At 67.6% G+C, this 230,686-nt stretch carries 203 protein-coding genes, 4 tRNA genes and 1 pseudogene (1 of these 208 cut by a window edge); 102 read left to right on the forward strand and 106 right to left on the reverse strand.

All coding sequences use genetic code 11. The annotated features are described in order from the left end of the window. Window positions 1-425 precede the first annotated feature (425 nt). The 3 genes from IPI67_17895 (at window position 426) to IPI67_17905 (ending at window position 2,562) form a co-directional block, all read left to right on the forward strand. The gene (locus IPI67_17895) at window positions 426-1,496 is read left to right on the forward strand and encodes a hypothetical protein (GenBank protein MBK7582065.1); all 1,071 of its coding nucleotides are present in this window, start codon (window positions 426-428) and stop codon (window positions 1,494-1,496) included. After that, on the forward strand, window positions 1,486-1,905 hold the full coding sequence (locus IPI67_17900; protein MBK7582066.1) for a DUF4279 domain-containing protein: 420 nt from the start codon (window positions 1,486-1,488) through the stop codon (window positions 1,903-1,905). The genes IPI67_17895 and IPI67_17900 overlap by 11 nt, the downstream gene beginning before the upstream one ends. A gap of 219 nt (window positions 1,906-2,124) precedes the next feature. Beyond that, on the forward strand, window positions 2,125-2,562 hold the full coding sequence (locus IPI67_17905) for a hypothetical protein (GenBank protein MBK7582067.1): 438 nt from the start codon (window positions 2,125-2,127) through the stop codon (window positions 2,560-2,562). A gap of 328 nt (window positions 2,563-2,890) precedes the next feature. Here IPI67_17905 and IPI67_17910 read toward each other — a convergent pair whose 3' ends face one another. Both IPI67_17910 and IPI67_17915 read right to left on the reverse strand, forming a co-directional pair. Then, a complete protein-coding gene (locus tag IPI67_17910) occupies window positions 2,891-3,667 on the reverse strand; it encodes a transposase (protein ID MBK7582068.1) in 777 nt (258 codons plus the stop codon). A 623-nt stretch (window positions 3,668-4,290) separates the two neighbouring features. Next, the gene (locus IPI67_17915) at window positions 4,291-4,860 is read right to left on the reverse strand and encodes a hypothetical protein (GenBank protein MBK7582069.1); all 570 of its coding nucleotides are present in this window, start codon (window positions 4,858-4,860) and stop codon (window positions 4,291-4,293) included. A 103-nt stretch (window positions 4,861-4,963) separates the two neighbouring features. Here IPI67_17915 and IPI67_17920 point away from each other — a divergent pair, with 103 nt between their 5' ends. The 8 genes from IPI67_17920 (at window position 4,964) to IPI67_17955 (ending at window position 11,524) form a co-directional block, all read left to right on the forward strand. Beyond that, window positions 4,964-5,314, forward strand: coding sequence for a hypothetical protein (locus tag IPI67_17920; protein ID MBK7582070.1), 351 nt, complete (start codon window positions 4,964-4,966; stop codon window positions 5,312-5,314). A 408-nt stretch (window positions 5,315-5,722) separates the two neighbouring features. Continuing rightward, on the forward strand, window positions 5,723-6,481 hold the full coding sequence (locus tag IPI67_17925; protein MBK7582071.1) for a hypothetical protein: 759 nt from the start codon (window positions 5,723-5,725) through the stop codon (window positions 6,479-6,481). Then, on the forward strand, window positions 6,478-6,927 hold the full coding sequence (locus IPI67_17930; protein MBK7582072.1) for a hypothetical protein: 450 nt from the start codon (window positions 6,478-6,480) through the stop codon (window positions 6,925-6,927). Before IPI67_17925 ends, IPI67_17930 begins: the two co-directional genes overlap by 4 nt. 599 nt (window positions 6,928-7,526) lie before the next feature. Further along, window positions 7,527-8,066, forward strand: a complete 540-nt coding sequence (locus IPI67_17935; protein ID MBK7582073.1) for a DUF4157 domain-containing protein — start codon at window positions 7,527-7,529, stop codon at window positions 8,064-8,066. Between the two features lies 1 nt (window position 8,067). After that, window positions 8,068-8,346 carry a hypothetical protein gene (locus tag IPI67_17940; protein MBK7582074.1) on the forward strand — a complete coding sequence of 93 codons (279 nt, stop codon included), beginning with the start codon at window positions 8,068-8,070 and terminating at the stop codon, window positions 8,344-8,346. A gap of 219 nt (window positions 8,347-8,565) precedes the next feature. Beyond that, window positions 8,566-9,639 carry a hypothetical protein gene (locus IPI67_17945; GenBank protein MBK7582075.1) on the forward strand — a complete coding sequence of 358 codons (1,074 nt, stop codon included), beginning with the start codon at window positions 8,566-8,568 and terminating at the stop codon, window positions 9,637-9,639. A gap of 201 nt (window positions 9,640-9,840) precedes the next feature. Continuing rightward, the gene (locus IPI67_17950) at window positions 9,841-10,149 is read left to right on the forward strand and encodes a hypothetical protein (protein ID MBK7582076.1); all 309 of its coding nucleotides are present in this window, start codon (window positions 9,841-9,843) and stop codon (window positions 10,147-10,149) included. A 571-nt stretch (window positions 10,150-10,720) separates the two neighbouring features. After that, window positions 10,721-11,524, forward strand: coding sequence for a hypothetical protein (locus tag IPI67_17955; protein ID MBK7582077.1), 804 nt, complete (start codon window positions 10,721-10,723; stop codon window positions 11,522-11,524). Between the two features lie 781 nt (window positions 11,525-12,305). Here the strand turns inward: IPI67_17955 and IPI67_17960 are convergent. Together IPI67_17960 and IPI67_17965 are read right to left on the reverse strand one after the other, a co-directional pair. Beyond that, a complete protein-coding gene (locus IPI67_17960; GenBank protein ID MBK7582078.1) occupies window positions 12,306-12,524 on the reverse strand; it encodes a DUF559 domain-containing protein in 219 nt (72 codons plus the stop codon). 29 nt (window positions 12,525-12,553) lie between these two features. Next, window positions 12,554-13,240 carry an MBL fold metallo-hydrolase gene (locus IPI67_17965; GenBank protein MBK7582079.1) on the reverse strand — a complete coding sequence of 229 codons (687 nt, stop codon included), beginning with the start codon at window positions 13,238-13,240 and terminating at the stop codon, window positions 12,554-12,556. 65 nt (window positions 13,241-13,305) lie between these two features. Here IPI67_17965 and IPI67_17970 point away from each other — a divergent pair, with 65 nt between their 5' ends. Next, window positions 13,306-14,802, forward strand: a complete 1,497-nt coding sequence (locus IPI67_17970; GenBank protein MBK7582080.1) for a protein kinase — start codon at window positions 13,306-13,308, stop codon at window positions 14,800-14,802. An 11-nt stretch (window positions 14,803-14,813) separates the two neighbouring features. Here the strand turns inward: IPI67_17970 and IPI67_17975 are convergent, their stop codons facing one another. Next, window positions 14,814-17,114 (reverse strand): CocE/NonD family hydrolase, encoded by a 2,301-nt coding sequence (locus IPI67_17975; GenBank protein ID MBK7582081.1) that lies wholly within the window; start codon window positions 17,112-17,114, stop codon window positions 14,814-14,816. Between the two features lie 107 nt (window positions 17,115-17,221). Here IPI67_17975 and IPI67_17980 point away from each other — a divergent pair, with 107 nt between their 5' ends. Together IPI67_17980 and IPI67_17985 are read left to right on the forward strand one after the other, a co-directional pair. Then, on the forward strand, window positions 17,222-17,644 hold the full coding sequence (locus tag IPI67_17980; protein ID MBK7582082.1) for a PEP-CTERM sorting domain-containing protein: 423 nt from the start codon (window positions 17,222-17,224) through the stop codon (window positions 17,642-17,644). Window positions 17,645-17,658: 14 nt separating this feature from the next. Next, complete coding sequence (locus IPI67_17985) at window positions 17,659-18,756, forward strand: hypothetical protein (protein ID MBK7582083.1); 1,098 nt, start codon at window positions 17,659-17,661, stop codon at window positions 18,754-18,756. Here the strand turns inward: IPI67_17985 and IPI67_17990 are convergent. Together IPI67_17990 and IPI67_17995 are read right to left on the reverse strand one after the other, a co-directional pair. Further along, window positions 18,725-20,626, reverse strand: coding sequence for a carboxypeptidase regulatory-like domain-containing protein (locus IPI67_17990; GenBank protein MBK7582084.1), 1,902 nt, complete (start codon window positions 20,624-20,626; stop codon window positions 18,725-18,727). The genes IPI67_17985 and IPI67_17990 overlap by 32 nt on opposite strands. A 104-nt stretch (window positions 20,627-20,730) precedes the next feature. Further along, window positions 20,731-21,444, reverse strand: a complete 714-nt coding sequence (locus IPI67_17995) for a hypothetical protein (GenBank protein ID MBK7582085.1) — start codon at window positions 21,442-21,444, stop codon at window positions 20,731-20,733. A 115-nt stretch (window positions 21,445-21,559) separates the two neighbouring features. Between IPI67_17995 and IPI67_18000 the strand changes: the two genes are divergently transcribed. The 3 genes from IPI67_18000 to IPI67_18010 all read left to right on the forward strand — a co-directional run bounded on the left by IPI67_18000 (window position 21,560) and on the right by IPI67_18010 (window position 23,122). Continuing rightward, window positions 21,560-22,084, forward strand: coding sequence for a GNAT family N-acetyltransferase (locus IPI67_18000; protein ID MBK7582086.1), 525 nt, complete (start codon window positions 21,560-21,562; stop codon window positions 22,082-22,084). A 3-nt stretch (window positions 22,085-22,087) separates the two neighbouring features. Further along, window positions 22,088-22,636 carry a hypothetical protein gene (locus IPI67_18005; protein MBK7582087.1) on the forward strand — a complete coding sequence of 183 codons (549 nt, stop codon included), beginning with the start codon at window positions 22,088-22,090 and terminating at the stop codon, window positions 22,634-22,636. 123 nt (window positions 22,637-22,759) lie between these two features. Next, entirely contained in the window at window positions 22,760-23,122 is a 363-nt protein-coding gene (locus IPI67_18010) for a hypothetical protein (protein ID MBK7582088.1), read from the forward strand. A gap of 18 nt (window positions 23,123-23,140) precedes the next feature. Here IPI67_18010 and IPI67_18015 read toward each other — a convergent pair whose 3' ends face one another. Further along, window positions 23,141-24,103 carry an SUMF1/EgtB/PvdO family nonheme iron enzyme gene (locus IPI67_18015; protein ID MBK7582089.1) on the reverse strand — a complete coding sequence of 321 codons (963 nt, stop codon included), beginning with the start codon at window positions 24,101-24,103 and terminating at the stop codon, window positions 23,141-23,143. A 131-nt stretch (window positions 24,104-24,234) separates the two neighbouring features. Between IPI67_18015 and IPI67_18020 the strand changes: the two genes are divergently transcribed. After that, window positions 24,235-25,596, forward strand: coding sequence for a hypothetical protein (locus IPI67_18020; GenBank protein ID MBK7582090.1), 1,362 nt, complete (start codon window positions 24,235-24,237; stop codon window positions 25,594-25,596). Window positions 25,597-25,661: 65 nt separating this feature from the next. After that, window positions 25,662-25,739 (forward strand) — tRNA-Glu (locus IPI67_18025). Here the strand turns inward: IPI67_18025 and IPI67_18030 are convergent. From IPI67_18030 to IPI67_18080, 11 genes are all read right to left on the reverse strand, one after another. Then, window positions 25,699-26,499, reverse strand: a complete 801-nt coding sequence (locus tag IPI67_18030) for a tyrosine-type recombinase/integrase (GenBank protein MBK7582091.1) — start codon at window positions 26,497-26,499, stop codon at window positions 25,699-25,701. The genes IPI67_18025 and IPI67_18030 overlap by 41 nt on opposite strands. A gap of 839 nt (window positions 26,500-27,338) precedes the next feature. Next, window positions 27,339-27,665, reverse strand: coding sequence for a hypothetical protein (locus IPI67_18035; protein ID MBK7582092.1), 327 nt, complete (start codon window positions 27,663-27,665; stop codon window positions 27,339-27,341). 141 nt (window positions 27,666-27,806) lie between these two features. Then, window positions 27,807-28,022, reverse strand: coding sequence for a hypothetical protein (locus tag IPI67_18040; protein ID MBK7582093.1), 216 nt, complete (start codon window positions 28,020-28,022; stop codon window positions 27,807-27,809). Further along, window positions 28,019-28,525: a hypothetical protein gene (locus IPI67_18045; GenBank protein MBK7582094.1), complete on the reverse strand. Its 507-nt coding sequence runs from the start codon at window positions 28,523-28,525 to the stop codon at window positions 28,019-28,021. Before IPI67_18045 ends, IPI67_18040 begins: the two co-directional genes overlap by 4 nt. A 154-nt stretch (window positions 28,526-28,679) precedes the next feature. After that, window positions 28,680-29,027: a helix-turn-helix domain-containing protein gene (locus IPI67_18050; protein ID MBK7582095.1), complete on the reverse strand. Its 348-nt coding sequence runs from the start codon at window positions 29,025-29,027 to the stop codon at window positions 28,680-28,682. Further along, window positions 29,024-30,568: a DUF3987 domain-containing protein gene (locus IPI67_18055; GenBank protein ID MBK7582096.1), complete on the reverse strand. Its 1,545-nt coding sequence runs from the start codon at window positions 30,566-30,568 to the stop codon at window positions 29,024-29,026. The genes IPI67_18050 and IPI67_18055 overlap by 4 nt, the downstream gene beginning before the upstream one ends. Window positions 30,569-30,597: 29 nt before the next feature. Continuing rightward, the gene (locus IPI67_18060) at window positions 30,598-31,086 is read right to left on the reverse strand and encodes a hypothetical protein (GenBank protein ID MBK7582097.1); all 489 of its coding nucleotides are present in this window, start codon (window positions 31,084-31,086) and stop codon (window positions 30,598-30,600) included. Window positions 31,087-31,273: 187 nt separating this feature from the next. Next, a complete protein-coding gene (locus tag IPI67_18065; protein MBK7582098.1) occupies window positions 31,274-31,510 on the reverse strand; it encodes a hypothetical protein in 237 nt (78 codons plus the stop codon). 53 nt (window positions 31,511-31,563) lie between these two features. Further along, window positions 31,564-32,289, reverse strand: coding sequence for a hypothetical protein (locus tag IPI67_18070; protein ID MBK7582099.1), 726 nt, complete (start codon window positions 32,287-32,289; stop codon window positions 31,564-31,566). A gap of 138 nt (window positions 32,290-32,427) precedes the next feature. Further along, window positions 32,428-33,009 carry a hypothetical protein gene (locus tag IPI67_18075; protein ID MBK7582100.1) on the reverse strand — a complete coding sequence of 194 codons (582 nt, stop codon included), beginning with the start codon at window positions 33,007-33,009 and terminating at the stop codon, window positions 32,428-32,430. A 468-nt stretch (window positions 33,010-33,477) separates the two neighbouring features. Continuing rightward, window positions 33,478-34,050: a Uma2 family endonuclease gene (locus IPI67_18080; GenBank protein MBK7582101.1), complete on the reverse strand. Its 573-nt coding sequence runs from the start codon at window positions 34,048-34,050 to the stop codon at window positions 33,478-33,480. Window positions 34,051-34,108: 58 nt separating this feature from the next. Between IPI67_18080 and IPI67_18085 the strand changes: the two genes are divergently transcribed. Then, window positions 34,109-34,594 carry a hypothetical protein gene (locus IPI67_18085; protein ID MBK7582102.1) on the forward strand — a complete coding sequence of 162 codons (486 nt, stop codon included), beginning with the start codon at window positions 34,109-34,111 and terminating at the stop codon, window positions 34,592-34,594. A gap of 51 nt (window positions 34,595-34,645) precedes the next feature. On the opposite strand, the gene IPI67_18090 is transcribed toward IPI67_18085, so the two are convergent. Further along, on the reverse strand, window positions 34,646-36,721 hold the full coding sequence (locus IPI67_18090; GenBank protein ID MBK7582103.1) for a PAS domain-containing protein: 2,076 nt from the start codon (window positions 36,719-36,721) through the stop codon (window positions 34,646-34,648). A gap of 147 nt (window positions 36,722-36,868) precedes the next feature. Between IPI67_18090 and IPI67_18095 the strand changes: the two genes are divergently transcribed. From IPI67_18095 to IPI67_18105, 3 genes are all read left to right on the forward strand, one after another. Next, window positions 36,869-37,618: a HAMP domain-containing protein gene (locus IPI67_18095; protein ID MBK7582104.1), complete on the forward strand. Its 750-nt coding sequence runs from the start codon at window positions 36,869-36,871 to the stop codon at window positions 37,616-37,618. 9 nt (window positions 37,619-37,627) lie between these two features. Further along, window positions 37,628-38,128, forward strand: a complete 501-nt coding sequence (locus IPI67_18100) for a TerB family tellurite resistance protein (GenBank protein MBK7582105.1) — start codon at window positions 37,628-37,630, stop codon at window positions 38,126-38,128. A gap of 230 nt (window positions 38,129-38,358) precedes the next feature. Continuing rightward, window positions 38,359-39,102, forward strand: a complete 744-nt coding sequence (locus IPI67_18105) for a 1-acyl-sn-glycerol-3-phosphate acyltransferase (protein ID MBK7582106.1) — start codon at window positions 38,359-38,361, stop codon at window positions 39,100-39,102. A 31-nt stretch (window positions 39,103-39,133) separates the two neighbouring features. Here the strand turns inward: IPI67_18105 and IPI67_18110 are convergent, their stop codons facing one another. Then, window positions 39,134-40,132: a hypothetical protein gene (locus IPI67_18110; GenBank protein ID MBK7582107.1), complete on the reverse strand. Its 999-nt coding sequence runs from the start codon at window positions 40,130-40,132 to the stop codon at window positions 39,134-39,136. Window positions 40,133-40,315: 183 nt separating this feature from the next. Here IPI67_18110 and IPI67_18115 point away from each other — a divergent pair, with 183 nt between their 5' ends. Beyond that, entirely contained in the window at window positions 40,316-42,718 is a 2,403-nt protein-coding gene (locus IPI67_18115) for a fused MFS/spermidine synthase (protein MBK7582108.1), read from the forward strand. A gap of 39 nt (window positions 42,719-42,757) precedes the next feature. Next, window positions 42,758-44,002: a VWA domain-containing protein gene (locus IPI67_18120; protein ID MBK7582109.1), complete on the forward strand. Its 1,245-nt coding sequence runs from the start codon at window positions 42,758-42,760 to the stop codon at window positions 44,000-44,002. Window positions 44,003-44,006: 4 nt separating this feature from the next. On the opposite strand, the gene IPI67_18125 is transcribed toward IPI67_18120, so the two are convergent. Together IPI67_18125 and IPI67_18130 are read right to left on the reverse strand one after the other, a co-directional pair. After that, a complete protein-coding gene (locus IPI67_18125) occupies window positions 44,007-44,858 on the reverse strand; it encodes a hypothetical protein (protein MBK7582110.1) in 852 nt (283 codons plus the stop codon). After that, window positions 44,858-46,681: a protein kinase gene (locus IPI67_18130; GenBank protein MBK7582111.1), complete on the reverse strand. Its 1,824-nt coding sequence runs from the start codon at window positions 46,679-46,681 to the stop codon at window positions 44,858-44,860. The genes IPI67_18125 and IPI67_18130 overlap by 1 nt, the downstream gene beginning before the upstream one ends. Before the next feature lie 83 nt (window positions 46,682-46,764). Here IPI67_18130 and IPI67_18135 point away from each other — a divergent pair, with 83 nt between their 5' ends. Then, window positions 46,765-47,445 carry a hypothetical protein gene (locus tag IPI67_18135; GenBank protein ID MBK7582112.1) on the forward strand — a complete coding sequence of 227 codons (681 nt, stop codon included), beginning with the start codon at window positions 46,765-46,767 and terminating at the stop codon, window positions 47,443-47,445. Here IPI67_18135 and IPI67_18140 read toward each other — a convergent pair whose 3' ends face one another. From IPI67_18140 to IPI67_18150, 3 genes are all read right to left on the reverse strand, one after another. Beyond that, window positions 47,446-48,453 carry a D-alanine--D-alanine ligase gene (locus IPI67_18140; protein MBK7582113.1) on the reverse strand — a complete coding sequence of 336 codons (1,008 nt, stop codon included), beginning with the start codon at window positions 48,451-48,453 and terminating at the stop codon, window positions 47,446-47,448. An 88-nt stretch (window positions 48,454-48,541) separates the two neighbouring features. Then, complete coding sequence (locus tag IPI67_18145; protein ID MBK7582114.1) at window positions 48,542-49,291, reverse strand: serine/threonine-protein phosphatase; 750 nt, start codon at window positions 49,289-49,291, stop codon at window positions 48,542-48,544. A gap of 17 nt (window positions 49,292-49,308) precedes the next feature. Then, window positions 49,309-49,473, reverse strand: coding sequence for a hypothetical protein (locus IPI67_18150; GenBank protein ID MBK7582115.1), 165 nt, complete (start codon window positions 49,471-49,473; stop codon window positions 49,309-49,311). On the opposite strand from IPI67_18150, the gene IPI67_18155 reads away from it, so the two are divergent. Together IPI67_18155 and IPI67_18160 are read left to right on the forward strand one after the other, a co-directional pair. Further along, window positions 49,472-50,575, forward strand: a complete 1,104-nt coding sequence (locus IPI67_18155; GenBank protein ID MBK7582116.1) for an FIST C-terminal domain-containing protein — start codon at window positions 49,472-49,474, stop codon at window positions 50,573-50,575. The genes IPI67_18150 and IPI67_18155 overlap by 2 nt on opposite strands. Window positions 50,576-50,660: 85 nt before the next feature. Continuing rightward, window positions 50,661-52,627, forward strand: a pseudogene (locus IPI67_18160) (FHIPEP family type III secretion protein). A 16-nt stretch (window positions 52,628-52,643) separates the two neighbouring features. Here the strand turns inward: IPI67_18160 and IPI67_18165 are convergent. The 9 genes from IPI67_18165 to IPI67_18205 form a co-directional block, all read right to left on the reverse strand. Further along, window positions 52,644-53,600: a hypothetical protein gene (locus tag IPI67_18165; protein MBK7582117.1), complete on the reverse strand. Its 957-nt coding sequence runs from the start codon at window positions 53,598-53,600 to the stop codon at window positions 52,644-52,646. 65 nt (window positions 53,601-53,665) lie between these two features. After that, a complete protein-coding gene (locus IPI67_18170; protein MBK7582118.1) occupies window positions 53,666-54,961 on the reverse strand; it encodes an AI-2E family transporter in 1,296 nt (431 codons plus the stop codon). Between the two features lie 382 nt (window positions 54,962-55,343). Next, window positions 55,344-57,074 carry a 30S ribosomal protein S1 gene (locus tag IPI67_18175; protein MBK7582119.1) on the reverse strand — a complete coding sequence of 577 codons (1,731 nt, stop codon included), beginning with the start codon at window positions 57,072-57,074 and terminating at the stop codon, window positions 55,344-55,346. A gap of 286 nt (window positions 57,075-57,360) precedes the next feature. Continuing rightward, window positions 57,361-58,293: a hypothetical protein gene (locus tag IPI67_18180; protein MBK7582120.1), complete on the reverse strand. Its 933-nt coding sequence runs from the start codon at window positions 58,291-58,293 to the stop codon at window positions 57,361-57,363. Window positions 58,294-58,301: 8 nt separating this feature from the next. Next, a complete protein-coding gene (locus IPI67_18185) occupies window positions 58,302-59,012 on the reverse strand; it encodes a (d)CMP kinase (protein MBK7582121.1) in 711 nt (236 codons plus the stop codon). Further along, a complete protein-coding gene (gene aroA / locus IPI67_18190; GenBank protein ID MBK7582122.1) occupies window positions 59,009-60,361 on the reverse strand; it encodes a 3-phosphoshikimate 1-carboxyvinyltransferase in 1,353 nt (450 codons plus the stop codon). The genes IPI67_18185 and aroA overlap by 4 nt, the downstream gene beginning before the upstream one ends. A gap of 11 nt (window positions 60,362-60,372) precedes the next feature. After that, window positions 60,373-61,446, reverse strand: coding sequence for a hypothetical protein (locus IPI67_18195; GenBank protein ID MBK7582123.1), 1,074 nt, complete (start codon window positions 61,444-61,446; stop codon window positions 60,373-60,375). A gap of 58 nt (window positions 61,447-61,504) precedes the next feature. Continuing rightward, window positions 61,505-62,578 carry an ACT domain-containing protein gene (locus IPI67_18200; GenBank protein ID MBK7582124.1) on the reverse strand — a complete coding sequence of 358 codons (1,074 nt, stop codon included), beginning with the start codon at window positions 62,576-62,578 and terminating at the stop codon, window positions 61,505-61,507. Window positions 62,579-62,628: 50 nt separating this feature from the next. Next, complete coding sequence (locus IPI67_18205; GenBank protein MBK7582125.1) at window positions 62,629-62,991, reverse strand: zinc ribbon domain-containing protein; 363 nt, start codon at window positions 62,989-62,991, stop codon at window positions 62,629-62,631. Window positions 62,992-63,241: 250 nt separating this feature from the next. Here IPI67_18205 and smc point away from each other — a divergent pair, with 250 nt between their 5' ends. After that, complete coding sequence (gene smc, locus IPI67_18210; protein MBK7582126.1) at window positions 63,242-66,889, forward strand: chromosome segregation protein SMC; 3,648 nt, start codon at window positions 63,242-63,244, stop codon at window positions 66,887-66,889. 16 nt (window positions 66,890-66,905) lie between these two features. Here smc and IPI67_18215 read toward each other — a convergent pair whose 3' ends face one another. After that, a complete protein-coding gene (locus tag IPI67_18215) occupies window positions 66,906-70,133 on the reverse strand; it encodes an error-prone DNA polymerase (GenBank protein MBK7582127.1) in 3,228 nt (1,075 codons plus the stop codon). 57 nt (window positions 70,134-70,190) lie between these two features. Next, window positions 70,191-70,883, reverse strand: coding sequence for a hypothetical protein (locus IPI67_18220; protein ID MBK7582128.1), 693 nt, complete (start codon window positions 70,881-70,883; stop codon window positions 70,191-70,193). Window positions 70,884-70,968: 85 nt separating this feature from the next. Here IPI67_18220 and IPI67_18225 point away from each other — a divergent pair, with 85 nt between their 5' ends. Genes IPI67_18225 through IPI67_18235 form a run of 3 tightly spaced genes read left to right on the forward strand, consistent with a single transcriptional unit; the run spans window position 70,969 to window position 74,655 of the window. Continuing rightward, complete coding sequence (locus IPI67_18225) at window positions 70,969-72,054, forward strand: hypothetical protein (GenBank protein ID MBK7582129.1); 1,086 nt, start codon at window positions 70,969-70,971, stop codon at window positions 72,052-72,054. 49 nt (window positions 72,055-72,103) lie between these two features. Continuing rightward, a complete protein-coding gene (locus IPI67_18230; protein ID MBK7582130.1) occupies window positions 72,104-73,495 on the forward strand; it encodes a sulfatase in 1,392 nt (463 codons plus the stop codon). Window positions 73,496-73,530: 35 nt separating this feature from the next. Then, entirely contained in the window at window positions 73,531-74,655 is a 1,125-nt protein-coding gene (locus tag IPI67_18235; protein ID MBK7582131.1) for a hypothetical protein, read from the forward strand. A gap of 24 nt (window positions 74,656-74,679) precedes the next feature. Here IPI67_18235 and IPI67_18240 read toward each other — a convergent pair whose 3' ends face one another. Together IPI67_18240 and IPI67_18245 are read right to left on the reverse strand one after the other, a co-directional pair. Next, window positions 74,680-76,359, reverse strand: coding sequence for a DNA polymerase Y family protein (locus IPI67_18240; GenBank protein MBK7582132.1), 1,680 nt, complete (start codon window positions 76,357-76,359; stop codon window positions 74,680-74,682). Then, entirely contained in the window at window positions 76,352-77,047 is a 696-nt protein-coding gene (locus IPI67_18245) for a recombinase A (GenBank protein ID MBK7582133.1), read from the reverse strand. Before IPI67_18245 ends, IPI67_18240 begins: the two co-directional genes overlap by 8 nt. A gap of 117 nt (window positions 77,048-77,164) precedes the next feature. Here IPI67_18245 and IPI67_18250 point away from each other — a divergent pair, with 117 nt between their 5' ends. The 3 genes from IPI67_18250 to IPI67_18260 all read left to right on the forward strand — a co-directional run bounded on the left by IPI67_18250 (window position 77,165) and on the right by IPI67_18260 (window position 79,664). Beyond that, a complete protein-coding gene (locus IPI67_18250; GenBank protein MBK7582134.1) occupies window positions 77,165-77,794 on the forward strand; it encodes a hypothetical protein in 630 nt (209 codons plus the stop codon). A gap of 41 nt (window positions 77,795-77,835) precedes the next feature. Further along, the gene (gene larE / locus IPI67_18255; GenBank protein MBK7582135.1) at window positions 77,836-78,672 is read left to right on the forward strand and encodes an ATP-dependent sacrificial sulfur transferase LarE; all 837 of its coding nucleotides are present in this window, start codon (window positions 77,836-77,838) and stop codon (window positions 78,670-78,672) included. A gap of 62 nt (window positions 78,673-78,734) precedes the next feature. Then, complete coding sequence (locus tag IPI67_18260) at window positions 78,735-79,664, forward strand: hypothetical protein (protein ID MBK7582136.1); 930 nt, start codon at window positions 78,735-78,737, stop codon at window positions 79,662-79,664. Between the two features lie 100 nt (window positions 79,665-79,764). On the opposite strand, the gene IPI67_18265 is transcribed toward IPI67_18260, so the two are convergent. From IPI67_18265 to IPI67_18350, 18 genes are all read right to left on the reverse strand, one after another. Next, window positions 79,765-80,457: a hypothetical protein gene (locus tag IPI67_18265; GenBank protein ID MBK7582137.1), complete on the reverse strand. Its 693-nt coding sequence runs from the start codon at window positions 80,455-80,457 to the stop codon at window positions 79,765-79,767. Between the two features lie 148 nt (window positions 80,458-80,605). Beyond that, the gene (gene pnp, locus IPI67_18270; GenBank protein MBK7582138.1) at window positions 80,606-82,849 is read right to left on the reverse strand and encodes a polyribonucleotide nucleotidyltransferase; all 2,244 of its coding nucleotides are present in this window, start codon (window positions 82,847-82,849) and stop codon (window positions 80,606-80,608) included. Window positions 82,850-83,044: 195 nt separating this feature from the next. After that, a complete protein-coding gene (gene rpsO, locus IPI67_18275; protein MBK7582139.1) occupies window positions 83,045-83,314 on the reverse strand; it encodes a 30S ribosomal protein S15 in 270 nt (89 codons plus the stop codon). Window positions 83,315-83,467: 153 nt separating this feature from the next. Then, the gene (locus IPI67_18280) at window positions 83,468-84,031 is read right to left on the reverse strand and encodes a hypothetical protein (GenBank protein ID MBK7582140.1); all 564 of its coding nucleotides are present in this window, start codon (window positions 84,029-84,031) and stop codon (window positions 83,468-83,470) included. Window positions 84,032-84,172: 141 nt separating this feature from the next. Beyond that, the gene (locus IPI67_18285) at window positions 84,173-84,991 is read right to left on the reverse strand and encodes an SDR family NAD(P)-dependent oxidoreductase (GenBank protein MBK7582141.1); all 819 of its coding nucleotides are present in this window, start codon (window positions 84,989-84,991) and stop codon (window positions 84,173-84,175) included. A 74-nt stretch (window positions 84,992-85,065) separates the two neighbouring features. Further along, window positions 85,066-86,880, reverse strand: a complete 1,815-nt coding sequence (locus IPI67_18290; protein ID MBK7582142.1) for a hypothetical protein — start codon at window positions 86,878-86,880, stop codon at window positions 85,066-85,068. Then, window positions 86,855-88,408, reverse strand: coding sequence for a hypothetical protein (locus tag IPI67_18295; GenBank protein MBK7582143.1), 1,554 nt, complete (start codon window positions 88,406-88,408; stop codon window positions 86,855-86,857). Before IPI67_18295 ends, IPI67_18290 begins: the two co-directional genes overlap by 26 nt. After that, window positions 88,405-90,642, reverse strand: a complete 2,238-nt coding sequence (locus tag IPI67_18300) for a 5'-nucleotidase C-terminal domain-containing protein (protein MBK7582144.1) — start codon at window positions 90,640-90,642, stop codon at window positions 88,405-88,407. The genes IPI67_18295 and IPI67_18300 overlap by 4 nt, the downstream gene beginning before the upstream one ends. A 123-nt stretch (window positions 90,643-90,765) precedes the next feature. Then, on the reverse strand, window positions 90,766-92,544 hold the full coding sequence (gene ptsP / locus IPI67_18305; protein ID MBK7582145.1) for a phosphoenolpyruvate--protein phosphotransferase: 1,779 nt from the start codon (window positions 92,542-92,544) through the stop codon (window positions 90,766-90,768). Window positions 92,545-92,549: 5 nt separating this feature from the next. Further along, the gene (locus IPI67_18310) at window positions 92,550-92,825 is read right to left on the reverse strand and encodes an HPr family phosphocarrier protein (protein ID MBK7582146.1); all 276 of its coding nucleotides are present in this window, start codon (window positions 92,823-92,825) and stop codon (window positions 92,550-92,552) included. After that, on the reverse strand, window positions 92,822-93,760 hold the full coding sequence (gene rapZ / locus IPI67_18315) for an RNase adapter RapZ (GenBank protein MBK7582147.1): 939 nt from the start codon (window positions 93,758-93,760) through the stop codon (window positions 92,822-92,824). The genes IPI67_18310 and rapZ overlap by 4 nt, the downstream gene beginning before the upstream one ends. Then, window positions 93,757-94,812: an HPr(Ser) kinase/phosphatase gene (gene hprK / locus IPI67_18320; protein MBK7582148.1), complete on the reverse strand. Its 1,056-nt coding sequence runs from the start codon at window positions 94,810-94,812 to the stop codon at window positions 93,757-93,759. The genes rapZ and hprK overlap by 4 nt, the downstream gene beginning before the upstream one ends. Window positions 94,813-94,815: 3 nt before the next feature. After that, window positions 94,816-95,283 carry a PTS sugar transporter subunit IIA gene (locus tag IPI67_18325; GenBank protein MBK7582149.1) on the reverse strand — a complete coding sequence of 156 codons (468 nt, stop codon included), beginning with the start codon at window positions 95,281-95,283 and terminating at the stop codon, window positions 94,816-94,818. Window positions 95,284-95,334: 51 nt separating this feature from the next. Further along, window positions 95,335-95,772 (reverse strand): ribosome-associated translation inhibitor RaiA, encoded by a 438-nt coding sequence (gene raiA / locus IPI67_18330; GenBank protein ID MBK7582150.1) that lies wholly within the window; start codon window positions 95,770-95,772, stop codon window positions 95,335-95,337. A gap of 172 nt (window positions 95,773-95,944) precedes the next feature. Continuing rightward, window positions 95,945-97,441, reverse strand: a complete 1,497-nt coding sequence (rpoN, locus tag IPI67_18335; protein ID MBK7582151.1) for an RNA polymerase factor sigma-54 — start codon at window positions 97,439-97,441, stop codon at window positions 95,945-95,947. 102 nt (window positions 97,442-97,543) lie between these two features. Continuing rightward, entirely contained in the window at window positions 97,544-98,254 is a 711-nt protein-coding gene (locus tag IPI67_18340; GenBank protein ID MBK7582152.1) for an ATP-binding cassette domain-containing protein, read from the reverse strand. A 96-nt stretch (window positions 98,255-98,350) separates the two neighbouring features. Further along, entirely contained in the window at window positions 98,351-98,854 is a 504-nt protein-coding gene (locus IPI67_18345) for a hypothetical protein (protein ID MBK7582153.1), read from the reverse strand. 43 nt (window positions 98,855-98,897) lie between these two features. Then, complete coding sequence (locus IPI67_18350) at window positions 98,898-101,423, reverse strand: dynamin family protein (GenBank protein ID MBK7582154.1); 2,526 nt, start codon at window positions 101,421-101,423, stop codon at window positions 98,898-98,900. 31 nt (window positions 101,424-101,454) lie between these two features. Here IPI67_18350 and IPI67_18355 point away from each other — a divergent pair, with 31 nt between their 5' ends. Beyond that, window positions 101,455-103,116 carry a serine/threonine protein kinase gene (locus tag IPI67_18355; GenBank protein MBK7582155.1) on the forward strand — a complete coding sequence of 554 codons (1,662 nt, stop codon included), beginning with the start codon at window positions 101,455-101,457 and terminating at the stop codon, window positions 103,114-103,116. Here the strand turns inward: IPI67_18355 and IPI67_18360 are convergent. Continuing rightward, entirely contained in the window at window positions 103,083-104,474 is a 1,392-nt protein-coding gene (locus tag IPI67_18360; GenBank protein ID MBK7582156.1) for a hypothetical protein, read from the reverse strand. The genes IPI67_18355 and IPI67_18360 overlap by 34 nt on opposite strands. Before the next feature lie 108 nt (window positions 104,475-104,582). Here IPI67_18360 and IPI67_18365 point away from each other — a divergent pair, with 108 nt between their 5' ends. After that, entirely contained in the window at window positions 104,583-106,853 is a 2,271-nt protein-coding gene (locus tag IPI67_18365) for a PQQ-binding-like beta-propeller repeat protein (protein ID MBK7582157.1), read from the forward strand. 19 nt (window positions 106,854-106,872) lie between these two features. On the opposite strand, the gene IPI67_18370 is transcribed toward IPI67_18365, so the two are convergent. Together IPI67_18370 and IPI67_18375 are read right to left on the reverse strand one after the other, a co-directional pair. Next, a complete protein-coding gene (locus IPI67_18370) occupies window positions 106,873-107,688 on the reverse strand; it encodes an SDR family oxidoreductase (GenBank protein MBK7582158.1) in 816 nt (271 codons plus the stop codon). A 15-nt stretch (window positions 107,689-107,703) separates the two neighbouring features. Further along, on the reverse strand, window positions 107,704-108,216 hold the full coding sequence (locus IPI67_18375; GenBank protein MBK7582159.1) for a hypothetical protein: 513 nt from the start codon (window positions 108,214-108,216) through the stop codon (window positions 107,704-107,706). Window positions 108,217-108,486: 270 nt separating this feature from the next. Between IPI67_18375 and IPI67_18380 the strand changes: the two genes are divergently transcribed. The 7 genes from IPI67_18380 to IPI67_18410 all read left to right on the forward strand — a co-directional run bounded on the left by IPI67_18380 (window position 108,487) and on the right by IPI67_18410 (window position 116,649). Next, window positions 108,487-109,095 carry a sigma-70 family RNA polymerase sigma factor gene (locus tag IPI67_18380; protein MBK7582160.1) on the forward strand — a complete coding sequence of 203 codons (609 nt, stop codon included), beginning with the start codon at window positions 108,487-108,489 and terminating at the stop codon, window positions 109,093-109,095. 33 nt (window positions 109,096-109,128) lie between these two features. Next, window positions 109,129-109,959: a hypothetical protein gene (locus IPI67_18385; GenBank protein MBK7582161.1), complete on the forward strand. Its 831-nt coding sequence runs from the start codon at window positions 109,129-109,131 to the stop codon at window positions 109,957-109,959. Continuing rightward, window positions 109,956-112,292, forward strand: coding sequence for a hypothetical protein (locus IPI67_18390; GenBank protein ID MBK7582162.1), 2,337 nt, complete (start codon window positions 109,956-109,958; stop codon window positions 112,290-112,292). Before IPI67_18385 ends, IPI67_18390 begins: the two co-directional genes overlap by 4 nt. Window positions 112,293-112,363: 71 nt before the next feature. Next, complete coding sequence (gene guaA / locus IPI67_18395) at window positions 112,364-113,914, forward strand: glutamine-hydrolyzing GMP synthase (GenBank protein ID MBK7582163.1); 1,551 nt, start codon at window positions 112,364-112,366, stop codon at window positions 113,912-113,914. Then, a complete protein-coding gene (locus tag IPI67_18400) occupies window positions 113,911-114,219 on the forward strand; it encodes a hypothetical protein (protein ID MBK7582164.1) in 309 nt (102 codons plus the stop codon). The genes guaA and IPI67_18400 overlap by 4 nt, the downstream gene beginning before the upstream one ends. Window positions 114,220-114,262: 43 nt before the next feature. Continuing rightward, a complete protein-coding gene (locus tag IPI67_18405) occupies window positions 114,263-115,501 on the forward strand; it encodes an amidohydrolase family protein (GenBank protein ID MBK7582165.1) in 1,239 nt (412 codons plus the stop codon). Between the two features lie 59 nt (window positions 115,502-115,560). Then, window positions 115,561-116,649: a hypothetical protein gene (locus tag IPI67_18410; GenBank protein ID MBK7582166.1), complete on the forward strand. Its 1,089-nt coding sequence runs from the start codon at window positions 115,561-115,563 to the stop codon at window positions 116,647-116,649. A 9-nt stretch (window positions 116,650-116,658) separates the two neighbouring features. On the opposite strand, the gene IPI67_18415 is transcribed toward IPI67_18410, so the two are convergent. After that, window positions 116,659-117,513, reverse strand: a complete 855-nt coding sequence (locus IPI67_18415) for a class I SAM-dependent methyltransferase (protein MBK7582167.1) — start codon at window positions 117,511-117,513, stop codon at window positions 116,659-116,661. Between the two features lie 83 nt (window positions 117,514-117,596). On the opposite strand from IPI67_18415, the gene IPI67_18420 reads away from it, so the two are divergent. Further along, window positions 117,597-117,673, forward strand: a tRNA-Pro gene (locus tag IPI67_18420). A gap of 11 nt (window positions 117,674-117,684) precedes the next feature. On the opposite strand, the gene IPI67_18425 is transcribed toward IPI67_18420, so the two are convergent. The 3 genes from IPI67_18425 to IPI67_18435 all read right to left on the reverse strand — a co-directional run bounded on the left by IPI67_18425 (window position 117,685) and on the right by IPI67_18435 (window position 121,799). After that, a complete protein-coding gene (locus tag IPI67_18425; protein MBK7582168.1) occupies window positions 117,685-118,452 on the reverse strand; it encodes a hypothetical protein in 768 nt (255 codons plus the stop codon). Window positions 118,453-118,528: 76 nt separating this feature from the next. Beyond that, window positions 118,529-120,442, reverse strand: a complete 1,914-nt coding sequence (locus IPI67_18430) for a chloride channel protein (protein ID MBK7582169.1) — start codon at window positions 120,440-120,442, stop codon at window positions 118,529-118,531. Window positions 120,443-120,548: 106 nt separating this feature from the next. Then, window positions 120,549-121,799: a NupC/NupG family nucleoside CNT transporter gene (locus tag IPI67_18435; protein MBK7582170.1), complete on the reverse strand. Its 1,251-nt coding sequence runs from the start codon at window positions 121,797-121,799 to the stop codon at window positions 120,549-120,551. 203 nt (window positions 121,800-122,002) lie between these two features. Between IPI67_18435 and glgC the strand changes: the two genes are divergently transcribed. The 3 genes from glgC to IPI67_18450 all read left to right on the forward strand — a co-directional run bounded on the left by glgC (window position 122,003) and on the right by IPI67_18450 (window position 125,449). Further along, on the forward strand, window positions 122,003-123,247 hold the full coding sequence (gene glgC, locus IPI67_18440; protein ID MBK7582171.1) for a glucose-1-phosphate adenylyltransferase: 1,245 nt from the start codon (window positions 122,003-122,005) through the stop codon (window positions 123,245-123,247). Between the two features lie 8 nt (window positions 123,248-123,255). After that, on the forward strand, window positions 123,256-124,461 hold the full coding sequence (gene glgA / locus IPI67_18445; protein MBK7582172.1) for a glycogen synthase: 1,206 nt from the start codon (window positions 123,256-123,258) through the stop codon (window positions 124,459-124,461). A 70-nt stretch (window positions 124,462-124,531) separates the two neighbouring features. Beyond that, the gene (locus IPI67_18450; GenBank protein MBK7582173.1) at window positions 124,532-125,449 is read left to right on the forward strand and encodes a diguanylate cyclase; all 918 of its coding nucleotides are present in this window, start codon (window positions 124,532-124,534) and stop codon (window positions 125,447-125,449) included. A gap of 9 nt (window positions 125,450-125,458) precedes the next feature. Here IPI67_18450 and IPI67_18455 read toward each other — a convergent pair whose 3' ends face one another. Beyond that, the gene (locus tag IPI67_18455; GenBank protein MBK7582174.1) at window positions 125,459-126,307 is read right to left on the reverse strand and encodes a serine/threonine protein kinase; all 849 of its coding nucleotides are present in this window, start codon (window positions 126,305-126,307) and stop codon (window positions 125,459-125,461) included. 105 nt (window positions 126,308-126,412) lie between these two features. Here IPI67_18455 and IPI67_18460 point away from each other — a divergent pair, with 105 nt between their 5' ends. After that, entirely contained in the window at window positions 126,413-126,583 is a 171-nt protein-coding gene (locus IPI67_18460) for a hypothetical protein (protein ID MBK7582175.1), read from the forward strand. A gap of 1 nt (window position 126,584) precedes the next feature. Here the strand turns inward: IPI67_18460 and IPI67_18465 are convergent, their stop codons facing one another. Next, on the reverse strand, window positions 126,585-127,499 hold the full coding sequence (locus IPI67_18465; protein ID MBK7582176.1) for an isoaspartyl peptidase/L-asparaginase: 915 nt from the start codon (window positions 127,497-127,499) through the stop codon (window positions 126,585-126,587). Further along, window positions 127,496-128,206, reverse strand: a complete 711-nt coding sequence (locus IPI67_18470; protein ID MBK7582177.1) for a hypothetical protein — start codon at window positions 128,204-128,206, stop codon at window positions 127,496-127,498. The genes IPI67_18465 and IPI67_18470 overlap by 4 nt, the downstream gene beginning before the upstream one ends. Before the next feature lie 66 nt (window positions 128,207-128,272). Here IPI67_18470 and IPI67_18475 point away from each other — a divergent pair, with 66 nt between their 5' ends. Both IPI67_18475 and IPI67_18480 read left to right on the forward strand, forming a co-directional pair. Beyond that, window positions 128,273-128,809 (forward strand): hypothetical protein, encoded by a 537-nt coding sequence (locus IPI67_18475; GenBank protein MBK7582178.1) that lies wholly within the window; start codon window positions 128,273-128,275, stop codon window positions 128,807-128,809. Between the two features lie 707 nt (window positions 128,810-129,516). Next, the gene (locus tag IPI67_18480) at window positions 129,517-131,268 is read left to right on the forward strand and encodes a hypothetical protein (GenBank protein MBK7582179.1); all 1,752 of its coding nucleotides are present in this window, start codon (window positions 129,517-129,519) and stop codon (window positions 131,266-131,268) included. Between the two features lie 10 nt (window positions 131,269-131,278). On the opposite strand, the gene IPI67_18485 is transcribed toward IPI67_18480, so the two are convergent. Beyond that, on the reverse strand, window positions 131,279-131,929 hold the full coding sequence (locus IPI67_18485; GenBank protein ID MBK7582180.1) for a hypothetical protein: 651 nt from the start codon (window positions 131,927-131,929) through the stop codon (window positions 131,279-131,281). Between the two features lie 51 nt (window positions 131,930-131,980). Between IPI67_18485 and IPI67_18490 the strand changes: the two genes are divergently transcribed. Further along, complete coding sequence (locus IPI67_18490) at window positions 131,981-133,315, forward strand: L-lysine 6-transaminase (protein ID MBK7582181.1); 1,335 nt, start codon at window positions 131,981-131,983, stop codon at window positions 133,313-133,315. A 12-nt stretch (window positions 133,316-133,327) separates the two neighbouring features. On the opposite strand, the gene IPI67_18495 is transcribed toward IPI67_18490, so the two are convergent. Genes IPI67_18495 through IPI67_18505 form a run of 3 tightly spaced genes read right to left on the reverse strand, consistent with a single transcriptional unit; the run spans window position 133,328 to window position 134,902 of the window. After that, on the reverse strand, window positions 133,328-133,807 hold the full coding sequence (locus IPI67_18495; protein ID MBK7582182.1) for a hypothetical protein: 480 nt from the start codon (window positions 133,805-133,807) through the stop codon (window positions 133,328-133,330). A 9-nt stretch (window positions 133,808-133,816) separates the two neighbouring features. Continuing rightward, on the reverse strand, window positions 133,817-134,482 hold the full coding sequence (locus IPI67_18500) for a hypothetical protein (protein ID MBK7582183.1): 666 nt from the start codon (window positions 134,480-134,482) through the stop codon (window positions 133,817-133,819). 18 nt (window positions 134,483-134,500) lie between these two features. Further along, window positions 134,501-134,902, reverse strand: coding sequence for a hypothetical protein (locus IPI67_18505; GenBank protein ID MBK7582184.1), 402 nt, complete (start codon window positions 134,900-134,902; stop codon window positions 134,501-134,503). Window positions 134,903-134,985: 83 nt separating this feature from the next. On the opposite strand from IPI67_18505, the gene IPI67_18510 reads away from it, so the two are divergent. Together IPI67_18510 and IPI67_18515 are read left to right on the forward strand one after the other, a co-directional pair. Then, complete coding sequence (locus IPI67_18510; GenBank protein MBK7582185.1) at window positions 134,986-135,510, forward strand: zf-TFIIB domain-containing protein; 525 nt, start codon at window positions 134,986-134,988, stop codon at window positions 135,508-135,510. Between the two features lie 84 nt (window positions 135,511-135,594). After that, a complete protein-coding gene (locus IPI67_18515) occupies window positions 135,595-136,842 on the forward strand; it encodes a hypothetical protein (GenBank protein ID MBK7582186.1) in 1,248 nt (415 codons plus the stop codon). A gap of 15 nt (window positions 136,843-136,857) precedes the next feature. Here the strand turns inward: IPI67_18515 and IPI67_18520 are convergent, their stop codons facing one another. From IPI67_18520 to IPI67_18530, 3 genes are all read right to left on the reverse strand, one after another. Next, the gene (locus IPI67_18520) at window positions 136,858-137,601 is read right to left on the reverse strand and encodes a Sir2 family NAD-dependent protein deacetylase (GenBank protein ID MBK7582187.1); all 744 of its coding nucleotides are present in this window, start codon (window positions 137,599-137,601) and stop codon (window positions 136,858-136,860) included. Continuing rightward, a complete protein-coding gene (locus IPI67_18525; GenBank protein MBK7582188.1) occupies window positions 137,601-138,956 on the reverse strand; it encodes a PQQ-dependent sugar dehydrogenase in 1,356 nt (451 codons plus the stop codon). Before IPI67_18525 ends, IPI67_18520 begins: the two co-directional genes overlap by 1 nt. Before the next feature lie 71 nt (window positions 138,957-139,027). Further along, on the reverse strand, window positions 139,028-140,014 hold the full coding sequence (locus IPI67_18530) for an SGNH/GDSL hydrolase family protein (protein ID MBK7582189.1): 987 nt from the start codon (window positions 140,012-140,014) through the stop codon (window positions 139,028-139,030). Window positions 140,015-140,102: 88 nt separating this feature from the next. Here IPI67_18530 and IPI67_18535 point away from each other — a divergent pair, with 88 nt between their 5' ends. The 3 genes from IPI67_18535 (at window position 140,103) to IPI67_18545 (ending at window position 144,496) form a co-directional block, all read left to right on the forward strand. Then, on the forward strand, window positions 140,103-140,834 hold the full coding sequence (locus tag IPI67_18535; protein ID MBK7582190.1) for an alpha/beta fold hydrolase: 732 nt from the start codon (window positions 140,103-140,105) through the stop codon (window positions 140,832-140,834). A 231-nt stretch (window positions 140,835-141,065) separates the two neighbouring features. After that, window positions 141,066-143,513: an ATP-binding domain-containing protein gene (locus IPI67_18540; protein MBK7582191.1), complete on the forward strand. Its 2,448-nt coding sequence runs from the start codon at window positions 141,066-141,068 to the stop codon at window positions 143,511-143,513. A 5-nt stretch (window positions 143,514-143,518) separates the two neighbouring features. Then, complete coding sequence (locus IPI67_18545) at window positions 143,519-144,496, forward strand: ChaN family lipoprotein (protein MBK7582192.1); 978 nt, start codon at window positions 143,519-143,521, stop codon at window positions 144,494-144,496. Window positions 144,497-144,514: 18 nt separating this feature from the next. Here the strand turns inward: IPI67_18545 and IPI67_18550 are convergent, their stop codons facing one another. From IPI67_18550 to IPI67_18560, 3 genes are read right to left on the reverse strand one after another with little or no spacing between them, the layout of a single operon-like run. After that, window positions 144,515-145,648, reverse strand: coding sequence for a hypothetical protein (locus IPI67_18550; protein ID MBK7582193.1), 1,134 nt, complete (start codon window positions 145,646-145,648; stop codon window positions 144,515-144,517). A 59-nt stretch (window positions 145,649-145,707) separates the two neighbouring features. Then, a complete protein-coding gene (locus IPI67_18555) occupies window positions 145,708-146,025 on the reverse strand; it encodes a transcriptional regulator (protein ID MBK7582194.1) in 318 nt (105 codons plus the stop codon). Further along, complete coding sequence (locus IPI67_18560) at window positions 146,022-146,879, reverse strand: class II glutamine amidotransferase (protein MBK7582195.1); 858 nt, start codon at window positions 146,877-146,879, stop codon at window positions 146,022-146,024. The genes IPI67_18555 and IPI67_18560 overlap by 4 nt, the downstream gene beginning before the upstream one ends. A 115-nt stretch (window positions 146,880-146,994) precedes the next feature. Here IPI67_18560 and IPI67_18565 point away from each other — a divergent pair, with 115 nt between their 5' ends. The 4 genes from IPI67_18565 to IPI67_18580 all read left to right on the forward strand — a co-directional run bounded on the left by IPI67_18565 (window position 146,995) and on the right by IPI67_18580 (window position 150,909). Then, a complete protein-coding gene (locus IPI67_18565) occupies window positions 146,995-147,726 on the forward strand; it encodes a molybdopterin-dependent oxidoreductase (protein MBK7582196.1) in 732 nt (243 codons plus the stop codon). 53 nt (window positions 147,727-147,779) lie between these two features. Beyond that, complete coding sequence (locus tag IPI67_18570) at window positions 147,780-148,349, forward strand: PepSY-associated TM helix domain-containing protein (GenBank protein ID MBK7582197.1); 570 nt, start codon at window positions 147,780-147,782, stop codon at window positions 148,347-148,349. Window positions 148,350-148,401: 52 nt separating this feature from the next. Next, on the forward strand, window positions 148,402-149,874 hold the full coding sequence (locus tag IPI67_18575) for a thioredoxin family protein (protein MBK7582198.1): 1,473 nt from the start codon (window positions 148,402-148,404) through the stop codon (window positions 149,872-149,874). A gap of 114 nt (window positions 149,875-149,988) precedes the next feature. After that, a complete protein-coding gene (locus tag IPI67_18580; protein ID MBK7582199.1) occupies window positions 149,989-150,909 on the forward strand; it encodes a hypothetical protein in 921 nt (306 codons plus the stop codon). A 115-nt stretch (window positions 150,910-151,024) separates the two neighbouring features. On the opposite strand, the gene IPI67_18585 is transcribed toward IPI67_18580, so the two are convergent. Then, a complete protein-coding gene (locus IPI67_18585) occupies window positions 151,025-152,251 on the reverse strand; it encodes an acyl-CoA dehydrogenase family protein (protein ID MBK7582200.1) in 1,227 nt (408 codons plus the stop codon). Between the two features lie 133 nt (window positions 152,252-152,384). Between IPI67_18585 and IPI67_18590 the strand changes: the two genes are divergently transcribed. From IPI67_18590 to IPI67_18600, 3 genes are read left to right on the forward strand one after another with little or no spacing between them, the layout of a single operon-like run. Then, window positions 152,385-153,590: an acyl-CoA dehydrogenase family protein gene (locus tag IPI67_18590; GenBank protein ID MBK7582201.1), complete on the forward strand. Its 1,206-nt coding sequence runs from the start codon at window positions 152,385-152,387 to the stop codon at window positions 153,588-153,590. A 7-nt stretch (window positions 153,591-153,597) separates the two neighbouring features. After that, window positions 153,598-154,791, forward strand: a complete 1,194-nt coding sequence (locus tag IPI67_18595) for an acyl-CoA dehydrogenase (GenBank protein MBK7582202.1) — start codon at window positions 153,598-153,600, stop codon at window positions 154,789-154,791. Continuing rightward, window positions 154,788-155,729 (forward strand): RluA family pseudouridine synthase, encoded by a 942-nt coding sequence (locus tag IPI67_18600; GenBank protein ID MBK7582203.1) that lies wholly within the window; start codon window positions 154,788-154,790, stop codon window positions 155,727-155,729. Before IPI67_18595 ends, IPI67_18600 begins: the two co-directional genes overlap by 4 nt. A 22-nt stretch (window positions 155,730-155,751) precedes the next feature. On the opposite strand, the gene IPI67_18605 is transcribed toward IPI67_18600, so the two are convergent. Beyond that, on the reverse strand, window positions 155,752-157,845 hold the full coding sequence (locus tag IPI67_18605) for a hypothetical protein (GenBank protein MBK7582204.1): 2,094 nt from the start codon (window positions 157,843-157,845) through the stop codon (window positions 155,752-155,754). Between the two features lie 91 nt (window positions 157,846-157,936). Here IPI67_18605 and IPI67_18610 point away from each other — a divergent pair, with 91 nt between their 5' ends. Both IPI67_18610 and IPI67_18615 read left to right on the forward strand, forming a co-directional pair. Next, window positions 157,937-159,049, forward strand: coding sequence for a hypothetical protein (locus IPI67_18610; protein MBK7582205.1), 1,113 nt, complete (start codon window positions 157,937-157,939; stop codon window positions 159,047-159,049). Continuing rightward, window positions 159,046-160,278, forward strand: a complete 1,233-nt coding sequence (locus IPI67_18615) for a hypothetical protein (protein MBK7582206.1) — start codon at window positions 159,046-159,048, stop codon at window positions 160,276-160,278. The genes IPI67_18610 and IPI67_18615 overlap by 4 nt, the downstream gene beginning before the upstream one ends. A gap of 99 nt (window positions 160,279-160,377) precedes the next feature. On the opposite strand, the gene IPI67_18620 is transcribed toward IPI67_18615, so the two are convergent. Next, a tRNA-Gly gene (locus IPI67_18620) sits at window positions 160,378-160,450 on the reverse strand. A 115-nt stretch (window positions 160,451-160,565) separates the two neighbouring features. Between IPI67_18620 and IPI67_18625 the strand changes: the two genes are divergently transcribed. Next, a complete protein-coding gene (locus IPI67_18625; GenBank protein ID MBK7582207.1) occupies window positions 160,566-160,823 on the forward strand; it encodes a hypothetical protein in 258 nt (85 codons plus the stop codon). A gap of 631 nt (window positions 160,824-161,454) precedes the next feature. Here the strand turns inward: IPI67_18625 and IPI67_18630 are convergent. The 6 genes from IPI67_18630 to IPI67_18655 all read right to left on the reverse strand — a co-directional run bounded on the left by IPI67_18630 (window position 161,455) and on the right by IPI67_18655 (window position 169,280). Next, complete coding sequence (locus IPI67_18630; protein MBK7582208.1) at window positions 161,455-161,685, reverse strand: hypothetical protein; 231 nt, start codon at window positions 161,683-161,685, stop codon at window positions 161,455-161,457. A 374-nt stretch (window positions 161,686-162,059) separates the two neighbouring features. Next, window positions 162,060-163,196: an iron-containing alcohol dehydrogenase gene (locus tag IPI67_18635; protein ID MBK7582209.1), complete on the reverse strand. Its 1,137-nt coding sequence runs from the start codon at window positions 163,194-163,196 to the stop codon at window positions 162,060-162,062. Continuing rightward, window positions 163,196-164,611 carry a glutamine synthetase gene (locus IPI67_18640; protein ID MBK7582210.1) on the reverse strand — a complete coding sequence of 472 codons (1,416 nt, stop codon included), beginning with the start codon at window positions 164,609-164,611 and terminating at the stop codon, window positions 163,196-163,198. The genes IPI67_18635 and IPI67_18640 overlap by 1 nt, the downstream gene beginning before the upstream one ends. Window positions 164,612-164,686: 75 nt before the next feature. Then, window positions 164,687-165,094, reverse strand: coding sequence for a response regulator (locus IPI67_18645; GenBank protein ID MBK7582211.1), 408 nt, complete (start codon window positions 165,092-165,094; stop codon window positions 164,687-164,689). Window positions 165,095-165,153: 59 nt separating this feature from the next. Next, a complete protein-coding gene (locus IPI67_18650) occupies window positions 165,154-167,097 on the reverse strand; it encodes a protein kinase (protein ID MBK7582212.1) in 1,944 nt (647 codons plus the stop codon). Between the two features lie 128 nt (window positions 167,098-167,225). After that, window positions 167,226-169,280, reverse strand: coding sequence for a serine/threonine protein kinase (locus tag IPI67_18655; protein MBK7582213.1), 2,055 nt, complete (start codon window positions 169,278-169,280; stop codon window positions 167,226-167,228). Window positions 169,281-169,374: 94 nt separating this feature from the next. Here IPI67_18655 and IPI67_18660 point away from each other — a divergent pair, with 94 nt between their 5' ends. Next, a complete protein-coding gene (locus tag IPI67_18660; GenBank protein MBK7582214.1) occupies window positions 169,375-170,196 on the forward strand; it encodes an EI24 domain-containing protein in 822 nt (273 codons plus the stop codon). A gap of 36 nt (window positions 170,197-170,232) precedes the next feature. Here the strand turns inward: IPI67_18660 and IPI67_18665 are convergent, their stop codons facing one another. Next, window positions 170,233-171,723, reverse strand: coding sequence for a hypothetical protein (locus IPI67_18665; GenBank protein MBK7582215.1), 1,491 nt, complete (start codon window positions 171,721-171,723; stop codon window positions 170,233-170,235). Window positions 171,724-171,903: 180 nt separating this feature from the next. On the opposite strand from IPI67_18665, the gene IPI67_18670 reads away from it, so the two are divergent. From IPI67_18670 to IPI67_18685, 4 genes are all read left to right on the forward strand, one after another. After that, on the forward strand, window positions 171,904-173,187 hold the full coding sequence (locus IPI67_18670; GenBank protein MBK7582216.1) for a VWA domain-containing protein: 1,284 nt from the start codon (window positions 171,904-171,906) through the stop codon (window positions 173,185-173,187). Continuing rightward, a complete protein-coding gene (locus IPI67_18675; GenBank protein ID MBK7582217.1) occupies window positions 173,166-174,371 on the forward strand; it encodes an AgmX/PglI C-terminal domain-containing protein in 1,206 nt (401 codons plus the stop codon). The genes IPI67_18670 and IPI67_18675 overlap by 22 nt, the downstream gene beginning before the upstream one ends. A 251-nt stretch (window positions 174,372-174,622) precedes the next feature. Beyond that, a complete protein-coding gene (locus tag IPI67_18680; protein ID MBK7582218.1) occupies window positions 174,623-175,495 on the forward strand; it encodes an OmpA family protein in 873 nt (290 codons plus the stop codon). 159 nt (window positions 175,496-175,654) lie between these two features. After that, window positions 175,655-176,182, forward strand: a complete 528-nt coding sequence (locus IPI67_18685; protein ID MBK7582219.1) for an FxsA family protein — start codon at window positions 175,655-175,657, stop codon at window positions 176,180-176,182. An 802-nt stretch (window positions 176,183-176,984) separates the two neighbouring features. On the opposite strand, the gene IPI67_18690 is transcribed toward IPI67_18685, so the two are convergent. After that, window positions 176,985-178,187 carry a hypothetical protein gene (locus IPI67_18690; GenBank protein MBK7582220.1) on the reverse strand — a complete coding sequence of 401 codons (1,203 nt, stop codon included), beginning with the start codon at window positions 178,185-178,187 and terminating at the stop codon, window positions 176,985-176,987. Between the two features lie 239 nt (window positions 178,188-178,426). Here IPI67_18690 and IPI67_18695 point away from each other — a divergent pair, with 239 nt between their 5' ends. Then, window positions 178,427-179,539 carry a glycerate kinase gene (locus IPI67_18695; protein MBK7582221.1) on the forward strand — a complete coding sequence of 371 codons (1,113 nt, stop codon included), beginning with the start codon at window positions 178,427-178,429 and terminating at the stop codon, window positions 179,537-179,539. 21 nt (window positions 179,540-179,560) lie between these two features. Here IPI67_18695 and IPI67_18700 read toward each other — a convergent pair whose 3' ends face one another. Continuing rightward, window positions 179,561-179,995 carry a hypothetical protein gene (locus tag IPI67_18700; protein MBK7582222.1) on the reverse strand — a complete coding sequence of 145 codons (435 nt, stop codon included), beginning with the start codon at window positions 179,993-179,995 and terminating at the stop codon, window positions 179,561-179,563. Window positions 179,996-180,018: 23 nt separating this feature from the next. Next, on the reverse strand, window positions 180,019-180,414 hold the full coding sequence (locus IPI67_18705; GenBank protein ID MBK7582223.1) for an Hsp20 family protein: 396 nt from the start codon (window positions 180,412-180,414) through the stop codon (window positions 180,019-180,021). 302 nt (window positions 180,415-180,716) lie between these two features. On the opposite strand from IPI67_18705, the gene IPI67_18710 reads away from it, so the two are divergent. Continuing rightward, window positions 180,717-181,133 carry a hypothetical protein gene (locus IPI67_18710; protein ID MBK7582224.1) on the forward strand — a complete coding sequence of 139 codons (417 nt, stop codon included), beginning with the start codon at window positions 180,717-180,719 and terminating at the stop codon, window positions 181,131-181,133. Here the strand turns inward: IPI67_18710 and IPI67_18715 are convergent. From IPI67_18715 to IPI67_18735, 5 genes are all read right to left on the reverse strand, one after another. After that, a complete protein-coding gene (locus IPI67_18715; GenBank protein ID MBK7582225.1) occupies window positions 181,130-181,714 on the reverse strand; it encodes an AAA family ATPase in 585 nt (194 codons plus the stop codon). The two genes, IPI67_18710 and IPI67_18715, sit on opposite strands and share 4 nt — an antisense overlap. 60 nt (window positions 181,715-181,774) lie before the next feature. After that, entirely contained in the window at window positions 181,775-182,263 is a 489-nt protein-coding gene (locus tag IPI67_18720) for a universal stress protein (protein MBK7582226.1), read from the reverse strand. Window positions 182,264-182,303: 40 nt separating this feature from the next. After that, a complete protein-coding gene (locus tag IPI67_18725) occupies window positions 182,304-184,217 on the reverse strand; it encodes a GNAT family N-acetyltransferase (protein ID MBK7582227.1) in 1,914 nt (637 codons plus the stop codon). Between the two features lie 71 nt (window positions 184,218-184,288). Next, window positions 184,289-184,954 (reverse strand): universal stress protein, encoded by a 666-nt coding sequence (locus IPI67_18730; protein MBK7582228.1) that lies wholly within the window; start codon window positions 184,952-184,954, stop codon window positions 184,289-184,291. A 114-nt stretch (window positions 184,955-185,068) separates the two neighbouring features. Then, window positions 185,069-187,927, reverse strand: coding sequence for a cation-transporting P-type ATPase (locus IPI67_18735; protein MBK7582229.1), 2,859 nt, complete (start codon window positions 187,925-187,927; stop codon window positions 185,069-185,071). Here IPI67_18735 and ccoN point away from each other — a divergent pair. The 10 genes from ccoN (at window position 187,871) to IPI67_18785 (ending at window position 198,473) form a co-directional block, all read left to right on the forward strand. Then, the gene (ccoN, locus tag IPI67_18740) at window positions 187,871-190,414 is read left to right on the forward strand and encodes a cytochrome-c oxidase, cbb3-type subunit I (GenBank protein MBK7582230.1); all 2,544 of its coding nucleotides are present in this window, start codon (window positions 187,871-187,873) and stop codon (window positions 190,412-190,414) included. The two genes, IPI67_18735 and ccoN, sit on opposite strands and share 57 nt — an antisense overlap. Before the next feature lie 19 nt (window positions 190,415-190,433). Continuing rightward, a complete protein-coding gene (locus IPI67_18745; protein ID MBK7582231.1) occupies window positions 190,434-190,616 on the forward strand; it encodes a CcoQ/FixQ family Cbb3-type cytochrome c oxidase assembly chaperone in 183 nt (60 codons plus the stop codon). A gap of 1 nt (window position 190,617) precedes the next feature. Then, the gene (locus IPI67_18750) at window positions 190,618-191,214 is read left to right on the forward strand and encodes a c-type cytochrome (GenBank protein MBK7582232.1); all 597 of its coding nucleotides are present in this window, start codon (window positions 190,618-190,620) and stop codon (window positions 191,212-191,214) included. After that, the gene (gene ccoG / locus IPI67_18755; protein ID MBK7582233.1) at window positions 191,214-192,614 is read left to right on the forward strand and encodes a cytochrome c oxidase accessory protein CcoG; all 1,401 of its coding nucleotides are present in this window, start codon (window positions 191,214-191,216) and stop codon (window positions 192,612-192,614) included. The genes IPI67_18750 and ccoG overlap by 1 nt, the downstream gene beginning before the upstream one ends. Next, window positions 192,611-193,120: a FixH family protein gene (locus IPI67_18760; protein ID MBK7582234.1), complete on the forward strand. Its 510-nt coding sequence runs from the start codon at window positions 192,611-192,613 to the stop codon at window positions 193,118-193,120. The genes ccoG and IPI67_18760 overlap by 4 nt, the downstream gene beginning before the upstream one ends. Beyond that, window positions 193,117-193,881 carry a sulfite exporter TauE/SafE family protein gene (locus tag IPI67_18765; GenBank protein MBK7582235.1) on the forward strand — a complete coding sequence of 255 codons (765 nt, stop codon included), beginning with the start codon at window positions 193,117-193,119 and terminating at the stop codon, window positions 193,879-193,881. Before IPI67_18760 ends, IPI67_18765 begins: the two co-directional genes overlap by 4 nt. Next, window positions 193,878-196,328 (forward strand): heavy metal translocating P-type ATPase, encoded by a 2,451-nt coding sequence (locus tag IPI67_18770; protein ID MBK7582236.1) that lies wholly within the window; start codon window positions 193,878-193,880, stop codon window positions 196,326-196,328. Before IPI67_18765 ends, IPI67_18770 begins: the two co-directional genes overlap by 4 nt. Continuing rightward, a complete protein-coding gene (gene ccoS, locus IPI67_18775; protein MBK7582237.1) occupies window positions 196,325-196,471 on the forward strand; it encodes a cbb3-type cytochrome oxidase assembly protein CcoS in 147 nt (48 codons plus the stop codon). The genes IPI67_18770 and ccoS overlap by 4 nt, the downstream gene beginning before the upstream one ends. Before the next feature lie 66 nt (window positions 196,472-196,537). Continuing rightward, window positions 196,538-196,900 carry a CBS domain-containing protein gene (locus IPI67_18780; protein ID MBK7582238.1) on the forward strand — a complete coding sequence of 121 codons (363 nt, stop codon included), beginning with the start codon at window positions 196,538-196,540 and terminating at the stop codon, window positions 196,898-196,900. 157 nt (window positions 196,901-197,057) lie between these two features. Beyond that, complete coding sequence (locus IPI67_18785) at window positions 197,058-198,473, forward strand: sigma-54-dependent Fis family transcriptional regulator (protein MBK7582239.1); 1,416 nt, start codon at window positions 197,058-197,060, stop codon at window positions 198,471-198,473. A gap of 157 nt (window positions 198,474-198,630) precedes the next feature. On the opposite strand, the gene IPI67_18790 is transcribed toward IPI67_18785, so the two are convergent. Genes IPI67_18790 through IPI67_18800 form a run of 3 tightly spaced genes read right to left on the reverse strand, consistent with a single transcriptional unit; the run spans window position 198,631 to window position 203,350 of the window. Beyond that, a complete protein-coding gene (locus IPI67_18790) occupies window positions 198,631-201,216 on the reverse strand; it encodes a sulfatase (protein ID MBK7582240.1) in 2,586 nt (861 codons plus the stop codon). Beyond that, window positions 201,213-201,989 carry a sulfatase-like hydrolase/transferase gene (locus IPI67_18795; protein ID MBK7582241.1) on the reverse strand — a complete coding sequence of 259 codons (777 nt, stop codon included), beginning with the start codon at window positions 201,987-201,989 and terminating at the stop codon, window positions 201,213-201,215. Before IPI67_18795 ends, IPI67_18790 begins: the two co-directional genes overlap by 4 nt. Beyond that, entirely contained in the window at window positions 201,986-203,350 is a 1,365-nt protein-coding gene (locus tag IPI67_18800; GenBank protein MBK7582242.1) for a sulfatase-like hydrolase/transferase, read from the reverse strand. The genes IPI67_18795 and IPI67_18800 overlap by 4 nt, the downstream gene beginning before the upstream one ends. A gap of 249 nt (window positions 203,351-203,599) precedes the next feature. On the opposite strand from IPI67_18800, the gene IPI67_18805 reads away from it, so the two are divergent. Together IPI67_18805 and IPI67_18810 are read left to right on the forward strand one after the other, a co-directional pair. After that, complete coding sequence (locus tag IPI67_18805) at window positions 203,600-206,026, forward strand: putative metal-binding motif-containing protein (protein MBK7582243.1); 2,427 nt, start codon at window positions 203,600-203,602, stop codon at window positions 206,024-206,026. 132 nt (window positions 206,027-206,158) lie between these two features. Continuing rightward, a tRNA-Lys gene (locus tag IPI67_18810) sits at window positions 206,159-206,233 on the forward strand. Between the two features lie 17 nt (window positions 206,234-206,250). Here the strand turns inward: IPI67_18810 and IPI67_18815 are convergent. The 4 genes from IPI67_18815 to dnaE form a co-directional block, all read right to left on the reverse strand. Further along, entirely contained in the window at window positions 206,251-206,475 is a 225-nt protein-coding gene (locus tag IPI67_18815) for a hypothetical protein (GenBank protein ID MBK7582244.1), read from the reverse strand. Between the two features lie 111 nt (window positions 206,476-206,586). Continuing rightward, window positions 206,587-207,279 (reverse strand): hypothetical protein, encoded by a 693-nt coding sequence (locus tag IPI67_18820; protein ID MBK7582245.1) that lies wholly within the window; start codon window positions 207,277-207,279, stop codon window positions 206,587-206,589. Window positions 207,280-207,360: 81 nt separating this feature from the next. Further along, entirely contained in the window at window positions 207,361-208,620 is a 1,260-nt protein-coding gene (locus tag IPI67_18825; protein ID MBK7582246.1) for a DUF4388 domain-containing protein, read from the reverse strand. 139 nt (window positions 208,621-208,759) lie between these two features. Then, window positions 208,760-212,335: a DNA polymerase III subunit alpha gene (gene dnaE, locus IPI67_18830; protein MBK7582247.1), complete on the reverse strand. Its 3,576-nt coding sequence runs from the start codon at window positions 212,333-212,335 to the stop codon at window positions 208,760-208,762. A 206-nt stretch (window positions 212,336-212,541) separates the two neighbouring features. On the opposite strand from dnaE, the gene IPI67_18835 reads away from it, so the two are divergent. The 5 genes from IPI67_18835 to IPI67_18855 all read left to right on the forward strand — a co-directional run bounded on the left by IPI67_18835 (window position 212,542) and on the right by IPI67_18855 (window position 217,022). After that, window positions 212,542-213,714, forward strand: coding sequence for a hypothetical protein (locus IPI67_18835; protein ID MBK7582248.1), 1,173 nt, complete (start codon window positions 212,542-212,544; stop codon window positions 213,712-213,714). Window positions 213,715-213,983: 269 nt separating this feature from the next. Further along, on the forward strand, window positions 213,984-214,601 hold the full coding sequence (locus IPI67_18840) for an OmpA family protein (GenBank protein MBK7582249.1): 618 nt from the start codon (window positions 213,984-213,986) through the stop codon (window positions 214,599-214,601). Between the two features lie 104 nt (window positions 214,602-214,705). After that, on the forward strand, window positions 214,706-215,266 hold the full coding sequence (locus IPI67_18845) for a c-type cytochrome (protein ID MBK7582250.1): 561 nt from the start codon (window positions 214,706-214,708) through the stop codon (window positions 215,264-215,266). Beyond that, window positions 215,263-215,664: a hypothetical protein gene (locus tag IPI67_18850; protein MBK7582251.1), complete on the forward strand. Its 402-nt coding sequence runs from the start codon at window positions 215,263-215,265 to the stop codon at window positions 215,662-215,664. The genes IPI67_18845 and IPI67_18850 overlap by 4 nt, the downstream gene beginning before the upstream one ends. Next, the gene (locus IPI67_18855) at window positions 215,661-217,022 is read left to right on the forward strand and encodes a sigma 54-dependent Fis family transcriptional regulator (protein MBK7582252.1); all 1,362 of its coding nucleotides are present in this window, start codon (window positions 215,661-215,663) and stop codon (window positions 217,020-217,022) included. Before IPI67_18850 ends, IPI67_18855 begins: the two co-directional genes overlap by 4 nt. A gap of 10 nt (window positions 217,023-217,032) precedes the next feature. On the opposite strand, the gene IPI67_18860 is transcribed toward IPI67_18855, so the two are convergent. The 4 genes from IPI67_18860 to IPI67_18875 are packed head-to-tail and all read right to left on the reverse strand — an operon-like array spanning window position 217,033 to window position 219,787. Beyond that, window positions 217,033-218,298, reverse strand: a complete 1,266-nt coding sequence (locus IPI67_18860; GenBank protein MBK7582253.1) for a DUF3570 domain-containing protein — start codon at window positions 218,296-218,298, stop codon at window positions 217,033-217,035. After that, entirely contained in the window at window positions 218,298-218,534 is a 237-nt protein-coding gene (locus tag IPI67_18865; GenBank protein MBK7582254.1) for a DUF4266 domain-containing protein, read from the reverse strand. Before IPI67_18865 ends, IPI67_18860 begins: the two co-directional genes overlap by 1 nt. Window positions 218,535-218,537: 3 nt before the next feature. After that, a complete protein-coding gene (locus IPI67_18870; protein ID MBK7582255.1) occupies window positions 218,538-219,302 on the reverse strand; it encodes an SH3 domain-containing protein in 765 nt (254 codons plus the stop codon). Further along, entirely contained in the window at window positions 219,299-219,787 is a 489-nt protein-coding gene (locus tag IPI67_18875) for a hypothetical protein (GenBank protein MBK7582256.1), read from the reverse strand. The genes IPI67_18870 and IPI67_18875 overlap by 4 nt, the downstream gene beginning before the upstream one ends. 311 nt (window positions 219,788-220,098) lie before the next feature. On the opposite strand from IPI67_18875, the gene IPI67_18880 reads away from it, so the two are divergent. The 11 genes from IPI67_18880 to IPI67_18930 all read left to right on the forward strand — a co-directional run. Continuing rightward, window positions 220,099-220,287, forward strand: a complete 189-nt coding sequence (locus IPI67_18880) for a hypothetical protein (protein ID MBK7582257.1) — start codon at window positions 220,099-220,101, stop codon at window positions 220,285-220,287. Continuing rightward, window positions 220,284-221,399: a TIGR04552 family protein gene (locus IPI67_18885; GenBank protein MBK7582258.1), complete on the forward strand. Its 1,116-nt coding sequence runs from the start codon at window positions 220,284-220,286 to the stop codon at window positions 221,397-221,399. Before IPI67_18880 ends, IPI67_18885 begins: the two co-directional genes overlap by 4 nt. A 216-nt stretch (window positions 221,400-221,615) precedes the next feature. Next, the gene (locus IPI67_18890; GenBank protein MBK7582259.1) at window positions 221,616-222,125 is read left to right on the forward strand and encodes a DUF507 family protein; all 510 of its coding nucleotides are present in this window, start codon (window positions 221,616-221,618) and stop codon (window positions 222,123-222,125) included. Between the two features lie 3 nt (window positions 222,126-222,128). Beyond that, the gene (locus IPI67_18895; GenBank protein MBK7582260.1) at window positions 222,129-223,091 is read left to right on the forward strand and encodes an SDR family oxidoreductase; all 963 of its coding nucleotides are present in this window, start codon (window positions 222,129-222,131) and stop codon (window positions 223,089-223,091) included. After that, window positions 223,088-223,960: a YicC family protein gene (locus tag IPI67_18900; GenBank protein ID MBK7582261.1), complete on the forward strand. Its 873-nt coding sequence runs from the start codon at window positions 223,088-223,090 to the stop codon at window positions 223,958-223,960. The genes IPI67_18895 and IPI67_18900 overlap by 4 nt, the downstream gene beginning before the upstream one ends. Next, window positions 223,950-224,588 (forward strand): guanylate kinase, encoded by a 639-nt coding sequence (gene gmk, locus IPI67_18905; GenBank protein MBK7582262.1) that lies wholly within the window; start codon window positions 223,950-223,952, stop codon window positions 224,586-224,588. The genes IPI67_18900 and gmk overlap by 11 nt, the downstream gene beginning before the upstream one ends. 49 nt (window positions 224,589-224,637) lie before the next feature. Continuing rightward, window positions 224,638-225,504, forward strand: coding sequence for an S-methyl-5'-thioadenosine phosphorylase (gene mtnP, locus IPI67_18910; GenBank protein MBK7582263.1), 867 nt, complete (start codon window positions 224,638-224,640; stop codon window positions 225,502-225,504). Further along, window positions 225,501-226,430, forward strand: coding sequence for a sugar kinase (locus tag IPI67_18915; GenBank protein MBK7582264.1), 930 nt, complete (start codon window positions 225,501-225,503; stop codon window positions 226,428-226,430). Before mtnP ends, IPI67_18915 begins: the two co-directional genes overlap by 4 nt. 114 nt (window positions 226,431-226,544) lie before the next feature. Further along, a complete protein-coding gene (locus tag IPI67_18920) occupies window positions 226,545-227,591 on the forward strand; it encodes a hypothetical protein (GenBank protein ID MBK7582265.1) in 1,047 nt (348 codons plus the stop codon). Between the two features lie 184 nt (window positions 227,592-227,775). Next, window positions 227,776-228,345 carry a hypothetical protein gene (locus IPI67_18925; protein ID MBK7582266.1) on the forward strand — a complete coding sequence of 190 codons (570 nt, stop codon included), beginning with the start codon at window positions 227,776-227,778 and terminating at the stop codon, window positions 228,343-228,345. A 183-nt stretch (window positions 228,346-228,528) separates the two neighbouring features. Then, window positions 228,529-230,686, forward strand: partial view of a hypothetical protein gene (locus tag IPI67_18930; protein MBK7582267.1) — the 5' portion only. Its footprint extends 1,343 nt past the window's final position; the window shows 2,158 of its 3,501 coding nt (coding positions 1-2,158); the start codon lies at window positions 228,529-228,531; its stop codon lies off the right edge, out of view.

Genomic DNA, 230,686 nt, shown 5'->3' on the forward strand with positions numbered 1-230,686 from the left:
AGCTACTCATTCATCGAGGCCAGCTACGACGAGGACCTGCCGACTTTGCATCGTTTTTTGGACGCCCATTTGAATGAGGCTGGACTCTTCGCAAGTCACCACGATGCTACAGTCTTCCTTGAGACCTACGCGGCCGCCCTGGCGGCAGGCAGTCCGATCGAGACGCTCGATGGATCCGTTCTGATTCCATTGTGGGAGGATCGCGGCGCGGAGTGCCTTCGCGCACTGCTGTAAAGCGGTGACCGAGGAAGCACCTCGCCCCGTCCCAATCCCGCGTTGGCACGCGGCGGGCGTTTCCGCGCCGCGCATCTCGTCTCCGCGCCGCCCTCCCGCCGTCGAGGCCCAACGCAGGATTGGGCGGGCGCTGTGACGAACAACGCTTCCGAGCATCGCCCAGCTCAGCGGATTCGTGCGATCATGCGGGCATGAGCGGGGCCGCCGTGAAGCGCATGCTCTTGGCGCTGTGCGCAGCGATAGCGCTGGTGGTCTTGCCCGGCTCGCAGCCCGCGCACGCGCATCCAATCTCGGAACGACGCGCCCCCTCCATCCGCGCGCAGCGCCGGCCCCAGGCCCTTCCAACTTCACGCGTCTCGCATCGACTCGAGCTGCGACTCCCGGCCTGGGAAGCCGGCGCGAGCACGGATTTGGAGGGGGCAGGCGGCGCGCAGCGGCGCGCAAGCGCCGCGAGCAACGACCGGGGGAGGCATCAAAGCGGCAAGCTCCTCCCCCCCGATGACGGCACGCCCTATCCCGGAATCAACCAACCCCTCCGCTGGCAGGGACGGTGGTTCTTCAACGGCCAGGGCATCGACCTGTACGATTTCAGGAACCGTGTGTGGAGTCCGGAGCTGGGGGCGTTTTTGTCGCCAGACGACTTCATCTACCACCGGGGGACCGGGACGTTGTGGTCGTGGCCCGGACAGAACCCGATTCGGCATCGGGATCCGAGCGGACACATCTCCATCTACGACTTCCTGTCGCCCGACGAGAACCAGGCCCTCACCAACTGGGACACGAACACCAGCGCGATGAACTTCCTCCGGGAGTCGAGCTATCGCGCGTTCCGGGTGGGGGACTACGGCACGGCAGCGCTCGATGCTGCCGCAGCGGTGGCCGTGTCGGCGTACGGATACCTCAACACCGAGGAGGGGCAAACCGCTGCGGCGATCGTGGGCGGGGTGAGCGGCATGGGAGGGGGCTCGAGAGGAGCCTGCCGGGTCCCGTCCATGCGCATCAACATGCTAGATCCAGTCCCGTCACCGAAGGGCCTGGGGCAGCGACCGACCGTCCTCCAGACCGGTGGCCACACGCTCTCGCCCCAGACTCTCGACGCGCTGGGGCTCGACCGGGGAACTGGCAAGCGTGCCATGGAGGGGCTGAAGAGAGACAATGCTCTCCCACCGAGCTTCCACGAGACCAAGATTCTGTCGAACGGTGACATCGTGAACAGCCACACGGGCAAGCGCATTGGGAACATCTTCGAATATGTCCCGTGAGAGAGAGGGCGCGCCTGCTGTTCCCGCGAGCGGAACGGTCCATCTGGCCCTGGTCGGGGATAGAGTGGATCCGTCCGTTGCAAGCAATGCTCTGGGACTTGAAGCGAGTCGCTGCTTCGCCAAGGGCGAACGCTACCAGACGCGCGACGGACGCCAGCTGACGCGCCCGCACGGGGTGTGGCGGATCGAATTCGAAGCGGCAGACGTGGAACTCGCGGCTGAGGCGTTGCTCGCGGTCGTGGAGCCGCGGGCCGCGCAGATCCGAAGCCTCGCACACGAGATGGACGCCCTCGTCGTTGGCGGAGTGTGGTGGGCTCCGGACGAGGGCGCGGGTGGCTTCAGCATCAAGGGCCCAACGCTTGCTCGGTTGTCCGCGCTGTGCGAGCGACTTGATTTCTACTTCGGCTGAGTTTGTGTTGCCGGCCAAACTGACGTCGCACGAAACTCCAAAACTGACGTCGTAAAGATTTCCGAAGAAGCTCGCGCTGCCATCGCAATTCGCGACTGAAACGGTCGTAGGCGCAGGATGCAAAACGACCAACGCCGTCGTAGCGCTGGTGGGCACCACGACAGCGCTGGCCGCGTGCAGCGAAGTCGCTACTGCGGCAGGTCGACCTCCCTTGCGCCAGTGTGGCTGGAGCAAGACGCGGTTGATTTGCTTCAGGTCGACGGTTTTGGTGCGGTCGCGCACGGCTTCGAACAGGGCGCTGAGGCAGAGGTTTCTGGCGCGGCGCAGGACGCCCTCGGACGAGCGGACGATGAGGCTGAGCGCGTCGTCAGTGAAGGTCGAGTGGGCGAGCGCCACCTTGTCGAGCTCGGCGCGGATGAAGTCGGCCACGCTGTCGGGTGCGAGCTTCTGCATCAGGACCGAGTAGGTGACGCGGTTCTTGATGTCTTCGTTGACGGTGAGGCCCAGGCGGCTGAGCAACTCGGGCTGGGCGACCAAGACCAGGCAGTGATTCTTGGGGAAGTCTTCGAAGAGCAGCCGGATCCGGCGCAACGCGGAGACGTCCATCAGGTGCGCGTCGTCGATGATGGGCGCGAGCATCTTGCCGCGATGCGTTGAGCCGGCGCGCCTCTTCGATGAGTCGCTTTTCGCAGCGGAAGTCGGCCCCGTCCGGCTCGATCTGAAACGCCTCGCACAGAATGCGCAGCGTGCCGTGGTAGGTGTGCAGTGTGCGGTTGACGACGGGCGTGATGAGGCGCTTGGGATCGTGCTGGACCAAGGCCTGCTTGACGACGCTCTTGCCGGTGCCGGGCTCGCCGACGATGACGCACAGGCCGCCCTGCTGGCAGTGCACGCGCACGGTGTCGAGCACTTCCCTCTGGTGCGGCAACAGGGTCAGGATTCTCCGCCGAGAATGGGTCTTTCGCCAGACCGAAGTGAGCGCGGATCACGACTGCACCGCCGGCTTGGTCGCGCGCCGGCGCGTTCGCGTGAGCTTTTTCGAGGGCTTTCGGTCATTGGCGACGAAGTCGACGGGGCGTGCCTCGCCTGGAACACGATCGCGCGGTCGAAGTGCAATCGATCGAAGCGGACCTTGGATCTTGCGACTTCGGAGATCGCGCGGCGCTTCGAAGCGGGTGTCCTTGAGGGAGAAGGTGTTGTCGGCAAGGACGGTGCGATTTTGCTCGACGAAGAAGAACTCGTCGTTGACGTCCCCGGGCGGCAGGAAGCGGATGCGGCGGAGATCGAGTCCGAAGCGATCGATGGGGCGCATGCCGAGGGAGCCGTGCTCGCTCTGGTTGTACTCGTCCTCGACCCAAGCGGTGAAAGCTCGGTTGAGGGCGTCGAGGCTCGACAGGTCGAGCTGCCGGCTGAGGAAGCTCATGCGGACAGTGCGGAAAAAGCGCTCGATCTTGCCCTTGGCGGCGCCGTCGCGCACGGGCGTGTGGCACAGGATGGCGCCGATGCGCTGGCAGACCTGACTGATCTCCAGCGAGGAGTAGTTGCTGCCGTTGTCGACGTACAGGGACTCGGCACAGGCCGCGCTTGTAGAGCGCGCTCTTGAAGGCCTCGAGCAGAAGTTCGGTGTTGTCGGCGGAAAGAATTGCCCGTGACAGCACACGCGGCTCGCGTCGTCCAGAAACGCGATCAGCTTGGCTTGCACCTTGCCCGCGCCGATGCCGCACGTAGGGGCCAAACATCGTGTCGGCCTGCCAGAGTTCATTGGCGTGCGCCTTGGCGAAAGCCAGCCGGCGCTTGTCTTTGACTTCGGCGTCGGGCTTGAGCAGCTCGTGGGCCTTGAACGACGCGGCGGAAGGTGTTCGGGGCGATGCTCGCGCTGCAGCAAGCCGCGCTCGATGCAGGCGCGGTAGACCGCCGTCACGTTGGGGCGGGCCGCGGAAGCTGCCGCGCACCTGGTCTATGGCCTCGAGCACCTCCTCGGGCGTCGTCTTGCGCGTCTTGCCCTTGTCTGAGCGGGTCTTCGGCTTCACCGTCGTGATGCCGTTTTTCTCGTAGCGCGAGTACCAAGTCTGGATCGTGCGCCAGGTGAATTGGAAGCGCTGGCCATCCTCGTCGAGGAACACTTGGCCGCTGACGTGGCGAATGCGCGCCACGATGCTGTTGCCTGGCGCCGATTCGATGGCGCTGAGCACCCGCATCTTCAAGTAGCTGCTGACTCGTTTCATGTTGGGTCCTTTCAGGGGCGCGCGGCCCCCGCCCGGACGTCTACGGCGAGCCGCGTTGGGATCCGGATTGCCGTCTGCTGTTGTTGTGTGCGCCCGGTTCGAAGGCGCCCGCAGGCTACGAGCGCAGTGTGGATGGCGCGCGGAGGTGACGATGGCGCGATCAACCGTCGAAGAGCCCACGCTGCAGGCGGCCCTGAAAGCCGGATAGGAGCTCAGTCTTGCCAGAGCCGATCACGACGCGCAGGTGCGCCCACAGCTGCGCCAGCGGCTCACGCGCCGTGCTCGGGGTGCCGTCGCCTCGCGGCACAGGCGGGCGCGGAGCGCGCTCTGCGCCCTCGCACAAGCGCTGCCAGAGTCGATACCCGCTCGACAGCGACAGCGCGCCGCCCGCCGCGCGCAGCCACGCTGTCCGCCTGCTGAGCCCGGACAAGACGAGCTGCAAGAAGACCCAGAGCGTGAGCGTGCGCACGAGGAAACCGGCGACCACGGTCGACAGCTTCACCGAAAAGGTCCGGCCACACCCGCGTTGCCTGCCGCGGTTCGAGCAAAAGAACCGCCGGCCGCGCACCACGATCTCGGACCCGCGCTCCGCGTAACCGCGCAGGAAGCCGTGGCCGATGAGGGCTCCGGTCCGGCGGCAATGCGGACACGCGATGAGCTTGATGCCCTCGAGCACCGCGCCGAGCGCGACGTCGGAGTCTGCGAAGCGCGGAGGGCCGAGCGGGCGCAAGGGCGGCTGCCCTATCGATGCCGACTTCTCACGTCAAAACACCAGCCGCCGCAAGCCCGAATTGTCGGCGTTTTCCATGCGCCACCATCCGACGTCAATTCGGGTGAATTCGAGCTGGGGCTACGACTGGAGTGCGGCTTTCAACATCTACGCGGCAGTGCCGACCGACGGGAGCGGTGCCGTCGAAACCGGATTCCTGAACCGACCGACGGTGGCCAAGAAGAGCGGTGCTGTCGTGGGTGCACGACTCTTCTGCGAGCCGCAGTCGAGCGGCGTTTCGGGAGTGCTGTTTTCCGACATCGGGATCTGGAACGCGCCCAGGGAGATCGGCACGGATCTGATCTTCGTCCACAACCCGATGGCGGCTGTGCCGCTGCCCGTCGGGGTCTTCGGATTCGCCACCGAGTACCACGTGGGGCCGGGGGGAAAACTCTGCACGAAGCAGCGCGGCTGAACCCCCTTGGGTGGTCCTGCGCCCCGCCCTGCCCAATCCCGCGTTGGCCCGCGGCGGGCGTCTCCGCGCCGCGCATCTCGTCTCCGCGCCGCCCTCCCGCCGTCGAGGCCCAACGCAGATTGGGCGGGCGCAGTGACGGGCAACGCTTCCGAGCATCGCCCAGCTCAGCGGATTCGTGCGATCATGCGGGCATGAGCGGGGCCGCCGTGAAGCGCATGCTCTTGGCGCTGTGCGCAGCGATAGCGCTGGTGGTCTTGCCCGGCTCGCAGCCCGCACACGCGCATCCAATCTCGGAACGACGCGCCCCTCCATCCCGCGCGCAGCGCCGGCCCCAGGCCCTTCCAACTTCACGCTTCGCATCGACTCGAGCTGCGACTCCCGGCCTGGGAAGCCGGCGCGAGCACGGATTTGGAGGGGGCAGGCGGCGCGCAGCGGCGCGATAGCGCCGCGAGCAACGACCGGGGGAGGCATCAAAGCGGCAAGCTCCTTCCACCGGATGCCGGCACGCCCTATCCCGGAATCAACCAACCCCTTCGCTGGCAGGGGCGGTGGTTCTTCAACGGCCAGGGCATCGACCTGTACGATTTCAGAAACCGAGTGTGGAGTCCGGAGTTGGGGGCGTTCCTGAGCCCGGATGAGTTTGGATACGCGACCACGACGGGGACACTGTGGTCGTGGCCGGGGCAGAATCCGATCGCGATTCGCGACCCGAGCGGAAATGTCGCTCTTTGGGCGGCAGGCGCGGTGGTCGGAGGCGTGGCCAATCTGATCGCGTATTCTGTGACGGCACCGACATCGATGAGTTGGGGTCAGTTCTTACAGGGCGCGGCCGGTGCCGCTGCGGGTGGAGCGCTCGCAGGGGCGCTCGCGACCGTCAACCCGGCGGCGGCGGCGCTGGGAGGAGCTGGTGGATCCGCGCTCGACGACCTGATCGCCGGTCGATCGGTAAGCGCGGAGGGAGTCGTGCTTGGAGCGCTACTCGGTCCGGTCGGCGGTTTGGCCGGAGAGCAGGCCGGGGTGGCGCTCGGCAAAGGCTTGCTCGCATCCAAGGGAGTCAAGGACCTCGCCAAGCAACAAGCCCTTGAAGCTACGCTCAAGGGCGGCGGCGAAGGAATAGCCCTCGCCATCGACAAGAACCAGCTCCAGCAGGTCTGCGAATCCAAGTGAGCCGAGCCAAACCGACCGTTTGGATCGCGAGCTTCGGCATGCCGACGGCGGGTTTCGGTGCGTATGTCTACGCGGCGGTGAGTGTGCTGCTCGCATACGTGGGACTTCGCTGGAGTCGAGTTCTATTTGGCACTCCCGCGGACGTAGTGGCGTTTCTTGGAATATTGCTCCTGGCTGCCGTGGTGGCCGACACACTCGGTGCCTCGCGCATCGAGCTTCACGCGGACACCATCGTCGTGCGTCACCTCGGCGTGTTCAGCCGTCGGCAGAGCGTCCGCCTTTCCAGTGTTGACGGGATTCAGGCCTGGGGCGAGCACTACACCCGAATTGAGCTGACCCTCGCGAACGATCAAGTCATTCGCATCGGGCCGTGGCGCAGGTCGCGCGCTAGGCTCGCGCAGGAGACGGTCGCCCGGGTTCGCGAGCGCATCGATGCGCGATTGTGACCGAAATGCGCCTGGCTGCGTTGGAGTGGCTGAGTGAGCCCCGCCCCGCTCCGCCCTCCCCAATCCCGCGTTGGCCCGCGGCGGGCAGACACGCGTCGCACATCGTCGCACCGCGTGGAAGTCATTCCGCTCCCCGCCGCCCTCCCGCCGTCGAGGCCCAACGCAGGATTGGGCGGGCGCTGTGACGAACAACGCTTCCGAGCATCGCCCAGCTCAGCGGATTCGTGCGATCATGCGGGCATGAGCGGGGCCGCGGTGAAGCGCATGCTCTTGGCGCTGTGCGCAGCGATAGCGCTGGTGGTCTTGCCCGGCTCGCAGCCCGCGCACGCGCATCCAATCTCGGAACGACGCGCCCCCTCCATCCGCGCGCAGCGCCGGCCCCAGGCCCTTCCAACTTCACGCTTCTCGCATCGACTCGAGCTGCGACTCCCGGCCTGGGAAGCCGGCGCGAGCACGGATTTGAGGGGCAGGCGGCGCAGCAGCGCGCGCAAGCGCCGCGAGCAACGACCGGGGGAGGCATCAAAGCGAGCTCGACTGCATCGGCAACGTGCGACGCTTGCGTGGTGGCGCACGCTACGGCGCGGGGGCGGCGCTGCCGAGTGATCTCGGCGGTGCGCAATCGGCAGTGGTCGCCGGAGTTGGGGGCGTTCGTCAGTCCGGATGAGTTTGGGTATGCGACCACGACGGGAACGCTCTGGTCATGGCCGGGGCAGAATCCGATGCGGTGGCGGGATCCCTTCGGGAACGAGCCGATTCCGGAGGGGCTGCGGAACCAGCTGCAATACTACTATCCCGCCATCGACCTCTCAGACGTCAACGTGAATCGGAATTCGTTGCGCATCTCGGAGAACGCGAATGCGGAGGCCAAAGGGTACGATATCGATTTCGCTCCGGGCCTCGACCCGTTCGCCGGTCGCGGCCTTCGGACGCTGGCGCACGAACTGACGCATGTGCAGCAATACGAGCAGTTCAATCGAGACCGAGGCTGGATCCTCACGTTGTTCGGCTACGACTTTTACAAGGAGTCGCGAGAAAAGTACCCCGAATCGCTGCCTCATGACGAGCGCTGGTGGGAGTACTTGGCGATACAGTGGGGCACACATGTCTACGCCGAGATCTCGCAGGTCTGCAAAGACTAGCGTGCGTTCCGCCTCCATTGTCGCAGGAAAGAGCCTCGCGCTGTTGTTCCCGTGCATGCTTTGGGGGTTTGGTCTCTACCTTCGTTCAGAGCTGCACCTGCGAGTCCTGTTCGCGACAACAATTCTCGCCAACCTCACGTTCCTGGTCAACGAGCTACGGGGCGAGTCGGCAGGCACGACGTGGCAAAAGCTGCGGCTTCCCATTGGGGCAGCGGTGCTCGCACTCAACATTGCGTGCTTCCACTGGGGCCGATATCCGCCTTCTCCGGTCATCGACTAGGATTGTGACGCCGCGCTCACTCGTGCTCGTGAGCCTGGACTGCGCGACCGCGCCCCTCCCCAATCCCGCGTTGGCCCGCGGCGGGCGTTTCCGCGCCGCGCATCTCGTCTCCGCGCCGCCCTCCCGCCGCCGAGGCCCAACGCAGGATTGGGCGGGCGCAGTGACGGGCAACGCTTCCGAGCATCGCCCAGCTCAGCGGATTCGTGCGATCATGCGGGCATGAGCGGGGCCGCCGTGAAGCGCATGCTCCAGGCGCTGTGCGCAGCGCTGGCGCTGGTGGTCTTGGCCGGCCTCGGGTCCGCGCACGCGCACCCAGTCTCGGAAGGACGCGCCCCCTCCATCCGCGCGCAGCGCCGGCCCCAGGCCCTTCCAACTTCACGCGTCTCGCATCGACTCGAGCTGCGACTCCCGGCCTGGGAAGCCGGCGCGAGCACGGATTTGGAGGGGGCAGGCGGCGCGCAGCGGCGCGATAGCGCCGCGAGCAACGACCGGGGGAGGCATCAAAGCGGCAAGCTCCTCCCCCCCGATGACGGCACGCCCTATCCCGGAATCAACCAACCCCTCCGCTGGCAGGGACGGTGGTTCTTCAACGGCCAGGGCATCGACCTGTACGATTTCAGAAACCGAGTGTGGAGTCCGGAGCTGGGGGCGTTTTTGAGCCCGGATGAGTTTGGGTACGCGACTACGACGGGGACGCTTTGGTCGTGGCCGGGGCAGAATCCGATCGCCTTCGCAGATCCAGCTGGACTGGGGCTTGCCCCCGGAGACGAGCGTGGGCCGCTGGTCTTCATTTTGGAGATGGTGGGCCTCGGGGACACCGCGACTGTCGTCGTCGAGCACCAGAATTCCCTCGACTCGATCATGGCGGGCAACGTGGCCGCCGCGGAGTGCAGCGCAAACAAGATCATGGCCGCGTCGGCAAGCCTGGCGGCAAGCGCGGCAGCAGCGGTGGTCGCGGGTGCGGTTGTGAAGGGCGCCGGGGCGCTGAAGTGGAGAAGCACGAGGGTTTTCGGTCACACGTTCGCGAGACACGGGCAAGGCGCCAAGAGCATGCGGGGATTGCTCGGTCGCGCGGGAGGCACTGGCGAGCCGCAGGGTCAGTGGCTAAACAACCAAGCGGCCGCGGAGTTGCTAGCCGGAGAAAGAGCGTCTATCCAGGGCCCGGCGAGCGTGCGAATTCCAGAAGGCCTCGGTCAGGTTGTACTGCCGAACGGAACCATAGTGCCTGCGACACGCGCCACGCTCATCCCCAATCCCGCTGGTGGCTTCTTCACGGCATACCCGATTCCATGAGTACCTTCACCATCAGGCTCGAGCGCTTCTCACACCATCCGCGCGAACGCGCGGGTGTTGGGCAAGCAGCGGAGGAAAGCAGTGTAGCCGAACGTCTGAGCCAGATCTGTGAGCTCATGAGCGAGGTTTCCGCCGTGCGATTCGTCGTGGAAGGCTTCCGGGCAGAGCCCCTGGCCGGTCGACGTCACCGGCGATCTGCCGATGGTGATGGAGCAGGTACCAGGGGTCATCTCGTCGCTTCGCGCTCGGCAGAGCGCACAGCTGGGCTTCTACGAACAGGGAGTGGAGCGAATTCTGGTGATGGAGCCGGAAGTCGATGACGTGGTTGTTGAATGCCAGAGCATGACCGCGTGGCAGCCGGTGCCGCGACAGGTGCGGCTTCAAGCTGGGGAACTGCTGGAGATGCTCACGCAGCTGTTGGAGACATTCGTCATCGCCGCCCAAGAACTCTGTCCCGAAGTGCTGGGTGAGCCGGAGGTCAGGTCCTGGTTGGGTGAGGATCGCCATTAGGAACAGCGGGCGCGGCTGGGCTTCGTTCGACGCGCGACGGTGGGCGGAGCGACCAAAACCGAGCGGCGCGACAGCGTGCCGCGTGGACATGGCCCCGCCCTGCCCAATCCCGCGTTGGCCCGCGGCGGGCGTCTCCGCGCCGCGCATCACGTTCTCCGCGCGGCCCTCCCGCCGTCGAGGCCCAACGCAGGATTGGGCGGGCGCAGTGACGGGCAACGCTTCCGAGCATCGCCCAGCTCAGCGGATTCGTGCGATCATGCGGGCATGAGCGGGGCCGCCGTGAAGCGCATGCTCTTGGCGCTGTGCGCAGCGATAGCGCTGGTGGTCTTGCCCGGCTCGCAGCCCGCGCACGCGCATCCAATCTCGGAACGACGCGCCCTCCATCCGCGCGCAGCGCCGGCCCCAGGCCCTTCCAACTTCACGCGTCTCGCATCGACTCGAGCTGCGACTCCCGGCCTGGGAAGCCGGCGCGAGCACGGATTTGGAGGGGGCAGGCGGCGCGCAGCGGCGCGCAAGCGCCGCGAGCAACGACCGGGGGAGGCATCAAAGCGAGCTCGACTGCATCGGCAACGTGCGACGCTTGCGTGGTGGCGCACGCTACGGCGCGGGGGCGGCGCTGGCGAGTGATCTCGGCGGGTACAAGTTCAGCGCGTTCGGGAGAGCGCTGGCGGCGGACGCAGGGACGCCGAGCCCGGTGGTCGATGGGGTGGCGTTCGGGCAGCCGCTTCGGTGGCAGGGCCGGTGGCTCGATGCGGCGAGCGGGATCTACGACGTGCGCAATCGGCAGTGGTCGCCGGAGCTGGGGGCGTTCGTCAGTCCGGATGAGTTTGGGTATGCGACCACGACGGGGACGCTGTGGAGCTGGCCAAATCAAAACCCGTTCCTGTTCAGCGACCCGTCAGGGTTGTTCGGCCTGGCCCTGGGTGGCGCAGCCTCGGGCGGACTGTGGGGACCGAGCACTGGGGGCGGAGCCGGCGTGTACGTTGACGTGAGTTCGTCCGGTGTGGAAGCTGGCAGCTACGGCTCGACGCAGGGAGGCTTCGGCTTCGGACTGTTTGGCGGCGCCGGGTGGTCACTGAGTGGCTTTACCGACCTCGCCAGTTTCGAGGGCGCCGGGATCGGGGCGCAGCTCGAAACTGGCAGCATTCTTGGGGTCGGGCTGGCACTCTCGACACCTGCGGCAGCTCCACTGTCGGGCGGAACACTGACGGTCAGTGGCGGTCTGGGTGCCGGGTTGTTCACCGGGGCGTTTGGTTCATTCACGAAGCTGGCCGGTCGGACCCGGCTATGGCCGCCCATTCCGCTTCACCCTGGGGCGGCTCCGGCCCCGGCTCCGGGCGCCTCGCCCGCGCCTCCGCCCCCGCCGTGCAAATGAGCGCTTCATCGCCCGCCACGATCGGAGAGCGCAGCCCCGCAGTGAGCGCATTCGGCCCTGAAGGGATTCATGAATCGATGGCCGCCGGAGAACTCGCGCCTACATGCCGGACACTTCGAAAGCGCAAACCGAAACAGGCAAACGAATGCCGCAATACCGAGCGCGAAAAACACGAGGACCGCGGCCGGTCTTGGGAAATGAGCATCAGCAATGAGGTACCCAGGCAAGACCATCAGCGCCGAAGCAGCAGCGATGCGCCGCCTTCGCCGAATCGCCGTCCAGTCAAGCGACTGGCTGTGCCGCGCGGGCCCGGAGATGGTGCGGTATGGCCCACTGTCGTCCGGACGCATCGGTTCATTCTACGCTCCCAAGCAGGCAACGCCAGCTTCCGGAGCGGCACATCGACACCCGCGGCGCTGAGCGCTCAAGCAACGGAAGCGAGCGTGCGTTGGCATTGGTAAACGCTGCGGGGGGACTTTGCCGTGACGGGAGCGGTGACCAACGACGCTGGCGTGCCCGCGCCAAGCGCCAGCAGCGCCGATCGGCTCGGTCCGGTTTGCCTGCGCCATGTGCGCGGTCACTGGTATCTCACGGTGGGCCGCAACGGAGGTGACCCCTGAAAGCGCGACGAGCAGTTCGAAGCGACGCTCTCCGCACCCTGCCCAATCCCGCGTTGGCCCGCGGCGGGCGTCTCCGCGCCGCGCATCACGTTCTCCGCGCGGCTCTCCCGCCGTCGAGGCCCAACGCAGATCGGGCGGGCGCGGTGACGGGCAGCGCGCGCTCATCCGAGCGCCTCCCGCACCAGCCCCAAAGCAACCTCGGGTTTTTTCACGACGAGCTCAGCGTCGAGCCGCAAGACGCGCCACCCGAGCCGCGCGAGCTTCCGGTCGCGGCGCGCATCAGCGGCGACCTTGCGCGCGTGGCTGGCGCAGAACCGGCCGGGACCGGCGGCGGCTGTTTCGCCAGTGTGGAAGCGTCGCGTGGCGTTCGCTGTCGTCAACGGAGTGAGAACCATAGAGGCTCTAGCAGCTAGTCTCCCGCGCCCGGCGGCGGGAACTGCGGGTTCGTCTTGCGCACCTCGCCGAGCGGCGCAAATTCCCCGCCGTAGGCGTGCCCGGGATACAGCACGACCTCGTCCGGCAGCCGCGCCAGGCGTTCGCGGAGCGTCCGGCGCATCTCGTCGGCGTCGCCGCCCGGGAGGTCGACCCGGCCGCAGCCCTGGAGAAACAGCGTGTCTCCTGCGATCAGCGCGTCCTTCACCCGGAAACACGACGAACCCGGCGTGTGCCCGGGGGTGTGCAGCCACTCGATCTCGATCTCACCGACGCGTATCTTGTCGCCCGAGTCGTGGAGCGTCATGTCCGTCTTGGAAATTCCGGTGACCTTGCGCAGCCCGTCCGCCTCCAGCCGATGCGAGTGCACACTCATGCCCTGCACCCCCAGCAACTCCGGCAGCCCTTCGATGCCAAAACCGAACAGCCCGCCGCCAACGTGGTCCGGGTGGTAGTGCGTCGCGAACGCACCCACCAGGCGCATTCCGTCTGCTTCGACCGCGTCCAGGAGGCCGCGGATATCCCAGGCCGGATCGACCGCGATGCACTCACCCGCGGTGCGATCACCCACCAGGTAGACGAAGTTCTGCATCTGACGCCCGACGCGGCTCTCCTTGCCCACGTCACGGCCGACCAGCAACTGTCGAAGGTAGAGCTCTGCCATCGCGGACCGCAGCAAAGCACGGGTCGGTGCGACGAACCACCGCGAGATCGTGATAAGTTGTCAGGATGGAGCACCTCGCCGGCGAGGCCGAGGGCGGCAACCCGCCCAGCGCATTGCCCGCCGTCGGCAGCGTGTTTGGCGAGAGCTATCGCATCGAAGGCACGCTCGGCCGCGGCGGGCATGGCGCCGTCCTCAGAGCGACGGATCTCCGAGATGGCAAGCCGGTCGCGCTGAAGTTGCTGCTGCCGGAGCACCTGGACGCCGTCGGCCGCGATCGCTTTCGCCGCGAGGCGTCGTTGGCCGAGCGGCTCCGGAGTCCCCACAGCGTGCGGCTGCATGCCCACGGCGAGGACGCACGCGGACAACCGTTCATCGCCTTCGAGCTCTTGAATGGGATCTCGCTCTCCCAGCACTTGAGAAAGCGTGGTGCGCTCGAGCCGGGCCGGGTCGCCGAGGTAGCCAGCGCCGTGCTCGAAGCCCTGGCGGAGGCTCACGCCCTCGGCATGGTCCATCGGGACATCAAACCCGCCAACATTCACCTGTGTCAGTACGCGGGCAGCTCGGACTACATCAAGGTGCTCGACTTCGGCATCGCCAAACGTTCCGCGAGCGACGCAACGCAGCTGACCAGCGCCGACGTGGTCGTGGGGACGGCGCGCTACATCGCGCCGGAACAGCTGCGAGGCACCGAGATCTCCCCCGCAACCGATCTCTACTCGCTCGGACTGGTGATGGCCGAAATGCTGAGCGCCGAGCCGGTGTTCCAGGGTTCGACGATGGAGATCTGCCTCGAGCAAGTGTCCGCCAACCGGGTGCCGCTCTCCGACGCGGTGCGAAGCTCAGCGCTCGGCGCCGTGATCGAGCAGGCGACCCGCAAGCGACCGAGTGAGCGCTATCAGGACGCGGTGCAGATGCTGGCGGCGCTGCGCCCCGTACGTTCGCCGCCCGAGGTTGCCGCACCCGAAAGCGAAGAGCCCACCCTCTTCACCACACCAGACTTGGCAGCGGCGGATCCGACTCAGCTCCTGTTTCCGGGGGCGCTCGCAGCGGCGGCGCCACTCGCGCCGGCGCCGCCCCCACCCCCAGCGCCGCCGGACGTCGAGCCAATCGCCGCGCTGCCGCAGCATCCCTCCGGCGGCTACCCTCCGGTGGCCACGCCCATGGCCTCGCTGCCGCAGCATCCCTCCGGCGGCTACCCTGCGGTGGCCACGCCCATGGCCTCGCTGCCGCAGCATCCCTCCGGCGGCTACCCTGCGGTGGAAGTGCCAATCTCCGCCGCGCCGTATCCCGTCGCAGTTCGCCCGAGCATCGAGGTTCCCTTCAACGGCGGAACCCCGGGCTTTCAAGCGCCGCTCGGCAGTGCCCCACCGTTCCCCGTCCCGAGCACTCGGGAGCTCAAGCGGACGCCGGGAGCGCCGCCGAGCCGCCCGCTCCTCTGGGCCATCGGCATCCTGACTCTGGCGCTGCTGCTCGGCGCCCTGATCGCGGCGAGTGCGTCGTTGCTCAGCAGTCCCAGCAATTCAGACGACGCGCCGCCACCGCTGCCCACCCAACGCAGGTGAAGCCGTCCTCTTCACGGTGAGGGCTGGTTGACGAGCTCGACGTAGCTTCGGCACTGCTGGCCGCGAAGCGAAGGACACGGCGCGAGCTCGGGCGGCGCGACCACACCCGGCACCACCGCCAGCGCAACGCTGCTCGGCTGCTCCGACGAGTGACCGACGTCGTACAGCGCGTCGCCGCTGAACTTCTTCAGATTGAAGCGCCACTCGGCGCGACTGTCACCCGGAGTGTCCACGGAGATCCGGAGGCGTGAACCCTTGCGGAAGACGTGCGTCATGCCGGCAATGCCCACTCGAACCTTGGCCCACTGCCCGGGCACCAACATTTCCAGGTCCTTCTCCCGGAAGGTGTGCTCCGGCCACACCTCGGTGGACTCCGCCGCGAGCCCGCGGTGGCTGGCGCGCAACCAGCCGCTCTGCACGTACATCTCCTGTCCGTCCGGCCGCACCTCGCTCACGTTCACTTCGAGATCGGCGTCGTCGACGTTGCTCTTCAGGAACAGATCGACACTCCCGGTGCCCAGCACGGGCATGTCCTCGGTCAGTGCATCACTCACGAAGGCCACGGCCTTGCCGGACTCGAGGGGTTTCCAATCGTAGTCTGGCAAGAGCGCCCACACGCCGCCCTTCGCCAAGATCCCCCGCTGCCCCGCGCCGGGATCCAGCGCAAACCGGCTTGCTCCACTGGCAGCGACCGGTGCGGCGCTGGCCAGAGTGCCATCTGGCTGAAAATAGAAACGCCGCGTCGTCGCGCCCTCGATGGGCCAGCCCGAAAACTTCTGCTCGTGCACACCCTGGGGCGCGCCCAGAGGAGCCTTGCCCCCCGCTTCGAACAACACCCGGAGCGGCGGCTCTTTTTCGTACGCCGCTCGCGCCTCCTCGTAGGTCTTGGCGTCGCTGAAGCGATCCGGGGGCAGCTCTAGCTTCACCTTGAAGATCTCGTTGAACAAGAGCGGGATCAGGGTGCGGATCCCGTCGTCGGCGCTCGGGATCTTCTTCGCCACGTAGATGTCCAGAAAGTACTTCCACTCGAGCAGCGTCTGCGGCCCGTAGGCGTCGGGGTGCACGCCGTTGTAGACGGTGAAACGTGTCATCGGCGAGCTGGTGAAGCGGTCGAGCAACGTGAAGAAGAACGGTCCGGTCTGTTCGTCTTGCCAGGCCCCCGCCAGGAACACGGGCACGTCGATCTGATCCACGAACGTGGTGGGGTTGAGCGGCGCCGCGACCTCGTCGGTGTAGAACGGGGTGTCCTTGGCCTTCTGGAGGATGTCGACCTTCTGACTGTGCAAGAGCTGGTGCTCCTTGCAGGCGTCGTCCCCGGCGTCGACCTTGGCCTGCTCCCAGCCCTGACCGTAGGGGTCGGCTTTGTCGAGCACGTTCTCGGCCCAGTTGAGCGCGAAGCCGTCGTTGAGAATTCCGCCCGGCACGAGCGTGCTCACCGTGTTGCCGATCACCGACAGCGGCGCGATGGACGCCAGGCTCGGCGGATGGGTCTTGGCCACGAACAGCTGGGTGATCCCCGGGTACGAGAGCCCCGTCATGCCCACCTTGTGGTTCAGCACCCAGTCCTGCGCGGCCACTGTCTCGATCACGTCGTAGCCGTCCAGGAGCTGAAGCGGCTCGAAGAAGTCGTAGGCCCCATCGGAGCAGCCGGTACCGCGCATGTTCACGCCGACCGTCGCGTAGCCCATCAGGGCGGCGATCAGCGCACTGGAGTCCGACGGGGCGTCGCACAGCACCGGAAGCTCACCGCACAGATCTTCGTACTGACCGATCGGCTCACCGGGTTTCGAGGGGTCGTAGCCCGAGTAGTTCACCACCGTGGGGTACGGCCCCTTGTCCGCTGGCCCGGGCAGGGTGACGTAGATCGATAGCTTGATGCCGTCGCGCACCGTGATGTACCCCGACCCGGCCTTCAGCTTCTGCGCAGCGTAAGAGTCCTGGCTCGGCAGGCTCCCCGCCACCGACATCACCTCGACCGCGTCGCTCTCTTCGCCGCCGCCGCGCACACGATAACCCTTGCCCGGCGTCAGCTCGCGCACGACCAAGCTGCCTAGCTCGTCCGCGGTCCCCGTCTGCACCACCGCACCCTTTGCGTCGACGACGTCGAGGCTCGTCCCAGGTTTCGCGTGGGTGACGTAGATCTGCTCCACCGTCCCGCGAGTCTTGAAGCTGGCCGTCGGAGCGGTCGTGCCACCGGTTCCACCGCTGCCGCCGGTGCCGCCGGTGCCCAGCGGGGAGATCACAAAACGCTCGTCCTCACCGCAGCCAACCAGGAAGGGTGCGAGGATCACCCACAGAACTGCGCTCCGCATAGGACCGGCATTCTGCCGCTTCGCCCGACGCTAAGCAACGAACGCCCTCGACAACGCGCGGCGCAGTCATCTTGCCCGGCAGCGCGATCCGGGCAATTCTTGGCCCCATGCTTCGCCACACCCTGTTCGCAATTTCGTTGTCCCTCGGCGCGCTGACGTTCCAGGCAAGCTCGGCCCACGCCGATGTCCCACCCCCGAACGGCTGCAACACACCGGGCGCGAGCTGCACGACGGCTCCCCCCGACTACAAGAGTCCCGGCACCTGCGTCACCTCCAAGTGCCAGAAGGCGCTGCCGGACGGCAGCATCGAATACGACTGTTCGCTGTGTGTTCCGAGCGACGCGGGCAGCGCGGGCGCCGGCGGTGGCGCCGGCGCTGGCGGCAGCCCGTCCACCGGCGGCAAGAAGGCCAGCGACTCGAGCAGTGATAGCAGCTGCAGTCTGCGCGCGACGAACACCGGCGAACCCACCGGGCTCTTGTCCCTGGGACTCGTGCTGGCGGGGCTCGCTCTTCGTCGCCGCCGCGGGTGAACCATGAGGCTCGCGTGAGCTCCCTGGTCGAGCGTGCCGTCTCGCCTCTCGACTGGGCGCGCAGCGCGCTGTATCGGGTCGCGCTCCGCGTCCGCCCACTCGCGCCGCTGATCGTGACCAAAGATCGGCGGGTCGCGCTGACCGCGAGCCTGCACGCAATCGTTGCCTTCGTGCTCACGGTCACCGTACCCACGCTGTTGCTCGCGCTCGGCCCGATCTTCCTCGGGGTCGCCCACGTGGCCGCTGATCTGCGTTACCTGGTCCTGCGCCGCGGCCTGGCCAAGGGCTGGCTCGTGATCATCGCCGTCGCCTGCGCGAGCATCGTCGTGCTCCGGAGCTCTCAGGAGCTTGGCGCCGATCCGGTCGCCGTGGCGCGCCTCGAGTTCGGCGTCGTGACCGCCTGGATCGGGGCCGCGCTCGCCGCCGGAGCGCTCGTCTCGGGCCGTTTTGGCCGCGCGGCCTTGGGCGCGCTGCTGCTCGCGGCCTTCGGGATCTACGCGCAGCTCGAGCCCTACGCCGTGCGCATTGGCTTCACCCACCTGCACAACCTGGTCGCGCTCGCGCTGTGGCTGTACCTGTTCCGGGGCCGGCGTTCGTCCGCCCTCTTGCCCCTCGGGCTCATGCTCGCTTTCTCTCTGATCTTGCTGAGCGGACAGACCTACTTCTGGACCGAGCGACTCGGCACCGAGCAGCTCTTGGGTCTGCACATTCTGGCGGCATCGGACTGGCTCGCACCGGGGCTGCCGTTTCGCGCCGCCGCGGGGCTGACCCTCAGCTTCGCGTTCTTGCAGTCGGTGCACTACTCGACCTGGTTACTCGTCGTGCCCCAGGAGGACGTGCGCGGACAGGGCACCGTCACCTTTCGTATGGCGGCCCGAGCGATGACCCGGGAGTTCAGCCGCGTAGGGCTGCTGCTCTTGGCGCTGTCGGCCCTGGCCGTGCTGCTCGGCGCGTTGTTCAACGTGCACAGGAGTCGCAATCTGTACCTGTCGTTGGCGATGTTCCACGGTTACCTCGAGCTCGCACTCGGCGCGTACTTCTTCGTTCGCGGTGGCACGCTGAAGCTCTCGGAGCCCGCGGCTACCCCTTCACTCGCCGTCGCGTCACGCTGATCGAGACCGGCGCGCCGCCGTCGGCTCGCCGGACCAGCAGCAAGACCTGGCTGCCTTCCGGACCCCGGATGCGGTGGATGGCGCCCTCGAACCCGAGCGCGACCACTGACTGCCCGTCGATCGCGAGCAGCGCATCGCCCGGGACGAGACCGGCCTCGGCTGCCCCGCTTCCCGGCATCACCTGGCCAATCATCAGGGCGTCGTCCTTCGCAGCGAGCACCGCACCGATGCCCACCAGCTCGATCCGCGGCTCCTCGTCGGCGCCGAGCGGGGTCAGCTCGACCTCCAGTGGACCCAGGGACTCCTCGCCGCGCACGCTCAATCCGCCGATCAGCCGCGCGTGGTGCGCTGAGGCCTCGACCAGCACCGAGCGCTCACCGGGCCCGAGACCCGAGAGCACGAAGCGACCAGCCGCGTCGCTCTCGGCCGCGGCGATCAGCTGCACCGCGCCCTCCCCACCGCCGTGGCGACCCTCCAGAGAGACCTTCGCGTGCTGGAGCGGCGCGTGGCTCACAGCGTCTCGCACGACACCCACGAGCTTGGCGCCCACGCTCAGCGAGACGTCCTCGCGTTTGCCCTCGGCGACGTCGATCTCGCGCTCCACGGAGGCCGCGAAGCCCGCAGCGGCAACCAACATCAGGTACCTTCCCGGGCGCAGCCCCTCGATCACGAACTGCCCATCGGCATCGAAGACCGTGACGGCGCGGACCGCCTCGAGCGCGATCGGCCCACGCCGCTCGGAGAGCATCACGCTGAACGCGGCCACCGGCGCCCCCGTGGCGGCATGCGTGACACGACCTCCGAAGCTCACACCCAGGCTGAGCGTCAGGGTCACCTGCGGGCCGTCGACAGGCACGTCGCGCAAGCTCGCCGGTGCACTCGTCCCGTCGCTGGCCATCAAAAAATATCTGCCCAGCTCCAACCCGGTCAGCAGGAACACACCCGCGGCGTCGGTGCGCCCCCGCACCGGCAGCGAGATCAGCTCGGCCGCGGGGTTTTCTGCGTCGCGCCGTGCGACGACGGCAACGTCTGCTCGCTCCGCCCCCGTCTCGTCGATCACCCGGCCGCGGATCGTTCCCCCGCGCTCGGCGGAGGCCCTCACCAGCTTGATCCGAACGCGCTTGCTGATCCGCGCACTCACGTCGATGCGCGAGCGACCGGCACCGAGCGATGCGTGGGTAGCCTCCACGATTGCGCCGTCCGGAGCGTTGAACGAAACCTCACCCGCGTCATTCGTCTGGTGCTCCGCCGCAAAGTCTCCTCGGTCGAGCTCGAATTCGTCGCCCCCGACGACCCGCACGTGCGCACCGGCGGCTGGCCGCCCGCCTTCGTCGACGACCAGGCCGCGGTATCGAACCAGGGGCTGCAAGCGTAAGAGCACCCCGACGATGCCGACTCCGAGCCGCGCCGTCAGGGTGATCGGGCTCGACGACAGCTCGGCCGAGAGCGGCAGGAAGCCCGGCGCGCTCACGCCGACGACCTCGTGCAGCCCGGCCCGCTCCGGCTGAAACACGAAGCTGCCGTCGGCTCCGCTCCTCACGACCCGAGCGCCATCCGGTCCAACGAAGGTCAGCTCTGCCTGCGGCACCGGCGCGCCGTCGCCCGCCGACACGACCCGCCCCGCAAACACACCCAGGCGGCCGTCGTTCGCGCGTTCGACGGCGCCCTCGGACAGCTGGATGCTGCCGAATCCCCCTCGTCGGGGCCGGAGTCTCACCGACGTCGAGGCGGAAGCCGGCGCGGCGCTGGCTGCACTCGGGGCACCGCTCGTGCCCCGCCGCACACCAAGACGATAGCCGGCGAAGAGCGCGATCGCGAGCAGCGCGAGGGCCATCAGAACGGTGCGAAGGCCGGTGCGGGCTCGGGGCATGGGGTGATCCTTCTAAATTTAGTGTGCCGGGTCCGCAATTTCAGAAGCGCGTCGGTGACGCGCTCGATCGTGAGCGGGCGCGTCAGCCGCCGCTGACGCCAGCATCAAATTCCGCCGTGCGAACTGCAGTCGCGTTCTTCGTAGCTCGTCTTTGCGTGACGATAACGCCGTCCGTCGAAGCGCCACTGCTCGTACCTCACGGATTCGCAGCACTGGACGACGCACGACCAGCCCCCGCCCAAGTCGAGCAAACCGCGGTGGGATGTCTCGAGCGGGCCCAGACCGGCACGCGTCACGATCTCCCCGAGAAAATGACCACACTTGCCGCGGCGAACGTAGACGTAAGTTCGATGTGTGGTGTTCCATACTCCTCCGTCGAAGAATTCGTCCTCCTGACCGTCCGCGTCGAGATCGGCGGACAGCCTGAGACTGGGTTCGCTTGCGCCACCGGGCGCGGACTGTCCCAACGCTCGATGCCGTCTCTTCACGTCTGCCTCGGTGTCGACACAGCGCCCGGGCGGATGAAACGCCAGCTTTGTTTTGGGCTTCTCGGCGCCGCCGTCCTCGCGTGCACCCGAGTCCGACGCTGCCCCGGTCAGCGGTCGCGAGGCAAACCCAGCGTCGGGTACCGGCGCGCTCTCGGCGTCGGGCTCACTCGGCGGAGCCGGCGGCGTCGGCGCTGCCGGCGCTGGCACTTGGCTCGGCCCGAGCGGCGGCGTCTCGTCGGGCGCTGTGGCACCCGTGCGCTCCGTCGCTCCGCCTGCGCACGCGGATGCGACGGCGGCGCCGACGAGCCAAGACCACGGTCGACTCCGCACCCGGCCCAATCTCCCACGAGCCCGCGCGCGCGTCGATGCGCTCGCGGGATCCGCCACTCGGGGGCACATGCCAGGCGATTGCTCTCCAAGCCTCGGCTCGGCGATAGTGGTCGGCATGGAGCTCCGAGGGGACGATTTTGTGCTTCGCCCGCTGGCCGATCACGATTTCGGCATGATCGCCGCGGCCAGCCGGAGCGACGTGCCGGACTGGACGTTCGTGCCGCGCGACCTCTCGGACCAAGATGCCAAGGTCTGGGTGGAGAAGCGGGTCGCCGCTTCGGCGGCCGGCGGTCCGATCCGTTTGGTCATCGAGGTGAACGGTGAAGCCGCGGGCGTCGTCGGTGCGCACCAGCCGTACGCTCACGACGCCGGGCTGCTCGAGGCGTTCTACTTCGTGCTGCCCGCGTTTCGCCGACGCGGGCTGGCCGGCGCCGCGTTACGCCTCTTGGGCGATCACGCGCTGCGCGTGACGCCGGGGCTCCGCCGCCTGCAGCTGTTCGTGATCGAAGGCAATCCGGCGTCAGCGCGCGTGGCCGAGCGCGCCGGATATCAGCGCGAGGGTTCGCTCACGAAGCATGTCATGGCGGTGAACGGCTTTGGTCCACGCGACGCGGCGCTCTACGCGCTCATCGTGGGTTGAGCGATGGGGCACGAACGCACACGGACCCGACTGGGCGCGGTGTTGGCCCTGTGTTTCGGCGTCGCGGCCAGCAGTTGCGGCTCGCGCAGCTCCCTCGTCGAACCAACACCTGGCGACGCTGGGTCCCCGGGCGAACCGTGCGAGCCACCGCAAATCGACGCGCCCTGCGCGCTCGACATCGAGAACACCGCGGCGGGCAGCGAAGTGTGGAGCGCGAGCTTCGACGTCGGCACGGCGGCGCTCATCGGCCCCTTCGCCGCGGACGCATCCGGCTCCACCTACTTCGTCGCGCGCCTGCTCGAACCGGGCAGCTCGCAGCGCCTGGTCACGCGCGCACTCGCCGACGGCGCCGAGGTTTGGCAGGCCGCCCTGCCCGTGTCGGGGAAACACCCGACCTACTCCATGCTCTTGAACAATGCCGGGGCGCTGGTGATGGCGATTGACAATCGAGCTCATGCCTTCGCGAGCGGCCGCGCAAAACCACCCCGCTGTGCGTGGTGGCCAACACCCCAAGGCGGTCCCGACGGCAGGGCGTGCGCCCGCGGGATCTAGGTCTCCCCGCCGGTGTCGGCTTCGCCGCCGGGCGCGGCGCGCTGCTGCGCCGCCGTGGGCTCGGCGCCAGGCGCATGAATGTCGCCCCGGTCCCCGGGCAACGGATTCGCCCGAGGTGATGCCATGGCAGCGACGAGCTGGAAGTCCGGCGGCACGCTCCGCATGACGAGCACGGGAACCTTGGTCGGTATGCCGGCCCTCCGCTCCGGGCTCGACGCCTACCACCCGGAGCGCTGGAGCTGCCCGCCGGAACCCGGCACGAACCCCATCATTCCGTGTGACGACGTCGATGATGAAGTCACGAACGCGCCCTGGCGATCGCTGCAAGCTGCCGCGCCGCTGCCAGAGCGAACCCCGCTGCCGCGCCTGCCCACGCGTCGTGTCATGCCCGCCGATGAACGGCGCCTGCTCCAGCGCTGCGCCGTGATAGCGCTCGTTGCACTGCCGACGGTCGTCTTGGTGTTGTGGTGGAGCGCCGGGCGCTGAGCCGCGGCTGGCCCGAGCCTAGTTTGCTGGCGCAGCGTCCGCCATCACACCGCCGTCCCCCGCGGTCGGCACGTCCTGACAGCAGCGAAACCCGACCTCGTAACCCTGATAGGTCTCGCCGTGGCTCTGGGTGATCGCCCGACAGCGATTGCGCACGGGTCCCCACCAGCCGCCCTTGATCCCCGAGCGATGCGGTGGGTTTTTCCAGGGTTGGCTCACCCACTCGTTGGCGTTGCCGTTCAGATCGTAGATCCCGAACGGCGAGACACACTCCGGGTGCGAGCCGATCGGCTCACGACCATCGACCCGCTTGTACTCCGCGGCGCACGTCGGGTTGGCCAGGCACTGCTCGTAGGGCAAGAGGCGTTTGCTGGGTGTCTGGTACGGCTTGTCGATGTTGCATTTGTTCGCGTCGCGCTCGAGGCCGTAGGTGTAAGGCAACATCTTCTCGCCTTCGCAGGCGAAGGTGAACTCACTCTCGGTACACAAACGCTTGCCGTGGGCTCGACAGGTGCGGTCGGCGTCGGCCCAGCTGATCAGGGTCATTGGCAGCTCCCCGACCACGTTCGGATACTCGTAGCGGTCCATGCAAAAGCGCATCTTGCGTGGCTCCGGCGCGGTGCTCGTACACTTCGAAGCTTCGAACTTCGCGCAACGATTTTCATCGGCGCCGGCCTCGGGGCTCGACAGCTGTTCGAGGCAACGCTGCTCGACCGCCCGGCAGTGTTCCCCCTCGACCAGCGCCATGCCGTCCGGGCAGCTCGTGACAGGTTCGCTTGCCGGCTCCGCGCTCACCGCGACGGGCGGCACTTCGGTCTTCTCTTTCGCGACCGGCCTGGCCTCGCGTCGCAGCTTCTTGGCGCGCACGCGCTGGGGCGTCACCTTCGCCGCTGGCGGCGGAGCCGCGCCGTCGTCGTTCGCTGCGCAGGCCACGAAGAGCGCGAGCGGGGGCAAGCAGAGGAGCGCACGGAGCCGGAGCATCGGCCCGAACCTAGCGGCGGCAGCGGCGATCGGCCGAGTTTTTTGCCCTTACGGCCCAGGCTTCGTTATGCCTGCGAAGGCAGGGCGGAAGTGTGCCCGAGCGCCGTCGTCCGCGCGCTAAGCTCGGCCCGATGCGGCGCCATCTGGGTCCACTGCTCGCGCTCTTCAGCGCCTGCGCGCCGCCCGCGCCGATCGCGGAGCCGACCCCGCCCGCGCAGCCCGCGCTCCGAGCGCCGCCGGCACCCAGTGCAATGGCTTCGACCTCGGCCTCGGCGCCACCCCGAGCGCCGCCCAAACCCGCGCAGCTCGATCCCGACGGCAATGATGAGACGGAAGCTGCGACGGCCACGCTGCCGGAGCGGCCGCGCTTCGTGAAGGTCGGTCGCCACTGGTCGGCGCTCACTCGGGTGTGTGACTTCGGCGTGCGGAACGGCGTGTTGTTCATGAGCCACGCCACGGCGCCGCTCGGGTACACCGGCGCGACCATCACTCGCTACGACCCGCGGGAGAAGACACCGTTCGCCCTCGTGTTCGACTGGAATCGCGCGGGTGAGCCCGAGACCGGCGGCGCGGGCGGTCAGGGATTTCTGCGCCTGCGCGACATTGGCGGCCGCTTCTACGTGCCCGACGCGGATCCGCCGTACCTCGGGCTGGGTATCGGGTTCGGGGTCGAGGGTTACGTGTTCTCGAGCGACGGCGCCGGGAAGTTCGAGCGCGTCGGCAGCCCCGGGCATCGACCACCGCGCGCACCGACCCAGGAGCGCGGCGGAGCGATCTTGCTGCCGGGCGCCATCCACGTGCTCGACGTCATCCGCTTCCGCGGCAAGCTCTACGCATCGACGGGGGCGGTCGTTCCTCCCAAGGCCACGGCGTCGCGCTCGCCGGGTGTGTTGTTCGTCGAGGGCGCCAAGCCGGACCGATGGGACGTGGCCTACGCGTACGACGGCGCCAAGGGCGAGAGTGCGGTGCGCCTCGGTTACATGACGCGTTTTCGCGATCGGCTCTACGCCGCGATCAGTCCCCTGTACGGCATCGACCGCAACGACTACGTGGTGCTCGCGCCGCCGCGCGATGCTGTTGCGCTTGCGCCGGAGCATGCCCGGGCGGTGCAGATCACACGTTCGGGCGGGGCGCACACGCTGCGCTGGTGTGCGGACCGCGGGCGGCTGTACTGGATCACGCTGGGTGCGGACGGTGGTGAGCTGTGGGTGACGGAGGACGGCGATCACTGGCAGAGCGTGACGCTCCCGGCCGACGTCGGGCGGCCGACGGACGTGCTGCGTGCGGGAGAGCGGCTGCTGGTGATGGCGGAGCGAGCGCTGGTCGAGCTCCAGAAGTCCGGCCCGGTGGTGCTGGCCAAGGTGGATGCGGCCAAGTCCCCCTTCGCCGTGGATGACGGGTATTGCGCCGCGCCGCTGGTCGCGTTCCAAAATCAGATTTTTGTCGGAGATCAGCGCCGCGGCGCGCTCTGGACCCTCGAATCGTCGCCGTGATCGCAGATTGTTCAGCGTGTGATTGTCGAGCCCGGGGCTTTTTGCTAGATGGAGCGGCCCTGCCGGTCCCCATCGTCTAGCCCGGCCCAGGACACGGCCCTTTCAAGGCTGTAACACGGGTTCGAATCCCGTTGGGGACGCCAAACTACGTGTGTGATTCCGAGCGGCTGACCCACGGGCCGACTTCTGGGACGATTGGCTGGGACGATTGAGCCCGGTTTCGGCGTCGACGACGCTCGGCGGCAGCGGCGGGAACGGCGTGCCCACGGCAAGCCCCAGCGTCTCCGCTTCGCGGATGTATCCGAGCGTGGTGGAGAACTGAACATGCCCGGCGCGCTGCATGACGCGCACGTGCTCCGTGCCTGCCAGCACCTCCCAGGTGATGCCGGTGGCGCGCAGGTCGTAGAACGTGATCCGCTTGGTCGTCGGCCGGTCGGCGTACAGGTCGGCTCGATCCACGCCAGCGCGCTTCAGGTGTACGCGCAGCCGGTCGGCCAAGTCCTCCAGGGGCGGGAAACCGTGCTCGGCGTCCTTGTTGGCGTGCTGGTTCTGGATGACGCGACCCTTGCCGCCGGCCGCCCTGTGCATCGACTCGAGCAACGGGCGCAGGGCCTCGGGGACGGGCACCTTCCGGGTCAGCTTGGTCTTGGTGGACTTGGTCTCCCCCGTGCGGAGGTCGAGGCTTTGGTGCACGTAGACGTACCCGTGGTCGAGGTGCACGTCGGCCCATTCGAGGGCGGCAAGCTCGCCCGGTCGCACGTAGAGGTAGGTCGCCAGCGCGTACAGCTTGCGCCAGCGTAGCGGTACCGGCGCAGTCGAGCAGGGCCAGCACCTCGCTGGGGTAGAGCCACTGCTTCCCTTTGCGCTCACCTCGGTCTGGGCCAGGCAGGCTGGCGCAGGGATTGTCGGCGCGCACCCGCAGGCTTGCCACCTTGGAGTCGGCGGCGTCGCCGAACATCTTGGTTACGAGCCCCCACACCTTCACCCCGGTGGACCAGGAGATAGCGCCGGCCTTCACCCGGTTGTCGATGTACTCCACGACAGCGCGCACATCGTCGCGTGTGACCTCCGCCATGGGCCGGGGGCCGATGACAGGGAGCACGTGCGTGGTGATGCGCCCGGTGTCGGTCGAAACACTGGTAAGGCCAGCGCGTTGCCGTTCGGCGAACCATCGCACCACGTACTCCGCAACGGTCTCTCCCGGGGCTGCCGCGGTCGGTGCGGGCGCTTGGCGCTGCGCTACTGCGACGATGCCACGCTGACGGAATACCTCGCTGTAGTGACCGGCGGCCTCGCGTGCTTTGGCCTCCGACTGCTTCGACTTGGGCGAGGGGTCGAGGTCAATCCAGGGGCGTGAGCCATCGGGGCAAGTCACGCGGATGCGCCAGTGTCCGATCTGCTCTCCCGGTCGTGCGGGCCTGTACATCACGGTGCCGGTCGCCTTACGCGCCATGGCGGCCTCCGGTGACGTGCGTTAGGTTCTGCATTGCTCGTGCCTCTCGTTCAGGTTCGGGCCATGCCCCCGGACGTTGACGCGTCGCGGGGGCGCTTTCGTCTCAGGATGGGACCGATTCGCTGCGATGGAAAGGGGTCACGCGTAAGAGCGCGGAGACGCGTAGGAATTACGCAACCCAGTTGTCGTAGCGGCCGGCGCTCGCCCATGAAGATGCTCTTCGAACTCGAACTCTTGCAGACCGGCCCAACGGTGCCCCGGCTGACGCGAGCTGTAGCCCCGATGCGTTCTAGTCCAGGTCCTCTTCCTGCGGCTCCGGCGGTCGCGGGCGCGCGCGCGGCGCTCGGCAGGCGATATTCATCTTGTACCAGGTGTTGAGGAACCCCCACGACGGGGAGCAGGCCCCGCCGAGTTCCTCTGACTGGCTGAGTATCTCGTAGTCCCGAGAACCGCACAGCAACCTTGCGTGCTCGTGGCAGAGTTCTATGTCCGAACGGCACTTCACGTAGGCCGTCGTGCCATTGGGTGTGATGTACTGCTTGCCAGAAGCGCGTGCGCCGCAGCACCCAGCAAGCAGCACCGCAATTCCAAACGGCAGCCTGTGGAGGACAAGCATTTGCGCGCAGGCTAGGCGAATGGCGCGATCGCCGCAATCGTAGCTCGTCTCGTCGCAGGTACTGCTCGGCCGTCCCGGGTGGCCGGTTCCGCTTGTGGCATCGTTCCTTGCACGTTCCCAGTGATTGCGGGCTCACTACGCTCACGCCGGCTCGCGCTCCTCGGTCAGCCCTTCGGACAGCACCTCGCGGGCGTTAGCCATCGTCTCGGCGAAGCTGCCGGTGCGGTCATGCTCTGCCAAGGCGCGGCGCACCAGCTCACGAGCCAAGGGGTTCCGCATCGCCTCCAAAGTGAGGGTCTGAGCGCGAGCCCAGGAGCGCAGGTAGCCCACGGCGAGGTCTGTCGTTTCGTTCGTCATTGTGTTCCTTCATTCAGTGCGGCCAGTAGCTTCGGCCGCGCGCTGGTGTCTCTAACCAGGGCGGCCAAGAATCGCTCGAGCATGCCGGCGTCGTCGGCAGCGAGGCGCGCCGCGAGCAGCTCCACGAAATCTGGCGGCAGCTCCTGGCGTGGGGCTCGTGGGTCTTCTCGCCTCGCGAAGCTGGCGTGCCCGAGCAGCGCGGAGGCAGCGCGTACACGGATGGCGGCCGGCTGCGCGTCGTCGTCGGCCAACTCGGCCAGTACGGTGATGGCGCTTTCGGCGGCGTCGTCGAGGCGCTCCGCTGCCGCGCTAACGCGTTTCTGGGCGGCGATGCGATACCGGGCAGCGAAGTCTGGCGAACGCGTCCAGCGCCAGCATGTGGAGCGCGCGATGCCCAGCTCGCGCGCCACCTCCGGGATGCTGAGCCCGAGCAGGAGCAGCTCCTGCGCCCGGTCGCGTGGGTCGGGCGGTTCCGCGATCTGTTGCGTGGGGTTGCGCGCCATCAGCGGGCCTCCGCAGGGCATCGGGTGCCACACCCGTTGGGGATTCGTGCGATTCGCAAGTCAACGCGTGTACTTGCACCCGTGCGACACCACCCTGAGACGATTGGCCCGAGACGATTGGCACCAGCGCTGACGCGCTTTCGCGGGCTTGCGCTCACCGACCGCCCCCCACGACGCGCAGCTTCCCGGCGGCGATGAGCCGCTCCACGGGGTCGACGGGATCGCTCTGCGGGTGCTGCTCGTGATCGAGCTCGATGCGCTGGTCGATGATGTACCGCTCCACGTCGGCGCGCCGGGCGATGAGCTTGCGGCCCTGCTTGAAGGTCGGGAAAGCGCCCTGCTTTGCCAGCCGGCGGAAGGTCCAGGGCGACCCCAGCGGCGAGGTCTTGGCGTCGCACCAGTCGCCAGCCTGCGGTGCCGCATGCAGTCGGAGCGCCCGGGTGACGGCGGCTTCGATGCGCTTCTCCAGGTCGGCGGCCTCGATGACCACAAGGCCGCTCATACTCGCGACCCCTCCGGAGCGGACACCGGGTTTTGAGGCTTCTGAGGCTTTTGAGCTAGGGCGGAGGGGTTGACCGTGTACGACGGTCCCCTGGGCCTGCCCCCGTGGGTCGGGACATCAGGCCGGCGAAAGAGGAACCCATGAGCCTCGAGCAGCGCGAGCATGGGGTCGAGGTCGGCTGCACGCTGAAACATCGCCCGGTTTGCCTGGTGCGCCTCCCTCTTGGTGAACTGTCGGGTGTCTTTGCTCTGGACCCAGGCGAGCAGATGCTGCGCCCCCGCCGTAGCGCTATCCGCGCCCATCACGGCGAAGGCGGCGGCGGCATGTGCCAGGAGGTACCGCCCGACCACGATGGCGGACCTCATGGTCTCCACGCCTATCTCAGAACGCTCAGAACACTCGGAAGTCCCCGCGGTAGGCCCGGCGAGGTGAAACAGCCCGGCGAGACGAGCAGTCGCCCCTACCGCCTTGCTGGCCCAGTCGGCCATCGGGGCGAGCGACCCGCCCGGCGCCATCTTCGCTTCGATGTCGTCGGCGAACGCGCGAAGCTCCGAAACCGCGCCGTGGGCCGCCGTCATGCGCTTCGGTCCCTCCCGGTCCAAGGGGACACGGAGGAGACTGCGGAAGAGCTCGCGGTAGTCGTCCAGGACCCCGTCCGGCACCTGCGGAACATCGAAGAGCCGATGCCCCACCATGCTCTCGGGCATGAAGAAGAGCACGCGGGCGAGGAGCCCCCGGCCTCGGAAGGTCGGCTTGCTCGCGAGCCCTGACACCACCTCCGGCTGAACGGCGAGGCCCAGGGTCAGCGCAGGCGCAGGGATGTGGCTCGGCGCTCGCCCCACCCGATCCACGCGCAGGTCGTCGCCACAATGGCCTTTCAAGAACACCTCGAGGTTCGGACTGTCCGAGTAGCGCCCCGCGATGATCTCGAAGATGCCGCCCTCGGCGGAGATGATCGCCATGCGCCCGCCGTGCGCGGCCATGAGCGCCGTGAGCTGTTCCGGCGTCACGTCGTCGGCTACCAGGCGGGGCACCACTGGCAGCTCCGTTTCGTCCAGCTGCACGCCAAGCTCGATGGCCTCCTGCATCTCGGCCGGGTCGTCGGAGCCGGCTGCGCGTTTCATCGCCCTCTTGTGTGCTTCGCGCCGAATATCGAGCTTATGTCTTGCGGCATCGACCGAAGCGCGCAGACGCTCGGCCTCCTCGTGCTCGAAGCCGAGCAGTGGCGCGGTGGCATCACGCACCACGGCAGACTTCCGGTTGCCAGGCGGCAGGGAGACGGCGCAGTACAGGTTCAGAGGCTCGCGCCAGCCTGGTAGCACCTCCACCTCAAAGCGCTTTGATGCGGCGGCGGCGAGGGAGGCGAGCGCCATAGCTGCGGCGAGGTCCGGCGGCGTCTGCGTCGCAGTGGCCTCGGCCTGAACCCACGCGCGTAGCGTGGGCGGCAAGGCCGATACCGGAAAGGGTGGCGGGCTGCCGGAGCCCAGGGGAACTGGCTGCTCCCACCCATCGAGTTCGGCGCGCTTGTCGGCCAGCCGCACGGCTGACCTGGCGGCATCGTGAAAGAGGCTCACTGCGCCACCTCGCGGAGTCGGGCCTTCGCGTCGTCGGCTGAGATGCTGTTGCAGCGGAGGGCGTGAGAGACGGATGCGAGGCTTTCGAGTAGACGGCGGACCTGCGCGCACTGACGCACCTGCTCCGCGTAGAGCCGCAGGTTCCGGCCCAGCGCCAGGGGGACCAAGTCCCTCAACTCGAGCAGCAGCTCGGGCACCGGGCCGCGCACGTCATGGACGGCCAGTGCTTCCGCGATCGCGTACGCGTCAACCGGATGGCCACGTTCCTCCAGTGCAGCGGCAGCTCCGAAGACCAGGCGAGGCAGCGGGAGAAAGAAATCCTCGGCTTCTACGTCGAGCCCGGCGGGGCTCGCGTTGCCGCAGAGCACGGTGCTGGCCACGATTTCTTCCGCCTCGCGGTCATGCGGCGGGGGGTTCACGCCCGGGTCTGGGATGTAGCCGAGCACCTCCTCACGGAGCAGGGCGCGCAACTCGTGGGCGTTCATCGGTGCCCTCGCCGGCCGAGTACGATGTCGATGTACCCCGCGACCATAGCGGCCAGGAGGGTTTGGGCGAACGCCTCGGCGTCCTCGCGTCGATGCACGACGCGGAACAGCTCGTTTCGGAGATCAGAGCAGAGCCGTTCTGGGGTCGCCGTGGACAGCGCCGCGGAAATATCGAACCCGTCCGCCATCACGGCTTCGCCTCGCCGCTTTCCGCTGCCACCTGCGCGGCAGACAGCGCCGACTCCAGGCTGTCCGCGATGTCAGCCCGCAAGTCTCGGCCGGCGCCAGCGGCAAGCAGTGCATACCGCGAGAACCCGAGTCGAGCCGCCACCCGGGCTACCGCGTAGCGTCGGAGCAGTTCTTGGACCTGTCGTGCCGCCTCGGGGGAAACGGCGCGGCGTTGTGCTGGAAGGGTGATAGCCACGGGAGACAGCTTGCGGCAGCGCGGCGACCGAATCTCCGATGGCGCAATCGGAATTACTTGGCGCTGAGGTCTTTGACTCGCCTGTGGCGCTGCGCTCTCCGACCAACCAACAGCCGTTCGATGTCCCTTGGTTCTCGCTGCTCAAGCCCCAACTTCATCAACACAGAATTGATGACTTCGGCACGGTCCTCGGCTGTTGAAGTCTCCCCGCCGCGAGGCCGGGGCCCTCGCTTGCTGTGCCTTGGCTTGCGGAAGCACTCGATGGCGTTGCAGAGCACAGCATCATCAGCCAGGGTGACGTCGCGAAAAAAAGGGCGAAGACGACAGCGGATAAATCCAACTGCCCCGGCGTTGTCCCCAAGCATCGCGGCATCATCGAGGGCGGATTCAACCAGAAGCGCCAAGTCCGCGTACTCTTGCGTGCCAGCCACCTGGGCGAGGGCGCTGGCGTGGCGCTCTCTAAGGTCGCCCCTTCGACGACGCGCTGTGGGTTTCCCATCGACGTGCTCCCCGCCCACCGGGAGGTGGCTCAGCTCGTACGCGAGTCGCGTGATCAACTCCAGGCCCGGTTGTCGCGCCGAATCCGCGTTCGCGTACACAGCGCGCTCGCCAAGCGTGAAGATGCGCTTGAGAATTTCGGGAATGTCTCTTGGATCCAGGCGCTGCCGAAGTTCCTTGGTCTCAGCCGCGCGCAAGGCGCGCCACCAGTCGGCGGGCATGTTGTCGGCGGACGTCGAACCCGATGACGTCTTTTGCTTCGGTGCTATCTTCGGCGGCACGGAACTGCACCTTCCGTCATGCCCCGGCGGCGCCAACCGTGCGGGGCTTTCTCTTGTCCTACGCCGAATCCGCTCGGCGTCTAGTAATGGTGGCTCCACCGTCGGACTTTGCCTGTCCCAGCCGGGAGGGCGCCCGCGTCAGTGGCACGTCGGCGGGTGCTCCTTGCTGGTGTCGACGCACCGGCGGGAGAGCTTCCCGCAGATATCCGCCAGCCGCTTCGAGGTCTCCTCGTCGTCCTTCGCCTCGCAGGGGAACGTGCAGCGCTTCACGCCGTCCAGGTCGGGGGCGCACGTCTCCATGTCCTTCAGCCCGTTTTCGATGAGAGCGACCCGGAGGCGCGTGCAGTCGCCGTCAGACTGGCATGGAGCGTTCAGGGTGCCGCGTTCGGTCTTGCACTCCACGAGGTATTGCTTCGTCGAACTCTCCTCGGTCTCGGACTTCCCTCCCGCAATTGCGATGTTGTCGGTCACCGCGACCGCCGTGGCCTTGCTCTTGGTGGTCGTCTTCTTGCCGGTCTCGCCGAGGGGGTTCAACTCGTACCCGAGCTCGCACCGCGCGCTGGCCTGCCGGACGCAGTCGGCGTTCGCCAAGCACTCCACCACGAAGCCCTTCCCACCGCTGGGCGCTGTCACTTCCTCGGGCTCCGGCTCTGGCGCCTGCGGCTCCGGCGGCGGACACCCAGCCAACAGCCCAACGAGAACTACAGCTCCGCCACGCATGACGGCGGATGCTACGCGGCGCCGCGCGAGGCGTCGACCCCGCGCCGCTGCCTACTACCGACCCCGGTGGCGATCAGGAGCACGAGCCCGACCCGCTAGCCTTTCCTCCGCGCTCGGGCGGCGTCGAGGCGCACCACCCCCGCCCCGCCCTCCCGTCGTACCTGAAGCTCCCGGGCGAGCTGGGCGACAGCATCCCAGGCACCCGCAGCGGTCGCCTTCACGAGCGCATCAGCAAGGGCAGCTTCGACGGTGTCGGCAATCGTCCCCAATCGTCCCGGGTCGCCAACGGTCGCCAACTTGGAACCATCGTCCACCACGTGCGGCGTCCGCTCTTCGATGTGGCTTTCGGCGGATTCCGCGGTGGTAGTGGGCGTCCCCGGGCGTTCGAATCCCGTTGGGGACGCCATTTTTCATCTCCGCGGATTTGGGTGAGCACGTCGAACGTTTTCTCGGCGGGCGTTCTGGGAATCACCCCGACGCGACGTCCGCCCAAAGTACGCCGAGATCGAGCTCGATGGCGTCGAAGGGCTCCGCCCGCACTCGGGCGTCGTCGCGGAATGCCGCGGCGCGCACCCACTGGCCGTCGCCCAGTCGCAGAACCTCCAGCAAACGCTGGATCGGGTTCACGAGCCAGACATGGCGAACCCCCTCGCGCGCATAGATGCCGAGCTTGTCGGCGCGGTCGATCTTCTCCGTCGATGGCGACAGCACCTCGCATGCCCAATCCGGTGCGAGAGTGAGGTAGGGCTCGTCTGGAAGCACCGGCAGCCGCTCTCTCTGCCAGCCCGCAAGGTCCGGCACCAGGATGTCCGACGCCAGGTGCAGCTCGGGCTCGTCGAGGATGATCCATCCACCGGGGCCGCCCCGCCCTCTCTTGAACGGCGGCCCGAGCTCCTCGCCCAGTGCAGAGGACACGGCGCTGTGCCGCAAGGCCGGTCTCGGGGAAAGTCGTAGCTCACCGTCGATGATCTCAGCGATCATCCCGGCGGGTGCTGCGAGCACGTCGGCGTAGGTCGCACGCCGCTTCGCAGCTTCGGCCATGTCGAAAGCCTACCACAGGCAGCCCACCGCGTGGCCCCGCCCAATGTAACATGCAGGTGTGCAGCGGGAGTGGGGGCGTCGCGTCGCAACGTACCTGGTGTTCGCCGCCTGCAGCTCGGGCTGCTCGAGCTCGGCCACGTTGAGGCTCCGCGACGGGCGAGAGGTCAGAGGGAAAATTTCCCGCAGCGATGCGGACGCGGTGTGGGTCGAGAGCGAAGGCCATGAGCGCCTCGTGCGCAGGAACGACGTGGACGACGTCACGCACCCCGGACGCACAGAGATGGTCGTGGGCGGGATCCTGTTGGCAGCGGCCTTGGGCACCGGCATCGCGGCAGGCGTGAGCAGCTCCAACTGCGACCATCCAGGGAGGGCGGGCTGTGTCGACGCGCAGTTGGCGGGCGTCGCCGCGGTGGCGGTTGGCGTACCGGGCCTCTTTCTCGAATTCGACAGCATCGCTACGTACTACGGCTCCGTTTCCCGGTACGTCCCGCCCGCAGCCGCCGCGCCTCCGCCGCCGACGCGCAGTGACGGGTTCGAGTTCTGAAACACGATGTTCTAGCGACCGCTTCATCTCCGGCTCCGATCAGCCGTGCGTTCACCGGGTCCGGTTGCCGTCCAGCGCTTGCCGCACCTTGGCGCAGAGAGCCTGGATGGTGAACGGCTTCGGAATGAAGTTCACGTCTTCATCCGGCCCGCCGGTGCCGGCGATGACGTCGGCCGTGTACCCGGACATGAACAGGCAGGCGAGCCGCGGGCGCTGGCCGACGAGCGCCTTGGCCAGATCCCGCCCGTTCATCTCGGGCATGATCACGTCGGTCAAAAGCAGGTGGATCTCTCCGGCGTGCGCCTCGGCCAAACGGACGGCTTCCCCGGCAGTGCTGGCGGTCAGCACGACGTAACCCGACTTCTCGAGCATGGTCCGGGTCATGCCGAGGAGCGCCTCCTCGTCTTCCACGAGCAGGATGGTCTCGCGGCCGCGCAGGGACGGCTCCGCCGGCGCGTTCATTCGGACCGCCAGGACGCTGCCCTCGTACCGAGGCAGGAAGATGTTGAAGGTAGAGCCCCTGCCCAGCTCGCTGTGGACCTCGATGAAACCGTCGTTCTGTTTGACGATGCCGTAGACCGTCGCCAGCCCCAGCCCGGTGCCGCTGCCCAGCTCCTTGGTCGTGAAGAAGGGCTCGAAGAGCTTGGCTTGCGTCTCTTCGTCCATGCCGCAGCCGTCGTCGCTGATGGAGAGCCGGACGTAGTCGCCCGGGACGGAGCCGAGGTGTGCGGCCGATTCGCGTTCGTCGAGCGTGACGTTGCGGGTCTCGATCGTGAGTTTGCCAACGCCGGAGATCGCATCCCGAGCGTTGACACACAGGTTGGTCAGGACTTGATCGATCTGAGACGGGTCCACCTCGAGTGGCCAGAGTCCCTCGCAGGGCAGCCAGGCGAGGCGAATGTGCTCCCCGATGAGCCGCCCAAGCATCGTGAGGATGCTGGCCACGGTGTCGTTCAGATCCAGCACCCTCGGGGTGACCGTCTGCCGCCGGGCAAAGCCCAGCAGCTGTCGGGTGAGGTCGGCCGAACGACGCGCGGCTTTGCGGATTTCCTCCAGATCGGCATGCAACGGCGAGCCAGGGGCGACCACTTCCATTGCCATCTCCGTGTGCCCCAGGATCACCCCGAGCATGTTGTTGAAATCGTGCGCCACACCGCCCGCCAACCGGCCCACCGAATCCATCTTCTGGGCCTGAAAAAGCTGGGCTTCGAGCGCAGCCCTCTCCTCCTCGGCCCGTTTGCGCAGGGTGATGTCCTCGGAGATCCCCAGCAAGTACTTCGGCGTGCCATCGGCTCCCCGAATGCAGACCTTCCGGGTATGAAGCAGCCGTTGCTCCTGCGTGGCCGTCAGGACGGTCTCCTCGGGGATGTCCAGCGTGCCGAACTTTCCCTCCAGCACCGCGCGGTCCGTGGCGGTAAAAGAGGCCGCTTGCTCGGCCGGAAAGAAGTCCGCGTCGTTCTTGCCGAGGAACACCTCGCGATTGTGACCCAGCAGCTCTTCGCCCGCGCGATTGAACAGAACGAACGTCAGGTCCTTTGCGTCTTTGAGGAAGATCATCAGCGGCACGTTCTCCACGATGGCCTCGACGAAAGCCTTCGAATCCATCAACTCGCGCTCCGCCCGCTTGCGCTCGGTGATGTCGATGGAGAGCAGAAAGATGCCGTCCTGGTGCGGTCGGACCCTCAGTTCGAACCAACCCGAGGAGCCATCCGCGTACAAGAATTCGTTCTCGAAGAATAACGAGCGTCGCTCCTTCATGCATCGCTCGAGCACTCCGAACATCTCGGTGCGTTCGACGCCGGGAAGCACCTCTTGCATCGTACGGCCGAGGAACTTCTCCCTCGGAATGCGCCCCTGTGCCGCGGCGGAGTCGTTGAGATACAGGAAACGCCAGTCGAAGCCGATGATCTGACAACCCTCCAGCAGGTCGTCCAGGCCCGCCCTGCCCGCCGCGTCCGGCCCAGGCGAAGCGTCGTCGACCACGCCCTGCAACGCCAGGTTTCGTTCCTCCAAGCTCTCGATGGTTCGCTTCAGCTCCGCGAGCTCGGCCCGGGCGCCCGCAAGCTCGGCGGCCAGCCGCGTCTCGCCCTCGTCGCCGCGCCCCCCGTGCCCGTCGTCGTTCGTCATCGCTGCACGCCCCAGCTCGTGCCGGAGCCCCCCTCCTCCGAAGCCATTCTGCCCCCCTGCGCGGACGAGGTCTAGCGCCACCCGACCAGCGCGAGCGGCGCCCAGAACTCGATGTTCCGAGGAGCGCTTCACTGGTAGTTTTCTCCGATGGCAGCACGCCGAGCCAAGCTCCGTCTGATCGACGCTCGCTTTCAGTTGAAGTGGACGGCGTACCTCGTCGTCGTCGTCTTCGTGGTGATGGCCGCCCTCGGCGCGCTGCTCGCCCGCATGGCCGCCCGCACGTCCGCCACCGCGCAGATCGCCGTGACCCAGGCCGAGAAGGCCTTCAAGGAGTCGGAGGCCAACAACGTGCTCGCGCGCGGCGCGGTCGAGATGGCTCAGCCCGACAACGCCGCGCTCGCGTCGGCGCTGAACGAGTCGCTCGGGGAGGTCGACGCACGACAGGAGAAGAACCTCGCGGACGTGCGCCGGTTGCAAGACGACATCCGCAACGACCGCCAGAGCCTGAAGCTGTTGCTCGGCGGCTCGGCGCTCTCGCTGCTGGTCGTGCTCACCCTCATGGGCATCGTGATCACCCACCGCATCGTCGGCCCTGTCTCGAAGCTGAAACGCCTGCTGCGGCGCGTGAGCACGGGCCGCCTGGTGGTGGACGAACGCCTGCGGCGTGGTGACGAGCTGGAAGATCTGTTCGAGACCTTCCTGCAAATGACGTACTCGCTCCGGGCCATGCAGCACGCGCGGATCGCAACCCTCGATGCGACCCTGCGCCGAGCCGAAGAGACCCGCGCCGCTCCGGAGGTCGTGGACGGTCTGCTCGCGTTGCGCGCCCAGATGGTACTGGGCCTCGAGAGGCGTCGCAGCACCTCCATTCCACCCCCACCCCCGCAGGTGGCTTGAGGAGGCAGCATGCGTAAGATCATCGATCCAGCCATCGAGGAGCTGTGCGCCGCGTTCGAGCTCGGCGGGTACAACCCGACCCCGGTCATCGACCTCGGAGTGCTGGTTGCCAGCGCGGACGGCGACGTCGACGCCTCGGAACACGCGCTCTTGTCCGAGGTGTTCCAGACGTTGCTCGAGACGAAGGTCACTCCAGAGGTCGTCGACGCACTCATCAGCGCCAGCGTCGAGGTGATCGGGGTCGCCGGGGCCGAAGCGCGGGCACGCTGGGTCGGCGCGATCTTGCGGGACTGCGACGCCGCCGAGCCCGGGCTGCGGGTCGCGCTCGCCATCGCCTTCGCCAGCGAGGGGCTCTCCGCCGCCGAGCGCAGCGTCATCGATCGTATCGCCGAGGCGGCGGAGGTACCGCCCCCGCGCGTCGCGGAGCTCGTGCTCGAGGTCGAGAAACACACCGACACGGCTGGCCCCACCAGCACGCGGCAGTCGCTCTTGCCCGAGCACCTGCGCTAGAGCGCCGAACAGGTTGAACGTCGTTTGTTTTCCGGGACTTGCAAGGTGTTCGGCGCTCGCGCGCGGAGCGCGCACGGCCGAAGGCCGGGGGTTTGGGGCGCAGCCCCAACGTAAAGGTCCTAGAACACGAACAGCGCAAGCTGCTCGGTGTTCTAGGGGGCGACCACACGCGCCCGGGACCGAGAACGACCCACCAGATCAGGAAGAAATGGGCTAGCGTCCCGCGCGCGATGCTGCTTCGCATCAAGAGTCTCGCCCGCATCGGCATTGGCCTCGCTGCCGTGGGTGCGCTCGTCGGCACGATGACCCCGGTGCTGGTACTGCTCTTGCCGTGGCGCGTGGGGCGCATCTACGTGACCAACGCCTTCGGTGTGCTCATCGGTCGCGCGGTCATGGCGTGCACCGGGTGTCCGGTCACCGTCGAGGGCCTCGAGAACCTGAGCGCCAGTCAACCCGCGATCTACGCCTGCAATCACACCTCCTTGCTCGACGCCTTCACCACCATCTGGTTGACCCCCCGCGGCACCGTCGGCGTCGCCAAGAAGGAGGTGTTCTACTACCCATTCTACGGGCAGGCCTGGTGGCTCGCGGGGCACGTCTTCGTCGATCGCAGTCGCACCGATCGCGCCAAGGCCGCGCTGCGGAAGAGCGCAAAGTTCATCCGGGACAACGGGCTCCATCTCTGCATCTTGCCCGAGGGAACCCGCTCGCGTACGGGGCGACTGCAGCCGTTCAAGAAGGGCATCGTGCACATGGCCCTCGAGACCCGCCTGCCGATCGTGCCGATGGTCACCACGGGTCTGGAGAACGTCTGGACTCGCTCGACGCTGCTGCTCCGGCCCAACCCGGTCAAGATCGTGTTCCTGCCGCCCATCTCCACGGAAGACTGGAGCGAGGACCGCATCGACGAGCACATCCAGGCCCTGCGCGCGCCGTTTCTGCGGGCGCTGCCCGAGCACATGCAGCCGGAGTAGTCCGGGCCCCGCGCCTGCCCGCGCCGCAAAATCAGTCGCTCGGGCGTGCGGCGCCGCGCACAAAACGCTCGACGGCTTGGGCCACGTGCGGAGCAACCTTGGCTGGGTCGGTCGGGTTGAACCAGGCGAAGGGCTCGAGCCACTTCCCGGGCGAAAACCCGGGCAGGCCGAGACCACCCCGCGAACACTCGACCAGCAGGCTGAGTGCGCCGTGCACGTCGTAGAACCAATCGAGCTCCATGCCCGGTGCGGTGAACCCCGGCACCCAGTGCGACGACTGCACCGCGCGATACGGGCGGTGTGGATCCGAGCGGCGCGCGACCTGTCGCGCCCAGCGACGCAGCTCGGTGCGATCGAGCGCCGGCCGTACCTGTCCGCCCCATGGATACAGCACCGCGCCACCAAAGCTGTGGAGAGAGAGCGCGCGGTCGACCATCTTGCCCTTGAAACAGCTGACGATCGCCCGGACCTCGGGCTCACTCGCAGGGCCGTCGCCGGCGGAGAAGATCGGCTTGAGCATCAGGCGAGCGAGGCTCGTCTTGCCCCAGAAGCTCGGGAAATTTCGGTTCAGATCGACGCCCCGGGCGTTGTGGCGCACGAACCGCCGACGAGTCCGGCGCAAGTTGTTCTCGACGGAGATCACGCCATCGGGGTTCGCGACCAGCACGGAGATCACCCGGCGATCCGTCGGCGGGCGCTCGACCAGGCGCTCGAGCAACGTCAGGTGGGTCTCGAACCCGATCCACTCCATCGGATGCACGCCGCTGACGATCGCGCTCGTGCGCCGGGCGTCGGCGGGACCGACCAGGGCGGCGAAGATCGGCTCGTCCTTCACGCTCTTGCCGATCAGCGTGATCTCCGCGCCGCCTCGGCCGAGCTCACCCAACGCCGCGAGGACCTCACCGTACCCGCGATAGGGCCCGAGCCCTCGCGGCTCGGTGGTCAGCGCCAGCGGCGCCTTCTTGTGGCGGTCGATGGCCCGAGCCAACGACTGCTCGGCGGGAGCAACACCGGTTGCCGGGGACTGCATGGGTCAACCGACTCTTTCCCACTTACGCGGCCGCAGGGAAAGCGGAACCGCGATTTGTGCACCCAATTCCCAGAAAATCCGGAGTGACTCGCGGCGAGGCTCCGCTATGTTGCGCCCGCCGTGAAGAGCACTGCGTCCACCGCCACCGATTCAGGTCTGTCGCGCGCGAGCGTGCCGCCCGTCGTGACACCGTTCTGGGTGCCGGTCCTGCTCTTCGTGGTCTCGGGCGCCACCGGGCTGATCGATCAGCTGTGTTTCTCCAAGTACCTGACGTACATCGTTGGCTCGACGGCGCACGCTGTGAGCGCGGTGCTCGCGGCTTTCATGGCCGGATTGGCGATCGGCGCGCACTTCGGCGGCAAGCTGTCGACGCGCATCAAGAATCCGTTGATCGCCTACGGCGTGCTGGAGCTGGCGGTCGCCCTTTCCGTGGCCATCGCGCCGTTTGCGTTCCACTCTCTCACCCCGCTCTACGTGAAGGTGGCTCAGGCAGCCCCCGGCTCGTTGGTCGTGCTGAGTGGTGCACGCTGGTGCCTGGCCATGCTCGTGGTGATCGTTCCCACGACTGCCATGGGCGCGACCCTGCCATTCCTCGCCCGGGCCCTCGGGGAGGGCGCGGCGCAATCCCACGCTGAAGCCAGCGAGCGTGCGCGCCGCCTCGGTTTTCTGTACGCGGCGAACACTCTGGGTGGAGCACTGGGCGCGGTCCTGGCGGCGTACTTCGTGCTCCCGGCGCTGGGCCTCACCCGCACCGTCGGCGTGGCCGCGGCCCTCAGTGCCGGCATCGGCGTACTTGCCATTCTGCTGGGCAGGCGCTCGAGCTCGCTGGCCCCGCTGCGCTCGGACGCGGCATCCGCGCCGGAGTCCGAAACGGGCGAAAACGCCTTAGCAGAGGCCGATCCGAGCTCCCGCGAGCTGGGGCTGCTCACCCTGCTGGCCTTCGCTTCGGGTTACCTCGTGTTCTCCGCCGAGGTCGTGTTCACTCATCTGTTGGCGCTCGTCATCGGCAACAGCGCTTACGCGTTCGGGCTCATCCTTGCCGTGTTCCTGAGCTGCCTGTTCGTTGGCGCTTCCCGCGCCCCGGCGCTGCTCAAGCGCCGCGGTGCTCTCGCCCTGCCCGCGAGCCTGGTCCTCACCGGAGTGCTGCTGGCGGCAACGCTGCCACTCTGGGATAGGCTGCCGCTGATCTTCAAGGGGACTGGCGAACACATCTCGTCTTTCGAGGGTCGCGAGGCCATGCGCGCGCTGGTCGCCTTCGCAGTGCTGTGCCTGCCCACTGTGCTGATGGGGCTCACCTTCCCGCTCTTGCTGGCGCGGGTGGCGCGCTTCGCAGCAGTGGGTCGCCTCGTGGGTCGGCTCACCGCCATCAACACCATGGGTGCCGTCACCGGCTCACTCGTCACCGGTTATCTGGTGTTGCCCGCGCTCGGCTCACAGCGGGTGCTGATCGCGAGCGCGCTCGTCTTTGCCGCCCTCGGCGTGGCGACGGCGCTGGCGACCTCGCCCGCGGTGAAGAGCTTCGCGATCGCCGGCGCGGCCGTGGCTGCGGCCTTTGGTCTGCTCGCGCCGCGCTGGGATCTGGGCCGTCTGACGAGCGGTTCGAACGTGTACTTCGACTCCGATGAAGTGCCCGACGAGCTGTTGATGATGGAGGAGGACGTGCACGGCGGAGTGACGACGGTCGCCCGGCGCGGCGACGTGCTCACGCTCTACACCAACGGCAAGTTTCAGGGCAACAACGGCTGGGAGCTGCACGCGCAGCGATTCTTCGCGCACTACCCGTCGCTGTTCGTGACGGCACAACGCCAGGCGCTGGTCATCGGGCTGGGCACCGGCACGACGCTCGGCACGATTGCCGCCTATCCCTGGCAGCACATCGACATGGTCGAGATCTCGCCGGCCATCAGCGTGGCCGCCAAGAAGTACTTCGGCAGCATCAACTACAACTCGCTCGACGACCCGCGCGTCGCTCTGCACCTGGCGGACGGTCGCAACTTCTTGCTGCTCGCGACCCAACGCTACAGCTTGATCAGCATGGAGCTGTCGAGTGTGTGGTTTGCCGGCGCGTCGAACCTCTACAGTCGTGAGTTCTATCAGCTCGTGCACTCGAGGCTCGAGCCCGGCGGAGTGTTTCAACAGTGGGTCCAGCTCCACCACATGAGCCAGCGAGATTTCGCGACCATCCTGCACACGCTGGCGGACGAGTTCGAGCACGTCACGCTGTTCTACGGCGGCGGCCAGGGCATCCTGGTCGCCTCCGAGCGTCCTCTCGTGGCATCGCGGGCGCACCTGACTGCTCTCGCCGCCGACCCGCGGATCCACGCGACCATTCCCAACAATCGCGACCTGGCGACCCTGCTCGACGACGTGCTGGTCACCGACCGCGGGCTGCGTCGATTCATCGACGACACGGCCCGCGCGAGCGGGGTGCCCCTCGAGAAGATGATCTCTTCCGACGACAGCCTGTACCTCGAGTACGCAACCCCTCGCGGTAACGTGCTGCCGTGGTCGAGCCGCGAGGAGCTCGTTGCAACCCTCCGGCGCTATCGAGATCCAGCAGAGGTCGCGGCCATGCTCGTGCCGTGACGGGCTGAACGCGGCGGATCCGTGCTAGCCTCTCGGATCATGGCGACGCGGTTCCGAGGCGGAGCGCTCGCAGCGACAACGCTGCTGCTCGCCGGTTGTTCGGTGCTCGCACCCAGCGACGACGAGTTCCTCGGCGGGTCCGGCAGCGACGCGGGCGCGTCCGGGGGCGCCAGCGGCAGTGGTGGTGCTTCGACGGGCGGTAGCGCAGGAACCGGCGCTTCGACGAGCGGTGGTGGCAGTCCAACCGGCGGCGGCGGCAGTCCAACCGGCGGCGGCGGCAGTCCAACCGGCGGCGGCGGCAGTCCGACCGGTGGCGGCGGCAGTCCAACCGGTGGCGGCGGCAGTCCAACCGGTGGTGGCGGCAGTCCAACCGGTGGCGGCGGCAGTCCAACCGGTGGTGGCGGCAGTCCAACCGGTGGCGGCGGCAGTCCAACCGGTGGTGGGGGAACCGGCGGCACGACCTGCACGCCAGTCCAAGCGACCGCCGTACCGCTCGACCGCGCGATGTATGTGATGCTGGACCGCTCCGCGAGCATGAGCGGCGCGAACTGGAGCGGGGCCAGCAGCGCTGTCCACAACTTCACGCTGGCTTCCAAGTCCGCGAACGTCCAGTTTGGGCTGCAGTTCTTCCCGACGGAACCTGGCGGAACCTGCGCGGGTGGTGGATACGGCACTCCCGCGGTGGGATTTGGTGTGCTGCCAGGGTTGAGCGCTGCGGTCACGAATGCGTTGAACTCCACGACCCCCACCGGCACCACCGCGCTCGAGGGCGCGTTCAACGGTGGCACCAGCGCAGGCAAAGGCTACCTGACAGGCAAGCCGGCGACCCAGTTCGACTTGGTGTTCATCACCGATGTGACCGCAACGACGACCGGCGGCGGTTGCAGCTCATCGGACACGTTGCTCCAAGGGATCTTGAGCTCCGCCTGGCCCGCCGTCGCGACCCATTTCATCGGGCTGCCCGGCTCCACGAAGGCCTACCTCGACGCGTTCGCGGACGCCGGCGGCACACAGTCGGCAACGTCGGTGACCACCGCGAGCTCGATTGCGGCCGCACTCCTCGAGGCCGCGACTTCGTGCCGGTTCACCCCCCCAGCGTCCGGCGGCGCGTACACGCTCTCGGGAGGCGCCCTCCCGTTCACCAAGGTGTCGAGCCCCTCGGCGTGCCAGCCGCAGGGCTGGTTCGAGTACGGGGGCAACGCGGTCCTCTGCCCCGCGCTGTGCCAACAAGTCGCTCAGAACGGACTCTTCACTCCGATCACGACCAAGACCGTGTGCCCGTGAGCGCTCAGAAGCTCGCGCCGACCGAGGCTCCCATGCCCCGTCGCTGGGGCAACGTGCGCACCCAGATCGCTTGTTCCTGGCCCTTCTTTTTGCCCTGAACGTACAGGTACGCGCCGACGCCGCCGGCGACCAGCGCGACCCCGAGCGAGACGTCCGCAAACAAATAGCTCTGTCGCATCGAGTCGACGTCACCCTTCGAACAATCCGGCTTGCACGCATCCAGATCGCTCTGTTTGCCCTTGCCGGAGAGTCCAAAACCCACGAAGCCGATCAGGCCCACGACCGCGACCCCACCCAGGACCCAGACCGCGGGCTTCACCGCGTTCTTGTTCGTCGGCGCCGCCTCGGGTTCGGATTGGGCCGATGTGTCGAGCCCCGCCTTGGCGGGCACGTCGAGGACAACCTCGGTGTCGCGCTGCCCTTCCTTGAGTTCGATTCGCCGCTCGACGTTGCGACCATCGGACAGCTCGGCCTTGAACACGTGTGTCCCGGGCTCGAGCTCGACGGCACCCGCGGCGAGCTCGAACGCCGCCCCATCCAACGTCACGCTGCCACCGCTCGCAGCCTTGCCGGCGTCGAGCACGCTCACCTTCACCGAGGCAAACGCCGCGGCGATCTTGGGGAGCTGCGCCTCGCACTCGACGCGCACGAGCTTCGGGCAAGCGGCGTTGGCGCAGGTCTCGAAGTCTGCCTTCGCCGATTTGAGCTTGCCGTCCTTCTGCGACGCCTGCGCGTGTTCGTAAGAGTCGAGGCACTCGGTCTTGGTCGGGGCCTTGCCCTCGGCGCGCGCCGGCTGCGCGAGGGTCGAGCCAGCAGCCAAGAGCAGAAAACAGAGGACGGTGTGAAGGGACTTCATTAGATGCAATGCCGCTTGAACTTCTTGATGCCGTTCTCGATCACCCACGGCGGATTGCAGTCGTTCGCCGGTGCCGCGGGCAGTTTGGGGACGGGGTTGACGCTGGGTTTCGTGGGTTTGGGAGCGACCGGCTCCTTCTCCGCCACCGGTTCGGGCTTCTTCGGTTTCTCCGGCTCGGCTGAGGGCTCGGCCACAGGCGGTGGTGCGGGCGCGCTCTCAGCCGGCGCGGGCGTCGCCGCAGGCGGCGTGGGCGGCGCTGTGGCTTTGGGCCCGACCGCGGGTGTGGCGGCGTTCGCGGGGCTCAGGCCCTGCACGTCAGGCGCCTCGTCGCGCCCGCTGCGCACCCGCAGAAACACCAGCAGCACGACCAGAAACAAGAACAGCGATGCTGCGATCGAGGCCAGCGCGACCTTGACCTGTCGCATCTGTGGCGCAGGCAAGAGGGAACGCTGTGCCTCTGTGTCCCAGGCGGCGGTCGAGACCTCTGAGATCTGAGAGCTCGGCTCGACCGGAGGGCCCCCCGGCATGCCCGGAGCAACGGGCGCGAACCCAGGCGCCGGCGTATGGCTCGGCGGCCCTTGAAGCGGGCTCTGATAGGGCGACGACGGTGTGACCGGCGGCTCTGCCGTGAATGGCGATGACGACACCTGGGCCGGCTGCGCGAACGGTGTCGGAAGAAACGTCGGCGCCGGTGGCACGTCGACGACCGGGTGCGCCGGCGCGCTCTGGAGCACGTCGGCCTGAGAGGCCTGCGGGACGCGGGCGCGGGCGGCTGCCGAGTCCGCAGCGTGCTGCACATCCGCTGCAATCGACACGGCGATGCTCGAATCGCTGAGCGTCGGGGCCGCGGCACCGGACTCGCTGCCGAGCTCGATGAGTCGGGCGGCACGGGTTCTGAGGACTTCCCCGACCAGGGACTCCACCCACTCGCCAACCACCCGAGGAACCGCAGGCGGCAGGGCATTTTCCAGGTCGATCGCCAGCTCGCGAGCACTCTGGTAGCGGGCTTCCGGCGCGCGTTCGAGCGCCTTCATCACCACCGCGTCCACTGCGGCGGAGAGCTCTGGCACGATGGAGGACGGCAGCGCGATCGGGTGGTCGAGCACCATCGACATCACCCGCATCGGTTCCTCGGCGTGGAACAACGCACGACTCGTCAACGCCTCCCAGAGCACGATGCCGGCGGCGAAGATGTCCACCCGATGGTCGAACTGATCCGCTCTGATCTGCTCCGGCGCCATGTAGCGGAACTTGCCCTTGATCCGCCCCGCCTCGGTCTCCATGATCCGGCGGGACGCCTTGGCAACGCCGAAGTCCACGACTCGCGCCACGCCGTCGACCCCGACCAGCACGTTCTGCGGCGAGATGTCCCGATGCACGATGTTCAGGGCGGCGCCGCGGTCATCGCGCGCGACGTGGGCGGCGTGCAGCCCATACAGCACGTTGCTCACGATGGCGCTCACCACCGCTGGCGGGATGCGCTCACGCTGGGACTTGACCTGCCGGACGAGGTGGGAGAGCGAGTCGCCCTCGACGTATTCCATGACCAGGAACAGGTCGCCCTCGACCGCCACGACATCGAGCGTCGACACGACGTTCGGATGCTGGATCCCCGCCGCGAGCCGGGCCTCGTCGATGAACATCGCGACGAATTCCGGGTCCTTGGCAAAGTGCGGGTGCAGCCGCTTGATGGCCACGGTCCGGGCAAAGCCCACTTGCCCGAGCATGCGCCCGAGGTGGATCGTCGCCATGCCCCCCGACGCAATCTCGTCGTAGAGCACGTAACGGCCGACCACCCGTCCCGGTTCAGGGGCGCTACTCAAGACAAGGCATGGTACCGCTTCGGGGTGGCGAACCCAAGTCACAGCCTGACAATCACGAAGGGGCGTGATAACCCGGTGGGCGAATGCGACGGCTGTGGGCAGCGCTCTTGATCCCGGTCTTCGGCTGCGCGTCCACGGTCAGCCGGCTGCCCGGAGAGCTATCCACGCCGAGCGGAAGTGCCCGTAACCCGTGTGAATCCAGCCACTGGCTCGTGCTCGCCCCGACCCAGAGCCAGGAGGTCACCGAGAGCGGCCGGAGCAGCAAGCCCCGCACGGACGGGTTCGGTGCGTACGAGGTAGGCGCAGCCCATCCGGAGAAGATCCCAGGCCTCGCGGAGCGCCTCGGAAGCTCCCCGATCATCGATCGTCATCGGGCTGGGGTCGAACGTCACGACCAGAAGCAGCTCCTGGCTGGGGGTCTTGGTGCCGCCGGTCTGATCGCACTCGGCATCGGGTCGTACCTGTTCGCGACCTCGTTCGACACCCAGAAGAAGACGGCCTCGGATGGCACGGTCGGCGAGGAGCAGAAGATCAACGGCGGGCGCATCGCGGGCGGCAGCCTGCTCATTGCTGCCGGGTTTGGCCTTGGCATCGCCGGCATCGTCGTCAGCCCGAACGCGGGCGAGCGCGCCCGCGCGGATCAGAAACGTTACGTCTTCACGCCCCCCGAAGACGAACCCGAGGTCATCAAGGGCATGATCGACGACCACAACCGCGGGGTGCGCGACCGCTGTGCGGCGCACCCCACTGCCGCCGGCGAGTGATCAGACGGCGACCGCCAGCTGACCCGTGACGGCGGTGTCCGCTGGAGCTTGCCCCGCACCCGGCGCGTCGCGGGTGGCGGCCGTGCCCACGCCCAGCGTCGCCCGCTCCAGGATGGCCTCGCACAGGTCGGCGAAGGAGTATCCCGCCTCGGCGGCAATTTTTGGCAACAGGCTGGTGGGCGTCATGCCCGGCAGCGTGTTCACCTCGAGCACGTATTCGTTCTGACCTTCGGTCACGAGCAGGTCGACCCGCACGGCGCCCGAAGTATCCAGCGCCTGCGCCGCGCGCTCCGCGAGATTCAGCACCCCGCGATAGCGTGTGGGAGGGATGCGCGCGGGCATGAAGTACTCCGTCATGCCGGGGGTGTACTTCGCGTGATGGTCGTACATGCCGCTCTTGGGCGCGATCTCGATGGCTCCGAGCACACGGCCGTTGAGCAGTCCCACGGACACCTCGCGCCCGGCGATGTAACGCTCGACCAGGACCCCCGCGTCGTAACGGCGTGCGTCCTCGATGGCTCGGGCCAGCTGCGATACGTCGCTTGCCTTCGTGATGCCGAAGCTCGAGCCCTCGCGCCGCGGCTTGACCACCACCGGGAAACCAAAAGAACCGTGGAGCTCCTCGACGTCGGCGAGATTCTCCGCGTCGAACACGTAGTACGGCGGGGTCGGCACGTTGTGCAGTCGGAACAGCTCCTTGCTCTTCTGTTTGTCCATCGCCAGCGCACTCGCCAGCACGCCGGACCCCGTGTACGGGATACCCAGGACCTCGAGCAGGCCCTGGATGCAGCCGTCCTCACCGAGGCGCCCATGCAGGGCCAAAAACACCAGGTCGGGCTTGGCGCGGCGGATGGCATCGACGGTGTCGATCCCCTCGCCCAACTCCACACTGATTACCGTTCTGCCGTCTGCTTCCAGTGCTCGAGCAACCGCTGCGCCCGTGCGCAGGGAGACCTCTCGCTCGGCAGACGTTCCGCCCATGACGACCCCAATCCGCCGCATATGCATGGCTACTCCTGCCACTGTCGCTATCGGAGGTCGGGGCATCCGGCCAAATTAACGCGGCCGTTTGCGGTTTGCTTCCGCCGGCTCGAGGTCAGCAAACTTCGACGAGCACGGCGGTGATGTTGTCGCGACCCCCGCGAGCGTTCGCCATCTCGATGAAGCGTTTCACACACGCTTCACCGCCAAGCGCCGCAACCTCGGGGATTTCGTTGGTGCGCAGGTACCCGTGCAGACCATCACTGCAGAGCAGGAATTGGTCACCCAGCTCCAGCTCTACGCAGTGTGTGTCGACCTGCACGTAGTCCCGATTGCCCACCGCCCGGGTGATCACGTTGCGATGACGGCTGTGTTTGGCCTCTTCGGCGGTGATCAACCCTTGCTTGAGCTGCCACGCGATAAGTGTGTGATCTTCCGTGAGTTGCGCTGCCTCGCCGCCACGCACGCGATAGATCCGGCTGTCCCCGACCTGAGCCAGCACGCCGAAGTCTCCGATCGCCATCATCGTGCTCAGCGTGGTGCCCATGCCGGCCTTGTTGGTGTCGAGCTCCGCCATCGCAAACACCATGTAGGTCGCCGCCTGGACTGCGCCCTCCAGCAGTCGCGCCGCAGCGCGCGCTTTCTCCTCACTGAAATCGCCGCCGAGGTCGAGCGTGCGTTTGCCGCGCTTCACCATGCCGAACACGGTGTCCACGGCCTCCTGGCTCGCGACCTCGCCCGCCGCGTGGCCGCCCATGCCGTCCGCCACGACCCACAGGCCAAGCTCGTCGTCACACAGATAGGCGTCCTCGTTCACCTGTCGGCGACGCCCGAGATCGGTCGCTCCGTACGAGGTGACTTTCAGCTGGTCCGCGGCGCCCATCACTGCTTCTCGACGTTTAGCGGAACCCGCGCCGCGACGAAAGCACGAGCAATGCGCTCGGGGCGCCGAGCGTCGGCAATTTCCCCCGACGGCCGCCCCTTGCGGCCTGCTCTGCCGTTAAATAAGCTGCGCCCAATGCCGGGCGCGGTGAGCTTCGTGGTCATGACCCGAAGCCCCTCCCGCGTCGCGCGCGAGGTCGCCACGGCGCTCGCCAGGGTCTCCCGTCCGGCGGGCGCGCTGGTCTTCACCAGCGGCAGCCTAGCCGAGCAGGCACCCGAGCTGGGCCGGGAGCTGGCCGCCGTCGCCCCCGGCGTTCCGCTCCTCATCGCCTCCGGCTCGGGTGTGCTCACGGAGCGGGGTGAGGTCGAAGGCGAGCCGGCGGCGGCGGGGCTCGTGTGGACCGGCGGTCGCACCGAGGTGTTCACCGTGCAAGCCAGCTCCGCTGACGAAGCCGGCGAGGGCCTGGGACGTGCGCTGTCGGATCGGAGCGCCAAGAGCGCTCCGACCGCGTTGATGTTTCTGCGCCCCGAGGGTGTGTCTCCGGGCAGCTTCGAGCCCCTCTGGGACGCGCGCGTCACGAGGCACATCCTCGGCGCCGGCACCCTCGCCGTGGATCCCGTCGTGGTCGACGCCGCCGGCGAGGTGCGCGCCGGGCGCGCCGGCGTGATGCTGCTCCGGGGGCTCTCTCCTCCAGTGGTCCGCACCTCACCTGCGTGTCGGCTGCTCATGCCGCTCGCGACCATCACCGAAACGCGCGGTGCGCTGGTCACGCGCATCGGTTCGGAGCCCGCCCTCGACGTGCTCAGCGCGGTGGGCGAGGCCTTGGCCGGACAGCCGCTGGTCTTCGCCGTGCTGGCTGACGCGGAGGCCGGCGATGGCCGCCCGGAGCTCCTGGTTCGGGCGGTGCAGGGCGTGGATCCGGCTCGGCGCGGCCTGTTGATTTCGGACGAGGTCCGGGAGGGCGGGCGGATCGCCTTCGGCGTGCGTGACCCGGGTCAGGCGCGCTCGGACCTCGAGTCCGCCGCGAGAGACGCGGCACGCCACGCTGCCGGGGCGGCGCCGCGCTTCGGCATCTTCGTCAACTGTGCGGGCCGAGGCAGCTCGCTGTATGGCGCGGGGGACGTCGACTCGAAGATCCTGCGTGCGCGTTTTACCAACATGCCGTTCGCCGGCCTCGCGTCGTCGTTCGAGGTCGCGCCCTACGCTGGGCGCGCCTGTTTGCAGCTCTACACCGGTGTCGTGGCCCTGTTCTCCGCGCCAAGCTGAGCTCCTGTCTCGCGGCCGCCGTGCAGGCCCTTCCGCTTCCTCGCCGATCGTGATCTGATTCGCGGCGGGAGGGTTACCCGCGACCATGGCGACTCCGACAGCTCTGCGCCTCGGCGCGACGAAAAAGCGCTTTTCCATGGCCGACATCGTGCTGGCCGCCCTGGTCATGGCGGTCGTCGGTCTGATGATCGTGCCACTCCCGACCTGGCTGCTCGATCTGCTCATCGCATCGAACCTCGCCACCAGCGTCGCCATCCTCCTGGTCACGTTGTACGTGAGCGACGCCCTCAAGATCGCGGCGTTCCCCACCCTGCTCCTGATCACCACCCTGGTCCGGTTGGCGCTCAACGTCTCGTCGACGCGGCTGATTCTCTTGCAAGCCGACGCCGGCGAGGTGATCCGCGCGTTCGGCACCTTCGTCGTGCGCGGCAACTACGTGGTAGGGGCCGTCATTTTCCTGATCCTGTCGATCATCCAGTTCGTGGTGATCGCCAAGGGCTCCGAGCGCGTGGCCGAGGTCGGCGCTCGATTCACGCTGGATGCCATGCCCGGCAAACAGATGGCCATCGACGCCGAGCTCCGCTCCGGCTCCATCGACGGCAACGAGGCCCGTCGCCGCCGGCGCACGCTCTCGCGCGAGAGCCAGTTTTACGGCGCGATGGATGGCGCGATGAAGTTCGTGAAGGGCGACGTCATCGCGTCGTTCCTGATCACCTTGATCAACGTCCTCGGCGGCATCGCCATTGGCGTCGGCCAGAAAGACATGCCGCTGGTCGGGGCCATCAAGCGCTACGGGCTCCTGACCATCGGCGACGGCCTGGTCACGCAGATCCCGGCGTTGGTCCTGGCGACGGGTGCCGGCATCTTGGTGACCCGGGTCGCCAGCGAAGAGCCCGACACACCGCTCGGTCAGGAGCTCGCCTCGCAGATCTTCGGCGCGCCGCGGGCGCTGCGGGTGGCCAGTGTGTTCGTGTTGTTGCTCGCCGCCGTGCCGGGCCTGCCCGCGCTGCCATTCTTGGTGATCGGCGTGCTCTTGTTCATCGCGTCGCGCTCGGGGACACGCCGCCCACCCCTGGGCGAGGCCAGCGTGAACGAGCCAGTTCGCCGCAGCGAAGAGGGCGAGGCTGGCCCGCGCTTCGTGCCCGTGGTGGTGCCATGGTCCCTCGATCTCAGCAGCGATCTGGAGCCGCTGGTCGACGACGACACACGCGGCGGTGAGCTCCGGCGGGCGGGCATCCGCGCTGCGGCGTCCGCCGTACAAGAGGTGCTCTTTCGGGAGCTCGGAGTGCCACTGCCTCCGGGACGAGTGGCGGTGGAAGAGACCCTGCCCGAGCGCACCCTCGTCCTGAGCCTGCAAGAGGTCCCGGCGAAAGCCATCGTGCTACCGGCGGAGCTCGCCGACGGAGACGTCGCGGCCTACGTCGTGGAGGAGACCCTCTCGATCTTGCGCCAGCGGGCGGCGGATTTCTTGGGCATCGCCGAGACCCAGAGCCTGCTGGATCAGCTCGAGCTCGTGGCTCCGGCCACGGTGCGGCAAATCGTGCCGAAGCCCGTCTCGGTCGCGCTCCTGGCGGACGTGCTCCGGCGCCTGGTCGAAGAGCGGGTCAGCGTCCGCGATCTGCGCCTGGTGCTCGAGTCCCTGGCGCAGGTGGCCGCGGCAGAAAAGGACGCCTTGAACCTGGCGGAGTTCGTGCGCTCCCAGATGCGCCGCGCCTCACGCATCAGCTCACGCGTGGCAGCGGAGAGCTCGAGGTCCTGCTGCTCGACACGATGATCGAGGACACCATCCGCGGCGCTGTCTCGCGTACCGCCGCCGGCAGCTTCTTGACCCTTGCACCGGCTGCAGCGCGCGACGTGGTCCGCGCCATCCGGCGCGCGCGCGAGGCCAGCGAGACCCCACCCGCCGTCGTGCTCACCCAACCCGACGTTCGCCGCTTCGTCCGCAAGCTGATCGAGGTCGATCTGCCGGACGTGCGCGTGGTGTCGTACGCTGAGCTCTTGCCGGAGATCGCCCTGCGCCCGCAGGGCAAGGCCAGCCTCGCCGGCGCCTGAGCGCGCCCGTGCCCGCTCACATGCGCCGCTGAACGACCATCTTGCGCGGCATCTGGCCGCTCTGCTCGAGCACCCGCTTGGCCTCTTTTTGCAGCAAGGGGTGCGCCCGCTTGCCCAAGAAACCTCCGAGCAGTCGCATGTCGAGCTCCGCCAGGCGGCGCACCGAGCGCTTCATGCCCTTCATGTCGTTGCTGTGGGCGAAGGCATACGCGTGGGCGCGGTACAGCTGCGCTCTCAGATCCACGTACTCCGGATCTTCCGGATCGATCAGGCCGAGGGTGTCCACCGCCTTTTTTGCCTGACCGCTCCGGGCCCAGGCTTCGCCGATGACGGCCGTCATCATCGCCCGAGACTTCGCGTCTTGATGCCGGCTCACCTCGATGCCGTCCGCGAGCGGACGCGCCTCGCTGACCTCGCCGAGCAACAGGTGGATCATCGCCCGCTGCGTCCGCGCTTCGTCGGCAACGCTGGCTTGGACCTTGCCGAGATCGATCGTCTGCAGGGTCACCAAGGCCTTCTTGGGATCCTCTTGCAGCTCGAGCTGCGCCCGCGCGAAGATCGCCGCCGGGTCCTTCTTCTTGAACGCCGTCTCGAGCTGACCGAGAGCCGCCCTGCGATCCTCGGCCGTCTCGACCTTGTTCAGGATCCCCGCGACGCTCTGCGCCTTCCTGGCCTGTTTTATCGCCCAAAAAACCACGCCCAGAAGCAGCGCCGTGGCCAGCGCCGGCAGACCCAGCGCGAGGCTGCGACCGGTGGTGGTGTGGGTGAAGGTCGATACGAAGACGCCGACCATCCAGACCGCCACCAAGGGGATGGCCAGACGCATCAGCAGCTTCTTGAACGCATCTCCGCGTAGCGGATCCGGTACCTCGACCTGCTTGGCCTTCATCGGCTCGTTCAGCAGCGGCTTCTTCGTGCCGTCGTCGTCCTTCTTGGTCGCCGCACGGCGTAGCTTTCGCGCTTCTTTCGCCACCGGCGGCTCTTAGCGCCGACGTGGGCCTCGAGGCAAGTCAGCCCCCCGGCCGCACCCTTTCGGGGCTACGCCAGCGGGGGCGGGAGCAGGCTGTCGGGACCGGAGTCCGGCATCAACTCGTAGCGGAAGTGCAGGAATAGGCTCTGGCTCAAGGACAGCGCCGGCACGGCCAGGAGCGCGCCCCACAGGCCGAAGAAGTGCTCCCCGACGATCAGGGAGAACACCACCAACACCGGGTGGATCTTGGCGGCGGTGCCGATGATCTTCGGGTTGAGCAGGTTCGCCTCGACCTGGTGGATCCCGATGATCCACAGCAGCACCCAGAGCGCCATGAAGAAGTCCTGCGTCAGCCCGATGAGCACGGCTGGCACGGTGCTGAGGATGGACCCGAAGATCGGGATGATGCTCATGACGGCGGCCACGATCGCCAGGATGGGCCAGTACTTCAGCCCGAACATCCAGAACCCGACCGCGGAGAGGAGCCCGTTCACCAGGCAGATCAGCAGCTGCCCGCGCACCACGCCCGCAAGCCCGCGATCGATGCGATGGAGCAGGCGGTCGAAGCTGGCCCGTGACTGCTGCGGCGGAAGCGTGCGGAAGAACGCAACGATGGCCTCCCGAGTGTGCATCAGGTAGGCCGCAACCATCAGGGTCAGGAAGAACAAGAAGATGCTGCGGGCGACCTTGCCGAAGATGGCCTGACCCACCTTGAGCAGATCGACCGCGTTGCGCTTGACGTAGTCGACGGCCTGCCCTGCGGCCTCCCGCGCCAGCCGACTCGCGCTGAAGCGGTCGGGGGTCTCGGTGCTGGCCGGCTGGACCCGCCAGTGTTTCTGGTCCTCCTGCACGATCTCGACCCCCGAGCGCAGCTCGACCGTGAACGAGCCGTCCGCGCGCTTCTTGATCTCGAGCGCAGGTTTGGGTTCCTGCTCGGTCTCGGGGGTGGCCTCTTCCCGCGGCGCGACCCGGTCCAGGATGCCCTGGGCAAATCCTTCGAGGCGTGGCGCCCAGCGGGTCGTCAGCTTCTCGGTGATCTGCGGGACGTCGCGCGCCAGGGACATGGTCTCTTCGTAGAGCCGCGGTGCCACCGCCGCGATCGAGAGGTAGAGCGTGCCGAGTGTGACGATGTAGACGAGGATGATCGAGAGCGAGCGCGGGATCTTGATCCGTTCACACAGCGCGACGGCGGGCGTGAGCACGTAGGCGATGATCAGCGCCATCACGAACGGCAGGATCACCTCGCTGGTCCACCACAGCGCCAACCCCAAGAAGCCGGCTGAGATGGCCAGGAAGATCACCCGCGAGCGACTCCACCCGAAGCGACTGGGCCGCGACTCCTCGATGACGATCTTGTCGGTCACCGCGGGCCTCCGGATCGGTGCGCGAACCGCTGTGACTGCGTGCTGCGCTGGTCAGCATTGAGCCGAGTCCCACGCACACGCTCGCGAGAGGTTGAGAGCACGGAACCGTCGGGTCCGCTCGACGCTCGGATGACTTCCATCCGCCAGGGTGCCCAAGGGCGCTCCGACATGGCGGCGCACTCTATCTCAGCGACCGACGATGTACACCTGGCGTGCGTCGCGCGCGCCAGCCGAACGCCGAGCGCGGAACACCGCGCGCCCAGCGCCCGGGCCCACGCCCTCCCGGGGAGCGCTCACAAAAAGAGGACCGGGGCGCCGTCGGATCACGGACGCCCCGGGTCATCGCGGTGAAAGTCGGGCGCCTCGTCGGCCGCCCGAGCCGTCACTCTTTCTTTTCGCCGGTCAGCTCCGCGAGTTTGTCGCCGAGTTTGCCCTTGAGCACGTCGCCCAGGGTTGCGCCCTGGCCGGCCTTCTCACGCGCCAGCGCCTGGAACTGCTCCGCGGCGGGACTGCCGCCGACGTTGCGCATGGTGAGGGTCACCCGGCGATCCATCGTGTCCACGTTGGAGACCTCGGCCTTCACCTTGTCGCCCGGGCTGAGCGACAGGTTCGGGTCGATGTCGCCGGACGGGATCAGCGCCTCGAAGCCCTCGGTGATGCGCACGAATGCGCCGTACTCGACCACGGACAGGACCGTCGCTTCGTTGACGACGGCGCCGGGCTTGTACTTCTCGAGCAGCGTGCCCCACGGGTCGTCCCACAGCTGCTTCACGCCCAAGGAGACCTTCTTCTCGTCGTGGTTGATGCTGAGGATGATGGCCTCGACCTCGTCCCCCTTGCCGTAGAGATCGGAGGGGTTGTTGATCTTGACCGTCCAGGAGAGGTCGGTCTTGTGGACCATGCCGTCGACACCGTCTTCGATGCCGATGAACACACCGTAGTCGGTGATCGAGCGCACCTTGCCGGTGATCTTGTCGCCTGGCTTGTACTTGTCGGTGAACAAAGACCAGGGATCGGGCTCGAGTTGTTTCAGGCCCAGGCTGATGCGCTTGGCCTTCGAGTCGACCTCGAGCACCTGGCACTCCACGTCGGACCCGATCTCCATCATCTTGCTCGGGTGCTTGACCTTCTTGGTCCAGCTCATCTCGCTGACGTGGATCAGACCTTCCACGCCCGGCTCGAGCTCGACGAACGCGCCGTAGTCCGTGAGGCTCATCACCTTGCCGCGGACACGCTTGCCGATGACGTAGACCTCTTCGGCGTGGTTCCACGGGTCTTCCTGGGTCTGCTTCAGGCCCAGGCTGACGCGCTCGGTCTCGGCGTTGTACTTGAGGACCTTGACGGTGACCTCGTCGCCGACCTTGAACACCTCGCTCGGGTGATTCACGCGGCCCCAGGACATGTCCGTGATGTGGAGCAGGCCGTCGATACCGCCGAGATCGACGAAGGCGCCGTACTCGGTGAGGTTCTTGATGGTGCCTTGCAAGACCATGCCCTCTTCGAGGTGAGCCAAGGTCTTGGCCTTCATCGCGTCGCGCTCCTTCTCGAGGAGCACCCGGCGCGAGAGCACGATATTGCCGCGCTTCTTGTTGAACTTGATGACCTTGAACTCGTAGGTCTGTCCGATCAGCTTGTCCAAGTTGCGAATGGGTCGCAGATCGACCTGGCTGCCGGGCAAGAAGGCCTTCACGCCGCCGCGGATGGTGACGCTGAGCCCACCCTTCACGCGCTGGCTGATCGTGCCCTCGATGATCTCGTCCCGCTCACAGGCGCTCGAGATCTCGTCCCAGACCTTCATCTTGTCGGCCTTCTCCTTGGACAAGGAGATCAGGCCGTCGTCACTCTCGCGGCTCTCGATGAACACATCGACGCGATCGCCGGGCTTGATGTTGAGCTGGCCGGCGGCGTCGATGAACTCGTCCGCCTTGATGATGCCCTCGCTCTTTCCCCCGATGTCGACCACGACCGAGTCGCGGTTGACGGCGACGATGATGCCAGTGACGATTTGGCCTTCACCGCCCATCTCGGTCGCACCGGTGCTCTGTGCGGCCTGCTCGAAAAGTGCGGCGAAACTGTCGCCGGAAAGGGTGTCAGGGGTTTGGGTTTGGGTCATGGGACGGGTCGATGCCTCCTTGGCCTTCCGGCGATTCTGGTCGCTCGCTATTGAGCGCGGAATGGACCGCACCCATGCGCCTCGCCCGAAGGGACGCCTCCCGTAGCGCACGGGTAGGTTCTCGTCAAACGACAATTCCCAGTCCGAACGCCCTCGGGGCCTCCGACCCGAGCCGTTCGCCGGGGCTCGGTTGCCCGGGCGGGCGCGTGGAGCCCTGCCCCGTCGGACCGGGCGTGCTCGCTGGGGCGGCCACGCGGCCGCTCTCACCCGGCGCGCGGCCTGGAATTCAACCGCAAGTGCCCGACTGCGCGCACGCGATCACGGCCGCCAGCGTCTGCGGAGGGAGCCGGAGCCGCACGACCACCCGGTTGGCGACCGCCTCGACCTGCAGGCCTTCGAGCACCTTGGCCGTGAGCCCCTGCGCGCCCGCCGCCGCCTGGGCCAGCGCTCCGAGTGAGGCCGCGACCTCCCGCGCCTCGCTGGCTCCGCCCAGCGCAAGCTCGAGCTCCGCGTCGAGCCCATCCGGCTCGAGCCCCGCGGTCAGCCGCAGTCGCTCGGCCTGCAAGAGCAATCGGGCCAGGGTCGGTGACCGATCGCCGAGCAGCCGCGCCAGCGGTCGCGGCCGGGCATCGAGGGAGATGACCCCCTTCTCGACCGGCTCCAGGTGGGGATCGGCGACCCCGGCCTCGAGCCGCCGCTCGACGCTGTCCAGCGGCGCGGTGGAGACGAACACCAGGAGCTCGTCGGTGCGGGCGTAGATCCGCGCGGGTGCCCCCCGGGCTTTGGGGCGAGCGCGATCGTAACGCCGCCAGCCCCCGCCCAGATCGCTGGACGGACCCCAGGCCGGACGGGTGGCGAATTTTCGCGGGTCGAGCTTGGCGAAGTGCCCGCGCAGGATCGTCACACTATCGATATCCGCCGTGCTCTTGCCCGGACGGAACGCAATCCAGACCGCGTCCGCCCGTTGCAGCGCCTCCGCCATCAGGGCTTCACTCTGTCGATCGTCGTTCGCGCCGCTCCCGTTGCTCGCGTGGCGCAGAACCTCGAACGCGCTCTCGCCGAGCACCGCGCGGATGCGGCTCAGATCGATGCGCAGCGCCACGTCCAGATCTGCGGGGATCGCGTCGCTGGGTTGGGCAAATGCCGGCGCCGGCGCCGCCGGAGGTGGGATCCGGTCGCGCGACGCGCACGCAACCGAGCCCAGGGCGAGCACGGCCACGGCAGCGCTCAGTCTGGCTCTCGGAGCCGTCGCTCGACCTCCTGCACGTGCGCGACGATCTGCTCCACGACCTGGTCGATGTCGAGCTGCGAGCTGTCCACCAAGACGGCATCCGCAGCCTGTACCAATGGCGCGACCGGACGCGTCGTGTCACGCAAATCGCGCTCCGCGACCTCGCGCTGGATGATCTCGAGCTCGGCGAGCTCCCCTTTTGCGGCAAGCTCGGCACGCCGCCGCTCGGCCCGCACCTCGACGCTGGCGGTGAGGAAGAACTTCGCCTCGGCCTCGGGAAACACCACGCTGCCGATGTCGCGGCCTTCGAGCACCACGCCACCAGAAACCCCGGCGCGCCGCTGCATATCGAGCAGTGCGTCGCGCACGCGGGGGATGGCCGAAACCTGACTGGCACCCGAGGCGATGGTCTGAGTGCGGATTGCGCTCGACACGTCGTCCCCGTCGAGCAACACCCGCTGTCCCCCGTCCGCCCCCGGCTCGAAGACAATCGCGCCGCGATCAGCCAGGGCGTGTGCGAGGGCGCCGACCGCCTCGGCTTGGTCGAAGCCGAGCCCGGCGCGCTCGGCGGCCAGGGCGACCGCGCGATAGATGGCTCCGGTGTCCACGAGCAAGTAGCCGAGCTGCGCGGCCACGCGCCGGGTGACCGTGGTCTTGCCCGCACCCGCCGGCCCGTCGATGGCCACTACCGGCCGCTTGTGCGTCATGACTCGACCTCGAGCTCCGCTCCGAGCGCGCGCAGCGTGCCGACAAAACGCGGAAAGCTGGTCCCGATGCAAGCCACGTCCTCGACCACCGTCGTACCATCCGCGATCAGCCCGAGCACGGCCGCGGTCATTGCGATGCGATGGTCCCCGTGGCTCTGCACCGTCGCTGCTGAGAGTGGACCCGAGGGCCGGCCGATGACCGAAAACCCGTCTTCATGCTCGGTCGTCTCGACACCGAACGCCTGGAGCAAACCCACGATGGCCGCGATGCGGTCACTCTCCTTCACCCGCAGCTCGGACACGTCGAAGAAGCGCGTGGCCCCGGTGGCACGGGCAGCGAGCGCCGCGCAGATCGGGATTTCATCGATGGCCCGCAGCGCGAGCTCGCCGCCGACGCTGGCGCCCCGAAGAGCGCCGCCGCGCGCCGTCAGCTCCCCGAACGGCTCACCCATGGATTCCCCGCGAGGCATCACCGTCAGCTGCCCACCGAGCCGTTTGACGATGTCGACCAGCCCGGCGCGCGTGGGATTGATGCCCGTGTTGCGGGTGGTGACCACGCTGCCTTCCGTCATCAGGCCGGCGACCAGCACGAAGGCCGCGGCCGACAGATCTCCCGTCAGGTCGACGCTGAAGGCCCGGATCGATTTCGGATCGGCCGGCGGGTGAAGCTTGACCAGCGGGCCCGCGGTCTCGACGGAGATCCCGAGCGCGTTGAGCAGGCGCTCGGTGTGATCTCGCGAGACGAGCGGTTCGCGCACCAGCGTCGGCCCCGATGCCCAGAGCCCCGAGAGCAGGAGTGCACTCTTGACCTGGGCGCTCGCTACCGGCAGCTGATACTCGAGCGGGGCGAGGCGTTGGCCGGGTGCGAGCGGGCCGATGTCGAGCGGCGCGGTGACGTCGTCACTGCCCTCACCCTGCGGAGCTCCGCGGATGCGTGCGCCGCGGGATACCAAGGGTCCGACGATGCGCCGCATCGGCCGACGGGTCAGCGACGCATCCCCCACTAGACGCGAGGCGAACGGCTGTCCCGCGAGCACGCCGGACAAGAGCCGCATGGTCGTGCCGGAGTTGCCGCAGTCGATCTCCGCGCTGGGCGCTGAGAGACCATCGAGCCCGACGCCGTGCACACGTAGCGTTCCGTGGGCGTCGTCCTCGACCTCGACTCCCATTGCGCAAAATGCCCGCTCGGTCGCGACGTTGTCCTCGCCGTAGGAAAAACCACGCAGCTCCGAGCGACCGCTGGCGAGCGCGGCGAGAATCAACGCGCGATGGCTGATGCTCTTGTCTGCCGGAACGGGGACACTGCCAGAGAGCGGACGCGACAGCGGTTGGACGATCAGTCGCGCCACCTAGGTCGTGCTCATTTCTTGTTGGCTCCCTCGCCCGTCACGGCCGGACCGGTCGTCGCGGGGATCACCTTCGGTTGATTGGGCACGCCCAGGTAGCTCGAGAGTTGATCCAACATCTTCCCGACCTCACCCGCGTCGAGCGCAGCCACGAACTTGGCGTCCTTGTCCTCGGCCTTGGCGTCGAGCTGCCGAATTGGCTGCCCGATCCCGAGCAGTGAGGCCAGCCAGCCGAGGTTGGCCGCCAGATCTTTGATGCCGAGCAGGGACTGCGCTCCAGCTTGGGCGCCGGCCGCGTCGCCGTAACTCATGGTGCCCGCCACGTTGATCCCCGGCGGCTCGAAATTCCCCACCATTCTTGCGGTTTCCATGCCCGTCAAGAACGGTAGCTGAGCCCGCGCTGCGTCGGTCAGCGGTTGCGCGCGCAGATCGAAGCCGGCCACCAGCGGGGCGTTGGGCGTCTTGGCGATCTCCTCGAACCACGGCGGGAGTTGCCGCTGCACACGGCCCTCCTTGATCCGGTCGAGCGCTCGCCGGATCCCCGTCTCGTTTCCCACCAGCACCGTTCGCGGAGTGAGCACGACGAAGCCGATGTTGTGCGAGGTGAAGAGCGTGCGCCCGGCATAGGTGGACTTCACGACTGGGGTCCCGAGCGGCGTCACCTGGGTCCCGTCCGCAGCGGACTCGATGGCCGGCTTGTCGAACTGACCGGTGAGCACCGCCGCCACGTCCGCACCCTGCATCGAGTAGACACCGATCAGCGCGCGCTCGACGTCACGCCCTGGATCGAAGTTGGCACTGGGCGGCACCGGCGTGCGCGCCCGGGCGATTTCGAGCAACTTCTGCCCGAACTGCGAGACCAGTAGCTTCTTGACGTCGACCGAGAACAGCCCGACTGCGCCGCTCGGCAAGAGCGACTCGGGATCCTTGTCGATCTCGGCGTCGCTGAGCGCCTTGTCCTCGCCGGCGGCCACGATCTTGTCGGGCTTCTTCGGGCACGCCGTCGTCACCGCGAGACAGAGCACACTCGTCAAGAGCAGGCTGCGCCCGGCACCCCCGCGCACCCGGAGCCAGAGTCCTCGTTTCATGCTGGCGCGAGGGTAGTTCAGCGCGGGTCGGCCGGCTAGCCGTCGTCGGGCCCCCGGCTCAGCGCTCCATCGGGAACGAACCGAGCACCTTGAGGTACTTGGTCGCGCGCTTCACCGCTTCGAGCGCCGTGACGACGGGGCGGTCGGTGATGTGACCGCTCACCTCGACGTAAAACACGTAGTCCCAGCCCTTGCCGTTGACGGGCCTCGACTGGAGCTTCTTGAGGTTCACCCCGCGTTCGGCGAAGTGCCGCAGCACGTCGAACAGCGCACCCGGCGAGTCGTCCACGCTGAAGAGCAGGCAGGTGGTGTCATTGCCGGTGCGGATCGCGGGGCGAGCCCCAGCGATGCCGTAGCGGAAGCTCATGTCGAGCGTGTCGCCCACGTTCGAGCGGATCCCCGCGAGTCCCGCGTCGCGTCCGCACTCGGCGGGCGCCAGCGCCGCGCTCCCGTGATCGCCCGCCGCCAGCTCGGTCGCCACGACGGGCGAGCGCACGTCGATCACCGTTGCCTTCGGCAGCTCGCGCTCCAGGAAGCGTTCACACGCGGCATGCGCCGCCGCCGTTGCGTAGACCTTCTCGACGTCGGCCAGGTTGGCGGTGTGGCTCATCAGATCGTAGACCGCCGGCGCGGTCCGCTCGGCGACCAGTACGAGATCGGTCTCCTCGAGCGTCGCGATGCTCGACAGCACCAGACCGTCCGTCGATGACTCGTAAGGGAATACGGCGTAGACGGCCCGCCCTCGGTTCACCTCTTCGAGGGCCTCGGCCACCGTGGCGCACTCGGCGTAGATGCCACTCTCTCCGAAATAACTCCGCGCCGTTGCGTGACAGAATCCTCCTTCGGGGCCCAGGTAGGCGACCCGCGCGGGCTGCTCGAGCGCGCGCGCCGAGGCGCGCACTTGTCGAAATACCGAGCGCAGATCCTCCGCCGGCAACTCGCCGCTCGCCTGTTTTTCGAGCCCCGCGAGCCACTCGCGCTCGGTGACGTCAGCCGGCAGGTTCTCCCCTTCGTAGAGCTTGTGGACCTTGCGACTGAGGCGCGCACGCTCTTCCAGCTTCGAGAGCAGCGCGCGATCGATCTCCGTGATCTCTTTCCTCAGGTCGTCGACGTCGTGTTTGCGATCCACCATGCTCTCTTCATCCTAGCACTCGCGGCGCGCATCGCGACGTCGCGCGCGCGTCACGAGCTCGGCTTCGGTTTGTCGACCTTGGCCGGAGTGCGCGGCGCCGCAGGCGTCGCCGCGGCGGGCGTGTCGCTCTTGGCCGGGGTCGCCGCGGTCTTGGATTCTGCACTGGCGGGCTTCGCCTCCGCCGCCGCCGGTTTCGCCGAGCCGTAGCCATCGGCGTACCAGCCTCCCCCGCGCAGGATGAAACCTTGCCCACCGGACACCTGTCGCCTCGCGCTCTCCGCCTTGCAGCTCGGGCAAGTCGTGAGCGGAGAGGCACTGATGGGCTGCTCCGCCTCCCACTGGAAGGAGCACGCGGAACACACGTACTCGTACGTCATGCGCGCCCAAATGCGGCCGGCGGACGGGTCTGTCAATATTTCCCGCCAGCTAGCGCCACTCGATGGCGAAGGTTTTCGCTTGAGTCCGGACGGGATGTCGCCTATCAAATGTGCAGTACCTGGCGTGACCCTACATGACGTGCGGTTGCCCTAGGGCGCATGCGCTCTTCCGGGCGCGCTAAAACCCCATCGAAGACAGCCTCTACCGGTGTTCCCGGCCGGGGCAAAGCGCTCCGTACCCAAGGCTGCTAGCCTCGGGAAACCGGGCCGACAAGGACGTTCACCGATGCACATCAAGAGGCTGGAGATCGCGGGTTTCAAGTCCTTCGTGGACCGGACCGTGATCCACTTCGACCACGACGTAATCGGCGTGGTGGGGCCCAACGGCTGCGGCAAGTCGAACATCGTGGACGCCATCCGCTGGTGCATGGGGGAACAGAGCGCCAAACACCTTCGCGGCCGGGCGATGGAGGACGTGATCTTCAACGGCTCCGAGTCCCGGGGTCCGCATGGCCTCGCGGAGGTGACCATCACCTTCGACAACAACGACCCCACCTACGCGGAGTCGCTGCCGCCGGAGTACCAGGCTTATCCCGAGATCGCGATCACCCGGCGCCTGTACCGGGACGGCACCAGCGAGTATCTGATCAACAAAACGCAGGTGCGTCTGCGCGACGTGACAGAGCTCTTTCTCGGCACCGGCGTCGGCACGAAGGCCTACTCCATCGTCGAGCAAGGACGGATCGGTCAGATCGTCAGCTCGCGCCCGGAAGACCGCCGCCTCTACATCGAAGAGGCGGCTGGCATCACCAAGTACAAACAGCGCCGCCGGCAGGCCGAGCGCAAGATGGAGCTGACGCGCCAGAACCTGCTGCGCATCAACGACATCGTCTCGGAGATCGACCGCACGCGCGCGTCCCTCAAGCGCCAGGTCGCCAAGGCCGAGCGCTACGTCCAGTATCGCGGCGAGCTCGAAGATCTCGTGCTGCACGACGCCTCGCACAAGCTGCTCGAGTACATCGTGACGGAGCACGTCGAGCGGGGCGCACACGCCGAGTCGTCGACGGGGCTGGAGCAGGCGCGAACCAGCCTCGGCCTGGCGGAATCCGAGCTCGAGGCCGCGCGGCACGAGGCCGTTGGGATCGAACAGCGGTCCGATCGGGCCAGCACCTCGGCCTTCGAGGCGGACAACGAGGTCACGGCTCTGGGCGCCGAAATCGAGCGTGCCCGGGACCGCATGGCCCACCTCGACGACCGGCAAAAGGCCGCGGAAACCGAGCAGGAAGAGATCACACGGCGGCTCTCGGAGCTCGGGGCAGAGCGCGAGTCCCTGGCCGATCGCCTGCGCGATCTCGCCCGAGACGAAGGCGAACGCGTCGCCGATGCCGAGCGCGAGGACGTCGCGCTGGCCGAGCTGAAGAGCGAAGAGGCGCGCGCGAACGAGACGCTGCAAGGCGTCCGCAACTCGTTGGCGGACATCAGCGCCAAGACGGCAGCCGACGAGGCGCGCGTCGAGGCTCACGGCCACAATATCACCGAGCTGGAAGCACGACGCGACCGCCTCGGCAGTGAACGGGACAGCATCACCGACGAGCTAGCCGAGCTCGACGCCAAGAAGCACGCGCTCGAGCGCAGCTTGGCAGAGTTGGCCGAGGGCAAACGCCTGACGGTTGCGGAGCGCGAGGCGCTCGAAGCCGAGATCATCGAGCTGCGCGCGCATCAGCTCGAGAGCGAGCGCGCGGTCGACGCGGCCAAGAACGAGCTCGGTCTGAAGAAGAGTCGGCTGAAGGCGCTGGACGAGGTCCATCGTCGTCTCGAAGGGGTCGGCGCGGGAGCGCGTGCACTCGTCAACGGCGCGCGGCCCGGCGTGCTCGGGCTGGTTGCCGATCGCATCGAGGCACCGGTGGAGCTGACCGCCGCATTCGCGGGACTCCTGGGCGAGCGACTCCAATATGTCGTGGTCGACGAGTTGCCCCGCGGCCTAGACCTGCTCGCCGAGCTCGCAAAGGACTCCCGCGGCCGCGCGAACATCATCGCCGCTCGGCCGCCCTACGTGGCGGGCGCGGCCCGCAGCGCCGCGGCGCACGAGCCGGGGGTGCTGGGTTACCTCTCGGACCGCCTGGCCTACGCGCCCGTGGACGAGGCGCTGGTGTGTGCCCTGGTCGGGGACGCTCTGCTGGTCGAAACGGCAGAACAAGCCGTGGCGCTAGCCGAGCGTTTTGTCGGGACGACGGCGGTCGCCCTCGATGGAACGGTGGCACGACCCGACGGCGTCGTGAGTGGTGGCTCCGGCGACGACGTTGCCGCCGCAATGGTCGAGCAGAAGCGCGAGCTCCGAGTCCTGGCCGAAGAGGTCGAGCGACTGACCGAGCACTACGGCCGTGTGCACGACGAGCACACGGCGCTGCGGGCACGCCTGTCCGAGGTTGGAACGAGCCTCGACCGCGCCCGGCAGGAGGCCCACGCGGGTGAGCTGGCACACGTGACGGCGGAGAAGGACGTCGCTCGCACGACGGATGAAATGGCGCGGGCCAACGCACGCCAGGCGACCATCGGCCTCGAAGCAACGGAGCTAGAGACCAAGCTGACGGACGCGCGCAGCGCGGAGACCGACACCCGCGCCGGGCTCGAGGCAGCGCGAGTGGCGCTGGAGCACCTGCGGCACGAGCTGGCGAAGGCCGAAGCGTCGGCGACCTCATGGAACGAGCGCGTCTCGGCGCAGGCCAACCTGGTCACGGAGCGCCGGGTACGGCTGGCGCAGGTCCGCGAGCAGGTCGAAGCCGCGAAGAGCTCCGAACTCCGAGTGCTGTCCGCCCTCACGGACTTCCAGACGCGCGCCCAACGCCTGGCTGACGACTTGATCGAGACGGCGCGCGCGCTCGGCGAGACCGCAGCCCAGATCGTGATCGCCCGGGAGGCCCGCGTTGGCGCCGCCGAGCGCGCACGCGAGGCCCACAAAGAGCTGGAGTCGGCCCGCGCGCTGCTGGAGCAGGTGCGTTTTGCGCTGGGCACTCGCGAGGCCGACCTGAAGACCCTGCGCGACCAGTCACAGGCCCAGGACGAAGCCGTGCGCCGCGCCGAGATGGCGCTGCAGCGCATCGAGCTCGAGCGGGAGCACTTGCTGGCCAACGTGCGGGACCGCTTCCGCGGGCTGGATCTGCGCCGGGTCGTCGGCGACTACCACGCGCGCCCGATGCCCGACGACGAACAACGCCGCCGCATCGAGGAGCTGACTCAGCTCATCGACCGCATGGGGCCGGTCAACCTGGACGCGGGCCGGGAGTGGCAGGACGCCGAGAAGCGCTTCCACGATCTGTCGACCCAGAAGATCGACATCGAGAAGGCCCTCGAAGATCTGGAGCGCGCGATCAAACACATGAACCGGGAGTCCCGTCGGCGTTTCAAGGAGACCTTCGACGCGGTCAACGACCTGTTCAAGAAGACGTTCACACGCATGTTCCGCGGCGGTCGCGCCGAGCTGGCGCTCACCAACCCCGACGACATGCTGGACACCGGCGTCGACATCATCGCGCAGCCGCCCGGCAAGAAGCTCGGCAACATCGAGCTGATGAGCGGCGGAGAGAAGGCGCTGACGGCGGTCTCCTTGATCTTCGCCATTTTCCAGTACCGGCCCTCGCCGTTCTGTGTGCTCGACGAGGTCGACGCCCCGCTCGACGAGGCGAACGTCACGCGTTACAACGAGGCCATTCAGTCGATGACGGCGAACTCGCAGTTCATCCTGATCACCCACGTCCGCAAGACCATGCAGAGTGTGGACGTGCTCTACGGCGTCACCATGGGTGAGCCCGGTGTGTCGCGTATCGTGAGCGTGAAGGTGAACGATCAGGCCACGGTGCGCAGCGAACACCGCGCTGGCGCGCTCTCCGACATGCCGCCCGCCGCCGCCATCGACGACTCGGCTCGCGTGGCCTGAAGCGCTCCAGCAGAAATCAGTGAAAATCCCGGGATTGTTTGCGGAGCTTCGCTTCGGGGCGATCCAGGCGCTCGAGGTCCTCGACGATCACGTGGAGGATGGGCACCTCTGCGTTGGTGGCCTCGCGGTCGCGCTCGATTTTTCCGTGGGCAAGGAGCAGCGTCGCGTGCCTCGCGATCAGCCGTAGGCGCTCGTAGACGGCCTGCCACAGGATCAGGTTCACGAACCCCGTCTCGTCCTCGAGGGTGATGAACACGACTCCGCTCGCCGTGCCCGGCTGCTGGCGCGTCAAGACCAGCCCGGCGACACTGACCCGACTGCCTTGTTCGGCCCGAGGCAACTCTGCGGCGGTGAGCACTTTCCTCGCGCTGAGACGCTTCCGCAGATGGCGCAAGGGATGGTCGGCGACCGACAGCCCCTTGCGCCCGTAGTCGAGCAACAGCTGCTCCGCCGCTCGCAGCGGTGGCAGCGCGACCCGCGGCTCGGCAACGTCGAGCCGTGCGAACAGTCCCCCTACCCGCGGCGCGCGCGCCTGCCACACGGCGTTGCGTCGACCGGGCACCAGGGGTTCGAGGGCGCCAGCCTCCGCCAGCCGTTCGATCTCGTCTTTTCGCAGACGCGCCCGGTGCATCAAATCGTCCAGGCTGCGAAAGGCCTGGCTCTGGCGCGCCAGCTCGATGCGCGCCGCGCTGTCCTTCGCCAAACCCTTGATCAGGCGGAATCCCAGCCGCACGGCGCGAGCCGCGCCGGGCAACCGACTCACGACTTTGCTCGCGGGGCCCGCCGGCTCGAGGGTGCAGTCGTAGTTGCTGTCTACGATGCTGACGTCCCGCACCTCGACGCCGTGGCGCTGTGCATCCTGAAACAGCGTGCTCGCGGAGTAGAACCCCATGGGCTGTGAGTTCACCAGCGCACAGGCAAAATGCGCTGGATAATACGCCTTTTGCCAGGCCGACGTGTACACGAGCAGCCCAAAGGACGCCGCATGGGACTCGGGGAACCCGTACTCCCCGAAGCCCTTGATCTGCTCGAACAGCCGCTCCCCGAACTCGGGGCTGATGCCTCTCTCGGTGAAACCCTCGAGCAGGCGCTCGCGGTGACGCATCAGCTTTCCGTTCTTCTTCCAGGCCGCCATGTCCCGCCGCAACTGGTCGGCCTCACCCCCGCTGTAGCCGGCGCCGACGATGGCGATCTGCATCACCTGCTCCTGGAACAAAGGCACCCCCAGCGTGCGCTCGAGGATCGGCCACAGGCTCGGATGGGGCGACGAGGTCTTTTCCTCGCCGTTTCGCCGCCGCAGATACGGATGCACCATTCCGCCTTGAATCGGGCCGGGGCGCACGATCGCGACCTCGACCACCAGATCGTAGAAGCGGCGCGGCTTGAGCCGCGGCAGCATCGCCATCTGCGCCCGACTCTCGATCTGGAACACCCCCACGGTGTCGGCGCGACAGCACATGTCGTAGACGCGCGGGTCTTCCGGCGGGACCCGCGCCACCACGTCCAGCGGATCGAAGGCCTCTTCTGCTTCACCGACGCCGAGTCCCCCGCCCTGGTGGATCAGCGCCAGGCACTTGCGAATGGCCGTCAACATGCCGAGCCCGAGCACGTCGATCTTGAAGAACCCCAGGGTCTCGATGTCGTCTTTGTCCCACGGCATCACCGTGCGCTCGGGCATGCGCGCGGGTTCGATGGGCGCCACCTCGTGGAGCGGGCGCGCCGAGAGCACAAAACCCCCGACGTGGATCGACAAATGCCGGGGAAATCCCTCGATGGCCCGGGCCAGCATCACACTCTGGCGCAGGCGGTCGTCCGCCGGGTCGAAGCCCATCTCGACCAGCCGTGCGTCGCTCACCTCGGCCGAGTCCCAGTGGGTGATGGTGCCCGACAGCCGATCGATCTGCTCGAGGGACAGGCCGAAGGTCTTCCCCACCTCTCGCAGCGCACTCTTGCCGCGATAACAGATCACCTCACTCACCATGGTCGCGCGGTCACGCCCGTGACGCGCGTAGATCTCCTGGATGACCTCCTCGCGCCGCTCGTGCTCGAAGTCGATGTCGATGTCCGGCGGCTCACTGCGCTCGGCGCTCATGAAGCGCTCGAACAACAGGTTGGAGCGCGCCGGATCCACCGCCGTGATCCCGAGCACGTAGCAGACCGCGCTGTTGGCGGCGCTGCCTCGCCCCTGACACAAGATGCGCCGAGCCCGCGCCATCTCGACGACCTCCCAGGTCGACAAGAAGTAGGGAGCCACCCCCAGCTTCTCGATCAGCGAAAGTTCCTTCTCGATCTGTCTCGCGACCCCGTCCGGCACCCCGCTCGGATAACGCCGTCTCCCGCCTTCGCGGGCGAGGCGCGCGAGCTTGTCGTCGGCGCTCTCGCCGGGCTCGAGGCTGCAGGGGAAGTGGTAGCGCAGCTCCGACAGCGAAAAGCGACAAGCACTCGCGATCTTGGTGCTATGTTTTACCCAGGTTGGGCGCTCGCGAAAGAGTCGCTGTATCTCCAGCTCCGAGCGCAGAAAGGCCTGGCGATTGGCCGAGAGCGCGCGCCCCGCGCGATCGAGGGTGGTGCCCGCACGGATGCAGCTGAGCACGTCCGCTATCGGCTTTTGGGAGCGCTGATGGAACAACGGGCGAGCGCTCGCGACCACCCGAATGCCAAAACGCTCCGACCAGCGCTCGACCGCCTCGAGCCGCGGCGTGTCGAAGACATCGAGGTGACGGTGCGCCGCAAGGAAACTCCGCTCTCGGAACACGTCCGAGAGCACCTCGAAGAGCTCGTCCGGCGGGGCGTCCGGCCCGGCCGGATCTCGCGGCGTCGGCACGACGGCAATCAGCCCGCTGTGGTAGCGCGCGAGCTCTTCGAGGCAGAGCGCCCCCTCTCCCTTCGGATGCTCGGCGTGGGAGAGTGTCAGCAGACGACACAAGTTCGAGTACCCCGTGTGGTCCGCTGCGAGCAGCGCCACGCTCGGTGCGTCCGAGAGCGCTGCGAGCCGTGCCTCACTCGGCGAGGTCGCCGAGCGCGAGGGGATCGGTGGCTCGAGCACGAGCTCCGCGCCAACGATCACCGTTTGCCCACTCTCCTTGGCCTGGGCATGCGCCCGCACCGAGCCGTAGAGGCCCATCCGATCGGTCAGCGCGATGGCTTGCAGATCGAGCTCGCGCGCGCGCACGACCATCTGCTCGGGATGGGAGGCCCCGATCAAGAACGAGAAGTTCGAGCGCGCGAGCAGCTCGGCAAACATGGGACTGAACAGACTATCAGTCTAGTTCGTGCAGCAAAGCCCCGAATTTTCTGCCAATCACTTCGCGAGGATGGCCTGCATCTTGGCCTTGGCGTCGGCCTCGCTCGAAGCCTCGAGCAGCGTGTGAGCCGCGCCGTCCACATCCGGCAACCCGCTGATGCACCAGCCGGCGATGTCCGGCTGAGGCACGAGCTTGCCGTACGGATCGATGCCCGCGACGAAATACTCACCGACCTTGTCGGGGCCTTGAGGGGGTGCGTAGTAGGCGTGGCCACCGTGGCTCACGCGGGTCAACGGGCCGCCCTTGCCGACCGCGATCACATCGAAGGTGACGTGAGCGCCACCGGCACCGGAACACTCCTCGTCGATGCGCTGCACTCGCACGACCGCGATGGCACACGACGCGGCGACGATGCTCTCGGTGCCTGCGTCGAGGGTGCCTCCTTCTTGGCACACCCCGCCCGCATCGACGGCACCCCCTGCGCCACCCGTAGCAGTACCGGCGCTGCCCCCGGAGCCGGATGCGCCACCGCTGCCGGAGGCGCCGCCGCCGGATGCGCCACCGCCGGCAGACGTGCCGCCACCCGACGTGCCCCCTGCAGTGCTGCCACCGGCCCCCGCGCCACCCGCAGCAGTACCCGCCGCGCCGCCTGCTCCGCCAGTACCCGACGCAGGCTCCTTTGCGGTCTCGCCCGAACAAGCAGCGACCAGCAGCAAACAACCTAGCGCCGACATCCGTTGCGTGTTCACGGGGCGGAGTGTACCGCCAACAATTCATCGAGCCACCCGGCGCCCGGGGCAGACGCCGGGCTCGCACGGCGGTATGGCGTTGGACATGTCGGATTGGCTGGTCTTTTTCCTCGCCGTGGCGCTTTCCGGCTGCGTCGGCAGCGTGCCCCGCCCCGAACCCCTGGCCCAGGAGCCCCTGACGCCGGAGGACGTGCGGGCAACTCCTCCAATGCGCAAGCGCGCCACGCGACCGAAGGCTTTGCCCGCGTGTATGCCAAAGGCGCTGGCCCAGCACGGCCGGGTCACGCTGCTGCGTCAACCGTCGCCAAAGACCGTGGCGTTCTGCATGCGCCCAGAAGATGCCGGCAACGACACCCAAGACACGCCCGATAGTTGTTTCGAGTGGAACCTCGACACGACCGCATTCCGGGTGCTCAAGCCCGAGGGCCCTGCCGCCGCAGTCATGGACGACGTTGGCTCGCCGCCGCAGCTGAAGATCAGCGCGGAGGCAGTCAGTGTGTGCGACGCCGCGGGAAAATGCGCGCCCGTCGTGTCCGCAAAGTTCCTGCCCAAGCCGGAGCAGTACCGGCGCGAGGCCGACGATCGGCTGCTGGCTCGCGCCTCCGACGATGGCGCGCTGGTGGCGCTCATCCACCAGCGCGACGACCGTGACGGCGAGCTGAACGGACAGATCGAAGTCTGGAACCTGAAAACGAAGCGCAAGGTTCGGCGCTTCAAGATCACCTCGCAGCGTCACGGGGACCAGATCTCCAGCTTGCGTTTCCTGGGCTCGGTGCTCTTGGTGGAGCAGTGCGACGCTGGGCCGGCGTGCACGGGGCGTCTGTTCGACGCGACCAGCGGCAAGGCGCTGCTGGAGATCCCGGTGAACTTTTATGGCTCCGAACGGCATGGGCTCGAGGCGGGCAAATGGCTGTTTGTCGATGGTTGGCTCGAAGGGGTGGCCGTGGTGGACGTGGCCGCTGGGCGCGTGGTCAGCGAGCTGAAGAGCGGACTCAGCGGGCCGCCGGAGGACGCCGGCCGAGTCCTGCGCACGGCGACGGGGGAGCTGCTGTTCACGTTTTCCGGTGCCGGCGAGGGCGCCGAGCATGCGAACGGCGGCACGCTGGTACGGCTCGACGTGACTCAGGGTCGCGTTGCTGCCCGCCTCGACCCGCCCCGCTGTCCCGAGTGACGACGCCCCGGAAGTTGCCCACTGCGCGAGGGCTGGGTAGGACCGAGCCATGGAGCTCGACCGCTCTCTCTTGCTCACACTTCCACTCTTGATGTTCGGCTGCGGGCAAGAGGCCCCCACGCCGGTGAACAAGACGGCAAGAGAGCCCACACCAAAAGCGGCGCTTGCGCCGGAGGCGAAGACCCAGCGGGCAGTCGCGGAGGCAAGACCCGTTGCTCCGAAAAAATCCGCGCGCCGCCCCGGGCCTCTCAACGTGATCCTGCTGACCGTGGACGCACTGCGCGCGGACATGCCGTGGGCAGGCTACAAGCGCGACATCGCGCCGAACCTGACCCGGTTTGCGAAGGAGAACGTCGTGTTCGACGCACACCGCGCGCTGAGCAGCTTCACCGCGCAGAGCGTGCCCGCCCTGCTGTCGGGGCGTTACGCCTCCACGCTCTACCGAACTGGGTATTTCTTCGCGGGCTACTCGGACTCGAACGAGATGTTCCCGGAGGCGCTGACCGCGAAGGGGATCCGCACCATCGGCGTGCAGTCCCACCTGTATTTCAACCGGGGAAAAGGCCTCAATCAAGGTTTCGACGTCTGGGAGATGGTGCCGGGGATCACCTTCAATGAGCGCAGCGACGACCACGTCACGAGCCCCAAGACCAACGAGCTCTTGATCAAACAGCTGTCCGAGCCAGCCAACGTGAGAGGTCAGTTCTTCGCCTGGACGCACTACACCGATCCACACCATCAGTGGATCAAACACGAAGAGTCGCCGGACTTCGGCAACACCGATCGTGATCGTTACGACAACGAGGTCCACTACACCGACCAGCACATCGGAAAGTTCCTCGACTGGGCGGCGAAACAAGCCTGGTGGGACAAGACAGCGGTGATCATCAGCGCGGACCATGGCGAAGCTTTTGGCGAACACGGCATGATGCAGCACGCTCACGAGCTGTACGAAGAGCTGGTTCGGGTGCCGCTGCTCGTGCGAGTGCCCGGCGTCGAGCCGCGTCGAATCACGACACCCCACACCCACCTCGACCTCGGGCCGACCATCATGGAGCTGATGGGCCAGGAGGCCTTGCCGAGCTTCATGGGCGAGAGCTTGGTGGCCGAGCTCGAAGGCAACCCCGGCCGGGCGAAGCCCATCACGCTGGAGCTGAGCGCCGACAACGTTCAGCCGTCACGCCGGGCCGTGGTCAGCGGCGACTGGAAGCTGATCCGATTCGGCGAGAAGAGCGGGCCGGAGAAGCTGTTCAACCTGCAGGAAGATCCGGGTGAAAAGCAGGATCGCGCCAAGGCCGACCCGGAGAAGCGCGGCGAGCTCAGCGCCCTGCTCGACAGCGAGTTCAACAAGCTGCCGCGGGTACGACCTTACGGCGGAATGAAGCTCAAGGGCGGCGGCACGGCGGATGGGCCGCTCAGGCCCGAGCTCGCGTCCCGCTGACGTCGGCCCAATGCGCGCTATGCTGACGCCTACGCATGCCTGCTTGGCTCCGCTCGTTTCCCTTCGTTGCGCTCGGGCTCGCGGCCAACTGTAGCGTCGCCGAGCTCAGCCTCGAGGGCAAAAGCTGCCCCTGCGCCGCTGGCTGGACCTGCGATCCGGCGACTGATCGCTGTGTGATCGGCAAGCCGTCGGTTGGAGGGGCCGCGGGCGACTCTGGTCTCGGCGGCAGCGGAAGCACGGGCGGAGTCGCCGGCGGCGGCGGCGTCCCGACCGGAGGAGCCGGCGGCGGCACGAAGCTCTGCGAAGTCGCAGTGGAGGATACCCTCCTGACCCTCACGTGCCCGTCGGGCACGTTCATCGACAGCATCGACTTTGCAAGCTACGCGGACGCTCCGGGGACGTGTGCCTCACCGGTGAACGGTTCCTGCTTCTCCGGCGTGTCGAAGTCGGTGGTGGAGTGTCATTGCCTGGGCCATGCGTCGTGCAGCATCGACGCCGACAATGCCCACTTCGGCGATCCGTGTTTCCAGATCGAAAAGTCTTTGCTGGTCCAGGCGACCTGCCGCGACATCACCGATGCGAGCGCCGGCGGCAGCGGAGGCACGTGTGGGATCTCGACCGGGGGCACCGGCGGTGTCGTGATCGGCGGTGGTGCCGGCGGCACGACCTCTGGCGGCGGTGCCGGCGGGACGACCTCCGGTGGTGCCGGCGGGACGACCTCCGGTGGCTCTGGCGGGACGACCTCCGGCGGTGGCTCTGGCGGGACGACCTCCGGCGGTGGCTCTGGCGGGACGACCTCCGGCGGCGGCTCTGGCGGCACGACCTCCGGCGGTGGAACCAGCGGCACCGCAGGCGCTGATTGCGGCGGAATCTTCTGCACCGGCAACACCTTGTGCTGCGCCGCCAGCACTTTTTCCTGCACTTCCCCGGCGTCAGCCTGCGCGGGCGCGCGGGTGGAGTGCGATGGCCCCGAGGACTGCTCCGTGGGTCAGGTCTGTTGCGCGACCCTGAGCGAGTCCGTAATTACCAGCCTGGCCTGTTCGCCCTCCAACAAATGCACGCCTGATCGCATCGTCTGCGGTGCCGACTCTTCGAGCTGCACTGGCGGGCTCACGTGCCAGACCAGCAGCGTGCCACCGTACAAGATCTGCGCGCCCTAGGCTCGACCCGAGCAGTCTTCGACATCAATCTGCCGCCGCCTGCAAATACCGTTTCCCACTCTCGCGATCGACGTACACCAACACCTCGAGCCCACCCTCGATACCTGCGAGCCAGAGCCTGAGGTAATCGCGCGTGATGGGCACGCCGGTCCACCACTCGACCGACTCGAGCCGCTCGACGAACCCGATACGCTCGATGGTGTACAGGCGATGCTCGAGCCGCAGCGTCACGCCGAGCCGCAGCGCAACCTCGAGCGCGATGGGCTCGGGCAAGAGCCGCGTCGGGGCATCGAGACGCGACGCCGTGATCGGTCGCAACCTGCGCACGGGTAGCGGCTCCCGTTTCGCCTTCTTCACACGCCCGAGTCTCGGCTCCTCGAGCGCAGCGACAAGCTCACTCTGAAGCTCGGGCCGGTGAGAATCGTGGAGCCGGAGCACGCCCACGCGCTCTCTGCCGATGTCGGCCACCAACTCCGCCAGCACCACGGGCAGCGACTCGAGGCCTTTTTGCCCGGTAACTCCCGCTGAAACCCGGGACAGCTCCAGCTGGTGCCCCAGCGCGCGGATGAGCGCGGGTACCTCCAGCCGCAGCCCCAGGCTCGGCGCATCGAGCCGAGTCCGCTCCAGACGCGCGACGATCACACGCCGGATCTCCTCCTTTCGCCACAGCGGCGAAGCCAGCTCGAACACCAGCTCTTTCTCGTTGGCACTGCCTCGATGCCGAGCGATCGCACGATCGTGCTCGACGATCAGCACGAGCTTTTGTGCGGCCTCTCCCCGACCAGCCAGGCGTGCCGAGACGCGTTGTGCGAGTCCACTGAGCACGAAGAGCAGCGGCTCGATCCCCGAGACCGGCTCGTCCCACTCGCTCTTTTCCGAGAGCAAGCTCGGGGGTTGATAACGGACGAGCGGCGCATCGTCCTTGCCCTCCGCCAAATCGAGCGCACGATCGGCGTGTTCTCCCAGACGGGCAGCTGCAGCCGCTCTCGGGAGTTTCGCAAGCTCCCCCAAGCTGAGCACCCCAAGACGCGCGAGCCAGGCCACTTGCTCGGGAGCGATGGGCAGCGCCGTGATGGGCAACAGCGCCATTGCCTCCGAGGTGCGTTCTTTGGGGATCACCACCACACCCTCGCCCCCCTGCCCGCGCCCACTGCCCCAACGCGCGAGGGCCTGCGCTAACCGCGGTCCGCCGGCGACGGCCACCCGCACCAGGTGTCCGAGCGCCCGGATCCGACTCGCTAGCTCCGTCGCGAGGGCCTCCTCCCCACCAAAGAGGTGCGCCGCCCCGCTCACGTCGACCCAGACGGTGTCCGGCGACTCGAAGGACACCGTGGCGCCAAAACCGAGCGCAGCCTCCGCCATTCGGCCCAGTGCAGCCTGCAAATCCGTATGTTTCAGCTCTTCGACCTGCAGTCGCCCGAGGAGCACACAGGCCTCCGCGATGCTCTGTCCCGGGCGCACGCCAAAGCGGCGAGCCTCGCGGCTCACGGCATCGAGCAAGGCCGTGGCTTTGATCGGAGTCTCGCTCGTTGCCCCCGACGTCTGCTCCACCAGCACCACGGCAAACGCTGGCAGCTCGAGCCGAGCTTCGTTTGTAGCCTTCACCCCTCGCGCAACACTCAACGACTCCGCAGCCAGCTCGGTCAAGAGCTCGGGGAGCACCACCGCGGCGATGCGGCGCTCGGTGTCCCTCGTGTCAGGCATCGTTCGCGGCTCGCACGCGCGGTCCCGCTTCGGGCTCTCCCTTCACCAAAGGCCGGGGCCCCGCACGTCCCCAGGCCAAGGTGTGCGGCGACGAAATACGTCCCAGTTTGTCCTTCGCCACGCGCACCTGGAGCTCGTGTTCGCTGGGTCGTGAGAGCTCGATGCGCTGGGCAACCGGCAGCGGCAACGGGCGAGCAGCGCCAGCGTCCGTGATCAGAACCACACTCGACGTCGTGCCTTCCACTGCCATCGAGAGACGACGCACGATGCGCGGCCAGGTCCCGAGCGGAACGTCCAGAGGACGTCCGGGTGCTCCCATCGTGTCGATGATGACGAGGGCGAACGCTCGTGACTCCACGATGCGCAGGCTGACGCGGCTGAGCGCTTCGCGTGGGGGGCGGACCACGAGCAGCCGATCGAGCTGGACACCGGCCTCGACGACACCCGGAGCAAAGAGCGAGCACGACGGATCCACGAAGGCACACCACGCCGTATCCCCTCCCCGCTCACGCCCCTCGGCCTGAGCGGCGCGACAGGCCGAGAGTGCGATGCGCGTCGCCCCCGCCAGAGCGCCGCTCACCGAGAGCTCCACCACGGCCCCCCGCCCGAGCCCCCGGTCCGGCAAACAAGCGTCCAGCTCTTCGATGCCCAGGGCCAAACCGAGGGTCGGCGTCTCGGCAAAGCCCAAATACCCCCGCGGACGAGCGCCGCGGGCAGCCGATCGAGAACGTGTTGCGGGAGGGCCATCGCCGGTGTACTGAACATACTCCCAGCTATCGGAAGCGCAACTCTCCCTGGACAGGAAATGTCCGCCCTTCTCGTGGGCTGCCCAGGGACTATCCTCTCGGCCAGCGTGATGTCCCGACAGCTCCTGCTCGCCCTGTTTGCCTCGACCGCTTTTGGTTGTGGTGCTCAGCCCCTCGAACCGATGACGCCACCTGCGGGCGGTGGACCCACACCCACTCAGGCGGGCACCGACGCCGCCAACAAAGGCGGCGTCTGGTCCGAGTGTTACGCCACGTTCTCACCGAGCGGCGCGCCGAAGGAAGATCTCGCGAGGCTGACCCGTTCGTGCGGCGCGACCGGGGGCATGCAAGCCGTGACCGCCGTGCAAACCGCGGAGCAGAGTGAGAAAGATCCGGCCGATCGCTACACCTTCTACGTCCCGAACTCGGGGGCGTGTTACCGCGTCTACGCCGTCGGCGACCGCAACGTCAGCGATCTCGACGTGCTGCTACGCGGACCTGACGGCGCGGATGTGACGGGCGACGTCAGCCATGACGCCTTCCCCGTCACTCCGCCGAGCGGCCCCATCTGCTTCGACGTGCCGGGCCTCTACATGCTCGAAGTCAGTGTGTTCCGCGGCTCCGGACGCTACGCGCTGCAAGTCTGGGGCAACGCCTCGGGGCTGGGGAAGCTGGCACCCAAACCCTGAGACCTGGCGGTCGACCGCCAGAGTGTTATGTCTGACCTGTGATGCCGGCCGAATCCGCTGCCCAAAAGCTCGATCGTTTGCGGTCGAGAGTGCGCGAGCTCGGTTCGGTCTTGGTCTGTTATTCCGGCGGCTTGGATAGCGCGCTGGTGTTGGCGGTGGCGAGCGCGGAGCTGGGTGACCGCGCCATCGGCATGACCGCGGTGAGCGCGAGCCTGCCCGAGGGTGAGCGCCTCGACGCCGAGCGGATCGCCAAGAAGCTCGGCGCGCTGCACCGCTTCGTTGCATCGAACGAGATCGTACGACCCGGTTACGTCGAGAACGCGCCCGATCGTTGTTTCCACTGCAAGACCGAGCTGTATGAAATAGCGGAGTCGAAGCGCCGCGAGTGGGGACTCGACCACGTCGTCAACGGGACCAACCTGGACGACCTCGGCGACTATCGACCTGGGCTCGAGGCGGCGAAGAACGCCACGGTCAAGAGCCCACTGGTCGAGGTCGGTCTTCACAAGTCCGAGGTGCGAGAGGCGGCGCGACTGTTTGGCATGGACGTATGGGACAAGCCGGCCTCCGCCTGTTTGTCGAGCCGCATCCCGTACGGCACGAGCGTGACGGTAGAACGCCTGGCGCAGATCGGCGGACTGGAGGCCGCGCTCAAGGAGCTCGGGTTTCGCCAGCTGAGGGTGCGCTGGCACGACAAGATTGCGCGCATCGAGATCGACCTCGGCGAGCTCGAACGCCTGTTCGCGAGCGGGGTCCGCGAGGAAGTCGTACGCCTCGGCAAGAGCCACGGCTTCAGCTACGTGACCGTGGACCTCGGGGGATACCGTCAGGGCTCTCACAACGAGGTTCTGGTCGGACGCTCGCTGAAGCTGGTCTGAACGCTCAGAAATCCGTGCGCTCCTCTGGCTAGAAGGGCCGGACCCCGTGGTATCGTCGGCCCGTGTCGTGCCGAGTCGGTGGTTGTATTGGAGCCCTGCTGCTCGCGGCCCTCACAACTGCGCCCAACGCCCGGGCGGAAGGCTCGGAGACGGATGTCGCCGCGCAGTTCTTCGAGGCCGGCGTGGCGGCGGCGAAGAAGGGCGAGTTCCGAGTCTGCGCGGAAGCCTTCACCGAGGCACACAAGCGCGCGCCACACGGTGCGACGCTCTACAACGCCGCCCTGTGCTGGGAGGGCGCCAAGAATCGTGCGCGGGCGGCCAACGACTTCGCGCGAGCGCTGAAGCTGGCCAACCTGTCGGAGGCCCAGGCCAAACAAGCCCGGAGCAAGCTGTCGGAGCTCGCCGCCACGCTGGGCAAGCTCGAGCTCGCCGAGCCGAAGGGCGTGCGCGCAACGGTCGGACCCATCGAGCAGAAGCCGATCCCCTTCGAGACCTTCGTCGAGCCGGGGGAACAAGAGGTGAAGCTCGAAGGTCCGGAGGGTGAGATCATCACTCGCACCGTCAGCGTCGAGGCGGGACAACACAAGCTGATCAAGTTGGAGGGGGTCACTGTCCAACCCGACCAGGAGCCCAAAGAGAAGCCGAAGGGGGCACCCCTGGCCGATGACTCGAGCGGCTCACTGCAGCGCACCGCCGGCTGGATCTTGATCGGCGTGTCCGCAGCCGCCGTCGGCGCCGGCGTCGGTTATTACGTCAGCGCCCTCGGTTCGCGAGACAAGTTCGAGGACTCCAAGCGCACCAACGCCACGGCGCGCTCGGACGCCATCGATCGCTACAGCATCGCACGCGCCCTCTGGATCGGAGCGGGCGTCGGCGCGGCAGCCGGGGTCACGCTGGTGCTGATCGCGCCGAAAAAAGGCGCGCCCGATGCCTCCGCCAAGCTACGCCTGCACCTCGCCCCGTCGCACGCCAGCGCCAGCTGGGCGTTCTAGGCTCGTCGAGTTCGGCAGTCTTCGACGCTCAGATCGCGATCGTCATGAGCGGCGATGACCCACGACGCATGATCCCGGGGCTCGACCTCCGGCCGAGCGCTCACTGCTTCTTTGGCGCGACCTCGGGCGGGGCCTCGATCTCCGTGGGACCTTGGGTCTTGCCCTTCTTGGCAGTCTTCTCCGCCTTCTTTGCACTCGCGTTCGCGAGTTTGATCAGCTTGCCCAGCAGCTTCTTCGCGTCGGCGGGTTTGCCTTCGACCGACACGATCACGACCACGTCTGACGCTTCGTCGAAATGAACGGCGGCGCCCTCTTTCTCACGCATGTCCTTCAGCTCCGCGGGTGGAACCATGCCCCCACTGCCGGCGGGGGTCGGCTTCGCCGCGGGCCGGACGAGCTCGATGAAACCCTTCAGCTTCCCTTTTTCGATCTCGAAGCGGAACTGCTCGTACACGCCCATGGTGCCGCCGCCAACCGCGGCGTCTTGTCTAAACCAGCCGAGCTTCTTGGCCTCAGCCTGGACCGCGACGCCACTGACGTCACTCAAAGAGCTGCCGCCGATCGCGGCTGCGCTCTTTGGTTTTTCGACCGGCTTCGCCTCGGCTGCCTCGGCTCCGCTGCCGTTCGCAGCCTCGGCGGTCTCTTCGGCAGGGACCTCGCCCTTCGGCGCCGGCGGCACGTCGGAGATGCCCTCGCGCGGATCGGCGTCCGGCGGTTGAGCGGGAGGCGCGCTGCCGCCACACGCGGTAACCATCACGAAATACAGCCCAAGAAACGCAGTTCGAGTCCACATGCCCGGTTTTTATACACACCTTCTGGGCGGCCGGCGACGGACCTCGAACAGCCTTTGACTTGAAGGTCGATCGGCCAGCGAACAAAAAGCCACCGGGGCGCGGACCTTCTCGGTCGACGCCCCGGCACAGCTTTTGTGGACAGCTCGCTCAGCGAGGTGAACGCGGGCGATCGTTCCGATCACGGCGCGGACCGCCGCGATCCCCACCCCGCGGCGGGCGGCCACCGCGATCCCGCGACGGCGGGCCGGCCTCTCGTGCGCGCTGAATGCGCTCACGAGCCGCGTCGCCCTCTTCACCCTCCGGGAACGGCAAGAGCTCTCGGCGGGTGAGCCGCGTCTTGCCCTCGCGATCGATGCTGATGACCTTGACGTCGATGACCTCGCCCTCCTTGAGGACGTCGCCCGGCATCTCCACTCGCTCGTGCGCGATCTCGGACACGTGCAAGAGGGCCTCCTTGTTCGGCAGGATCTCGACGAACGCACCGAAGTCGACGATGCGCGTCACGGTGCCCTTGTAGATCTGACCCACCTCGGCCTCCGCGGTCAGGCCCTTGATGATCTCCAGCGCCTTGAGCACGGCGTCGGAGTCCGAGCTGGCCACGTTGACGGTGCCGTCGTCTTCCACGTCGATGGCAACGCCCGTCTGATCGATGATGCCCTTGATGGTCTTGCCACCCGGTCCGATGATGATGCGGATCTGGTCCGGCTTGACCTTGAGGGTCGTGATGCGCGGCGCCCACTTGTTGATCTCGGCGCGGGGCTCGGCCAGCGTGGCCAGCATCTTGCCAAGGATGTGCAGGCGGCCTTCGCGCGCCTGGTCGAGGGCCTTCTCCAGAATCGAGCGCTCCAGACCTGCGATCTTGATGTCCATCTGGATGGCGGTGACACCTCGGTCGGTACCACAGACCTTGAAGTCCATGTCGCCGAGGTGATCCTCGTCGCCCAGGATGTCGCTCAAGATGGCGATCTTGTCGCCCTCCTTGATCAACCCCATGGCGATGCCGGCAACCGGCTTCTTGATCGGAACGCCGCAGTCCATCATCGAGAGGGTTGCGCCACACACCGCAGCCATCGAGCTCGAGCCATTCGACTCGAGGGTCTCACTGACGATGCGGATGGTGTACGGGAACTTCTCGTGATTCGGCAGCATGCGGGTGACCGCACGCTCGGCGAGGGCGCCGTGACCGATCTCGCGCCGCCCGGGGCCGCGCATGGGCTTGGTCTCGCCGGTGCTGAAGGGCGGGAAGTTGTAGTGGAGCATGAACGGCTTCCACGACTCACCCGTGAGCGCGTCGATCTTCTGCTCGTCGGTCGAGGTGCCCAGGGTCGCGGTCACGATGGCCTGGGTTTCACCGCGCTGGAACAGCGCCGAGCCGTGCACACGCGGCAAGAGGCCCACGTCGCAGGAGATCGGACGGATGGTGCGCTCGTCGCGGCCGTCGATGCGGCGCCGCTCCTCGGTCACCATCTTGCGCACCACGGTGTATTTGCGCTCCTCGAACTCTTCCTTGACCAGCTTCTCCAGCGACGGCCACTTCTCGGCGCCTTGCTCGGCCTTCAGCGTCTCCGCCATGGCCTTCTTGAGCTCACTGTAGCGGTCGTAGCGCTTCTTCTTTTCCTTGATCACGCAGGCCGTGACCAGATCCGCGTCCACCATCTGGGCGATGCGGGTCTTGATGGCTGCGTCGAGCTTGGCGACCGTGAACTCGCGCTTGGGTTTGCCCACCGCGGCTCGGATCTTCTCGATCAGCTCGAGGACCTTCTGCCCCTCACGGTGCGCAAACATCAGCGCGTCGATCAGATCGGACTCACTCGCCTCGTCGGCGCCACCCTCCACCATCACGATGGCGTCCTTCGTGACCGCCACGATCAGGTCGAGATCCGCGGCCGCGATCTGCTCGAAGGTCGGGTAGACGACGAGCTCACCCTCCACCCGGCTGACGCGGATGCCACACACCGGGCCGTCCCAGGGGATGTCGGAGATGGTCAAGGCGGCGCTTGCGCCGGTGAGCGCGAGCACGTCCGTGGGATTCTCGCGATCCGCCGACAGCACCGTGGCGATGATCTGCGTGTCCTTCTTGTAGCCCTCGGGGAAGAGCGGGCGCAGCGGGCGGTCCATCAAGCGGCTCGAGAGGATCTCGTAGTCGCGCTGGCGCGCCTCGCGCTTGAAGAACCCGCCCGGGATCTTGCCCGCGGCGTAGGTCTTCTCGATGTAGTCACAGGTCAACGGGAAGAAGTCGAGCCCCGGGCGCTCCTCGCTGGAGACGGCGGTGACGAGCACCATGCTCTCGCCGTAGGTGACGAGGATGGAACCGTGGGCGAGCTTGGCCAGGCGGCCCGTTTCCAAAGTGAGCTGACGGCCACCGATGGTGACGGATTCACGTACGTACATTTGTCAAAGCGCCCCTTTCCTGGGCGATGGCCCGCTGCGTGCGGGCGATACGCCGGATACGAGCGCCAGAGCCCCTTCAGCCTCGGTTCCTGAGCAGGACCCCGCGCGGGGGTCGCGCTCACGAATCGAAGATGAAGTCAGGCGCCTGCAAGCCGGAAGTCTGATCTGACGATTCGAGTCGACGCTAACCGGCGCTCACTTGCGCAAGTTCAGCGACGAAACGACCTTGCGGTAACGATCGACGTTCGACTGCTTCAAGTAGTCGAGCAAACGGCGGCGTTGACCGACGAGCATCAGCAGACCACGACGGCTGTGATGATCCTTCTTGTGTGTCTTGAAGTGGCCCGTGAGTTGCTCGATGCGCTGACTCAGGAGTGCGATCTGCACCTCCGGCGAGCCAGTGTCCGAATCGTGGAGCCGGAAGTTGGTGATGACGCGCGTTTTCGCGCCGGGCTCTAGCGGCATGTCGACCTTTCCTCTGAAATTAAAGCCCGCGGAGTATACGCGCGCCGATCATCTGGTCAACGGGAAGACTCCGTCGGCAATTTCGGCCAGAAAAACCCGGAAATCCTGGGGCTGGACGGGGCCGCGCCCAGGCCCCCTCACCCCCGGGGACCCTCATTTGCCTTCGACGATGTGACAGTCGCTACAGCCGAAGCCCTGTTTGGTGGCCGGGTCGAAGGGCGCTTCGCCGATGGCCGCGGCCATCTCGGACGTCACCTTGTCCATCATGAACGCGGTGATCGCAGCGTGCTTCTTCTTGTGCTTTGCGAAACCGCCGGTGCGATCGAGCTTGGGCAGCTTGGGGTTCGGCATCTCGAATTTGCCCTCCTTCGCGCCCGGGCCGTGGCAGGTCTTGCACCCGAACTCGCCGAAGCGTTGGCCGTCGTGCTCCTTGAACAGTGCACCCATCTTCGGCACCACGACGGTCTTCATCAGCTCGACCTTCTGCTCGTGGTTCATGTCTTTGAAAGCCGGTTTGGCGGCCTCGGGCGGCTTCGTCTCTTCCGGCGGTTTGGTCTCCTCCGGGGCTGCGCTCTCGGTCGGCGCGGGCTCGCCGGTCGCAGCTGGCTCGGTGCCAGCGGTCTCGGTTGGAGGTGTCGAACCGCCGCACGCAACCCCAACACCCAATGCCAGCACCACCGCCGAAAACAGCACGAAGCTTCCGTGAACGAAACGCATGGATAGTCTCCTTGGGCGCCGAGTCTCCGTTAGCCAGCGGGCACTTGGCAAGGGAAACGGTGGGATATAAACCCGACGCTTCCGCGATCGATGGCTCGATTTGGACGCTCGCGCTGCCGTTCGGGACGCTCGCGCGGGCGGTCAGCTCGCGCCGTTCTCGCGCCGAATCGCCTCGAGTGAAGCCCGGTACTCGGCCGCTACTCGCGACGACGCAAAAGGCTCCGGCGCCACGTTCGAGAGTGCCGCCAGGAGTTTGTAGACCACGCCCGGGACGTGCAGGTACTTGCGCTGCCGGAACCCTTCGAGGCCCGAGCGCGCGCAGCGGTCCACCGGCATCAGCCAGTTGCGCAGCGAGTTGAAGCGCTCGCCTTCGGTCATCTCGGTGGCGATACCACCCGGCGCAAACGTCGTGATCGAGACGTTTCGCCCTTGAAGCTCGTGGTACAGGCTGCAGCCGTAGTGGACCAGGAACGCCTTGGTGCCCGAGTACGCCGCTTGAAACGGCACCGGGGACAGGCCCGCCATGCTCGAGACGAGCATCACGCCGCCCCCGTCATTCTTCTGTTCCAGATACGGCAGGAGCTGAGTGGTGAAGCGCACGACGCTGGTGACGTTCGTGGCCAACATGCGCTGAAATCCATCCCACCCAAGCTCGTGCCAGTCGCCGAAGTGGGTGATGCCCGCGTTCAGCACGGCCCCGTACAACGCCTCGCCGTCGGTGGCGGTCTTCACGACACGGTCGACGTCGTCCAGGTTCTGGAGATCGGCAGTGAGCGGAAGGACCTTGACGCCCGAGGGCTCGAGCTCCTGTTTGAGCGCCTCGAGCCGATCGGCACGCCGCGCGACCGCGACGATGTTGGCGCCGTAGTCCCGCGCCAACTGCCGCGCCATTTCTTGACCCAGTCCCGACGACGCACCCGTCACCAGCACCCACCGCCCCCGAAAATCCATCGGTTTCATGCGGCGCCTTGTATCACCGATGAGCGCGACCCGCACGCACCCGCGGGCTCACGGAATTTCCGCGGCTCGCGGCGCTAGAAGCGCGCCTGCATCGCCAGGCCGTAGCCCAGGAAGTTCGGCGAGATGAAGCTGCGCAAGAGCACGGTGCCGCTCGGATCGAGCTCCAGCCGGGTCATGTTGTTGTCGCGCCGAAACTGCATCCAGCCAATGGCGCTCATCATGGGCGACAGATCCCACTTCAAGCTGCCGCGCGCCTGCAAGATGGGCACGCGTTTCTCGCCGACCGGCAGGAACGCCAGATTGCCCTGCTCGCGCACGACGATGGTGCGGGAGGTGTCCTGACCGAGGGCGTCGAAGCTCTCGCTGCGGAACGTGGCCGGGTTCTGCAGGCCTGCGCCGAACCCCGGCGTGAGCCGCAAGCTCTCGATGTAGTAGTCGACGGACGCCGCAAAGAAGGTCTCGTCCTCGGTCTTGGCGTTGTTCGGCAGGGTCTGGAACGGGATGAAGCTGGGCTGATTTCTGAGCACGAACGGCAGGTCGCGATAGATGACTGCGAGGCTGGTGCGCAGGTAGCCGTATTTCAGGTTGGCCTGTAGCGCTCCCGCCCGCGCCAGCTGGATGTCCGTGCGCCCCGGCGCGTCGAAGTCCTTCAGGTTCTGGTGAAGCTGAGTGACCTCCCCCGAAAGCGCCCAGCTGGCCTTGCCGGGCTCGTACTTCTCCGACTTGAACTGCTCGAGCGGGGCGTTGGGGTCGTTGCGAAAGAGCTGGAAGTCCGCGGAGCGCGGGACCGGCATGTCCTGGTGAACCACCAGGCGGCCCGAGAAGCCGAAGGTGTAGACGCGCTTGCCGAGCACGTCGGGATCTTCGAAGCGGCCCTGCTGGAAGTAACCGCCGCCGGCGTCGACGTGGAGGAAGTCCGTGGCATCGAGGCCGAGCCCGCCCAAGAAACCATAGTTGGTCTCGGCCACTCGCACGGTGTCGGTGGTCGAGCCCTCGCCCGCTCCGCCCTCGGCGATGCGCTGTTGCACCTCGATGATGCTGGCGGTCTTGAAGCCGCCGAAGACGTACCAACCTTTGCCATCGTACTGCAGCTTGGCACCCGGCGCGCTGCCCTGAAGCCGCGGGAAGATCGACTGGTTCAAGCGACCGTTCGTGCCGCCCCAGGTGATGTCGTACAGGTACCCGACGCGGAATCGGTCGGTGTCGATCGGGTAGAGCGTGAGGCCGAGCCCTTCCGGTTTCTTGGGCTCTCCGCCGGTCTCGTAAAACACCCGCAGGTACGTGCCCGCGTCTTCGAACACGCGGTTCACGTTGTTCGACTGCGCCGCGAGCTCGCCCATGTTCACGCGCATGACGAGCGCCGCCTCGGTGTCGACATGCTCGGCGAACCCAGGCAGGTGACTGTAGAGCACGAGGTGCGACACGTTCTCGCGACCGGAAAAGCGCGAGTTCAAGTTGTCGAAGAAGAGCCGGTACTGCGAGCGATCGCCGGCGCTCGCGTTGGGGGACAGCGGGAACGCCTCGCCGGTCTTGTGCAAGAGATCGCCGTCGCCGAAGGTCCAGGTCAGGCGTGTGTCCATGAACGGGGAGTACGGCCGCGCCGGGTCCTTCTTCGGCTCGGGTTTGCTGGCGGCCGCGGGCGCTTGATTGGCCTTCTCGGTCGGTTCGACCTCGGGGGTCGCGGGCGGAGCAACCTTCGTGGGCGCATCAGCGGGTTTCTTCTCCGGCTCGGGCGTGTCGTCGAGCTGAACGTCGGCCGGCTTGACCGGTTGATCACCCTCGGGCTTCGGCTCCCCGCCGGGCTGCGCGTGGACGGACGCGGTTGCGCCCAAGGCCGCGCACAGCCAGAGCGCCGTGCGGAGATCAGTTCGTAGCTTCGTTCGGGTCATCGGTCGTCCTTGGGGAAACACAGGCGATCTGCGAGCTGACTGGAGATTTCGGGCCGTCGACACACGCCTGCTGAGACGCATCGTCGCAGACGAGGTCGTCGCCACAGCGTGCCTCGATGGTCCAGTTCAGGGAGCCGCCGCTGAAGTTGCGCAGGGTGCCGGCTAGCGCCGCGATGGGTTTGCCACGCATGCTGACCGGGTCGAACCCGGAGATGCTGCGGGTGTTGATTTGAATGCTCTTCGGACCCGGCATCACGACGCGGTAGTTCCCCCGCGACACGTAGCCGGTCCACTCGACGCAGTTCGCCTCGGCGCCGCAGGCATTGGCGCAGGCCGCCTCGCACGAACCCTTGGTGTCGAAGTCGATGAAACCCGACCCGTCGAGATCACAGTTCGAGGCCGCCTCGGTGAACGCGATGGGCGGCGGAACCAAGCAGTCACTCTGGCCGTTGTTGAAGGCAATCTCCGGGTTATTCGGGCCGAAGTAGCCGCCAATGGTCACGTTCTCGACGCGCACGAGCGCGCTCTCGATCTTCTCGAGCAAGGCCGGGTCGTCGCTGGCCACCGGGTCGATGACCACGGGCTCCGGCGCCAGGCAGGGTCCGTCGCCGGGATCGTCGGCGGTCGCAAATCGCCAGGCTTGGCGAGAGAACGCCGGGAAGGACAGCTCAGTGAACCCGAAGAATTCGACCGCGGTGCCGGTGAGCTTGGTGATGCGATCACAGACCCGCAAGAAGGGCGGCGTGCTGAAGGTGAACGCAAAGACGTGGTTGTAGCCGAGCGTGTCACCCACGTCGGTCGCGTAGAATCCGTCGGCGGCGATCCGGGTGACGATGAGGTTGGCGGGGGCGTCGGTCGCCACCTCGACGGCCTCGAGCTCGTAGGGTGTGGTCGCGCCGCGTCCTTGTACGTCGCCGAGGCGTGGCAGCTCGAAGCGCACCGGCGCGGAGACCCCGGCGGCGTAGGTGCCGGCGTTCTCGGTGGCGTCGTTGGCGAAGGCACAGCCCGGGTCCTTCGGGAAATCCACCAAGCCGTCGCCATCGTCGTCGAGGCCGTTGGCGCAGGCCGGGGGTTTGGCGGGATCGTCCGGGATGTAGCCGATGTCCTCGACCCACAGCCGTGTGGCGCCGCGCGCGTTGCTCACGTGGGTCTTCAAGCCCAGGGCTTGTCCGCCCAGCAAGAGCACGTTGCGCCCCTGTGCACCCGGCCCGCTCACATCGACCACCGAGCCGGGCACCGAGCTCACGCGCACGAAGCCTTCGAAAGCCAGATCTGGCGAGCCATCAGGTCGAACGGCTTGCACGTCGAAATCCAGCTCGGCAAGGCCCGTGGGCAGCGGCAGGGGCGGCTCACCGAGCTGCGGCAGCGGCTGGCCATTCGGCAAACGCACGGTCACCGCCAGGCTCTGGGTGCGGTCCGGTTGCTGATCGAGCTTCTCGGTGCAAGCCGAGCTCACGAGCCCTGCCGCCGCGAGCAGACACACGAGCGCGGGATTCGCGGCGGGTAGAGTCCGGAGTCGCGCGCTCACTTGCCCACCATCCGCACTCGCCCATCGGCGAAGTTGCCGAGGTTGCGATCGACACAACCGAGGTACTTGCACTGCTCGCCGCCCAGCTGACAACCGTTGATCTGGCCCGAGCAACTGGCGATCTGCACCGCGCTCTCGGGGTTTTTGCAGGTGGAGACGTAGAAGTCCGCCACGCTCTGTCGGCACTTGGCCACCACACATCGACCTTGTCCGCCGCACCCGCCGTTGGAGAAACAGGTGCCGTCGGCAGCCTGAGCCGCGTTGCCCTGGCAAGCGCACACGTAGCTCGGGCCAACACTGGCGCAATCTGCGTCGAGATCGCACGCCTTGAGGCCGTCGCTGGTCGTGTGCTCCGACTTCCAACCGCACGGCGTACCCCCGCGCACCCAGTCGATGAGCGCATCGCGCTGCTGGATCTTGGTATCGAGCTGGGTGGTGTTGCGCTTCAGGACGACGAAGCCGCTGCCGCCCTGCGCCAGGTAGGTGCTGGTCGCGAGCTCGTAGGAACCCTCGGAGTCGATCGGGCTCAGACAGCGACCGAGCCCGGCTTTGTCGAGCCGCCCGAGATCACAGGCGTTGGGCTGATTGCCGCAGTCGGCGTCCGTCGAGCAGGGTGTGTCGGTGGACCCGATGTAAATGTGCTCGGCGCAAGCCTTGATCGTGCAGCCGCCGGCCACGCACTCGTTGGACGCACACTGCTCGTTGTTCTGGCAAGGCGGCGGCTGCTGCGTCGTGCAGCCCTTGCAGTTGACCACGATTCGCGCTCCTGCGATCTGCACCTGGGTGGCGCAACCGCGGCTCGCCGAGCGTCGCGCGACGAAATCGAACAGCTCCTGCACCTCGGAGCCGGACAGCTGCATCTTGCTGATGCTGTTGTCGAACGGGAAGATGTTGAACATCTGCTCGACGGTGATCGGCCCCGGCACCAGATCGGCGCGAATGCCCGTGGTGTTGGTCAGCGAGAAATCCGTCTCGATGCCCAGCCGTCGCCACATGGCGCTCGAGATCAAGTTGCCGAGCGGAGAATCGCCGCCGCCGGTTCCAAAGCGCCTTGCGCCGTCCGGAGCAAATCCGACCAAGAGATCGAGATCGACCAAGAGATCGAGCCCCGCTCGGTACGGCTCGAGCACCTCGGACACCGCGCGGTCCATCGGCAGATCCGAGGTGATCGGGGTGATCGTGTACTGATGGCTGGCGATCTCGAAGCCGTTCAGCGGATCGTAGGGGAAGTCGAGGTCCTCTTGCCGGTTGCTGAGCACCAGGTCGAGCCGTCCGACGTACTTGCTGAAGGCCCCCGAGTGTGTGAGCAGCGCCCGACGCGGGTTGCAGTAGCGGCGCTTGGGGTGCCCGTCGGCGTCCCGGAGGTAGATGTAGTGTTGCCCAGCTTCGTCGACGCGCGCGCAGTCTTCGACGGTCTGCGGAGGCTGCAGCACGATGTGGTTGTGCCCGCCCAGTACCACGTCGATGCCCGTGGTCCCGCGGATCATCTCCTGGTCCGACGACAGCCCCAGGTGGGTCACGAAGACGATCACGTCCACCAAAGGCCGCAACAGATCGATGTAGGCCTGAGCGACGTCGATGGTCTCGAGCGGCGTGATCCCCAGCCGACTCGGCCGTTCGTAGAGGGACGAGAGGCTGGACAGGTTGCCCATGCCGATGACCCCCACCTTGAGGCCGCGCAGGTTGAACGTCGTGAACGGCTGCAGCACGTTCTCGAGGCCGGGGCTCATGGGGTTCTGCGGGTCGTCGAGCAGGTAGTTCGCAGCCAGCACCGGGTAGTTGGCCCACTTGTAGAGCTGGGTCCGTGCGTTCAGCGCGCCCTTGTCGAACTCGTGGTTGGCGATGACCTGTGCGTCGATGCCCATGGCGCTGAGCGCCCGGATCTCGGCCTCACCGTCGAAGAAGTTGAAGACCGGCGCGCCCTGGAAACAGTCGCCCCCGTCGATGTGCAGGACGCGATCGCTCTTGGCTCGCTCGCGCGCGACGACCGACGCCATGCGTGCGACGCCACCCACCGTAGTGACGGCGTCCGCTGTGCCGAGCCCGAGCGAGGCGTCACTCTGGGTGATCTGGATGGCGTACGGAAACAGGCGAGAGTGGATGTCCGAGGTGTGGATCAGCGTGAGCTTGGTCTGGCCCTTGAGCGCCACCGCCGGCGGGTTCTCCGGGCAGCCGGCCAGGGAGACCGCGCACAAGAGGGCGAGCAAGATGGACAGAAACGCTCGCCAGCTCATTGAATTATCGGCATTAGCAAGACGGCGGGGGGGCGCCAAGCCCTACGATTTTCGCCCTCGCGGTGAGTCCGTCGCCTGACCCCGATGCGCGGAAGAAAGGGCCCCGTGGTGCCCGATTTGGCCTCAGCGGCCGTAGACCAAATCGACCAGGCGCTCCCCCAGGGTCTTGGCGACCCAATCCTCGATCTCGGCGGCCGTCGCCAGCGTGAGCGCGTGTGCGGCGGCTTGCTCGACCTCGTCGATGGTGAAACGACCGATGGCCATCTTCACTTTCGGAATGGCCGCGGCCTCCAGACTCAGCGAGCGCACCCCGAGACCGACCAGGAGTGCGCTCGCGATGGGATCGCTCGCCATGGCTCCACACACACTGACCTCGCGCCCGTGGGCCGCGCCGGCCACGACCACGCCGCGGATCAGGCGCAGGATCGCGGGGTCGAACGGCGTTGCGAGATAAGCGAGGCCCGGGCTCCCGCGATCGACCGCCAGGCAATACTGGACCAGATCATTCGTACCGATGCTGAGGAAGGCAGACTCGCGGGCAAATTCGTCGGCCATCACGGCCGCGCTCGGGACCTCGACCATGATGCCGAGCGGAATGCCGTCGGCGCGAGCATGCCCGGCCCGATCCACATCGGCGATCGCGCTTTCGAGCAGCCCCTTCACCGCGCGCAGCTCGGTCAGGCTAGCGACCATCGGCACCATGATGCTCAGGCGACCGTGGGCCGACGCTCGCACCATGGCCCTGAGCTGGGTGCCAAATAACTCCGGCCGTGCCAGCCCGAGACGCACCGCCCTGAGCCCCAGCGCCGGGTTCATGTCCGGAGGCAGATGGAACGCCGAGACGAACTTGTCGCCGCCGATGTCGAAGGTTCTGAGCGTGACCGGGCACGGGTGCACGGTCTCCAAGACGCGGCGGTAGACCGCGTATTGCGCGTCTTCGCTCGGCGGCTCGGTCCGCTCCAGGAACAGAAATTCGGTGCGGTACAGACCCACGCCTTGCGCCCCGTGGGCCACGGCCACGTCGGCTTCGCCCGGCAGCTCGATGTTCGCCTTGAGCTCCACCGCCACCCCGCAACGGGTCGCAGCCGGTCGGTCGCGCTCGACCAACATCGCGCGCGCAGCGACCTTGTAGCGCTCCGCGCGAGCCATGGCTTCGTCCACCGTGGCCGCGTCCGGGCCAACGATCACGCGCCCCCGATTACCGTCGACCACCAGCAGGTCGCCAGTTCCTACCTGGTCGAGCAGCCCTTTGACACCCACCACGGCCGGGATCTCGAGCGCGCGGGCCAGGATTGCAGTGTGGTTCGTCCGTGCGCCGACCTCGGTGACCAGCGCCAGCACGTGCTCGCGCGAGAAAGTCGCGGTCTCGGCCGGTGACAGGTCGTGCGCTACGATGACGACCGCCTCACCTCGGTCCGACACCAGCGGCACACGCGGCTGCCCCGAGAGCGCCATCTGGATGCGATCTCCCACGAACTCGAAGTCGTGGCTGCGCTCGGCCAGATACGGATCCTCGGCGCCGCCGAGCTGCGCGGCCATCCGGCGCACCGCCGCGTCGAGCGCCCACTCGGCACACTTGTGCTCCGTCCGCATCTGGCGCTCGACCTCGCCGCGCAGGGTCTCGTCCTCGATCATCAAGATGTAGGCCTCGAGGATCGAGAGCTCGGCGCGCGCGCGCGAAGTCCGAACCCGCTCCATCACCTCGCGGAGCCCCTTGGATGCCGAGCCCACGGCTTGATCGAAGCGGGCAAGCTCCGCGAGCGCGGCGTCGGGCTCGATGTGGCGATGTGCGACGCCGGGACGTTTGGTGTCCACGACGACGGCACGACCCACCGCCAGCCCCGGTGCCCCGGCAATGCCGACGAGCGCGAGCGAGCTCTGCGGCGCGCTGACGTCGTCCATTTTGCTCACTCCCCCTCCCCGAAACGATCGTCGATGAGCTTGCCGATCTCTGCGATGACCTCGGCTGCGCCCTCCCCGTTGGCTTCGACGTCGATGTTCGAGCCTTGGGACCCACAAAGCAAGAGCACACCCATCACACTCTTGGCGTTCGCGCTCTGCCCCGCTCGGGACAGTGTGACCTCACAGCGGTAGCGCGAAGCGACCTGCACCAGCTTGGTCGCGGCGCGGGCGTGCAGCCCCAATTTGTTCTTGATCTGGAATGTGCTTCTGAGAACGCTCAACTCACCCCCCCACCAGCGCCCTGCGGTTGCTCCTCGACTTTAGCCTTTTCGACATCGCGGTGCACGACGTCGATTACGCGTCCAAGGGCTGCGCCGACGGTCGCGGCGAGACGCTCGGCGACGACGACGGAGCGATGGCGCCCCCCGGTGCAACCAAATCCGACGGTGAGGTAGCTCTTGCCTTCACGTTCGAAGCGCGGAATCGAAAAGCTCAAGAGGTCGGCGAGCTTGCTCAGCAGCTCACCGGTCTCGGCGTGCCCGAGCACGAAATCGCGAACCGATGCGTCCGTTCCCGGCAGCGACTTCAACTCCGGCACGAAGTACGGGTTCTGCAAGAATCGGAGGTCGAAGAGCAAGTCTGCGTCTACGGGCGCGCCGTATTTGAAGCCGAACGACACAAATCGCGCGTGCATGCGCGGTGCGCCGCCGACGCCAGGACCGAACAGGTCGAGCACGGCACGCCGCAGGTCGTGCACACTCTGGGTGGTCGTGTCGAGCACGCGCGTCGCCCGCACCCTCAGTGCGGAGAGTTGCTCGCGCTCGATCCGTACGCCCTCGAGCACGTCGATGGCGGGCTGGTCTCCGGCCGGCCTGAGCGCAGCGATCAGTGGATGTGGGCGCCGGGTGCTGGAGAAACGGCGCAAGAGCGCCGCATCCGAGGCATCCAAGAACAACACCGAGAGCTCACGACCGGCGGCATCGATGCCGTCGAAGACACTGCCGATGTTGTCCAGGAAGCTGCGGACTCGCACGTCGATGCCGAAGGCCAGACGCCGCACGTTGCCGTGCTCGAGGGCCTCGATGGTCGAGGGCAAGACTGCCGGGGGCAGGTTGTCGACGCAAAAAAAACCCAGGTCCTCGAGGGCGTGCAGCGCCGTCGACTTGCCCGCCCCGGACAGCCCCGTGACCACGACGACTCGCGTCGCCTCCGTCATTTCTTTCGCTCTCCGAGCGGTGATACCGGCGGCGGCGCCGAGCTCTCCGTCGCCCGAGCCGTCCGCGCTGGCGGAGCGCGGGTGTCGACCGCGCGACCCGCCTCGGCATCCACGCGTTCGATGAACTCACGCGCGGGGTGATGACCCGCCTGGCGCAGGAGCTCGTCGCGCGCCGCGATCTCGATGATCGAGCTCATGTTGCGGCCGGGGCGCACCGGGACACTCACTTCACGAACCGGCACCCCCAAGAGCTCACGGTGGTGATCGTCGACCCCAAGCCGCTCGTAGCCCTCCCGGTCGCCGTGGGCGGAATCGAGATGCACCACCAGATCGATGCGTTTGCGCTCGCGAACCGCGGTCACGCCGTACAGATCCTTGATGTTGAGGATGCCGAGCCCGCGCACCTCGATGTGGTGGCGCAGCAGCGCAGCGGGCTGGCCGAACACCATGCCCGGGGGTTTGTAGTCGCACTCGATCACGTCGTCGGCGACCAGCCGGTGACCCCGCATCACCAGCTCGAGCGCACACTCACTCTTGCCGATCCCGCTCTTGCCGAGCAGCAGCACGCCCACCTCGAACACATCGACCAAGACGCCGTGCACTCGAGCGCGCGGCGCCAGGCGTTCGTCGAGCAGGGTGTGCAGCGCGGTGATGGCCTGCGACGAACGCTCCTGGGCCACGACCAGCGGTGTGCCAGTGCGTTCTGCTCGGTCCACCAACACCTGGGGCGCGGCTACGCCTCGGGTGATGATGACCAGCGACAACCCGAGGGCGAACAAATGAGCGGCCGCCTCGTCTTGGTCGGCGGGGGGCAGGCTCTCGATGAACGAGATCTCGGTCTCTCCCAGGATCTGGATCCGCCCGGGGACGATGCCGTATGGGTGACCCACCAGCGCCAGCCCCGACTTCTGGATCCGCGGGTGGGACACCAGTCGGTCGGTCCCGCTCCTACCGGCGACCAACTCGAGCGCGAGGTCGAGAGCTCGATCATCGAGCAACGCCCGCACCGTCAGAGAGCGCGTTGCGTTGTTCGGAGGCTCGTAGACCGTCATGGTTCACCTCGGGTCTATGTCGTGCTCGCTGATCAGCTGGAACACCGCGTCCGAATCATCGGCGGTTATCAGGCGCCTCCGCACCTCTGAATCCCGCAGCAAACGCGAGATCCGCGCCAGCGCCCGCAGGTGCTCGCCGGCCGCGCGCTTCGGCCCTACCACCCCGAAGATGATGCTGACATCGCCCCCGTCGATGGAGTCGAAGGGCACCCCGCGCGGGCACAAGATCAGCGCCGCGGCCTGGCCTGGTGCACTCTCGACCGAGGTATGCGGGATGGCCACGCCGTCGCCGATGCCCGTACTTTGCAGGCGCTCGCGTTCGGCGAGCGCTTCCTCGAGGGCTTCGTTGTCAGCGCCTACCACCGGCGCGATGTACTCCGCGAGGCGATGCAGGGCGCTTTTCTTGTCGGACACACTGCCGGACACATCGACGAAGATGCGTCCTCTATCGAGCATTTCGCTAAGGCGCATGAGGGCTCCACGCTCCGCGGCGCTCTCGCCGAACGGAGGCCCGTTGTGGGTTCAGGAACGTTTCTTTTTGGCTTTCGTTCCCCCGGTTCCACTCTTCTTCGCGGCGGCTGTCTTCTTCTTCGCCACGCGTTTGATCGCAGGCTCTGCCAGCGGTGCGGGCGCCGCTGCGGCGCTCGATTTGATCGTGTCGCGGCCGCGGCGTTTCTTGGACTCTGCGGCTCCTTTGGCACCGCGGATCTGCCGTTCCAGTTTGTCGATCACTCGATCGATCGATGCGTACATGTCTTCGCTCGCCTCTTTGGCCTCGAGGTGCGCGCCACCAGCCGAGATCCGCGTCTCGGCGATGTGTTTCAGCCGATCGATCGACAGGGTCACCTTCGCCGTCATGGGCTGACGCAGGAACTTCTGGAGCTTTGCGACCTTGTCGTTCGCGTAGGTCTTGATCGCTCCACTGGTCGCCATGTGCCGGAAAGTGATGCTGATGTTCAAAGGTGGCCTCCTGATCCATACTCTATAGGACGTCCGGCAAACCGCGACAACGATGTCGGGCGGAGGAGAGTGGGCCGGCGTCGGCACGTCCGCTCGGGAGCGCCCGGCCGCGGGGCGGCTGCGCTGAAATTGCGGCAGGGGCGAGCGGAGTGAACCCCTGGTGGGGCCTCGACTAAAACAGCCGTTTGCGTTTGCTGGACGACAGGATCCCGAGCATCTCGCGGTATTTTGCCACGGTTCGCCGGGCTATCTTGATGCCCTCGGTCTTCTCGAGCAGCTCGACGATGGCCTGATCCGAGAGCGGGCTCTCTTTGTCCTCGTCCTCGATGATCTTCTTGATCGCCTGTTTGACGCTCTCGCTCGCAATGTCGTCTTCCCCAACCCGGCGGATGCTGGAGTTGAAGAAGTACTTGAGCTCGAACAACCCCTGGGGAGTGTGGACGTACTTGTTGGTGGTCACGCGCGAGATGGTCGACTCGTGCATGCCGACGGCCTCGGCGATGTCCCGCAGGATCATCGGCTTGAGGAACGCCACACCGTGGTCGAAGAACTCGCGCTGTTTCTCGACGATACACTCGGCGACCTTGATGATGGTCTTCCGACGTTGCTCGATGGCGCGGATCAGCCACTGGGCGTTGCGTAGCTTTTCCCCGATGAACTCCTTCGCCGTCGGGTCCTGCATCAATTTCTTGGTCAGGTTCTCGTTGATGAACAGGCGCTGGATGCCTTTGTCGTTGTCCATCACCCGCAGCTCATCGCCGTCCTTGATCACGTAGACGTCCGGCGTGATGCCAATCGAGCGGTCGTCGGTGTCGGTGAAGTTTCGTGCCGGGCGGCTCTCCAGCTTCTGGATCTCTTTTGCGGCCTCGTACACCTCTTCGAGCGGGATCTTCATCTCCCGCGCGATGGCCTGGTAGTTGTGTTTCTCCAGGTGGTGCAGGTGATTCTGGATGATCTCGGTCTCGATCTCGTCGAAGCCGATGGCCTTCGCCTGCACGAGCAGACACTCCTTGAGGTCCCGCGAGCCCACCCCCATGGGATCGAAGTTCTGGATCAGCTCCAGCACGTCGGGCGCGTCTTCCGGATGCAGTCCCGCCTCTTCGGCTAGATCTTCGATGGTCAGGTCCGGCGTGCGGGTCCCGTCCGCGCGCTCGACGCCCTCGAGATCCAGATAACCCTTCTCGTCGAGATTGCCGATCACGAGCTCCGCGAAGCGCCGCTCACCCTCGGTGAAATCGCTGGTCGCGAGCTGCCACAGCAGGTGGTCCTGCAGGCTGCGGGGCTTGGTGAGATTTTGCTCGATCGGAGGCAGCTCGTCGAAGCCGCCGCGGTTGCCCGGCACGGGCTGCTGCAGCGTGCGATTTTCCAGGAACTTCTCCCAGTCGACCTCCCGCGCGGCCTTCTCACCCTCGCGAGACTCCTGGGTCTCGGTCGTGGAGCGCTCGAAGGCCGCCTCGGCTGCCGCCGTCTGGGCGCGGGCTCGAGGATCCTCGCCCGGTCCGCCGCGAACCTCCGCTTCTTCGTCGGAGAGCACCGGGTTGTTGTCGAGCTCTTTCCGGACTTCGTCGATCAACTCGAGGCGCGAGAGCTGCAGCAACTTGATGGCCTGCTGCAGCTGCGGCGTCATCACGAGCTGCTGGGACATTCGGAGCTGCTGCTTGATTTCCATGATTTTTTCGCGCGAAGTGGGCCGACGGGAACTCGGTCGCTTGGAAGTCTAGCAGGTCACGGCAAAAAGCGGGCCCACCAAAAATCTCGGTCGTCCGCCGACTCACCCGAGGTACCGGCGTCGAACGGCCGGGTGCTCCAAAAACGCGCTCGGTGTCGTGTCCGCCTCGATGCGGCCATCCAGCAGGAGCAGCACCCGGTCGCAGAAACGCAGGGCCTCGCTGACCCGGTGATCGGCCACCAGGACCGCCATGCCCTCAGCCGCGCGGGCGCGCAAGATCCGGCCAATTCGCTGGGCGCCGCTCGGATCCACGCCGGTGAGCGGCTCGTCGGAGAGCAGCACTTGGGGCTCGGCCACGAGCGCCCGTGCCAGCTCCAGGCGACGTCGCTCTCCACCGGAGAGCTTCCCGGCGGCGACGTCGATGCGCTCCGCCAGATCCACCTCCGCCGCGCGCTCCTCCGGCGGTCGCGCCGGCACCCGCGCGGCACGCTCGAAGCTGCGCAGGTTGTCCCGCACACTGAGCTCGAACAACACGCTCGCGGTCTGCGGCACGTACCCCAACCCCAGGCGGGCCCGCTTCCACAGCGGCAGCCTCCCCAGCTCGCGTCCAGCGAGCTGAACCGAACCACTCGCCGGCGCGAGCTCACCGCACAGCGTCTTGAAGAGTGTGCTCTTGCCGGCGCCGCTCGGCCCGAGCACGCCCACGATCTCGCCTCGCGCAACACTCAGCGAGACCCCGCGCAAGATCTCCACCCCGCCCAGCGAAACTCGAAGTTCGTCGGTGCTGAGCACGGGCAGCTCGGTCTCACTCACGGTCGACCCGAGCATTCTGCCGCTCGCTCGGCGCTACAAGCGGAGAACCCGCCGGCTGTACGGGAAGCGGCACCAAAACACCTGGCAACCCGGAGCTCAGCGCGCGGGGGGCTCGACCGGGATCGAACCCTTGACCTCTTTCAGCGTCAGCTTGCGGGTCGAGAGATCGATGGTCGCTTTGTCCGCCTCGACCCAGCCCTTGCCTCGTGCGAGGCGCACGCCCCCCGTCAGGGTCACCTCTCGTTTGGACAGATCGACCACGACCGAGCTGGCGGTCGCGTCGATGCCCTTTACCCGCGCTCGCACTCCGCCGCTGCCCTTGACCCAGCGCACTCGCGGCGCCTGGTCGTAGCGGATCTCGACCTTCGGGCAGGTGACGGTCAGCTCACCGAGCTTCGCCTCCACGTTGCCTTCGAGCAGCGCGTTGCCCTTGTCGATGTCCACGTCGAGTTTGTCGGCGCGTAGCTCGAGTTTCTCGCCCTCCACCACCGCCAAGGGCCCCGCGCTGGCGGGCGTGGCGACCACGCCGGCCGTCGCGAGCGCCGCCACAAACGCCACGCCAAAGAGCGCGGCACGGAGGGGGCGGGAGCGAAACTTCACGCTAAAATCCTAGCATGATCGACGAGACCAGGCCGGCGGCCATTCAATCCGAAAGCACTGCGCACAATGTACGTGCGCGTGCGGCCATCGCCGGAGGCGCCGGAATCATCAGGTCGCGCCGTCCTTCGCCGAGCGCCTCCGCCGCCTCGTCGGCGAGCAGCCGGCCGAGATCGGTCATGACGGCCGTCAACTCGTCCGCGTTCCCGCGGTCGCCGTCGCCGAGCGCGGCCGACAAGGCCGGCACGGCCATCGCGGCCGACAGCGCGCCCACCCGCGCCACGAGCGCGCGGTCGAAGGTCGGAGCGCGCCCCTCGGCGAGCGAGAAGGTCTCTCTCACCGCGGCCGCCAGCTGCGAGGCGAGCAGCGTGCGAGCCCGCCGCTGGACGAAGCGACGCGCGGCGGGATCCTCGACCATGGCCGCAACCCGCCGGGTGTCTTCCACGAAGCGCTCGACCGCCGCCCGGGACTTCGTCTCGAGCTCGCCCAGCAGCCGTTCCGGCTCGGACTCGAGCTCGAGCTCCGCCGCCTCGAGTTGGTCTCGCAGCAGAGCGACGGCCGCGGCGCCGGCTTGCTGCTCGTCGACGAGCCGCTCGGCGCCTGACGCCAGCCGTCTTGCGATGTCGAGGCAGCGCCGCTCGAGCACGCGATGTTTCAGCTGAGTGCTGCGCCCGACGACGACGCGCTCGACCAGGGCCTCGACCTCGGCGAACCGCGACGCCGCGAGCGCGCGTTCATCGCCGAGCTTGCCCTCGAGGGCGAGCCGCGCCGAGAACGCCACGACCGCGCCCTCGGGGGTTACCTGCGCGTCGGCGAGCCCGGCAGCTATGTGCTCGAGCGCGGCGCTGAGCTTGGCCTCGGCCTCCAGCCCGGAACCCAGACGATCGAGCTTGTTGAGCAAGATCACGAGCGGCAGCCCCTGCGCCTGGATCTCTTCGAGTACCAGCCGCTCGCTCTGCTTCAGCGGTTGGGTCACGTCGAGCAACCACAAGGCGACATGAGCCTCTTGAAACGCCGCGCGCGCCGTCACCGCGTGGGCCGAGTCGAGGGCGTTGAAGCCAGGCGTGTCCGTGAGCTCGAGCTTGCGCAGGAGCTCGAGCGGTGCGTACAGGGTCACGCTTTGAACCTGCTCCGCCGGCACCTCGCCGAGGGCTCTCTTCAGCTCTGCGTGCGGCACCACACGGTCCGGTGACCCGTCTCGCTGCTCGATACGCGCAAACCGATCCGGCGCCCAGACCAGGTGGTTCAGCGTCGCGGTGGTCGGCAACACGCCCACCGGTGCAACGCTCTCTCCGAGCAATGCGTTGATCAGGGAAGACTTTCCCGCGTTGAACTCCCCAACGATTGCCACGCGTAGCGGGCGGGCCAGCGCGGCGACGATCCCCGCGATTTCACCGGACAGCTCGGGGAGGGACAGCGCCCGGGCCAGGCGCTCGAGCTCCGCTGTGAGCGAAGGGAAATCGGGTGACCCATGCTCGGGCAACCACGCGGCGTAGAGCTCGCGCCGAAGCGTCTCTCCGAAGCGTGATTCCCCCGCGGCGTCCAGCGCGGCGAGTCGAGCGGATGCGTCGTCGGTCGCGAGTGCGGCCGAGAGTGCCCGCGCTTCTCGAGATAGCAAGGCTACGTCGCCCATGAGCTGCACGGCATCGCGGAGCGCCGAGCGATCTTCGTGCTCGATGGCGAGGGCGAGATAACGCTCGATCACCCTCGGGTCCCCCGCTCGCGCCGCTTCGCGCAGCGACGCGAGGGCCTCGGCGAGCGAGCCCCGCGCCAGGGCAAAGGCGGTCCTGAGCAGCGGCTCTCCGGCCAGGCCCACGTCCGCGACGACCACCGCGAGTTTGTCGCGCTGCGCTTCGTCCGCCCGGCGAGCGACGAAGTCGGCCAGCGCCGGGACCACTCCCGGAGCCTCCGTGAGCAGCGCCCGCACCCAAGCCGAGAGTGAGATGGCAGGCGAATCCAGCGCGAGGTGGCGGGCACGAATCAGCCAGCCTCGAGCGTCGAGCACTGCCGGGGGCTCGAGGCGTTCACCGAGCTCGCGCGCCAAGCGCGCTTCCCCAGCATCGAGGGCCAGCTCCAAACGGCGCCAGGTTGCCGCCTGGGAGCGGCGGCCCTGCAGGCTGAGCTGACTCAGCCAGCGCTCGGCGCGAGCGGCGTCGCCGCGGAAGCGGTCCCGATCTGCCAGCCAGAGCCGCGCCCCATCGGCTGCCTCCGTGGGCTCTCTCAGCTCGGCCGCGCGAAACAGATCCGGCTCGGGGGACTCGCCCAGACGATGACGCGCCTGTGCCAACCGAAACCAGACGTCGGCGCGAAACGGCAACTCGCGACTCAATCGTTCCAGCGCCTCCACGACCTCGTGGTCGAGCAACGAAGCCTCTGCGGCGTTCGCCCATAGCAGAAGACCGATGCGCGACCGCGGCATGTCTTCGAGCAGGTCGAGCGCTCGTGCGCGAGCGTCCCACGCGCGGCCTTGCGCCAGGGCGCGCTCGGCTTCGAGCCGTTGCCCCTCGGCACCTCGCGCCAAGATCTCGACGCGAGACAGCCAGTCTGCCAGTTGGTCGGTCAGCCGCGCCATCCGCTCCAGTCTATCTGCTACTCTCGCTCGGGTGCGAAGGGTCGGTGCCAGGGGGAACACCACGGCGTCGCGCGTGAAGACGCTGCTGCTGCATGCCGAGGCCCGCCACGGGCCGAAGGCGGCCGACGAGCTCCTGGGCGTGGTCGGCCTGGAGCGTGAGTATCTCGAGGATGAGGGGCGGGCCCTCTCCCGAGATCTGTGGCTGAGCGCGCTCGAGGCGTTTGCGGCGCGTTACGGCCGAGACGAGCTGCTCTGCACGACCGAGAGTGTGGTCCACCCCGAGAACCTCGGTGTCTGGACCCGCGTCGTGCGGGGGGCGACCTCCCCGGAGGCGGCGTACCGGCAGCTCGACCAGCAGGGCGGTGAAGACGTGATGACCGAACGCTGGGTCACGCTCGAGTCCTCGCCCACCGGCTGGCGCGGCATGGTGCCGGTGCATCCCGAGAGCGAGCTCGAAACGAGTGGCCTGCCGAGCCTGGCGCGCGCGGCCGAGCTCGCTGCCTTGCCGCTGCTCTTCGGTCGAGCCCCCGCGCGGGTGTCCGTGCGCGGCAACACCGAGGACGCAATGATTGAGCTCGAGGCAACCTGGTCCGACGAACCCCGTGCGCGGCTCGGCCGGTCGGCGGCGATTGGCGCCGCGGTGGCTGGCGTCGGAGGGCTCGGACTCGGCCTCACACCGAGCCTGGCGCTGACTGCCGTCGGCGTGAGCGCGCTCGTGAGTGCCGGGCTGGACGCGCTGCGTGGTTTCGAGCTGCGACGGCGAGCCATTCAGAGCCAGCAGTCGCGGCGCATCTCCCTGCTCGAGCGCGCGTCGAGCCTGCGGGAGCTGCGCGAACGGCAGCTCGATGTCTTCCGCGCCGGCTCGGTCGTAGCCGCGAAATATCGACTCGAACGCCGCTTGGGCGCGGGGGGGATCGGCACTATCTGGGAGGCCATCCGGCTCGGCGACCGAGAACACGTCGCCATCAAGCTGCTCAAGGCGTCAGTCGCCCACGATTCGGTGGTGGCCGACCGGCTGCGGCTCGAAGCCGCAGCGCTGGGGCTCGCCTGGCACCCGAACGTCGTCGAGATCCTGGACGAGGGTCACTTGCCCGACGGCAGCTGTTTCCTGGTCATGGAGCGCCTCGAAGGGGAGAGCCTCGAGCAGCGCCTGACCCGGACGACCACCCTCGAGGCCGATGCGCTCCTGCCGATTGCCCTCGAGATCTGCGACGCACTCGCCGCCGTGCACGCGGCGGGGATCGTGCATCGTGACCTCAAACCCAGCAACGTGTTCCTGGCTCGTATCGGCTCGGCCGAACGCGTCAAGTTGCTCGACTTCGGCATCGCTCGTGTGGAGTGGGCGGAGACACGATTGACGTTGAGCGGCGTGCCCTTGGGCACCGCCGGCTACATGTCACCGGAGCAGGAGCACGGACAAACGGTCGACGGGCGGAGTGATCTCTACGCTCTCGGCGCGCTGCTCTATCGCTGTCTCACCGGCAAGCGCCCCGAAGCGGAATTGGCCGAGCAGCTCGACCGACTCGACGACGACTCGGGCGTACGCAGGCTGCTGCCCGAGGCCTGGCGGGCCATCATCAAGCGCGCGGCCGCGCCGTTTGCCCCCGATCGTCACGCCGACGCCCGAGCCATGCGTGAAGCGCTCAGCGCCACCTCGGCTCACGGGGACGAACTGCGCCGCAGCACACGATAACGGAGCGAGCTGCCCGAGAGCGGCAGCTGCTCCTGCTCGACGAAGCCCGCGGCGAGGGCGAGCCCGAACAAGCGCGCGTCGTTCTGCCGATACCAGCCGGCGCTCCGGCCGTCCCAGAGTGCCACGACCGCGTCGACGCCCTCGTGCTCGAGGAAACCGTCAGCTAGACGTTTGGACGTATGCCCACCGGGCAGCCGCGCAATTTTAGGATCGGTGACGCCAGCGACGTCGACGACGTGGGCACCGGTGGCCACCCCAACCCAGCCGGCGTCCAGCGTGGCGATGCGGCGAGCGCCCGCGAGCGCGCTCCGTCCCCGTGTCTGGAGCTCGAGCCGTTGGGCGTACACGTGGCGTGAGGCGGGCCCCACGTCGCGCGCGAGCAGGGCGCTGGCCGCGAGCGCGAGCAGCAGGCGCAGCGACGTCGCCCAGAGCGGTGCGCGCTCGGCCAGAGCAGCCCCTACCCACACACACGCCGGCAGCACCGGCACGAGCAGGCGAAACGACGGCATCCAACCGCCGCCGGCGAGCGCGACCGCGGCGAAGTGGGTGAGCACGGACAACCCCACGACCATTTCATGCGGAGGCAGCGCGCGCGCGGTGCGCGGGGCGAGCAGGAGCAGCGGCAAGCCGCTGAGCAGGAAGGCGCCGAGTGCATAGCGCAAGCCGTCGTCCAGACTCGCGGGCTTCGCCAGAACCGCCAGTGGCATGGCCATGCCGAAGGTCGCCGCGCGTACGAGCGCCACGACGAGCGCGGGTAACGTGGCAAGCGCGAGTCCGACCAGTCCGGGCCCCGGTCGCCGCTCCCGCGAGAGCGCCACACCGACCGAGAGCACCATCGCCCACGGCAACAGCTCCGGGCGCCACGCCGCAGCAAGACCCGCGAAGACTGGCGCGAAACGCGCGCGTCCGAGGGCGAGCGTCGCAAGCAGCGTGACCAACCCGGTTTCCATGCCGGAGCTGGCCCAGGCGCCCAGCGGTACGGACACACCCGCGACCAGGAGCGGAGAGAAGCGTGCGATCCGCCGGCCGCTCAGCCCGATTTGGCTCCCGAGCCAGGCCGCCGCCGCGAGCCAAGCCACCGCGCCCGTGACCCGCGCGAACGCGAGCGCCGCCTGCGGGCTGGTCCCGGCACCAATCGCCATCAGGTGCGCGAACCCGAGCGGGGTCACCGCGTCGACGCTCGGACCGTCTGGGTTGAACCGCGAACCGAGCCCGAGGGCGATGTGATGCGCAACTCGGGCGGTGATCAGCGCGTCATCCACGGTGAAACCGCGCAAGAAGAGCAGCGGAACACCGGCAGCCAGGAGCCCGAGGGCGAGTCCGATCCGGGCGCCCCGGCTCCAAGTTTGCTGCGCCATCGACCCCGACACGCCCCTAGCCCTGTCCACCGCCCCTGTCCAAAGTTCAGCAAAGCGACCGGAAAAGTTCGGGTTCCGCCTGAATGCTCCTTACGATTTCCCACACGAATGAGTGCGATTCACGTCGTCGTCCGGCCACAGCGAGATAATCCCCCAGCCGCGCTGGAACCCCTCCGCGGTTTGTTCGACGTCGTCGTGGACGGCGTGAACGTCACCGCAAGAGTGGGCGAGTCCCACGCCCTGCCGGTGCTGGCGGAGCTGGCTCACGCGGTCGCCAACCTGGTCTCGGGCCGGCGCCGGCGGGCGACGATCCAGTTGTACTCGGAGCAAGAGGTCTGGGAGCTCGGACTGGAAGCCGACGCGGATGCGGTCCTGCTCTCGGTCTTCCGCAGCGGCCCGATGCCGGAGGTTGCGGTCCAAGAGCGCCGCGTACCGCTGACGGACCTCAGCCGCGCCGTGGCGACCGCGCTCGCGGAGGCACCGCTGGGCGGAGCCGGCCGCGCGATCGAAGCGGCGCTGGCTGCAGCCAGGGACGCTCTCGAGAGCGCCGAGCGCGCGGTCGTGCCCCGCGCAGAGCGACAGCCGGTCGAGATCTCACCGCGAGCCAGCCGTGGCATCGCGCTGTTTGCCAAGGCCAGCTTTCGCCGCGGCGGCGCGCCGGTCGAGGCGCTGTCCGAGCGCCGCTTGGAACGCGCGGATCTGCACTCGCTGCTGGTGTCCGGGGAAGCGGGTTTCACCATCCGCGGCAAGACCGCCAGCCTCGGCTCGGTGCATCTGTTCTTGCTCGCCGAGCGGCTGCTCGCCCTCGCCGACGACGCCCTCGAAGCCTGGCAGCACGGTCGGGCCTTGTTTCGCCGCGTCGAGCTCGGCAGCGCGCGCATCTCGGTGCAGCGCGGCGTCGGGGATCTCCCGCTGTCGCTCAGCGTGCAGAGCGCCGCGACGGGCGCTGACCGAGTCACCTTCCCGGAGCTCGATCCCGCCGGGCTGGTCCTGGCCTCGGTGCGCTACGCCCGCGCGCTCGCGGACGCGTTCGTGAGCGCTGATCCCAGCCAGGCCCGGAACCTGCGACTCACCGCTCTGGTCAGCCAGTGCCGTGCGCTCTCGGAGCGGGTGGAAGACGCCCTGGCCGACGATTCGCTGACCAACAGCCAACCCGCGAGTTACCGCTCGTTCTCGATCCCGGCGCGGAAGAGCGAGACGCGCGGACGCTGGGAACACGGCGGCAAGATGCGCTTCGTCCCGCGCTGGGTGGCGACGGTGCCGAACATCGATCTGCGCGCCACGTTCCTGTGCGGCGACCGCCTGATCGTGGGTTCGGAGCGCGAGATGGCCTGCATCCACCGCGCGCACGGCACCCTCCTGTGGCGCGTGCCGGCCAATCGCGCCGCCAGCGTCGCGACCCCCGCGGGGATCGCGCGGCTCGCACCGGACGGCCGCATTCGTTTGCTCGACCTCGACGACGGCCAGACTCGCTTTGCGCTGGCGCTCAAGCCGCGGGCTGGCGGCGGCGCGGCGGGCGCCGTGGTGCACACCCCGGGGCTGCCCAAGCTGCTGGTCGTCGCCGAAGGGGAACGCACCGTGACGGCGATCGATCTGGTCTCGGGCGAGGTGCGCTGGCGTCATACCCTGCGGCGCCCCGGCTCGTATCGCGTGCGGCGTGCAGGCAAGCTGCTGCTGGTGGCCGGCGACTCCGTGCTCGTGGCGCTGGACGTGGCATCCGGCGAGGTCGTGTGGCGGATGCGCGAGCGGTTGCCCTTCACCGGCGACGTCGCCGTCGACCACGACTCGGCGTTTGCCGTCGTGAGCGGCGCAAGCTCCGCGCGTCTGGTGATGTTCGATCCTTGGACCGGTGAGTCCCGCTGGGCCACCGATCTGGAAGAGCGCCCGGCGGTGGGCCAGGCCCCGCTGCTCACCCCTACCCGCGTTGCGATCGCCGTGCGCGATCGACGCGGCAGCGGGCTGGTTGCGTTCGATCGCAGCACCGGCGCCGAGGTCTGGAGCAAGGAGCCGGGACTCGCAGCACCGACGACATCGTGGCTCGCCGTCGACAACGATCTCGTAGGCAACAGCGCGTCGGGCACCCTCTCCTGTTTGGACGGCGACACCGGCGACACCCGCTACAGCCACGTGTTCCCGCGGCACGTCGATGCCGATCAACCGCGGCGACTCGAGCCCGTGTTGCGCAGCGGCGCGCTCTTCGTCCCCCAGCATCAGGTGCACGTGGTCCGGCCCCGCGACGGCGAGGTTCTGGGCACCGTGCCCACGGATCTCATCCCGGATCTGCTGCGCGTCGATGAACGCTGCGACGTCTATGTCGCCGAGGAGAGCGGGCACGTGGCCGGTTTCGGTGTCGCAGCGAAGCTCGCGCTGGTGCGCTGAACCCGGAGCTTTGCCGAGCTCACCCGCTATGGGCTTCGCCGCCGTCGACGAAGAGCACGTTGCCGGTGAGCCAGTACGTGCACGGCTGAGCCAGCGCCACCAGCGCCCGGCCGACATCTTCCGGCTCGGTCAGGCGATGCGACGGATTCTTGCGCAACGCGACCTCTTTCATCGCCTCGCTGTCCGGGATCTTCTTCAGCGCCGGCGTGTCGGTGACGCCCGCGCAGATCGCGTTGGCGGTGATGCCCTGGGGGCCGAGCTCGAGCGCGAGCTGTCGAATGTGGGACTCCAGAGCCGCCTTGGCCGCACTGACCACGCCGTAGCCGCGCCAGACCTGCGACGACCCCGTGGAGGTCATGGCGAAGATTCGACCCTGATTGCTCAGCAGCTGCCGCGACAGCAGATCTTGAACCCAGTAGACCAGGCTGTGCGCCATGACGTCGCTGGTCATGTCCACCTGCTTCTGACTGACCGCGTCCTCCCCAACCAGCGGCTTGAGCGTGCCGAAGGCGAGCGAGTGCAGGAGCACCCTCACCTTCTCACCGCGACCGCGCTCGGCAAAGCGCGTCGCGACGTCGTTGAGAACTTCCGCGCGCTTCTGCTCGTCGGCAGCGTTGACGTTGTAAAACCAGGCTTCGCGGCCCATGGCTCGCAGCTCGAGCACCAGCTTCTCGACATGGGGCATCGTGCCCCGCCGGTCGAGGTGCACGCCGATGATGTCGACGCCCGCGCGGGCCAGCGCGCGCGCGGCCGCTTCACCGAAGCCGCTCGACGCCCCGAGGATCAGGGCCCAGCCGTCCAGCGGCGGCAGCGGTACGTCTTCGGGCTTGGTCATCGCCGTGCTTGTCTACTACAGGCGTTCGGCTTGTGGAGCCGGCTTTCGGCGCCGCCCGACCGCTTTTTTTCCTGCCAGCCGCACCGATGGCGGGGGCAGGGAGCGCTCGAGCTCCTTGGCTTTGTCCCGGACGAAGCGGGCAATTTTCCGCATCGGAACCCGGGTCGGGCAGAGATTTTCCTTCTCCGGCCAGACCTCGTCGGGCACCTGGGCAAAAGCCAGCTGCGCGGCGTGAAAGTCCGGCATGCTGCGGGAAGCCGCGAGCATCAGCGGCATGACACCGTGATATCGCCCCCGCGAGGCGGCGATCCGCGCTGCCTCGCCGCGGTCGCACAGGCCGCAGGCGATGCAACGGCCGAACTCGAGCAGGTCTTCGCGCTCGCCGGGCGTGACGGGCGGCAAGCGGTCAGCATCGTAGTTCTTGCGAAAAAGAGCGATCCCGTCGGCTCGCTTGCGGAACGTCAGCCGGATCACGGTGCGAATCAGCGCCCAGGCCAGGAGCAGGATCGCCTTCAAACGCGGTGGCACGGCGCGTCACCCTAGCATGACGCAGCGAGCCATCTCGCGTTTCGCGTTCAGGGGAGGGAGTCAGGTTTGCGGCGTATCAGAGACCGATGAGGCACCCCGCCCCGCGTAACACCGTGACAGCCAAGCGTGACGCTGTGACGCCGCGTTACGCCTCGCAAGCGCCTGTAATCAGGTAGAAATTAGCTGGCACGCCGCGTGCTCTAGCCGTCTCCGACCCCCCACAGGAGCCGAGCGATGATGAGCCCCGAGTCTGCCAGCGTCCAGAACGCCATGCCCTCCGACCCGAGTGAGTTGGAGAGCGAAACGACGCTGCTCACGGGAATGATCGCCGACGAGGAGCGGGCCTGGCGGGACTTCAACGACCGCTACGCCCGGCTGATCTACCGCTGCATCACCCGGGTCACGTCCCGATTCTCGGCGGTCGTGGGACCCGACGACGTCCGCGAGATCTACGCAATGCTGTGCGTGCAGCTGCTCGCGAATGACAAGCGCAAGTTGCGCAGCTTCGAGCCCGGCCGTGGCAACAAACTCGGTAGCTGGATTGGAATGCTCGCGATCCACAGCGCGTACGACCACTTGCGCTCGCTGCGGCGGGAGCCGAAGCGCGGCAACCTGAGTGAGGCCGAGGGCCTGTCGTCCGAGCTTCCGGACCCGCACGATGTGTGTGTGCTCCGCCAGCAGGTCGGTATCGTCAGCGAGATCCTCGCTGACTTCAGCGACAAAGACCGCGAGTTCATCACGCTCTACTACGGGGAAGGCCTCGAGCCCGAAGAGATCGCCGAGCGCATGACCATCAGCGTGAAGACCGTCTACTCGAAGAAGCACAAGATCCGCAGCCGGCTCGAGGCCCTGCTGGTCGACCGCCGCCTCGCCGCTTGATCCGCCGCCGCCCGGCTGTGCTAACTCTGGGGCGTGCGCCGCCTCGCTTGTCTGCTTCCTTTGTCCGCTTTCCTCGTTGCCTGCGGCGACGGCGCGCCGGGTGATCTCGACCGCTACGGGACGGGCAAGCCCGACATCCGCGGCCAAGGCCAGCGCCTGGCCCAGATCAACGATCGCGCGGGGGGCGCGCACCCGCCGGACGGCAGCATCGTGAACGTGACGGGAGTGTCGGTGCTCGCGAGCGACACGTTCGACGAGACTTCTGATGGCGCGAGCGCCGGCAACTTGTACGCGCAGGACCTTCCGGTCAACGGCCCGACGCCGGCGTACGGCGGCATCACGCTGTTCAATGCCAGCTTCAGCCCACCCACCCTGCGCGTGACGCCGGGCGACGTGGTCGACATCCGCGGCACGTACGACGAGTTCGAGGGGCCGTCGTCGAGCCCGTTCTTGTGCGCCGATCCGAACCAAGTGGAGAGCTGCGAGGCGCTGCCCGAGATCGTGGGCGGCACCCTGTCGCTGCGCTTCGAGTACAAATCCCCGGAGCCCGTCGTGATTCCGCTCTCGGAGCTCGCGACCTACGAGAGCGGGCGCAAGTGGATCGGCGTGTTGGTGCGGGTCGAGAACGTCAAGGCCCAGAGTGCCGGCTTCAAGTCGACCAGCGGGCGCTACTCGGTGCGCCTGGACGTCGCGGGGGTCGCCGATCCGAAGCTCCTGCCGACCATCAACAATTCACTCCTGGATCTGGAGAACACCAACCACGACTTCGCGGCTGGCACGACCTACACCGCGGTCACGGGCGTCGTGCAGTACTTCTACACCTTCGCGATTTCCCCGCGCACGGCGGACGACATCCAGCCGTGAACCGGGCGCTCGCGCGCGCGCCGCTCACCGTGTCGGCGCTCCTGTGTTTTTTTGCCTGCACCCCCGCTGGTTCTCGCACGGCCAAGCGCGCCGGCGGAGTCGGAAAAAATCCGGTCGAGCTCAGGACGCTCGACGATCGCCCGGCCATTGGCCTGGTGGAGCGTGACGGCGATCCGCGGGGCGCCGTTGCCATCGCCGTGGCCCACGACTTCGGCTCCGAAGCCTCGGCCGGGCTCGCCCAGTTGCTGAAAGCGCGCCTCGTGCGCGCGGGCTTCTCCCAGATTGATGCTCGACCCAGCGCCCTCGGTTTCGTGCTGACCACACTCGTCACGAGCCCGGCGGATGCGGCCCATTTTGTCGAGGCGGTGTCCGCCGCGCTCGCGACACCGATCACCGATGCCGAGCTGCCGCGAACGCTGCCGCGAGTCCCGACTCTCACGGGGGCCGCGCAGACCGCGGTGTTCGCCTGCTCCGGCGAGCTTGGTGCCACGGCGTCGGGCGGGAGCGGCGCGCCCGAGCCACCCGACGCGCGCGCCCTCGAGGCCTGGCGGGCCCGGCTGCTCTCACCGGGCGCTGTGGCCTTCTCGGCCGTGGGCAAACGCGCATTGCTCGACGCTCTCGCGACCGCCGTCGCCTCGACCCCCCGCATGGGCGGCCAGCCCACGCTGAACGACAAGTGGCCCGACGCGGACGTGGTCGGCGCGGTGCCCTCGGCCCAGGGACGATTGACCTTGGCCTACCGCCTCGGGGATCCCGCGCGTGCGCTCGAAGTCGCGCGGCTGTTCGCAACGCCGGGATCGGTGCTCTCCGCACGCTTGCTGGCTCTGGACGGCGATTTCCGCCTCGATCGCGTGGTGGCCACCTCACATGTGCGCGGCGCTTGCCTGCGCGTCGACGTTCGCTCCGCGTCGAACCAGCCAAGACCGCGGGATGTGGCGCGCGCGGCGAGCGTCGTCGATGAAGAGACGCGCCCGCTGCTCGACGGCCGAGCCGGCGAGCCCCAAACCCTCGATGACGCCGTCGTGCGCCCCTCTCATCCCGGCGACGCCGCAGCCGCCGCAGCCTGGCGGGCACTCGCGGCGCGTTTGCCCGGCGGGCAGACGCGGCGCGCAGTGTCGTGGCTCGGAGCAGTGCCCGCGGACGGCAACATGAGCTTCGAGCGCGCCCTCACCTCGCTCGAGGCCGCGCGGCAGCGCTCGACGCTGGAGCGCCGGGCGCGCATCGAGACTGGACAAGGTGAGCTCTTTGCTCTGGTCGCGTCGCCGTGCGGCACGCTCTCGGAATCCGGCGACGACGCCGGTCTGCACCTGGCGCTCGCCCGGGCGATCGCGCAAAAGCGTGAAGGTTTCTCCGGCGTGAGCATCGAGCCGTGGATCACACCCGACAGTGTCGGACTGCTTGCGCATGCCCCAAGGGCGAGCGCCAGCGAGAGCGCGGACCAACACGCACGACGGATCGGTGACGCGCTCGGGCGCGCCCTCGTTGCGACGCGCATTGCTGGCACCGACGTGGCGGAGACGAAGGCAGACCTGCTTCAGGAGATCGGCCCGGCCGGACAGCAGGGCTACTTTGCTGCCCTGGACGCCGCGAGCGGGGGGCATCCCTCGTGGCTCGATCCTCGCGGCACCTGGCGAGCGGTGTCGGCGCTGGAGACCGCGACGCTGGACGCGCGCCGCCGTCTGCTGCTCTCGGGACCCCTGCGCCTAGCGGTCCTCGCCAACTCCAGCACCACCCAGGCCGAGCACACGGCAGCGGCCCTCGAGCGCTGGACCCGCCCCTATCGCAGTGAGGTCGGCGCGTGTGCCGCAGGCGCGATGAACGCAGCCAAATCCGGAGAGCTCAGCGTCGAGATCGGCAGCGACAACCCTCCCCGCACGTATCTCGTGCTGCCGCTCGCGCGGGCCGTGAGCGGAGTCGAACGCGAAGCCGAGTGGACGGTGTTCCTTCTCAATCGCAGCGGCGGTTGGCTGGAGCAGACCCTCGGCAACGAGAGCGCGTCGCGCGCGCGGGCTTCCCTGCTCGGCGGCAAGAGCGCTCGTGTGTTGATGATCGAAGTCCAAGCCCCAGACGCGGACCGAGACGCGGCGCTGGCGAAGGTGCGCAGCCTGATGCAGCGGCTCAGCAAGGGCGGCGCGACCTCCGCCGACGCCGACGCCGCGCGCCGCCACTTCGAGGCGAGGGACGCCGAGCGTGCGCTCGACCCCAGAGCGCGCGTGGTCGATCTCTGGCGCGGCGCCGGCCCACCCCGAGCGGATGCCGGCAGCTGGAAGCGCTTCCAGACCCAGCTCGGCGCGGCGCCGGAGCTGGTCGTGCACGCGAAAACGCGGCCCTGATCCGGGCTTTGGCTCCCGAGCGATCCCTCCCCCGTCCGCCGCGCCCAAAACTGTTGTAGACGAAGCGGGCCATGACGAGCCGACAGGCCGTGCTCATCCTCGACTACGGGTCGCAATACACACAGCTGATTGCCCGCCGCATTCGCGAGTCGAGTGTGTACTGCGAGATCCACCCCGGAACCCTCCCTCTCTCCGCGATCCGCGAGCTCGCCCCGCAGGCCATCGTGCTGTCGGGCGGCCCCGACAGTGTCTACGGCGAGAGCTCTCCCAAGAGTGACCCGGGGTTGTTCGAGCTCGGAGTTCCGGTGCTCGGCATCTGTTACGGGCAGCAGCTGATGGCGCATCAGCTCGGTGGCAAGGTGGAGGCGAGCTCCCACCACGAGTACGGCTCCGCCAAGCTGACGGTGAAGGACCCCACCGGCATCTTCTCGGCGTTCACCCGTGGCGAAGAGCTTGGTGTGTGGATGAGCCACGGCGACCGCCTCACCGCGTTGCCGCCGGGGTTCCACTCGCTCGGCGAGAGCCTCAACGCACCCCTCTCAGCCATCGCCGATCCGGCACGCAAGCTGTACGGCATCCAGTTTCACCCCGAGGTCGCCCACACTCCGCGCGGCGCCGAGCTGCTGCGCGCGTTCTTGTTCGAGGTGGCGGAGCTGGAACCCAGCTGGACACCGGGCTCCTTCGTCGAAGAGGCGATCGCGAATGTGAGCGAAAAGGTGGGGCCGAACGAGCGGGTGCTCTGCGGCCTCTCCGGCGGCGTCGACTCGTCCGTCGCGGCAGTGCTCTGCCACAAGGCGCTCGGAGATCGCCTGGTGTGCATCTTCGTGGACAACGGCCTCTTGCGGGAGCACGAGCGGGAGACCGTCGAGCACACCATGCGCCAGAGTTTCCACCTGAACCTGGTGGTCGCCGACTCACGCAAGCGTTTCCTGGACGCGCTCGCCGGCGTGACGGAGCCCGAGGCCAAGCGAAAGATCATCGGCCGCGAGTTCATCGAGGTGTTCGACGAGCACGCCGCGAAGGTGGAGAACGCCAAGTGGCTGGTGCAAGGCACACTCTACCCGGACGTGATCGAGAGTGTCAGCGTGCGCGGACCGAGCGCCGTCATCAAGAGCCACCACAACGTCGGCGGCCTGCCCGAGCACATGAAGCTCGGGCTGATCGAACCGCTTCGCGAGCTGTTCAAAGACGAGGTGCGGCGCGCGGGCGAGGCCCTCGGCATGCCCCACGACGTGCTCTGGCGCCACCCCTTCCCCGGGCCTGGGCTGGCGGTGCGTTGCCTAGGCGATCTCACCGAGGCGCGCCTGTCGGTGCTGCGCAAGGCCGACGCCATCGTCGACGAAGAGATCCGCGCCGCGGGCCTGTACAGCTCGCTGTGGCAGGCGTTCGCGGTGCTCTTGCCCGTCAAGAGCGTGGGCGTGATGGGCGACGACCGGACCTACGAAGAGACGTGTGTGGTCCGCGCGGTCGGCTCGAGCGACGGCATGACCGCGGACTGGGCTCGCCTGCCCCACGACGTGTTGGCGATCATCAGCGCGCGCATCACCAACGAGGTGCGCGGCATCAACCGCGTCGTCTACGACATCAGCAGCAAACCGCCCGCGACCATCGAGTGGGAGTGATGCTCGCGCGGCGCACCTTCTTCGCGCTTGCCCTCCTGGCGCTCGGCTGCGCTCACGGCGCCGGCCGAGCGGCGGTCAGCTTGAACCTGAAGCTGACGCCCCGTGCACCCGGTGACGCCAGCGTGTTCATCGACGAGGACTACGTGGGTCCCCTCGGCTACGTCGCCGCGCACGGCGTGCGCCTGCCCGCTGGCGAGCACCGCATCAGCGTGCAGAAGGACGGATTTTTTCCCTGGGATCGCCTGGTCGTGGCCGACCGGGAGCCGATTTTTCTAGACGTGGACCTCGAGCCCATTCCCGACTGAGAAGTCCGCCCCGCCCTCGGTCCTTGCGAGTAGGATTCGCGCGATGGCGTTGAGCCGGCGTGGCATCTTGGGACTTTCAGCCTGCTTCGGGCTCGGCGGCCTGATCGGCGCCCGGCTCGGAGTGCCCAAGGCCCTCGGTCCCGGCGCGCCGCGCCCCGTCACCGGTCGCGCTCGGGCGATGGTCGAGGAGGCCTACGACGGGCTCGACCGAACCCGCATCTGGGACGCCCACGTGCACATCACCGGCATCGGGACCGGCGGCAGCGGATGCTGGGTGAACCCCGATTCCCGCCGCCTCACCTCACCCTGGCGCAACTTCAAGTTCGACGTCTTCCGGGAGGCCGCTGGCATCAGCGACATGGCCAGGGCCGACGCCCAGTACGTGGAGCGGCTGTTGGCCCTGCACCATTTGTCGAACCCCCAGGGCCGACTGGTGGCGTTTGCCTTCGATTACTTCGTGACCGACGCCGGCGACGAACGACCGTCGGCGACCGAGTTCTTCGTACCCAACGAGTACGTGTTCCGACTCGCCGAAAAGAACCCGGAAATCGTGGCCTGCGCCTCGATTCACCCGTATCGCCCGGACGCCATCGAGCGCTTGAATCAGGCTGAGGCCGCCGGCGCGGTCGCGATCAAATGGTTGCCCAACGCCATGGGCATGGATCCGGCGAGCTCCCAGTGCGACGCATTCTACAAGCGCCTGGCCGAGCTCGACATGCCCCTGATCAGTCACGCGGGGCAGGAGCTGGCCGTGCATTCGCCCGACGCTCAGGAGCTCGGGAACCCGCTACGACTGCGCCGCGCGCTCCAGGCCGGCGTGCGGGTCGTGGTTGCGCACGCTGCGAGCCTCGGCATCGTGGAGGATCTCGACGCCGCGGAGCGACAGAAGCTGCAGTCCTTCGACGCCTTCATGCGCCTGTTCTCGGAGTCCAAATACGAAAAGCTTCTGTTCGCCGACATCTCCGCGATCACGCAGTTTCATCGCCTGCCCGGGCCGCTGCGGGAGCTCCTGAAAGACCAGGGCAAACACGCACGGCTCCTGAACGGGTCGGACTATCCCCTGCCCGCCATCGACCCGCTGATCAGCACACGCATGCTGGTGAAGGAGGGGTTCTTGCGCGCGGAAGACCGCGAACCACTCAACGAGATCTACGCGCACAACCCGCTGCTGTTCGACTTCGTGGTGAAACGCCGGGTCAGCCACGAGTACAACGACCGGACCTACACCTTTCCCCCGAAGGTGTTCGAGACCGCCGCGTTCTTCGAGCGAAAGAAGAGCTGAAAGCGCCGGGGCCCGCTGCTCGGTGCCCGACGCCCGGCGCGTCGTGTAGCCTCGGAGCCATGACCCTGCCGCTCCTGCCGACCACGATGGTCGGCTCGTACCCGCGCCCCGCTTGGTTTCATCACCAGCTCGCCGGCCGCGACCTCTTCGAGGCGTTCAAGGACGCACGTCACAAAGAAGCCTTCGACGACGCGGTGCAGGCGGTCATCCGCGACCAAGAGCGCGCCGGCCTGGATCTCCTGAGCGACGGCCAGATGTGGTTCGACGACTACGACATGGGGATCGGGTCGTTTCTCTGGTACTGGCTCGAGCGCACGGGCGGATTTGGTTCGGCCAAGGTCGCGCACCCGGCGCGGGCCAAGGCCACGGGGCGAGACGAGTGGGCGCTCGACGAAGCCGGCGGTGTCGAGGTCGTCGGGCCCATCACCCGTGGGCCCATCCGTCTGGCCGCGCTGTACAGTCAGGCGCAGCGACACAGCCAGCGTCCGATCAAGGCCTGCGTGGGCGCCGGTCCGGTGCAGCTCTCGACCCTCGCGCACTTCGTCTCGGGCCCGGTCAAAGATCGCTACGCGCTGTCCGAAGCCCTCGCCGACGTGTTCGTCGAGGAGCTCCGCGAGCTCACGGCGGCGGGCTGTGAACACGTGCAGCTCGAAGATCTCGGTGCCTGGATCCCGAGCTTGAGCGGTGACAAGGATTTCGCGTGGGTGAAGGGCATCGTGAACCGCACCCTCTCCGGGGTGAAGGCCCGCAAATCGTGGCATTTTTGCCTGGGCAACGCCTGGGGCAATCGAATGGTGGGCATGACCCGCGGCGGGTACGCCGCCGTCTTGCCGCACTACCTGGACGTCGACGTCGACGAGTTCGTGCTCGACTTTGCCTGCCGTGAGATGGTGGACATCGACGTCCTGAAACAGCTGCCGAAGGACAAGTCCGTGGCGGCCGGGGTGATCGACGTGCGCTCGCTCGAGATCGAGGCGCCCGAGCAAGTGGCCGAGCGCATCCGCAAGGTGCTCGCCGTCGTGCCGCCGGAGCGGGTGACGCTGACGACCGACTGTGGACTGAAACAGCTACCGCGGACGTCGGCCCGGGAGAAACTTCGCAGCTTGGTGGCGGGCGCCGAGATCGTGCGCCGCGAGCTCAACGGCTGAGCCGGCGGCTCAGTCCAGGCGACCGTCCGCGGGCCGCGTCACGCTGGCGAGGACCAGGCGCTGAAAGCGGAACTCGCGGTTTCGCTGGTAGGTGCCCGTGTAGCTGAGCGCGAGCTCGTCGAACGAGACGCCGTGCACGTGGCGAAATCCCTCTTCGTAGAGCATGGGCAGCGGATCGTTGGTGCCGAAGACGAATCGCTCGCCCAGATCCTCGACGTAGGAGCGGGCCGCGTGCTCGAGCTCGTGTTTGCGGCTCGCATCGACGATCTTCTTCATCAGGTGATCGAAGCAGAGGACCGTGTGCGGCTCACAGCCGCTGGCGATGCGTCGGAGGGTGTGGCGGATGGCGCTCTCGTTCAGGTACATCGTCACGCCCTCCCAGGTCACGAGGGCGGGCGCGCTGCTGTCGAAACCCGCCGCGGTGAGGCGCTCGAGGAAGTCATGATGTTCGAAATCGCACTCGACGTAGGTGGCGGCGTCTCGGGGGTAAGCGTCGAGCCGGGCCAGGCGCGTGAGTTTTTCCTGCTGGCTGGCCGGGTGGTCGACCTCGAAGAAGCGGACCCCCGGCGTGGCCAGCCGCGCGGCGCGCGTATCGAAGCCTGCGCCGAGCACGACGACCTGGCGGAAGGCGTTGGGTGCCCGCGTGAAGCGGCGCACCTGGTCGTCGAGCCAGGCAGTGCGGACGGCGATCCACAGCTCCCGGTCGACGAGGAAGCGGTCCACGCCCAGCGCAATTTCCTCCCCCTCGGCGCCGGCCAGAGCTCCGGCCCAAGGATCTTGGATCAGCGGCTCCGGCCGCGCGCTGGCCCGGGCGCGATACGCCGCAACCATGAGTGCCGTCCGACTCGCGCTGCGTTCAGTCATGGCCGGCCGGAGTCTAATCGGCAAGGCCGAGGCACGTCGACCCGCTTGCAGGCCGACGCGCCGATGTTATGGTCCGCGGCCTCCGGGGTGTACCTCAACCTGGTAGAGGGCCGGCTTTGGGTGCCGGCTGTTGGTGGTTCAAATCCACTCACCCCGACCACTCTTCCGCGATCACTCACAGCTCATGGTGGCGTAGGTGTTCGTCCCCGCCACGACCTCGAGCTCGACGCAAGCGGGTGTGGCGTCCGCACAGGCAAACGCCTTCACCGTGCAGGTCTTGTTCGGCGTGTTGAAGACCGCTCGGTACCTTCCCGGGGGGACGTCGGCGTAGCCCACCACGCCGTCCGTGCAACCCGCCACGCATCCAACCACCGTGAGGTCCCCGGCTACCTGGAACTTCTCTTCGACGATGCCAGGATCCTTGGCGCCAGCGATCGGCGAAAGATCGAAGGTCGTGCCCGAATGATCGGTGTTGAGGATGAACTCCTCGGCCGGTCCGGTGCCGACCGAGAGGCCGACCAAGCCCTTGTCCGTGTAGTCGAAGTCCTGGGGGGCAAGCAGAGCCTGGGCGAGCTGGGTATACCAAGTCTTCGTCTGCAAGACCCAGACTCCCAGACCCCCGCTCCTGTATTCGTCGCTGAAGAGTTGTCGCCGCTTCGTGATGAAGTCGAGCTTGCTGTAGGTCACGACGAGCGCCTGGTTCTTGGGCACCGGGAGATCCCCGATGCCGTTCGCGTCCGTGGTGACGCACGGGATGTCCGGAGCCGCTTCGACGCAGATCTCCACCCCGGGAACCGATTTCTTGTCCTGATCGATGACCCAGCTGTGGATCATGCCGTCCAGTGGCAGCGTGGACTTCTTCGCCCCGCCTGAATCGTCCGACGAACAGCCAACCGTCGTGAAGACGATGCCGAGAACCGCCCACCGCTTGTTCATCATGCGGCACCCATAGCTCAGTTCGCCTTCCGGGGACTACTGGAACCCAAGTAGCGCGCGTCCTCCGCTTCGCCGACGCTCAGGTGTGGGTCGCCCCGTTGGCTCCCACCGCTGCGACCGCCGCGGGCTTGGGCTCGACGCCCTGACCGTGGAGATGAGCTTTTGCGATCGCCGCCTCGTTGATCAGTCCGACGAACTGCCCCGCGGCGTCCGTCACGACCAGCTCGGCCACGGCATTCGCGACCATCGTGTCGAGCGCGATACGAAGATCGTCGTCCACCCGGACCGTGGCCGGCGGCCGCATGAAATCGGCGACGTTGGTCAGCGGCAAGAGCGCCGGCTCCGCACGCAGAATGTCGATCTCGTCCCGGGTGATGACCCCCACCACTCCACCCGATGCGTCCAGCACCGCGTACACCTGCTGCGCCGGCGAGCCAGCCAGCAGTTCGAGCACTTTCGCGGCAGGCATCACGGGAACAAAGCTGCAAAACGCGCCGTCTTGTCGCGCTATCTGCCCGACGGTCATGCCCTCCAGCGAGTCCATCACCACCCGGTCGCGCAGCCGCGTGCCATCTTGTTCCAGCAGGGCTTCGTAGATCGGCGTCGGCCGCACCCGGCGCGCGAGAATGTACGCGGTCATGTTGGCGAGCATCAGCGGCAGGATCAGGGAGTAACCCCCGGTCATCTCCACGATGATCAAGACCGAGGTCATCGGCGCACGGATGACCCCCGAGAACACCGCGCCCATGCCCACCAACGCAAACGCGCCGATGGGCTCGGTGTGCCCGAGCAGCAGGTGATCGAGCGAACCCAGCGCACCGCCCAAGGTCCCACCGATGAACAACGACGGCGCGAAGATGCCGCCCGCTCCGCCGCTTGCATACGAGGAGACCGTGGCCACGATCTTCATCACACACAGCACGAGCATGGCCTTGACGGCGAGCTGACCGGTCAGCGCTTGCCCGAGCACCGAGTACCCACCGCCGGTGACACCGGAGACCCCGAGCGTGCCGAAGGTCGCCGCCGCGAGGACGCCCGTCACCAGGCCGCCGACGCCCGGCTGCGCCCACGCCGGAATGCGCGAACGCCGGAACCGCGCCCGCAGGCCCAAGAGTGACTCCGTGAAGAGCAGCGACACACCCGCCGCCGCGACGCCGATGATGGCGTAGATGAGCAGCGACGAGGCGTGGTGCAGACCGTAGTTCTGCGGCACGTGAAAAACCGGGTGCTCACCGAGCACACTGCGCTCGATGACCGCGGCGAGCGCCGCGGCAATGATGACGCCCGAGAGCACGGCCTGGTCGAGATTGCCCACGACCTCCTCGATGGTGAAGGTCACGGCCGCGATCGGCGCGTTGAACGCCGCCGCGATGCCCGCGGCTGCCCCCACCGGGATCAGGCGGCGCAGGCTCTTCGGAGAGACTCCAGTCAGGCGTCCGAGGGTGCTGGCGACGCTCGCGCAGATGAGCACAGTGGGCCCCTCGCGCCCGAGCGACGATCCGGAGCCGATCTGCAGCGCGCTGATGGCGAACTTACCCACCGCGTCCCGCATGCGCAGGCGCCCCCCTTGCACGGCGAAGGCCGCCTTGACCTGCGGGATGCCGCTGCCGCGGGCGTTCGGCACCACCCAGTAGAGCAGCGCTCCGCACACCAGCGAGCCGACTACCGGGATGACGATGGTCCACGCGATCCAGGAGTGTCCGCGGCCGGCCAGCGCGACATCGATGAGATAGCGAGAGAAAACCTGAATCGTCATGTGAAACGCGACGGCGGCGAGCCCACACACGACCCCGATCACCGCCGTTAGCACCACCAGACGCTGGGCCTCGGTCGGCGTGAACTTCAGCTCCGCGCGCAAGAAATACAGTCGCCGCAGCCGAAGCAGCCGGCGCAGCCGCCCCCACAGGCCGACAACGCGGCTCTGGAACTCCGGCCGGGCGGTGCTCTCGGCAGCGGTGTCGGTCTGGGGTCCCGGAGGTTCGTCAGCTTCCACGCCGCGCACCGTAGCACCGCGCAAGCGGTGTCAAGGGCCGATCTCGGCCCGATCGTTTGAGCTCAGAAGATCGGAGGTCAGGCATGGGGCACGCGGCCATCTGGTGTCACAGCAGCACGCCGGCCACACAGGCCACCATGCAGGTGGTCAAGAGGCCGCCGATCATCGCGCGCAGGGCCAGCCGCGACAGGTCGTGGCGGCGTTCGGGGGCGAGCCCGCTGTAGCCGCCAATCTGGATACCGATGCTGCCGAAGTTGGCGAAGCCACACAGGGCGTAGGAGGCGATCAGCCGGCCGCGCTCACTCAGCCACGCCGGATCGCTCTTCAAGGCGGTCGACATGTTCGTGTAAGCGACGAACTCGTTCAGGACGGTTTTTTGACCGAGCAGGCTGCCGACCTTGGTCACGTCTGCGCTCGGCACCCCCATCACCCACGCCAGCGGCGAAAACAGCCAGCCGAGCAGCTGCTCCAGCGACAGCGGACGCCCCAACGCATGAAGGCCGAGCCAGCCCAGGAAGGCATTTACCATGGCCGTGAAGGCCAGGAACACGATCAGCATCGCGCCCACGTTGACCGCGAGCTTGATACCGTCGGTGGCTCCCGAGGCGATCGCGTCGAGCACGTTGACGTTCTCGCTGGGCAGCTCCTTCGGGGCGTGATCCAAGGTCTCCGGCGTCTCGGTCTCCGGCAGCATGAGCTTGGACACGACCAGCGAGGCCGGCGCGCTCATCACGCTGCAGGCGATCAGGTGCCCCGCGATGCCGGGGACGAAGCTGTTCAGCATGGCCACGTACGCCGCCAGCACTCCGCCCGCGGTCGTGGCGAAGCCGGCCACCATGCAGGCCATCAGCTCCGACTGCGTCAGGCGCGCGATGTAAGGGCGGATCACCAAGGGGGCCTCGGTCTGCCCCACGAACACGTCGGCCACGGTGGAGAACGTCTCGGCCCCACTCGTGCCGAGGAACCGAGCCAAGAGATGTGCGGTCTTGCGGATCACCAGCGGCATCACGCGCAGGTGGTAGAGCACCGCCATCAGCGACGAAAAGAACAGGATGGTCGGCAGCACCTGGAACGCGAAGATGAAACCGAAGCTCTTCGGATCCGACACCAGGCTGCCGAACACGAACTCGGCGCCCTTGCGACTGAAGCCGAGCAACCCCTCGACCGCGTCGTTGGCCCAGGCAAATCCCTTGTTGACCGGCGTCCGGAGCACCAAGAACGCAAAACCGATCAGCAGCACCAGACCCCAGCCAACGGTCCGGATACTGACCTGGCGGCGCCGGTCCCCGGGACAAAGGGCGAATGCGAGGGCCATCATCACCAGGATCCCGAAGGCACTGATCAGCCGCTCTTGCATGGGGGCGGCGGGACTATCCGGGGTTTTGCCCGGACTCAAGCGGCGAGCGCGAATGGGACGCAATCTGTGCGCAAGGAGCGACTCCCGCTGATCGCTTGCTGGCAGCGACTTGGCCCCGGGTCGCGCTGGCTGAGACAATTTCCGGGCCATCCGTTCACTCGACAACCGCGGACAAGACCGGCATTTTTAGCCAGGAACCGAAAATGGAGAAGCGTCCCCACGTACTCGGCCTCGTACTGGCGGGAGGAGAAGGCCGGCGCCTCGCTCCCCTCACCCGCGATCGCGCCAAGCCCGCCGTGCCCTTCGGCGCGACCTATCGACTCGTTGATTTTGCGCTCTCGAACCTGGTCAACGCCGGCTACCTGCGCATCGCGGTCCTCACCCAATACAAGAGCCACAGCCTCGACCGCCACATCGCCCAGACCTGGCGCATGTCGCCGTTGTTCGGCAACTTCGTGATGAGCGTTCCGGCGCAGATGCGCATCTCGAAGCGCTGGTTCGAGGGCTCCGCCGACGCCATTTTTCAGAACATGAACCTGATCCGCGACGAGCTCCCAGACTACATCTGTGTGTTCGGCGCCGACCACATCTACCGCATGGACGCCGGGCAGATGGTCGAGGCGCACGTGGAATCCGGCGCCGGCGTCACCGTCGCGGGGATCCGCGTCCCGCGTAACGAGGCCGACCGCTTCGGAGTGATCGAGCCGGACGCAAACGGTCGCATCAAGCGCTTTCGCGAGAAGCCGTCGGACGCCGAGGGGCTGCCCGACGCGCCGGACCAGATCTACGCCTCGATGGGCAACTACGTGTTCTCGCGCCGCACCCTGGAGGCGGCCGTGATCGAGGACGCCAAGAACGCCGAGAGCAACCACGACATGGGCGGCGACATCATCACCATGCTGGTCGAGCGCGGCGAAGCCGCGGTCTACGATTTTGCGACGAACAAGGTGCCTGGATCCACCGACCGCGACCGAGGTTACTGGCGCGACGTCGGGACCCTCGACAGCTATTACGACGCACACCTCGATCTGATCAGCGTCCACCCGATCTTCAACCTGTACAACGAAGACTGGCCCATCCACACCTGGTACGGCTCGCTGCCCCCGGCGAAGTTCGTGTTCGATCAGGACGGTCGCCGCGGCATGGCCATCGACAGCATGGTCAGCGCCGGCACCATCATCGCCGGCGGCTCCGTGCACCGCAGCATTCTGTCGCCAGGGGTGCGCGTCGAACCCGGTTCGGAGATCTCCGACAGTGTGCTGATGCACGAGGTCAAGATCGGCGCCGGCGCCATCGTACGCCGAGCGATCCTGGACAAAAACGTCGAGGTTCCGCCCGGTGCGCGGATCGGCGTGGACGTCGAGGAGGATCGAGCGCGGGGTTTCACCATCAGCGACAACGGCATCGTGGTCGTGGGCAAGGGCGACAACGTGTTGGGCCGGGGCTGACGGTGAACTTGTCCCCACTCCGGGCCGCGCTCGTCACGCGAGAATACCCGCCGGAGGTCTACGGCGGCGCCGGAGTGCACGTCGAATACCTGGCGCGGGAGCTGCGGAAGCTCCTGGACTTGAAGGTTCACTGTTTCGGCGGCGCGCGTCACGCAGCCTCCGTCGAGGCCTACAGCGCGTGGAACGCCCTCGCTGGCCCCGAGCCGCACATGGCGGCCCTACGCACCCTCTCGACCGATCTTGCCGTGGCCCGCGCCCTCGAAGGCGCGCAGCTCGTGCACAGCCACACCTGGTACGCGAATTTCGCGGGGCACCTCGCCAAGCTGCTCTACTCCATCCCCCACGTGATGACCTCCCACAGCCTCGAGCCGCTCCGGCCCTGGAAAGAGGAGCAGCTCGGCGGGGGGTATCGGCTGTCGTGTTTCATCGAGCGCACGGCGATCGAGGCGGCCGATGCGGTGATCGCCGTGTCGAACGGCATGAAGGCGGACATCCTCGCCGGCTACCCGGCAGTGCAACCGGAGCGTGTGCACGTCATCTACAACGGCATCGACCCGAACGAATACCAACCCACGACCGGAACCGACGTGCTCGCGCGTTTTGGTATCGACCCCGCCCAGCCCTACGCCGTGTTCGTCGGTCGGGTGACGAGGCAGAAGGGCGTCGTGCATCTGCTGCGCGCGGCTCGCCACTTCGAACCGGGCACCACGCTGGTGCTGTGCGCCGGGGAGCCGGACACGCCGGAGATCGCGGCCGAGGTGAAGGGGCTCGTGGCAGAGCTCGAAGCACGGGACGAACCTGTGATCTGGATCGAGCAGAAGTTGGCTCGCCAGGAGGTGATCCAGATCTTGTCTCACGCCCGGGTGTTCGTGTGTCCGAGTGTCTACGAGCCGTTTGGCATCGTGAACGTCGAAGCCATGGCCTGTGGTGTGCCGGTCGTTGCGTCGGCGGTCGGGGGTATCCCGGAGATCGTCGTGGACGGCGAGACCGGGTTCTTGGTCCCCTTCGAGGCCGCCCCTGGGTCCTCGGCCGGTCCGAAGGACCCCGAAGCTTTCGCACGCGCGCTGGCGGTCAAGGTCAATGCGCTCGTCGCGGGCACCGAGCGCGCCCGCACGATGGGTAGCGCTGGCCGCAGGCGCGCCCTCGCGGAGTTCAGCTGGACCGAGGTCGCGAAACGCACCGCCGAGCTCTATTTCTCGCTGACCGAGCGCTGAGCATCCCCCTCGACGGGACCGCCGGTTCCGGGCATCATTCCTTGACTTGTCCCAGGCCGACGAAGATTCCATGGACCTGTTCGATGAGCCGTCGGAGGACGAGCGGACGGCGGTCGTCCACCTCGGCGACCTGAAGCGTTCTTCACTGCCCGCCAAGCCCGATCGACACATCCTGGTGCGCATGGACAGCGCCAACGTCGGCCAGGTCTTTCCGCTCGACTCTCAGGAGTTCTCCCTGGGCCGCCACACCCAGTCCACCATCGTGCTCACCGACGACGGCGTCAGCCGCAAACACGCCCGCGTCGTGCGCGATGGTGAGCGCTACGTGCTGGAAGACCTGGGCAGCGCCAACGGCACGTTCCTCCGCGGCACCAAGATCGACCGCCACCCGCTGAAGGACGGCGACGTGTTCCAGCTCGGCCCGACGGTGATGTTCCGCTACACGTACACGGACGCGAGCCAAGAGCGCATGCTCAACAAGCTCTACGAGGCGTCGGTGCGCGACTCGCTGACGGGCTGTTACAACCGTGAGCACTTCGAGGAGCGGCTCAAGGTCGAGGTGGCCTACGCTCGCCGCCACAACACCGTGGTGTCGCTCGTGATGTTCGACCTCGACCACTTCAAGAAGATCAACGACACCTATGGGCACCCCGCCGGCGACGCCGCGCTCATCTACGTGTCGGAGCGGGTCAGCGGAGGGCTGCGTACCGAGGACGTTTTTGCCCGCTACGGCGGCGAAGAGTTCGCGGTCATCTTGCGCGGCATCGACCTCGAGGGCTCGCGCAAGGTCGGTGACCGCATGCGCTCCATCGTCGCCGCCACGCCGGTGAAGTTCGAGGACAAGACCTTCGTGGTGACGATGAGCGTCGGCTGCTCGACCCTGGCCGATTGCCCCGATCCTTCCACGACCGCGCTGGTCGCCATCGCCGATCGGCGGCTCTACGCCGCCAAACACGGCGGTCGCAACCGGGTCGTCGCCGAGGGCTGACCGGGGCTATCAGTCACCGGGGCGACTGCGCGGCCCGCGTTCGTCGCTCCACACGTCGAGGCGCCGCAGGTCCTCCCAGACCTGACCCGGCGAGGTGTAGCGGTACTGTTCGTGCCGCCGCAGCATGACGCTGGTGATCTGCCCAATCGGCGTGCCCAGCGCCGCTGCTCGAGCCCGCGGCGCCCCCTCTTTGATCTGGTGCATGACCTCGTCGTAACCCGCGGAAAATTCGATCGGATACTCTCCGGTGTGCATCGCAAACATCAACATGCCGAGCTGGTACAGGTCACTCTGTTTGGTCGTGTAACCGCTGGCCAGCACCTCGGGCGCCATGATGCGGTGATGCACGACCGTCGGGCGCACCGCGTGCTGCCCGTACATTTCTTGAGCGATGCCGAGATCGCTGATCTTGCAAGTCAGCTTCTCACCCTGCACGACCAGGATGTTGCCGGCGTGCAGATCGTTGTGCACGAGCTCGTTGTCAGCCAGGTACTGCACGGCAAACAGCAGCTGCCGCATCATCTCCACTACCAGTCGGTCCGTGAAGGGTGTGCCAATCATGTCCTCGAGGGCGTGGTCACAGCGCTCGAGAACCAGATAGAAGAGCCCACCGGCCTCGAAGAAGTCGAAGACGTACACGATGTTCGGGTGGCGCAGCCGATACAGGCGCTCCGCCTCACGCATCCACTCCTCGCGCACGTCGGCGTAGGCGCGGTTGGCCGGCTGGAACACCTTGAGCGCAAACTGCTGATCGAACGGCCCCACACACTCGAACACGGCACCAAAGGAGCCATCCCCGATCAGGTTACCGATCAGATAATTGAAGCCCCGGGGCGAACGGACGACCCCTCCGGTCATCGGGAAGGCCAGCGAGCCACTCATGAACTGCGTCACGAAATTACCTAGTTTTACGACGTCGCTTGCCTCAGCGCCCAATCTTCGCTAATAGCCCGCCCTCCTGTTATGTCCAACCGTGCACTTTGGAACGTCCGCAAGCGCCATGTGTGGCTGAGCACACCGCTGAAGAAGAAGCGCCTCACCCTCCGCAAGCGCCTCCGCATCGGCTTGGAGCAGGCGCTGGAGCGCAAGCGCGCAAAAGAAGCAAAGCCGGACGAGCCGCAGCCCGCCGACTGAGTCAGGCGCCGCTCTCGCCCCCCTCCCCGTCCCAGGCGGCGGCCCAGGTCATGGTGCGCGTCGATCGCGCAAAGCCCAGACGGCCGTCTCGCCCGATCAGGATCAGGCCGCCCGTCGAGCCCACGCGGGTGGAAAGCTCGACGATGGCGTTCTCCGCGACGTGTCTTGGAGCCTCGCCTTGGCGAAGGGCCCAGACCGCCGCCGAGCACATCGCCACGCGCAGGATCCCCTCCCCGTGTCCCGTCGCACTCGCAGCCCCACCGCGGTCGTCCGCGTAGGTCCCGGCGCCGACGATGGGGCTGTCGCCGACCCGACCGGGACGCTTGCCCACCATGCCGCCAGTGCTGGTCGCCGCCGCAACGTGTCCCGCCCGGTCCCGCGCGACCGCCCCCACGGTGTTGCCTGCCCATCCGCTGACGGTGCCCGAAGCCAGCGCTTCGGCCAGCTTCTCCCGTGCGCTGTCGGTGATCATGCTGGCGGCCTCGGCGGGTGAGAAACCGGCGGCGAGCGCGAAGCTCCGAGCGCCTTCCGCCGCGTAGAGCACGTGAGTGCCATCCGCGAGCACCGCGCGCGCGATCGCGATGGGGTTCTTGAACGGCGGCAATACACACACCGCGCCGGCCGCGAGATCCGAGCCGTCCATGATGCAGGCATCGAGCTCGAGGCGGCCGTCTGCGCACAAACACGCGCCCGTTCCGGCGTTGAAGACGGGATCGTCCTCGAGTACTTGCACGGCGCGCTCCACGGCGTCGAGGGCGCTTCCGCCGGCGAGCAGCAGGGCTCGACCGGCCTCGGCAGCGGCGCGGCAGCCCGCGACGTGGCGCTCGATGCGCGACTGCGGAACGTCGCCGGCGCCACCGTGGACCAACACCGAGAGCTCGCCCCCGGCACAACCCCATGCAGCGGTCATGCTCATGCCGATCTCCTGGCTAGCGACCAGGCCGTCTGCAGTCCGAGGGGCGCGGCCGCGAGCACCAGGCTCCACGCCGACACACCGAGTGTGGCAACGACGTGCAAGAGCACCACCGAGAGCGCGAGCGCAAGAAGCGCTGCGAGACCCCGGGCGAAGCTTCCGATCGGCACGACGCCCCAGACGGGTGCGGCCAGCGCGAGGGGCGCAACCAACCGGGCGGCTGCGCCTCGCCCCGGCCGCACCGGGCCTCCCCCCTCGGGGACGACAGCCTCGACGAACGCGATGCGACCGTCGGGGGAGACGCTGGCTCCGCTCGGCAGATCTCTCAGCGCGCCGTCCACACTCGCAAAACTCTGGCTGCCCTGCACGACCGGAAACAACGCGCCGACGTCGGACCACGGCGCTGCCACACCCACGATCGCCAGGGCTCCGATCAACAGGCCCGCGGCAAGCACACCTCGTGTCTGGGAGAGCGGAGACGCACCCAGCGCGGCGAGGGACAAGAGCTCGCCGCGTGCGCGACACTGGGCGAGCACCAGCTGCTGTGCGATCACCGCGATGGCCGGCAGGAGCACCGCCATGCGGGCGGAGCGCGTGCCCAGAGTACTTGCCGCTTCGTCGGTCGCGATCGCCACCAAGGACACGAGGACCGAGAGCACGAGCCCGAGCACAACACAGCGTCGGGCGAGCATCCGGTCGTAAGCGTGCATCGCTGCCGGATAGTTGCCCGATCGCCGTCTTAGCCGCTAGCCCCGGGGACGATGATGACAAGAGTCGTGAGTCAAGCGTGGGTCGCCCTGGCCCTGGCCGCGCTGATGTTCGGCGGGCTCGGCTGCTCCGGCGGCAAGGATCCCAAGATCCCGGGAGACGAGCTGGGGACCTATGCCGTCGTCTCGACCCTCCAGACCTCGACCTGTGGCCCCGGCGCCCTCGGCTCGAAGGACCTGTGGCAATTTCAGGTGAAGCTCTCCCAGGAGGGGCACGACCTCTACTGGCTCAACGGTGCCGAGGCCATCGCCGGGGATCTCGCGGCGGACGGGGTCTCGTTTGGCTTCGACAGCCACGTGGTCGTGAACGCGATCGCCGCCGGCAAGGGGCAACCGGGTTGCGCGATTTCCCGGATCGACACCGGCAGCGGCAGGCTTTCGAGCTCTGCCCCCGGTCGAGAGCTTCGAGGGCACACTCCGCTATGGGTTCCAGCCTTTGGCGGGCTCCGACTGCACACCCCTCATGGCCGTCGAAGGTGGTTTCCACACCCTGCCCTGCGAGATGACCTACGCCATGACGGCCAGTCGCAAGCCGGACTGAGCTAGAGCGCCGAACAGGTTGAACGTCGTTTGTTTTCAGCGACTTGCAAGGTGTTCGGCGCTCGCGCGCGGAGCGCGCACGGCCGAAGGCCGGGGGTTTGGGGCGCAGCCCCAACGGAAAGGTCCTAGAACACGCGCAGCGCAAGCTGATCGGTGTTCTAGGCGCCGCAGAACCTCGCAAAATAACCGGCTTTGTCCCGGATGGGGCCAGAGAGTTGGCCCACGTGCGCCCAGCATGCTAGCCCTCATTGCATCACGTGATGCACGGACGCTCGTCCCGGGATTATCCGGTGGGAGAGTTCACTCCCACAGCACACCAGACTGAGGCCTTTCGGGGCCTCCCGTATCGAAAACGTCTCGCACGGCAGGGCAGCAATCGCAGTCGTCCGTAGTTCGGTCGTGGCTCTTGTGGACGCCCTGACCCCCGAGACGTCCGGCATAGCCGGAGGAGGTGGATCGCATGAAAAACCAACGGACCCTGACCCTGGAGGTCTCGAGGACCTAGGCCCCCTCCTTGGGCCCAGTTCGGCGGGATGCCGGGTCATGGGCGTAGCGGCCGGGTGCGGAAACTCCGCTCCCGGCCGTTTTTTCTTTGGGGCTGCCCGGGGCGAGCTCGAGGCACGGGCGGGCCGGGCGCTCGTTTGCGGCGGTTTTGTCGGAACCCGACAAAAAGACGGTTCGTGGACGGCCCCCCTTCGTCTAGCCTGCCGCCCGTGCTGACTTCTGTAGCTGCTTTGGTGGTCGCGCCGATTGCGGCGCTCTTGGGCGCAGCGGGCTTCTTCTGGGACAGCCCCATCTTCGCCAACGACACCTGGTCACGCCTGATGAACGGGCTGCGGATCGGGCTCACGCTCGGTGGTGCGCTGCTCGTGATCTACGAGGTGCGGGCTCGCCGGCTCGGCGAGTCAGTGCCGCTGCGCACCCGCAAGCGCATCGCCATCGCACTCACGGTGCTCTCGTTCGGCGCGTACTTCGACTTCTTCAACCCCAACACCCGTTACCCCGAGTACTACCACCGGCACGAGTTCTTCCACTACTACCTCGGCTCGAAGTACTCGCAGGAGCTCAGCTATACGAGGCTCTACGAGTGCTCGGCCATCGCCGAGATCGAGCTCGGGCGGGGCGCCGAGGTGCGCAAACGCGAGATCCGCGATCTGCGCGTGAACCTGATCAAACAGGTGAACGACACCTTCGTCGTCACCGATCCGTCGCAGTGCAAGCAGCACTTCACGCCGGACAAGTGGGAGGCCTTCAAGAAGGACGTCAACTGGTTCTGGTCGACGGCCCGGGGTTCCTACTGGGAAAACATGATGAAGGACCACGGCTACAATCCGCCGCCGGTCTGGACCATGAGCGGGAAGTTCTTCTCCAGCTTCGGTGTGGCGGGCGATGGGTTCTTCAAGATCCTGTCGTCCATCGACGTCGTGTTCCACCTCGGGGTGGTGCTGCTGCTCTACTGGGCGTTTGGCTGGCGAATCGGCGCTATCGCCACGGTCTTCTGGGGCTGTAACGCCCCGGCAAACTTCTACTGGACCGGCGGCGCGTTCCTCAGACAGGACTGGTTCTTCCTGCTGGTGGCGAGCCTCGCCTTGGCGCGAAAACGCCGCTTCTTCCTGGCCGGTTTTGCCCTGACCTGGTCGGCGCTGCTCCGGGTGTTCCCGATGATCTTCTTCGCCGGCTGGGCGATCATCATCGTGTTCCACATTCTCCACGAGCTGCGCGCCCGCCGCGCCGGGCGTGGCAACGACGGCGGCTTGCTCGGGCTGTTCCATGCGGACCACCGCCGCCTGCTCGCGGGCTGCATCATCGCGTCCGCCACGCTCATTCCCGCGAGTGTCGTGGTGGCGGGGGGCGACTCTTACAAGGAGTTCGTCTCGCACACCCTCAAGACGCACAACAACACGCCGCTCACCAATCACATGGGGCTCGAGACCATGCTGGTGCACGACTGGAAGGGGCGCATGCGCTTCACCCGTGACGACAACCTGGACGATCCGTTCCAGGGCTGGAAGCAAGGGCGCGTCGATCGGCACAAACAGCTCAAGTGGGTCCACATGGGGATCATCGGGCTGCTCTTCCTCTGGACCGCCTGGGCACTGCGCCGCACGAAGTCACTGTGGATCGCTCAGGCGCTCGCGGCTCCCCTCGTCATGGCCATGACGAACCTGACTTGTTACTACTACTCGATGTTCATTCTGTGCGCGGCGCTGGCCAAGGCGCGGCGCCCGCTCGGACCGGTGGTGCTGGTGGCCAGCGGCGCGAGTCAGATCCTGCTGCTCAGTTATTACTGGGTCGACGACAAGTTCACCGCGCAAGCCTGGCTATTCGGCATCTTCAGCCTGGTCTTGCTCTGGGGTTATTCGCGGCCGTTCAGCCTGGAGCGGCTGAAGGCCTGGTGGGCGGGCAAACCCGAGCCGAAGAGCGGCAGCGACAAGAGTGAGCCACCGCCGCTGCCGGCGGAGTAGGGCGCGACCCTCAGATGGCCGGGCGCACCGCGGCGAGCGCGCCGGCCATGCCACGGGGGAATGCCGAGAGCAGCACGTCGAGGTGCTCGCGATCGGTCTCGATGCCCTTGACCGTGATGAAGGCGGTGATCGCGTCCACCAGGCGCTGCGCCCTGGGGTTGTCGACGAACTTCGGGTGTTTCATCACGTCGAGCACGATGATGTCGTCGTGAGCGTCCACCAGCATGGCCGGCCGTTTGGGCATGAAGGCCGCCAGGTTGCCGGGTTTGCTCAGATCCAGCGCGCCGCTCTTCAGGAGTGTCGCCACCGGGGTCTCCGCGCTTGGATCGGTGAGCTCGAGCTTCACGTCCTTCAGGCGTAGCTCGAAGCGCAGCTCGTCGGAGTCGAGGCACACCCGCTCGATGAAGACGGTGGCGGCCGCCCGCACGCTGGTTCCGGCGAGCTCCACGATGGCGCTCGCGCGGATCCCCGGGGGCACCGCCTCGACGTTGACGTCCTTCGGGGCCTTGCGCCCCTTCACCTGCCCTGCGAGCCAGCGGAGCGCGTCAATCGGCACACCAAAGCGGAGGCCCGCAGCGTTTTTCACAGCCCGAAGCAGTTCCTCGGGATGACGTTTGATGTAAGCTCCGGCCGCTCCGACCATCGCCTTCTTGTCTGGCATGGTGGAGCACTATACACCCCCGGCCCCCGCCGTAACGAGGGGAACGTCGTCATGTTTCGCCGCTCAGAAATCCCCGCCACCGAAGTCCACGACACACTGCGCCGTCACATGCTCGTCGACGGTTACCCCATCGTGATCGACCTCGTGAACAGCCAAGAGAGCTGGATCCGCGATCACATCACGGGCACCTTGTACCTGGACTTTTTCAGCTTCTTCGCCTCGAACCCCATCGGCATGAACCACTCGAGCATGCTCGATCCGGACGTGACCGAGCGGCTGGCCAAGGTGGCGGTGCAGAAGGTCTCGAACGCCGACTACTACACCAAGTTCATGGCCGAGTTCGTCGACACGCTGGCGCGCACGGCTGCACCACCGGAGCTGCCCCACTACTTCTTCGTCGACGGCGGAGCACTGGCGGTCGAAAACGCCATGAAGGCCGCCTTCGACTGGAAGGTGAAGAAGAACCGCGCGGCCGGCAAGCAGGGCGACAAGGGCTCACAGATCCTGCACTTCGAGGGGGCGTTCCACGGACGCAGCGGCTACACCCTGTCGGTCACCAACACCGATCCGGTGAAGACCGATCTGTTCCCGAAGTTCCCCTGGCCGCGGGTGTCCGCACCTGGCATCACCTTCCCCCTCGAAGGCGAGAACCTCGAGCGGGTCAAACAGGCCGAGGCGCGCTCCATCGCCGAGATCGAGCGGGCGTTCGACGACAACCCGGACGACATCGCCGCCATCTTGATCGAGCCGATCCAGGCCGAGGGCGGCGACCACCACTTCCGCGCGGAGTTCCTGCACCAGCTGCGGCGCATCGCCAACGAGCGCGAGGCGCTCTTGATCTTCGACGAGGTGCAGACGGGCATGGGTCTCACCGGCAAGTGGTGGGCGTTCTCCCACTTCGGGGTCGTGCCGGATATCCTGTGTTTTGCGAAGAAGATGCAGGTCGGCGGCATCTTCGTCGGGCCGCGCATCGACGAGGTGCCGGACAACGTGTTCCAGGTGCCGAGCCGCATCAACAGCACGTTCGGCGCGAGCCTGACGGACATGGTGCGGGTCACCCACATCCTCGAGGTGATCGTGAACGAGAACCTGCTGGACAACGCCAGAGTGCGAGGCGCGGAGCTCTTGGCTGGCCTCACGGCGATCCAGGAGGCTCACCCGGGCGTCGTGACCAACGCCCGCGGGCGCGGCTTGATGTGTGCCATCGATCTGCCGACGACCGAGCTGCGCAACAAGGTCGTGCAGCGTTGTTTCGAGGACAAGATGATCGTCCTGAAATGTGGCAGTCGCTCGGTCCGCTTCCGGCCGACGCTCACCGTCACGGCCGACGCCATCGAAGAGGGTGTGCGGCGGCTGGGACAGGCGATCAGCGAAGCGCTCGCCTGAGCATCAGCGCGCTCACTCGGCTTTTTTCGGCAGCTGGGCCGCGGGCTCTTCCGCAGGCTCTGCCGCCTCGCCGTTCGGCAGCTCGCCCTTCACGCCACGGTGGGCCAGCTCCCAGTTCATCCGGCTCGAGATCGTGTGCGCCAGCTTGCCCACGAGGTCCGGCACCTCACCGATCAGGTTCGCCCACAGGCTGCCCGCGTCGGCGTCGACCGTGAGCAAGTGCGCGTGGCCATCCTTGCCGATGGCGATGGCCGCCACCGGATCGAGCTCCACGGCGCCGCCCGCCCCTTGGGTGCCGGTATCAGCGCCGGACTTGCCGCGGTGCGCGCCGGCCTTGGCAGAGCCCGCGCCGAACGCGACCTTCAGGCGATGAACGGGGATCACCACCGCGTCGCCCGCCTGCTGCGGCTCGCCGATGATGGTCTCACTCTTCGAGATGCCATGCACGCCGTCGAGCAGGCTGTTCACGATCTTGGTGATCTCGTCGCTCATGTGCCGACCCTAGGCTCCTTTGCCAGCTCTCGGCTGGCGGATTTTCACATTTCGTATCAAGTACCAGGCCGCGTCAACGAAGAGCAGCCCGGGCCACAGCCGGACCGAGCCGGATCCCGCCACGGAGCCCCGATCCACGCTCTCCCAGGAGGGGTATTGACGGATCACGATCGCGTCCGGCAGCAGCGGCGCAAAGGCGTAAATTGCGCCCAGCAGCTTGCCGGTGAGCGTGATGTCCCGAAATCCGTACTCCAGGTCGAGCTGCGTCGGCCCCAGCTCGACCCGGCGTCGCTCGCGGGTGACGAACAAGAACAGATCCACGGGGTCGAGCCAGCGCTCGAGGTGGGCATAACGCGCTCGGGCGCGCTCGAGCGCGCCGGTCGCTTCGGCTTCTCGGTCGTCGGTCACGTTGTCCTCGGCGCGTGGGCTCGCGAGCTCCGCCAGCTTCTTGCCCCACAGGCGTTTGCCGAAGACATGCACGCTGAGCTGCGCCTCGACTCCCTGGGCCATGACGCCGCTGGTTGCCACCGGACCGAGCTGCGCGCCGCCCGCGAGCGCCCAGAAACCGTTCGGCTCGCCTCGACCCTGTAGGCTGAAGCGCACACGCAGGGGCAGGAAGAACAACCCCACCCCGAGCAGCAGGAGCCCGAGCGCAACGTAGACCCAGGTGCTCAAGCCGGCACCGCCGCGCCGCTACTTCTTCTTGCCGTCGCCGAGCTTCGGTGCAGCGGCCGCAGCGAGCTGTTTGGTGGCCTCCGGCAAGATCTCGAGGCCCTTGCGCAGCACGGCATGTTTGCCTTTGTTGAGGGCGAGCATGTGGGGCACGCCATCCTCACCAACGACCACGAAGGCCTTCGGCTCCACCACCAGCGCGCCACCGGCACCGCCGCCCTCGATGCCCGCGTCACTGGGCTTCTCGTCCGCGTCCTTCTTGCCGCCCGCGCCGGCCATGCCAGCACCGAACGCGATGCTGATCTTGCTGAGCGGCACGACCTTGGCCTTGCCCGCGTCGCGGACCTTGCCCACGACGGCGTCGCTCTTCGAGACCTTGTTCAGCTCCGAGAGGAGCCCGGTGAGCAGATCGTTGAGATCCATGCCGGGACACGACACCACGCTCCTCGGAGCCCGTCAAACTCTGGAGACAAGCGGGCAGGAGCATGAGGTAACCTGCTTGCAACATGCTGCCGAGCACTGCCCAGAACCTGGTTTGCCCGCGCTGCGGCCTTGCCCTCAGCGCGGCGCACAGCGGCGCGGCCGCGCTGCACGGCTGCCGGAGCTGCGGCGGCGTGTGGCTCGACGGGGCGACCGCAGCCCGCCTGACCCAGGCCCTAGATGGGGCGACCTACACGTTGCTGGAAGCCGGCGCAGGTCAGGCTACCGCGCCGGTGGACCCCGCCCGGGCCATCGTCTGCCCCGAGTGCCGCGCCCCGTTGACCCGCTGGACGGTCCAGAGCGCGGGGGTCGAGGTCGACACGTGCGGCAACCACGGCACCTGGTTCGACCGACACGAGCTCCAGCGCATCGCGCAATCGACGGCCATCGCCCAAGCCTACGGGCGGGGCGCCCCTGCGGCGACCGCCGGCGCGGCGAACCCGGTCGCCACGGCTAGCGCGAGCGACGATTCGGGGGACGACTCGAGCTGGGACGCGCTCGAGCTCGGGCTTGGAGTGGTCTTCGGGGTGATCGGGGTGCTCAGCGACTAGCTGCACAAGTCGAACCCGCCAACGCAAGAGGCCGTGACACGACCGCGCGTATGGGACAGCATCTGGGGAGCGAGGAGTTTCTGCATGGCGGGCTTGCGGCGAACGGGCGGGGTTTTTTCCGGCCTGGCACTGATGGCGGCATGCTCCGCAGGGGGCGGCTCGGGCGGCGCCGACAACGGCGGCGGAACGTCGGGCGTGAGCGGTGGCGGCGCCGGTGGGGGCGGGGGCATCAGTGTCGGCGGCACGTCGGGCGTCGGGGGCAACATCAACCTGGACTCGGGGCTCGGCGGCAGCGGCGGCGACATCGGAGACTCCGGCTGCTCAACCTACACCGACGAAGCCAAACAGACCTACGAGCCCGCGGACATCATCTGGGCGGTCGACACCTCCGGCAGCATGATCGAAGAGACCGCCGCCGTTCAAGCCAACCTCAACGCCTTCAGTCAGCAGATCTCGGCGACGGGCATCGACGTGCACGTGGTGATGCTCGCGGCGTACCCGTTCCTGATCTTGCCGGGGATCTGCGTACCCGGACCGCTCGGCTCCGGGCAGTGCCCCCCTGCGGGCTCCGACACCAAGCTGCCGAACTTCTGGCACCACCCGTCGGCCGTCATCGAGAGCGTCGATGCCGCGCTGCGCCTCGTGCAGTTCTTCCCCGATTACAAATTCATGCTGCGCCCCGGCGTCTTCAAGTACGTCGTGGTCGTCACGGACGACGACTCCAAGAACGACCCGAACAGCTCGGGCGACGCCGGCAAGTACGACAACAACCCGACCGGGTTCATCTCGGATTTCACCAACCTCGACCCCATGATGTCCGACGGCTCCGGCGGCCGCATGTGGAAGATGTCGAGCATCTACTCGTTCACCCAGTGCTCGAACGCCGCCAACATCGGCCAGGCCTGGAAGCAGATCGTCAACACCACGGGTGGCGTGCACGGCGACATCTGCAACTGCCCACCGGGACAGGTTCAAGCCTGCGCGCAGACCTTCCAGAAGGTGTTCGACGAGCTGGCCAAGAAGATCATCGCCGGTGCGAAACCCCTCGCCTGTGAGTGGACCATTCCGCCGCCCGAGCCGGGCAAGACCCTCGACCCCAACAAGGTGAACGTGGAGTTCGTCGACCAGGCGTCAGGGCTCCCGGAGACCATCTATCACGTCAACGACGCCGGGGCCTGCGACGGCACACTCGGCGGCTGGTACTACAACGACAACAAAACTCCGACCACGATCAAACTCTGCCCGGCCAGCTGCAGCAAGGTCACGGGCGCCGGCCAGGGCAGCAAGATCAACGTCGTCTTCGGCTGCGCCACGCTCAACATTCCGAAGTGAGCCGACGAGGCGAAGTCAGCCCAGGGCCTCGGCCAACACACTCACGACGTCGGCGTCGATGCAGAACGTCGCCAGCCGATCGTGGGGCGTCTCGCCCCGGTTCACGATCACGTACGGCGTGCCGCGCCGCGCGCCCGCCAGGGGCACGTCCGCCGCCGGCGTGACGACCAGAGAAGAGCCGAGCGCAAGCAGCAGATCCGCGCGCTCGGCGTGGCGAAATGCGCTCCCGAGCTGGGTCATGTCCAGTGACTGACCGAACATCACGACTGCCGGTTTCATCAGCGCGCCGCAGGCGCTGCAGGTCGGCGGCTCCCGGGTCCGCTCGAATTCCAGCATGCAACGCTCGGTCGGCTCGCGCCTTCGACACTCGGTGCACTCGACCGCCGAGTTCGTGCCGTGCAGCTCGATCAACTTCTCAGCCGAAGTACCGGCGGCCTGGTGCAGGCCGTCGACGTTCTGGGTCACCAGACACGCGAGCTTGCCGCGGCGCTCGAGCTCGACCAGCGCCAGGTGCGCCGCGTTCGGCCGCGCATCGCGGAACGCGAGGTACCCCTCGAGCTTGAACTCCCAGTAGTCGCGCCGCGCGTCCTCGTCCGAGATGAACTCCTGGTAGTAGGTCGGCGCACGCGACTGCCACACCCCCGCAGGACCCCGAAAGTCCGGGATGCCACTGCCGGTGGAGAGCCCTGCGCCCGTGAAGGCCAGCACCTTGGAGCTGCGCTCGAGCAAGACCCGGAGTTTTTCGACCTCGGGAGCCATCACTCCGCGTCGATGCGCCAGATCGTGCCGTCGAAATCACACACGTAGAGCTCCCCGACGGCGTCCTGACCGAAGGACGAGACCTGGCCCGGAGCGCCCGCCGAGGTGATGTCCTGGGTGATCTCCGCCTGGCCGTTGGCCTTGCCGCCTGCATACGTGAAGCTCCAGAAGCGGCTCGAACAGTAGTCCGCGTACAGATATGTCCCGCGCAGCGCGGGCACGTTCTTGCCGCGATACACGTAACCGCCGGTCACGGAGCAGCCCGACGAGTGGGAGTACTCCGCCACGGGCGGCTCCTTTCCGCTCTGGTCGCAGTTGGTCTTCGGGTCGTAACAGTGGGTCCCCTCCATCACCCGCCACCCGTAGTTGGTACCGCTGCCCTTGCCGCTCGGCTCCACGTCGATCTCTTCCCAGGCGCCCTGCCCGACGTCGCCGATGTACATGTCGCCGGTGCAGGCGTCGAAGGACCAGCGCCACGGGTTGCGCAATCCGTAGCTCCAGACCTCCGGCGCCGCCCCGCCGGCCGTCATGTTCCCGGTCGGGATCCCGTACGCCTTGCCGCCAGCCGGCGCGTCCACATCGATGCGCAGCATCTTTCCCAGCAGCACCTCGACGGACTGCCCATTGCCGACGGAGCCATGCGCGTCGCCAGCGCCGCCACCGTCCCCTAGGCCGAGGTACAACATGCCGTCGGGGCCAAAATTCAGCGCGCCCCCGTTGTGGTTCGACTCCGGTTGGTCCTGCTCGAGGATGATCTTCTCACTGCCGGCGTCCGCCTGATCCGGATCATTCGCCGACCTCGTGAACTCCGAGATCACCGTGTCTCCGGAGCCGGCCTTGGAGTAGTGCACGAAGAAGCGTCGATTTTCGGCGTACTTCGGGTGGAACGCGATGCCGAGCAGACCCTGCTCCCCACCGACCTTGGGCTTGATGTTCAGGAACGCCGTTGCGAGCTTCGAGCCGTTCTTGATGATCGAGATCACACCCGGCTGCTGCCCGATGAACAGCCGCTCGGTGTCACCGAGGGGGCTGCCCGCGAAGATCGGGCGATCGAAGCCACTGGCGACCTCCGTCAGCTTCAGGTTCACGGTCCCGCTCGCCGGCGAACAATCAAAGAGGCTCGCTGCACCGCCGCCAGTGCCAGACGTGTTGCCGGCACCGCCGTTGCCTCCGCCCCCCGCGGCGCCGGCACCGCCGGCACCTCCGCCGGACGTGCCCCCGGTGGCCTTCGCGCCCCCGCCGTCATCGCTGCCACAGCCACTCACCGTCACCAGCGCTGCAAATAAACTCAAAACGAGCGCACTCGACCAATCGTTCACTTCGACACCACCTGAAGCGCGGGACGTCCGCGACAAGGCGAGAAGTGTAGAGCGCCGACCTGCGGCGAGCCAACCAGGCGGGGGATTCGCCTCCGCCACCGAGCCCTTCAGGGCAGCGTTTTGCCGGTGATCTTGAAATAAAAGTGCCGCCGTAGTTGGTCGTGCCCGGCGCTGTTCGGGTGTGTGCAGTCGCTCGCGTACCAGCTGGGCGGGAAGTTGAAGCCATGGTTCGTGAACAGGGCGTGAATGTCGCTGAGGTACTGGCCCTTGGCTGACACCTGTTTTCCGATCTCACCGTTCCAGTTCGCAAAAAACCCGGCCGTCGGGATCGTGGGCAGGCCCTTGCCGAACGCGCACTTGTTCACGCCGAAATTCCCTTGTCCATCGCTTGCGTCGTAGATGGTCGCCTCGAACACGTGGACGGCGACCCCAGGTCCGAAGCGTCCAGGAGCGAGCAGCGCGTCGAGTGCCGCCGAGATGTTCGCGCCCATCGCGGCGCGGGCGGCGCCATCGAGGCCGGTTGCGATGGCGGGCAGCTGATCTTTCATATCGTTCCCGCCGCTCGTGATGCAGACAGCGACCGGGCCCGGCAGTGCGCCAGGCAGCGCTTTGATCTGACCCACCAGCGCGCTGGTCTTCGAGCCGCTCTGCGCCTTGTTCGAATAACTGAGGGTCGGGAACTTCTGTTTCAGATCCTGCTGGAGGAGCGCGTAGTAGAACGGGCCCTGTCCGCCGCCATCGCTGATCGAGTCACCGAGCACCACCAGCGAGCCGACCGTGGCGAGCGCCGCGGTACCGCCGCCGGTGCCTGCTCCGCCCGCGCCAGCCGCCCCGCCGCTCCCCGCTGCGCCCCCGGAGCTCTGACCCGCAGCGCCACCTAGACTCTGCCCGGCCGTGCCGCCGGAGGCCTGACCGGCGACGCCCCCGCCGCCGCTCGCCCCACCCGACGAGGTCCCCGCCGCCCCACCGACCTCGGTCCCGGCGCTACCCCCGGCGCCTCCGACGCCGCTGGAGCTGTCGTTCGCGCTGCAGCCGGCGAGCCCGGCAGCACCCGCAATCACGAAGAATCCGCAGCATTGGCGCCATCCGAGCATGTGGGCCTCCCTTCCAGTGAGAATGTACACGAATTGCCGGCCCGTGGACCGAAATACTCGCACGGTCCAGGGTGCTAGCGTCGCCGACGTGCGAACTCGGAGCTTCGGCGAGCTGACCGTTCACCTCGCCGGCGGTGCGGACCGCGAGGGTGGCGGAACGGGCCCCGCACTGGTGCTGCTCCACGGTTTCGGCGCACCGGGCACCGATCTGGTGTCGTTGTGGCGTGAGCTCCGCGCGCCGTCGGGCATGCGCTTCGTGTTCCCCGAAGCGCCGCTCACCCTCGATCCGGACGGCACACTCGGCGCGCCCGATGCCCGCGCCTGGTGGCAGCTCGACATGCTGAAGCTGGAGCGCGCGCTCAGCCGGGGCGAGCTACGCGACCTCACCGGCGACGTGCCCGATGGACTCGCCGAGGCGCGAGCGAAGGTCATCGGCATGCTCGACGCGCTGCAGGATGAGCTGGGTGTGAGCGGTGAAACGCTGGTGCTGGGAGGTTTTTCTCAGGGAGCCATGCTCGCGCTCGACGTGGCGCTCCGGACCGAGCGGCCCCTCGCCGGCCTGGTGCTCTTGAGCGGAACCTTGCTCGCTGAACACGAATGGCTCCCCCTGATGCCAAAACGCGCCGGACTGCCCGTGCTGCAGAGCCATGGTCGAGCGGATCCGCTGCTGCCCTTTGCCATCGCCGAGTTGCTCGGAGAGCGCCTGCGCGAGGCAGGTCTGCGACACCAGTTCGTCACGTTCAACGGTGGCCACGAGATCTCGCGCGGTGTTCTCGAGGCCCTCGACGCTTTTCTCGCGCAGACGCTCGGCGCGAATTGACCCGATGAGCTGTACGCCCGCCGGATCGTAATCGGCGGTACGCACTCGGGCCTGGCCGCTTTAGTGGACCTCCTGAAGCCTGCAGCTTGAAGTCTGTAGCCCTGCGAGCGTCGGCCGCCCCAGGCGTCGCGTCCACCCGCGCGGGCAACGCGCCCCGCCCTGCCCGAGCGTGCTGGCTGTCGTAGGGGCTGGGACGAAAGCCTGGGTTCGTGCTAGTCGTGCTCGCTTCCCGTGGAAACCCAGAGCCAAGCCGAAGACCGCGCCCGCGAACCCGACGAGGGCGGAGTGGTGCGCGAAGAAGAGCAGTGTCTCACCCGGGTGCTCGGCCACCTCGATGCCCGACAATCCAGGGAGTCCCGCCCACCCATCGACTACGAGTCGCAGATGCTGGGCTTGCGCGACGAGATCGCCGTGGCTCGCCTCGAAGACGTACCGCCGCTGGTCGAACAGATGGAGCGACTGCAGGTGCTGGCCGCGCACCAGAACACGGTGACCGAGTCCTATGTCGACGCGAGCTCGCCTTATTTTGGCCGCATGGTCCTGCAGGAAGGCCCCAAAAAACGCGAGGTCCTGATCGGTCGCGGCACCTACCTCGACACCACGAGCGGGGTTCGCATCGTCGACTGGCGCGACGCACCAGTGAGCCGGCTCTACTACCGCTACGACGAAGGCGACGAGTACGACGAGGTCTTCGGTGGGCGCGAGGTGACGGGTGAGGTGCTCACCCGTCGCAGTGTCAGCATCGTCGAGCGCACCCTGCGCCGCATCACGTCACCCGAAGGCACCCACGTGAGGACGGCCTCCGGGGCGTGGCGCCGCCTCGCCACCGACGCTCTGAAGTTGCACGGTGGGCAGGGCACGGCGCCGCGCGCTGATCAGACCCGTCGCCCCACCAAGCTCGGGATCGGCGATGCCGATCTCAACGAGGACAAACACCTCAAGGAGATCACCGCGCTGATCGACCGGCGCCAGTTCGAGCTGATCACCGCGCCGAACTCGGGACTGGTCGTGATCCAGGGCGGCGCCGGCAGCGGCAAGACCACGATTGCGCTTCACCGCCTGGCCTACCTGAATTTCCAGGACCCGCGGCGCTTTCGGGCCGACCGCATGCTGGTGGTCGTCTTCAACGCCGCGCTGGCCCGCTACATCTCCCAGGTTCTGCCGGCCCTCGGCATCGAGGGCATCCCGATCCGGACCTACGAGGCCTGGGCGGAGCGGGCACGGGAGGTGCAGCTACCTTCGCTACCCAATCGTTACAGCGAGGACACACCCGGCGTCGTCACCCGGATCAAGAAACACCCGGCGATGCTCAGCGCCATCGACGACCACGTTGCCGGTCTGGCGCGCCGAATCGAAGACCGGCTAGTCGCGGCGCTGGGCGCTGCGGAGGACACCGAGAGCGGTCAGGCGCTGCTGAACACCTATCGCGCCTCTCCGGACCGACCGCTCGCCCACCGCGTACACAGCGTGGGTGCCTGGCTGGAGAGAAGCGGCCGCTCGCTGCCGAAAGATGCACGCGTCACGCTCGAGCGCCTGACCCGCGAGGGCGTCCGCGAGGCGCGGGACGTGGTGAGCGCCTGGGCCGATCTGGTGAGCGACGCGACGGAGCTGAGAGCCGCGTTCGAGAAATACGCGCCGGGCGCCTTCTCCGAGGCCGACTTCAAGCGCATCCACAACTGGTGTGCGGCGCACGCGGGGCACGCCGTCCATTACATGGAAACCCTGATCGACGAACCCCACGCCGGAGCGGAGCGCGACGCGAAACACAAACGCTCCTCCGACAGCGGCGACCCGGCCCGAGACGAGTACGAAGAGGAGCTGCGCCGTGGAGTCGATGGGCGGGAGCTCGACGACCACGTGCACCTCGACCGCGAGGACGACGCGCTCTTGCTGCGCTTCTGCCAGCGCCTGCGCGGACCGCTGATGCGCGGGGTGAAGGGCAAAGAAGCCCTGGTGTACGAACACATCATGGTCGACGAGGCCCAGGATCTCTCACCGGTGGAGCTGGCGGTGGTCCTCGACACCGTCAGTGCGGCGCGGAGCGTGACGCTGGCGGGTGACGTCGCGCAGCGGCTGCTGATGGACAACGGATTTTCGGACTGGAAGACCGTGCTCGGCGAGCTCGGGCTCGCACACGTCGCCGTCGAACCCCTCAAGCTGGCCTATCGCTCGACCCAGGAGATCATCGACTTTGCGCGGGACGTGCTGGGACCGCTCGCCCCCGACGATCCTGCCCAGGCCACCCGCAGCGGCGCGCCGGTCGACCTATTCGTTTTTGCGCACGCCGGTGACGCAGTCGGATTCCTGGGTGAAAGCCTGCGCGAGCTCATGCGGCTCGAGCCCCGCGCGTCGGTCGCCGTCGTGGCGCGATATCCCGAACAAGCGGATCTCTATTATGAAGGCCTCAAGAAGGCTGAGGTACCCTACCTGCGGCGCATCGCCGACCAGGACTTCCCGTTCCGAGCTGGCGTCGACGTGACCGACGTACGACAGGTCAAAGGCCTGGAGTTCGACTACGTCGTGCTGGTCGAGGTCAGCCACTCGGCGTACCCGACCGAGGAAGAGGCGCGCCACTTGCTCCACATCGGCGCCACCCGCGCTGCACACCAGCTGTGGGTGATCGCGACTGGCAAGCCGAGCGAGCTGCTGCCCGAGGCGCTGCGCGAGCGAGGGTACTGAGGTCGATGCTCCGTCGTTCGCTGCCACTGCTCGCCGCCCTTTCGGGGCTCGGCGGGTGTGCCGAACGAGCCGCTCTGCCAGCGACCCCCCGCGGCGGCAGCGAAGCACTCGATGAAGCGAGCTCCGACCACGGGCAGGGTCACGCTCGGGCGCCGGTGGCCGCGGACGTCGTCGAGCGAGCGGCCGCGCCCTTCATCGGGCAGAGGACCGAGGGCGGAGAGCTGTTGCCCAGCGACCAGCTGCTCGACGTGCTCAGTCGCGCCGATCTCGTGTGTGTGGGCGAGGAACACGATGATCCCAGCTCCCATTTTGCGGAGCTGGTGGTCCTCACCGGGCTCTGGGAGCGCAGCCCGATGAACGGGCGCGAAGTCGGGCTGGGACTCGAGATGGTGGCCCGGCCCGAGCAGCCGTTGCTCGATTCCTTCGCCAGGCGCGAGCTCGATGAAAAACACTTCTTGGAGGAGAGCCGCTGGGCCGAGCGCTGGGGCTGGGATTTTGCGTACTACCGTCCGCAGCTCCAGCTGGCGCTCCGGAACAACATCCCGCTGATTGCGCTGAACTCACCGCGCCCGCTCACGCGTCGCATCGCCCGGGGCGGGCTCTCCGCGCTCACCCGCGATGAGCTGAAGACACTGCCGGAGCTCGACCTCGCCGACGCCGAGCACCGTGCGTGGTTCGACGAGTCGACGCGCGCTCACCCGCATGGTGATCCGGACCACATGTACGCGGCCCAGGTCGTGTGGGACGAGACCATGGCCGAGAGCGCGGTCCGTTGGCTCGGCGGCAAGCTGCCCGGACGCCAGCTCGTGATCTTCGCGGGGACGGGACATTGTCGTGACGAGGCCATCCCCAAGCGCGTGCGCCGTCGCTCGCCAGCCCAGGTCGTCTCGGTTCGCGCGCTGCGCGGCATGGACGAGAAGAGCGCGCGCGAGACCAGCGCCGGCTTCGATTTCGTGATGCGCTTCCAAGCCAAGAGCGAGTGAACCGCGCCGCGGCGCCGCCTATTTCGTCAGCGGCTTGAACACCACGCGCGCGGTCATCTTGGTGTTCATCTGCTGGGTCTCGTCGCCCGAGACCACGCTCACCCGGACCTCACTCTTGGTGTCGATGTGACCGTCGGGCGTGCTGCGTCCCAGATCGAACGCGAGCTCGCCGTGGCCGCTGCCCTTCATGCTGGTGAGTTTTGCCGTGGCGCCCTTGGGCAACCCCGGCAGCGCCATGTTGCCCCCCGGCGCGGATTGCTTGAGCTTGAGCTTGATCCGGCCCTTGTCCCCCTCGAGCGCCGACAGCTCGTAGTCGGCGGTCTGTGACAGCCGGATCCCCATCTGATCGATGCGGGTCTTCACCTGCCATTTGGCGCCGACCCCGATCTCTTCCTCCGGAAACGGCGCGCCCATCTGGTCGAAGGTCTGCTGCATCGACGCCAGCGCCTGCTTGAGCGCCGGGTTGTCGATCTTCGAGCCGTCGAGCCGCACCTGACGCACAAAACCCCGGGCATCGACCCGATCGGTGCCGGTCATCTTCGACAGGGCTCCCAGCGCCTTGCCCGCCTGGTCACGCTGCGCCTTGCTCAGGCCCGGCCCTGGCATCAAGCCGACGTCTTCGAGCAACAGCGTGCGCGCGGCGCTGCCGTCGGCAGCCACCTCCTTGACCGTGAGCGCCGCGACCACCCGCACCGCCGGCGCGGTGGGCACATCGGCAGACTCGGTCCCCATGCTCATCTTCATCTTGCTGGTGGTGGTCATCTCCACACGGTCGGTGCGATCCACCACGAACTTGTAACGGACCTTCTGTCGGGGCTCGGCCCCCGCCTCGACCAGCTTTACGCCCCGAGCGTCGGCCTTCGCAGCGGCCTTGCCAGCAGGGGGTCCACTCGGCGAAGCAGCGCTTCCTTCCGCCGCCGGGCTCGCGCTGGCCTCGGGCTCAGCGCTCTCTCTAGGCTCCGCCTCGGCAGCACTGGCACTCGGCGCCGCGCTTGCTGCTGCAAGCGCCGATGCAATGGCCAGCTTCTCGGCGCTCGGAGCGGCAGACGTGACCGGCGCGGGCTGGGGTTTGTTTTCGTCGCAGGCGACGGGCACAGCGCACAGGGCGAGGAGCAGAGCGAGCGGCCGTCGTTCGAAGAGCATCGAGCGCATCAGGCCGCGCACTATGCCTGGCTCCGCCGGGTCGCGCCAGCGCGCCGTCTCGGCCGCGCTCAGCCCTCGACCCGAAACCGCGGTGCAGCCAGGCGCTCGCTCTTGCACTTGGGACAGCGGCTCGGTCGACCGTGGCGCGCGCGCTCCGCGAAGCTGAACGCACACGCCTTGCAGCTCGCGGGCTCGACGACGAGCCGGCGACCGGACGCCGCCAGCGAGAGCTCGAGGTGTCTCAGGTGCTCACCCACTTCATGCTCCGAGATCCGGACCGTCTGGGAGAGCTCTCGCGCAGAGAGTGTCTTTCCCTCGAGCGCCACAGCGATCGCACGACGCGCGGTCTCGGTCTGTTCCCGGGGCTCGCTGCGCCGCTCCGTCACTGTGCGGCCGCGATGGGCAGGGGCACCCGGTCGATGTGTTTGCGCACCACTCGCATGCGCCAATCGACGCCGATCACGTCGCCGTCCGAGAGCGGCTCCCAGACGTTCTCACCCTGGAGCGGCTCGCTGGACACGATGAAGTGATTCACGAAACCGGTGAGTGACGGCGCCTCGCACTCCGCCGACAAGCTGGGACAGGTGTCGCGATCCGCGCAGTGGGTCTTGTGGCTCGACCAGTACAGCTCCTTGCCGCCGTGGGTTGCCACCATCGTGTCGCCATCGGTCACGAGCAACGACAACAGGGCGCGCGCGCTGCCCTCGCCATCACAGATCTCGCGCACCCTCTTGATCGCACCCTTGAGCGCCGACGACACGTCATCGACGTCGTGTCTCCGTCCGAGGGGCCCGTGAGCGCTCAGGAACGACAAGAAGATCAAGAACACCACCTCGCTGTCGGTGTCCCCGAGCACGAAGCGGCGCAACCGCGGTGCGATCTCGGCGGTGAGCGCCGCCTTGTGCCGCGCGAACTCAGGGATGTCACCGTTGTGCGCAAACACCCAGCGGCCGTACTGGAACGGGTGGCAGTTCAGCACGGTCTTTTCGCCCTGAGTCGCCCGACGCACGTGCGCGAGCACGGTCTCGCTCGCCACCACGCCGCTCAATCGATGAAACAGCTGATCGCCGAGGGCGTACTCGGGGCTCTTGGTCACATGCGGTGAGCCGTCCACGTAGAACGCGACACCCCAGCCGTCCTGATGGCCGTTACTCTGTTTTCCGAGGGCGTTCTCTGCCGCCAAGAGAGAGCGGTGAACCTGGCTCGGGATGACACTCCTGAATCCGAAGAGGCGGCACATGGCGAGGCAACAACCAGCATGCCACAGCGCGCGTCAAAACGCTGGAAACCGCGGGATTTGGCCGACTTGCCGGCAATTGCGCCGCCGCGTGCAACCGCCGAACGCGCTCGCTCGTATGCTGTGCGTGACCCCGAAAGACCGCGACAGACGGGCAGCCGTCGAACAACTCCTCGCCCGCCGTGAGTTCATCAAGACCGCCACCACGGGCACTCTGGTCATGGCTCTCGGCGGCGGGCTGTGGCTGCTGGCCGATGATCTGACGCGCGAGGCACGCGCCCAGACCCGCAGCGACGGCCGCCCCCGCTTGCCCCCCGGCCAGCGGGTGATCAAACGCTGGAAACCCATGGGCGGCGACGCGGGGGACGCGAGTCCGGGTGCGTTTCGTCTGAAGGTGCACGGTGCGGTGCAGAGCCCGTTCACCCTCGACATGAGTCAGCTCTTGGCGATGCCACAGACCGAGCTCGGCGTGGACGTTCACTGCGTCACCGGCTGGTCGGCGCTCGGCATCCTGGTGAAGGGTGTGCGGGTGAAGGACCTGGCCGAGCGGGCCAAACTCGCCAAGAACGCCCGCTACGTGATCTTCGAGGCCGCGCACGGCTACACCGCCAACGTCCCGCTCCGGGACGCTCTGGGGCCGAGTGTGGTGGTCGCGCATCGCCTGGACGACAAACCCCTGCCGCGCGCCCATGGCGCACCGGCGCGGGTCGTCTTGCCGGACCTGTACTTCTGGAAGAGCCCCAAGTGGGTCACCGGCATCCGATTCGCCAGCAAGAACGAGCCGGGTTACTGGGAGCAGCGCGGTTATCACAACCACGGTGACCCCTGGAAAGAGGAGCGCTACGGGTGAGCCGCGCAGATGACAGGCCGCGGCGTCTGGCCTGGCGCCCGTGGCTCAGGGCGATGCATCGCGATTTCGGCTACCTCGTGATCGGGCTCACGGTCATCTACGCGCTGAGCGGGCTGGCGGTGAATCACATCGCCGACTGGGATCCGAGCTTCACGCAGATCGACCGCACACACCAGGTCGCGACGCCGTTGCCCGAAGAGGACGAAGCGACGGCCAGCGCGGTGCTCGCGCAGCTCTCGATCAAAGAACGGCCGAACGAGATCTATCGGACGAACGACACCCAGCTCGATCTCGTGTTCGAGCAGCGCACGTTGCACGTCGACACCGCGAGCGGGAAGGTCATCGAAGAGGGGCAGAAGCCGCGTTTTTTCCTGCGCCTCGCCAACTGGTTGCACCTGAACCGGGGCAAGAAGGCCTGGAGCTACGTGGCCGATGGTTATGCCGTGCTGCTCTTGTTCTTGTCCATCTCCGGGCTGTTCATGATCCCCGGGCGCAAGGGCCTGTTCGGTCGCGGCGCGGTGATCGCGCTGATCGGCGCATCCATCCCGGTGGTCTACGTCGGTTATTCGGGAGGTCCCGGCGGACGGGACAAACCCGTGTCGCCGCCTGCAGCGCCGCGCTGACCGGGGCCGAGGCTCGCGCCGCTCCGCGCGCGGGCCTGCTAGGCTCCCGGCCATGCGCCTCGGCTCGCTGATCTGTTTGGGGTTTTTGGCAGCCTGCTCACCCGCCCAAGGGCCAACCGCGCCAGCTTCGAATGCACCGGAGCGCCCGGCCCCGAGCACGAGTCTCGGCTCCGCACCGGCGCCCGGAGCGCCCGTCGTTGCGGACGCCGGCGCAACCGATACCCATCCACCCCTGAGCTGGATCGACGACGACGTGCCGGCGGGCATGGCGCTCGCCAAGAAGACCGGCAAGCTCGTGTTCATCGATACCTGGGCAGAGTGGTGCCACACCTGCATCAGCATGAAGCACTTCGTGCTCGACTCCCCCGCCCTGCGCTCACTGGGTGAGCAGGTCGTGTTCGTGGCGGTCGACACCGAGAAGGAGAAGAACGCCGCCTTCGTCGACCAGCACGCGGTCGACGTCTGGCCCACATTCTTCATGCTCGATCCCGACAGCGGCGATGTCCTCGGATACTGGCCCGGCTCGGGGTCGGTCAAAGAGATGGACGACTTCATGCGCGAGGCGATCGCCGCCCGCGACGCGCGGCGTTCGGACAAACTCGACCCCAAGTCCCCGCTCGCCGCGCTCCTGGCTGGCAAAAAGGCCCAGGCCGCGTCCGCCTACGACCAGGCCGCAAAACACTATCAGGCCGCCGCCGAGCGCGCGCCGAGTGACTGGTCGCGGCGCAGCGAGGCGCTGTCGGGATGGGTCAGCGCGCTCTTCAACGCGGGTCGCGCCGATCAGTGTCTGGACGCTGGCGTGAAGAACCTGAGCAACGTGCGGGGCGCCGCCAAACCCACCGATTTTGCCCGCACCGTGCTCGACTGCGCCGAACACGCAAAGAGCGCAACCAAGGTCAAACAGGCCCGCGTTGCGGTCCGGGACCTCTTGAAGCAGATCGTCGCTTCGCCGCACTCTGAGGCGACGCCGGACGATCGGGCCGACAGCCTGAGTGTGTACGCCGACGTCTTGCTCGAGCTGGGGGACAAGACCACGGCGAGCCAAGCTCTGACCGATCGCCTCGCGCTCCTGCTGAAGGCGGCGAAGGATGCGCCCTCACCCGCCGCTGCCCAGACCTACGACGCAGCGCTCGCCAACGCGTTTCTTGCCATGGGTCGCGCCAGTGAGGCCATCAAGCTGCTCCAGGAGCGCGAGAAACAGCTGCCGAATTCCTACGAACCGCCGGGTCGCCTGGCGGGAGTGCTGCTGGCACTGAAGAAGTATCCCGAGGCGTCGGCGGCCATCGAACGCGCGCTCGCGCACGCGGACGGCCCCCGACGTCTGCGCTTCCTCGAGATCAAGGCGGACATTCTCGCGGCGCGCGGCGACCACGCAGGGCAGGTCAAAGCGCTCGAAGACGCCGTGGCGGGTTACGCCGCCCAGGCCAAGCGGCAGGCGGCAAAACCGCAGCGCATGGTCACCGCCAAGCGCCGACTGGATGCGGCCAAAGCGGAGCTCGCCCGGGCGAAGTCGAACAAACCCTGACGCGTGGTCACAGAACCACGCCTCCGGCCTCGAGAGCGGCGGAGCGCCGGGATTTGTGCGCCGAGTGCCCTGCGGCACGTGGCTTGCTCAATGGACCTGCAAGAGGTTCAAGCCATGTCACCGCGCCCCGTTTCATCCAGCCTGTCGAGTCGCCTTCCGCTCTTGGCCGCTTCGTTGCTCGCACTCGCGAGCTGCAGCCAGCACGTGATGGTTTCGAAGGCACCGAAGGCCAACGCCACCCGTCCAGCGGCCAGCGAGATCAACGGCGCAACGGCCCAGAAGCCGCCCGCGATGGTGCCCCGCAGGGGCGCGCACGCCGTGCTCTCCACCGAGCGGAGAGCCTTCGTGTTGACCGACGACGACATCGGCCCGAGCGTGAGCCGCTCCCGAGAGCTACTGCCCGGCGGGTTTGCGCTCGAGATCGAAACGGCCGCTCCCCGACCCACGCGCACGTTCACCCTGGTGGGTCCGGAGGGGCACTGCAGCGCTCACGCAACCCGCGCGGTGCGGGTCAGCCTCGACCTCGGCGGATACTCCGGAGCGTCGATGCCCGGCGCGCGGCACTCCGGGTTCGAGATCGAAGGCTGCGCCTCGCTGGTCGCGACGCACTCGTTCTTGCTCGCCCTCGATGGCGATGATCCCCGGGCAGCGTGGGTCCATCCCGCCCACGTCGGCGAGTCGGAGGTCCCCGCCGATCGCCGCTCCGGCGAGAGCCAGGTGTTCTTGCACCGCTTCGCCTTGCCGATGTCGGAGCTCGAAATCGTCGAGCGCAGTGTGCTGCGCAACGTCACCGCCAGCTGCAGCGAGGAGCGCCGCGACGTGCTCGTCGTCGACGAGCTCGATCACCCGGTGGCGCAGCACACGGGCTTCATGCTGCGCGGCGCGCTCAGCACCTCCGCCGGGCCGCTCCTGGTCCTGGTCGGCCACGACGAACCCGAGGCGCTGCGCGTGGTCGAGCTCGGGGTGATCGACACCCGAATCACCCTCGACACCCACATGCACCTGTTCCAGGACGTCGAACGCGCCAGCTGCTGACGCCGGCCAAGCACGCTCGCCCACCCGCGCGAGACCCTTGGCTACTCGCTTCGCAGAGATCGCCTTCCCGTGAGTCCCTCTGCCCCCCGCGTTGGCAGCGGGCGCCGCGGGCGGCTCAGGTGCTCATCAGGCTGCGTGCGATCTGCGAGATCTGGATCTCGTCGGTCCCGCCGTAGATTTGCAGCACCTTGGCGTCGCGGGCGAGTTGCTCCACCTGATACTCCGACATGTAGCCGTTGCCGCCGAATAGCTGCACCGCCTCCAGCGCGACCTCCATCGCGCTCTGCGCGCAGTAGAGCTTGCACGCACTGGCTTCGGCGAGCGTCATGGCCTTGCCCGCGCCCGCCAGCTCGATCACCCGATAGACCAGGTTCTGAATGTTCATGCGCGCGACTTCCATCTTGGCGAGCTTGAGCTGGATCAGCTGAAACTCCCCGATCGGACGCCCGAACTGCACCCGCGTCTTGGCGTACTCGACCGACAAATCGAGGCACTGCTGGACGATGCCGAGCGCCATCGCCACGACCCCCGTGCGCTCGGACTTGAAGGTGTCCTTGGCGCCGGTGCGGTACGAGATTTCTTCGGTCTCGCCGAGCAGTCGATCGCGAGTCACGTACACGTCGCTCAAGAACAGCTCGCCGGTGGGGGACGAATGCATGCCCATCTTCCGGAGCGGCTTGGTCTGTTCGAGACCCTGCATGCCCTTCTCGACTACGAATGACAGCACCTTGCGATCCTTGGCGTCGTTGCCCTCGTCCAGCTTGCAGATGAACACGATCGTGTCCGCCCATGGGCCGTTGGTGATGAAGGTCTTGTTGCCGTTCAGCAGGTACCCGTCCTCGTGGCGTCGCGCGCTCGCCTTCATCTGCCCGAACGCATCCGAGCCCGAGCCGGGTTCGGTGATGGCCCAGGCGCCGATCTTGTCGAGGGTGAGCAGATCCTTGGCCCAGCGCTCCTTCTGAGCACGAGTGCCCCGGCTCATGATGGTCGCCGCAGTGAGACCTGCGCTGACGCCGAGCGCAGTCACCATGCCGGGGCTGTGACGCGACAGCTCGATGATCGGAATCATCTGCATGGCGGCCATCTCCCCGGCCATCGGGTTGACCCGAGGCGCGCGCGGCTCGTCCGGCTCGGCAGATTTTCGCTCTGCCTTCTCCAGATCCGCCTCGTAGCGCATCATGGCCATTTCGCGCAGGCCAAACGTGGCGAACATCTTGCGAAGCACCTCGTAGGGCGGCGTGTCGCCGTGCTCGAGCTCCTCACGCCGCGGTTTGATCTCCGCGTCGACGAAGCGCCGGAACGAGTCGCGGATGGCCAGGTGTTGCTCGCCCCATTCGATCATTGGTCTTGGCTCCTCCGCGCCGCCTGACGCGGCGACGCATCCTACCCTCGACTCGCCGAGTTTTCGCCACGAGACTCGAGGGCCGCGCGCCGCCTTTACGACGCCAGGAGCGTGTGCCAGATTTGCGCGAGTTTTGACCGACCCCGACGAGCTCACGCAGTTTGGCGCGGAGTTTTCCGCGTGGCTCGCCGCCAATCGGCCGGCGCCACCGAGCTTCAAGCTGCCGCAGACCTTCCTGGAGGTGGAGAGCGCCGATCAGATGGCGTACCACCGGGATTGGCAGCGGAAGGTCTACGACGCCGGGTACCTCGGCTTCGACGTACCCGAGGCCTACGGCGGGCGTGGCATCGAGCCCGAGAAGAAACGCGTCGTCGAGGCAGCGCTGGCGCAGGCGCGCGCGCCCTTCTTCGTCAACTTCCTGGCGCTGACCTGGGTAGCGCCGACGATCTTGACGTTCGGCACCGAGGCTCAGAAGTCCCGCCTGCTCGCGCCGCTGCTGCGGGGCGACGAGATCTGGTGTCAGGGTTTCAGCGAGCCCAACGCCGGCAGTGATCTGGCGAGCCTCCGCACCCGCGCAGTGAAGACCGCTGAGGGTTGGGAAATCTCCGGGCACAAGGTCTGGACGACCCTGGCGCACTTTGCCAAATGGATGATCCTGCTTGCGCGCACCGATCCCGACGCCAACAAGTACGCGGGCCTCTCCTATTTCCTGTTCCCAATGGACGCTCCGGGAGTCAGCGTTCAACCCCTGATCAAGATGACGGGCGAGGGCGGCTTCAATCAGGTGCTGTTCGACCGCTCGCCGATGCCCCGAGACTGCCTGCTCGGCGAGGAAGGACAAGGCTGGAACATCGCGCTCACGACGCTGATGTTCGAACGCGGCGCGGCCGACTCGAGCTCCCGCGAGCGCTCGTCCGCGCTGCTCGAGCAGCTCAAGCGGCTGGTCTCACTGGCGCAGCGAACCCAGCGCAACGGCAGGCCCATCGCCAGCGATCCGGTGTTCCGAGATCGCCTGGCCACGCTGTGGATCGAGGCGGCCGCCATCGGTTTCTCTGGCACCCGTAGCGGAGTCTCGGATCTGGTCAAGGAGCGACCGCTGGCGTTGCCGCTGATGAACAAACTCGTTGCATCCGAGTGGAACCAGCGGGTAGCGGAGCTCGCCTGCGAGATGCTCGGGCCCGACGCCGCTCTTTCGGCCGAGGACGCGCGGGCCCCCGACCGCGGCGAGTGGCCCCGCGCGTTCATGAATTCCTTCGGCATGACGATCGGCGGCGGCACCAGCGAGATCCTCCGCAACATCATCGGGGAGCGGGTGCTCGGCCTGCCCAAGAGCAAGTGAGCGAAACGTGAGCGACAGCGACCGCACTCTGGCCCCGCCCAGCGAGCACCTGCTCCGCGTGCCCGCGCTGCCCGCCGACATGGGATACGGCGAGGAGCACGCGATCCTGCGCGGCAGCGCCCGGCGACTGCTCGCGGAGAAGAGTGACCTCGGTGTGCTGCGCCGGCGGCTCAGCGAGGAGAGTGGTCATGATCCGGCGCTCTACCGGGAGATCGCCGAGCTCGGCTGGCTCGCGGTGGGCTCACCCGACGGCGGTGGGCTGTCCCCGATGCACCTCGGCGTGCTCTGCGAAGAGATGGGTCGGGTGTTGTTTCCGTCCCCCTTCCTGCCGACGGTGCTGTGTCTCTCTGCCCTCGAGGTGGGAGGGAGCGCGGCCCAGTTCGCTGCGCACTCACCCGCACTCGTGGCTGGCCAGACCATCGGAACTGTCGCGTCCGACGAGCCACGCGGAAACCTCGACGGCGAACCGTCATCCACCCGCGCCGAGCACTCCGGTGACGTCGTGCGCCTGACGGGCGAGAAGGTTCACGTGCTGTACGGCGCGCAGGCCTCCCTGGTAATCGTTCCCGCGCGCGAGGCAGGCGGCGGGTTCGGCCTGTATGCGCTGCCGCTGCCGTGCCCCGGCGTCCGCGTCGAAAGCCAGACCAGCGTCGACGCCTCGCGCCCGACGGCACGGCTGCAGCTTCACGGCGTAGAGCTGAAAGCGAGCTGCCGCCTCGACGGAGATGCGGGCGGCGCCCTCTCGGCGATGCAATCGCTCGGAGCGACTCTGACCGCCGCGGAGATGCTCGGCGCCGCGGACGCGGTGCTCGAAATGACCCGCGCCTACGCGTGTCAGCGTGAACAATTCGGGAAGGCCATCGGCAGCTTTCAGGCGGTCAAACACCCCTTGGTCGACGTCATGCTCGGCGTCGAGCTGGGGCGCAGTCTGCTCTACGGAGCTGCCACCCTGCTCAGCAGCGGTTCCCTCGACGAAGCCAGCGTGGCCGCGCGCATGGCAAAGGCGCATGCCTCCGACGTGCTCGCGAACGCCGTCAAGCGCGGCGTCCAGCTGCACGGCGGCTTCGGCTTCACCTGGGACGCAGACGTGCACTTCTTCTTCAAACGCCTGCTGTCTTCTCGGGCCGCCTTCGGCGACGCCGCCCACCACCGCAAGAAGTTGGCCGCGCGCCTGCTGGGTCCGCTGCCTGACGACGCGTGAAGAATAAGCCGGAGTCCTCCGCGACGTTGGTCGACGGTCGCTTCAGCGTGCCGGAGCAGGCCGACGGCCTGTGCCTGGACCGCTTGCTCAGGGACAGCCAGCCGGGCTCGGCCTGGTCGCGGGTGCGCCGCGCCATCGAGACTGGCAAGGTCAACGTCGATGGGGAGCGTGTCACCGATCCAACCCGGAAGCTGCGGGCGGGGCAGACCGTCGTGCTGACGTTGTCGGCCCGCTCCGCGACGCCCGCGTCGAGCACGGCGCCGACCATCGTGCACCTGGACCGCGACCTCGTGGTCGTGGACAAACCTCCACTCGTCAGCACGGTGCCCTTCGATCACAACGAGCGAGACACCCTGGTCGATCGAGTGCGGCACGAGCTCAGCCGTCGCGAGCGCCGACCGTTGCCACCGCTCGGGGTCGTGCAGCGCCTGGACAAGGAGACGAGCGGCCTCGTGGTCTTTGCCAGGACCCTGGTGGCCAAGCGCCACCTCAAGCAGCAGCTACGCTTTCATACGGTTCATCGTCGCTACGAGGCGTTGGTCCACGGCGTGGTCTCCGATCAGATCTTTCGCTCGCGCTTGGTCGAAGACCGCGGCGACGGTCTGCGTGGCTCGACGGACAATCCACGGCTCGGGCAAAGCGCGGTGACCCACGTGCGCTTGCTGAGCGCGTTCACGGGCGCCGCTCACCTCGAGTGTCGACTCGAGACCGGACGCACCCATCAGATCCGCATCCACCTGTCCGAGGCCTCACACCCACTGATCGGCGAGCGGGTCTACGTGCGCGGCTTCGCAGGCCCGCTCATCGAAGCCCCTCGCCTCATGTTGCACGCGCGAGAGCTGGGCTTCGTTCATCCCGCGACCGACGAACCGGTGCATTTCAGCGCCGAGCTGCCGGACGACTTCCGCGCGCTGCTCGCCAGACTCGAGAACCTCTGAACGACGCGGGCCCGCACCCTGCTCATTCCGGGGCGATCTCGAGCTGGGTAATGGCCTTACACTTCACGTCCACGGTCTGCCCTTTCGAGCGCCAGCTCGGGGGTTCGTTCTCACCCAAGCGAACGAAACGCAGCCCGCAGCGCGCTTTGTTCTGCCGGTTCGTCGGGCCGACCTTGAACCCTGTAGCGTAGACGTCGACCGCCGCCGACGAGCGAACCACCAGATACCCCTCGTCCCACGCCAGCTCCGAACCGTCTCCGCCGCCGGCAGTGTCGACGGCAGGCAACGCCGCCGCTCCGGTCTGCGAGCTTGCGTCCATTGCCACCGCTGCATCGGCATCCGGCGCGGCCGGCGGCGCGGCGCTGGCCGCCGCGGACGGCGCAGCGGACACGGGCGGTGGCGCCGAAACCGCGGCGGACTCTGCCGAGGGCCGGGTTGGCGGCGGGGCGCGCGGCGGCAGCGGCGTCGGATTCGAGGCAGGGTGAACACCAGCTCCGGCGCGGGCAAAGGGGCCGATACCAAGGGCAAACAGCGCCGCGCCTGCGACGCCGAGCAAGAGCAGCACGAGTGCGACTCCGAGCACGGGCGAGAAACGCCGACCTCCTGCTGCCGCGGCGGCCGCCGGTGAAGCGGGAGCTCTGTCTGCTGCGAGCAGGGTTGGGTTCTCGGCAGCGGCGAATGCGGGAGTCAGCGGCTCGAGCGCGGCTGGTCTTGGCGCGGCAGGCACCTCGACCTGCTGCATGTCCGTCAACGATGGCGCGCGGCGGGTCTCGAGCTCGCGACCCGATGGCACCACCGCATCGTCGAGATCGGCGATGGACTCGAGTGTAGGCGGAGCTTCGGGTTTCGACTCGTCGCTCCGCACAGGCAAGCTCTGCATCGCCACTGCGGGACCATGGGCCACGTCGATGGAGACCGACGGAGACGAAACAGAAATGGCCGCGATGTGTGAGTCGCTCTCCTGATCTGGTTGGCTCGCGCGGACATCACCCAGCGTCTCGTCGAGCAAGCGGGCCACCGCCGCCGGGCCGCGCCGGGTCGACCGCACGAACGTGCCGACGCGTTCGTTCCAGAGCTCCAGGCTCGGACCGAGGCCATCCGTCAGTGCGACGCCAAACCCCGGAGGAACGGGCGCCCGCGAGCCGGGGTCGTACCTGCGCCGCCAGGCGACCCGCCCTTCGAGCCGCACCCGACGCTTACCGCGCGGGGGTCGCAGCTCCAACCAGACCTCGTTCTCCGCCGGCGGCGAGAGGGTGCGAACGTAGAGGCCCTTTTGGCTGATGTTGTAGCTGAATCCGACGTCCTCGTGCTCGCCGCCGGCGGGTTTGTAAGCCACCATCGTGCCGTAGAGCACGCGCTCGTCCTCACGACTCGGCGGACCTCCCTGTCGCAGCAGCTCGTTCGAGGTGAAGAGCACGTTCTCGGGCGCAGTGGTGTTCACGACGACGCTCAGGTGCTCGATGCCGCTCAAGGTCTCCGCGTGTTTCACGACGTCGCGACGCGAGGACATCACCACCCAGGCGGTGTCCGCGTTTCGCTTGCGGCCCTCTTCGACGAACTTGCGCGCGTCGCCCAGTTCGGCACTCAGGACGACGAGCCTCGGCTCATTCTGCTGCGTGTAATAACGGAGTGCGACGTCATCCAGGGCAAACTTGACATCGTAGCCCGCGTTCATGAGCACCCGGCCGATCACGTCACAGCGGGAGTGGTCCTTGTCCGCAACGACCGCCATGCCGTGGGACGCATCCGTCAGCTGCGATTTGTCGGGCAGGGCCTTGACGCGTTCGATGAGGTGCACCCCTAGCGCGCTCGGGATGACATCATCGGCGCCTTGCGCGTAAAGCCGCTCGACCAGCGCGTCCGTCGGCTCGGCCACCAGGGCAATGATGGGCACACTCGACAGGTTCTTCTTGGAGCGGACCTTGCGGCAGATCTTCTCGGCGTGAACGAGCCCGGCGTCGAACACGACCACCTTCGGTTCATGTGCATCGAGCCAGGTCAGCACCATGTCGACCTTCTCGAACGCGGCCAGATCGAGCCGCGTGACCGTAGCGATGGCTCCGAACGCGCGTTTCTGCTCTGCGTCGAGCTTGGCGAGAACCGAGAGATACCCCATCGAACGGTCCCTTCATCCTAGCGCGACCCGCGGCGGGGCTGGGAAGCTGCTTCTCGTACTCGTGGTTCCGGTGCTACTCTCTCAACTGATCGTGCAGCGCCTACTCCTCGGGCCATTCGTGCTCTCAGCGCTCGTGTCGTGCGAGAACGGCACCGCCGCCCCGGACGCGACCCGAGCACCCCAAGCTCGTGTGCAGGCGCTCGAGAGCAGCGCCGGCGCCACGCCCCGCATCGCACTCTTCGCGACGGCGCCCGGCGCGAGCGAAACTGCGCTCTTTTTCACGCCGCCCGGCGCGAGCAGCATCGGGACGCCCGTCGCTCGCTTCGAACACGCGCCGGACGCGGAGGTGCGCGGCGCCGTGCTTGGCAATGGCAGCCGCGTCGTTGCAGTCGCCGACATGGAGCGGCGGACCGACGTGTCCTTCGGCGCGTGGCTCGTGCGGCTCGAGCCCGAGAAGAGCGCCGTCGTGCTCGCCAAGGACGTGAGCCACGCCAGCCGCCCGCTGGTCTTGCCGTCGGGCCGGGTCCTGGTTCAACGCGGAGTGCCCGGCCCGCCGCCGGACCCCGCCGCCATCGAGGCCGGGCAGCTGCGCACGGACGCCCTGCGCATCGACGAGATCGACCCGGAGACCGGCAACGCCCGCACGCTGCACGAGCTCGCGGGTTACATCACGTTCATCGCCGGCCTGCTCGACGACGAAGTGCTGCTCTATCGCGTCCGCTTCGGGCACGCGGATCTCGTCGCCGTATCCGTCACGACGGGCGCGCTGCGTGTCATTGCACCCGAGCTCGTGGCGCTCGCTCGCGATTTCTCCGTCGAGACGAGCACACGCTCGCTGGTCTACACGAACCACGACGACGATGGCTGGCTGGTCGAACGCATCGCCATCGACAGCGGCGTCCGTTCGCCGGTTGCTCGGGCAGCGGGCATGTGGGTGACGCCCCACGTCTGGCCCCGCGGCGGCGTGCTCTTGAACGATGGCAGTGGCGCGACCGTTGCGGGCGGGCCCGGACCCACTCGGCCCCTTGGTCCCGGCTTCGACGAGCTCCGGGCGGTCAGCTCAGATGGCAGACACGTCGCCCTGATCCACCAGAAACCCAGTGATTTTTCGCTGCCCTTCGCCATCGACACCGAGAGCGGCAAGCTGACGGCCATCCCCGCTCCGCCGGCGACGCGGGTCGACATCGCGGGGTTCTTGCCATGAGGGCCCCCGCGTTGCTGACCGGGGTGGCGCTCCTCGTCACGTCCGCGAGCGCAGCGGCGTACTGCCCTTCGTACACGTTGTCGAGCTCGGCGAACTCCCACAACTGCGGCATCGAGGCGATCAAGGGCACGAACCCGAGCATCGCCGCCTGGCAGTCGATCTTCGACGTCGTGGCCAAAGGGCCGACGGCGTGGGGAACCCAGGGCCCGCCGGTCGCCGACATCGGTCAAGGCTGCGGCAAACCGGAGCCGAACCACGACGTGCCGGCGCGATTCCCGTGTGAGCTCTTGAAATCGATCGCGATGGCGGAGAGCGGCTGGACGCAGTTTTGTGTACCCGACACGCCGTCCGATCAGGTCGGCGGTGCGTCGCGTACGATCATCTCCTTCGACTGCGGCTACGGTGTGGGCCAGGTCACGAGCGGCATGCACAAGGGGGAGAACCCCGCCTTCGACCAGCAGCGCGTCGCGGGCGAGCCGACCTACAACATGGCGACCGGTGCCTCGATCCTGGCGGGCAAATGGCGCGCGACCAAGTGCGTGGGAGACAATCAACCCAGCATCGTCGAGCACTGGTACACGGCGGTCTGGGCCTACAACGGGCTCGCTTATTCCAACAACCCGTCGAACCCGACCTACAGCTCCAGCCGTGGGGTGTGGAACCCGGCGGTGGGCGGCGCAGCGCCGTATCAAGAGAAGGTGCTCGGTCGAGTCGAGTACCCGAGCGGCAACCCGGCGTATTGGCCCAGCGTGCCGCTCGCCTACCCGGATCCGGCAGATGTCGGCGGAACGGGCTCGCCACCGAACCTGCCCGAACCGGCCTGCGCTTCGCCGACGAACTGCGGCGCCAAACGCAGCGTTCATACCTCGAACTGTTTCTCGACCGGAACCGGCGGCAGCGGCGGCGCGCCCAGCGGCGGAGGCGGCGCCCCGAGCGGCGGCGGAACGGGCGGCGGCGCGGGAGCGGGAGGCGCGAGCGGGGGTGCCGGGAGCGGGGGCGTCGCCGGTAGCGCCGGCGTTGCGGGCGCGGGCGCACTCGCCGGCGGCGTAGGCCTGGGCGGACAAGCCGGCGCCGGGGCTGCCGGGTTCCCCAATGCGGCGATGCCAAACGAAGACGACGTGAAGGGCGGCTGCGCGTGCGGAGTACCGAGCTCCGGTGGCAGCCCTGGCTCGCTGTTCGCCCTCTATGCCGCCGGTTTGATCCTGGTCGCCCGGCGGCGCGTGCGCTGACGAAAGCCGCTCAGGGTTTCGCCGCCGGCTTCTTCTGCTTCGGCCCAGGGGGCGTCGGCGGGGCTTCGCCATGCGGCCTCTGCGCCCCTCGAATCTTCGAGCGGGAAAAGGGACTCGAACCCTCGACCCCAAGCTTGGGAAGCTTGTGCTCTACCAGCTGAGCTATTCCCGCAATGTCGAGGCGCGAGCATAGCGCCCATTGTCGAGCCCGCAAAGCCCCCAACCTTCGGGACCCCAAACAGTCCCGCTTGACCGGCCACAAAGCGCCCACTAATGCTCCGACAGCCGTGAAGCTCGCCACCGTCACTTCAGCTTGTGAATGCCAAGCTCGCCTCTCGGCGGAGCTGGACGAGAACCAATGCGTGGTTCGTGGGTTTGCCAGCGACCGCCGCCGGGGCAAGACCCGCTCCGCGCCCGCGCACACCATCGAGCCGAAGGCCGAATCGTTTCAGATCGCCTGGGCCTGCTCGCTGTGCGGCAGGAACACCGTTCGCTCGTTCGACGCCGGAGGCCTGGCGTTCATCGAACAAGCGCCCCGGAGCTGACGGCCTAGAACACCGATCAGCGTGCGCTGCTCGTGTTCGGGCGGCCCCGCGCCCCCCGGGCCCGCCCCCCCCCCCCGCCGCCCAGCACCGCCCCCCCCGCCCCGCCCCCCCCCCGGCCCGCCCCCCCCCCCCCCGCGGGGGGGCCCCCCGGCCCCCCCCCCCGCGCGGCGCCGGGGCGCCCCCCGGGGCCGGGCGCGGCCCCCCCGCCGGCCCCCCGGCGGCGCCCGCGCGCCCCCCCCCCGCCCCGGGCCCGCCCCCCGGCCGCCCCCCCCGCCGCCCCGCCCCCGCCGCGCGGCCCGGCCCCCGGCCCCCCCCCCCCCGCCCCCGGCCCCCCCCCCCCCCCCCGCCCGGGGGCCCGCCCCCCCCCCCCCCCCGCCCGCCCCGCCCTCCGCCCCCCCCCCCCCCTCCCCCCGGCCCCCCCCCCGCCCCCCCCCCCCCCCGGGGCGCCCCCCCCCCCCCCCCCCCCCCCCCCCCCCCCCCCCCCCCCCCCCCCCCGGGCGGCGGCCCTGGGACTCACGTGGGGCTGCGCCCCAAACCCCGGCCTTCGGCCGTGCGTTTCGCGCGCGAGCGCCGACCACATTGCAAGTCGCTGAAAACAAACGACGTTCAACCTGTTCGGCGCTCTAGTCGACTACGCGGCTGCTAGGCGCAGGGTGTCGTTCCCCGCCAAGACTGCCGCCAGCAGCCCAGACGTCACGCGCGCTTTGCCGGTGTGTTGCTCGCTGCGGCGAAGCCAGAGCGCCTGCCTCAGCGCAGACAATGCCTCGTCGCGCCGCCCGGCGCGCAGGCACGAGACCGCGTAGAGCGTCCAGAGTCGCGCATCTTCCGGCTCGGCGTAGCAGACCTCCCGCAACACCAACATGGCGCGCCGGTGCTCGCCGCGGCGGCGGTGTCGGCGGGCGCGTGCCAGGAGCTGAGGGGTCTCGGGCAGAAGAGTCGGTTGGCGGTGATTTCGTCGCATGGATTCGTCGAGCGGACGCTGGGCCCGCCCCCCTTGTTGCCTGATTGGATCCGAGCCTCCCCTGCCCTCGCACGCCGCCCCGGCAATGGAAAAGTTTCTCGCGATCCCTAGAACACCGATCAGCTTGCGCTGCTCGTGTTCTAGGATCTTTACGTTGGGGCTGCGCCCCAAACCCCCGGCCTTCGGCCGTGCGCGCTCCGCGCGCGAGCGCCGAACACCTTGCAAGTCCCGGAAAACAAACGACGTTCAACCTGTTCGGCGCTCTAGCGCGCGTCTCACATCGACGCGCGGTAGAGCGACAAGAGGTCATCCTTGGAACACTTGCGCGGATTCGAGCGATGGCAGGCATCCACGAACGCCTTCTCCGCGAGCGCAGGGAGCACGTCCGGCTTCACACCTCCGGCGGCGAGGCCGCCCGGAAGCCCGACCCGGGCCCGCAGGCTCCGGACCGCCGCCGCGCCGCCACCCTCGTCGGCCTCGCCACCCATGAGCAGCGACAGGTGCAGCACACGCTCGAGCACTGCTTGTTCGTTGAAGCGCAGCACGGCAGGTAGACACAAAGCGTTGGCCAGGCCGTGATGCATCCCGAGCTCGCTCGACAGCGGGTGTGCCAGCGAGTGACACGCTCCCAGGCCTTTCTGGAACGCCACCGCCCCCATCATGGCGGCCTTCATCATCGCACCCCGCGCTCCGAGGTCACCGCCCGACTCGACTGCCGTTTCGATGTTGTTCACCACCAGATCCACGCCTGCCAGCGCGATGGCGTCGGCCATCGGATGATCCCCGGTGGCTAGGTAGGCCTCGATGGAATGGGTGAGCGCGTCGAAGCCCGTCGCGGCCGTCACGGCCGCGGGCAGCGTCAACGTCAGCTCCGGATCCAAGATCGCGCACTTGGGCAAAAGTTGGGGAGCGAAGATCACCGTCTTTTTGTTTGAGGATTTCACGGTCAAGACTCCCGCTCGACCCACCTCGCTCCCCGTACCACTGGTAGTCGGCACGGCGATCACCGGCGGAACGTCCCTGGGGATGTGCACGCCGCCATCGATGGCGTCGTCGAGCTCCTCCCACGGGCGCGCGGTCCGCGCGCGCACGGCGATCAGTTTCGCGCAGTCGAGCGGTGAGCCGCCGCCGACGGCCACGATGCCGTCTCCCCGATGCTCGGCGAAAGCTCGGGCGCCCGCCTCGACGTTGGCCTCGCTCGGGTTCGATTCGACCTCGGCAAACACGGCGGTCTCTACGCCGGCGCGGGCGAGCGCGGCCTCGATGCGCTCGGTCAACCCTGCGCCGCGCACACCCGAGTCGGTGACAAGGAGTGCGCGCGTGATACCCGCGAGCCGAGCCTCGTCGCCCGCCCCGTCAGCCAGGCCCGCACCAAAAATTACCCGCGTCGGAAAGCTCCAAATGGTCGGCATCAGATCACCTCGAAGTAACGCTCGAGCTCCCAGCTCGTGACGGCTCGGTCAAAGGCGCGCACCTCCCAGTCTCGGGTGCGCACGTAGTGGTCGACGAACTCCGCGCCGAGAATTGCCCGCGCGGCCTTGCTCTTGGCCAGCAGCTGGTTGGCCTCATGGAGCGTGGTGGGCAGGCGCTCGGCGGCGCCATCTCCCGCGTCGCCCTTCGACTCCGCCGGCAGCGCCAGGTTCTTTTCTATTCCCCACAGCCCCGCGCCGAGGCAGGCGGCCATTGCGACATACGGATTCATGTCCGCGGCGGTCTGGCGATACTCGACCCGCTGCGACCTGGGGTTACCCAGATCGATCAAGCGAATGGCACACGTGCGATTGTCGGCCCCCCAGCTCGGGACGAGCGGCGCCCACACTCCGGGCACGTAGCGTTTGTAGCTGTTGATGGTCGGCGAATAGAGCGCCGTGAGCTCACGCATCAGAGCCATCTGACCGGCGATGTAGGAGCGGAAGAGCGCCGACATTCCCCGGGCTGCGCGCGCATCATAGAACGCGTTCTTGTCGCCGCTCCACAGCGACTGATGCAGGTGGCCGCTCGAGCCCGGCAAGTTGGCGTTCCACTTCGCCATGAAGGTCACACTGAGGCCGTGCCGGTGTGCAATTTGTTTGAGTGCGGTCTTGAACAGCGCAGCTTTGTCGGCCGCCCGGAGCGCGTCATCGTAGCGGATGGCCGCCTCGTAGACCCCGGGTCCGGTCTCCGTGTGCAGCCCCTCGATTTCCACGTCGAAGGTCTTCAGGCCGTCCATGATTTCCCGCATCAGGTCCGCGTCCTGTCCCGAGCGGACCCAGCTGTAACCAAACATCCCCGGGTCGAGGGGCGTGAGCTGGCGAAATCCTTTTTCGTGGAGGCTCTCCCGCGTCTCCTTGAAGAAGTAGAACTCGAACTCCGCACCGAACTTGGCGGTCAATCCGAATTTGTCGGCGCGCGCGATGACCCGGCGCAGGAGCGAGCGAGGACAGGCCGGATGCGGCGCGCCCTTGGCGTCCCTGAAGTCACACAGCATGGCGACGACGCCGGGCTCCCAGGGCAGCATGCGCAGCGTGCTCGGGTCGAGGACGGCATGGGCATCCGGATAGCCGGTGTGCCAACCGGTGACGCGCGCCTGGTCGTACAACACGTCCACGACATCCCAGCCGAAGATGACGTCACAGAACCCAAACCCCGACCCTAGCGCCGAGCTCAGTTTGTCGAGCGAGACATACTTGCCGCGCAGCACGCCGTCGAGATCGAAGCCCCCGATCTTTGCCCGCGTGATCCCCTCGCGAGAGAGATCTGCGACCAGCGACGAGTGCCCATCGGGCAATCGAACTGCGGACGCTGGTTTGGGCTTGGCCACGCGTCGTGTCTTCTTCTTCGTCGCCATGATGAGGCATGGCAATAGCGGAGCGCCCCGCGCGTCGCAATCACCGAAGCCTCGAGCGCTCTCCCGGCCCGCGGCTCAGCTGTCTTCGAACGCCTCACGCACCGTCGCCACCAGCCGCTCAGCCGGATAGGGCTTCGGCAGGTAGCCGACCACGTTGGGCTCCTGCATCAGCGCTACGGGCACGTCCTCTTCGGCATAGCCGCTGGTGATCACCACTCGGGCCAGACCCCCGTCGTCGCGCAAGGCGCGGATCACTTCGGCCGAAGACGTCCCGCGAAGATTGAGATCCAAGATCAGGACGTCGAAGCCAGGTTCGGCCCGCATCGCTGCAACGGCGCGGGCGCCATCCGCCACAGCCTCGGCGAAGAAGCCAAAGTGCCGCAGCAGCGCCGCCGTCAGATCGGCCAGGCGATCTTCGTCGTCGCAGACCAGTACCCGGCAAATGTACGCCGGTGACAGAACCGGGCTCGCTGCCTGTCCCACTTCACACCCCTCTTCCCTGACGGAAATACTATCTCAACCGAGCGGCGGACGCCAAGCGCTCAGGGACGTTGACTGGGAATGAGGCGAACCGCGATGAGCACCACTCCGCCCAGCATGAAGAGGCCAGCAATCCAGGTCGCCCGCACCGGTCCCAGACTGAAAACCTCGCCGGAAGACGCCGCGTACCACTGGTCCGCAAGGGTCATGAGAATGCTCGCGAGCACCAGAATGGCCCCCGGCAGTACCCGTCGAACCACGTTGTGCTCCCCGCTGCCAGCGCGGGACGGTAGCGGCGGCAGCTCAGCCTGCGGCCAGTTCGCGCCGCTCGACCCAGGCCTCAGGCTTGGGGGAGAGCGCATGCCGCCTGATGACGCCGGCGGGACACTGTGAGCCCCGAGCCCCTGGTGTGAGGGCGGCGGCACGCTGGCGACCGCTGGATACGCCCCGCTCTGGGGTCGCCCCGATGCGTTGACCGCCGGCATCTGCGCAGAGCTGATATGGCGGCGCGAGTCGAACTCCTGGGCGGCCCCGGGCGGTTGGGGGATCTGCCAATCCGGGCGGCTGCCGGCGGCCGGCCAATCCGGGCGGCTGCCGCCGGCGCCGCCCACGGCCGGCCAATCCGGACGGCTACCGCCGGGAGGCGCCACGCGCAGCGATGGCCGCTCCCCGTCGGGCAAGTCCACCTCGAGCCCGAGGGTGCTGACCTGAGAAGGAGAGTCGTCGAACTCGAGCGCACGGGCGTAGGCGGGCGGACGCTCCGACCTCTTGGGCGGCCGCGGCATGGGACCTTGCTGCAGATCCGGGATGTTGCCCAGTTCGAGATCGGGGACAGCCATGCCTCCGCTCGGCGGACGTTGGGACGGGCGCTGCGAAAACTCCGGGTACACACCCGAGGCCGCCGCGGCCTGCGCGGGCAGCCCCGCGCTGCTGAGCTTGCGCGCGCCGCTTGCGACCCGCATGCGCGGGCTGAGCGCGGCCTCGATGGTCTCGATCCGCGGCGCAGCACCGCCCTCGGCGCGAGAGTCTCGCACAGGCAGCGAATCGCGTTGCTCGTTGCGGATGCCAAGCGCCGCCGTCAGCTCGTCCCAGAACACACCGGCGTCCGCCTGCCGCTCACGCGGATCGACGGCCATTGCGCGGACGAAGACCTCCTCCACCGCGTCCGGCACGTCGAGTCCTTCGTTCCGCGGCGTCGGCCTGCGATTGGGGTCGAGCGCCGTTCCCATCATGCCAGCCTGATCACCGTCGATGATGGTCCGACCCGCCATTACCTCGACCATGGTCAGCGCCATGCCCCAGACGTCCGTCCAAGGCCCGGTCTGACCAAACCGCTTTGGAACCCATTGTTCCGGTGCGCCGTAGGCCGGCGAAAAGGAGCTGAGCGCGCCATCGCTCTGACTCGCCCGACCCGCAACCTGGCTCGCCATGCTCTTGGCTTTGCCGATCCCAAAGTCTAGAATCTTCACGACCTCTTCACCGGCGACATTTGCGACGAAGATGTTCTCGGGTTTCAAGTCCCGGTGCACGATCGAGATCGGCCCGTTGTCTCCCTGGAAATTGTGCGCACGCCCGAGCGCGCGCCCGACCGGCGTCAGCATGCGCACCAGCTTCTTCAGCGGGATCGGGGGCAGCCCTTCGGCTCTACGCCGTTGCGCGATTGCGTCCAGCGTCTCGCCCTCCAGCCACTCGAGCGCCATGAAGGGCACGAAGCGGCCGTCCGGCAGCGTGATGGCGTCGACGTGCAACGGGCGAACGACGGTGGAAATGCTCGCGCTCAAGCGAAACAGGAGCTCGGCCTCGGCGCGGAACTGCTCGAGGAATTGTTCTTCTTGCACGCTGGAGAGCTGCTGCGGAACCTTCAGGCACTTGACCGCAACCGCGGCGCGAAACCCGGAGTGGTACGCCCGGTAGACGACTCCGAATCCGCCTTCAGCGACGACCGCTTCAATGTTGTAGGCACCCACTAGCGTCGTGCCGACAATTCCGAAGACGTCCTCAACCATGGTCCCTCGAGCCCCGAGCGCCCGCCCGCCGCTGCCGCCCCAAGGCTAGCAAATTTGGAGTGGCGGCTGGACTTCTTCGCCCGATTCTCGTGGCGAGGTCAGCGTTTCGAGGGAATTTCCCCGCCACTTCACTGCTCGTCGTGAGGCAGGAGCTGAAAGATGGAGAGCCCCACACCCACCGCCAAGAGCAGACCTGCCGCAACCGTGGGGCTCACTGGCCCAAGTGAAACGAAGGAGCTGCCGTCTTCGTTTCGGAGCGCGCGGTCAGCGAGCGCCACCGCAATGGCGGCGACGATCAATCCGATCCCGACGCCAAGCATGCTCGGTCTACGTTTGGACGCCTCCGCTGATTCGTCCAGGCCGTGCTGGGAGTCTCGGCCGGGCGGCGGGCGCCGCGGCGCAGGCCGCGTCTGAGGCTTTCGTTCGAACGACAGCTCCGGTGGTGGGGCGATGCGGGGTGGAAGGTCGGAACGGAGATCGACTCGCACCGGTGGGGCGTCGTTGCCGAGCTCGATGTCGGCGCCAAACGACCGAGCCTGCTGCTGGGGTGCGGGCCGAAGCGACGCTTCGAGGTCTTCTCTCGGCGGCACCGACGGAGCCAACGCATCGACGTCGAGCGCGCTCCGGTTCATCAGCGGTGCGGTCTGATGCCCGAGTTTTCGAGGCGCAACCGGGATCTCCAGCTCGAACGCGTGCTGCTCGCTGGGCGGCGCCGCGACACGCGGTTCCGGCGTGGGCGAAGCTGCGCGTTGCGGTGCCATCGACGGGATCGCCGCCTCCAGGCTAGACGGTCCCGGCGGAGGGGGGACGGATGGGATTGAAGCTTCGAGATCCCCGAGCGCGATCAGCGATTCACCCGGCTCATCCAGGTCGGCGCCGATTGGCGCTTGCAGCGTCATGCGCGGATCCGGCACCGCGGCCAACGCGGCGCCCGCCGGCAATGGCGGGAGCGCGAGCTCGAGTGATGGTTTCGGCGCCGGGCGCGGCGGTCGGGCCGGCGTCCGGGCCAGCAGCGGCTGCAGCTCGTCTTCCGGCGACGACGGCTCATCCAGCTCGAATGGATCATCGATCGTGAGCCGGTGTTTTGGCAGCGCGAGCGGCGCTTTCGGGACGGAGGCGGGCTTGAGCTTCAGCCGCGCCAGCGCCGCGCCCTTCGGCTTCGGCTTGAGCATCTCCACGCGCTCCTCACGAAGCAGCGCGCCCACCTCGCGCCGGGCGTCCCGATGCCCTTCCTTCATGCCGAGGGCGGTGAGGAGCTCATCCCAGAACTCCCCGACGTGGGCGTGACGGCGCTTCGGTTCGAGCGCTAACGCGCGCTCGAACACCGATTCGATCTCCTCGTTGACCTCGACCTCGTTGTTGATCGGAGTTGGGCGAGCGACCGGGTCGAGTGCGATGGCCATCATGGTCTGGATGTCGCCATCGATGATGAGACGGCCCGCCATCGCCTCGACCAGCGACAGCGCCAGACCCCAGACGTCCGTCCACGGCCCGGTCTCGCCGTACTGGTCGGGTGCCCACTGCTCGGGAGCGGCGTAGGCGGGGGTGAAGGAGTGACCTCCGCTGCGCTCGGACGCGCTCGCGCCCGCAACCTGGCTGGCGACGCTCTGGGCTTTCGCCACGCCAAAATCCAAGATTTTCACCACCTGCTCACCCGCCACGCTGGCAACGAAGATGTTCTCGGGTTTGATGTCCTGGTGCACGATCGACACGGCCGTACCGTTCGCGGCGGTGAAGTCGTGGGCCCGCGCCAGAGCTTGCGCCACGGGGCCGAGCAAGCGCACGAGCTTCTTCAGCGGCGGCGGCGGCAGGTTGTCATCGGCGCGATGCTGAATGATCGCCGCCAGGGTCTCGCCTTCGAGCCACTCGAGCACCATGTACGGGACGAAAGTGCCCTCTTTGGTGGTGAGCGCATCGATGTGCAGCGGCCGCACGACCGTCGGAATGCTCGAGGAGAGCTGGAACAACAGCGCCGCTTCCGCCTTGAATTGGGCGAGGAACTCCGCCTGCCGCTCGGGACCGACCTTGCGCGAGAGCTTCAAACACTTGAGCGCGACGTTGGCGCCGAAGCCCGCATGGTGTGCGCGATAAACGACCGCGAAGCCCCCTTCGGCCACGACCGCCTCGACCTCGTAGGTGCCCGCGATGACGGTCCCCACGATTCCGAACAGGTCGACGGCCATGCTGCCGCCACCATAGCGCGGGAGCGGGCCCAGACGGAGCCCATTGAGTACTTTCGCTCTTTCGAGCGGTGCCCAGATGGTTAGAGTGGGCCGCGTGCAGCGGCCGCTTTCGCGCCCCGGGTTTCGAGCGGGCTTCGGCGCAGTAGGGTCCGGGTTCGGCTTTCTGCTGCGCACGCCGCGCAGCTGGCCCTACGCTTGGGTGCCGGCCGGGGTGCTCACCCTCCTCACCGTGGTCCTATCCTGGGCAGCGGTCCGGGGCGCCCGCACCCTGGTGGCGAGCTGGCTCGGCGACGCATCGACTTGGTACGGGCGAGCGGCAGCCGGCGGGTTGTCTTGGATCGGCGCCATCCTCGGTGCGCTCCTCGGCCTGCTCATTGCCCTGATGTTGACCCCGCCTCTGTCGGCACCAGCGCTCGAAAAGATCGTCGGGATGGCGGAGCAATCGCTCGAGATCCCATCCCGACGCCCGCTCGGTTTCTTCACCGAAATCTGGTGCGGCGCTCGCGCCCAGGCGGTCGCCGCGCTGTTTGCCGTCCCGATCTTGGCGCTGCTCTGGGCGGTCGAGCTCGCGTTCGCCCCGGCCGTCTTCGTGACCGCACCGCTCGGCGCGCTCGTCTCAGCCCTGGGGCTCGCGTGGAACTTGTTCGACTACCCACTCACGCTCCGCGGCGTCCGCATGCGCGACCGCTTGCGGTTGGTGATGCGCAACAAGGCGGCCGCTCTGGGATTCGGGCTGGCGTTTGCCATGTTGTTCTGGCTGCCCTGCCTCGGTGTGCTGCTCTTGCCGGTGGGGGTCGCTGCGGCCACGGCGCTCGTGTGGCGCATTCTCGACGCTTCCCCCGAGCTTCTGCCCGAACTTCCGCGTCGGGTGAGCGCCGACGTTTCGAGCAACCCGCCGCCCGAACTCGCGCGCTAGCCGCTCGCTCGCCCGTGCCCGAAACGCTCGCTGACCTCAGCTCAGGTCGACCGCGATGCCCATCCGCCGGCGAAGCTGGAAATACCGGTCGCTCGTCACGAACGAGATGAGGTCACGCTGAATCTCACCGTGTTTGCCCTCCTCGGCTTCGAGCAACCCGAAAGCCGACGGCAGATCGTTGCACAGCGCAATGCCGGCCCGGGCCGAGGTCTTCTCCGCCGCGTTCGACCAGCGCTGCAGGTTGGTGCGGCCGCCTTCCTCGACGAAGCGCAGGAAGTGACCGCGCAGTGCGTCCTTTTGCTGCGCCTCGAGCACCGGTTCGATCGCCGCGGCAATCGGCGCCACGCGCCGCTTCATGTCCTCGGCGATGGGCAGGCCCGGATTGCCGATGGTCAAGGCGGCCAGGAACAGATCTTCGAGATCCGGGACCGCGGAGAACATCGTGCGAACGAAGTGCTCCTGTCGATAGCCGGACAGGTGGCGCCCAACGAGGAAGGCGTGCTCGAGCTGGGATTTTCCGCTCAGTACCCGCTTGCCGATGAACGTGACCGGCGGCACGCCCGGGATGTGCTCGTACCCCGCATCGCGATCTTTCTCGAGGAAGATCGGCGGCACGGGCAGCCCCAAGATCGCCGCGCCCCATGGCAGTGCACGGACCGCCGTCACGGTGGCCTTGGCGGGATCTTGTTTCAGCTCCGGTTTGAGCACCGGCAACTTGCCTTCGCGGCGCAGCGCCGTCACGCGCCCCAGCAAGATTGCCGGTGCGATCACCCCGAAGATCTGACCCGTCAACACCTCCTCTTCGGGGTGAAAGACACACTCGTACCAGGACTGCGCGGCAATCCCCGCCCGCGGCGCGATCAAGGTCTGGGTTCGATGTTTCTCGAACAGCTGGCGTTCTGCGTCGTTCGCGTGGCCGGTCGCCACGAGAGCCTGGGCAACACACCACTGTTTGTCGAGCTCGGACTTGGCCGAGTAGATCCGCAACAGCTGCCGCAGAGCGCTGACGCTCAGCGGGTCACGGCGCACACGCCGCCAGGCGTCTTCCGGATCTTCGCCGGCGTCCTCCACCGAGTCCTCGAGATCCGTGAGGTCCACTTCGACGTTGATCGACGCCTGTGCGCGTCTGAGTTCGTCCTCCAGCTCGCGCACCCGGCCCTCGAGTTGCTCGATGCGTTTGAGCAGGAGTGCGCGCCCGGCGTCGCCCGCGGCCTCGACCTGGATCGGCGCCAGGGACGCAGCCGGCTCCTCGTAGTGCTCGATGACGTGCACCTTGTGGTGAGTCTCGTACGCCGCCATGATGGCCTGCTCCAGGCGCAGCAGGCGGCGCCGGTCAAGCCCCATGTTGTCCGCGGCCTTCTCCAGGCGCTGGCGCTCTTCGGCGGTGATGATGCCGTCGGCGAGCACCTCCGCGAACAGCTCCTCGTACTGTTGCTCGAGGGGGCCAAGGCCCAACGCACCCGAGACCTCACCGGGGACGAACCCCTGTCCGTGCTCGAACCCACCCTGAGTCGTTGCGTCCGTCATCCCACACTCTCCTCCACTTGCGTCGCCCGGGGACTTTCGCCCGAGAGGCGTCGGGGTTCAACTACCCCCGTGTCCCGACTGCGCACCGCGCGCCAAGGCTCGAAAGCGTGTTACAGTTTGGCTCACGACGGGCGGCCTTTTTCCGGCTGTTCCCGCCGCCTGACCCAAGGAGTCCCCGCCGTGCACTCGCGCCAGTATCGCAGGTTTGCGCTCAGCTTCTCGATCACCCTGGCCCTGACCTACGTCGGGTGTTCGTCCGATAGCGAGGGTGGCGGCACCGCCGGCGGCGGCGGCGCCGGCAATTCCAGTGGCACCGGCGGGGCCGGGGGTGGCACCGGCGGCAGCACCGCGGGAGGCGGCAGTGGCAACACCGGCGGTGGCATCAGCTTCGGCGGGTCGGGCGGCAGCAACACCGGTGGAGCGCAGGGCGATGCGTGCGCCTCTACCGTCGTCAACAGCGACCTGGTGCCTGCGAACCTGCTCCTGGTCATCGACCGCAGCGGCAGCATGAACTGCAACCTGCCGTCCGACGGTCAGGCGTCGACGCAGTGTGAGAACTTCCCCGCACCCATCGACACCACCAAACCGACGAAGTGGGCCCTGACGAAGACCGCGCTCGAGCAAGCGATCGACGACATGGCGCTCGCCGGCACCACCAGCGCGGGCATGGTCGTATTTCCGCGACCTGCCAGCGACTGCAACGTGACGCAGACTCCGGATGTGCCGATCCAACCCCTCGTTGTCCAGCAGGTCACGGATCTGAAGAACTTCCTGGGCGGCGTGACGCCCAAGGGCAAGACCCCGTTGGCCGGCGCAACCATCCTGTCCTACGCGCACCTCTACGACCTGCTGAAGAGTGGAACTCTGACGGGCAACTTGTTCGTGGTGTTGCTGACCGACGGGTTCGAGACCTGCGCGCCGGGCGAGCTACCGAAACTGCTGACGACAGCGTGTGATCCCAATGCGCCCGGCTCGCTGCCGTGTGTCCAGACCGCCCAGCTGGTCAACATCAGAACCTTCGTGATCGGCGTCCCGGGCAGCGAGAACGGCCGCGCGCTGCTCTCCCAGATCGCGTACGAGGGCGGGACCGCAAAGACCGCGACCTGCACCCACAACGCGACGCCAAACGATGCCGGAGACTGCCACTTCGACATGACCAAGAGCGCGAACTTCAGCGCCGACCTGAAGGCAGCGCTCCAGCAGATCAGCGGCACGGTGCTCTCCTGCGAGGTCGCAGTGCCCAAGGCTCCGCCGGGCAAAAAGATCAATGCCAACGACGTGAAGGTCAAGGTCACTGGGACCGAGGTTCCGCAAGACAACTCGGCCACCTGTGACAAGGCCAACGGCTGGCAGTTCAGCGCGGACAAGTCGAAGATCTTCCTGTGCGGTTCGGCGTGTGACGACGCCAAGAAACCGAACGCCAAGATCGAGCTCGACCTCGGGTGCCTGCAAGACATTCGCTGAGCCCGCTGCCGGGCGCGCGACCGGCGGCCCTGCTGTTGGTCGGGTGCATCACCGCCCTGGCGATCCAAGGCGCGTGTGTGCGCAGCGCAGAACCGGCGGGGCCCAGCCAGGCCGCGACCCCCACGCCCACAGCGTCGCGCGCAATTGCCGCGGCCGTCGAGCCTGCTCCGGCGGAGCGCGACGCCCCGTCAGCGCCCAGCGACGCCCAACCAGACGTTCGCGCGGACGGCGACGCGGGAGCCGGTGGTGCGACCAGCGACGCGCAGGCCAAACCAGCGCCGGCGCCGTGGCTCGTGATCGAAACGCCCTACCTGGCGTGGGCGCGGCCTCGGCCGAAGGGCAGCGTCGCGGCTGGTGCGCACGACGAGGAGCTCGCACGCTGGAACCTCGGCGGCACCGCCGACCCCGCCTTCCCATCGAACCGAGCGGGGTTCCACCCGGGCACCCGGGTCAAGGTCGATGTGCGGGTGACGGCCGGGCATCTACAAAAGAGCGCGCCCATCAACCGCCGAACGGGCAAGCGGATCGTGGTGCTCAGCGAAACGAGCTTGCTCGCGCGTGCGCGCAAGCTGGGTTACTGGCCCTACCGCCTGTGCTTCGAGCGGGCGCTCCAGGCCGGTGACAAACCGAAGGCTGGCGAGACGGTACTGCGCTTCGACGTCGATGCTTCGGGACGCATCGGCCCGCCCCGCGTGATTCGAAGCAAGCTGACGCCGGCCGAGGTGGTCGCATGCATCGTCGACAAGACGCGAGACATCGAGCTCCTGCCGCCGCCCCGCCGAATCAGCGCCGAGCTCTCGGTCCAGCTGTGGCCCGGCGATGCGCTCTTGCCGTCGCTGCCGGGCAAACCCGCCGCTGCAACGGACGAAGAGCTTGATTCCAAAGCGCTGCTCCGGATCGTCGAGGCAGAGCGCGACGCCCTCGCAAACTGTTACGCCGAGGGTCTTGGGCGCGATCTTCGACTCTGGGGGCGCGTGCAACTCCACATCGAACTCTCTCAATCGGGCAAGGTCACCGGCGCGAGGGAGACCGAGAGCCGGTTCCCGGACCGCGAGGTGAGCCGCTGTCTGACCGGAGCCGTGAGCCAGATGCGCTTTCCGGAGCGAAAACTTCGGCCGGCCGCCTTCGAGCTGGGCGTGCGTTTGGGCCGCGAGCCGGTGAAGCCGGTCGCCTCAACACCTTGAATTTGCGCGACTAACTCGGCGAGCGTGGCGTTCCCAGGCTCGGCGAGCCGAAAAGGGCGACTCGTGCGTCTCCTGCCACAAGCGCGTTTTTGTCGCTTGGCCGAAGTTTCGGCCTGTGGGAAGGTCGCGCGCGATCTGGGCGTAGCCCGGCAATGACGATCGCCGTTCGCGGCAGACAATTGATTAGGACCTTGAAGGAGGGCTTCTGGAAGATGCGTACTTTGCGAAATACGTCGGTTACTGCGTCCGCTTTGTTGTTGCTGGCGCTCGGCGCCGGCGTCGTCTCCGGCTGCACGGCTGAAGCGACATTGGGTGGGTCCCTCGAGACGGGCACCCCCCCTCCGCCGCCCCCGGCCACCCCGCCAGATGATGACGGTGATGGCATCCCGAACGCCGACGACAAGTGTCCGGCGGAGAAGGAAGACGGCAAACCCCCGGCCGACAAGGACGGCTGCCCGAACCTCGACGAGGACGGCGATGGCATCAACGTCCCGCAGGACAAGTGTCCGACCGAACCCGAGACCAAGAACGAGTTCGAGGACGACGACGGTTGCCCGGACAAAAAGCCGCTAGTGATGCTGGTTGGACAGGAAGTCCGGATCAACCAGAAGATCCAGTTCAAGAAGGGCTCCGCCGGCATCGAAGACGAGTCCAAACCAGTGCTCGACGCGGTGGCAGAGGTGCTCAAGAAGAACCCCGACATCCAGGTGGTCGAGGTCGGTGGGCACGCTTCGAAGGAAGGCGATGCCAACTTCAACAAGACGCTGACCCAGAAGCGGGTCGACTCCGTCTCCAAGGAGCTCGCTACTCGCGGTGTCGAGAAAGAGCGCCTGTTCTCCCAGGGCTACGGCTTCTACTGCTTGGTCGACACCGGCGAGACCCCGGAGGCCATGGAGAAGAACCGACGCGTGGAGTTCAAGGTGCTGTTCCGTGGCGGCAAGGCCACGGACATGACTCGCGGCTGTGAGGGCGCGACGAAGGCCGGAATCAAGCCGAAGGCGCTGCCGGCCAAGCCGTGGGAAGCCAAGAAGGAAGCAAAAGCGGCGGACGCCAAGCCCGCTGATGCGAAGCCCGCGGACGCCAAGCCCGCTGGCAAGACGCTGGCTAAGCCCGCCACCAAGTAGTCGCAGGCGACATCAGTCGAGGACGGGCGCGGAAGACTCCGCGCCCGTTTTCTTTTTGTGCTCGAGCGTCGCCACCGCGAAGCGTGCGGGACTCGCTACGTTCGACCCCGCGGATGAGCGACCTGGCTTGCAGCCCGCGTTTCGTTGCATGCTCCCTCCGTGGGCTGGTTGCTGTTTGTCCTGTTCATCGTCCTACCGTTCGTTGATCTCGTGCTGCTCTTGCGCGTGGGCGGCGTGATCGGTTTCTTTCCGACGGTGCTGTTGACGTTTGCGACCGGCGGCTTTGGGGCTTGGCTCGCGAAGCGAGAGGGGCTGCGGGTGTGGCGAGCCTGGACTCGAGCCCTGGCCGAGCTCCGCGCGCCCGAGCAGGGCATCGTCGACGGGGTCCTGGTCATCGCAGGTGGGGCCCTGCTGATGGCGCCGGGGGTGCTCACGGATCTGATCGGCCTGGCCTTCTTGCTACCCCTCACCCGCAAGCTGATCGCGCGCCCGCTACGCGCTTGGGCCACTCGACGCATCGAGCGCGCGCAGGTTCGGCTGGTCGAGACCCAGGTGATGCCCTTCGATTTGGGTGGCGACGCGATCCGGGCCATAGGCGATGTCGTCGACACGACTGGAGACGTCGTCGACACAACTGGCGAGAGCCTGGGCGAGGTGCCCGAGCTGCCAGGGCCGCCCGAGCGTTGAACCCCCGGGCGCTGGCCCGAAGGTCCAGAGCAAGGGCATGGGCGGGCGCGAGGGCGAGTCCGAGGGCGGGCGTGCGGGCGGCCGCGGGGCGCGAGCGCGGGCGCGGGGCGCGGGGCGCGCGGGCGAGTTCGAGGGCGGGCGCTGAGCGCGAGGGCGGGCGCGCGGGGCGCACCAATCGGGATAGGGGCCCCGCTTGCGCCAAGCAGACAACGCTCGCGCTGAAGCGAGTGAGGAAGAACAAGGGTAGTCCCGGCATCGATGGGATGACGGTCGATGAGCTGCCCAACCATCTGCGCGCCCACTGGGCCGAGCTTCGCGAGCATTTGCTTTCGGGGACGTACCAGCCCGCGCCGGTGAAGCAGCGGCTCATCGAGAAACGAGGTGGTGGGGTGCGCGAACTCGGCATCCCGACCGTGCTCGACCGATTCATTCAGCAAGCCCTGTTGCAGGTCTTGCAGCCAAGATTCGACCCGAGCTTCTCGGAGCACAGCCACGGATTCCCCCGCGCGACCGCCGGATTTACGCCGCCTGAGCTTGGTCATCGGAGCTTCGCGGTCCGTTGCCCGCTCGCCCCGCTCGACGTCGCCTCAGATCCGGTTCTTGTACGTCGGCGCGCAGTTTCGATCCACGCTTCCTTCCCACGGTCGGTCGCCCTCCCGCAGTTGCGCTTCGCTTCGTTCGAGATGACCGCCTTACGGCGGGACTTGCACCCGCAAGACAGCGCCCATGCTGGGCGCACAACGAAAACGCCCACCCGGCCGAAGCCGAGCGGGCGTTGTCGCGCTCGTAGAAGGCGAAGGCCTCAGTCCGTGCTGGCGTCGGAGGTCCCGCCGCCGGTGCCGCCACCGCCGCCCGTGCCGGCGTCCGAAGCGGTGCAGCTGGGGATGCCCGGGTCGATGCCGCCGTCAGAGCCCTTCGGGTTGAAACAAGCACCCTTGCGCTTCACGAAGTTCTTGATGCTGGTTGCGTCCGCGCTGGTGCCAAAGTCGTGGCACTTGAGCCCCGGCGTCTTGCAGTCCGAGTCACAGTCGCAGAACTGGATGCAGAGGCCGAGATCGCCGACGCCGGGTCCGCCGTTGTCCGCCACGACGCTGCTCGCGTAGAGGCAATACGACGGCGCGGGACCGGTTCCGGACCAGCCGCAGGACGGGTTCGCACCGATGGTGCAGGCCGAACCGCAGCTGCGGAGGTCGTCACCGAAGTTGATGCAGACACCCTTGCAATCGCTGGTGCCGGCGTCTGGATCCGCGACCACACACGCCTCGCCGAGGTCTTTCCCGGTGAGCGCCTGCGAGGTGCAGAGTCCGCTCTGGGGATTGCACTTGAGCCCCGTGCCGCACTCCGTATCGCTGTTGCAGCGGGGGAGGCAGGCCGGGATCACCGTGTGGCACTTGTTGTCGTTCGCACAGGCCTCGCCCTTGGGGCAATCGTAGGCCGGCGCGGGCGTGCAGTCGCCCTTCACCTCGCTACCCAGGAGACCCGAGCAGGCGACGTCCGGACGGCCGTGGCACTTTTTCGGGTCGAACGCGCTCTGGGTTTCCGGGCCGAAGGTGCAGCCCTCCATGCAGTACGCCTTGCCGTTGTCGTAGCTCAGGCAGGCGACGTTCGCGCCGAACTGGCCACACACGGTCGCGTCCCCGGAGCACTCCGTGGAGCAATAGCCTTTGGCCGGGCCTTCCCCGTCCATTGCGCCGCCGTTCGGCAGCAAGCAGGTGAGGCCGGTGCCGCACTCTGCGTCCTTGGTGCACTTTGCGCCGAGCTTGGTCTGCGTCGTTGCGCCACCCGTGCCGGCCGTGCCGCCTGCGCCACCGGTCACGCTGCCGCCAGCGCCACCTGCGCCGCCCGCGCCACCGACGATGTTGCCACCGCCGCCGCCTGCGCCACCCACGGTGCCTGCGCCGGTGCCGCCACCGCCGCCGCTATCGCTGCTACTGCAAGCGAACGTCGAGCCGCCGAGTGCGGCAGCAAACAAACCCAAACCCAACCAAGGAATATATCGTTTCATGGCGTCCCGAAGCCTCCTAGAGCGTAATCCAGCGGCGGTTCGCTTAGCACGGCCCGCCGAACCCACCAAGCCTTACTTCCCGAATCCCGTCGCGCAACCCGCGTTGTCGATTTGCAACAATGCGTCAGCCGCGCACGGCAGTGGTTGACGCACGGGTTCGACGGCGTTGCCCTCGGGGCTATTCTGGTTGGGCGAAAAGACTCCCGGTTCGCCCGAGAAACGCCGAGGAACACGCGAAAATGAGGGTGCTGGTCGCGCCGGACAAGCTGAAGGGCTGCCTGACCTCCGTCGAGGCCGCCGCGGCCCTAGCTCGGGGCGCAGGCCGAGTCCCCGACGTGACGACTGACCTCTTGCCCCTGGCTGACGGAGGTGAAGGGACGCTGGACGTACTGCGTGGCGCGCTGGGTGGGAGTGTCCACCAAGTGCAGGTCATGGACGCCCTGGGGACCGCCACGGTCGCACGTTTGGGGTTCTTGGGCGCTGGCGGAACCGCGCTCGTGGAGAGCGCCGAGGCGGTCGGTCTCGCGCGTCTCGGCGGGCAACCACGCAGTGTGCTCGAGAGCACCAGCTACGGGGTCGGGCAGCTGATTGTCGCGGCGCTCGATGCCGGCGTCGCGCGAGTCATCGTTGCGCTCGGTGGTAGCGCGACCAACGACGGTGGCCTCGGAGCGCTGCAGGCGCTCGGTCTCGAGATTGAAGGAGTCACGCCACCGTTTCGTGCGCGTGATCTCTTCGACCTCGGAGCAATCGATCGTGGACGCATCGATCCACGGCTCGCACGCGTCGAGCTCGTTGCCCTCGCTGACGTCGCAAGCCCACTCACGGGTGAGCGCGGCGCGTCACTGGTGTTCGGACCTCAGAAGGGCGCGACGGCCAGCGAGGCTCGACGACTCGACGACGCGCTCGTGCTGCTTGCCCGGCGCTTCGACGCCGATCCGTCCGGCTTCGGTATGGGAGCCGCGGGCGGGCTCGGTTTTGCGCTCGCAGTGCTCGGCGGCGCGCGCGTGGTCGGTGGAGGCAACTACGTGCTGGACGCGGTGGGTTTCGACACGCAAGTGGCGCAAACCGATCTGGTGCTCACCGCCGAGGGCTCTCTGGATGCGCAGACGCTCACCGGCAAGCTCCTGTCGCAGCTCGGCAGGCGAGCGCAGCGCTTCGGCGTACCGGTGATCGTGATCGCCGGCCGGCTGGAAGTTCCGGCACAAGAGCTGGCAAATCACGGCTTCTTTGCCGCCGTCCCCCTGTCCGAACCAGCCCTGGAACTGGCCGAATCAATCCGTCACGCCCCCGAGCTCTTGGCGGCGAGAGCAGAAGAGTGCGTCGGCACCTACAAAACAGCGACGGACCGCTGAGGGGCCGGCCGCGTCACTCGCTCAGGCCACGGAGCCGCGCGCTCGGCGCGGGCGCGGACGTGAGCTCTCGTTGATGAACGGCCGCTTCCGCACCCCCCGCGAGACCATGACGGGTGGAGCCAAGACGGCGCTGGGCTCGATGCTGAACACGAACTCTCGCGTCGCCACGACGTTCCCAGCACCATCCTCGGCCACGACCTGGTATCGCACGTCGGCTCCGCGTTCGAAGCGCCCGAGGTCGATCTCCCAATAGCTGTTGGGCCCCTCGTTCCGAACCCAGCGCCCCTTGCGAGTGTCCTGGGTTCGGCGACCAGCACGGCTCCTGACCTCGCCGGTCGCCCAGACGGTTTGACCCAGCTCGATTGGCCACGTGCCGACATGAACGACCACGGGTTCACCCGCGGTCGCGCGCTCGGGGCGGCGCGGCGTGTCGATTTCGAGATGCCAGACGTGCATGGGCCTCCGGTCCTCCGATTGCTTCACTTCGCCTTCACGTCCACACGCATGGGCTGGGCTTCGGGCCGCTTCGGCAGCGTGACCGTCAACACACCGTCCTCGAGAGAGGCGCCAATGTGTTCCTTGTCCGCGCCCTCCGGCAGCGTGAACGAGCGGGCGAAGGTGCCGTAGGAGCGTTCATACGCGTAGAACGTGTCACCGCGTTCGGTCTTCTCGGCGTCGCGTTTGCCGGTGATGGTGAGCCGATTCTGGGTCAGCTTCACATCGACGTCCCCGGCCTTGATGCCCGGGAGATCGGCCTTGAACACGAAGGCGTCCTTGGTCTCTTTGACCTCGAAGGCCGCCGCAAACCCCAGCTCTTCTCCGAACCAACGCGGAGCCATCTCGCCGAATGGATCCCAGCGCAGCACGTCTCGCATGGTGCGCAGCGGATCCCACTCGCGCTCGGTGCGCGCCGCCTTGGCACGAGGTTCCGTGTGAACCGCGATATTTGCCATGACGATTTCCTCCTCTCGATGGACCAAGAGTGAACCGACGCAAACAGCGTTCCAGCTTTCCGCGGCGCGGATCCTGGCGTTTTCTCGGTGTCCCGAGCGCGGGGCTCCGGCAAGGGCTGCGTCCCATGCCTGCCAGTCGGCAGCCGTTGCGCGGCCGCGCTCGAAGAAGCCGCAGATTCGGCGAGCACGCAGCGGGCACGCACGATGCACAAACATCACCCGTCATGCGCATCCCTACCCTGCTCGGTTTGTGCGCACTCCTCGGAGCGTGCGCCTCCGCCACGGGCACGGCCTCGCCCGCGAGACCCGCCCAAGAGCCCCTCCACTCTGCGGCCGCCATCGACGGCGAGGTGCTGGGCGTGGACCGCGTGCCCCCTTCCGACAAACTGGCCTCGGGAGTCGTGCTGCGCGTGCAACCCGGCTCGAGCGCCGCAGTGGTCATAGATCTGGCCCCGGACTGGTACCTGGACGCTCACGGACTACGGTTTGCGCCCGCCGAGCGGGTCCACGTCGAGGGGTCTCGCGTGCAGAAAAAGGGCGGCGTCGTGATCTATGCCACGCGCGTTCGCAAGGGCACACAGACGCTGGAGCTCCGGCACCCGGACTCGGGCGCGCCGCTCTGGGGTGAGCCCCCGCGCTAGCCTGCTCGCGAACCGTCCGCTTGGGCGACGATGCTCTGGAGAATCGCCAGGCCCATGCCGATCTTCGCGAAGAAGCTGGAGTTGTGCGGGACGAGGAAGAACCGCGGGTGGGCCGACCAGATCTCGCGGAGCTTCTGATCGAGCGCGCGCGCCTCTGCCGCCGATTCGATCCGGGCCGGGTTGCCCCCCTCGATGGTCAGATCCCCGGCGGCGGCGGTTTCGAAGAAGACCACCGCGTCGTAGCGCGCGAGCTCCGCCTGACGCGTCGTGTTCATCGCTGTGAAGAATGCCTCGGTGTCGCCCGGCCAGTAGGCGGCGCCATCGAGCGTTCCGCGGTCACACAGCAGCACCCGCCCCGGGAAAGCGGCGCTCTGTACCGCCTCGAGGTTGCTCTGAACGTGAAAGATCGCTCGCTGTGCGGCGCGTCGAGCCTCGGGCTCTTCGACCCGAGGAAACCCCCCGTTGAACATGATGGTCGCACTTTCGGGCACGACGACCACGCGTTCACCGAGCTCACGCCGGAACAGATCTGCGGCGGTGGTCTTGCCGCCCCCCGGACCGCCGGTCAGCACCAACCTCATCTGGCTTCGCTCCATGTTGGACGTCCCGTCCCATTCCGTGCCCGGGCTCCGCGGTCGGGCTCAGTCCGCCGACTCGCGTCGCGCCGGCACGGTGATGACGGGCAGCCTGGAGTTTCGCACGATCTTTTCCGCGACGCTTCCCAGAACAAAATGTTTCACCCCGCCCCGCCCGTGCGTCCCCATCACGAGCAGGTCGAACTCACCGGATTCGAGATCCTCCAAAATTCTTTTGGCCGCCTCCCCGCTCTCCACGCGGGTCGTGACTCGCAGGCCCTTCGGCAGCGCGGACGCCGCCAAGAACTGTCGCATCTCGGTCTCGGCGTTGTCCCGGATCACGTCACCCAGCTTGCGCAGCTTGCCGTCGCGTCCCTTCACCTTCAGATCGGGCGGAGCGTGCGGCATACACTCCCACACGTGGACCACGGTCAGCGAGCCGCCGAGCTTGCTGGCGATCTCCGCGGCGAACGCCAAGACCTCGCGGCTTGGTTCGGAGTAGTCGACGGGAACGAGGATGCGCTTCACTCCCAGCATCATGCCAAATTTGGGCACGGCCCGCGAGCTTCTCCGCCCTCCGCCGCGAGCCAATGGATTAGTGCCCCGGGAGCTTCCGCTTCGACTCGGGTGGCAGGCTATGGCGAGGCGCTTCGGTCGCGACTGGCTCCGGGTAGTGCATCTCGACGGAGTAAACGCCCGAGTCCAACGTCGTACGCACCCGGAGCCCGCTCTTGTTGAAGACGCCGAGCATCTTCGCGTTGGTCGGATGCACGGTGGCCGTGAAACCCGCGAGCCCCCTCGCCTTGCCGATCTCCGCCATGCGGCGCATCAACAGCGTGCCCGTGCCTTTGCCCTGGAACTCGTCCCGGACGACGAACGCGATGTCGGCGAAACCCGTGGCCGGGTCGACGTCGTAACGCGCCACCGCCAGGATGTCCGGTGCCGGCCCCGCCTCGTCGCACAGCACCAGCGCCATGTTGTTGGCGTAGTCGAGGTTCACCAGGTCCAGCATCTCCTCGTAGGAGTGGCTCTTTTTGTGCTGCAAGAAGCGCAGGTAGGTCGACTCGTCCGAGAGGCGATAGAGCAGATCTTGTAGCGTCTCGAGATCTGCCGCGCGAACCGGGCGCAGCTTCAGGCGTTTGCCTCCGATTTCGACCCAGCTCTCCTCCTCCCAGGGATACCGCGCACGCGAGGCAACCTGGCTCGCAAACACGTAGTGCCGCGCCTTCGCGGCATCGAGCAGCTCACCCCGGAAATCTGGGTGGGCAATCTCGACCAGAGCCGTCGCGCGCTCGCGAATGCTCTTGCCCCAGAGATCGGCGACCCCGAACTCCGTGACCACGAAATGCACGTCGCCGCGGCTGGTGACGATGCCCGCGCCTTGCTCGAACACGGCCTGGATGCGGCTCATCTGGCCGTCTTTTGCCGTGGCCGGCAGGGCGATGATGGGTTTGCCACCGCGACTGCGCGCCGCGCCGCGGATGAAGTCGACCTGGCCGCCGATGCCGCTGAAGAAACGGCCCATCAAGGTGTCGGCCGCGACCTGCCCCGTGAGATCGACGCCGAGCGCGCTGTTGATGGCGATCATGTTGTCGTGCTGAGCGATCACGAACGGATCGTTGGTGAAGTCGCTCGGCCGCAGCTCGACCGCCGGGTTGTCGTGGATCCAGTCGTAGAGACGCTGGGTCCCCATGGCAAAAGAGGTCACGATCTTTCCCGGCAGCAGCGTCTTCTTGCGACCGGTCACCACGCCGGCTTCGACCAGGTCCATCACGCTGTCCGACAACATCTCGGTGTGAACACCCAGGTCTCGGCGCTCACGCAGCGCCTCGGTCACGGCGTGAGGAATGCGCCCGATCCCCGTCTGCAGCGTGGCCCCGTCGGGGATCAGACTCGCCACGTTCCGCCCGATGGCGCGGCAGACGTCATCGAGCGGCTCGACCGCGAGCTGGTGCAGAGGCGCGTCCACGGGCACCAGGCGGTCGATGCGGGACACGGGCACGAACGAATCCCCGAGCGTCCGCGGCATACGCGGGTTGACCTCGGCGATCACCAGATCGGCGGAGTCCACCGCGGCGCGCACGATGTCGACCGCCACACCCAAGCTGACGTAGCCGTGGGCGTCCGGTGGCGAGACCTGCACCAGCACGACATCGATGCGGACTCGCCGGCTACGGATCAGGCTCGGGATCTCCGACAGGAACACGGGCATGAAGTCCGCGCGCCCCTGGTGGACTGCCTCCCGGACATTTTGCCCGATGAAGAACGCCGTGTGACGGAAGCGGTGCTGGAGGCCGGGCGCGACGTAGGGCGCCGGGCCGAGCGTCAACAGGTGAACGATCTCGTTATCGGACAGGTGGTCGCCTTGCTCGACCAACGCCTGAACCAGGGTCGCTGGCTCAGCGGCCCCGGAGCCAATCAAGATGCGGCGCCCCCGATGAATCAGCCTCACGGCCTCGCCCGCGCTCGCGAGTTTGTCCGCGTAGCGCGCCTGCCAACCAGTGTTCATGACTCGATGTGTCTCCCGCGCACGGAGATCCGCGCGTGCTGGATGCGAGGATTTGGCGACCTGAGCGCCGGTCAGTCGTTGGAGCCCAGCCCCGGCAAGCCCTCGCGCGTGGCGCTCATCCGCCCGACGAGGTGGTAGGTGTGTCGGCGCCCGTGCCGCTCGCTGTGACGCGAACACCAGAGCTCGTCGCCGTTGCTCTCCCCGCGGATCCGCACACACTCCGGACAGGGCGGCTCGATCTGCGGGATGGGACCCGACTCCGGCGGCCGCACGACGAGCGTGGCGCAGGGGGACAGACGCACGACGCCCTCGGCGACCGAGCCGAGCAGCAGCCGCCGCACACCGCGCCGCCCGTGTGTGCCGACGATGACCAGCTCGGCCTCGAGATCCGACGCCAGCTGCGCGATCTCTTCGGCGGGTGCGTCCAGCCGGATGTGCGTGACGGCGCGAGTGAAGGTCCCAAGCTCCGGCTCGGTCCGCGACTCCACGAACTTCGCGAGCTTGCCCTCCACGTAGGTCTTCAGCTTCTGGCTCGCCTCGTCCATGCTGGCCGTCACCACTTCGGTGCCGGTGTCGAGGTGGACCAGCGGCCCCAAGCTGCGCGCGACGTAGATGACGTGGACCTCTCCATTTTCCTCCCGGCTCGCCAGCGCAAAGGCTCGCTCGAGCGCTACGTCCCCGATCGGCGAAAAATCAATCCCAACGACGATGACGTGGGGTTTTTTCTGGCTGGTCATGACAAAATCTCCTCTACGGTCGGAGCCTGACGCTCGAACACGTTGCACCCTGCGTGCCACGCGCGCGCCCCGAGATCTCCGGCTGGAACGCCGTGGTGTTGCGCGATTTGTTCGTCAACCCGCCGCGCGGCGCAAGGGTTGCGTTTTTCGAGCAAACTTGCGGGAAATTGCCTTCTCTATCTCGCCCAAACCCCAGATGGACGCACTCACCAGGAGCAACCCGGCGGCCGTGACCCAGGGCAGCCGGACCGTGGAGAACATCTCACCCAAACCCGGCGCGTAGATGGCGATCGCTTGCAGAACGAGTGCGAGGGCGAAGGCCCCGAGCAGGCGCCAGTTGGTCGCGAACCCGAGCTCGAACACCGAGTCCCGCCTCGAGCGGGCGTTGAGCGCATGAAACAGCGGAGAGAGCGCCAGCACGGTGAACGTTGCGGTGCGCGCCAGGGCGAGCGCCTCGGGCGCCGCATTCGGCCCAGGCGGCCGGAAAAACGCGAACGTCCCCACACCCAGAACCGCCATCACAACCCCGTAGCCCAACAGCCAGAGCAATTCATCTCGGTCGACGAGGCCTGCGTCTCGCCGGCGCGGCGGCTCCGCCATCGGATCGATGTGAACGGGCTCCATGCCCAGAGCCAGGGCTGGCAGCCCGTTCGTGATCAGGTTGATCCACAAGATCTGCGTCGGCGTCAGGATCGGCGGCCAGCCGACGGCGGCAGCGGCCAGCACGGCCAGCACCAGGCCGGCGTTCACCGAGAACAAGAACACGATAAAGCGCTTGATGTTGCCGTAAACGATCCGCCCCTCCTCGATCGCGAGCACGATGGTCGCGTAGTTGTCGTCGGTCAGCACCATGTCCGCGGACTCCCGAGCGACGTCCGTGCCCCCTCGCCCCATGGCGACCCCGATGTCCGCGGCCTTGATCGCCGGCGCATCGTTCACACCGTCGCCGGTCATGGCGACGACGTGACCGCGGGCTCCCAGCGCCTCGACCAGGCGGAGTTTGTGGGCGGCGGTCGCGCGCGCCACGACCCGGATGCGCTCGATTCGAGCCGCCAGCCCAGCGGCATCCAGCCGATCGATCTCCGGTCCGGTGATGACTTCACCCTCGTTGTCCTCGAGCATCGCCAGCTCGCGGCCGATGGCCTCGGCGGTCAGTGGGTGATCCCCGGTGATCATGATGGTGCGCACGCCGGCGCTCCTGGCCTTGGCGAGCGACAGCGCGACCTCGCTGCGCGGCGGATCGGCGATGCCCACCAGCCCGACGAGCACCAGCTCTTGCTCGCACTTCTCGAGCAGCGCATCGCGCTCGAGCAAGCTCGCTTCTTCGGTCGTCAGGGTCCCTGCTCGGGTCCGCGCGAGGGCGATCACTCTGAGTCCCAGCGAAGCCCAGTCGTCGACTCGACGGAGCAGCGCGGAACGCGAGTTGTCATCCAAGGCGACCTCCTCGCCGGCGTCGCCGAGTACCCAGCGCGAGCGCGACACCACCGCCTCCGGTGCGCCGTGGGATAGGCCGAGCGCGTCATCGGGTCCGGCAACGATGACGGTGACCAGCTTCCGCTCCCGATCGAAGGGCAGGACCCGCAAGCTGGGACGCTGGCGCTCCGCCCGCGAGATCTCCGCCCGATGCTCGACCCAGAGCCGCAAGATGGCGGCGTCCGTCGGATCGCCCGAGAGGGAGCCGTCCTCACCGATGCGCGCGGCGGGACACGCATTGGCGCTCACCACCAGCTCCCCGAGGGGATCTCGGCCCGAAAAGTCGGGCACGCGCCGCCCATGACCGAGCTCGGCGAAGACGATCTGCGCACCCGCCCCGTGCTCGACTTCGAACTGGTGTGTCCCCACTTGTACCCGCCGCACTTGCATCCGGTTTTCGGTCAGCGTGCCGGTCTTGTCGGTGCAGATCACGTCTGCCGCGCCCAAGGTCTCGACCGCGGACAGTCGCCGTACGAGCGCGTTCTGTTTGGCCATGCGCTGAACGCCGAGCGCGAGCACGATGGTGGTGACGGCGGGTAGCCCTTCGGGGATCGCGGCGACCGCCAAGCTGACCGCCGTCAGCAGCAAGAACCCGTAGCTTGCTTCCAGACGGATCGCGCCTACCGCAAATACCACCGCGCCCAGGACCGCGGACCCGATCACGACCTGGGTGCCGAAGACTCGCAGGTTCTTCTGCAGCGGGGTCTCCTGCTCCTCCAGCTTGCCCAGCAGCGCGGCAATGCGCCCGAGCTCGCTCCGCATGCCAGTCGCGACCACCAGGGCTCGCCCGCCCCCTCGCGCCACGTGCGTCCCGGAGAACACCATGTTGGTGCGCTCCGCCAGCGGTGTCGCCGGAGCGAGCTGGCCAAGCTCGAGTTTGTCGACCGGGACGGACTCATCCGTCAGCGCGGACTCGTCCACGACCAGATCGGCAGTGCTGACCAGCCGCGCGTCCGCCGGAACGCGATCGCCCTCTCTGAGCTCCACCAGATCTCCGGCGACGATCTCGCGCGCCGGCAGCATCACGACGGCCCCATCGCGTACGACCTTCGCCAGCGGCGCACCGAGCTCGCGCAGCGCAGAGAGTGCGCGCTCCGCTTTGACCTGCTGAGCGAAACCAACGATGGCGTTCACCAGAACGATGATGCCGATGGCGATGGCGTCGCCGAAGCGGTGCAACACCGACCCCGTCGCACGCGCGCCCCAGCCTAGCCAGACCGCGACCAGAGCCGCGACGATCAACGCGATCACGGTCACGTCCGCGAACTGCCCGATGAACTGGCGCAGCGCCGAAGCCCGCGCGCGCTCCGCAATTTCGTTGTTGCCGTCGGCGCGCAGCCGCCTGAGCGCGCTCTCCCCGCTGAGACCTCGCTCGAGATCCGAGCCCAGACGGCCAGCGGCTGCCTCGGGATCGAGCTCGAAAAAGTCGCCGTTTTGCTCCCAATGGGCACAGTTGGACTCGGTTGGCCCCAGCCCATCGACCTCGGCCTGCCCCCGCACCTTCTGCGCTTGGCCGGTGCTTCGGTGCAGTGCTTGCGCGCCCGAGGTCGAGCTGGATTTGCCGCGCTTTGCGGCTTCGGGTGGGGTCCGAGTCGGCACCGCACGGGATCCTGCAAGAACGAGGCGCATGACGCCAGATCTCTCGCCAAGTGGGGGTGGACGGCACCCGGAGCCGGATGTGCCTGGCGGGAACAATCTCCACCGGGGCACGGATCGTGCTCGCGCGCCGAGCAATGTCGGCTCTGGGAGAAGTATCGATACGACGACGACATCGTCCGAAAGTTCACCTTCGCCACCCTGGTCTGGGGTGTCGTGGCGACCCTGGCGGGACTGTATGTCGCCTTGATCCTGGTGATGCCGAGCCTGAGCTTCGGCTTGCCGTTTCTGACCTTCGGGCGGCTGCGACCGCTGCACACGAACGCGGCCATCTTCGCCTTCGCGGGCAACGCCGTCTTCGCCGCCGTGTACTACTCGTCGCAGCGCTTGCTGAAGGCGCGGCTCTTCAACGACACGCTGAGCCGAGTCCATTTCTGGGGCTGGCAGCTGATCATCGTCGCTGCCGCGGTGACGCTGCCACTCGGGATCACCTCGGGCAAAGAGTACGCGGAGCTCGAGTGGCCCATCGACATCGCCATCGCGGTGGTCTGGGTCGTGTTCGCCGTCAACTTCTTCGGCACCATCGCACGCCGGCGCGAGCGCCACATCTATGTCGCGATCTGGTTCTACATCGCGACGGTGATCACCGTCGCAGTGCTGCACATCTTCAACAGCCTCGCGATCCCCGCTAGCGCGACCCGTAGTTATTCGCTCTACGCCGGCGTGCAGGATGCGTTCATGCAGTGGTGGTACGGCCACAACGCGGTCGCCTTTTTCCTCACCACTCCGTTCTTGGGCTTGATGTACTACTTCATGCCGAAGGCCGCGAAGCGCCCGGTATTCTCGTATCGCCTGTCGATCCTGCACTTCTGGTCGCTGGTCTTTCTCTACATCTGGGCCGGTCCCCACCATCTGCATTACACGGCGCTGCCCGATTGGGCATCGACCCTGGGCATGGTGTTCTCGATCATGCTGTGGATGCCTTCATGGGGCGGCATGATCAACGGGCTCATGACCCTGCGCGGCGCCTGGAACAAGGTCGCCGAGGATCCGGTACTGAAGTTCTTCGTGGTCGGCATCACCTTCTACGGCATGAGCACGTTCGAAGGACCGATGCTCTCGATCAAGAGCGTGAACGCCCTGTCGCACTACACCGACTGGACGATCGCCCACGTGCACTCCGGCGCGCTCGGTTGGAACGGCATGATGACCTTCGGCCTGGCCTACTGGCTCGCGCCCCGGCTCTTCCAGACCGAGCTCTGGAGCAAGAAGCTCGCGAACCTGCACTTCTGGATCGGGACCTTGGGGATCCTGCTGTACATCGTCCCGATCTACGCGGCAGGTGTGACCCAGGGGCTGATGTGGCGCGCTTTCGACCAGACCGGCCGGCTTGCTTACCCGGACTTCGTCGAGACCGTGGTCCGACTGATCCCGATGTACTGGGTACGCGTCGGCGGCGGCACGCTCTTCGTGTTGGGAGCGTGTTTCGCACTGGTCAACCTGATCATGACCTGGCGAGCACGACCCGCGACCTACACCGATCCGGAGCACGAGTCGCCGGCGCTCGCCGAGTACACCGGCGCCGACGCCAAACCCACGCAGGGCGTGTTCGCCTTCGTGATGCGCGGGGACTTCCACCGAGCGTGGGAGCGCAAGGCATTCAAGTTCTCGGTGCTGGTCGCGCTCAGTGTGATCGTCGCGTCGTTGTTCGAGATCATCCCGACCTTCCTGATCCGGTCGAACGTGCCCACCATCGCGAGTGTCAAGCCCTACACTCCGCTCGAGCTCGCGGGGCGCGACGTCTACCTGGCCGAAGGTTGTTACAACTGCCACTCGCAGATGGTGCGGCCCATCCGCTCGGAGACCGAGCGCTACGGCGAGTACAGCAAACCTGGCGAGTTCGTCTACGACCACCCCTTCCAGTGGGGCTCCCGCCGCATCGGGCCGGACCTGCACCGCGTTGGCGGCAAGTACCCGCACCTCTGGCACGTCCGCCACATGCAGGATCCGCGATCGACGACGCCGCAGTCGATCATGCCGCCTTATGCCTGGCTGCAACAGAACGAAACCGACTTCGCGGGGATCCAGGCGCGGGTCGACGTGATGGCCATGCTCGGTGTCCCCTACGGCGACGCGCTGAGCAAGGCCGAGGCCCTGGCCCGGGAGCAGTCCAAGCAGATCGCAGCCGAGATCGTCAGTCAGGGCGGGCCAAGCGGGCTCGAGGGCAAGCAGATCGTCGCGTTGATCGCCTATCTCCAGCGCCTCGGCACCGACATCAAGAAACAATCCCCCGCCGGCGAAGCGGCGCAGGCCCGAAACCCGGACCCGGTCAGCCCGACCAGCCCGCCACCGGGAGCACTACTTCCGCAGCTCAGGCCAGGAGCAAACTGAGATGAAACTCTCCGACGTGATGGGTGCGATGGGCCTCGCGGGGTACGCCGAGATCGCCCTGCTGATTTTCTTCGTCGTCTTCGTCGGCGTGGTCGTGCGGCTGTTTCGGCGCGACGAGAGCGCCGTGTTCGAGCGCGCGCGGTTCATGCCGCTCGACGACGACCTGCAAGACCTCGATCGAGACGGCAAGGAGCGCGGCTGAAATGTCCGAGAACAACCAGGAGCCGACCGCCGGCGACACCCCCAAAGGGGACGCCGAAATGCTGATGGATCACGAGTACGACGGGATCCAGGAGTACGACAATCCGCTGCCCCGCTGGTGGGTGTGGATCTTCTGGGGCAGTGTGATCTGGGCTGCCGGCTACTTCGTCGTCTATCACGTGACGAAGAGCGCGCCGGGGGTACACGCGGAGTACCAGGCGGAGCTCGCGGCGGCGGGCGCCTTGGCGCCGAAGACGGTCGCAGCGACCCCCGAGAGCCTCGAGAAGGCAATGTCCGACGCGGCGACGGTCGAGAGCGGGAAGGCCGTGTTCGCGCTGCGCTGTGCCGCGTGCCACGCCGACAAAGGGCAGGGGCTGGTCGGGCCAAACCTGACGGACAAACACTGGGTCCACGGGGAGGGAAAACTCACCGACATCCACAAGGTGGTCTCCGAAGGCGTCGCCGCCAAAGGCATGCCGGCGTGGGAAAAGCAGCTCACGCCGACGGAGCTCGTGCAGGTCGTCGCCTACGTCGGCACACTGCGCGGCAAGATGGAGGCGGGCAAGGCGCCCGAGGGGAAGGAAGTCCCGGGCAACTGATGTCGGGTCCGCTCCCTCCGCCAGAACGCGTTCTGCCGACGCTGAACGCGGACGGTTCGCGGCGACGCATCCGTCCGAAGCTCCACACCGGCAAACACTGGCGCGCGCGCTTGGCGACCGGCTGGGCACTCATCGTGCTGTTCGTGAGCCTGCCGTTCTTGAAGATGAACGGCAAACCGCTGGTGTTGCTCGACGTGCCGGGGCGAGCGTTCCACCTCTTCGGACGCACGTTCCTGGCCACGGACGGCGTACTCTTGATGTTGCTGATGCTGAGCATCTTTGCGGCGGTGATCGGGCTGACGGCGCTGGTCGGGCGGGCGTGGTGCGGCTGGGGCTGCCCGCAAACCGTGTACATGGAGTTCGTCTTCCGCCCCATCGAGCGTTGGTTCGAGGGTGACCGTAGCGGTCAACTCGCGCTCGATCGCAGACAGGGTGTGTCGCCGCGGCGCGTGGCCAAGAACCTGGTGTTCTTGCTGGCGAGTGTGCTCGTCGCCAACGTCTTCCTCGCCTACTTCGTGGGGGTCGCTCGGCTATCGCGCTGGATCACCCAATCCCCGTTCGAGCACCCCACCCCGTTTTTGATCATGGCGGTCACGGCCGGGCTGGTCTTCTTCGACTTTGCCTGGTTTCGCGAGCAGATGTGCACCGTCATCTGTCCCTACGCACGCCTGCAGTCAGTGCTGCTCGACCGCCATTCGCTGCTGGTCGGTTACGACTCCCGGCGCGGCGAACCGCGCCTGAAGGGCAAGACAAAACCTGGAGCCGGCGACTGCATCGACTGCAACGCCTGTGTGGTGACCTGCCCGACGGGCATCGACATCCGTGAGGGCTTGCAGCTCGAGTGCATCGCCTGCACGCAGTGCATGGACGCCTGCGACTTCATCATGCAGCGGGTCGGCAAGGCCCCTGGCTTGATCCGCTACGGCTCCCAGGATGGGTTCGAGACGGGCAAACGCCCCAGGTACCTGCGCCCCCGCGTGGTTGTCTATGCCCTCGCGCTGGCGTGCTTCGTCGCAGCGTTGGGCGTGGCCGGCATGCGCATCGGCAGCGCTGACGTGACCATCTTGCGCGGCATCGGGCTGCCGTTTGCCGAACACCCGGACGGTGTTCAGAATCAGATCCGGATCAAGATCGAGAACCGCGGCGACGTCGAGCATGCCTACGAGATCAGCCTGATCGGCGCGACCGACGTGAAGCTAATCGCGCCCGAGAATCCGCTGCGGGTGCGCGCCGGGACGCACGAGTCGACCAGCGTCTTCGTGATTGCTCCGCGAACGAGCTTCCACCGCGGTGAGCGTCCGATCCGTTTCGGCATTCGTGATCACGCGGGATTCGAGCAAGAGGTCGCCTACAAGCTCTTGGGGCCCGAGGCACCGGCTTCAGCCGAGGGAGGCTCATGACCCAGAAACCCGGCATGCCTCTGACCCGCGCGGGTCGCTTCTGGGCGCTGTTCCCGGTGGCGCTGATCGTGAGCACGACCCTCGGGCTGCTCTCGATGGCGGCCATCGCCGTCCACGATCCGTCGTTTGCGACCGAGCAGGACTACTACAAGAAGGCCGTTGCCTGGGACCAGACCCAGGCGCAGGTCAGCACCAACACCCGCCTCGGCTGGAAGGTCGAGCTCGACACCGAGCTGCGCGGCAACGAGCTGCACGTGTTGGCGCGTGTCGTCGACGCGAGCGGCGCACCCATCCGCGGGGCGACGGTGAAGCTGGAGGCCTTTGCCAACGCCCGAGCCGCGCGCGTCGAGACGGCGGTGCTCCTGCCGACCGGCGACGCGGGGTATGGCGGCACCGTCGCGCTCAGTCAGCTTGGATTGTGGGAGTTCCGCCTCGACGTCAGCTCCGACGGCCGGCATTTCACCGAGACGCTGCGGCGAGACGTTCGAGCTGGAGGTCCCTCATGAGCGCCTCGCTGTTCCTTCCGATCGTGAGCGCGAGCTTGATCGGCAGCCTGCACTGCGCGGGCATGTGCGGACCGTTCGCCGCGTTCTACTCGGATCCGACCCCGGCCCGTGGATTCGCGCGGCTCTTGCCGCACCTCAGCTATCACCTCGGGCGGCTGCTGACCTACACGGCCCTCGGCGCCCTCGCCGGCTCCCTCGGAGGCGTGACGGATCTCGCCGCCGAGAGTGTCGGCATCGGCCGCATCGCGGCCGTGGTCGCCGGCGGGTTGATGATCGCGTGGGCCGCCCGCTTGCTGCTCGAGCATGCGGGCGTGAGCTGGCCGGCCGTCGGCGCGAGCGGCAGACTCGGCAAGCTCAGCTTGGGGCTCATGACGCGCATTCGCGCGCGGCGTCCGGCCACCCGAGGGTTGCTGGTAGGTCTGTCGTCCACGCTGCTGCCCTGCGGCTGGTTGTACGCGTTCGCGGTGGCCGCGGCTGGCACCGGCAGCACGCTGTCCGGCATGTGGGTGATGCTGGCGTTCTGGAGCGGCACCGTACCGCTGCTGGTCGGCCTCGGCGTCGGTGTGCACAGCTTGACCCATCGCCTTCGCCGCCACGTGCCGGTCCTGTCCGCGATTGCCCTGCTCGCGGTCGGCGTCGCAGGGGTGTTCGGTCGCCTCAACGCCCCCGCTCTCGCCTTCGGCGATGCGAAGCAGTTCTTGGGCAAGAGCGGGGTACCCGCCGAGCCGCCCTGCCACACGCACGAGGGCCGGCCCCGGTGACACAAGCGACACTCGCGCCGTTCGAGGGGACGACCACGGCCGACGTCGTGTGTGATCACTGCGGTCTGCCGGTGCCGCGGTCCGGAGTTCGCGAACACGAGCCGGAGCAGTTTTGTTGTGACGGTTGCCGCACGGTGTTCGCCGTGATCCGGGACGCCGGGCTCGGTCGCTACTACCGAGAACGTGCGGACGCGGGCGCGCTCGGCCGACGCGCGAGCGGCTCGGACAAGACCTACGCGGAGCTCGACGATCCCCTGTTCGTCGCGACCTACTGTCGCGAGCTAGGTCCGGACCTGCTCGAGCTCGAGCTGTATCTCGAGAATCTGCACTGTCCGGCCTGTGTCTGGCTAGTCGAGCGTCTGGGCCGCGTCGTGCCGGGGATCGTTTCGGCCAGCGTAGATCTGGGGCGCTCGACGGTGCGTGTGCTGTTTCCACCGAGCTTGCTCCGCCCCTCCGAGGTCGCGCGCGGGCTCGCCGGGCTCGGTTACCTGCCGCACCCGCGACAGAGCGCAGACGCCGCCGAGTTGCGCCGAAACGAGGACCGCGCGCTGCTCTCGCGCATGGCGGTTGCGGGGGCCGTGTTCGCCAACGTCATGCTGTTCGGGCTCGCGCTCTACGCCGGCGCCTTTCAGGGCATGGACGCCGACTACCGGACGTTCTTCCGCGCGGCCAGCTTGATCGTGGTGACGCCCGCGGTGCTCTGGTCGGCCCGGGTCTTCCACCGCGGAGCCTGGGCCTCGATCAGGGCTCGCACACCCCACATGGATCTGCCGGTCAGCATCGGCATCTTGGCGGGTTTCAGCTGGGGTGCGCTCAACGTGATCCGAGGGCGCGGCGAGATCTACTTCGACTCCGTGTCGGCCGTGATCTTCTTGCTCCTGGTCGGGCGCTGGCTGCAGCGCCGGCGGCAGCACGCGGCAACTGACGCCGCCGAGTTGCTCTTTTCCCTGGCACCGTCGAGCGCGCGCCTGCTGGTTGATGGGGAGCCGCGAGAGGTCCCGACCAACGCCGTGCCGACCGGGGGTCTGCTGCAGATCCGAGCCGGCGAGACCTTCCCCGCCGACGGGGTCGTCACGCTGGGTGAGTCGACCGTCGATGCCTCGTTGCTCAGCGGCGAGACTCGCCCCGAAGAGATCGCGATCGGCAGCCGAGTGCACGCCGGCACCGTCAACGTGTCGGCGGAGGTGATCGTCCGCGCCGAGGAGACGGGACAGGCAACGCGCATCGGACGACTGCTGCAGACGGTGCGGGACGCCGCGGCTCGTCGCGCCCCCACCGCGCTCGCCGCCGATCGCGCCGCCGGACGCTTCGTCGTCGTTGCCCTTGGCCTGGCGCTGCTCACACTCGTCGGCTGGTGGCAGATCGACAAGACCCGCGCGCTCGAAAACGCCATCGCTCTTCTGGTGGTGACCTGTCCCTGCGCGCTCGGGCTGGCCACGCCGCTCGCGGTCACGGCCGCCATCGGCAAGGCGGCCGGCAGCGGTGTTCTCATCAAGGGCGGTGACGCGCTCGAGCGCCTCGACACGCCAGCGCTCGTCGTGTTCGACAAGACCGGAACCCTGACCGAAGGCCGGCTGGAGCTGGCGGCATTTCACGGCGACAAGGCGCTCGAAGCGCGGGTCGCGGCGGTCGAAGCGCGCTCCGCGCATCCCATCGCCCGAGCTTTCACCCGCGCGCTCGGCGAAGGGGACGCGACCGTCACCGAGTACTGCCAGGTCCCCGGCGGTGGAGTGAGCGCGACCGTCGATGGTCGCAGGCTCCACATCGGCTCCGTGGCGTTCGTTCGCGCGCGCGCCGAGGTGCCCACGGAGCTGAACGACAGAGCGAGCCGGGCGGGGCGTTGCGGCGAGACCCCGGTCTTGATCGCCGAGAGCGGGACGGCGTGCGCCCTGGCCTGTTTCCGCGATCCGATTCGCCGCGACGCGCGCGAAAGCCTTGGCGCACTGCTCGCGATGGGCCACCGGCTGGCGATCTTGAGCGGTGATCAACCCGAGGTCGTCGAGAGCGTCGCGCGCCAGCTCGATCTGCCCCTGGCTTTCGCGCTTGGCGGAGCCTCGCCGGAGGACAAACTCGCGGTCATCGAGCGCGAAGCGGAGCGCGGTGCAGTCGTCATGGTCGGCGATGGAGTGAACGACGCGGCCGCGTTGGCCCGCGCGCATGTCGGCATCGCCGTCCACGGCGGCGCGGAGGCAAGCCTGGCGGCGGCCGACGCGTTCACGACGGAACCCGGAGTGTTGCCGGTGCTCCGGCTATTTACCGGGGCGCGGCGCACATTTCGGGTGATCCGCCGCAATATCCTGCTGTCACTGGGCTACAACGCAATCTGTGCGACGCTGGCGGTGTTCGGCGCCATTGCGCCGTGGATCGCTGCAATCTTGATGCCCCTCTCCTCCCTCACCGTCGTCACGAGCTCGTATCGGTCGAAGACCTTCGAGAGGAAGTCATGAGCGCGTTGTTCGTGGTCTTGCCGCTGGCTCTGCTCCTGGCCAGCGGCGCGGTGTTTGCTTTCCTGTGGGCCGCACGCCGCGGACAGTTCGATGATCTCGATACCCCCGCCGTACGCGTGCTCCATGACGATGACGACGAATGAGCCTCGCGAGCGGGGCCGAGAAGCGAGCCGCACATGAGCAACAAAGAGCGAACAATCCGTGACTTCATGACGGAATCCCCTCACACGATCGGCTCCGAGCAGCCGCTGACTCGAGCCCACGAGTTGATGCGCGAGCACGACATTCGCCACTTGCCTGTGCTCCACGGGGGCAAGCTGGCGGGCATGGTCACGCTGCGAGATCTGCACCTGCTCGAGACCTTGAAGGACGTGGACCCGTCAGAAGTGCGCGTCGAAGAGGCAATGACGGTGGACGCCTACGTCGTGGCGCCTGACCAGAGCATCGGGGCCGTGGCGAGAGAGATGGCCACCCGCAAGCTCGGTTCCGCGATCGTGGCGGACGGCTCGAAAGTCGTGGGGGTCTTCACGACCGTGGATGCCCTTCGGGCGCTCGCGGACGCCATCGGCTGAGGGGCGAAACTTGGCGCAGTTTATGCGCGACCACTGACCGTCGGCGCAATTTCGGCGTGACCTGCTGCGTTTTTGGCGCATAATTGCGGACAATCGGAGTGGGCATGGGTCGTGCACCGGTTGCGTCCCGCCGCACAAATTACCACCGGAGTGAGCCATGACCAAGGGTCGCATTCTAGTCGTCGACGATGAGCCCAATGCCCGCAACGCCCTCGCAGAGATCCTGAAGGAGGAGGGCTACTCGGTCGAGACCGCCGCGGACGGCTTCAAGGGGCTGGCCCGCGCGGAGGAGTTCTCGCCCGCGCTCGTGCTCACCGATCTGAAGATGCCGGGCATGGACGGCGTGGAGCTCCTGCGCAAGCTGCGTCAGCACGCCCCCGACGTGCCGGTCGTCTTGATGACGGCCTTCGGTGCGGTCGAGACCGCCGTGAGCGCGATGCGCGAGGGCGCGGCCGACTACCTGACCAAACCCCTCAACACGGACGAGCTGGTGCTGGTGATCGATCGCGCGCTCGAGCGCACTCGCCTGCGCCGCGAGACGACCGAGCTGCGCAGTCAGCTGTCGGAGCGCTACCGTTTCGACAACATCATCGGCAACTCTCCGGAGATGCAAGAGGTGTTCAAGGCGGTCGCCCAGGTCGCACCCAGTCGCGCGACGGTGCTCCTGACGGGCGAATCCGGCACGGGCAAGGAGCTGATCGCCGCCGCGATCCACCATCGTTCCCCGCGTAAGGACGGGCCGTTCATCCGGCTGCACTGCGCGGCCCTCGCCGAAACCCTGCTCGAGAGCGAGCTCTTCGGACACGAGCGCGGCGCGTACACCGGCGCCGATCGTCGGCGTGAGGGACGCTTCGAGCAGGCCGATGGCGGGACGCTGTTCCTGGACGAAATCGGCGACATCACCCCATCCACCCAGGTCAAACTGTTGCGCGTCCTGCAGGAGCGCCAGTTCGAGCGAGTGGGCGGAAATCAGACGCTAACCGTCGACGTCCGCATGGTGGCAGCCACCAACCGCGATCTGAAACAGCTGGTGGCCGACGGACAGTTCCGCGAGGATCTCTACTACCGCCTCAACGTCATCAACGTGCACCTGCCGCCACTTCGGCGCCGGCGCAGCGACGTGGCAGCGCTGGCAGCCCATTTCCTGGAGCGTTTCGGCAAGGAGAACGAGAAGCAGATCGACCGTTTCAGCGACAGCTCCCTCGCTCAGATCGTCGCGTACAACTGGCCGGGGAACGTGCGAGAGCTGGAAAATGTGGTGGAGCGCGCTGTCGTGCTCGCGGACGGACCCAGCATCGAGTCGCATCACTTGCCCGCCGAGCTCGGCTCCGTCGAGGGCGGCAACGTGCTGCCCACCATTCCGGGCTCGTCCATGGCGGATATCGAACGTCACGCGATCCTCACGACGCTCGAAGCGCATGGCGGTTCGACCAGCAAGGCCGCCGAGGTGCTCGGCATCAGCGTGCGCAAGATCCAGTACAAGCTGCACGAGTACGGAGAGGCTCCCAAGAGCTCGATTCCCGCCGTGCGCCGGCGCGAACCCGGCGCCGCGGGTGTGCTGGGCCGCGCCTAGCCGTTTTTTGCTGGATTTGCCCCTGGCCCGCCGGGGGTTGTCAACGCCGCGGGGCGCGGTGATCCTGCCTCAGGCGGGGGGGACAGCCTCGCTCGCCGGCCTCGCGTGCGTCGCGCCAGTGCTGCTCGGCGCACGCGGGCCACTGAGCGGCGGCCCGTCAGCGGACGTAGCCCCACGCCTTCATCAGCCCCATCGCCTCCGCCTTCGCGGCACCCGTCTCTGCGAAGCGCAGCTCGCCTGCGTCTGCGTCGCGCACGACGAAAAGTCCCGTCTCCGACGCATCGACCCACGGCAACCGCGTCCCCGAGAGCTCGCGACGCCCTGCCTCACCCCGCACCCCCGTGGCGAGCGTCGCAGCCGAGAGCGCAAACTCCCCCGCATACGCCGCGTCACCTGGCCACGGCGCCCCATCGAGAAAGAACGACCACGACAGATCGGCGTTGGGCGGCTCGACCCCGAGATCGAAACCCAAGAAAGCGCCCGGGGTGAGCGCGACGTCGAGCAGGACCCCCTCCCCGACTCGGGAGAGTGCACCCTCTGGCAACCCGACGGCGACGGCGCTCAGCTTGGCCGCTCCACCGTCGGCCGTCCGCCCGCGCAGTTCCCCCTTCAGTCGGTGCAGCTGCGCGCCGCCGGAGAACCGCAAATGATACTTGGGCGAGCGGCTCCCGCTCTGACCCACGACGCGTTCGGCGCCGCGCCGTTGGTCCGCCGCGAGCAGCCGCGACACCACTTCGGGATGTTGCGCCGCTACCTGCACACGCTCGCCGGGATCGGCTTCGAGATCGTACAGCTCGACCTTGCGCTTGACGCGCCGTCCCTTGACCCAGACGTGCTGGTAGGCGTCGTCCCGGACGACCAGGCGCCAGCGGCCGACACGAATCGCGTGGGCACCGCGCCCCTCCACGACGATGGCCCGCTCGGGCTCCGACTTGCCGTCGATCAGTGGCACGAGCGACGAACCCCGGACATGCGCGGGGAGGTCGAGCCCCGCGAGCTCGACGAGCGTCGGCAGAATGTCGATGCTGGAGACCGGGTCGTCGACCCGCCGGCCCGCGGGCAATCGCTTGGGCCAAGACACGATCAGCGGCACCCGCGCGGTCTCGTCGTACAACGACGACAGGTGGTGAAATCGTCCGCCGATGCGCGGCCCGCCGTCGACTCCGACGGGCACGGTCTCGTGCTCGCGACTCAGGGTCTCACCGTGGTCGGCAGTGACGACGACCAACGTCTGGTCGCGAAGCCCGAGCCCGTCCAGCTTCGCCAGGAGCTCGCCGATCGCGGCGTCGTCCTTGTGGATCTCCGCCAGGTAGTCTCGAACCATACGCTCGCCCGGACCGCGCGGCGCGCGCGGGATCGCCGCCCTGGCGCTCGGAGGCGGTTGATAGGGTGAGTGGGGCGAGTTGAAGTTGACGAAGAAGAAGAAACGTCGCCCGCGGTTTTGCTCCAGGAGCCGCACGCTGTCGGCCACGATGTTGGCGGTGTCCTCCCGCTGAAAGCGGTGGTCGACGAGCCCCTCGAAGCCCATGTCGACGCCGACACCCGCGTACCCGACCATGTAGAAGTTGTTGACTACGGCGCGCGTGACTGCGCCTTCGGCGCGAAACAACAGTGGCAAGAACCCGGGGCGCCGGGCGTACAGGGCGAGCACATCCGGCGCCGCCGGGACCAGAGGCAACGCCGATAGACCCAGCGCACTCGAGTGTGCACCGGCGAGCATCGCCAACGTGCCGGGACGCGTCCAGGTTCCACCGGAGTACGCCTTCGTGAAGATGACTCCCGCCTTCGCGAGCTGATCCAGATTCGGCGCCACCTCCGGCAGGCGTGGCAGCCATGCTTCGAACGCCGGGGGTTCGGCTCGCGCGACGGCCGCGTCGGTCGCGTCGTCGTGGGTCGCCGCCAGCGCGTCGCCGCGCATCGCATCCACCACGATGAAGAGCACGTTGAACGGCAACGCGCTCTTGCTCGGCGCGTACACCACCGGGGTGCCGAAAAGGGCTGCCGCGGGACCAACACCCTTGATCTTGGCGCGTGTCGACAGCTCGAGCTCGACGGTCTGGCCGGCGAACTCTGCAAGCGGGATCTGCCAATCGGCGAAGGCTCCGGTGCGGCCTCCTTCCACGCTGCGCGTTCCGAGCACATGCCTCGCGCCGCTGCGATCGCGGACGGCGACCTCGAACTCGACGCCGCCGTAACCCGGACCGGCGATGGCCGGCGCGGCCTCGAACACTGCGCCGTCCGGGATCACGATCGAGCGGAAGCGCAGCGTTGCCGGCGGCGGCGCCAAGATGGCCTCACGCTGATCGAAGCTGCCTTCGTTCATGTTCCACATCTTGGGATCGAGGACCCAGGTGCCGGCCTCGCGCTTCCGCCCTTTGCGTTTCATGCTGCCTGGGCGAACGAGCGAGACCTGCTGCACCAGCTCTGCCGGCTGTCCGCTCGCGCCGAAGTACGGCGAGCGCATGCGCCGCCAATACGCGAGCTCCTTGTCCACGCGCTCGAGCTCGGGTGCGTTCACGACGGCGCTGGCGAGTCGCTCGATGAGCCGCACCGCCACTCCGGCTGACTTCGGCTCGCTGTTCGCGGCGCTCCCGCCTGCCCGTGATGGGCTTGCCTGCTGCTGCCGAGGCGACAGCGGCGGGGCTTCCACTCGCGCCGGGTCACGCAGCCGGGCCACCGCAGCGACAGACAGCGCGCCGACGGCAAATACCAAGAGTCTGGCAATGCGCTCCGACACGGTCACCGGCGGGGCTCCTCGCGCGGGACCAGCATCTCACCGCGGCGTTGCATGCTGGGATCTTCCAGCATCCAGGCCCACAGCTCGGCTTTCAAGCGAGCCAGGACCTCGGGGTGGGCGGCTGCCACATCGTGCTCTTCCGCCGGGTCGGCCTCGCAGTCGAACAGCATCCAGCGCGGGCCCGCGCGCGTCGGCGCGTAGATCAACTTGTGACGCGCATCGCGCAGCATGCGGTGTTTGGCCGTCACGAGCAGCGGCTCCAGATCCGACCTCGCCACGAGCTCACCGCCGGCTCCGGAATCGACCTCGACCAGATCGGTGAGATCCGGATACGGGAGGCGCAGGGCCGGCGGCACCTCCGGGATCTGGCGGGTGAACCAGAGCCCGGTCTCGGCGAAGGCGGGGCGCGGCGCCAAGACTCGACCCTCCAGCGCGGGCACGAGCGAACGTCCGTCCATGCCCGGCTCACACTCGACCCCCGCGAGCTCACACAGCGTCGGCGCAATGTCGACGGAGCGCACGAGCTGAGTGATCGCCTGCGCCCGCGCCCGGCGCGGGTCGATGACCACCAGCGGGACGCGCGTGGTCTCGTCACCAAACAGGTGATCCCCGTGGCCCTGGCCCCGACCGGACTCGAACAGGCTCTCGCCGTGGTCCGCCGTCACCACGATGATGGTGTTGTCGAGCTGGCCGCGCCGCGAGAGCCCCGCCATCAGCTCCCCCACCGCTTCGTCCACGGCAGAGACCGCCCCGTCGTAGAGCGCGCGAACTGCCTTCACGTCCGCGGCGTCCGGAACGCGGCCGGGGAAAATGGCGGGGGATTTTCCGTAGCGGTACGGCCCCGGTAGCCCTTGTCGAGGAAACGCGACCAGTGTGGAGCCGGCGCGGAGTACGGGAAGTGCGCGGTCGAGTAGAACGCCACGACGAAGAATGGTTTGCCGGTTGCGTCGTCGATCGCCTGCAACGCGTCCGCGCTCAGCGCTCGCGCATCGGTCGTCTCGTGGAGCGCGCGGAGGGTCGGCAGCACATGACGTGCGGACCGCGTGCGGAGCAGCGGCAAGATCGGGCTCTGGCCACCGAGCACAGTCTCGCGCACCAGCTCTCGCACGTCGAAGGTCGGGGTCAACGTCCGTTTGAAACCGAACGCGTAACGACGGAAGATGTCGCCGGCGAAGTCGCTGGCAACGGCGGTGTGATACCCCGCGCTGCCGAACTGGCGCACGATGCTGCCGACGTCGACGGCGCGCGCCTCGCGCCGGGGGAACATGTGGCGCACTCCGTGATGATGCGGGTCTCGCCCGCTCAGGATCGAGACCCAGGAAGGAAACGTCCGTGGCAGGCCCACGTAGGCGCGTTCGAAGCTCGTACCCTTGTCCCGGAGACGGCTCAACTCGGGCGCGACACGGGGGTCGAGTCGATCGGCGCGCAAGGAGTCCGCTGCGATGATCAGCACGTTGGGGCGCGCGCCAGCGGCGTGAGCCGGTCGGACACCGATGCGGCCGACAGTGCTGAAAAGCAGCCCAAAGACCAGCGCGGAGCCAGCGACGGCAGCGGCGGCTCGAAGCCGAGCGGCCCTCTGCTTTCCGACCGCGACGAGCACCGGGCCACCAAGGAACACACTCGCCGAGAGTCCGGCGGCGATGACGACGCCGGTCGGTCCGAGGTGGTCACACACGAAGATCTGCAGCGCTGCGCGCAGGCCGCCTCTTGCGTAGAGTCCGGCTGCGTACGCTTGGGGGTGGCAGGCGAGGTCGTAGCACCACGCGAAGATGTGGAGCGCGACCACGACGCCGAGGCTGGGCAGCGCCAGCGACGCGGGCTCGCGCTTTCGCGTCAGTAGTCGATCGCGCAGCATCAGCAGGGCCCCCGCGAGGACACCCAGGAAGATGCCGAGGGCTACCGCGCTGGCGAGCGACAGCACCGCGGCGTCGATGACCTCGGCGGGAAAACGGCTGGTGATCAGCTGGCGCGCGCCGCGCGCGCTCACCCCCTGAACCTGGTCGTCCGCCAGGGTCCGGCCGAGCGCCAGCAGGGACAGCAGACCCAGGTACGCCGCGCCAACGCTCGTCGGGCGCAGTAGCCGCCGCGCGAGGCCGACCCTGGGCGGGGCTGGCGCGGTGGCGTCGTCCGGGAGGGACATGTGGCGGCAGCCAGGAGATAGCAGAGTCGGCCGGCCGTGGAGTCCCTTGGAGGGCGGGCTGCCGGGCCGTTCCGCGTGCTGCCACGGAAATGCTGGCCCCGGACTCCGAGCCATTTCCTAGCAACGCTTGGTTATTACAGAGTTTTTGGCGTCTGCTAAATCTGCGTTGCCCGCGCCAACGACCGAGCCTAGCCTCCTCCGCTGTCCATCGGCCCAACCGGCGCGGCGGAACTTACTCGGGAGGCATTCATGAAACGCTCGACTCGAAAATTGGTTTCCTACTCGGCGCTCGCGCTCGGCATGTCGGTGATGGCGTGTGGTGGTGACGACGGCACGAGCAGCTCCGGCGGCGGAGGCTCCGGCGCGGTCGGAGCAACCGGCGGCAAGGGCGGTACTGGCGGCACGGGCGTCGGCGGCGTGGGCAACACCGGCGGCGGCGGCACCGGCAACACCGGCGGCGGCGGCACCGGCAACACCGGCGGCGGCGGCACCGGCGGCATTGCGGGCGGCGGCGGCGTGGCGGGCGGAACCGGCGGCGGCGGAACCGGCGGCAGCACGGGCACGGACGCCGACGGCGACGGCTACGACTCGACGAAGGACTGCGACGACAACAACAAGGACATCAATCCAGGCGCGACCGAGGTCTGCAACGGCGTCGACGACAACTGCGACACGCAGATCGACGAAGGCGTGACCAGCACGTTCTACGTGGACGCTGACAGCGACGCCTACGGCCTCGACAATGCGGCGACCAACAAGTCCGGCTGCGCCGCACCGACGGGTTACACCGCCACCAAGGGCGACTGTGACGACGCGGACGGCGCCGTTTACCCGGGCAACACCGAGGTCTGCGACGGCAAGGACAACGACTGCGCCAACGGCGTCGACGACGGCGTCACCAAGAACGACTACTACAACGACACGGACGGTGACGGGTATGGCGCGGGAACCGCAACCAAAGCCTGCACGCCTCCGGCGTCGACCTGGGTCACCCAGGGTGGCGACTGCAACGACGCCGACAAGGCCATTTTCCCCGGCAACACGGAGATCTGCGACGGCAAGGACAACGACTGCAACGCCGCCACCCCCGACCCCGGCACCCAGACCTGGTACCAGGACTCCGATGGCGACAGCTTCGGCTCGAGCACTGTAACCAAGAGCGCGTGCGCGCAGCCGACCGGCTACATCGCCGTCGGTGGTGACTGCAACGACGCCGACAAGACCATCAATCCGAACGCGATTGAGCTGTGCGACGGCAAGGACAACAACTGCATCAATGGCATCGACGAAGGTCCCACCGCGACCTGGCCGGACAAGGACGGCGACGGGTTCGGTGATGTGGCTGGCACGGTCTCGTACTTGTGCGCGATACCGGCTGGGCGCGCGGGCAACAACACGGACTGCGACGACACCAACAAGGCCATCAACCCGAACGCAACCGAGATCCCGGGCAATAAGATCGACGAGAACTGCGACGGCAAGGACACCGCCGCCGGCACACAGTGCGGTGTGGACGGTTACGGCGCTTCTGTCCTGCCGTACACGCTGAACCAGACGCTCACGAACACCGAGAACACCGCGGGCAACCCGGCTGGTGCCACCTACTTCTGGGACGACACCGAGGTCTCGACCGCAGCGGGCCAGACCATGACGATGATGTACGGGCGCCGCGGCAGCTCGACGATCCAGCCGCGCTTCTACACCCGGCCGAACAGCTGCACGACGGGCACGATTACTACGTACCCGTACAACGAGGGCAACAACCACGGGAATTACAAGGCCCGCCGGGTGATCTCGCCGACCGCTGCCGGGTACTACTACAACATCCTCACCACTGACGTCGCAGGCCAGACTGGCGACTACGTCTTCAACGCCTACCCGGGCGACCTAGGCGGAAGTTGCGGTACCTCCACGTACACCGTGTGGCCGCTCGGCTGGCACATGGGCGCGACCGTATCGGCCGGAGAGACCTGGGCAGCGGGCACTTCCCCGGCGCCCACCGGCTTCCAGGGCGAGGACGTCGAGTTCTGGGGCGTGACTGGCACTCAGTACACCATCCTCCAGGGCGCAACGCCGTTCGCTGACCGGGTGTACGTGTCGAAGGCCGGCGCTTGCGCCACCTCCCTCGGCGTCTCGGCAGCGAGCTCCGGCGTGGTCAACGGCGGCGCACGGCTGAAGTACACCCCCACTTCCACGGGCATCTACACGGCCTGGGGAACTGCGACGACAGCAGGACAGGTCGGGGCGATCTCGATGAACGTCGTGCCGGGCAACGTCGGCGGCACATGTCTGTCGGGCGCCGGCCCGCAGGGTGGAACGGGCGACGACCTGGCCATCTATCCGTTCAACGGGACGTTCAACGAGTCTCTGGCCATCGGCGACCGTGCGGGTGACTTCGCCCAGCGTTTCACCGACGACTTCGAGACCTGGATGGAGGCGGGTGACCACGTGGTCGTCACCGTGACCCGAACCGGGGCATCGACGTTCACGCCGTACGCGGCGCTCACATCGAGCTCCGCATGCCTCACTCAGCTAGCCTATTCGCCGCAGGGCAGCGGCGCGGTCGCAACGGTCACCTACACCGCGACGGCAGCGGGTATGTACACACTGCTCGTCTCGTCGAGGCAGACCAACGCCTCGTTCCCGTACACCGTCAACATGGTGCTCACTCCCTGATCTGAGCTAGCGCCGAGCCTTCGAGGCCGTTCGGCAGCTTGCCGGGCGGCCTCGATGCTTTTGTGCGCTCGAAGCTGTGGCCGAACGCCGCGGTTCGAGGTAGACAGTGCGCCCCGACTGCGGTCGGGGTTCGGGTCGATAGCTCAGCCTGGTTAGAGCTGCGGATTTTTAATCCGTCGGTCCAGGGTTCGAATCCCTGTCGACCCACTGTTCGGACGACAGAGTCAGGGACGTGCGCTCGGCTCCGCCGGGCGTCGCTCGGGGGCTCCGCTCTGACCGGCACCGTAGTAGGCGCCGCTCGAGTCCGAGCCGCTGCCTTGGCTCTGGGTCTGGGAGTACTCGTCCTGGTCCGAGTACTCCGGGGACGGGCTCTGGGCCGCTCGATGACCTGAGCCACAGCCGACTCCGGCCAGAGCAACCAGGGTGAAGAGCGCGAGAGTGAGCTTCATGCCGATGCACCGGAGCAAGACTCTGGCCAACCCGTGGCCGCGGTTTCTTTCGGTAATCGGCAGGGCTGTGCCCAACCGTTCGCGGGCGCGGGATTCACAGGTCAGTCGGAGTCAAGCGCACTCGGTCGCACACTTCGATGTCTGGCAGGTGCCAATGGCGTTGAAGTAGGTCGCGGCGCCGGAGGTCGCGCAGCCCGAACAGTTGGTCGAGATGCAGGTATTCAGGTCACTCGCGTTGGCGCAGTCGTACGTGATGATGCACTCGAAGAGCCCCGAGCACTCCTTGTTGTTGAAACAAGCGTTCGTCTCCGTGCAGCACTTGCTGATGAGGCACTGGCCACACGTGGTGGTGTCGTCCCAGACCTGATTGCAAGGCAGGCCTTGGCTCGTCGAGGTGCACGCAGATGCGCCACCCCCGCCACTCGGGCCGCCACCAAAGCCGCCCCCACCGCTCGGGCCGCCGCCAAAGCCACCTCCGCCGCTGGGACCGCCCCCGGAGCCACCGCCACTCGGGCCGCCGCCTCCACCAGCGGGACCGCCCCCGAAGCCGCCGCCGCTCGGGCCGCCGCCGACGCCCCCGCCACTCGGGCCCCCGCCGCCGCTCGGACCGCCCCCGCCGCCGTTCGGGCCGCCGCCGACCCCGGCTTCCGGGCTCACGCAGTAGCCGTTGTCACAGACCAGCCCCGTGGGACACAGCCCGGCGTCGTCGCAGGGAGCGTAGCCGCCTCCGCCGCCGCTCGAGCTGCACGCCACGACCAGGCCAGAACCAAACAGGGCGAACGCCGACCAATGAGCGAGCTTCATGAGAACCTCCGAAAGACAAGCCGCGGCAAGACTAGCTCGGTCAGAGCGGCTGGCAAGAGCGCCGAAGCGCCAGGAGCGGCCTCAGCCCTGAGGCCGCAGCTTCCCGAGGACCGTCCCGACCTCTCTCTTGAGCTCGTTTTCCTTCTCGCTTCCGAGGGCCGTTCCGGCGCTGAACAGCGCGAAGCTGACGTACTCGTGGAGCATCTGCTTGAGCATGTTCTCGGGGTCGGACCCGGACGCGACCAGGACCGAGTTCTCCGCCACGGCCTTCGGCTCGAGCACGCCTTCCTGATCCGGACCGGCCCCTCGGAACAAGATGTCGTAGACCCCCGCGCCGACCGCGAAGGAGGCGAGGCTCTCCCGCAGCGCCGCGCCCTTGCCGGCGCGGTCCGCGGAGCGGTGGATGACGAGCAAGGCACTGTTGGCCGCGGAGACCAGGCCGGCGGGCCCACCCTCCGCGCGCGGCGGGTGCATCACGACGTGTTTGCTCTGCACGAGCGAGTAGACCTGCTTGGCGGTGACGAACTCACCCTTGCCGGTCTTGCGGCCGATCTCCTCGACGCTGCGCCGGCCGTCGACCGCGGCCAGCGTGTCCTTCAGTTCCTCGTTCGGCGGCGTTGGGTTGTCGAGCTTCACCGGTACGTAGTCCGTAGTGGGGATCTTCTGCTTGAAATAGTTCATCTCGTCGATGCGGGTCACCGCATCCATGAGCAGCGCGCCGGCGCTCACCATGTGCTGGGACATCAGCCTCGAGGCGTCGAACCCATCCAGGAAAAAGAAGGTGCCGTCGCCCACCGTCAAGGTCGCGAACACGACCTCTTCGATCTGTTTCCCCATGTAGGTGTACAGCTTTTCGCTGCTGACGAGGCCCGCCTGCGAGGCGGCCTCGCCGAAGCGGGCGCCCTCGTTCATGCGCGCGACAATCGTCGCACGCTGTTCAGCGGTGATCGCCCCGAAGCGGTAGAGCACACTGCCGAGGCGCTCTTCATCGCAGGTCGTCTGCACTCCGACGATGTTGCCTTGCTCGAAGAACATGGAGCGGGTGTATTCGGTGTCGAGCACGACGAGCTCCCCGCGCCAGTTCGCCTGCGCGACCATGGCCAGCACATCGGTTACGTCACCGGAGGCCGTGATCTCACCGGCCAAACGCACGATGGCGCCGTCTTCGCCATCCCGTTTTCCGTCCTCCCCCGTGAGCCGCATGAGCACCACGTGGCGCGGCGACGGGAGCAGTCGGAATGCCCCCTCGCGCGCACGCATGCGCTGGCTGGCGGTGACGCCGATGGGGTGCGCCGTGCCGGAGGCATCGATGCGCACGAGCTCGGACCGGGCGTCCTTCATGGAAGCCAAAGGATACCAGCTCCCCCAGCACGATTGACAGAAAGGCGCTCAGCCTCCCCCAGGCCTTCCCTGCTGCCTCGGCGTAGCGCCCAGAGAGCCACCGGCCCGGGCGGCGCGGATTGCGCCCCCCGAAGCGCGCTCAGCGCAGCTCGGCGACGGTGGTGCCAAACATGCGCTCGAGCCCCGACAGGACCAGATCACTCGGAGTGACCCGCGTGCCGTCCAGGGCCATCACCGCCTCGGCGCCGCCCGGCAGCTCGAGCACGAGCTCGACCGGACAGGGCCCTGGCGAGTCGCGCAGAAGATCACGGAGTGCCTCGAGCTGGCTCTTGGCCGTGCGCTCCGCGCTCAGCCGAATCGACAGTGAGCGCGTCGCCTTGAGCACCGCGTCGGACAGGGGCTCCGCCGAGTCGACCAGGAGTGTTGGCTCTTTTTCCTCGTCCGATGCCTCGTCGGTCATTGGAAAGCTCACCTTGCCCGTGACCAGGACCGCCTCGCCGGCGGTGAGGATCGGCGCGTAGGTGTCGATGCGATCCCCGCGCAGCTTGGCCTTCACCCGGCCGAACATGTCCTCAATCTCGAAGAACGCCGCCTTGCCGCCCGAGCCGCCCTTGAAGATCTTCTCCTGCCAGCCCTCGACCATGCCGGCCACGGACACCATGGTCCAAGGGGCCTCCGCTGCGACCTTCACGCTGGAGATGGCGCCGAGCCGCGAGAGTTTGTTGCCGTAGCGCAAGAGCGGGTGGCCGGAGACGTAACACCCGAGCGCGGCCTTCTCGCGACGCAAGAGCTCGAGTCGATCCCACTCGATCACCGTCGGGTACTCGTCGGTCGCCGTCTGCGCCTGGCCATCCCCGCCCTTGCTGCTGGCCGCGTCGAACATGCCGAACAGGGTGGTCTGGCCCCGCTCGCGGTCACGGCTCGAGCTGCGGGAGCGCTCGAGGACGCGGTCGATGGCAGCGTAGGCACGACCGCGGGTGACACCAATGGGTCCGAGTGCGCTGTCGAACGCGCCACATTGCACCAGCGACTCGAGCACGCCTTTGTTGAGACGTTTTGCGTCGACGCGTGCCGCAAAATCGAACAGATCGACGAACGGACCCCCGGCATTCCTGGCCTCGAACACGGTCTCGAGCGCGGCCTCGCCGACGCCGCGCACGGCCCCGAGTCCAAAGCGGATCTGCGGACCGTAGCGATCTCGAAGCTTGCCCGGTCCCCGGGCGGGGCCGCGCCCTTCCGGGTGCTGATACACGACGGTGAAGTCGAGCGCGCTGGCGTTGATGTCGGGCGGCAGCACGCTCACACCCCAGGCTCGCGCCTCGGCGATGGTGCGCACGACCTTGTCGATCTTGTCCTTGTCGGCGGTCAAGAGCGCGGCGAAGAACTCCGTCGGATAGTGCGCCTTGAGATACGCCGTCTGATAGGTGACCAGGGCGTAGGCCGCCGAGTGGCTCTTGTTGAAGCCATACGACGCAAACCCCTCGACCTCGCGGAAGATCGCCAGCGCCTGCTCGTCGCTCACGCCGTTCTTCTTGGCTCCCTCCAGGAACGCCTGCTCCTGTTTGGCCATCTCTTCGGCCTTCTTCTTGCCCATCGCCCGCCGCAAGAGATCGGCGGCTCCGAGCGAATACCCGGCCAGGCGCTGGGCGATCTGCATGACCTGCTCTTGATAGACGGGCACGCCGTAGGTGGGCGCGAGCACCTCGTCGACCAGCACGTGAAGTTTGCGGATGGGTTTGCGTCCGTGTTTGCCGCCGATGAAGTCGTCGATCATCCCGGTACCGAGCGGTCCCGGGCGATACAAGGCGACGGCCGCGATGATGTCTTCGAAACAATCCGGCTTGAGCGGCCGCAAGATCTGGTTCTGCATGCCGCTCGACTCGAGCTGGAACACTCCCGTGGTGTCTCCGCTCGAGACCAGCTGATAGGTCTCACGGTCGTCGAGTGGAACCAGCCCGAGCGACAGCGGGTTGCCCGCGCGGTCGGGCCGCGCGTTGACCAGGCGCTCGGCGATGGCGATCACCGTCAGCGTCTTCAGCCCCAGAAAATCGAACTTTACCAGCCCCGCCGCCTCGACGTCGTCCTTGTCGTACTGGGTGACGATGCTCGAATCGCTGAGAAAACACGGCACGTGATCCTCGAGCGGCCCGTCGCTGATCACGACACCGGCAGCGTGCATGCCGGCGTGGCGCGTCAACCCTTCGAGCTTCTTGCCCTGGGTCAACAGCTCCAAAATCTGGGGATCGCCCTCGGCCATCTGCCGGAGCTTCGGCTCCATTTCCAGCGCCTGCTCGATGGTCGCCGTCTTGCCCTGCCCTAGATCCGGCACCAGGCTCGCGATGCGCTGCGCGTCCTGCGCCGGGATGCCCATGGCGCGGGCAACGTCCTTGATCACACTGCGCGCCTTCAGGTTCTGATAGGTCGCGATCTGACCCACGCTCGCCTTGCCATACTTCTCCGCGACGTAGGCGATGACCTCGTCGCGGCGCGCCATGCAGAAGTCGACGTCGAAGTCCGGCATGCTGACGCGCTCGGGGTTCAAGAAGCGCTCGAACAGCAGGTTGTACGGGATGGGATCGATCTCGGTGATGCCGAGCGCGTACGCCACGATGGAACCGGCGCCCGAGCCGCGCCCCGGCCCCACCGGGATGCCTCGCGCCTTGGCCTCGCGGATGAAGTCCCAGACGATCAGGAAGTAGCCGGGATACTTCATGCTCGTGATCACCTCGAGCTCGAGCTCGAGGCGTTCGCGATACGAGGCCTCCACGATGCTGCGGCCCGCGCCGCGAAATTGCGCGAAGCGCGCCTCGAGACCCTCGCGGGACACGTGCCGGAAATAGCCGTCGAGATCGAACCCCTCGGGCACGGGGAACTTCGGCAGCATCGCCTCGCCGAGCTTGAGCGAGACGTCACCGCACATCTCCGCGATGCGCACGCTGTTGGAGATCGCCTGCGGCAGCTCGCGGAACGTCTCCGCCATTTCCTCGGCGCTCTTGAGGTACATCTCGAAGCTGCCGTGGTGACCGGCCCGCTCCTGGGCGACGACGCGGTTCTGGCGAATGCAGTCCAGGTAGAGCTGGGCCTCGCCGTCTGCCTTCTCCAGAAAATGCACGTCGTTGCTGGCCACGACGGGCAAGTCGAGCGCGGAGGCGGCCTCGACCAGCACCCGATTGACGACGCGCTGCTCCGGAAACCCGTGATCCTGCAGCTCGACAAAACACATCCCGGGCTCGAATGCGTCGCGGAGCTCGAGCAGGACCTTCTCTCCGTGTTCCGGGCCTTGCTCGAGCACACGCTGCGCCGCCACACCGCCGAGGCAGCCCGAGAGACCGATCAGCCCCTTCGACAGCCCGGCCACATCCGGCAGCGCGACGCTCGGTGCCCAATCCGACGCAGACGCGACGTGGGAGCGAGAGACGAGCCGAACCAGATTCGCGTACCCCTCGTTGTTGCGAGCCAGCACGACCAGGTGGTCGACGACCCCCTTGCCGTCGGGGCGCACGACGTTGAGCTCGGCACCCAGGATGGGGAGGATGCCCGCGGCGCGACACTTCGTGTAGTGGCGGATGGCCCCGAACATGTTGGCGTGATCGGTGAGGGCCACCGCGGACATGCCCAGCGCAGCGCTCTGTTTGACCAGCCCGTCGACCTTCACGGTGCTGACCAGGAAGGAGAACTGGGTGTGGACGTGCAGGTGGACGAACTCGGCCGGCATGCTCGGAGAGATGGCTTACCACCGCCCGGCCGCAGGCGGGCCGGGCTCGTTCGCCTACACGCGCCCACACGAGTTTGCCCCTTCGCATGGCTTGCATCGGGAGGCTTTCTCGCTAGGATGCCCCGGGCTGAGGGTGCCGCTCCACCCGCGTTGGTCAGCTAGCCGACCACGGGGAGCACACCTGAAGAACCAGGAGGAACCACCGCATGCTTCGTCGTCGATCCCTTACGCTTGTCACCGTCGGCCTCATCGGCTCTCTGTCTGCGTTCGCCTGCGGCGGAAGCAGCGATGACTCGAGCAACAACAACACCGGAGGCAGCGGTGGCAGTACCACCGGCAAGCCCGATCCGGAGGAGCCCGGTGCCCGACCCCCGGCCCAAGGCAGCGGCGCCCCCGCCGCCGGTGCGGCGGACACGGTCGTCGCGCTCAACAAACTGTTCCTGGGTGACACCGACTACTCCGGCAACCCGGATCCGAACGCCTGGCGCACCATCGGCTACAACCTCGACGGCCTGGTCTCGACCAAGAACGGCACCAATCACTGCAAGTACCAAGAGGGTGCGACCAAGTCGAGTGTGCAGACCGACGGCGAGAACGGCATCGACAACTCGTTCGGCTCGAACCTGGTGAAGATCATCGCATCGCTGGCGGCCAACCCGAGCAGCACCATCAGTGAGTCGCTCGCGTCGGGCTCCTTCACCATCATGTTGAAGATGAACAAGCTCGAGGCCAGCGCCGACCAAACGGGCATCAAAACCCTGCTGTACGGCGGCTCGACCTTTGACGCCCTCGTGCCCGACTGCAAGGCCACGCCGACCGAGCCGAACTGCTCGGCCCCGAAGTTCGACGGCAGCGACATGTGGCCGGTGCTGCCGGAGCTGCTCACGAATGCGACCGACATCGACTCGGCCAAGGTCCAGTTCCCCTCGTCGTACGTTGCGGGTGGCACCTGGGTCAGCGGCTCCGAAGGTGATCTCAATCTGACCGTCAGCATCCAAGGTTTCAGCCTCGCGCTGAAGATCACGAAGGCCGTCATCACCGCCGATCTCGCGGGCGCTGGTGCAACCGCCAAGGCAACCAAGGGTGTGATTGCCGGCATCATCCCGACCGAGAATCTGATCGGCGAGCTCAAGAAGGTGGCCGGCGGCTTCGACAAGACGCTGTGCGAAGGCCAGACCTTCGAGAGCATCGCTCAGCAGATCCGCGCGGCGAGCGACATCATGTCCGATGGCACCAACGGCGACCCGAGCAAGCTGTGCGACGGCATCAGCGTGGGCTTGGGCTTCGAGGCCCTCGCCGTGCAGCTCGGGGGCATCGCCCCGAGCGCCACCCCCCCGCCGGACCCCTGCGCGGCCGGTGCGGGCGGCGCCGGAGGCTGACCCGGAAGGGCCTGAGCGCCCGCGCGGGACCGCCCGAAGCCCCTCGAGACCCGGGGGGCTTCGGCGTTTTGTGCCCCGGCGGCGGCCACGTTCGCCACCGGAAACCCACCGCTTTGAACACCGTGAAGGGCTAGCCCGTCCAAACCCTCGGCGCGGGGTCCGCGAGACGGCGGCCTTGCCATCGACGGGTGAATTGGATTACCGCTTGCGGCCAAAGGGCCGAGGACTACGGCGCGCCGACCCGGCGCGACCGCCGACGGAGGATCAATATGTTGCGAAACAGTTGTTTGACACTGACGTTCGTGGGGCTGGCTTATCTCGCTGGTTGCACGGTGACCACCCACACCGCGGGAGAGGCGCAGGCTGGAGGCCAGCCCCCCCCGCCCGCAACAACCGAACCCGCGCCGGCTCCGACGCCCGCGCCGACCGCCGACCCGGCACCGGCGCCCAAGAAGAGCACCGCCACCGTCAACGGCGACAGCGTCTCGATTCCGGGCAACATCGTGTTCGACACCAAGAAGTCGACGCTCAAAGAGGGAGCGGGCAGCGAGGTCGTGCTCGAGCAGCTCAAGGTCTTCTTGGATGAAAATCCCCAGGTGACGAAGCTTCGCATCGAAGGTCACACCGACAACGTCGGGCAGCAGCCTGACAACGAGAAGCTGTCCGGCGAGCGCGCGCTGACCATCAAGAAGTGGCTGGTCGACAAGGGCGTCCCGAAGGAGCGCCTGATCGCCGTCGGGTTTGGTCAGAAGAAGCCCATCGCCGACAACAGCAAAGAAGAGGGCCGCGCTCAGAACCGGCGTACCGAGTTCAAGATCGCCGAGCTCAAGGGCAAACCCTACCTCGGCATGGATCCGACCGCCGGCGCCAAGGTTTTCGACCTCTGAGACTGAACTTGTGCGGGAAGACGGCCGTCTGACGGCGCCTTCTCGCCGCCCATGGGCCGGAGCGCTCCCACGCGCTTCGGCTCGTGTGTTATGTGGGGCGCGAGATGCACCGGTTCGCGTTCATTCCCCTCGCCGCACTGCTCAGCGCATGCAGCAAAAGCCCCTCCGACATCCGTGAGTGGCGGCCATCGGATCACGACCACACCGACAAGCCGAACGCCGCGCAGGCAGACATGACCGACGGCGGGCGGACCAGCGGGACCGGCTTCGACGAGGTCGCGTTGATGGCGTGGCGGACCAACTGTGTGCCCTGTCACGGCCTCGTCGGCCGCGGGGATGGCCCGAAGGGGCCGGCGGTCAAAGCCCGCAACCTGGCCGACCCCGAGTGGCAAGCGAGCGTCAGCGATGCACAGATCGCCGAGTCCATCCGCAACGGCAAGGGGCAGATGCCCAAGCTCAACCTGCCGGAGAGCACCGTCACTCAGCTGGTCAAGGTCGTCCGGCTGCTGAACCCTGCGCAAGCTGCGCCTGTGACCGACGGCGGCGCGCCGGCGGCGGGGGACGGAGGAGCCGCGCGGCCCAGCGACGCAGGCAAACAGCCACGCGCGCCGGGTGACGCAGGCGAGACCCCTCCGGCGTCGCCCGACGCCGGCAAACGACCATGAGCGAGCCCGAGCCGGCGACCGGCGGCTCGTTGTGGCGGCGCCTCGCGACACGGGTGCTCGTCATCTCGGGGATCGCCTACGCCGCGTCGTTCCTGATGCCTTCGTTACCCCGCGAGCAGATCTTGGTGTTCCGGGTCGGGGCCGAGGCTCCCCTCAAACACCTGTCGGCCAGCTACACCCTGGAGGGTGAGCGTGAACCGCGGAGCGGGGTCAAGCTGAGCTACGATGGAGCGGCTCCGAAACGCGTGCAACACGTGGTCTCACTGCCCAACGGCCGCTACGTGATGGCGGTCGCGGTCGAGCGAGCCTTGCCCGACGGTGGCACGAAAGAGACAAGCTACCTGCGGCGCGTTAACCTGGAAGGCGGCGAGACGATCTTGCCCGTCGAAGACCCATGAGAGAGCCTGCAGCGCACACCGATCTGGCCACACGTGCGGCGGTGACCCGCGACGGGCCGCCGGACGAGCTGGTGCTGGTGGTGGTCAGCGGAAAGGCCCGCGGTCAGCGTGTTCCGGTCGGAGATCTGGTGCGCATCGGCAAGGCACCGGACAACGATCTGGTGTTGCCCGACGACACCGTCTCCCGACATCACTGCGAGCTCTCCCGCAGCCCCACCGGGATCTTGATCCGCGATCTGGACTCGACGAATCACACACGCGTCGGCCGCACAACCGTGCGCGAAGCCACCGTCGAATCGGGCGCCACCATCACGGTCGGAGACGTCGACGTCATCTTGCGCAGCGAGCCCAACCGCGCGCACATCTTGCCCAGCGAGGCCTCCGAGTTCGGCGAGGCGCTCGGCCCGAGCCTGGCCATGCGCACGCTGTTCGGTGTGCTCGAACACATAGCCGGGACCGACGCGCCCGTGTTGCTGGAGGGGGAGACCGGGACGGGCAAAGACGTGCTGGCGCGCAGCATTCACCAGAAGAGCCGCCACGCCGCCGAGCCGTTCGTGGTCGTCGACTGCGGCGCCATCAGCTACAACCTGATCGAGAGCGAGCTGTTCGGCCACGAGCGCGGAGCGTTCACCGGCGCGGTCGCCATGCGCCAAGGGGCGTTCGAGACCGCTGGCACCGGCACGGTGTTCCTGGACGAGGTCGGCGAGCTCCCCATCGACGTGCAGCCGAAGCTCTTGCGCGTGCTGGAGAACGGCGACTTCCGACGCGTGGGTGGCAACAAGACCTTCAAGGCCAAGGCGCGCATCTTGGCTGCGACCAAGCGCAACCTGAAGGAAGAGGTCGAGCGCGGCAAATTCCGCGAAGATCTCTACTTCCGCCTGGCGGTCGTGCCGATCCACGTGCCGGCGCTACGCCAGCGGCGTGAGGACATCCCGATGCTGGTCGAGCACTTCCTCAGCCTCGCCAAGACGCGCGACCCGAACGCGGCCAGCGTGCACCTCGCCAAGGACACCATCTCGGCCCTCGGCGCCCACGATTGGCCGGGCAACGTCCGGGAGCTGCGCAACGTGCTCGATCGGGCCATCTACATCGCGACGGCCAGCGGGCAGACCGACGTACGCCTCGTCGATCTCCCGGTCAGCGCCAAGACTCCGGCGGCTGGACCTGCGGCGTTCGAGTTCGACGCCAGCGAGACCTACCGCGAGGTCAAGACCCGCTTCGAGACCGAGTTCGAGAAGGCCTTCGTGGGGTGGTTGCTCGAGCGCCACGCGGGCAACATCTCCGCCGCCGCCCGCCACGCCAAGATGGACCGCAAACACCTGTACGACCTGGCGCGTAAACACGGGCTGCGCGGCTAGAGGGTGTCGCTCAGAAGCCGCCGTGCACGCTGAGGCCGAGCACGTAGGCCATGGTGTCGTCCGGGGCGGTGCCGGCAAGAGTGAAGTCCTCGAGCTGGGTCTTGATGACGTCGACGCTGGCACCGGTCGAAAAATCCAGCAGCATGCCCGCCAGGCGCTCCTCCCGCGTGCCCTTCCAGCTGGCCAGGACTCCGCCGCCGACCAGGTAACTCTTGAGCGGAGACAGCTCGCGGTCTCCGGACCAGTACTGCCCCCGCGGGCCGGTCGCGGGTTCACCACCGGTGTAGTCGTCGCTCCAGAACAGCGCGCCCGTCTGGTTGTAATAACGCAGCTTCACCGATGCCCGGAGCCACGGCAGCATGTAGCGCTCCGCCTCTAGCTCGTAGGTCTGACTCAGGATGTCCCAGGTGTCGCGGTACCCGCGCGCCCCGATCCCGACCATCATGTCCAGCCCCCGCAGGAAGTACTTGGCCTTGATCGCGCCGGCGAAGCGCGCGCGATCCTCCGGGTGGTGCTCCTGCGCGACCTGCCCGGACGCCCCCACGACGACGCCGCGGTAGGGGTTGCCCAGGAACCCATGGTTCAAGCCGAAGGTGAACATTGCCTGGGTCGTGAACACGGGCGTCCACGCCTGCGTCCACGCCGCACTGAACGTATCCAGATCGATGTCGAGCTCTTGGCGCTTCTTGTCGGAGGTGAAACAGCCGCTCGAGCTATCCAGCGGCGTGCGCACCGAGGGGTCACGGTTGGGCGGGTAGCTGACGTTGCAGACCTTGTCGAAACCGCGCGCATACGACAGCTCGAGCCGGGTGTTCTTCTGCAAGAAGTCCGTGCCCGCGATCACCGCGATGGACTGCGACTTGTAGTCGGACTCGGCGGCGTAGCTGTACGCCGCGGTGAGCGAGGTGTTCTTGCGCGAGAGCGTGAAGCTCCCGGATACGACGTGACGAATGTCCGTGATCGACGCCTGGGAAATCACGTCGGGGCTCGACAGCGGGCCGGCCTTCACCGGCTCCGTCGCCCCCGTCACGATGTCCGCCTCGTAGTGAACGCCGAGGCTCAACCAATCCCAGGGCAGCGCGGTCAGCGTTGCGCCGGGGTTGTAGACGGTCATCGCGCTCTTCTCGCTCGGCTCCTGGAATGCGGCTCCGTTCAGCTCGACCTCGACCACCTGAGCCTGGGCCCTTGCGCCTGCCAGGAGCACGAGCCCGAGGCCGAGCACGCTCGGGCGGAGGCCAGCGCGGCAGGCCTTGAGGGGATGACGGCGACGAAGCATCAGTTACAGCCGCAGCCGCCTCCCTTGACTGACCCGCCGCCGATGGAGCCCTCGCGATTCTCCAGCACGTGCTGGAGCTGCGCTTCCTTGGGTGAGTCGGCCTCGAACTGCATGACTGGATCGGCCAAGATGGACCGCTGCTCCGGCCGAACGGTCGCGCAGGCCCCCAGGGTGATCAGCATCGACGTGAGGACGACGGTGAGGACGGCTCGCGTGTATGTGGGCGCGTTCTTCATGGCTCAGAAGTAGGTCCCTAGACCCCCGTAGTAGGTCTGCACGTTTGTGTACGAATCCTCAGTGAAGAGGATGGTGTTGTTGGCCTCGGCGCGGATCAGAATGCGCCAGCGCAGGGACAGCAGGAACCCGCCGCCGGCGCGGGCGTGGAAGAAGTCCGCCTCGCTGCGCACGAACTCGTCGTTCGGCTTCTCGTGCATGCCCCCCCCGCCGATGTGCACGAAGGGCGCGACCGGCCAGTCGGGCATCAAGATCAGCGTCGCACCCACGCCGTACACGTAGCGGCGCGAGTCCTTCTGCAGCGCGAGACCGACGTAGGGCTCGATGGCAATGGCGGGGGCGAGCACCCCAGCCGGGCGCAGCTCCACGTAGCCGTCGTGGTCGAACAACCCGGCCATCATCGCAAACCCGCCGTGGGCGGTCTGCAGCGCAGGGGGCGCAAAAAAGCCGGGTTTGACCGAGCCTTCGGGGGCGTCCGGCCCGGCGGCGACCGCCTCCACCGTGTCGCCGAGCACGTAGGCAATTCGGCCGTCGGGCATGGCGACCTTGAGCCAGTACCCTGAGCTCTCGCGCCCCTCGATCAGGAAGGTCTCACCCCGAGTCGCGACGTAGATCACCCGGTGCGACACGCCAGGGCCAGAGCGCAGCTCCGCTTCCGCGGTCACCACCTTCGCGAATGCGTCGACGTCTTCGTCTTCGTCGGCAGCGTGCAGCGATGCGGTCGCCAACAGTAGCGACAGGAGCGCGGCCAGTGATGGGAGCGACCTCATTGCGTGGAGAACTTGGTAGCCCAGTCTTCGATGACCTTGGCCGCCGCTTGATCCGCGGCCTGCGAGAGGTCGAACACAACCCGGGGATGCGCACTCTTGCCGATGGGCCGGTTGAGGAGCGGAGCGAGCTTTGGATCGAGCTGCATTTTTGCTTGTGCTGCCGCGTAGTTGGTCTTCGCTTGTGGAGCGATGGGGCCGGTCGGGATCCCGGTCGGCGAAGTGCAGCTGTCGCCCACCAAGGGTGTGTAGTCGGTCATGCGGAAGCTGGTCACGTTGAAGTGGCAGCTGCCATTGCCGTCGCCTTTGCCGGGATCGCCCGGTCCGCATTTGAACGCGAACAACTGCGGCTCCACACTGCAGTAGTAGAAGTTCTCTTCGTACACCACGTCGGCAATGTTGAAGTCCTGCCCGGGCTCCACGGTCGTGCACGCCGCGAGCGCGGGCAGGAGCGCGACCCAAAAGATCCATGGCAGCGACGGCTTCACGGCACGGGAAGCTAACAAACGCGGGCGCACGGTGACAGCTTCCGCTTCAGCCCCTGCTCGGAGCGGTGCGAGCACCTCCCACATAAATAAGTGCCCGTGTCGGATCAGGCTTGAGCCGGGTCCCAGGTCCCACTAACAGTTTGCCCCATCAGCCATCCGAGTGGCAGGATTACCTACACGGTCTTACTGTATCCTACCTCTTGAGCTTGCGCGGTTCGGGCAACCGGACCCCGCGCCCAGACATCCGACTTTGCTGCGCCGCCGGCCGCGTTGGGCCGGTTTTTTCGGGGGATCTCACTGGACGCGCCCACATGCTGTTGATGGTCAAATCGCCGGTTCTCTACCTGGTTGCTCTGATCCCGCTCGTGCTCCTCTTGGGCTCCGGCCTCATGGGCGCCCAGTTCGCCGTTCTGGGGCTGACTCTGGGGATTTTCTTCGGCACTCTCACGCTCAGGCGACCCGCAGTGGGCCGTGCCGCTTCCCCCCAGTCCAGCACCTGAAGCAGAGCTCCGAAAACGAAAGCGCCCCGGAGTCCGGCGAGCGCCCGTCGGCCGTGGGATTACCACGCCTGAAGACCGTGCAGGAGCTGACGCTGCACGACGTCGAAGCGCTGCGCGTCATTCTGTACGGCGACTCGGTGATCGATTGGCACCGCCTCAACCTCGAGAGCCGCGAGGCCGCGCACCAGCTGCTCCTCAACCACGACCTCGACCCTGCCCTGGACGGCGCCTACATCGAGCACGTCAAGCACGAGGCCATCAACTACCTGCGCCGGACGTTCGCGTTTGCGATCCCGAAGCCGGTCGAGCAGGCCTCGCTCGAAGACCTGCTGCTGCTCGCCTCCGGCAAGGGCCACCGCCAGCTGTGCGCCTGCACCATCCTGAAGACGGTGCACATCATCAATCACATGGCAGGGCGCGAGCTGCTGTTCCGTTTGCCCGTCAGTGATCGCGAGCTCTTCCATTTCATCGAAGAGAAGGTGTATCGCGTGGTCGGGACCATGCTGAGCGAGGGTTTCCCGATCACGGAGTTCGTCGGCGGCCGCAAGAACCTCGATTCGACCTACACCAAGCTGCTGTCGAAGCCCGAGGCGACGTCGGCGGCGCTCTACGACAAGCTGCGCTTCCGCATCGTGACTCGGACCCGGGAGCACCTGCTGCCCGTGCTCAACTACCTGTCAGAGCGCTTGTTCCCGTTCAACTACGTCGTGCCGGACGAGAGCACGAACACCATCTTCCACTTCCGCAGCTTCTGCGAAAAGCAACCTCACCTGGCGCGCATGGTCGAGCGCTTCCAGGGCAACATCGACGATCAGCTGACCCCCGGTGACAATCGCTTCAGCGCGCCGACCTACCGCGTGATCCATTTCGTGGCCGACGTACCGCTCCGGGTTCCGCAGCACCTGATGGAGCTCGCGCCGGCCGGCTGCGAGAACCTCGGGCCAGTGGTCTACATGCTGTGCGAGTTTCAGCTCCTGGACGCCGAGACCGAAGAGATGAACGAGTCCGGTGAGGCCAGCCACGATGCCTACAAACTCAGGCAGCGCGCCGCGGTGATGCATCGACTGCGGCTCGGCGGGCGCCCGACCCGCGAGCCCAAACGCCGCCGCTGAGCCCAGCGCGCTCGGTCTTGCGGCCGAGGCCGCTTTGCCAGCCATGCCATGAAAGCCGCCGAGAACCGCGCGCGCCACCTTGACCCAAGGAGGCCACGCGCCGGGCGGACGCCCCGCTCGCCGCCCGCCCACGGGGACCGTGCCGGCGACAATCGGCGTCCCGATGCCGATCTGCTCGTGCCAAGCTTCGGTGACTAGTGCTACGACTCGGCCGCCATGCGCATCCACACCGCCCGGGTGTCACAGATTGCCGCCGAGATGGTCAGCTCGCTGACCCGTGACAAAGCCGTGGAAACCGACGCCCCAGCCGAGATGCGCTTGGACATCGAAGCCGTACTGAACCAGTACATTCGAGACGAGCACGAGGTCGGAGAGAAGGCCAAAGACATGCTGGCGGCCCGCAACCTGCCGCAGACCGATCTCGGCAAGATCCGCCGCCTGATCGCCGACCAGCGCAAGCTGAAGCTGGGCGAGGAGGCCATCGACTACCTGCTCGATCAGCTGATCGAGATGCTGATGCACTCGCAGAACGTGGCGGAGGTCTTCGCGGAAGACTACGAGCTCAGGCGGCGCATGCGCGAACCGTTGCGGCGCCAGCTGGGCGACGAGGAAGAGTTGCACAAAGAAGTGCGGGCTCAGCTCAAACACGTCGAAGAGGGCAGCGCGCTCTGGGAAGTCGAATACCGGCGCATGATGGAAGACATGAAGCGCCGCAAGGGGCTCTGAGCCATGGCGCGGTATCTGGTGACCGGCGGCGCCGGCTTCATTGGGTCCAATCTGGTACGGGCCCTGGCCGAGGCCGGGGAGCGAGTGCGGGTCATCGATGACCTCTCGACCGGGTTCTGGGAGAACCTGGGGGAGCTCGCCGACTCCGCGTCGGTCGAGTGTGTCACCGCCGACATCCGAGACGCCGCCGCAGTGAAAGCCGCGGTGGACGGGGTCGAGGTGATCTTTCACGAGGCCGCGCTCGGTTCGGTTCCGCGCAGCATCGAAACGCCGGTGGTGAGCGACTCGGTGAACACGAACGGCACGGTCACCGTGCTCGACGCCGCGCGCCACGCTGGCGTCCGGCGGGTGGTGTTCGCGGCATCTTCGTCGGCGTACGGGGACACCCCTACCCTGCCAAAACACGAGGACATGCCGACCGCGCCGCTCTCACCCTACGCGGTGACGAAGGTCGCGGACGAGCTGTACATGCGCGTGTTTTCCTCGCTCTACGGCCTCGAGACGGTGTGCCTGCGATACTTCAACGTGTTCGGCCCCAACCAGCGCCCCGATGGCGCCTACGCCGCGGCCATTCCCCGATTCTTCTGGGCCGCGCTCCGCGGCCAACCGCTCAGTGTGTACGGCGACGGCGAACAGACGCGGGACTTCTGTTTCATCGACAACGCCGTCAGCGCCAACCTGCTCGCGGCGAACGCCCCGCGCAAGTTGGCGGGCGACGTGATCAATATCGCCGGGGGTCGGCGGGTCTCGCTGAACGCGCTGATCGAACAGATCGGTGGTGTGCTCGGCTCACCACCCCAGGTGAACCATGACCCCCCACGCCAGGGCGACGTGCGCCACTCCCTCGCCGACATCACGCGCGCTCGGGAGCTGCTCGGGTACGAGCCCAAGGTGCGCTGGGAAGACGGACTTCCGGCCACGGCTGGTTACCTGAAGACTTTGGCGGCGGGGCGAGGCGCTGCATGAAGAGCATGACCGGGTTCGGCGTCGGCGGCGCACCGCTCGGCGACGGCCGGCTCGGTTTCGAGATCCGCTCGCTGAACCATCGGTTTCTCGACGTTCGGGTGCGGCTGCCGACCGAAATTGTGGATCACACCTTCTTCGTCGAGCAGCTGGCGAGGGACAAACTCAGCCGCGGTCGCTACGACATCGGAGTCCGGCTCGAGGGCAGCGCGTTGCCGGTGGCGAGCTTGGACAAGGACCGCGTACGGGCCGCGTACCGCGAGCTCAGCCAGCTTCGAGACGAGCTCGCCCCGGGGACCGACCTGCCGTTGACGGCGGCTCTCGCGTTGCCCAACGTCGCGAGCGCGCCCCCGACGGTCGATCCCGAGCTGCTGCGCGAGGCGCTCAGCGCGGGTTTCGGCGCGGCCCTGGTCGAGCTCGATCACATGCGGGAAAAAGAGGGCGCCGCGCTCTGCCGCGAGCTCCGAGAGCGACTCGAGAAGCTGCAGGCCATCGCTCGGGCGGTGAGCGAGCGAGGGCCGGAGTTGCTGCGGCACCACCACGCCCGCATCCGAACCCGGGTCGAACGCCTGATCGCCGACGCGGGCGTCTCGGTGGACACGGGTCGCCTCGAGGCCGAACTGGCGATGATGGCCGACAAAAGCGACATCACCGAGGAGCTGGTCCGGCTCGAGAGCCACGCCGCTCAGGCGCGCTCGCTCTTGACCAGCAAGGAACCGGTGGGGCGCCGCTTCGACTTCTTGCTACAAGAGATGGGACGCGAGGTGAACACGGTCGGGTCCAAGAGCCAGGACAGCGTCGTCGCGCAGCAGGTGGTGGAGCTCAAGAGCGAGCTCGAGCGAATGCGGGAGCAAGTGCAAAATGTCGAGTGACGATCCACTCCTCATCATCATTTCTTCGCCCTCGGGCGCCGGCAAGACCACTCTGACGACACGCCTGCGCGAGCGCATCCCGAACCTGCGCTTCTCGGTCTCCCACACGACACGGCTGCGGCGCCCCAACGAAGAGGACGGGCGCGAATACCATTTCGTCAGTCGCGAGACCTTCGAGCGCTTGATTCAGCTGGACGAGTTCCTGGAGTGGGCCGAGGTCCACGGCAATCTGTACGGCACGAGCAAGAAGGAAGTCGAGAACGCCCGAGGCGCCCGGGGCCTGATCTTCGACATCGACCACCAAGGCGCGCGTCAGATCAAGAGTGTGCACGCGAACGCCGTCAGCGTTTTCATACTGCCGCCCAGCATGGCAGTGCTCGAGCGGCGCTTGCGCGGTCGCGCGACCGAAGACGAAGCCACCGTCGAGCGGCGCTTTCGCGTGGCTCGCACCGAGATCGAACACTACGGATTCTTCGACTACCTGCTGGTCAACGACGAGCTGGAAGAGTCCACCCTGAACTTGGTGGGGATCTTCCGCGCCGAAGAGTGTCGACGCATGCGCGCCGCGCGCCGGGCGGAGGCGCTCCTGTTCGAAGAGCGCAGCCTCGGGCCGAAGAAGCCGGGCTGACGACGAGCGCGTTGCCGCGGGCCGCCTGCCCTGGTACGGGCCCAACCCGATGCAGCACGTCCTGGGAGTCATCGGCGGCAGCGGGATCTACGAGATCCCGGGCCTGGACAAGCGCGACGAACACCACGTGGCCACGCCCTTTGGGGCGCCGAGCGACGTGATCATCCGCAGCCGGTCGGGTGACACCGACCTGCTGTTCTTGCCACGACACGGGCGCGGGCACCGCACGCCGCCCCACAAGATCAACTATCGGGCGAACATCGCGGCGCTGAAGCTGCTCGGCGCTACCCAGGTGGTGTCCCTGTCCGCCGTGGGCTCGATGAAAGAAGAGATCGTGCCGGGGCACGTGGTCGTGGTCGACCAGTACATCGACCTGACCAAGCGCCGCGTGAGCTCCTTCTTCGACGACGACGTCGCCGCGCATGTCGGTTTCGGTGATCCGGTGTGCCCGGCGCTCGCCGACGCCCTGGCCAAGGCGGCGAAGAAGGCCGGCGGCACCGTCCACGTCGGCGGGACCTACGTGTGCATGGAAGGGCCGCAGTTCTCCACGCGCGCCGAGAGTCTTCTCTATCGCAGCTGGGGCGTGAGTGTGATCGGCATGACGGCCATGCCCGAGGCGAAGCTGGCGCGTGAAGCGGAGCTGCCCTACGCGACGCTCGCGCTCGCCACGGACTACGACTGCTGGCACGAGTCGGAAGAGGACGTGAACGTCGCGGCGGTGTTGGCGGTGTTGAAAGCCAACGCGGAGCTCGCGCAACGCATCGTCGTCGAGCTGGCGGCCTCGCTGCCGGACCCGTCGAAGAGCACAGCCGCCAACGCGCTGGCCCACGCCATCTTGACTCCGGCGAGCGCCATCAGCCCCGAAGCCCGCGCGCGGCTCGGATTCTTGATCGAAAAACACCTGGGAAAATCATGATCCAAGCTACCCGCTCGAAGGACCCGGTGTTGATCGTCGGGTCGATGGCGTTCGACGACCTCGAGCTGCCGAGTGCCAACGTCAAGGACGTGGTCGGGGGCTCGGCAACGTACGCCGCGCTGTCGGCAGGATTGTTCAGCGAGGCCCGCGTCGTGGCGGTGGTCGGTGACGATTTTCCAGCCGAAGCTCTCCAGCGCCTCGACGACCGGGGCATCGACACGACGGGCATCGAGCGGGCAACGGGCAAGACGTTCCGCTGGGCGGGGCGCTACGCGGCAAACCTGGCGAGCCGCACGACGCTCGACACCCAGCTGAACGTGTTCGCCGACTTCCGTCCCAAGCTGCCGGCGAGCTTCGGGGCGAGCCCGTATCTCTTGCTCGGCAACATTCACCCGAGCCTGCAGCTGGAGGTGCTGGCGCAGGTGGGCCGCCCGAAGCTGGTCGCAGCCGACACGATGAACTTCTGGATCAGTGGCGAGCGTCCGACCCTGCTCGAGATGCTGGCCAAGATCGATCTCCTGGTGATCAACGACGAAGAAGTGCGGGAGCTGGCGGACGAGCACAACATCAAGCGAGCCGCCGCCCGTGTCCGCGCGATGGGCCCGAAGCGGCTGGTGGTCAAGCGGGGCGAGTACGGGGCGATGTTGTTCGACGACAGCGGCATCTTCTTCGTTCCCGCCTACCCGCTGGAAGAAGAGATCGATCCGACCGGAGCGGGCGACACCTTCGCCGGTGCACTGATGGGTTACCTCTCGCGCGAGGGAACGCTGGACGGCTCGGCCTTTCGACGGGCGATCATGGTCGCGGCGACCGTGGCCTCGTTCTGCGTCGAGGGCGTCGGCACCGCCCGCCTGCTCTCTCTCGACAAAGACCAGGTCGCTCGCCGGCTGGAAGATCTGCGGCTCTTGGTCCACTTCGGCCACTGAGACTTGCGCCGGGCAGGCGAGCCGAGCGTGGAGCGCACGGCCTGTTTCGGCTGAATGCCGGTGGCGTGGCGCGGGGGCTTGTTGTAAGCAAAGGCAGGCGCGCGGGAGGAATCAATGCGATTCGTATGGCTTTGTTTCGCCAGCATGGCGGTGCTCGGTGGTGGTTTGGTTGGCGGTTGCGGCGGCGATGACGGCGGGGGCAAGACCTCTTCGGGCGGCTCCGGGGGCGGCGGCACCGGCGGCGGGGCGAGCGAATGCACACCCACGGATGCCTCCTGTTACGCGACGGGCGCCGAGGGCCCCGGCAACGAGTGCATGGCCAAGGCGGATTTCTCGTCCGGTGCCATCGCCATGCTGCGCATGACCTCACACCAGGTCCAGAGCCCCAGCGCGCTGGCAGCGCCCTTCGTGCAGGACTCGATCATCACGAAGAAGAGCGCGCTGGTCGAGCCGAACTGCAACCTCGACGGCTCGGGCCAGTTCAACTTCTTGATGCAGCTCGACACCGACAAGAAGGAGCTCACGCTCGGCGGCGGTGTGCCCCAGGCGCTGATCGGCTCCGCCATCGACGGCACCTGCTGGGCCGCTTTCAAGGACCCGGCCTCGGGGCTCGAGGTGAAGCAGTACGTGACACCGTACACCGAGAGCGGCGGGCAGCTCGAAGGCAAGCTCGACTCATTCGTCATGCCGATCTTCCTCGCGGACAAGGCCGGCGCCGAGGACGCAGTGCTCGTGCCACTGCACGAGATGACGTTCACCGCCAAGCTCAGCGCGGACAAAAACTGCGTCGGGCGATACGCGGCAGAGAAGCTGTCCAAGGGGCTCTCCTGCCAGCCGACGGACGGTGAGTTCGCGTGGGAGCCGGCCGGGCGCTACGAGGGTTACATCACGGTCGAAGAGGCCGATGACGTCATGGTCGTGTCCCTCGGTGAGAGCCTGTGCGTCGTGCTCAGCGGCGACACGGCCAAATGGAAAGGCACCGCCCAGAATTGCGCCACCAGCAAGGGGTTCGCTGCATCCGGCGCGCTGCCGAAGGGTGACTGGTGCGCGGCGACCAACAGCGCCGGTGGCTGTCAGGACTCCTGGAAGCTGGTCATCGACTTTGCCGCTCAGGCCATCAACATCAAGGGCGTCTACGACGCGACCAAGGGCGGCTGCTAGTCGAGTCGTCGGATCCGCCGGCGTCGGCTGCGGTTTGGGGCCGCCGTCCGCGCACCTTGTGCGACACGAGAGGCGCCGCCTGAGCTAACCCGGCGACCCCGGCGCCGAATTTCGGGCTAGACTCCGGGGCGTCGTCCGCTTCGGGGCGCCGCGAGCGGCCGGGAGCCGCACACGGGAGAGCCTTATGCCGCGTTGGTCCACCCACGTTCTCTTCATTCTTTTCTTGGTGATCTTCGGCGGCTGCGCCGGCAGCTGCTCGAGCTGCTCCGGCTGCGGGGTCACACCCCTCCCCGCCGGTTTCCCGAAAGAGAGCCGCATCGACAACGCGACCAGCGTCCGGGTCACCAAGACCGGCCTGGAGTTCATCGCACAGAACATCGGAGGGCTCGCGCCCTCGTTGCTCGGCGGAGCCGGCCAGGTCGCAGCAGGCGTCGTGACCTTCGAGGTCCCGCCGAGCGAGAGCGACATCAAGGATCCGATCTTCGGCGCCAAGCTGGGGACCGTGAAGATCTGCCCCGACGGACCGAAACCCAACGCCAACCCGCCGGAGTGTGTGGTCGAGGCGGATCTCGGCAAAGCCAAGCTCACGATTACCACGGCAGCGCCGCACAACCTGAAGGTCGGCGGGACGTTGGCAGTGCGGCTGCAGAAGATCCCGCTCAAGGGCACCGGAGTCGCGGGTTTCGTCAACAGCGAGGTCGTCTTGACCAAGGGGGAGTCTGCAGCCCCAAGGAATTCGCCGACATCCCGGTGACCGTCGACATCTCGCTCGAGGTCGACAAGGACCCGACGCACGGGGCTCGGCAGGGGTTACACCAAGGTCAAGATCCTCAAGCTGGACATCAACAACACCGCCATCGGCAACGGCATCAAGTTCTGCGGCTCGGGCTTCGATGACACCATCATCAACCTGGTCAAACCGCTGCTCATCAACAGCTTGCTGGGCGGCCTCACCGGCACCCTGACCGGCACCGTCGAAGACCAGCTGTGCACCAAGCAAGACGTCGCGACCGGGGTTCTGTGCCCGAGCGGTTCGTATCCGGACGCGGGCGACGTGTGCCGCTTCTGCACCCCGGACGGGACCGGCAAGTGCCCGAACTCGACGGCTGAGTGTGTCGGCGTGGCGCTGGGGATCGACGGCAACATCAATCTCTCGTCAGCCCTGTCGAGCCTCTCGCCTGGCACGAAGGGCGGCTTCGATTTCCTCGCGGCCGTCGGCGGCGAGGGCGCGCGGGACGACGGCTCGGGCTTCGCGTGGGGAGATCTCAACCCCGCAGGGGGCGGCATGACCCTCGGCATGATGGGCGGCGCCGAGCCCAAACCCATCACCCAGTGTGTGCCCATCGCCAATCTCACCAAGCCGACCAACATTCCGGTTCCGGACGAGCTTCAAGACCCGACCAAGCTGATCGACAACGGCCTCCCCAACTGGACCGGCCCGGGTCCGCACTTCGGGCTGGCGGTGAGTGAGCGTTATCTGAACTACGCGCTCGGCGCGATCTACAACAGCGGTGCGCTCTGCCTCGGCATCGGCTCGGGCACGCTCGGCTCGCTGCTGAACTCGGACACCATCGGCCTGCTCATTCCGAGCTTCAAGGACCTGGCGCGGCAGAAGGCCCCCGCACCCTTGGCGCTCGTCCTCCGGCCGCAAGAGCCACCGTCGGTCGTGGTCGGCAAGGGCACGGATCTCGCGACGGATCCGCTGCTCAAGGTCACGATGAACAAACTCGAGATCGACTTCTACGTGTGGTCGAGCGACCGCTTCATCCGGGCCTTCACCGCCGGCTTCGACATCGTGGCGCCGGTGAACCTCGACGTCACGGAGGCGGGGCTCGCGCCGGTGCTCGACAAGGTCTCCGTCACGAACCCCGTGCTCAAGAACTCGCTCTTGCGTGAGGACGAGAAACAGGCCGCCAAGAGCCTGGCGGACATCGTGGCCAGTCAGATCGGCACCGCTCTCGGCGGCGCCATCAACCCCATCGACCTCTCGGCCCAGCTCGCGAGCTTTGGCCTGGCGTTGAACATCCCGCCGAGTGTGCCGGGGCAAGGTAGCCCCGGCCTCACCAGGCTCGAGAAGGGGACCGACCGTTACCTGGCGCTGTTCGCCGGCTTCACGGTCGCACCCGCGACCCCCACCCCGCTCTTGCCCGAGCTCGGCGCCGACACGACGGCCGAGGTCAGCGAAAAGAGCGTCGAGGCCGCGGGCCTCTCGCTGCCCACCCTCCGTGAGGACAACGTGCCGCAGATCGAGCTGCGCGTCGGCAGCTCTCGGGACGACGGCTCACACGCGATGGAGTGGCAGTATCGCCTGAACGGTGGGCTGTGGCACCCCTGGAGCCGGGAGCGCTGGCTCAAGGTGCGCGGGCCCGAGCTGTCGATCCAGATGAAGCACAAGATCGAGGTGCGCTCGCGCATCGTCGGGGAGCCGAACAGCGTGGATCGGACCCCGGCGTCGATTGAGGTCCGCATCGACAAGACTCCACCCAGCGTGAGTTTTGCCAAGCGTCCGGTCGACGGCAGCCTCGCGGTCGACGTGCGGGACGTCGTGTCGGAAAAATCCGCGGTCAAGCTGCGCTGGGCCGTCGACGACCAGGCTTTCAGCGAGTGGGCGAACGCCGATGCGCTGACCACCGTACCGGTGACCGGCGCCCGCCAGGTTCGGGTCGAGGCCGTCGACGAAGAAGGCAACGTCGCGTCCAAACAGCACAACCTCATCAATGGCAAGGGCGACGCTTCGCTGGCCGGTGCGGGCAGCGGTTGCGGTTGCAGGCTGGCCGGTGAACCGAGCACGGGCGGCGGCTGGGCGGCCGCCCTCAGCGCGCTCGGCCTGGGCCTTGGCCTGTCGTTGCGCCGCCGCCGCCGGAACCAATCGACGAGCGCCGGCGTCCGCCGCGTGCGAATGCTCGGCAGCGTCGCCCTGATGGGCATCGCGTCGTCTTGGTCCGGGTGCTCCTGCGGAAGCGACAGCGACACCACCAAGAAGACCAAGCCGCCGAACACGGACAACTGCCCCGGACTCGATACGTGTGAGTTGCTCGAGCCGGGCCTGGTGGGCGCCTACGCCTCGGCGGCCACGGGCAGCGACGGCAGTGTCT

Source organism: Myxococcales bacterium (assembly GCA_016706225.1).
In the GTDB taxonomy this organism is placed as follows: Bacteria; Myxococcota_A; Polyangia; order Polyangiales; family Polyangiaceae; genus JADJKB01.

What these genes read in the sequence shown, in the direction of transcription:
- ptsP (MBK7582145.1), bottom strand. Translation starts at nt 92,544, where the DNA reads ATGGACGACGTCAGCGCGCCGCAGAGCTCGCTCGCGCTCGTCGGCATT.
- IPI67_18035 (MBK7582092.1), bottom strand. Translation starts at nt 27,665, where the DNA reads ATGCTTGTCCTCCACAGGCTGCCGTTTGGAATTGCGGTGCTGCTTGCT.
- IPI67_18580 (MBK7582199.1), top strand. Translation starts at nt 149,989, where the DNA reads ATGTCACCGCGCCCCGTTTCATCCAGCCTGTCGAGTCGCCTTCCGCTC.
- IPI67_18045 (MBK7582094.1), bottom strand. Translation starts at nt 28,525, where the DNA reads ATGGCGCGCAACCCCACGCAACAGATCGCGGAACCGCCCGACCCACGC.
- IPI67_18090 (MBK7582103.1), bottom strand. Translation starts at nt 36,721, where the DNA reads ATGACGAACGACGACGGGCACGGGGGGCGCGGCGACGAGGGCGAGACG.
- IPI67_18585 (MBK7582200.1), bottom strand. Translation starts at nt 152,251, where the DNA reads ATGATCGAATGGGGCGAGCAACACCTGGCCATCCGCGACTCGTTCCGG.
- IPI67_18350 (MBK7582154.1), bottom strand. Translation starts at nt 101,423, where the DNA reads ATGGCGCGGCTGACCGACCAACTGGCAGACTGGCTGTCTCGCGTCGAG.
- IPI67_17970 (MBK7582080.1), top strand. Translation starts at nt 13,306, where the DNA reads ATGGAGCACCTCGCCGGCGAGGCCGAGGGCGGCAACCCGCCCAGCGCA.
- IPI67_18750 (MBK7582232.1), top strand. Translation starts at nt 190,618, where the DNA reads ATGTCCGAGAACAACCAGGAGCCGACCGCCGGCGACACCCCCAAAGGG.
- IPI67_18040 (MBK7582093.1), bottom strand. Translation starts at nt 28,022, where the DNA reads ATGACGAACGAAACGACAGACCTCGCCGTGGGCTACCTGCGCTCCTGG.
- IPI67_18365 (MBK7582157.1), top strand. Translation starts at nt 104,583, where the DNA reads ATGAGTGCGATTCACGTCGTCGTCCGGCCACAGCGAGATAATCCCCCA.
- IPI67_18785 (MBK7582239.1), top strand. Translation starts at nt 197,058, where the DNA reads ATGACCAAGGGTCGCATTCTAGTCGTCGACGATGAGCCCAATGCCCGC.
- IPI67_18605 (MBK7582204.1), bottom strand. Translation starts at nt 157,845, where the DNA reads ATGGGGTATCTCTCGGTTCTCGCCAAGCTCGACGCAGAGCAGAAACGC.
- IPI67_18725 (MBK7582227.1), bottom strand. Translation starts at nt 184,217, where the DNA reads ATGAACACTGGTTGGCAGGCGCGCTACGCGGACAAACTCGCGAGCGCG.
- guaA (MBK7582163.1), top strand. Translation starts at nt 112,364, where the DNA reads ATGACGAGCCGACAGGCCGTGCTCATCCTCGACTACGGGTCGCAATAC.
- IPI67_18760 (MBK7582234.1), top strand. Translation starts at nt 192,611, where the DNA reads ATGACCCAGAAACCCGGCATGCCTCTGACCCGCGCGGGTCGCTTCTGG.
- IPI67_18415 (MBK7582167.1), bottom strand. Translation starts at nt 117,513, where the DNA reads ATGACTGAACGCAGCGCGAGTCGGACGGCACTCATGGTTGCGGCGTAT.
- IPI67_18185 (MBK7582121.1), bottom strand. Translation starts at nt 59,012, where the DNA reads ATGACGCACAAGCGGCCGGTAGTGGCCATCGACGGGCCGGCGGGTGCG.
- rpsO (MBK7582139.1), bottom strand. Translation starts at nt 83,314, where the DNA reads ATGCCGCTAGAGCCCGGCGCGAAAACGCGCGTCATCACCAACTTCCGG.
- IPI67_18915 (MBK7582264.1), top strand. Translation starts at nt 225,501, where the DNA reads ATGATCCAAGCTACCCGCTCGAAGGACCCGGTGTTGATCGTCGGGTCG.
- IPI67_18690 (MBK7582220.1), bottom strand. Translation starts at nt 178,187, where the DNA reads ATGAAACGATATATTCCTTGGTTGGGTTTGGGTTTGTTTGCTGCCGCA.
- IPI67_18840 (MBK7582249.1), top strand. Translation starts at nt 213,984, where the DNA reads ATGTTGCGAAACAGTTGTTTGACACTGACGTTCGTGGGGCTGGCTTAT.
- IPI67_18700 (MBK7582222.1), bottom strand. Translation starts at nt 179,995, where the DNA reads ATGCACGTCTGGCATCTCGAAATCGACACGCCGCGCCGCCCCGAGCGC.
- IPI67_18325 (MBK7582149.1), bottom strand. Translation starts at nt 95,283, where the DNA reads ATGCGCCTTAGCGAAATGCTCGATAGAGGACGCATCTTCGTCGATGTG.
- IPI67_18705 (MBK7582223.1), bottom strand. Translation starts at nt 180,414, where the DNA reads ATGCGAGACGTGCTGCGCTGGGATCCATTCGGCGAGATGGCTCCGCGT.
- IPI67_18120 (MBK7582109.1), top strand. Translation starts at nt 42,758, where the DNA reads ATGGCGACGCGGTTCCGAGGCGGAGCGCTCGCAGCGACAACGCTGCTG.
- IPI67_18095 (MBK7582104.1), top strand. Translation starts at nt 36,869, where the DNA reads ATGGCAGCACGCCGAGCCAAGCTCCGTCTGATCGACGCTCGCTTTCAG.
- hprK (MBK7582148.1), bottom strand. Translation starts at nt 94,812, where the DNA reads ATGACGGTCTACGAGCCTCCGAACAACGCAACGCGCTCTCTGACGGTG.
- IPI67_18080 (MBK7582101.1), bottom strand. Translation starts at nt 34,050, where the DNA reads ATGGCCGAAGCTGCGAAGCGGCGTGCGACCTACGCCGACGTGCTCGCA.
- IPI67_18465 (MBK7582176.1), bottom strand. Translation starts at nt 127,499, where the DNA reads ATGAGCATGACCGCTGCATGGGGTTGTGCCGGGGGCGAGCTCTCGGTG.
- IPI67_18890 (MBK7582259.1), top strand. Translation starts at nt 221,616, where the DNA reads ATGCGCATCCACACCGCCCGGGTGTCACAGATTGCCGCCGAGATGGTC.
- IPI67_17980 (MBK7582082.1), top strand. Translation starts at nt 17,222, where the DNA reads ATGCTTCGCCACACCCTGTTCGCAATTTCGTTGTCCCTCGGCGCGCTG.
- IPI67_17950 (MBK7582076.1), top strand. Translation starts at nt 9,841, where the DNA reads ATGGTGATGGAGCAGGTACCAGGGGTCATCTCGTCGCTTCGCGCTCGG.
- IPI67_18635 (MBK7582209.1), bottom strand. Translation starts at nt 163,196, where the DNA reads ATGCCGACCATTTGGAGCTTTCCGACGCGGGTAATTTTTGGTGCGGGC.
- IPI67_17975 (MBK7582081.1), bottom strand. Translation starts at nt 17,114, where the DNA reads ATGCGGAGCGCAGTTCTGTGGGTGATCCTCGCACCCTTCCTGGTTGGC.
- IPI67_18825 (MBK7582246.1), bottom strand. Translation starts at nt 208,620, where the DNA reads ATGAAGGACGCCCGGTCCGAGCTCGTGCGCATCGATGCCTCCGGCACG.
- IPI67_18360 (MBK7582156.1), bottom strand. Translation starts at nt 104,474, where the DNA reads ATGGCGCAGCAAACTTGGAGCCGGGGCGCCCGGATCGGACTCGCCCTC.
- IPI67_18695 (MBK7582221.1), top strand. Translation starts at nt 178,427, where the DNA reads ATGAGGGTGCTGGTCGCGCCGGACAAGCTGAAGGGCTGCCTGACCTCC.
- IPI67_18490 (MBK7582181.1), top strand. Translation starts at nt 131,981, where the DNA reads ATGTTTCGCCGCTCAGAAATCCCCGCCACCGAAGTCCACGACACACTG.
- dnaE (MBK7582247.1), bottom strand. Translation starts at nt 212,335, where the DNA reads ATGCCGGCCGAGTTCGTCCACCTGCACGTCCACACCCAGTTCTCCTTC.
- IPI67_18615 (MBK7582206.1), top strand. Translation starts at nt 159,046, where the DNA reads ATGAGGGCCCCCGCGTTGCTGACCGGGGTGGCGCTCCTCGTCACGTCC.
- IPI67_18505 (MBK7582184.1), bottom strand. Translation starts at nt 134,902, where the DNA reads ATGGATCTCAACGATCTGCTCACCGGGCTCCTCTCGGAGCTGAACAAG.
- IPI67_18710 (MBK7582224.1), top strand. Translation starts at nt 180,717, where the DNA reads ATGCGCATCCCTACCCTGCTCGGTTTGTGCGCACTCCTCGGAGCGTGC.
- glgC (MBK7582171.1), top strand. Translation starts at nt 122,003, where the DNA reads ATGGAGAAGCGTCCCCACGTACTCGGCCTCGTACTGGCGGGAGGAGAA.
- IPI67_18285 (MBK7582141.1), bottom strand. Translation starts at nt 84,991, where the DNA reads ATGAAACCGATGGATTTTCGGGGGCGGTGGGTGCTGGTGACGGGTGCG.
- IPI67_18155 (MBK7582116.1), top strand. Translation starts at nt 49,472, where the DNA reads ATGACCCGAAGCCCCTCCCGCGTCGCGCGCGAGGTCGCCACGGCGCTC.
- IPI67_18265 (MBK7582137.1), bottom strand. Translation starts at nt 80,457, where the DNA reads ATGTGGACTCGAACTGCGTTTCTTGGGCTGTATTTCGTGATGGTTACC.
- IPI67_18570 (MBK7582197.1), top strand. Translation starts at nt 147,780, where the DNA reads ATGCATCGCGATTTCGGCTACCTCGTGATCGGGCTCACGGTCATCTAC.
- IPI67_18370 (MBK7582158.1), bottom strand. Translation starts at nt 107,688, where the DNA reads ATGACCAAGCCCGAAGACGTACCGCTGCCGCCGCTGGACGGCTGGGCC.
- IPI67_18800 (MBK7582242.1), bottom strand. Translation starts at nt 203,350, where the DNA reads ATGTCCCTCCCGGACGACGCCACCGCGCCAGCCCCGCCCAGGGTCGGC.
- IPI67_18240 (MBK7582132.1), bottom strand. Translation starts at nt 76,359, where the DNA reads ATGCCTGACACGAGGGACACCGAGCGCCGCATCGCCGCGGTGGTGCTC.
- IPI67_18900 (MBK7582261.1), top strand. Translation starts at nt 223,088, where the DNA reads ATGAAGAGCATGACCGGGTTCGGCGTCGGCGGCGCACCGCTCGGCGAC.
- IPI67_18100 (MBK7582105.1), top strand. Translation starts at nt 37,628, where the DNA reads ATGCGTAAGATCATCGATCCAGCCATCGAGGAGCTGTGCGCCGCGTTC.
- IPI67_18175 (MBK7582119.1), bottom strand. Translation starts at nt 57,074, where the DNA reads ATGACCCAAACCCAAACCCCTGACACCCTTTCCGGCGACAGTTTCGCC.
- IPI67_18920 (MBK7582265.1), top strand. Translation starts at nt 226,545, where the DNA reads ATGCGATTCGTATGGCTTTGTTTCGCCAGCATGGCGGTGCTCGGTGGT.
- IPI67_18005 (MBK7582087.1), top strand. Translation starts at nt 22,088, where the DNA reads ATGGGGCACGAACGCACACGGACCCGACTGGGCGCGGTGTTGGCCCTG.
- IPI67_18835 (MBK7582248.1), top strand. Translation starts at nt 212,542, where the DNA reads ATGCTTCGTCGTCGATCCCTTACGCTTGTCACCGTCGGCCTCATCGGC.
- IPI67_18110 (MBK7582107.1), bottom strand. Translation starts at nt 40,132, where the DNA reads ATGCAGTCCCCGGCAACCGGTGTTGCTCCCGCCGAGCAGTCGTTGGCT.
- IPI67_18405 (MBK7582165.1), top strand. Translation starts at nt 114,263, where the DNA reads ATGGCGTTGAGCCGGCGTGGCATCTTGGGACTTTCAGCCTGCTTCGGG.
- IPI67_18765 (MBK7582235.1), top strand. Translation starts at nt 193,117, where the DNA reads ATGAGCGCCTCGCTGTTCCTTCCGATCGTGAGCGCGAGCTTGATCGGC.
- IPI67_18630 (MBK7582208.1), bottom strand. Translation starts at nt 161,685, where the DNA reads ATGTTGGTGTTGCGGGAGGTCTGCTACGCCGAGCCGGAAGATGCGCGA.
- IPI67_18280 (MBK7582140.1), bottom strand. Translation starts at nt 84,031, where the DNA reads ATGCGTTTCGTTCACGGAAGCTTCGTGCTGTTTTCGGCGGTGGTGCTG.
- IPI67_17945 (MBK7582075.1), top strand. Translation starts at nt 8,566, where the DNA reads ATGAGCGGGGCCGCCGTGAAGCGCATGCTCCAGGCGCTGTGCGCAGCG.
- IPI67_18530 (MBK7582189.1), bottom strand. Translation starts at nt 140,014, where the DNA reads ATGCTCGGATGGCGCCAATGCTGCGGATTCTTCGTGATTGCGGGTGCT.
- IPI67_18565 (MBK7582196.1), top strand. Translation starts at nt 146,995, where the DNA reads ATGCTGTGCGTGACCCCGAAAGACCGCGACAGACGGGCAGCCGTCGAA.
- IPI67_18805 (MBK7582243.1), top strand. Translation starts at nt 203,600, where the DNA reads ATGAAACGCTCGACTCGAAAATTGGTTTCCTACTCGGCGCTCGCGCTC.
- IPI67_18820 (MBK7582245.1), bottom strand. Translation starts at nt 207,279, where the DNA reads ATGAAGCTCGCTCATTGGTCGGCGTTCGCCCTGTTTGGTTCTGGCCTG.
- IPI67_18060 (MBK7582097.1), bottom strand. Translation starts at nt 31,086, where the DNA reads ATGAACGCCCACGAGTTGCGCGCCCTGCTCCGTGAGGAGGTGCTCGGC.
- IPI67_18410 (MBK7582166.1), top strand. Translation starts at nt 115,561, where the DNA reads ATGACCCTGCCGCTCCTGCCGACCACGATGGTCGGCTCGTACCCGCGC.
- IPI67_18870 (MBK7582255.1), bottom strand. Translation starts at nt 219,302, where the DNA reads ATGAGGTCGCTCCCATCACTGGCCGCGCTCCTGTCGCTACTGTTGGCG.
- IPI67_18665 (MBK7582215.1), bottom strand. Translation starts at nt 171,723, where the DNA reads ATGACGGACGCAACGACTCAGGGTGGGTTCGAGCACGGACAGGGGTTC.
- IPI67_18460 (MBK7582175.1), top strand. Translation starts at nt 126,413, where the DNA reads ATGTCCAACCGTGCACTTTGGAACGTCCGCAAGCGCCATGTGTGGCTG.
- IPI67_18745 (MBK7582231.1), top strand. Translation starts at nt 190,434, where the DNA reads ATGGGTGCGATGGGCCTCGCGGGGTACGCCGAGATCGCCCTGCTGATT.
- IPI67_18435 (MBK7582170.1), bottom strand. Translation starts at nt 121,799, where the DNA reads ATGCAAGAGCGGCTGATCAGTGCCTTCGGGATCCTGGTGATGATGGCC.
- IPI67_18655 (MBK7582213.1), bottom strand. Translation starts at nt 169,280, where the DNA reads ATGGCCGTCGACCTGTTCGGAATCGTGGGGACCGTCATCGCGGGCACC.
- IPI67_18850 (MBK7582251.1), top strand. Translation starts at nt 215,263, where the DNA reads ATGAGCGAGCCCGAGCCGGCGACCGGCGGCTCGTTGTGGCGGCGCCTC.
- ccoG (MBK7582233.1), top strand. Translation starts at nt 191,214, where the DNA reads ATGTCGGGTCCGCTCCCTCCGCCAGAACGCGTTCTGCCGACGCTGAAC.
- IPI67_17895 (MBK7582065.1), top strand. Translation starts at nt 426, where the DNA reads ATGAGCGGGGCCGCCGTGAAGCGCATGCTCTTGGCGCTGTGCGCAGCG.
- pnp (MBK7582138.1), bottom strand. Translation starts at nt 82,849, where the DNA reads ATGTACGTACGTGAATCCGTCACCATCGGTGGCCGTCAGCTCACTTTG.
- IPI67_18545 (MBK7582192.1), top strand. Translation starts at nt 143,519, where the DNA reads ATGCTCCGTCGTTCGCTGCCACTGCTCGCCGCCCTTTCGGGGCTCGGC.
- IPI67_18485 (MBK7582180.1), bottom strand. Translation starts at nt 131,929, where the DNA reads ATGCCAGACAAGAAGGCGATGGTCGGAGCGGCCGGAGCTTACATCAAA.
- IPI67_18575 (MBK7582198.1), top strand. Translation starts at nt 148,402, where the DNA reads ATGCGCCTCGGCTCGCTGATCTGTTTGGGGTTTTTGGCAGCCTGCTCA.
- IPI67_18215 (MBK7582127.1), bottom strand. Translation starts at nt 70,133, where the DNA reads ATGTTTGCCGAGCTGCTCGCGCGCTCGAACTTCTCGTTCTTGATCGGG.
- IPI67_18780 (MBK7582238.1), top strand. Translation starts at nt 196,538, where the DNA reads ATGACGGAATCCCCTCACACGATCGGCTCCGAGCAGCCGCTGACTCGA.
- IPI67_18135 (MBK7582112.1), top strand. Translation starts at nt 46,765, where the DNA reads ATGCGACGGCTGTGGGCAGCGCTCTTGATCCCGGTCTTCGGCTGCGCG.
- IPI67_18865 (MBK7582254.1), bottom strand. Translation starts at nt 218,534, where the DNA reads ATGAAGAACGCGCCCACATACACGCGAGCCGTCCTCACCGTCGTCCTC.
- IPI67_18650 (MBK7582212.1), bottom strand. Translation starts at nt 167,097, where the DNA reads ATGGTTGAGGACGTCTTCGGAATTGTCGGCACGACGCTAGTGGGTGCC.
- IPI67_17900 (MBK7582066.1), top strand. Translation starts at nt 1,486, where the DNA reads ATGTCCCGTGAGAGAGAGGGCGCGCCTGCTGTTCCCGCGAGCGGAACG.
- IPI67_18450 (MBK7582173.1), top strand. Translation starts at nt 124,532, where the DNA reads ATGGACCTGTTCGATGAGCCGTCGGAGGACGAGCGGACGGCGGTCGTC.
- IPI67_18015 (MBK7582089.1), bottom strand. Translation starts at nt 24,103, where the DNA reads ATGCTCCGGCTCCGTGCGCTCCTCTGCTTGCCCCCGCTCGCGCTCTTC.
- rapZ (MBK7582147.1), bottom strand. Translation starts at nt 93,760, where the DNA reads ATGACGGAGGCGACGCGAGTCGTCGTGGTCACGGGGCTGTCCGGGGCG.
- IPI67_18845 (MBK7582250.1), top strand. Translation starts at nt 214,706, where the DNA reads ATGCACCGGTTCGCGTTCATTCCCCTCGCCGCACTGCTCAGCGCATGC.
- IPI67_18730 (MBK7582228.1), bottom strand. Translation starts at nt 184,954, where the DNA reads ATGACCAGCCAGAAAAAACCCCACGTCATCGTCGTTGGGATTGATTTT.
- IPI67_18880 (MBK7582257.1), top strand. Translation starts at nt 220,099, where the DNA reads ATGCTGTTGATGGTCAAATCGCCGGTTCTCTACCTGGTTGCTCTGATC.
- IPI67_18510 (MBK7582185.1), top strand. Translation starts at nt 134,986, where the DNA reads ATGCTGCCGAGCACTGCCCAGAACCTGGTTTGCCCGCGCTGCGGCCTT.
- IPI67_18550 (MBK7582193.1), bottom strand. Translation starts at nt 145,648, where the DNA reads ATGCGCTCGATGCTCTTCGAACGACGGCCGCTCGCTCTGCTCCTCGCC.
- IPI67_18300 (MBK7582144.1), bottom strand. Translation starts at nt 90,642, where the DNA reads ATGAGCTGGCGAGCGTTTCTGTCCATCTTGCTCGCCCTCTTGTGCGCG.
- IPI67_18425 (MBK7582168.1), bottom strand. Translation starts at nt 118,452, where the DNA reads ATGATGAACAAGCGGTGGGCGGTTCTCGGCATCGTCTTCACGACGGTT.
- IPI67_18020 (MBK7582090.1), top strand. Translation starts at nt 24,235, where the DNA reads ATGCGGCGCCATCTGGGTCCACTGCTCGCGCTCTTCAGCGCCTGCGCG.
- IPI67_18230 (MBK7582130.1), top strand. Translation starts at nt 72,104, where the DNA reads ATGGAGCTCGACCGCTCTCTCTTGCTCACACTTCCACTCTTGATGTTC.
- IPI67_18495 (MBK7582182.1), bottom strand. Translation starts at nt 133,807, where the DNA reads ATGAGCGACGAGATCACCAAGATCGTGAACAGCCTGCTCGACGGCGTG.
- IPI67_18200 (MBK7582124.1), bottom strand. Translation starts at nt 62,578, where the DNA reads ATGGTGGATCGCAAACACGACGTCGACGACCTGAGGAAAGAGATCACG.
- IPI67_17965 (MBK7582079.1), bottom strand. Translation starts at nt 13,240, where the DNA reads ATGGCAGAGCTCTACCTTCGACAGTTGCTGGTCGGCCGTGACGTGGGC.
- IPI67_18560 (MBK7582195.1), bottom strand. Translation starts at nt 146,879, where the DNA reads ATGTGCCGCCTCTTCGGATTCAGGAGTGTCATCCCGAGCCAGGTTCAC.
- IPI67_18125 (MBK7582110.1), bottom strand. Translation starts at nt 44,858, where the DNA reads ATGAAGTCCCTTCACACCGTCCTCTGTTTTCTGCTCTTGGCTGCTGGC.
- IPI67_18050 (MBK7582095.1), bottom strand. Translation starts at nt 29,027, where the DNA reads ATGAGCGGCCTTGTGGTCATCGAGGCCGCCGACCTGGAGAAGCGCATC.
- IPI67_18000 (MBK7582086.1), top strand. Translation starts at nt 21,560, where the DNA reads ATGGAGCTCCGAGGGGACGATTTTGTGCTTCGCCCGCTGGCCGATCAC.
- mtnP (MBK7582263.1), top strand. Translation starts at nt 224,638, where the DNA reads ATGCAGCACGTCCTGGGAGTCATCGGCGGCAGCGGGATCTACGAGATC.
- IPI67_17910 (MBK7582068.1), bottom strand. Translation starts at nt 3,667, where the DNA reads ATGAACTCTGGCAGGCCGACACGATGTTTGGCCCCTACGTGCGGCATC.
- larE (MBK7582135.1), top strand. Translation starts at nt 77,836, where the DNA reads ATGCCGGCCGAATCCGCTGCCCAAAAGCTCGATCGTTTGCGGTCGAGA.
- IPI67_18195 (MBK7582123.1), bottom strand. Translation starts at nt 61,446, where the DNA reads ATGAAACGAGGACTCTGGCTCCGGGTGCGCGGGGGTGCCGGGCGCAGC.
- IPI67_18855 (MBK7582252.1), top strand. Translation starts at nt 215,661, where the DNA reads ATGAGAGAGCCTGCAGCGCACACCGATCTGGCCACACGTGCGGCGGTG.
- IPI67_18010 (MBK7582088.1), top strand. Translation starts at nt 22,760, where the DNA reads ATGGCAGCGACGAGCTGGAAGTCCGGCGGCACGCTCCGCATGACGAGC.
- ccoS (MBK7582237.1), top strand. Translation starts at nt 196,325, where the DNA reads ATGAGCGCGTTGTTCGTGGTCTTGCCGCTGGCTCTGCTCCTGGCCAGC.
- IPI67_18225 (MBK7582129.1), top strand. Translation starts at nt 70,969, where the DNA reads ATGTCGGATTGGCTGGTCTTTTTCCTCGCCGTGGCGCTTTCCGGCTGC.
- IPI67_18470 (MBK7582177.1), bottom strand. Translation starts at nt 128,206, where the DNA reads ATGCACGCTTACGACCGGATGCTCGCCCGACGCTGTGTTGTGCTCGGG.
- IPI67_18235 (MBK7582131.1), top strand. Translation starts at nt 73,531, where the DNA reads ATGCCTGCTTGGCTCCGCTCGTTTCCCTTCGTTGCGCTCGGGCTCGCG.
- IPI67_18515 (MBK7582186.1), top strand. Translation starts at nt 135,595, where the DNA reads ATGGCGGGCTTGCGGCGAACGGGCGGGGTTTTTTCCGGCCTGGCACTG.
- IPI67_17990 (MBK7582084.1), bottom strand. Translation starts at nt 20,626, where the DNA reads ATGCCCCGAGCCCGCACCGGCCTTCGCACCGTTCTGATGGCCCTCGCG.
- IPI67_18640 (MBK7582210.1), bottom strand. Translation starts at nt 164,611, where the DNA reads ATGGCGACGAAGAAGAAGACACGACGCGTGGCCAAGCCCAAACCAGCG.
- IPI67_18860 (MBK7582253.1), bottom strand. Translation starts at nt 218,298, where the DNA reads ATGCTTCGTCGCCGTCATCCCCTCAAGGCCTGCCGCGCTGGCCTCCGC.
- IPI67_18140 (MBK7582113.1), bottom strand. Translation starts at nt 48,453, where the DNA reads ATGCATATGCGGCGGATTGGGGTCGTCATGGGCGGAACGTCTGCCGAG.
- IPI67_18380 (MBK7582160.1), top strand. Translation starts at nt 108,487, where the DNA reads ATGCCCTCCGACCCGAGTGAGTTGGAGAGCGAAACGACGCTGCTCACG.
- IPI67_18150 (MBK7582115.1), bottom strand. Translation starts at nt 49,473, where the DNA reads ATGACCACGAAGCTCACCGCGCCCGGCATTGGGCGCAGCTTATTTAAC.
- IPI67_18895 (MBK7582260.1), top strand. Translation starts at nt 222,129, where the DNA reads ATGGCGCGGTATCTGGTGACCGGCGGCGCCGGCTTCATTGGGTCCAAT.
- IPI67_18105 (MBK7582106.1), top strand. Translation starts at nt 38,359, where the DNA reads ATGCTGCTTCGCATCAAGAGTCTCGCCCGCATCGGCATTGGCCTCGCT.
- rpoN (MBK7582151.1), bottom strand. Translation starts at nt 97,441, where the DNA reads ATGGAAATCAAGCAGCAGCTCCGAATGTCCCAGCAGCTCGTGATGACG.
- IPI67_18075 (MBK7582100.1), bottom strand. Translation starts at nt 33,009, where the DNA reads ATGCGTGGCGGAGCTGTAGTTCTCGTTGGGCTGTTGGCTGGGTGTCCG.
- IPI67_18290 (MBK7582142.1), bottom strand. Translation starts at nt 86,880, where the DNA reads ATGACCCGAACGAAGCTACGAACTGATCTCCGCACGGCGCTCTGGCTG.
- IPI67_18815 (MBK7582244.1), bottom strand. Translation starts at nt 206,475, where the DNA reads ATGAAGCTCACTCTCGCGCTCTTCACCCTGGTTGCTCTGGCCGGAGTC.
- IPI67_18925 (MBK7582266.1), top strand. Translation starts at nt 227,776, where the DNA reads ATGCCGCGTTGGTCCACCCACGTTCTCTTCATTCTTTTCTTGGTGATC.
- smc (MBK7582126.1), top strand. Translation starts at nt 63,242, where the DNA reads ATGCACATCAAGAGGCTGGAGATCGCGGGTTTCAAGTCCTTCGTGGAC.
- IPI67_18455 (MBK7582174.1), bottom strand. Translation starts at nt 126,307, where the DNA reads ATGACCGGAGGGGTCGTCCGTTCGCCCCGGGGCTTCAATTATCTGATC.
- IPI67_18250 (MBK7582134.1), top strand. Translation starts at nt 77,165, where the DNA reads ATGTCCGCCCTTCTCGTGGGCTGCCCAGGGACTATCCTCTCGGCCAGC.
- IPI67_18715 (MBK7582225.1), bottom strand. Translation starts at nt 181,714, where the DNA reads ATGAGGTTGGTGCTGACCGGCGGTCCGGGGGGCGGCAAGACCACCGCC.
- ccoN (MBK7582230.1), top strand. Translation starts at nt 187,871, where the DNA reads ATGGGCACAGTTGGACTCGGTTGGCCCCAGCCCATCGACCTCGGCCTG.
- IPI67_18520 (MBK7582187.1), bottom strand. Translation starts at nt 137,601, where the DNA reads ATGGCTCCCGAGGTCGAAAAACTCCGGGTCTTGCTCGAGCGCAGCTCC.
- gmk (MBK7582262.1), top strand. Translation starts at nt 223,950, where the DNA reads ATGTCGAGTGACGATCCACTCCTCATCATCATTTCTTCGCCCTCGGGC.